The 226,658-nt window shown below is 72.5% G+C and carries 207 protein-coding genes and 4 pseudogenes (2 of these 211 cut by a window edge); 127 read left to right on the top strand and 84 right to left on the bottom strand.

The genetic code is table 11. From position 1 onward, the window contains the following. Positions 1-594, top strand: the 3' portion of a protein-coding gene (locus tag IOD14_RS26555; protein WP_123987326.1) for a 3-hydroxybutyrate dehydrogenase. It extends 207 nt beyond the left edge of the window; 594 of the gene's 801 nt are visible here — the last part of the coding sequence; the start codon falls outside the window, past its left edge; its stop codon occupies positions 592-594. Positions 595-702: 108 nt separating this feature from the next. Continuing rightward, the gene (locus IOD14_RS26550) at positions 703-2,622 is read left to right on the top strand and encodes a GAF domain-containing protein (RefSeq protein ID WP_212671731.1); all 1,920 of its coding nucleotides are present in this window, start codon (positions 703-705) and stop codon (positions 2,620-2,622) included. A 49-nt stretch (positions 2,623-2,671) separates the two neighbouring features. On the opposite strand, the gene IOD14_RS26545 is transcribed toward IOD14_RS26550, so the two are convergent. Beyond that, positions 2,672-4,060 carry an MFS transporter gene (locus IOD14_RS26545; protein WP_212671730.1) on the bottom strand — a complete coding sequence of 463 codons (1,389 nt, stop codon included), beginning with the start codon at positions 4,058-4,060 and terminating at the stop codon, positions 2,672-2,674. Positions 4,061-4,316: 256 nt separating this feature from the next. Here IOD14_RS26545 and IOD14_RS26540 point away from each other — a divergent pair, with 256 nt between their 5' ends. Further along, complete coding sequence (locus IOD14_RS26540) at positions 4,317-5,237, top strand: squalene/phytoene synthase family protein (protein ID WP_212671729.1); 921 nt, start codon at positions 4,317-4,319, stop codon at positions 5,235-5,237. A 153-nt stretch (positions 5,238-5,390) separates the two neighbouring features. On the opposite strand, the gene IOD14_RS26535 is transcribed toward IOD14_RS26540, so the two are convergent. Both IOD14_RS26535 and IOD14_RS26530 read right to left on the bottom strand, forming a co-directional pair. Then, entirely contained in the window at positions 5,391-5,654 is a 264-nt protein-coding gene (locus IOD14_RS26535; RefSeq protein ID WP_123987322.1) for a GlsB/YeaQ/YmgE family stress response membrane protein, read from the bottom strand. A 99-nt stretch (positions 5,655-5,753) separates the two neighbouring features. Then, a complete protein-coding gene (locus IOD14_RS26530; protein WP_123987321.1) occupies positions 5,754-6,020 on the bottom strand; it encodes a GlsB/YeaQ/YmgE family stress response membrane protein in 267 nt (88 codons plus the stop codon). Between the two features lie 264 nt (positions 6,021-6,284). Here IOD14_RS26530 and IOD14_RS26525 point away from each other — a divergent pair, with 264 nt between their 5' ends. The 5 genes from IOD14_RS26525 (at position 6,285) to IOD14_RS44930 (ending at position 11,569) form a co-directional block, all read left to right on the top strand. Then, positions 6,285-6,638 carry a metalloregulator ArsR/SmtB family transcription factor gene (locus IOD14_RS26525; RefSeq protein WP_123992498.1) on the top strand — a complete coding sequence of 118 codons (354 nt, stop codon included), beginning with the start codon at positions 6,285-6,287 and terminating at the stop codon, positions 6,636-6,638. A 286-nt stretch (positions 6,639-6,924) separates the two neighbouring features. After that, positions 6,925-8,631 (top strand): LCP family protein, encoded by a 1,707-nt coding sequence (locus tag IOD14_RS26520; RefSeq protein WP_249126070.1) that lies wholly within the window; start codon positions 6,925-6,927, stop codon positions 8,629-8,631. A gap of 72 nt (positions 8,632-8,703) precedes the next feature. Further along, the gene (gene tatA / locus IOD14_RS26515; protein ID WP_123987320.1) at positions 8,704-8,985 is read left to right on the top strand and encodes a Sec-independent protein translocase subunit TatA; all 282 of its coding nucleotides are present in this window, start codon (positions 8,704-8,706) and stop codon (positions 8,983-8,985) included. A 60-nt stretch (positions 8,986-9,045) separates the two neighbouring features. Beyond that, complete coding sequence (locus IOD14_RS26510; RefSeq protein ID WP_212671728.1) at positions 9,046-10,800, top strand: serine/threonine-protein kinase; 1,755 nt, start codon at positions 9,046-9,048, stop codon at positions 10,798-10,800. Positions 10,801-11,308: 508 nt separating this feature from the next. Continuing rightward, positions 11,309-11,569 carry a hypothetical protein gene (locus IOD14_RS44930; RefSeq protein ID WP_349252439.1) on the top strand — a complete coding sequence of 87 codons (261 nt, stop codon included), beginning with the start codon at positions 11,309-11,311 and terminating at the stop codon, positions 11,567-11,569. Here IOD14_RS44930 and IOD14_RS26500 read toward each other — a convergent pair. Further along, positions 11,556-12,785, bottom strand: a complete 1,230-nt coding sequence (locus tag IOD14_RS26500; RefSeq protein WP_123987318.1) for a SpoIIE family protein phosphatase — start codon at positions 12,783-12,785, stop codon at positions 11,556-11,558. The genes IOD14_RS44930 and IOD14_RS26500 overlap by 14 nt on opposite strands. Positions 12,786-12,953: 168 nt before the next feature. Here IOD14_RS26500 and IOD14_RS26495 point away from each other — a divergent pair, with 168 nt between their 5' ends. Then, the gene (locus IOD14_RS26495) at positions 12,954-13,652 is read left to right on the top strand and encodes an NAD(P)-binding domain-containing protein (RefSeq protein WP_212671727.1); all 699 of its coding nucleotides are present in this window, start codon (positions 12,954-12,956) and stop codon (positions 13,650-13,652) included. A gap of 377 nt (positions 13,653-14,029) precedes the next feature. Here IOD14_RS26495 and IOD14_RS26490 read toward each other — a convergent pair whose 3' ends face one another. Beyond that, a complete protein-coding gene (locus IOD14_RS26490; protein WP_212671726.1) occupies positions 14,030-14,716 on the bottom strand; it encodes a CBS domain-containing protein in 687 nt (228 codons plus the stop codon). 15 nt (positions 14,717-14,731) lie between these two features. Beyond that, positions 14,732-15,196 carry a cyclic nucleotide-binding domain-containing protein gene (locus tag IOD14_RS26485; RefSeq protein ID WP_123987315.1) on the bottom strand — a complete coding sequence of 155 codons (465 nt, stop codon included), beginning with the start codon at positions 15,194-15,196 and terminating at the stop codon, positions 14,732-14,734. A 196-nt stretch (positions 15,197-15,392) separates the two neighbouring features. Here IOD14_RS26485 and IOD14_RS26480 point away from each other — a divergent pair, with 196 nt between their 5' ends. Genes IOD14_RS26480 through pflA form a run of 3 tightly spaced genes read left to right on the top strand, consistent with a single transcriptional unit; the run spans position 15,393 to position 18,602 of the window. Continuing rightward, positions 15,393-15,581 (top strand): hypothetical protein, encoded by a 189-nt coding sequence (locus IOD14_RS26480; RefSeq protein WP_123987314.1) that lies wholly within the window; start codon positions 15,393-15,395, stop codon positions 15,579-15,581. Positions 15,582-15,618: 37 nt separating this feature from the next. After that, a complete protein-coding gene (pflB, locus tag IOD14_RS26475; protein WP_212671725.1) occupies positions 15,619-17,877 on the top strand; it encodes a formate C-acetyltransferase in 2,259 nt (752 codons plus the stop codon). After that, the gene (pflA, locus tag IOD14_RS26470) at positions 17,874-18,602 is read left to right on the top strand and encodes a pyruvate formate-lyase-activating protein (RefSeq protein WP_123987312.1); all 729 of its coding nucleotides are present in this window, start codon (positions 17,874-17,876) and stop codon (positions 18,600-18,602) included. Before pflB ends, pflA begins: the two co-directional genes overlap by 4 nt. A gap of 119 nt (positions 18,603-18,721) precedes the next feature. Here the strand turns inward: pflA and IOD14_RS26465 are convergent, their stop codons facing one another. From IOD14_RS26465 to IOD14_RS26455, 3 genes are all read right to left on the bottom strand, one after another. Beyond that, positions 18,722-19,162 carry a universal stress protein gene (locus tag IOD14_RS26465; protein ID WP_212671724.1) on the bottom strand — a complete coding sequence of 147 codons (441 nt, stop codon included), beginning with the start codon at positions 19,160-19,162 and terminating at the stop codon, positions 18,722-18,724. A 40-nt stretch (positions 19,163-19,202) separates the two neighbouring features. Then, entirely contained in the window at positions 19,203-19,769 is a 567-nt protein-coding gene (locus tag IOD14_RS26460) for a hypothetical protein (RefSeq protein ID WP_212671723.1), read from the bottom strand. Positions 19,770-19,965: 196 nt separating this feature from the next. Continuing rightward, the gene (locus IOD14_RS26455) at positions 19,966-21,171 is read right to left on the bottom strand and encodes a globin domain-containing protein (RefSeq protein WP_212671722.1); all 1,206 of its coding nucleotides are present in this window, start codon (positions 21,169-21,171) and stop codon (positions 19,966-19,968) included. A 710-nt stretch (positions 21,172-21,881) separates the two neighbouring features. Here IOD14_RS26455 and IOD14_RS26450 point away from each other — a divergent pair. Both IOD14_RS26450 and IOD14_RS26445 read left to right on the top strand, forming a co-directional pair. After that, entirely contained in the window at positions 21,882-22,757 is an 876-nt protein-coding gene (locus IOD14_RS26450) for a universal stress protein (protein ID WP_123992497.1), read from the top strand. A 47-nt stretch (positions 22,758-22,804) separates the two neighbouring features. After that, positions 22,805-25,174 carry a glycosyl hydrolase family 65 protein gene (locus IOD14_RS26445; RefSeq protein ID WP_123987308.1) on the top strand — a complete coding sequence of 790 codons (2,370 nt, stop codon included), beginning with the start codon at positions 22,805-22,807 and terminating at the stop codon, positions 25,172-25,174. 447 nt (positions 25,175-25,621) lie between these two features. Here IOD14_RS26445 and IOD14_RS26440 read toward each other — a convergent pair whose 3' ends face one another. The 3 genes from IOD14_RS26440 to IOD14_RS26430 form a co-directional block, all read right to left on the bottom strand. Further along, complete coding sequence (locus IOD14_RS26440) at positions 25,622-26,497, bottom strand: universal stress protein (protein ID WP_249126069.1); 876 nt, start codon at positions 26,495-26,497, stop codon at positions 25,622-25,624. Between the two features lie 375 nt (positions 26,498-26,872). After that, on the bottom strand, positions 26,873-28,027 hold the full coding sequence (gene ugpC, locus IOD14_RS26435; protein ID WP_212671720.1) for a sn-glycerol-3-phosphate ABC transporter ATP-binding protein UgpC: 1,155 nt from the start codon (positions 28,025-28,027) through the stop codon (positions 26,873-26,875). Between the two features lie 449 nt (positions 28,028-28,476). Continuing rightward, positions 28,477-28,971 (bottom strand): hypothetical protein, encoded by a 495-nt coding sequence (locus IOD14_RS26430; RefSeq protein WP_212671719.1) that lies wholly within the window; start codon positions 28,969-28,971, stop codon positions 28,477-28,479. Between IOD14_RS26430 and IOD14_RS44530 the strand changes: the two are divergent. The 3 genes and pseudogenes from IOD14_RS44530 to IOD14_RS26420 all read left to right on the top strand — a co-directional run. Next, a pseudogene (locus IOD14_RS44530) lies at positions 28,902-31,131 on the top strand (bifunctional polysaccharide deacetylase/glycosyltransferase family 2 protein); the annotation flags it as partial. The gene IOD14_RS26430 and the pseudogene IOD14_RS44530 overlap by 70 nt on opposite strands. Next, a complete protein-coding gene (locus IOD14_RS44525; RefSeq protein WP_249126304.1) occupies positions 31,120-32,301 on the top strand; it encodes an acyltransferase in 1,182 nt (393 codons plus the stop codon). The pseudogene IOD14_RS44530 and the gene IOD14_RS44525, both read left to right, overlap by 12 nt. A 123-nt stretch (positions 32,302-32,424) precedes the next feature. Then, positions 32,425-33,423, top strand: a complete 999-nt coding sequence (locus tag IOD14_RS26420) for a Gmad2 immunoglobulin-like domain-containing protein (protein ID WP_249126068.1) — start codon at positions 32,425-32,427, stop codon at positions 33,421-33,423. Here the strand turns inward: IOD14_RS26420 and IOD14_RS26415 are convergent. Next, positions 33,413-33,703, bottom strand: coding sequence for a hypothetical protein (locus IOD14_RS26415; protein WP_212671717.1), 291 nt, complete (start codon positions 33,701-33,703; stop codon positions 33,413-33,415). The two genes, IOD14_RS26420 and IOD14_RS26415, sit on opposite strands and share 11 nt — an antisense overlap. Positions 33,704-34,271: 568 nt before the next feature. Then, the gene (locus IOD14_RS26410; protein ID WP_249126067.1) at positions 34,272-34,760 is read right to left on the bottom strand and encodes a hypothetical protein; all 489 of its coding nucleotides are present in this window, start codon (positions 34,758-34,760) and stop codon (positions 34,272-34,274) included. Between the two features lie 289 nt (positions 34,761-35,049). Here IOD14_RS26410 and IOD14_RS26405 point away from each other — a divergent pair, with 289 nt between their 5' ends. From IOD14_RS26405 to IOD14_RS26390, 4 genes are all read left to right on the top strand, one after another. Beyond that, on the top strand, positions 35,050-35,283 hold the full coding sequence (locus IOD14_RS26405; protein WP_123987303.1) for a hypothetical protein: 234 nt from the start codon (positions 35,050-35,052) through the stop codon (positions 35,281-35,283). Between the two features lie 219 nt (positions 35,284-35,502). Next, positions 35,503-36,150: a hypothetical protein gene (locus IOD14_RS26400; RefSeq protein WP_249126066.1), complete on the top strand. Its 648-nt coding sequence runs from the start codon at positions 35,503-35,505 to the stop codon at positions 36,148-36,150. A 59-nt stretch (positions 36,151-36,209) separates the two neighbouring features. After that, positions 36,210-37,154: a universal stress protein gene (locus IOD14_RS26395; RefSeq protein WP_212671716.1), complete on the top strand. Its 945-nt coding sequence runs from the start codon at positions 36,210-36,212 to the stop codon at positions 37,152-37,154. Between the two features lie 31 nt (positions 37,155-37,185). Then, positions 37,186-37,476: a DUF1876 domain-containing protein gene (locus tag IOD14_RS26390; protein WP_123987301.1), complete on the top strand. Its 291-nt coding sequence runs from the start codon at positions 37,186-37,188 to the stop codon at positions 37,474-37,476. A 143-nt stretch (positions 37,477-37,619) separates the two neighbouring features. Here the strand turns inward: IOD14_RS26390 and IOD14_RS26385 are convergent, their stop codons facing one another. Continuing rightward, a complete protein-coding gene (locus IOD14_RS26385; RefSeq protein ID WP_123987300.1) occupies positions 37,620-38,228 on the bottom strand; it encodes a cysteine hydrolase family protein in 609 nt (202 codons plus the stop codon). Between the two features lie 243 nt (positions 38,229-38,471). Between IOD14_RS26385 and IOD14_RS26380 the strand changes: the two are divergent. Then, positions 38,472-38,645: pseudogene (locus IOD14_RS26380) on the top strand (DUF1918 domain-containing protein); the annotation flags it as partial. Between the two features lie 138 nt (positions 38,646-38,783). Here the strand turns inward: IOD14_RS26380 and IOD14_RS26375 are convergent. The 4 genes from IOD14_RS26375 to IOD14_RS26360 form a co-directional block, all read right to left on the bottom strand. After that, positions 38,784-39,440, bottom strand: a complete 657-nt coding sequence (locus IOD14_RS26375) for a TrkA family potassium uptake protein (protein ID WP_212671715.1) — start codon at positions 39,438-39,440, stop codon at positions 38,784-38,786. After that, positions 39,437-40,096 carry a TrkA family potassium uptake protein gene (locus tag IOD14_RS26370; RefSeq protein ID WP_212671714.1) on the bottom strand — a complete coding sequence of 220 codons (660 nt, stop codon included), beginning with the start codon at positions 40,094-40,096 and terminating at the stop codon, positions 39,437-39,439. The genes IOD14_RS26375 and IOD14_RS26370 overlap by 4 nt, the downstream gene beginning before the upstream one ends. Next, positions 40,093-42,933, bottom strand: a complete 2,841-nt coding sequence (locus IOD14_RS26365; protein ID WP_249126065.1) for a cation-transporting P-type ATPase — start codon at positions 42,931-42,933, stop codon at positions 40,093-40,095. The genes IOD14_RS26370 and IOD14_RS26365 overlap by 4 nt, the downstream gene beginning before the upstream one ends. A 194-nt stretch (positions 42,934-43,127) precedes the next feature. Beyond that, entirely contained in the window at positions 43,128-43,997 is an 870-nt protein-coding gene (locus IOD14_RS26360; protein ID WP_212671713.1) for a CBS domain-containing protein, read from the bottom strand. Positions 43,998-44,176: 179 nt separating this feature from the next. On the opposite strand from IOD14_RS26360, the gene IOD14_RS26355 reads away from it, so the two are divergent. The 9 genes from IOD14_RS26355 (at position 44,177) to IOD14_RS26315 (ending at position 51,983) form a co-directional block, all read left to right on the top strand. Continuing rightward, positions 44,177-44,626, top strand: a complete 450-nt coding sequence (locus tag IOD14_RS26355) for a hypothetical protein (RefSeq protein ID WP_123987295.1) — start codon at positions 44,177-44,179, stop codon at positions 44,624-44,626. Next, a complete protein-coding gene (locus tag IOD14_RS26350) occupies positions 44,623-45,549 on the top strand; it encodes a V-type ATPase subunit (RefSeq protein ID WP_212671712.1) in 927 nt (308 codons plus the stop codon). The genes IOD14_RS26355 and IOD14_RS26350 overlap by 4 nt, the downstream gene beginning before the upstream one ends. Further along, entirely contained in the window at positions 45,533-46,966 is a 1,434-nt protein-coding gene (locus IOD14_RS26345) for a V-type ATPase 116kDa subunit family protein (RefSeq protein WP_212671711.1), read from the top strand. The genes IOD14_RS26350 and IOD14_RS26345 overlap by 17 nt, the downstream gene beginning before the upstream one ends. Then, entirely contained in the window at positions 46,963-47,388 is a 426-nt protein-coding gene (locus IOD14_RS26340; protein ID WP_123987293.1) for an ATP synthase subunit C, read from the top strand. The genes IOD14_RS26345 and IOD14_RS26340 overlap by 4 nt, the downstream gene beginning before the upstream one ends. Positions 47,389-47,390: 2 nt before the next feature. Beyond that, positions 47,391-47,612 (top strand): hypothetical protein, encoded by a 222-nt coding sequence (locus IOD14_RS26335; protein ID WP_212671710.1) that lies wholly within the window; start codon positions 47,391-47,393, stop codon positions 47,610-47,612. 106 nt (positions 47,613-47,718) lie between these two features. Beyond that, a complete protein-coding gene (locus IOD14_RS26330; protein ID WP_212671709.1) occupies positions 47,719-48,246 on the top strand; it encodes a V-type ATP synthase subunit E family protein in 528 nt (175 codons plus the stop codon). After that, complete coding sequence (locus tag IOD14_RS26325; RefSeq protein WP_212671708.1) at positions 48,234-49,982, top strand: V-type ATP synthase subunit A; 1,749 nt, start codon at positions 48,234-48,236, stop codon at positions 49,980-49,982. The genes IOD14_RS26330 and IOD14_RS26325 overlap by 13 nt, the downstream gene beginning before the upstream one ends. Then, a complete protein-coding gene (locus tag IOD14_RS26320; protein ID WP_212671707.1) occupies positions 49,979-51,358 on the top strand; it encodes a V-type ATP synthase subunit B in 1,380 nt (459 codons plus the stop codon). Before IOD14_RS26325 ends, IOD14_RS26320 begins: the two co-directional genes overlap by 4 nt. A 4-nt stretch (positions 51,359-51,362) precedes the next feature. Continuing rightward, positions 51,363-51,983, top strand: a complete 621-nt coding sequence (locus IOD14_RS26315; protein WP_212671706.1) for a V-type ATP synthase subunit D — start codon at positions 51,363-51,365, stop codon at positions 51,981-51,983. Positions 51,984-52,563: 580 nt separating this feature from the next. Here IOD14_RS26315 and IOD14_RS26310 read toward each other — a convergent pair. From IOD14_RS26310 to IOD14_RS26300, 3 genes are all read right to left on the bottom strand, one after another. After that, a complete protein-coding gene (locus tag IOD14_RS26310) occupies positions 52,564-53,274 on the bottom strand; it encodes a response regulator transcription factor (RefSeq protein ID WP_123987288.1) in 711 nt (236 codons plus the stop codon). A gap of 296 nt (positions 53,275-53,570) precedes the next feature. Beyond that, positions 53,571-53,825 (bottom strand): hypothetical protein, encoded by a 255-nt coding sequence (locus tag IOD14_RS26305; RefSeq protein WP_123987287.1) that lies wholly within the window; start codon positions 53,823-53,825, stop codon positions 53,571-53,573. Positions 53,826-53,985: 160 nt separating this feature from the next. Beyond that, on the bottom strand, positions 53,986-54,549 hold the full coding sequence (locus tag IOD14_RS26300) for a hypothetical protein (protein WP_123987286.1): 564 nt from the start codon (positions 54,547-54,549) through the stop codon (positions 53,986-53,988). Between the two features lie 342 nt (positions 54,550-54,891). On the opposite strand from IOD14_RS26300, the gene IOD14_RS26295 reads away from it, so the two are divergent. From IOD14_RS26295 to IOD14_RS26265, 7 genes are all read left to right on the top strand, one after another. Continuing rightward, positions 54,892-55,890 (top strand): nitroreductase family protein, encoded by a 999-nt coding sequence (locus IOD14_RS26295; RefSeq protein ID WP_212671705.1) that lies wholly within the window; start codon positions 54,892-54,894, stop codon positions 55,888-55,890. A 133-nt stretch (positions 55,891-56,023) separates the two neighbouring features. Further along, positions 56,024-57,097, top strand: a complete 1,074-nt coding sequence (locus IOD14_RS26290; RefSeq protein WP_212671704.1) for a zinc-dependent alcohol dehydrogenase family protein — start codon at positions 56,024-56,026, stop codon at positions 57,095-57,097. Positions 57,098-57,138: 41 nt separating this feature from the next. Continuing rightward, positions 57,139-57,816, top strand: a complete 678-nt coding sequence (locus IOD14_RS26285) for a pyridoxamine 5'-phosphate oxidase family protein (protein ID WP_123992490.1) — start codon at positions 57,139-57,141, stop codon at positions 57,814-57,816. Positions 57,817-57,933: 117 nt separating this feature from the next. Further along, positions 57,934-58,374, top strand: coding sequence for a pyridoxamine 5'-phosphate oxidase family protein (locus IOD14_RS26280; protein WP_123987283.1), 441 nt, complete (start codon positions 57,934-57,936; stop codon positions 58,372-58,374). Between the two features lie 184 nt (positions 58,375-58,558). Further along, entirely contained in the window at positions 58,559-59,389 is an 831-nt protein-coding gene (locus tag IOD14_RS26275; RefSeq protein ID WP_212671703.1) for a universal stress protein, read from the top strand. A 127-nt stretch (positions 59,390-59,516) separates the two neighbouring features. Continuing rightward, the gene (locus IOD14_RS26270) at positions 59,517-61,901 is read left to right on the top strand and encodes a phosphoketolase family protein (protein WP_123987282.1); all 2,385 of its coding nucleotides are present in this window, start codon (positions 59,517-59,519) and stop codon (positions 61,899-61,901) included. A 121-nt stretch (positions 61,902-62,022) separates the two neighbouring features. Continuing rightward, positions 62,023-62,904: a universal stress protein gene (locus IOD14_RS26265; RefSeq protein ID WP_212671702.1), complete on the top strand. Its 882-nt coding sequence runs from the start codon at positions 62,023-62,025 to the stop codon at positions 62,902-62,904. 35 nt (positions 62,905-62,939) lie between these two features. On the opposite strand, the gene IOD14_RS26260 is transcribed toward IOD14_RS26265, so the two are convergent. After that, positions 62,940-63,392, bottom strand: a complete 453-nt coding sequence (locus IOD14_RS26260; RefSeq protein WP_123987280.1) for a pyridoxamine 5'-phosphate oxidase family protein — start codon at positions 63,390-63,392, stop codon at positions 62,940-62,942. A gap of 251 nt (positions 63,393-63,643) precedes the next feature. Beyond that, complete coding sequence (locus IOD14_RS26255) at positions 63,644-64,042, bottom strand: hypothetical protein (protein ID WP_212671701.1); 399 nt, start codon at positions 64,040-64,042, stop codon at positions 63,644-63,646. Between the two features lie 216 nt (positions 64,043-64,258). Here IOD14_RS26255 and gap point away from each other — a divergent pair, with 216 nt between their 5' ends. The 9 genes from gap to IOD14_RS26210 all read left to right on the top strand — a co-directional run bounded on the left by gap (position 64,259) and on the right by IOD14_RS26210 (position 74,488). Next, a complete protein-coding gene (gene gap, locus IOD14_RS26250; RefSeq protein ID WP_212671700.1) occupies positions 64,259-65,287 on the top strand; it encodes a type I glyceraldehyde-3-phosphate dehydrogenase in 1,029 nt (342 codons plus the stop codon). A gap of 117 nt (positions 65,288-65,404) precedes the next feature. Next, positions 65,405-67,129, top strand: coding sequence for a GAF domain-containing sensor histidine kinase (locus IOD14_RS26245; RefSeq protein WP_212673397.1), 1,725 nt, complete (start codon positions 65,405-65,407; stop codon positions 67,127-67,129). A 202-nt stretch (positions 67,130-67,331) separates the two neighbouring features. Beyond that, a complete protein-coding gene (locus IOD14_RS26240; protein WP_212671699.1) occupies positions 67,332-68,615 on the top strand; it encodes a GAF domain-containing protein in 1,284 nt (427 codons plus the stop codon). Between the two features lie 55 nt (positions 68,616-68,670). After that, positions 68,671-70,191, top strand: a complete 1,521-nt coding sequence (locus IOD14_RS26235) for an aldehyde dehydrogenase family protein (protein ID WP_212671698.1) — start codon at positions 68,671-68,673, stop codon at positions 70,189-70,191. Between the two features lie 29 nt (positions 70,192-70,220). Continuing rightward, positions 70,221-70,589 (top strand): DUF779 domain-containing protein, encoded by a 369-nt coding sequence (locus IOD14_RS26230; RefSeq protein WP_123987274.1) that lies wholly within the window; start codon positions 70,221-70,223, stop codon positions 70,587-70,589. Positions 70,590-70,599: 10 nt separating this feature from the next. After that, positions 70,600-71,613: a zinc-dependent alcohol dehydrogenase gene (locus IOD14_RS26225; RefSeq protein WP_212671697.1), complete on the top strand. Its 1,014-nt coding sequence runs from the start codon at positions 70,600-70,602 to the stop codon at positions 71,611-71,613. A gap of 48 nt (positions 71,614-71,661) precedes the next feature. Then, entirely contained in the window at positions 71,662-72,777 is a 1,116-nt protein-coding gene (locus IOD14_RS26220) for an NAD(P) transhydrogenase subunit alpha (protein ID WP_212671696.1), read from the top strand. Next, complete coding sequence (locus IOD14_RS26215; RefSeq protein WP_212671695.1) at positions 72,774-73,079, top strand: NAD(P) transhydrogenase subunit alpha; 306 nt, start codon at positions 72,774-72,776, stop codon at positions 73,077-73,079. The genes IOD14_RS26220 and IOD14_RS26215 overlap by 4 nt, the downstream gene beginning before the upstream one ends. A gap of 5 nt (positions 73,080-73,084) precedes the next feature. Further along, positions 73,085-74,488 carry an NAD(P)(+) transhydrogenase (Re/Si-specific) subunit beta gene (locus IOD14_RS26210; RefSeq protein WP_212671694.1) on the top strand — a complete coding sequence of 468 codons (1,404 nt, stop codon included), beginning with the start codon at positions 73,085-73,087 and terminating at the stop codon, positions 74,486-74,488. A 64-nt stretch (positions 74,489-74,552) separates the two neighbouring features. Here the strand turns inward: IOD14_RS26210 and IOD14_RS26205 are convergent, their stop codons facing one another. From IOD14_RS26205 to IOD14_RS26175, 7 genes are all read right to left on the bottom strand, one after another. Beyond that, a complete protein-coding gene (locus tag IOD14_RS26205; RefSeq protein ID WP_123987270.1) occupies positions 74,553-76,178 on the bottom strand; it encodes an NAD(P)-binding protein in 1,626 nt (541 codons plus the stop codon). Then, positions 76,175-77,197 carry a thiamine pyrophosphate-dependent enzyme gene (locus tag IOD14_RS26200; protein ID WP_123987269.1) on the bottom strand — a complete coding sequence of 341 codons (1,023 nt, stop codon included), beginning with the start codon at positions 77,195-77,197 and terminating at the stop codon, positions 76,175-76,177. Before IOD14_RS26200 ends, IOD14_RS26205 begins: the two co-directional genes overlap by 4 nt. Further along, on the bottom strand, positions 77,194-78,435 hold the full coding sequence (gene porA, locus IOD14_RS26195) for a pyruvate ferredoxin oxidoreductase (protein WP_212671693.1): 1,242 nt from the start codon (positions 78,433-78,435) through the stop codon (positions 77,194-77,196). The genes IOD14_RS26200 and porA overlap by 4 nt, the downstream gene beginning before the upstream one ends. Further along, positions 78,419-79,000 carry a 2-oxoacid:acceptor oxidoreductase family protein gene (locus IOD14_RS26190; RefSeq protein WP_123987267.1) on the bottom strand — a complete coding sequence of 194 codons (582 nt, stop codon included), beginning with the start codon at positions 78,998-79,000 and terminating at the stop codon, positions 78,419-78,421. Before IOD14_RS26190 ends, porA begins: the two co-directional genes overlap by 17 nt. 106 nt (positions 79,001-79,106) lie before the next feature. After that, positions 79,107-79,997, bottom strand: a complete 891-nt coding sequence (locus IOD14_RS26185; protein ID WP_212671692.1) for a universal stress protein — start codon at positions 79,995-79,997, stop codon at positions 79,107-79,109. 135 nt (positions 79,998-80,132) lie between these two features. Further along, complete coding sequence (locus tag IOD14_RS26180; RefSeq protein ID WP_123987265.1) at positions 80,133-80,816, bottom strand: DUF4389 domain-containing protein; 684 nt, start codon at positions 80,814-80,816, stop codon at positions 80,133-80,135. A 133-nt stretch (positions 80,817-80,949) separates the two neighbouring features. Continuing rightward, positions 80,950-81,822, bottom strand: coding sequence for a universal stress protein (locus IOD14_RS26175; RefSeq protein WP_212671691.1), 873 nt, complete (start codon positions 81,820-81,822; stop codon positions 80,950-80,952). A gap of 265 nt (positions 81,823-82,087) precedes the next feature. Here IOD14_RS26175 and IOD14_RS26170 point away from each other — a divergent pair. The 3 genes and pseudogenes from IOD14_RS26170 to IOD14_RS26160 all read left to right on the top strand — a co-directional run. Then, a pseudogene (locus tag IOD14_RS26170) lies at positions 82,088-82,726 on the top strand (CBS domain-containing protein); the annotation flags it as partial. Between the two features lie 205 nt (positions 82,727-82,931). Further along, positions 82,932-83,495: a hypothetical protein gene (locus tag IOD14_RS26165; protein WP_249126064.1), complete on the top strand. Its 564-nt coding sequence runs from the start codon at positions 82,932-82,934 to the stop codon at positions 83,493-83,495. Between the two features lie 161 nt (positions 83,496-83,656). Continuing rightward, positions 83,657-84,079, top strand: coding sequence for an Hsp20/alpha crystallin family protein (locus IOD14_RS26160; RefSeq protein WP_123987262.1), 423 nt, complete (start codon positions 83,657-83,659; stop codon positions 84,077-84,079). A 66-nt stretch (positions 84,080-84,145) separates the two neighbouring features. Here the strand turns inward: IOD14_RS26160 and IOD14_RS26155 are convergent, their stop codons facing one another. Next, positions 84,146-84,607: an OsmC family protein gene (locus IOD14_RS26155; protein WP_212671689.1), complete on the bottom strand. Its 462-nt coding sequence runs from the start codon at positions 84,605-84,607 to the stop codon at positions 84,146-84,148. A gap of 297 nt (positions 84,608-84,904) precedes the next feature. Between IOD14_RS26155 and IOD14_RS26150 the strand changes: the two genes are divergently transcribed. Beyond that, a complete protein-coding gene (locus IOD14_RS26150) occupies positions 84,905-86,344 on the top strand; it encodes an MBL fold metallo-hydrolase (protein WP_212671688.1) in 1,440 nt (479 codons plus the stop codon). Positions 86,345-86,477: 133 nt separating this feature from the next. After that, positions 86,478-86,699 carry a hypothetical protein gene (locus tag IOD14_RS26145; RefSeq protein WP_123987260.1) on the top strand — a complete coding sequence of 74 codons (222 nt, stop codon included), beginning with the start codon at positions 86,478-86,480 and terminating at the stop codon, positions 86,697-86,699. A gap of 456 nt (positions 86,700-87,155) precedes the next feature. On the opposite strand, the gene IOD14_RS26140 is transcribed toward IOD14_RS26145, so the two are convergent. Then, positions 87,156-87,377 (bottom strand): hypothetical protein, encoded by a 222-nt coding sequence (locus IOD14_RS26140; RefSeq protein ID WP_123987258.1) that lies wholly within the window; start codon positions 87,375-87,377, stop codon positions 87,156-87,158. Between the two features lie 29 nt (positions 87,378-87,406). Continuing rightward, the gene (locus IOD14_RS26135) at positions 87,407-88,123 is read right to left on the bottom strand and encodes a CBS domain-containing protein (protein ID WP_123987257.1); all 717 of its coding nucleotides are present in this window, start codon (positions 88,121-88,123) and stop codon (positions 87,407-87,409) included. Between the two features lie 228 nt (positions 88,124-88,351). On the opposite strand from IOD14_RS26135, the gene IOD14_RS26130 reads away from it, so the two are divergent. From IOD14_RS26130 to IOD14_RS26095, 8 genes are all read left to right on the top strand, one after another. Beyond that, complete coding sequence (locus tag IOD14_RS26130) at positions 88,352-89,224, top strand: universal stress protein (protein ID WP_212671687.1); 873 nt, start codon at positions 88,352-88,354, stop codon at positions 89,222-89,224. A 241-nt stretch (positions 89,225-89,465) separates the two neighbouring features. Beyond that, positions 89,466-90,347, top strand: a complete 882-nt coding sequence (locus IOD14_RS26125; RefSeq protein ID WP_123987255.1) for a universal stress protein — start codon at positions 89,466-89,468, stop codon at positions 90,345-90,347. Between the two features lie 18 nt (positions 90,348-90,365). After that, positions 90,366-90,641, top strand: a complete 276-nt coding sequence (locus IOD14_RS26120) for an SHOCT domain-containing protein (RefSeq protein WP_249126063.1) — start codon at positions 90,366-90,368, stop codon at positions 90,639-90,641. 14 nt (positions 90,642-90,655) lie between these two features. After that, positions 90,656-91,633 carry a nitroreductase family protein gene (locus IOD14_RS26115; RefSeq protein WP_212671686.1) on the top strand — a complete coding sequence of 326 codons (978 nt, stop codon included), beginning with the start codon at positions 90,656-90,658 and terminating at the stop codon, positions 91,631-91,633. A 153-nt stretch (positions 91,634-91,786) separates the two neighbouring features. Further along, positions 91,787-93,247: an amino acid permease gene (locus IOD14_RS26110; protein ID WP_123987252.1), complete on the top strand. Its 1,461-nt coding sequence runs from the start codon at positions 91,787-91,789 to the stop codon at positions 93,245-93,247. A 29-nt stretch (positions 93,248-93,276) separates the two neighbouring features. Further along, entirely contained in the window at positions 93,277-94,491 is a 1,215-nt protein-coding gene (locus tag IOD14_RS26105) for an arginine deiminase (RefSeq protein ID WP_123987251.1), read from the top strand. Between the two features lie 19 nt (positions 94,492-94,510). Continuing rightward, a complete protein-coding gene (gene argF, locus IOD14_RS26100) occupies positions 94,511-95,512 on the top strand; it encodes an ornithine carbamoyltransferase (protein WP_123987250.1) in 1,002 nt (333 codons plus the stop codon). Positions 95,513-95,515: 3 nt separating this feature from the next. Then, positions 95,516-96,442 (top strand): carbamate kinase, encoded by a 927-nt coding sequence (locus IOD14_RS26095; protein WP_123987249.1) that lies wholly within the window; start codon positions 95,516-95,518, stop codon positions 96,440-96,442. Positions 96,443-96,475: 33 nt separating this feature from the next. Here the strand turns inward: IOD14_RS26095 and IOD14_RS26090 are convergent, their stop codons facing one another. Genes IOD14_RS26090 through IOD14_RS26070 form a run of 5 tightly spaced genes read right to left on the bottom strand, consistent with a single transcriptional unit; the run spans position 96,476 to position 102,992 of the window. Continuing rightward, positions 96,476-97,651 carry an ABC transporter permease gene (locus IOD14_RS26090; RefSeq protein WP_212671685.1) on the bottom strand — a complete coding sequence of 392 codons (1,176 nt, stop codon included), beginning with the start codon at positions 97,649-97,651 and terminating at the stop codon, positions 96,476-96,478. Then, entirely contained in the window at positions 97,648-98,817 is a 1,170-nt protein-coding gene (locus IOD14_RS26085) for an ABC transporter permease (protein ID WP_123987247.1), read from the bottom strand. Before IOD14_RS26085 ends, IOD14_RS26090 begins: the two co-directional genes overlap by 4 nt. 6 nt (positions 98,818-98,823) lie before the next feature. Next, positions 98,824-99,786 (bottom strand): ABC transporter ATP-binding protein, encoded by a 963-nt coding sequence (locus IOD14_RS26080; protein WP_123987246.1) that lies wholly within the window; start codon positions 99,784-99,786, stop codon positions 98,824-98,826. 9 nt (positions 99,787-99,795) lie between these two features. Further along, on the bottom strand, positions 99,796-102,117 hold the full coding sequence (locus IOD14_RS26075) for a heavy metal translocating P-type ATPase (RefSeq protein WP_212671684.1): 2,322 nt from the start codon (positions 102,115-102,117) through the stop codon (positions 99,796-99,798). 20 nt (positions 102,118-102,137) lie between these two features. Continuing rightward, positions 102,138-102,992, bottom strand: coding sequence for a universal stress protein (locus IOD14_RS26070; RefSeq protein ID WP_212671683.1), 855 nt, complete (start codon positions 102,990-102,992; stop codon positions 102,138-102,140). A gap of 206 nt (positions 102,993-103,198) precedes the next feature. Between IOD14_RS26070 and IOD14_RS26065 the strand changes: the two genes are divergently transcribed. From IOD14_RS26065 to IOD14_RS26030, 8 genes are all read left to right on the top strand, one after another. Continuing rightward, positions 103,199-103,927, top strand: a complete 729-nt coding sequence (locus IOD14_RS26065; protein WP_212671682.1) for a universal stress protein — start codon at positions 103,199-103,201, stop codon at positions 103,925-103,927. After that, complete coding sequence (locus tag IOD14_RS26060; RefSeq protein WP_212671681.1) at positions 103,915-106,587, top strand: HAD-IC family P-type ATPase; 2,673 nt, start codon at positions 103,915-103,917, stop codon at positions 106,585-106,587. The genes IOD14_RS26065 and IOD14_RS26060 overlap by 13 nt, the downstream gene beginning before the upstream one ends. Positions 106,588-106,780: 193 nt before the next feature. Next, positions 106,781-107,392: a DoxX family membrane protein gene (locus IOD14_RS26055; protein WP_123987242.1), complete on the top strand. Its 612-nt coding sequence runs from the start codon at positions 106,781-106,783 to the stop codon at positions 107,390-107,392. 149 nt (positions 107,393-107,541) lie between these two features. Next, positions 107,542-108,447 carry a universal stress protein gene (locus IOD14_RS26050; protein WP_123987241.1) on the top strand — a complete coding sequence of 302 codons (906 nt, stop codon included), beginning with the start codon at positions 107,542-107,544 and terminating at the stop codon, positions 108,445-108,447. Between the two features lie 236 nt (positions 108,448-108,683). Then, positions 108,684-111,377 (top strand): bifunctional GNAT family N-acetyltransferase/acetate--CoA ligase family protein, encoded by a 2,694-nt coding sequence (locus tag IOD14_RS26045; protein WP_212671680.1) that lies wholly within the window; start codon positions 108,684-108,686, stop codon positions 111,375-111,377. Between the two features lie 13 nt (positions 111,378-111,390). Continuing rightward, on the top strand, positions 111,391-112,122 hold the full coding sequence (locus IOD14_RS26040; RefSeq protein WP_123987239.1) for a CBS domain-containing protein: 732 nt from the start codon (positions 111,391-111,393) through the stop codon (positions 112,120-112,122). A 22-nt stretch (positions 112,123-112,144) separates the two neighbouring features. Continuing rightward, a complete protein-coding gene (locus IOD14_RS26035; protein WP_212671678.1) occupies positions 112,145-112,651 on the top strand; it encodes a flavodoxin domain-containing protein in 507 nt (168 codons plus the stop codon). A 315-nt stretch (positions 112,652-112,966) separates the two neighbouring features. Beyond that, positions 112,967-113,956: a hypothetical protein gene (locus IOD14_RS26030; RefSeq protein WP_123987237.1), complete on the top strand. Its 990-nt coding sequence runs from the start codon at positions 112,967-112,969 to the stop codon at positions 113,954-113,956. Between the two features lie 18 nt (positions 113,957-113,974). Here IOD14_RS26030 and hypE read toward each other — a convergent pair whose 3' ends face one another. The 11 genes from hypE to IOD14_RS25975 all read right to left on the bottom strand — a co-directional run bounded on the left by hypE (position 113,975) and on the right by IOD14_RS25975 (position 124,443). After that, positions 113,975-115,009, bottom strand: a complete 1,035-nt coding sequence (gene hypE / locus IOD14_RS26025) for a hydrogenase expression/formation protein HypE (RefSeq protein ID WP_123987236.1) — start codon at positions 115,007-115,009, stop codon at positions 113,975-113,977. Then, positions 115,006-116,103, bottom strand: coding sequence for a hydrogenase formation protein HypD (gene hypD, locus IOD14_RS26020; RefSeq protein WP_212671677.1), 1,098 nt, complete (start codon positions 116,101-116,103; stop codon positions 115,006-115,008). The genes hypE and hypD overlap by 4 nt, the downstream gene beginning before the upstream one ends. Continuing rightward, a complete protein-coding gene (locus tag IOD14_RS26015; RefSeq protein ID WP_123987234.1) occupies positions 116,100-116,723 on the bottom strand; it encodes a CBS domain-containing protein in 624 nt (207 codons plus the stop codon). The genes hypD and IOD14_RS26015 overlap by 4 nt, the downstream gene beginning before the upstream one ends. Beyond that, on the bottom strand, positions 116,716-118,065 hold the full coding sequence (locus tag IOD14_RS26010; protein ID WP_212671676.1) for a nickel-dependent hydrogenase large subunit: 1,350 nt from the start codon (positions 118,063-118,065) through the stop codon (positions 116,716-116,718). The genes IOD14_RS26015 and IOD14_RS26010 overlap by 8 nt, the downstream gene beginning before the upstream one ends. Beyond that, the gene (locus tag IOD14_RS26005; RefSeq protein ID WP_212671675.1) at positions 118,062-118,820 is read right to left on the bottom strand and encodes an oxidoreductase; all 759 of its coding nucleotides are present in this window, start codon (positions 118,818-118,820) and stop codon (positions 118,062-118,064) included. Before IOD14_RS26005 ends, IOD14_RS26010 begins: the two co-directional genes overlap by 4 nt. Position 118,821: 1 nt before the next feature. Continuing rightward, on the bottom strand, positions 118,822-119,628 hold the full coding sequence (locus IOD14_RS26000) for an FAD/NAD(P)-binding protein (RefSeq protein ID WP_212671674.1): 807 nt from the start codon (positions 119,626-119,628) through the stop codon (positions 118,822-118,824). Beyond that, positions 119,625-120,089, bottom strand: coding sequence for a cyclic nucleotide-binding domain-containing protein (locus IOD14_RS25995; protein ID WP_123987230.1), 465 nt, complete (start codon positions 120,087-120,089; stop codon positions 119,625-119,627). Before IOD14_RS25995 ends, IOD14_RS26000 begins: the two co-directional genes overlap by 4 nt. A 3-nt stretch (positions 120,090-120,092) precedes the next feature. Continuing rightward, positions 120,093-121,232 (bottom strand): 4Fe-4S dicluster domain-containing protein, encoded by a 1,140-nt coding sequence (locus IOD14_RS25990; RefSeq protein ID WP_212671673.1) that lies wholly within the window; start codon positions 121,230-121,232, stop codon positions 120,093-120,095. Between the two features lie 122 nt (positions 121,233-121,354). Beyond that, positions 121,355-121,648: a HypC/HybG/HupF family hydrogenase formation chaperone gene (locus tag IOD14_RS25985; RefSeq protein WP_123987228.1), complete on the bottom strand. Its 294-nt coding sequence runs from the start codon at positions 121,646-121,648 to the stop codon at positions 121,355-121,357. A 6-nt stretch (positions 121,649-121,654) separates the two neighbouring features. Beyond that, the gene (hypF, locus tag IOD14_RS25980) at positions 121,655-123,940 is read right to left on the bottom strand and encodes a carbamoyltransferase HypF (protein ID WP_212671672.1); all 2,286 of its coding nucleotides are present in this window, start codon (positions 123,938-123,940) and stop codon (positions 121,655-121,657) included. Next, positions 123,937-124,443, bottom strand: a complete 507-nt coding sequence (locus IOD14_RS25975) for a hydrogenase maturation protease (protein WP_212671671.1) — start codon at positions 124,441-124,443, stop codon at positions 123,937-123,939. Before IOD14_RS25975 ends, hypF begins: the two co-directional genes overlap by 4 nt. A 226-nt stretch (positions 124,444-124,669) precedes the next feature. Between IOD14_RS25975 and IOD14_RS25970 the strand changes: the two genes are divergently transcribed. Continuing rightward, complete coding sequence (locus IOD14_RS25970; RefSeq protein ID WP_212671670.1) at positions 124,670-125,557, top strand: universal stress protein; 888 nt, start codon at positions 124,670-124,672, stop codon at positions 125,555-125,557. 44 nt (positions 125,558-125,601) lie between these two features. Next, positions 125,602-128,289: a pyruvate, phosphate dikinase gene (gene ppdK, locus IOD14_RS25965; RefSeq protein ID WP_123987224.1), complete on the top strand. Its 2,688-nt coding sequence runs from the start codon at positions 125,602-125,604 to the stop codon at positions 128,287-128,289. A 70-nt stretch (positions 128,290-128,359) separates the two neighbouring features. On the opposite strand, the gene IOD14_RS25960 is transcribed toward ppdK, so the two are convergent. Continuing rightward, entirely contained in the window at positions 128,360-129,391 is a 1,032-nt protein-coding gene (locus IOD14_RS25960) for a LuxR family transcriptional regulator (protein ID WP_123987223.1), read from the bottom strand. Between the two features lie 273 nt (positions 129,392-129,664). On the opposite strand from IOD14_RS25960, the gene IOD14_RS25955 reads away from it, so the two are divergent. The 5 genes from IOD14_RS25955 (at position 129,665) to IOD14_RS25935 (ending at position 136,423) form a co-directional block, all read left to right on the top strand. Beyond that, a complete protein-coding gene (locus IOD14_RS25955) occupies positions 129,665-130,702 on the top strand; it encodes a sugar ABC transporter substrate-binding protein (protein WP_212671669.1) in 1,038 nt (345 codons plus the stop codon). A gap of 9 nt (positions 130,703-130,711) precedes the next feature. After that, positions 130,712-132,706, top strand: coding sequence for a sugar ABC transporter ATP-binding protein (locus tag IOD14_RS25950; RefSeq protein ID WP_249126062.1), 1,995 nt, complete (start codon positions 130,712-130,714; stop codon positions 132,704-132,706). Continuing rightward, entirely contained in the window at positions 132,703-133,683 is a 981-nt protein-coding gene (locus tag IOD14_RS25945; RefSeq protein ID WP_212671668.1) for an ABC transporter permease, read from the top strand. The genes IOD14_RS25950 and IOD14_RS25945 overlap by 4 nt, the downstream gene beginning before the upstream one ends. Positions 133,684-133,752: 69 nt before the next feature. Beyond that, a complete protein-coding gene (locus tag IOD14_RS25940; RefSeq protein WP_212671667.1) occupies positions 133,753-135,450 on the top strand; it encodes an amidohydrolase in 1,698 nt (565 codons plus the stop codon). Positions 135,451-135,478: 28 nt separating this feature from the next. Beyond that, positions 135,479-136,423 carry a TIGR03619 family F420-dependent LLM class oxidoreductase gene (locus tag IOD14_RS25935; protein WP_249126061.1) on the top strand — a complete coding sequence of 315 codons (945 nt, stop codon included), beginning with the start codon at positions 135,479-135,481 and terminating at the stop codon, positions 136,421-136,423. Here the strand turns inward: IOD14_RS25935 and IOD14_RS25930 are convergent, their stop codons facing one another. From IOD14_RS25930 to IOD14_RS25905, 6 genes are all read right to left on the bottom strand, one after another. Then, a complete protein-coding gene (locus tag IOD14_RS25930; protein WP_212671666.1) occupies positions 136,424-137,131 on the bottom strand; it encodes a class I SAM-dependent methyltransferase in 708 nt (235 codons plus the stop codon). Between the two features lie 21 nt (positions 137,132-137,152). Next, positions 137,153-138,283, bottom strand: a complete 1,131-nt coding sequence (locus IOD14_RS25925) for a hypothetical protein (RefSeq protein WP_212671665.1) — start codon at positions 138,281-138,283, stop codon at positions 137,153-137,155. Positions 138,284-138,374: 91 nt separating this feature from the next. Next, positions 138,375-139,052, bottom strand: coding sequence for a response regulator transcription factor (locus tag IOD14_RS25920; protein WP_212671664.1), 678 nt, complete (start codon positions 139,050-139,052; stop codon positions 138,375-138,377). A gap of 19 nt (positions 139,053-139,071) precedes the next feature. Continuing rightward, positions 139,072-140,250: a sensor histidine kinase gene (locus IOD14_RS25915; RefSeq protein ID WP_212671663.1), complete on the bottom strand. Its 1,179-nt coding sequence runs from the start codon at positions 140,248-140,250 to the stop codon at positions 139,072-139,074. A gap of 97 nt (positions 140,251-140,347) precedes the next feature. Continuing rightward, on the bottom strand, positions 140,348-142,540 hold the full coding sequence (locus IOD14_RS25910; RefSeq protein ID WP_212671662.1) for an MMPL family transporter: 2,193 nt from the start codon (positions 142,538-142,540) through the stop codon (positions 140,348-140,350). Between the two features lie 110 nt (positions 142,541-142,650). Then, positions 142,651-144,054: an aminotransferase class I/II-fold pyridoxal phosphate-dependent enzyme gene (locus IOD14_RS25905; RefSeq protein ID WP_212671661.1), complete on the bottom strand. Its 1,404-nt coding sequence runs from the start codon at positions 144,052-144,054 to the stop codon at positions 142,651-142,653. Between the two features lie 161 nt (positions 144,055-144,215). Here IOD14_RS25905 and IOD14_RS25900 point away from each other — a divergent pair, with 161 nt between their 5' ends. The 7 genes from IOD14_RS25900 (at position 144,216) to IOD14_RS25870 (ending at position 149,972) form a co-directional block, all read left to right on the top strand. Further along, positions 144,216-144,698 carry a MarR family transcriptional regulator gene (locus IOD14_RS25900; protein ID WP_174269046.1) on the top strand — a complete coding sequence of 161 codons (483 nt, stop codon included), beginning with the start codon at positions 144,216-144,218 and terminating at the stop codon, positions 144,696-144,698. 73 nt (positions 144,699-144,771) lie between these two features. Beyond that, entirely contained in the window at positions 144,772-145,179 is a 408-nt protein-coding gene (locus IOD14_RS25895; protein WP_123987213.1) for a cytidine deaminase, read from the top strand. A gap of 121 nt (positions 145,180-145,300) precedes the next feature. After that, positions 145,301-146,299: an aldo/keto reductase family protein gene (locus IOD14_RS25890; protein ID WP_212671660.1), complete on the top strand. Its 999-nt coding sequence runs from the start codon at positions 145,301-145,303 to the stop codon at positions 146,297-146,299. A 143-nt stretch (positions 146,300-146,442) separates the two neighbouring features. Beyond that, complete coding sequence (locus IOD14_RS25885; protein ID WP_212671659.1) at positions 146,443-147,015, top strand: dihydrofolate reductase family protein; 573 nt, start codon at positions 146,443-146,445, stop codon at positions 147,013-147,015. A gap of 223 nt (positions 147,016-147,238) precedes the next feature. Then, positions 147,239-148,729: a cytosine permease gene (locus IOD14_RS25880; RefSeq protein ID WP_249126060.1), complete on the top strand. Its 1,491-nt coding sequence runs from the start codon at positions 147,239-147,241 to the stop codon at positions 148,727-148,729. Continuing rightward, the gene (locus IOD14_RS25875) at positions 148,726-149,268 is read left to right on the top strand and encodes an isochorismatase family protein (protein WP_212671658.1); all 543 of its coding nucleotides are present in this window, start codon (positions 148,726-148,728) and stop codon (positions 149,266-149,268) included. The genes IOD14_RS25880 and IOD14_RS25875 overlap by 4 nt, the downstream gene beginning before the upstream one ends. A gap of 314 nt (positions 149,269-149,582) precedes the next feature. Further along, a complete protein-coding gene (locus IOD14_RS25870) occupies positions 149,583-149,972 on the top strand; it encodes an SseB family protein (RefSeq protein WP_123987210.1) in 390 nt (129 codons plus the stop codon). Positions 149,973-150,230: 258 nt separating this feature from the next. Here IOD14_RS25870 and IOD14_RS25865 read toward each other — a convergent pair whose 3' ends face one another. The 4 genes from IOD14_RS25865 to IOD14_RS25850 all read right to left on the bottom strand — a co-directional run bounded on the left by IOD14_RS25865 (position 150,231) and on the right by IOD14_RS25850 (position 153,775). Further along, positions 150,231-151,211 (bottom strand): AraC family transcriptional regulator, encoded by a 981-nt coding sequence (locus tag IOD14_RS25865; RefSeq protein WP_249126303.1) that lies wholly within the window; start codon positions 151,209-151,211, stop codon positions 150,231-150,233. Between the two features lie 244 nt (positions 151,212-151,455). Further along, complete coding sequence (locus IOD14_RS25860; protein WP_123987208.1) at positions 151,456-151,845, bottom strand: MarR family transcriptional regulator; 390 nt, start codon at positions 151,843-151,845, stop codon at positions 151,456-151,458. A gap of 66 nt (positions 151,846-151,911) precedes the next feature. Then, a complete protein-coding gene (locus IOD14_RS25855) occupies positions 151,912-152,262 on the bottom strand; it encodes a VOC family protein (protein WP_007380018.1) in 351 nt (116 codons plus the stop codon). A 481-nt stretch (positions 152,263-152,743) separates the two neighbouring features. Beyond that, complete coding sequence (locus IOD14_RS25850) at positions 152,744-153,775, bottom strand: LacI family DNA-binding transcriptional regulator (protein ID WP_123987207.1); 1,032 nt, start codon at positions 153,773-153,775, stop codon at positions 152,744-152,746. 199 nt (positions 153,776-153,974) lie between these two features. On the opposite strand from IOD14_RS25850, the gene IOD14_RS25845 reads away from it, so the two are divergent. The 15 genes from IOD14_RS25845 (at position 153,975) to IOD14_RS25775 (ending at position 170,791) form a co-directional block, all read left to right on the top strand. Continuing rightward, on the top strand, positions 153,975-155,996 hold the full coding sequence (locus IOD14_RS25845) for a beta-galactosidase (protein ID WP_212671657.1): 2,022 nt from the start codon (positions 153,975-153,977) through the stop codon (positions 155,994-155,996). Between the two features lie 214 nt (positions 155,997-156,210). Beyond that, positions 156,211-156,498, top strand: coding sequence for a helix-turn-helix domain-containing protein (locus IOD14_RS25840; protein WP_212671656.1), 288 nt, complete (start codon positions 156,211-156,213; stop codon positions 156,496-156,498). Positions 156,499-156,526: 28 nt separating this feature from the next. Further along, on the top strand, positions 156,527-157,489 hold the full coding sequence (locus IOD14_RS25835) for an SMP-30/gluconolactonase/LRE family protein (RefSeq protein WP_123987204.1): 963 nt from the start codon (positions 156,527-156,529) through the stop codon (positions 157,487-157,489). Between the two features lie 167 nt (positions 157,490-157,656). Next, entirely contained in the window at positions 157,657-158,112 is a 456-nt protein-coding gene (gene crcB, locus IOD14_RS25830; protein ID WP_123987203.1) for a fluoride efflux transporter CrcB, read from the top strand. Further along, positions 158,109-158,489 carry a DUF190 domain-containing protein gene (locus IOD14_RS25825; RefSeq protein WP_212671655.1) on the top strand — a complete coding sequence of 127 codons (381 nt, stop codon included), beginning with the start codon at positions 158,109-158,111 and terminating at the stop codon, positions 158,487-158,489. The genes crcB (IOD14_RS25830) and IOD14_RS25825 overlap by 4 nt, the downstream gene beginning before the upstream one ends. Further along, entirely contained in the window at positions 158,486-158,860 is a 375-nt protein-coding gene (crcB, locus tag IOD14_RS25820) for a fluoride efflux transporter CrcB (RefSeq protein WP_123987201.1), read from the top strand. The genes IOD14_RS25825 and crcB (IOD14_RS25820) overlap by 4 nt, the downstream gene beginning before the upstream one ends. A gap of 73 nt (positions 158,861-158,933) precedes the next feature. Next, entirely contained in the window at positions 158,934-159,770 is an 837-nt protein-coding gene (locus IOD14_RS25815; RefSeq protein WP_123987200.1) for an undecaprenyl-diphosphate phosphatase, read from the top strand. 440 nt (positions 159,771-160,210) lie between these two features. Continuing rightward, positions 160,211-160,957 (top strand): FadR/GntR family transcriptional regulator, encoded by a 747-nt coding sequence (locus IOD14_RS25810; RefSeq protein WP_212671654.1) that lies wholly within the window; start codon positions 160,211-160,213, stop codon positions 160,955-160,957. After that, positions 160,954-162,408 (top strand): amino acid permease, encoded by a 1,455-nt coding sequence (locus IOD14_RS25805; protein ID WP_123987198.1) that lies wholly within the window; start codon positions 160,954-160,956, stop codon positions 162,406-162,408. Before IOD14_RS25810 ends, IOD14_RS25805 begins: the two co-directional genes overlap by 4 nt. A 32-nt stretch (positions 162,409-162,440) precedes the next feature. Next, positions 162,441-163,457 (top strand): asparaginase, encoded by a 1,017-nt coding sequence (locus IOD14_RS25800; protein WP_212671653.1) that lies wholly within the window; start codon positions 162,441-162,443, stop codon positions 163,455-163,457. A gap of 126 nt (positions 163,458-163,583) precedes the next feature. Next, positions 163,584-164,999 (top strand): aspartate ammonia-lyase, encoded by a 1,416-nt coding sequence (gene aspA / locus IOD14_RS25795; RefSeq protein WP_212671652.1) that lies wholly within the window; start codon positions 163,584-163,586, stop codon positions 164,997-164,999. A gap of 345 nt (positions 165,000-165,344) precedes the next feature. Further along, positions 165,345-166,373 (top strand): UDP-glucuronic acid decarboxylase family protein, encoded by a 1,029-nt coding sequence (locus IOD14_RS25790; protein WP_123987196.1) that lies wholly within the window; start codon positions 165,345-165,347, stop codon positions 166,371-166,373. After that, positions 166,370-168,241 (top strand): glycosyltransferase, encoded by a 1,872-nt coding sequence (locus tag IOD14_RS25785; RefSeq protein ID WP_212671651.1) that lies wholly within the window; start codon positions 166,370-166,372, stop codon positions 168,239-168,241. Before IOD14_RS25790 ends, IOD14_RS25785 begins: the two co-directional genes overlap by 4 nt. A gap of 60 nt (positions 168,242-168,301) precedes the next feature. After that, positions 168,302-169,324: a UDP-glucose 4-epimerase GalE gene (gene galE / locus IOD14_RS25780; RefSeq protein WP_123987195.1), complete on the top strand. Its 1,023-nt coding sequence runs from the start codon at positions 168,302-168,304 to the stop codon at positions 169,322-169,324. 39 nt (positions 169,325-169,363) lie between these two features. Next, complete coding sequence (locus IOD14_RS25775; protein WP_212671650.1) at positions 169,364-170,791, top strand: UDP-glucose/GDP-mannose dehydrogenase family protein; 1,428 nt, start codon at positions 169,364-169,366, stop codon at positions 170,789-170,791. Here IOD14_RS25775 and IOD14_RS25770 read toward each other — a convergent pair. Beyond that, positions 170,725-172,476, bottom strand: coding sequence for a right-handed parallel beta-helix repeat-containing protein (locus IOD14_RS25770; protein ID WP_212671649.1), 1,752 nt, complete (start codon positions 172,474-172,476; stop codon positions 170,725-170,727). The two genes, IOD14_RS25775 and IOD14_RS25770, sit on opposite strands and share 67 nt — an antisense overlap. A 236-nt stretch (positions 172,477-172,712) precedes the next feature. Here IOD14_RS25770 and mptB point away from each other — a divergent pair, with 236 nt between their 5' ends. Both mptB and IOD14_RS44520 read left to right on the top strand, forming a co-directional pair. Further along, positions 172,713-174,110: a polyprenol phosphomannose-dependent alpha 1,6 mannosyltransferase MptB gene (gene mptB, locus IOD14_RS25765; RefSeq protein WP_212671648.1), complete on the top strand. Its 1,398-nt coding sequence runs from the start codon at positions 172,713-172,715 to the stop codon at positions 174,108-174,110. Then, complete coding sequence (locus tag IOD14_RS44520; RefSeq protein WP_249126059.1) at positions 174,107-175,468, top strand: glycosyltransferase 87 family protein; 1,362 nt, start codon at positions 174,107-174,109, stop codon at positions 175,466-175,468. The genes mptB and IOD14_RS44520 overlap by 4 nt, the downstream gene beginning before the upstream one ends. A gap of 35 nt (positions 175,469-175,503) precedes the next feature. On the opposite strand, the pseudogene IOD14_RS25760 reads toward IOD14_RS44520, so the two are convergent. Both IOD14_RS25760 and IOD14_RS25755 read right to left on the bottom strand, forming a co-directional pair. Then, positions 175,504-176,364 (bottom strand): annotated as a pseudogene (locus IOD14_RS25760) (serine hydrolase); the annotation flags it as partial. A gap of 116 nt (positions 176,365-176,480) precedes the next feature. Further along, positions 176,481-177,293 carry an IclR family transcriptional regulator gene (locus IOD14_RS25755; RefSeq protein ID WP_123987189.1) on the bottom strand — a complete coding sequence of 271 codons (813 nt, stop codon included), beginning with the start codon at positions 177,291-177,293 and terminating at the stop codon, positions 176,481-176,483. A gap of 199 nt (positions 177,294-177,492) precedes the next feature. Between IOD14_RS25755 and IOD14_RS25750 the strand changes: the two genes are divergently transcribed. Genes IOD14_RS25750 through IOD14_RS25730 form a run of 5 tightly spaced genes read left to right on the top strand, consistent with a single transcriptional unit; the run spans position 177,493 to position 181,413 of the window. After that, on the top strand, positions 177,493-178,284 hold the full coding sequence (locus IOD14_RS25750) for a transporter substrate-binding domain-containing protein (RefSeq protein ID WP_212671646.1): 792 nt from the start codon (positions 177,493-177,495) through the stop codon (positions 178,282-178,284). 21 nt (positions 178,285-178,305) lie between these two features. Then, positions 178,306-179,043: an amino acid ABC transporter permease gene (locus IOD14_RS25745; RefSeq protein WP_212671645.1), complete on the top strand. Its 738-nt coding sequence runs from the start codon at positions 178,306-178,308 to the stop codon at positions 179,041-179,043. After that, positions 179,043-179,693 carry an amino acid ABC transporter permease gene (locus tag IOD14_RS25740; RefSeq protein ID WP_123987186.1) on the top strand — a complete coding sequence of 217 codons (651 nt, stop codon included), beginning with the start codon at positions 179,043-179,045 and terminating at the stop codon, positions 179,691-179,693. Before IOD14_RS25745 ends, IOD14_RS25740 begins: the two co-directional genes overlap by 1 nt. Next, a complete protein-coding gene (locus IOD14_RS25735) occupies positions 179,690-180,454 on the top strand; it encodes an amino acid ABC transporter ATP-binding protein (protein ID WP_123987185.1) in 765 nt (254 codons plus the stop codon). Before IOD14_RS25740 ends, IOD14_RS25735 begins: the two co-directional genes overlap by 4 nt. Then, positions 180,451-181,413, top strand: a complete 963-nt coding sequence (locus tag IOD14_RS25730; protein ID WP_249126058.1) for a sugar kinase — start codon at positions 180,451-180,453, stop codon at positions 181,411-181,413. Before IOD14_RS25735 ends, IOD14_RS25730 begins: the two co-directional genes overlap by 4 nt. On the opposite strand, the gene rho is transcribed toward IOD14_RS25730, so the two are convergent. Together rho and IOD14_RS25720 are read right to left on the bottom strand one after the other, a co-directional pair. Then, positions 181,410-182,546 carry a transcription termination factor Rho gene (rho, locus tag IOD14_RS25725; RefSeq protein ID WP_123987184.1) on the bottom strand — a complete coding sequence of 379 codons (1,137 nt, stop codon included), beginning with the start codon at positions 182,544-182,546 and terminating at the stop codon, positions 181,410-181,412. The two genes, IOD14_RS25730 and rho, sit on opposite strands and share 4 nt — an antisense overlap. A 240-nt stretch (positions 182,547-182,786) precedes the next feature. Continuing rightward, positions 182,787-183,614, bottom strand: a complete 828-nt coding sequence (locus IOD14_RS25720; protein ID WP_212671644.1) for a class I SAM-dependent methyltransferase — start codon at positions 183,612-183,614, stop codon at positions 182,787-182,789. A gap of 108 nt (positions 183,615-183,722) precedes the next feature. Between IOD14_RS25720 and IOD14_RS25715 the strand changes: the two genes are divergently transcribed. The 5 genes from IOD14_RS25715 to IOD14_RS25695 all read left to right on the top strand — a co-directional run bounded on the left by IOD14_RS25715 (position 183,723) and on the right by IOD14_RS25695 (position 187,565). Beyond that, on the top strand, positions 183,723-184,385 hold the full coding sequence (locus tag IOD14_RS25715; protein ID WP_123987182.1) for a YciI family protein: 663 nt from the start codon (positions 183,723-183,725) through the stop codon (positions 184,383-184,385). Then, complete coding sequence (locus IOD14_RS25710) at positions 184,382-184,723, top strand: YciI family protein (RefSeq protein ID WP_123987181.1); 342 nt, start codon at positions 184,382-184,384, stop codon at positions 184,721-184,723. Before IOD14_RS25715 ends, IOD14_RS25710 begins: the two co-directional genes overlap by 4 nt. Before the next feature lie 4 nt (positions 184,724-184,727). Further along, on the top strand, positions 184,728-185,957 hold the full coding sequence (locus tag IOD14_RS25705) for an RNA polymerase sigma factor (RefSeq protein ID WP_212671643.1): 1,230 nt from the start codon (positions 184,728-184,730) through the stop codon (positions 185,955-185,957). 49 nt (positions 185,958-186,006) lie between these two features. Next, positions 186,007-186,735 carry a class I SAM-dependent methyltransferase gene (locus tag IOD14_RS25700; protein WP_212671642.1) on the top strand — a complete coding sequence of 243 codons (729 nt, stop codon included), beginning with the start codon at positions 186,007-186,009 and terminating at the stop codon, positions 186,733-186,735. A 62-nt stretch (positions 186,736-186,797) separates the two neighbouring features. Further along, entirely contained in the window at positions 186,798-187,565 is a 768-nt protein-coding gene (locus IOD14_RS25695; RefSeq protein WP_212671641.1) for a thioesterase family protein, read from the top strand. A gap of 22 nt (positions 187,566-187,587) precedes the next feature. Here the strand turns inward: IOD14_RS25695 and IOD14_RS25690 are convergent, their stop codons facing one another. The 5 genes from IOD14_RS25690 to IOD14_RS25670 form a co-directional block, all read right to left on the bottom strand. After that, positions 187,588-188,754, bottom strand: a complete 1,167-nt coding sequence (locus tag IOD14_RS25690; protein WP_212671640.1) for a serine hydrolase domain-containing protein — start codon at positions 188,752-188,754, stop codon at positions 187,588-187,590. A gap of 111 nt (positions 188,755-188,865) precedes the next feature. Further along, a complete protein-coding gene (locus IOD14_RS25685; protein ID WP_123987176.1) occupies positions 188,866-189,834 on the bottom strand; it encodes an acetylxylan esterase in 969 nt (322 codons plus the stop codon). 254 nt (positions 189,835-190,088) lie between these two features. Beyond that, positions 190,089-190,673: a hypothetical protein gene (locus tag IOD14_RS25680; RefSeq protein WP_123987175.1), complete on the bottom strand. Its 585-nt coding sequence runs from the start codon at positions 190,671-190,673 to the stop codon at positions 190,089-190,091. A 98-nt stretch (positions 190,674-190,771) separates the two neighbouring features. Beyond that, entirely contained in the window at positions 190,772-191,527 is a 756-nt protein-coding gene (locus IOD14_RS25675; protein ID WP_123987174.1) for a ferredoxin reductase, read from the bottom strand. Next, positions 191,520-192,125 carry a sulfite oxidase-like oxidoreductase gene (locus tag IOD14_RS25670; RefSeq protein WP_123987173.1) on the bottom strand — a complete coding sequence of 202 codons (606 nt, stop codon included), beginning with the start codon at positions 192,123-192,125 and terminating at the stop codon, positions 191,520-191,522. The genes IOD14_RS25675 and IOD14_RS25670 overlap by 8 nt, the downstream gene beginning before the upstream one ends. Positions 192,126-192,295: 170 nt before the next feature. Here IOD14_RS25670 and IOD14_RS25665 point away from each other — a divergent pair, with 170 nt between their 5' ends. Both IOD14_RS25665 and IOD14_RS25660 read left to right on the top strand, forming a co-directional pair. Continuing rightward, positions 192,296-193,222, top strand: a complete 927-nt coding sequence (locus IOD14_RS25665; protein WP_123992480.1) for an NADP-dependent oxidoreductase — start codon at positions 192,296-192,298, stop codon at positions 193,220-193,222. Then, positions 193,219-193,929 carry a GNAT family N-acetyltransferase gene (locus tag IOD14_RS25660; protein WP_212671639.1) on the top strand — a complete coding sequence of 237 codons (711 nt, stop codon included), beginning with the start codon at positions 193,219-193,221 and terminating at the stop codon, positions 193,927-193,929. Before IOD14_RS25665 ends, IOD14_RS25660 begins: the two co-directional genes overlap by 4 nt. Here the strand turns inward: IOD14_RS25660 and IOD14_RS25655 are convergent. Then, a complete protein-coding gene (locus IOD14_RS25655) occupies positions 193,842-194,321 on the bottom strand; it encodes a MarR family winged helix-turn-helix transcriptional regulator (RefSeq protein WP_249126302.1) in 480 nt (159 codons plus the stop codon). The two genes, IOD14_RS25660 and IOD14_RS25655, sit on opposite strands and share 88 nt — an antisense overlap. 261 nt (positions 194,322-194,582) lie before the next feature. On the opposite strand from IOD14_RS25655, the gene IOD14_RS25650 reads away from it, so the two are divergent. Then, the gene (locus IOD14_RS25650) at positions 194,583-195,392 is read left to right on the top strand and encodes a putative protein N(5)-glutamine methyltransferase (RefSeq protein WP_212671638.1); all 810 of its coding nucleotides are present in this window, start codon (positions 194,583-194,585) and stop codon (positions 195,390-195,392) included. 224 nt (positions 195,393-195,616) lie between these two features. Here the strand turns inward: IOD14_RS25650 and IOD14_RS25645 are convergent, their stop codons facing one another. Then, complete coding sequence (locus tag IOD14_RS25645; protein WP_212671637.1) at positions 195,617-197,698, bottom strand: SpoIIE family protein phosphatase; 2,082 nt, start codon at positions 197,696-197,698, stop codon at positions 195,617-195,619. 318 nt (positions 197,699-198,016) lie between these two features. Here IOD14_RS25645 and IOD14_RS25640 point away from each other — a divergent pair, with 318 nt between their 5' ends. The 4 genes from IOD14_RS25640 to IOD14_RS25625 all read left to right on the top strand — a co-directional run bounded on the left by IOD14_RS25640 (position 198,017) and on the right by IOD14_RS25625 (position 201,093). Then, positions 198,017-198,892 (top strand): hypothetical protein, encoded by an 876-nt coding sequence (locus IOD14_RS25640; RefSeq protein WP_123987169.1) that lies wholly within the window; start codon positions 198,017-198,019, stop codon positions 198,890-198,892. Between the two features lie 199 nt (positions 198,893-199,091). Beyond that, positions 199,092-200,327 carry a cation:proton antiporter gene (locus tag IOD14_RS25635; RefSeq protein WP_123987168.1) on the top strand — a complete coding sequence of 412 codons (1,236 nt, stop codon included), beginning with the start codon at positions 199,092-199,094 and terminating at the stop codon, positions 200,325-200,327. 21 nt (positions 200,328-200,348) lie between these two features. After that, on the top strand, positions 200,349-200,618 hold the full coding sequence (locus tag IOD14_RS25630) for a DUF3040 domain-containing protein (RefSeq protein ID WP_123987167.1): 270 nt from the start codon (positions 200,349-200,351) through the stop codon (positions 200,616-200,618). A 106-nt stretch (positions 200,619-200,724) separates the two neighbouring features. Beyond that, positions 200,725-201,093 (top strand): hypothetical protein, encoded by a 369-nt coding sequence (locus IOD14_RS25625; RefSeq protein ID WP_123987166.1) that lies wholly within the window; start codon positions 200,725-200,727, stop codon positions 201,091-201,093. Positions 201,094-201,098: 5 nt separating this feature from the next. On the opposite strand, the gene IOD14_RS25620 is transcribed toward IOD14_RS25625, so the two are convergent. Then, a complete protein-coding gene (locus IOD14_RS25620) occupies positions 201,099-201,866 on the bottom strand; it encodes an SDR family oxidoreductase (protein ID WP_212671636.1) in 768 nt (255 codons plus the stop codon). 128 nt (positions 201,867-201,994) lie between these two features. On the opposite strand from IOD14_RS25620, the gene IOD14_RS25615 reads away from it, so the two are divergent. The 3 genes from IOD14_RS25615 to IOD14_RS25605 all read left to right on the top strand — a co-directional run bounded on the left by IOD14_RS25615 (position 201,995) and on the right by IOD14_RS25605 (position 205,543). Next, positions 201,995-202,855, top strand: a complete 861-nt coding sequence (locus IOD14_RS25615) for a helix-turn-helix transcriptional regulator (RefSeq protein WP_212671635.1) — start codon at positions 201,995-201,997, stop codon at positions 202,853-202,855. Between the two features lie 108 nt (positions 202,856-202,963). After that, positions 202,964-204,979, top strand: coding sequence for an NADPH-dependent 2,4-dienoyl-CoA reductase (locus IOD14_RS25610; protein WP_212671634.1), 2,016 nt, complete (start codon positions 202,964-202,966; stop codon positions 204,977-204,979). Between the two features lie 21 nt (positions 204,980-205,000). Next, a complete protein-coding gene (locus IOD14_RS25605; protein ID WP_212671633.1) occupies positions 205,001-205,543 on the top strand; it encodes a PadR family transcriptional regulator in 543 nt (180 codons plus the stop codon). 55 nt (positions 205,544-205,598) lie between these two features. Here the strand turns inward: IOD14_RS25605 and IOD14_RS25600 are convergent, their stop codons facing one another. Together IOD14_RS25600 and IOD14_RS25595 are read right to left on the bottom strand one after the other, a co-directional pair. Further along, positions 205,599-206,150, bottom strand: coding sequence for a hypothetical protein (locus IOD14_RS25600; RefSeq protein ID WP_123987161.1), 552 nt, complete (start codon positions 206,148-206,150; stop codon positions 205,599-205,601). A gap of 168 nt (positions 206,151-206,318) precedes the next feature. Further along, complete coding sequence (locus IOD14_RS25595) at positions 206,319-207,299, bottom strand: fibronectin type III domain-containing protein (RefSeq protein WP_212671632.1); 981 nt, start codon at positions 207,297-207,299, stop codon at positions 206,319-206,321. Between the two features lie 348 nt (positions 207,300-207,647). On the opposite strand from IOD14_RS25595, the gene IOD14_RS25590 reads away from it, so the two are divergent. After that, positions 207,648-208,346 carry a glycoside hydrolase family 75 protein gene (locus IOD14_RS25590; RefSeq protein ID WP_212671631.1) on the top strand — a complete coding sequence of 233 codons (699 nt, stop codon included), beginning with the start codon at positions 207,648-207,650 and terminating at the stop codon, positions 208,344-208,346. A 217-nt stretch (positions 208,347-208,563) separates the two neighbouring features. On the opposite strand, the gene IOD14_RS25585 is transcribed toward IOD14_RS25590, so the two are convergent. From IOD14_RS25585 to dhaK, 3 genes are read right to left on the bottom strand one after another with little or no spacing between them, the layout of a single operon-like run. Next, a complete protein-coding gene (locus tag IOD14_RS25585; RefSeq protein WP_123987158.1) occupies positions 208,564-208,974 on the bottom strand; it encodes a PTS fructose transporter subunit IIA in 411 nt (136 codons plus the stop codon). Next, positions 208,967-209,566 (bottom strand): dihydroxyacetone kinase subunit DhaL, encoded by a 600-nt coding sequence (dhaL, locus tag IOD14_RS25580; RefSeq protein ID WP_123987157.1) that lies wholly within the window; start codon positions 209,564-209,566, stop codon positions 208,967-208,969. Before dhaL ends, IOD14_RS25585 begins: the two co-directional genes overlap by 8 nt. 37 nt (positions 209,567-209,603) lie before the next feature. Continuing rightward, positions 209,604-210,596 (bottom strand): dihydroxyacetone kinase subunit DhaK, encoded by a 993-nt coding sequence (gene dhaK / locus IOD14_RS25575; RefSeq protein ID WP_123987156.1) that lies wholly within the window; start codon positions 210,594-210,596, stop codon positions 209,604-209,606. A gap of 260 nt (positions 210,597-210,856) precedes the next feature. Here dhaK and IOD14_RS25570 point away from each other — a divergent pair, with 260 nt between their 5' ends. Beyond that, the gene (locus IOD14_RS25570) at positions 210,857-212,137 is read left to right on the top strand and encodes a hypothetical protein (protein ID WP_212671630.1); all 1,281 of its coding nucleotides are present in this window, start codon (positions 210,857-210,859) and stop codon (positions 212,135-212,137) included. Between the two features lie 15 nt (positions 212,138-212,152). Beyond that, the gene (locus tag IOD14_RS25565; protein WP_123987154.1) at positions 212,153-213,148 is read left to right on the top strand and encodes a hypothetical protein; all 996 of its coding nucleotides are present in this window, start codon (positions 212,153-212,155) and stop codon (positions 213,146-213,148) included. Here the strand turns inward: IOD14_RS25565 and IOD14_RS25560 are convergent. The 5 genes from IOD14_RS25560 to IOD14_RS25540 form a co-directional block, all read right to left on the bottom strand. Continuing rightward, complete coding sequence (locus IOD14_RS25560) at positions 213,138-214,313, bottom strand: amidohydrolase (RefSeq protein ID WP_123987153.1); 1,176 nt, start codon at positions 214,311-214,313, stop codon at positions 213,138-213,140. The genes IOD14_RS25565 and IOD14_RS25560 overlap by 11 nt on opposite strands. Before the next feature lie 112 nt (positions 214,314-214,425). Then, positions 214,426-215,697, bottom strand: coding sequence for an iron uptake transporter deferrochelatase/peroxidase subunit (gene efeB, locus IOD14_RS25555; protein WP_212673394.1), 1,272 nt, complete (start codon positions 215,695-215,697; stop codon positions 214,426-214,428). A gap of 38 nt (positions 215,698-215,735) precedes the next feature. Then, entirely contained in the window at positions 215,736-217,904 is a 2,169-nt protein-coding gene (efeU, locus tag IOD14_RS25550; protein ID WP_212671629.1) for an iron uptake transporter permease EfeU, read from the bottom strand. A gap of 389 nt (positions 217,905-218,293) precedes the next feature. Beyond that, positions 218,294-219,694: a Tat pathway signal sequence domain protein gene (locus tag IOD14_RS25545; RefSeq protein WP_212671628.1), complete on the bottom strand. Its 1,401-nt coding sequence runs from the start codon at positions 219,692-219,694 to the stop codon at positions 218,294-218,296. A gap of 397 nt (positions 219,695-220,091) precedes the next feature. Then, complete coding sequence (locus IOD14_RS25540) at positions 220,092-220,469, bottom strand: DUF6479 family protein (protein WP_123987150.1); 378 nt, start codon at positions 220,467-220,469, stop codon at positions 220,092-220,094. Positions 220,470-220,576: 107 nt separating this feature from the next. Here IOD14_RS25540 and IOD14_RS25535 point away from each other — a divergent pair, with 107 nt between their 5' ends. The 5 genes from IOD14_RS25535 to IOD14_RS25515 form a co-directional block, all read left to right on the top strand. Continuing rightward, entirely contained in the window at positions 220,577-220,951 is a 375-nt protein-coding gene (locus IOD14_RS25535) for a ferredoxin (RefSeq protein WP_123987149.1), read from the top strand. A 125-nt stretch (positions 220,952-221,076) separates the two neighbouring features. Further along, complete coding sequence (locus IOD14_RS25530) at positions 221,077-222,255, top strand: acyl-CoA dehydrogenase family protein (protein ID WP_123987148.1); 1,179 nt, start codon at positions 221,077-221,079, stop codon at positions 222,253-222,255. Positions 222,256-222,467: 212 nt separating this feature from the next. Continuing rightward, a complete protein-coding gene (locus tag IOD14_RS25525) occupies positions 222,468-223,760 on the top strand; it encodes a bifunctional glycosyltransferase family 2/GtrA family protein (RefSeq protein WP_212671627.1) in 1,293 nt (430 codons plus the stop codon). A gap of 14 nt (positions 223,761-223,774) precedes the next feature. Then, positions 223,775-225,979, top strand: coding sequence for a glycosyltransferase family 39 protein (locus IOD14_RS25520; RefSeq protein WP_212671626.1), 2,205 nt, complete (start codon positions 223,775-223,777; stop codon positions 225,977-225,979). Between the two features lie 39 nt (positions 225,980-226,018). Next, on the top strand, positions 226,019-226,658 hold the 5' portion of the coding sequence (locus IOD14_RS25515) for a response regulator transcription factor (RefSeq protein ID WP_123987145.1). 104 nt of this gene lie beyond the right edge of the window; 640 of the gene's 744 nt are visible here — the first part of the coding sequence; it begins with the start codon at positions 226,019-226,021; the stop codon falls past the right edge of the window.

Here is a 226,658-nt window from a genome sequence, read left to right as displayed (position 1 = left end):
GTCGAACCCCGTGTCCTGGACCTCACCGACCTGGACGCCGCCGAGCACGCCGCCGCCGGCACCGACGTCCTCGTCAACAACGCCGGCCTCCAACTGGTGCGCCCCATCGAGGACTTCCCGCCCGACGTCTTCCACACGGTCCTCACCGTGATGCTGGAGGCGCCGTTCCGGCTGATCCGCGGCGCCCTGCCGCACATGTACGGACAGGGCTGGGGGCGAATCGTCAACGTGTCCTCGGTGCACGGACTGCGCGCTTCGGCCTACAAGGCGGCCTATGTGGCCGCCAAACACGGACTGGAGGGTCTGTCCAAGACGGCGGCACTCGAAGGCGCACCCCACGGAGTGACCTCGAACTGTGTGAACCCCGCCTATGTGCGCACCCCCCTGGTCGAGCGGCAGATCACCGACCAGGCCCTGGCCCACGGCATACCGGAGGAGCGCGTGGTCTCGGAGGTCCTGCTCCAGGACAGCGCCCTCAAGCGGCTCATCGAACCGGAGGAGGTCGCCGAGGCCGTGGCCTACCTGTGCGGCCCGCAGGCGTCCTTCGTCACCGGCACCTCGCTCGTCCTCGACGGCGGCTGGACCGCGCACTGAACGGCGAGCACCGTGCCGCACCCGGGACCCGAGGACCGGGCGGGGCACCCGGACCGGAGTTTTCCACAGGTCTGACGGGGTGAGCGTGCGATGAGCAATCCTGTGGGCATGTCCAGCGATCACGTGCGGTCCGCCGAGCGCCCCACCGGCAGTGCCGAGGCACCCTTCCTCGAACTGCTGGCCAGGGGCGCGTCCGCGGACGCCTACGAACAGCCGGTGCTGATCGCCCGCGCCGAGGGAAGGCCGCCCGAGCGGATCGCCGCGCTCGAGGAGGCCAAGGCGGTCGCCCTGCGCGTGCGCTCCGAGCTGGAGGGCAGGCGCCGACGGGAGGCCGAGCTGTCCGCCCTGTTCGAGACCGCCCACGACCTGGCCGGACTCAGGGATCTGGATGCCGTGCTGCGCGCCATCGTGCAGCGCGCCCGGTCCCTGCTCGGCACGGACGTGGCCTACCTCAGCCTGCACGACCCGGCGCGGGGCGACACCTACATGCGGGTCACCGAGGGCTCCGTCGCCGCCCGCTTCCAGCAGCTGCGGCTCGGGATGGGCGAGGGGCTCGGCGGACTGGTCGCCCAGACCGCCCGCCCCTATGTCACCGACGACTACTTCAAGGACGACCGCTTCCAGCACACCCTCTCCATCGACTCGGGCGTACGGGACGAGGGCCTGGTCGCCATCCTCGGGGTGCCGCTGACCCTGGGGCACCACGTCATCGGGGTGCTGTTCGCGGCGGACCGGCGGGCCCGGGTCTTCGAGCGCGAGCAGATCGCGCTCCTCGGGTCCTTCGCCGCGCTGGCCGCGGCCGCCATCGACACCGCGAACCTGCTCACCGAGACCCGCTCGGCGCTTACCGAACTGGAGCGCGCCAACGAGATCATCCGGGACCGCAGCGGTGTCATCGAGCGCGCCTCCGACGTCCACGACCGGCTCGCCGAACTGGTGCTGCGCGGTGGCGGGGTGCACGACGTGGCCGCGGCCGTCTCCGAGATCCTGGACGGCACTGTGGAGTTCACCGAGCTCGCCCCCACCGAGGCGCTGGAGGCCTCCCGGGCCGAAGGCCACGCCGTACGGCACCGGGACGACTGGATCGCCGCGGTCGCCGCCGGCGGAGAACTCCTCGGCGCACTCGTGCTGCGCGGCCATCCCGGGCTCGACCCCGTGGACCAGCGCACCCTGGAGCGCGCCGCGATGGTCACCTCGCTGCTCCTGCTGGCCAGGCGTTCCGCCGCCGAGGCCGAACAGCGGGTGCGCGGCGAGCTGCTGGACGACCTGCTCGACGCCCGGGACCGCGACCCGCGTCTGCTGCGCGAACGGGCCGCCCGGCTGGAGGCCGACCTCGACGCCACCCACGTCGTGCTGGCCGCCCGTCTCGACGCCCCCGCGGCGGACGCCGACCAGGAGGCGGCCGCCCGCAGACGCCTGTGGTCCGCGGCCTCCCACCTCGCCGCCACCCGGCACGGCCTGGCCGCCGCCCGCGACGGCGGCACCGTCCTGCTGCTGCCCCTCGCGGACGGGGACACGGCCACCGACCTGGCCCGCCGCACCGCCGGACACCTCGGAACAGCCGTCCACGAGGCGGTGACCGTCGGCGCCTCCGCCCCGGTCCGCGATCTCGCCGTGCACCTGGACGCCGTGGCCGCCGCCTACGAGGAGGGCCGGCGCTGCCTCGACGCGCTGCGTCTGCTGGGCCGCTCGGGGGACGGTGCGGCCGCCGAGGACTTCGGCTTCCTCGGGGTTCTGCTGGCCGGTGACCGGGACATCGGGGGCTTCGTCGAGCGGACCATCGGCCAGGTGGTCGCGTACGACGACCGAAGGGGCACCGATCTCCTGCGCACCCTGGACGCCTACTTCGCGTGCGGAATGAGCCCCGCCCGCACCAAGGACGAGCTGCACGTCCACGTGAACACCGTCGCCCAGCGACTGGAGCGGGTGGGCCGGCTGCTCGGCGAGGACTGGCAGAGTCCCGCCCGCGCCCTGGAGATCCAGCTCGCGCTGAGGCTGCACCGGTTGTCGGCGCCGGCACGGCACTGACCCCCGCACGCGAGGCGTGCGGGGGCCGGTCAGGCCCGGGATGCCGGGGTCAGACGGTCCGGGCGTCCGCCGCGGCGGATGCGGCCGCCGGCTCCGGGTCGGATTCCGGCTCGACGTCGGCCAGGTCCCGGTGGCGGGTCTCCTGGGCGACACCGACGGCCACCACCGTCAGGACGGCCGCGCCGATGACGTACAGGGCGATCGGGGTGGAACTGCCGTAGTCGGCGAGGAGCGCCGTGGCGATGAGCGGGGCCGGGGCGCCCGCCGCGACGGAGGCGAACTGGGCGCCGATGGAGGCACCGGAGTACCGCATCCGGGTCGCGAACATCTCGGAGAAGAAGGCCGCCTGGGGCGCGTACATGGCGCCGTGCATGATGAGTCCGACGGTCACCGCGAGGATCAGGTTGCCGAAGCCGCCGGTGTCGACGAGCCAGAAGAACGGGAACATCCACAGCCCTACGCCGACCGCGCCGAGCAGGTACACCGGACGCCGGCCGACGCGGTCCGACAGGGCGCCCCAGGCGGGGATCACCGCGAAGTGCACGGCCGAGGCGATGAGCACCGAGTTGAGGGCGGTCTGCTTGGAGACGCCCGCCGAGGTGGTGGCGTAGACGAGGATGAACGCGGTGATGACGTAGTAGCTGATGTTCTCCGCCATGCGGGCGCCCATCGCGATCAGCACGTCACGCCAGTGGTGCCGCAGCACGGAGACGAGCGGCAGTTTCTCGGCCGCCCCGTCCCGGTCCGCCTTGCGGGCCTCGGCCTGCGCCAACGCCTGCTTGAACACGGGGGATTCGTCGACCGACAGCCGGATCCACAGGCCGACGATCACGAGCACGCCGGAGAGCAGGAACGGGATCCGCCATCCCCAGCTGCCGAACGCGGCGTCCGACAGCAGGGCGGTGAGCAGCGACAGGACACCCGTGGCGAGGAGTTGTCCGGCCGGTGCGCCGGTCTGCGGCCACGAGGCCCAGAAGCCGCGCCGCCGGGCGTCCCCGTGCTCGGAGACGAGCAGGACGGCTCCGCCCCACTCGCCGCCGAGCGCGAAGCCCTGGACCAGGCGCAACACGGTCAGCAGCACGGGAGCGGCCGTGCCGACGGTCGCGTGGGTCGGCAGCAGTCCGATCGCGAACGTCGCCCCGCCCATCAGCAGCAGGCTCAGCACCAGCAGCTTCTTGCGGCCGAGCCGGTCGCCGTAGTGCCCGAACACCAGGGCGCCGAGCGGCCGGGCGGCGAATCCGACGGCGTACGTCAGGAAGGACAGCAGCGTGCCGACGAGCGGATCGGAGTCTGGAAAGAACAGTTTGTTGAAGACCAGGGCGGCCGCGGAGCCGTAGAGGAAGAAGTCGTACCACTCGATGGTCGTGCCGATGAGGCTGGCGGCGACGATGCGCTTCAGGTTGTTCGGCGTCGGGGGAGCGGATGCTGCGGAGGCCATGTGCGCCACTTCCTCGTGTGCGGTGGGGACGGGTACGTGTTCGCACACCGTAGGAAGGCGCAACACAAGGGCACATGTGGCGAACCAACATAGTTCTGGGGGTGGTTATAAGTGTGGGCGCCATGTCTGCCCGGGCTAGGTGGACGACCCCGACCGGGAAACGACTAAGGTCGCTTCGATCGCCCTTTCGATGCCGCGCCGGACCGCGGCCGAGGCGGTCCGGCGGGCCGAGTCGGAGAGGAAAGGGCGGTAGGACGTGCCGAGTTGGGATCGCAGGCTGACGGACGCCGGGGTGCGGGACCGCGCCCTGCGTGCGGACTACTCGACCGCCGCTCGGGTCTTCGCCCGCAGAATCCTGGCCCATTACGCCGCCGTACGCCTGCTGGTCGCCCCGGCACTGCACCCGCACGTGGTCGCCGCCTACGCCTTCCTCGCCCGTACCGACGATCTCGCCGACCAGGGGCCACTGCGCGAACGCCTGCCCCGCTGGCATGCCTGGGCCGCCCAGGTCACCGCGGGGCTGGAGTCCGGGCACGCCGACGACCCGGTCCTGCGGGCCTTCCTCCACACCGTGGCCGTGCGGCGACTGCCCCATCACTGGGTGCGCACCTACCTCAAGGCCACCACGGAGGAACTGCACTTCGCGGGTCACGCCACCGAAGCCGACTTCCAGCGCTACGTCGACAACCTCGCGCTGCCGGCCCTGATGCTGATCGAGGACCTCCAGTACGAGGGCGGCGGCAACGAGGTCTTCCGGTCCCGCTGCCGCTCGTTCGCCGAAGGACTGCAGCGTCTGGACTTCCTGACGGACCTCACCGACGACCTGACCGAAGGCCGCCTCTACCTTCCGCAGGAGGACCTGGACCGTTTCGGCGTCACCCGCGCGGACCTCGAACAGGGCAAGGACACCCCGGCCGTGGCCGAGTTGGTCGCACTGGCCTGCGGCAGGACGAGGAAGTCGCTGACCGACGCACGAGCCCTCGTGGAGTCCACCACTGCGGATTTCCGGCCGTTGCAGCGGGCCCTGCTGGATCTGGCCGAGCACCAGCTGTCCCGCGTCGAGAGCTCGGGTACCTCCGTCACACGGCGGGCGGTGGGATACGGGCTTCGCGTGCCGCTCGCCGTCCTGCTCCGTGAGAGGCGGCAACTGGCGGCCGGGGCAGCGCCCGGCGCGTGAACGGGTCGGGTCGTCCGCGCGACCGCGACCACGACTGCGACGTGGGCCCGACTTCGGCCGCGCGGTACGCGTCGTCCGGACGGTCACCCCGGTCGGAGCGACCCTCCGGACGATCTCGGGCGGATGCGCGGGCCCTGCGGACGCGGAGAGCCGTCAGCGACGGACCTTCACCCTGCTCAACGCGGCCACCCCGAGCGCGGCCACGGCGATCTGGATCAGCCACTCGACCCAGTCGACGCCCTTGGTGTCGGCGACATCGAGGCCGGCCGCGATGGCCGTGCCGATGAAGGCGGCGACGATGCCGATCAGGATCGTCCACAGCATTCCGATGCGCTGGCGCCCGGGCATCACCAGCCGGCCCAGGACGCCGATCACGATGCCGATGACAATCGCGCTGATCACGCCTGAGATCTCCATGCCGTGTCACCCCATGTGTAGTTGGTGGCGCACGAGTGCCCGCCCATGGGGCGCGCACTCCACAGCTTTGGCCCATGCGCTGGACGCGGCCTGGGCGGGTCAGTCGCGCGAGTTGCCGAACAGCAGGCGATAGCCGATGAGCAGCACCAGGGAGCCGCCGATCGCCGCGCCCCAGGTGTAGAGGTCGAAGAAGTGGTTCTCCACCGGGCGGTCGAGGAAGCGCGCGGAGAGCCAGCCGCCGACGAACGCCCCCGCGACCCCGATCAGGGTGGTGCCGATCAGGCCGCCCGGGTCGCGACCGGGCAGCAGGATCTTGGCGATGGCTCCGGCGAGCAGACCCAGGATGATCCAGCCGATGATGCCCACGTGGTAGTCCTCCAGTCGGACCGGGGCCGGGCGAGTCGTCCGGGCCCCGACACTTCGATTGCCTGTTTGCGCAAGCCTAGGGAGCGATGGTGGGTCGGGCATCGTCCGCCGGTCTCTGGTGACAAGTCGTCGATGTTCTTTCACACGCTTATTACATTGCGCAATCGATGAAGTGGAGGCGTCCTCGTGGATCCTGCTCCACCGCCCCTACACTGAGACAGTGCGCGTGTGTCGACAGTGACCGCGACGGGGCGGGAGGGGACCGTGGTGATGCTCGCCGGTGGTTTCGAGGATCCGTCCGTCGAGGTGCTGACGGAGGCGGCCGCGGTGTTCGGGCTGCTCGCGTCGTCCGCCCGGCTGCACATCATGTGGGCGCTGTCCCAGGGCGAGAGCGACGTCACCGGTCTCGCCGACCGGGTCGGCGGGGCGCTGCCCGCGGTCAGCCAGCATCTGGCGAAGCTGAAACTCGCCGGGCTCGTCCGGTCCCGCCGCGAGGGCCGTCGGCAGGTCTACTACGTCGACGACCCCGACATCGTGACCGTGGTCCGCGTCATGGTCGGCCAGCTCACCGCCCGCACCGGCCCGGCCGCGCACACCCCCTCCTCGCGCGGCGCGTGACCCACGGCGCGTGACCCACGGCGCGTGACCCGCAGCGCGGGAAGGCGCGCGGGCCGCGGATGCCGAAGGCGGATACGCCCCGGAGGTTGCCGCGTTTCTCCATGAGATCTCTCACCCGTGCAAATGTGACGGGGTCCGTGCTGGCCGGGCCAGGGGTTTGTTAGATTGCGCAACTACGCAAGCCAGGCCAAGTTCCCGCCTCGCCTGCCCGTACACCGCCGCGCACGCCCGGCCGCCCACCCCATGGCCCGGCCTGAGGGGCCCGACCGTTTCGTGGGAGTGGTAGATGAGCGACCGGTGGGACGGCCCGGGCGGTCAGGCCACACGCAGTCGCACCGGCCGGGTGCCGGGGCAGCGCGAGAGCGAGTCCGGCGGAACGCACCGGCCCGGCGGCCGCGCCGCGGCCCGGGCGGCGGCCCGCTCGCACGGGGGCAAGAGGTCACGGCGCCGGGCCCGTCCGGTACGACGCGGCAAACGCGTGCTGAAGATCGCCGGGATATGTCTGGCGCTCCTCGTCCTGGGCACCGCCGGAGCCGGCTGGTGGTTCTACCAGCACCTCAACGGCAACATCAACAGTGTCTCGCTCGACGGCAAGGGCGGAGCGGAGAAGGCCGACGCGTTCGGCCGCACCCCGATCAACATCCTCGTCATGGGCTCCGACGGCCGTACCAGCAAAGCCGATTGCAAACTCGGCGGCGGCTGCTCCCGGACCGGTGTGCAGACCGGGAACGGCAACGCGGACGTGCAGATGGTGGTGCACATATCCGCGGACCGCTCCAACGCCACCGTGATGAGCATCCCCCGCGACACCATGGTCAACGTCCCGGCCTGCAAGGACAGCGAGAGCGGCCAGTCCACGTCCGGCTACTACGGCCAGATCAACAGCGCACTCCAGTACGGCCCCGCCTGCCAGGTGGCCACCATCCACCAGCTCACCGGCATCCCCATCGACCACTTCGTCAAGCTCGACTTCTCGGGCGTGGTCAAGATGTCCGACGCGGTCGGCGGTGTCTCGGTCTGTGTCGACCACAACGTGTACGACACCTACTCGCACCTGAAACTGTCCAAGGGCACGCACACCCTCAAGGGCGAGGCGGCCCTGGAGTTCGTCCGCTCCCGGCACGGCTTCGGGGACGGCAGCGACCTCGGCCGCACGGTCTCCCAGCACATCTTCCTCAGTGCGATGATCCGCAAGTTCAAGAGCGCCGGCACGCTCACCGACCCCACCGCGGTCTACGACCTCGCCGACGCCGCCACCAAGGCGCTCACCGTGGACGACGGCCTCGGCAGCGTCAAGAAGCTGATCGGGCTCGCGGACGACGTCAACAAGGTCCCCACCAAGCGGATGACCTTCACGACGATGCAGACCGCCGCCGATCCCAACGACACCAACCGTGTGGTGGTGGGCGCGGGAGCCAAGGCCCTCTTCACCACCATCGCCGACGACCAGTCCCTGACCACGGGCTCCGGCAAGAAGTCCTCGGCGGCCTCCGCGACGGCCTCGGCCCAGGCCGTGCCCGCCTCCGAGATCGCCGTGACCGTCGAGAACGGCACCGAGATCACCGGCCGCGCCTCCGACGTCGCGAACGCGCTCACCGGCCAGGGCTTCAGTTCCGCCACGACCACCGCCAACGCGCCGAGCCCCGCGACGACGACCACCCTCACCTACGGCACCGGTCACAAGGCCGAGGCGCAGACGGCCGCCAAGGCGCTCGGACTGCCCACCTCGCACCTCAGGGAGGGCACCGGGGGTGGTCTGACGCTGGTGATCGGGAGCGACTGGACGAGCGGCACCACGTTCCCGGGCGGTTCGTCCTCGGCGGCGCCGGCCGACACCAAGGCCGCGGTGTCCAACGCCCACGCCCAGACCGCCGACGAGGCCAAGACCTGCGCCAAGGTCAGCCCCTACAAGACGGTCTCCCTCAACGGGGTCCCGATGACACCGGAGCAGGCGTACGCGGCGGCGAGCGGCAAGAAGGACTCCGACGAATGAGGCGGGGACGGGGCTCGCGGTTGTACAGTTGCGCAAGCTGGCAACAATGAACGTAGAGAAGGGACGTGCGGCATGCTGCGCAACGGACTGGAGCCCTGGCACCTGCTGGTCGTGGCGATCATGATCATCCTGTTGTTCGGCTCCAAGAAGCTGCCCGAGGCCGCGCGTGGGCTCGGCAAGTCGATGCGCATCCTCAAGAGCGAGGCCAAGGCCATGAAGGAGGACGGCACCGCGCAGAGCACCGCCGCCCCGGCCGAGTCCACCCCGGCGGAGTCCGCCCCGCAGGCGGTCCGGTCCGCTCCCGCGGAGACCACGACGGCGCATCGGGTGGCCGAGGGCAACCCGGCATCGTAGCCGCACGCCCTCTCGAGGGCCCGGTGAACGCTGTCGGTGGGGCCAACTAAGCTCCCGCCCATGAGTGAGGCAGACGAGGGCCCCGGCAGACGAGTCGTCGACGGGCGCTTCGAGTTGGAGGCCCGTCTCGGCGGCGGCGGGATGGGCACGGTCTGGCGGGCCAGGGACCTGGCACTGCACAGGATGGTCGCGGTCAAGGAGGTCCGCCCGCCCGATCGGGACCTCGCCGAGTACGACCCCGAGGGCGCGCGGATGCTGCGCGAGCGGGTGCTGCGCGAGGCGCGCTCCCTGGCCCGGATCGACCATCCGAACGTCGTCACCATCCACCACATCGTCGACGGCGGCGACGGCAGCTATCCGTGGATCGTCATGGAGCTGGTCAGCGGCGGTTCGCTCGCCGACCGGCTCGCGCAGGGGCCGATGCCGCCGGCCGAGGCGGCACGGATCGGCCGGGGCGTGCTGGCCGCGCTCGCCGCGGCGCACGACGCCGGCATCCAGCACCGGGACGTCAAGCCCGCCAACGTCCTGCTGAGGACCGACGGGCGCCCCGTCCTCACCGACTTCGGCATCGCCGCGATCCGCGAGACCACCAGCCTCACCGCCACCGGCTCCATCATCGGCACACCCGACTTCATGGCACCGGAGCGGATCTCGGGTCACGAGGGCGGATCCGCCTCCGACCTGTGGTCACTGGCGATGATGCTCTACACCGCCGTGGAGGGCCACCACCCGCTGCGCCGCGGCAACACCCTCGCCACCCTCGCCGCCGTCCTCAACGAGGACGTGCCGCCGCCGGTACGGGCCGGCGCCCTGACCGACGTACTGATGAGCGTGCTCGTGCGGGATCCGGCGGCGCGGCCCTCCTCCGCCGAGCTGGACCGACGGCTCGCCGCGGTCGAGTCGGGGCAGGGCGGTCCGGCGACCGCGTGGCACCCCGCCACCTCCTACCCGCTGAACCCGCCGCCCTCCGGTACGGCCCCCTCGTACCCGGGGGCCTTCGGCTCGCCCACCACTCCCTTCGCCGGCGCTCCCGCTGCGGCGGGCACGGCCGGGCCCGGCGGATTCGGGCCGCCGCCCGTCCCCTACGGCACCGGCCAGCCGGTGACCTCGCCCGTGCGCGCGGGCCGCAGGAGCCGGCCCGCCCTGGGTGTCCTGCTCGGCGTCTCGGGGACCTCGCTCGCCGGCGCCCTGGTCCTGATGTGGTGGCTGCTGCCCATCGGGGGCGACTCGGGCGGTTCGGGCGGCACGGCGGACAAGGGCGCCTCCTCCTCGGCCACGTCGTCCTCCGTCGCCTCGGCACCGGCGACGACCGGTTCCCCCGCCGCCGCCCCGGCGGCCCGGCAGTCGAAGGACACGACCACGACCCTGCTCACTCCCGAGGGCGTTCGCACCGCCATCAAGGCCCTGGAGCAGGAGAGCGGCCGGAACAGGTTCGGCGACTTCACCGTCTACGACGACTACGCGTCGGCCGAGGTGATGGTCGACGGCAGCGACAGCAAGTACGACACCTACACCTACCGGCTGGGACGGGGCGTGGAGAAGGGCATCATCAAGGGCACCCTGTCCGGCGGCGACCAGCCCTTCCGCCTCGAGGACTTCGACTGGGACAAGCTGCCCACGCTCCTCGAAGAGGCACGCAAGAAGCTCAACGTCGATCAGCCGGACACTCGTTACGTGCTGGTGCGACAGCCCAACGAGATCTTCGACACGCCGCTCGGCATGGCCGTCTATCTGAGCAACGAGTACAGCCAGTCGGGCTATCTGGAGGCGAACACCAAGGGCAAGATCACCCGCGTCATGCCCGCGGAGGACTGAGGGCCCGAGCCTTCGGCCCGTCCGGTCGGTCGTCGTCCAGGGCCTCGTGGCGGTGCCGGTGGTGTTCTCGCTGGTCTCGGCGGGCGGGTTCTTCCTGGGGTGGGCGGCACGGCGTTCGCCGTCGGCGTCCCCTTCGTCAGCGCGGCTGGCGTCGCGATCAGCGCCCTGACCACGGTCAGACTTGTGGACGCCAACGGCACGGCCACCCCGTTCGTGCATACGGCCGCCTCCGCGGCACTCCTGCGGGACGCCCCCGGCCGCACGGTGCCCACCGAACCCCTGGCCCGCCGCCTTGCCGCCACGTTCAGGCTGGGCATCATCTGGCAGGTGTCCGCCCTCTACGCCGTCGCATTCGGCGGTTCACCCACCTCAGGACCGGCCGCGGCCTCACCCGGACGGACGCCGCCAAGCGAATGGCGGGCCTCGTCCTGCTCGCGGTGGTCTTCACGGGCGCACTCGTGCGGAGCTTCACCCCGCCGCCCCCCTGGGCACCCTCGCGTTCCTCGCCATGGCCGCCATGCTCGGTGCCGGCAGCGGAGCGAACTTCGCTTTCGTGGCCCTGCCGGCCCCGCCCGACCGGGCCGGCTCGGTGACCGGAGTCGTCGGTGCGGCAGGGGGCCTGGGCGGCTTCGTTCTGCCGCTGGTGATGGGCTCGGTCCACGGCGCCTACGACTCCGGCGCGCCGGGCCTGGTCCTGCTCGTCGCGGTGGCTGCGGCGGCCCTGGCCTTTACGGGCACCGGGGTGTGCCGGGTCCTCACAGGCGGATGACGACGAGAGCGGTGTCGTCCGCGTTGCCGGTGGCTGGGAGCAGTTCCGTCAGGAGCGCGTCGGCCAGGTCGTCGGGACCGGCGTGGCGGTGGCGGGTGAGTGTGTCCGCGAGTCGGGCGAGGCCGGTGTCGATGTCCTCCGTGCGGCGCTCGATGAGACCGTCGGTGTACAGGACCAGCGTGGCGCCCTCGACGAAGGGCGTGGTGACCTCCGGGCGGGTGGTGTGCTCGGGGCTGGCACCGAGGGGCGGGTCGGTGGCCCGGTCCAGGAAGGACACCGTGCCGTCGGGGTGCAGCAGGGCGGGCGGGAGGTGGCCCGCGCTGCTGTAGGTGAGGGTGTGGTCGTCCCAGTCGATGAAGGCCGTGGCCGCCGTGGTCGACTCGGCCCCGTCGACGGAACGGGCGTACAGGCCGAGTGCCTCCAGTGCCCGGGCGGGACCGTCGGCGACGCGGGTGGCGGCGCTCAGCGCGCTGCGCAGCTGGCCCATGACACAGGCGGCCGACAGACCGTGGCCGACGACGTCACCGACGGCGACGGCGAGCCGGTCGCCCGGCAGGTCGACCAGGTCGTACCAGTCACCGCACACGTTCAGGGCGCCCACGGCGGGCCGGTAGCGGACGGCCGCCTGGTGACCGTCCAGGGGCCTGGGGGCGGGCAGCAGGGCCTCCTGCAGGGCCAGTGCCACCTCGCGTTCGCGGGCGTGAGCCTTGCGCAGGCGTTCGTTGACCTCCTGCAGTTCCCGGGCCCGGGTGTACAGCTCGGCCTCCAGCACGCGTGCCCGGCTGTCGCCGCCCGGTCCGCCGCGGGCCCGGATGAGTTCGGTGACCTCCTCCACCCGGTGGACGAGCAGTGTCACCTTCCCCTCGGGGCCGAGGACGGGGGCGTTGACCGGGCTCCAGAAGTGCTCCTGCCAGTGGCCGGGACGCTGGGGATCCTCGATGTCGTAACGCAGGACCGCCATGGTGTCGCGCTCGCCGGTGGCCACCGCGCGCAGCATCGACTCCCGTGTCTCCCGCATCCCGGCGGCGGCCGAGTCATTGGGGTTCTCGGGGAAGACGTCGAAGATGTAGCGGCCGACGAGGGTCTCGCGGGCGCGACCGGTGAGCCGTACGAAGTCGTCGTTCATGTCGACGTACACGAGCTCGGGCGTCAGCAGCGCCACCATGCCGGGCAGGGCCCGGAAGACCGCCGCGTAGTCGATCTGCGGTTTCCTCATGTGCAGCCTGCCTCGACACGAGCCATCATGATGTGATTTTCCACGATAGATGCGAACAGGTCGCCCTTTCGACAGCTACCGTCGTCACGCGACAGCGAACGACTCGGTTCGGATTCCTCGTGGGTACGGTCCAAGGGCCGGCGCCCGAGTCCGGAAGGACCCACTGGCATGCGTTACGCAGTCCTCGGTACCGGCATCGTCGGCCGGACGATCGCCGGCAAGCTCGCCTCCCTCGGGCACGACGTGGTCATGGGCACCCGCGATCCGGGGGCCACTCTCGCACGTACCGAGCCCGACGGCATGGGAAATCCGCCGTTCGCCCGGTGGCACGCCGAGCACGGCCAGGTACGTCTGGAGACCTTCGAGGCGGCGGCCGCCTCCGCCGAGACGGTCGTCAACACCACCGCAGGCATGCAGAGCCTCGACGCGCTCCACGCGGCGGGCGCGGCCAATCTGAGCGGCAAGATTCTCATCGACGTCGCCAACCCTCTGGACTTCTCCGCCGGGATGCCGCCCACGCTGGACCCGGTCGACACCGACAGCCTCGGCGAGCGCATCCAGCGCGCCTTTCCCGACGCCAAGGTCGTCAAGACCCTCAACACCATGAACTGCTTCGTCATGGTCGAGCCGGCCCGGGTCGCGGGGGAGCACACCGTGTTCGTCAGCGGTGACGACACCGGCGCCAAGAAGGCCGTCACCGCGCTGCTGGGTTCCTTCGGCTGGCCCGAGGCGAGCGTCATCGACCTGGGCGACATCACCAGCGCCCGCGGCGTGGAGATGCTCCTGCCGATCTGGCTGCGCCTGTACGGCACCCTCGGGCACGGCGACTTCAACTTCCATGTGCAGGGGGCGCGACCCGGGGCCTGACCTCGGACACGGGGGGAAGGGCAGCCGCCGGGAGGGTGTCGGGGTGGACGGCCCGGCATCGTGATCGTCCCCACCCACCCGGTCGCCGACGGACCGCTCCCACGGCGCCGGAGCTCGACGGTCCGAACGTCCCTGCCCCTGCCGAGGGGCCGCGCGTCGACCGGTCAGGTGACGGGTCCGCCGCTCGGGTGCCCGGTTCCCGGTGGGCGGCCTGCCGGAGCTGTGTCTGATCGGCGCCGGCGCCGTGCGTCACCGTGCGGGCCGACCACCGGCCGCCCTCGTGTTCCTGTACCGGCCGCCGGCGCCGGGCTTGCGCGGACGAGGCCCGGCCTCCGGCGGGCCGGGCACGCGGCTTCGGGGCAGCCGGCTGCCGTGATTCAGGACTGTGCGGCCTTCGAGTCGGGGGAGTGGGTCGTGTCCTCGCGCCCCTCCAGTTCGAAGTCCACGTTCACCACTCCCTCGACGGCGCGTACCAGGCGGGCGGCCACCGGGACGAGGGATGTGTCGCGGATCCGGCCGACGAGCGTGACGGCTCCGTCGTGCACCTCGACGCGGACCGTCGACGACGGTGTCGGGAACAGGTAGGACACCACTTCGCGGCGTACCTCCTCGGCGATCTCCTCGTCGTCGCGCAGGAACACCTTGAGCAGGTCGGACCTGCTGACGACGCCCTCCAGCACGCCCTGCTCGTCCACCACCGGCAGCCGCTTGACCCGGGCGTGGGCCATGGTGCGGGCGGCCTGGGCGAGCGTGGCGTCCGGGCGGGTGGTGAGGACCGGCGAGGTCATCAGCTCCTCCGCGGTGACCGCGCCCGCCTTCGCCAGGTCGGCCAGACGGCGCAGCTGGGTGTACCGGTCGGGGTCGCTGTCGCGGAACTCCTCCTTGGGCAGCAGATCCGCCTCGGAGACGATGCCGACGACCCGGCCCTCGCCCTCGATCACGGGCAGGGCGCTGACCTGCCGGTCCTGCATCAGCCGCACGATCTCCTTGAAGGTCGCCGTGCGGTCGACGGCGGCGACGGTGCGGGTCATGACGTCGCTGACGATGTGCGGGGTGCCGTGCATGATGACTCCTCGCGTTCAGATGGTGCTGCCGGAGCCGTAGGGGGCGTACAGGTCCAGGAGCCGGATCCGGGCGGAGCGGAGGCGGTGGGCGAGCACATTGCCGACCCACTGGGACACCGAACTGCCCAGAGCGGGGTCCTCCTGGCACATCAGCCGGACGGCGGTGGCGTCGAACTCGTACGTCCGCACCGGGCTCGTCGCCTCGGCGCCCAAGTGGTAGGTGTGCGGTGCGAACAGCCAGGACCAGCCGACGAGTTCGTTGTGCCGCAGGGTCTCGATCACGGCCGGACGACGGCCGGGTACGCGCATGTCGAGCTGAACGGTGCCCGTGCGGATGATCCAGAACCGGTCGGCCCGGCCGCCCTCCTCGAACAGCCGCGCCCCTTGCGGGAAGGACACCTCACGGGCGACGCGCATCAGCCGTTCCCGGTGTTCGGCGGGCAGGGCGCGGAGCATGCTGGGCGTGGGGGTGGTGATCATGGCCTGCCTCCCGACGGGTGGGGGTTCCTACCACTGCCAGCCTGCGCCCGCCGTCGGCACCGGCCCATGGGCCACTCGGTCCATCGGTTGGACCACTCGGCTTCGCCGCGACGACCTTCGGCACCCTCCGGCACGGTCGCCCGCCCTGTTGCATGAAGACGTGAGACGACCCGCCCGACGAAAGGGGGTGAATGCTGTGGGCACCTCACTGACTCCCGACTTCTGGAGGCAGTTCGCCGTCCTCCTGGTGGTCTTCGCCGCGGCCACCGTGGTGCTGAGCGCCGGGCTCGACGCGCTGGTCGTGCGGATGCTGCGGCACCGGCCGCCTGCCACCCGCCCGAACCGGACCACCGATCAGCCCGAACGGCCCCTGGCCCACCACTGAGGCGCGCACGGACGTGCGGAACGAGAAAGGAACGGCGATGACCGTCACTGTGACGACAGGCGTGCAGCCGGACGGGGCCTGGCGTGGATTCGCCGGGCCCCGTTGGCGCGAGCACGTGGACGTGCGCGACTTCATCCAGGCCAACTACACGCCCTACGAAGGCGACGCGTCCTTCCTGACCGGCCCGACCGCCCGCACCCGCGCCGTCTGGGAGAAGGTCAGCGCCCTGTTCCCCGAGGAGCGCCGCAGGGGCGTCCTCGCGGTCGACACCGCCACTCCGTCCACCATCACCTCGCACGACCCCGGCTACATCGACCGCGACCGCGAACTGATCGTCGGCCTCCAGACCGACGCCCCGCTCAAACGCGCCATCATGCCGAACGGCGGGCTGCGGATGGTGGAGAACGGGCTGCGGGCGTACGGCTACGAGCCCGACCCGTTCGTGACGCGCGTCTTCGGCACGTACCGCAAGACGCACAACGAGGGTGTCTTCGACGCCTACACACCCGAGATGCGCGCCGCCCGCAAGGCCGGCATCATCACCGGCCTGCCCGACGCGTACGGGCGGGGCCGGATCATCGGCGACTACCGGCGCGTGGCCCTGTACGGCACGGACCGGCTGACCGAGGCCAAGAAGGCCGAGCGCGCCCTGCTCGACGCCCGCACCTCCACCGCCGACGTCATCCGCGACCGGGAGGAACTCGCCGAACAGATAAGGGCGTTGGGCGAACTGACGCGCATGGCCGCCACGTACGGCTGTGACGTCTCCCGCCCCGCCGAGACCGCCCACGAGGCCGTGCAGTGGCTCTACCTCGGCTATCTCGCCGCGGTGAAGGAACAGAACGGCGCCGCGATGTCCCTGGGCCGCACCTCGACCTTCCTGGACGTCTACCTCCAACGGGACCTGGCGGCCGGGCTGATCGACGAGAGCCGTGCCCAGGAACTCGTCGACGACTTCGTGATCAAACTGCGGATCGTCCGGTTCCTGCGCACGCCCGAGTACGACGCCCTGTTCTCCGGCGACCCGACCTGGGTGACGGAGTCCATCGGCGGCATGGGCGCCGACGGGCGGACCCTGGTCACCCGGACCTCCTTCCGGTTCCTGCAGACCCTGTACAACCTCGGCCCGGCGCCGGAGCCCAACCTGACGGTGCTGTGGTCGCCCCGGCTGCCCGCGGGATTCAAGGAGTTCTGCGCCCAGGTCTCGATCGACACCAGCGCCGTCCAGTACGAGTCGGACGAGCTGCTGTGCCCGCGGACCGGCGACGACACCGCGATCGCCTGCTGCGTCTCGGCGATGGCGGTCGGCCGGCAGATGCAGTTCTTCGGAGCCCGGGTCAACCTTGCCAAGGCGCTGCTGTACGCCGTCAACGGCGGCCGGGACGAGATGACCGGAGACCAGGTCGCACCCGCGGCGCCCGCGCTGACGGGGGAGTACCTGGACTACGAGGAGCTGCGCGCGGCGTACGACCGCGTTCTGGACTGGCTGGCGCGGACCTATGTCGACGCGCTCAACGTCATCCACTACATGCACGACAAGTACGCCTACGAACGCCTCGAGATGGCCCTGCACGACCACCCCGTGCACCGGTTCATGGCGTGCGGGATCGCCGGTCTCTCGGTGGCCGCGGACAGCCTGTCCGCCGTCAAGCACGCGCGCGTGAAGGTGTTCCGGGACGCCGACGGACTCGCCGTCGACTTCCGCACCGAGGGTGATTTCCCGGCGTACGGCAACAACGACGACCGGGCCGACGGCATCGCCGTCGACCTGGTGGAGTCGTTCATGGCGAAGGTGCGCAGGCACCCCACCTACCGGGACGCCGAGCACACCCAGTCGGTGCTCACCATCACCTCGAACGTGGTCTACGGCAAGCACACCGGCAACACCCCCGACGGCCGCCGCGCCGGACAGCCCTTCGCGCCGGGCGCCAACCCGATGAACGGCCGCGACCGGCACGGGGTCGTCGCCTCCGCGCTGTCGGTGGCGAAGCTGCCGTACGAGGCGGCCCGGGACGGGATCTCGCTGACGACGACGATCACCCCCGAGGGCCTCGGACACGCGCCGGAGGAACGCGCCGGGCACCTGGTGGGCATCCTCGACGGCTACACGGCGGCCGGCGGCTTCCACATGAACGTCAACGTGCTGGACCGCGCCACGCTGGAGGACGCGATGCGGCACCCGGAGAAGTACCCGGACCTGACCATCCGTGTCTCCGGCTACGCCGTCAACTTCGTCCGCCTGACCCGCGAGCAGCAGCTCGACGTGATCAGCCGCACCTTCCACGGAACGCTGTGAGCACCGGCCGGGTTCACTCCTGGGACCTGTCCACCGGCGTGGACGGTCCCGGGACCCGGTTCGTGCTGTTCGTCTCCGGCTGCCCGCTGCGCTGCCTTTACTGCGCCAACCCCGACACCTGGCACATGCGCGACGGCCGGGAGGCGACGGTCGACGAGGTGATGGCCGAGATCGAGAAGTACCGGGCGTTCCTCACCACGGCGGGCGGCGGGGTGACCGTCACCGGCGGCGAGCCGTTGCTCCAGTCCGCGTTCACCGGTGAGCTCCTGCGCCGCTGCAAGGAGGCCGGGCTGCACACCGCGCTCGACACCTCGGGCTTCCTCGGCGCCCGTGCCGGCGACGCGCTCCTCGCCGACACCGACCTGGTGCTCCTGGACATCAAGTCCTTCGACGTCACCACCTACCGGCGGCTGACCGGCGGTGACCTCGGTCCCACCCTGAACTTCGCCACCCGCCTCGACCGCTCGGGCGTACCGATGTGGATCCGGTACGTCCTGGTGCCCGGCTGGACGGACCGGGAGGAGTCGGTCGACGCCCTGGCCCGCTTCGTGGCGGGCCTGGACGCGGTGGAGCGCGTGGAGGTCCTGCCGTTCCACCGGCTGGGCGCCGCGAAGTACGAGGCTCTCGGGCTGCCGTTCCCGTTGCGGGACACACCCACTCCCGGCGCCGAGGTGACCGAGCGGGTGCGCGAGCAGTTCAGGGCGCGCGGGGTGCGGGTCTACTGATCCGGGGCGCGGGTCCATTGCGGTGCGGGTCTACTGATCCGGGGCGCGGGCCCATTGCGATGCGGGTCCACTGATCCGAGGCGCGGGCTCGCTGCTCGGGGACGTGCGTCCGATCCCGGTCACTGGCCCTGTGCGGGCACCAGCACGACAGGCCCCCGGGCATCGCGCAGCACATCCCGTGCCACCGTCCCCGGCTCGCCGGTGCGGCTGCGGCCCACGATCACCAGGCGCGCGTCCCCGGACAGCAGGACCAGGGCGTCGGCCGGCGGCAGGTGCCGTACGTCCTCGAGGACCCGCACGTCCGGGTACTTCTCCCGCCAGGGCCGCAGCGCGTCGGACAGCAGCTGCACCTCGTGGTCCTCCCAGGCGGCGCGGTCCTCCTCCGGTATGCCGAAGGGCAGTTCGGCCGCGCAGGAGGGGAACCGCCAGGCGTGGACGGCGTGCAGGCGCGCGCCCCACAGCCGGGCGCAGTCGAAGGCGAGGCCGATGGCGGCCTCGGCGGGCCGGCGGGCGTCCACACCGAGCACGATCTCGGCGAACCGGTGCGAGGGCTTGGGCATGATTCACGTCTCCTGCGAGTCGGGTGGAGCTCGGTGCGCTTCAGCTGGTCCGGTGACCCCACCGCGGTCCGACCAGGTCCCACTCCCGGCCCCAGGCGTCGACACGCCGCCGGTCCAGCCGCCATCGTGCGACGGCGCCCACGGCGTGGACGGCCACGGCGAGGGCGAGCCCCGCCATGCTTCCCATGACGGCCGCCTCGAGCGCGGCCTCGGCGGTGGTCGGCGGTTCCGTGACCAGCCTTCCGTGGCCGTCCTGCCAGACCAGGAGATGTGTTCCGGCCTTCAGACCGGTGTCGACCAGGGTGTTGTCGGTGCGGGCCGACCCGTCGGGGGCCGTCCAGCGAATCCGCGCCAGGGCCTTGTCGCTGGAGGAGCGGACGGCGGCCGTGCGCCCGGACACGTCGGTGAGGAGAACGGCGCGGACGGAGTGCCGCTCCACCCGCTGTCGTGCGAACACCTCGTCCACGGCACCGGCCGTCACCAGCCCGGTGACCGTGCCTCCCACGACGACGACCGCCCACACCGCCAGCACGATCCACGCCTCGACGATGTCGTCCCGGCGTCGCAACGGGTTGCTCCGCCAACGCCAGAACCGCTTGCCGGCCATGCCCGTCCACCTCCTCCGGTCGTCCTGTGTCCGAAGATGACAGCCCCCGCCGTTGGACAGCAGGGGCCGAGAAGCCGTCGTGGCAGGGCCGGCCGGGACCGGTTCACGGCACGGGACGGGCCGTTCGGCCCCGGACGGCGCGGGCGTGGCCGCCGCGGGACTCCCGCGAGGCGGCCCGGCCCGGCCCGGCCCGGCCTCACTCCGCCGTTCCGGGGAGCCACAGGTCGGGGCCGAAGACCTCGTAGCGGATCCGGCGCGGCGAGACACCCGCGTCGAGGAGCCGGGTGCGGATCGCACGCATGAACGGCAGCGGGCCGCACAGATACGCGGTGGCGTCGGCGGGCACGTCCACGCCGTCGAGGTCCATCAGGCCGACCCGGGCGGCGGGTTCGGCGGCGCCGGGACGCTCGTACCAGAACACGGTCCGCGCCCGCGGCAGCAGGCCCGTCAGCTCATGGGTCTCGGCGCGCAGGGCGTGCTCGTCAGGCGATACGTCCGCGTGCAGGACGAGCACGTCGCGGGTGGAGCCGGTCGCCGCGAGCCGGGCGAGCATGCCGACCATGGGGGTGCAGCCGATGCCGGCGGAGACGAGGACCAGCGGGGTGTCGGCCTCGTCGAGGACGACGTCTCCGAAGGGTGCGGACAGGGTGAGTTCGTCCCCGGGCCGCACCGTGCGGTGCAGCAGGTCCGACACCTCGCCGTCGGGGGCGCCGTCGGTGCCGGTGACCCGCTTGACCGTGATGCGGCGCAGGTCCTCTCCGGGGTCGGACGACAGGCTGTACTGGCGCAGCTGGTGCACGCCGTCCGGCATCCGCGTCCGGACGCTGACGTACTGCCCGGCCTTCGCCGCCGGGGCGGGGCGGCCGTCGCCGGGACGCAGCAGGAAGGAGACGACGTCCGAGGTCTCCTCCCGGCGCTCGACCACGGTCCACGGCCGCCAGGTCCCGCCGGGGGCCACTCCGGCCTCCTGGTAGATGCGGGCCTCCTGGGCGATGAGCGCGCCGGCCATCAGCCAGTAGACCTCGTCCCACGCGGCGGCCACCTCGGGGGTGACCGCGTCACCGAGGACCTCGGCGATCGCCCCGAACAGGTACTTGTGGACGATCGTGTACTGGTCGTCGGTCACCCCGACCGCGGTGTGCTTGTGGGCGATCCGGGCCAGCAGGGCGTCCGGCCGGGTGCCGGGCTCGGCGAGGAGGGCGGTCGCGAAGCCGGCGATCGCCCCGGCGAGGGCCCGTCGCTGGGTGCCGCCGGCCTGGTTGCCGCGGTTGAACATCCCGTCCAGCAGTTCGGGCCGGTCGCGGAACATGGCGGCGTAGAACCGGGTGGTGATCTCGTCGAGGGCCCCGGCCACGGCGGGCAGGGTGGCCTTCACGAGGGCGGCGGACTCGGCGGACAGCATGAAGCCTCCAGAAACGGGGAGTTGACGGCCGCGGATCGGGTGACGGCCGACCCTGTATAGCAACAGGAATTCCGGCCTTTCGGTCTCTTTCGGACCGGGGTCGGACGGTGCGGGACCATCGGCGTCCAGGTCGGGACCAAGGTCCCGGTGCCCTGCCGCGGACCGGGTCCGGCCGGACCGCCGCCAGGGCCGTTCGGCCCAAGGCCGCCCGGCCGCGCCGCGTCTAGCGTTCCCGGCCATGGAGAAGGACCGGAACGCACGACGGGGACGACCGCGTGGCGCCGAGGGCCGGCCACTGGCCGCGCGGCGGCTGCGGACCCGCCGTGAGGTGTCGGCGGACGGGCGCGCGGTGTGCGGCGTGAACGACGGCTGGTGGGAGGGCTTCCACCGGAACCACCGCGTTCAAGACGGTCCTCCTGGACCGTGCCACCGCCGGCCCGGTGGTCCCGGGCGGCTCGCTCGGCTTCCGGTGGGGGGAAGCCGAGCGAGGCCGCCGGAACCAGGAACTCGGCGACGTGGAACCGAGTTCAGTCTGCTTGAGCGGGCCGAGGAGCGCGTGGAGATAGACCTGAGTCGTACGAGGACGCATCGCAGCCGTACCCCTGTGGGGCCGAAGGTCCCGCCGCAAGGGCCGCCCGCCCCTCGTACCGCCCGTCCGTGAATGCGACGGTGGTAGGAGACCCCGACTGTCACCGAAGGCGGTGAGGACGATGACACTCCCTCTGGTAGTGGGCGTCGACGGATCGGACGCCTGCCTGCCCGCCGTCGACTGGGCAGCCGACGAGGCCACACGCCACGGTCTGCCGCTGCGACTGGTGTACGCCTCCCTGTGGGAGCGCTACGAGGGAGCTCTGCCGTCGACCGCCCTGACGCGCCCGTCCCAGCGCCTGCTGGCCGAACACGTCGTCGCCTCGGCCGCGGAGCGCGCCGCTCTGCGCGACCCGGACCTGAAGGTGACCACCGACGTCCTCCCGGCCGAGGCGGCGGCCGCCCTGCTGCGCGAGGGCAACAACGCCTTCGCCCTGGTGACCGGATCGCGGGGCCGCGGTCAGCTGAAGGGCCTGCTCCTGGGGTCGGTCGGCCTGGCCGTGGCGGCCCGCGCGCACTGCCCCGTCATCGTGGTCCGAGGTACGACGGCCGCCCTGGCCGGCCACCACGAGCGGATCCTGCTCGGCGTCGGCGAACCGGCGGCCGGCTGCGAGGCCGTGCGCTTCGCCTTCCGCGAGGCCGAGGTGCGCGGGTGCACCCTCGACGCGGTCCGGGCCTGGCGCTGCCCCGCCCAGGAGAACACCGACCACCCCGCCCTCACCGCGGAACAGGGCCACCGGCACGAGGAACAGGCGTCGGCCCAGCTCGACGAGCTGCTGCGCGACGCCGTGGCAGAGCACCCGCGCCTGCGGGTGCGCCGTACCACCGTCGAAGGCCCGGCCCGGACCGTCCTCGTGAACCGCTCGGCCGACGCCGACCTCGTCGTGGTCGGCGCACGGCGCCGCTCCGGCCACTTCGGACTGCAGCTCGGCCGGGTGAGCCACACCCTGCTGCATCACGCGAGCTGCCCGGTGGCGGTCGTTCCACAACTCGTGTGAACGTGGTGGGGGCCGCTTCCGCAAGGCGCCGAAGGGGGATCGCCGAGGTGACGTCCTGGACATGGGAGTACGAGGGCTACGAGCCCGCGGAGCAGCGTCTGCGGGAATCGCTGTGCACCCTCGGCAACGGCTACCTCGCCACCCGCGGGGCGCTCCCGGAGTGCTCGGCGGACGATGTGCACTACCCCGGCACCTATGTGGCGGGCTGCTACGACCGCCTCACCTCGCAGGTGGCCGGACGCCAGGTCGAGAACGAGGACATGGTCAACCTCCCGAACTGGCTGCCGCTGCGCTTTCGCCTCACCGGCGGCGAATGGCTCACCCCGGACACCGCGCCCCTGCTCGACCACCGCTACGTCCTGCACCTGGCCTGCGGTTCACTGGAGCGCCGCACGCGGTACGGGCTCGGGTCCGGCAGGGTGCTGTCGGTCCGTCAGCTGCGCCTGGTGCACATGGCCGACCCCCATCTCGCGGCCCTGCGCACCGAGTTCACGGCCGAGGGCTTCACCGGTGAACTGGAGGTCGAGGCCGCCCTGGACGGGACCGTCACCAACGCGGGTGTGCCGCGCTACCGGGACCTGGACAGCCGCCATCTGACCCACGTGCACACGGGCACCACCGGCCCCGACACGATGTGGCTGCGCTGCCGGACGGTCACCTCCGACATCCGCGTCGCGATGGCGGCCCGCCTGACCGCCGACGAGCCGCCCACTGACCCGCACGAACCGGCGCGGGCCGTCCTGCGGACCCGTGTCCGGCTCGGCCCGGGGCGCACCGCCACCGTCGACAAGATCGTCGCCGTGCACACCTCCCGCGACCCCGCGATCAGCGACCCGCTCCAGGCGGCCGTCGACCGCGTGGGCGCCGCGCCCGGATTCGACGAACTCCTCGACTCCCACCTGACGGCATGGGACCAGCTGTGGCGGCGGGCCGAGCTCGACGTCCCCTCGGAGGCCGGCCGCATCCTGCGCCTGCACCTCTTCCACGTCCTCATGACCCTCTCCCCGCACACCGCGGACCTCGACGTCGGCGTCCCGGCGCGGGGCCTGCACGGCGAGGCCTACCGCGGTCACGTCTTCTGGGACGAGCTGTTCGTCCTGCCGTACCTGAACCTGCACTTCCCCGAGGTGTCGCGCGCCCTGCTGCGCTACCGCCACCGGCGCCTGGACCGGGCCTGTGCCGCGGCCCGCGCGATCGGCCGACGCGGCGCCCTGTACCCCTGGCAGAGCGGCAGCGACGGCCGCGAGGAGACCCAGGAACTGCACCTCAACCCTCGCTCGGGACGCTGGCTGCCCGACCATTCCCGGCTCCAGCGCCATGTCGGCTCGGCGATCGCGTACAACGTGTGGCGGTACTGCGAGGCCAGCGGCGACCTGGAGTTCCTGCACACCAAGGGTGCCGAGATGCTGCTCCAGATCGCCCGCTTCTGGGCCGAGTCGGCGAGCTGGGACGAGACACTGGGACGCCACCGGATCCGCGGCGTCGTCGGCCCCGACGAGTACCACGAGGCCTACCCGGACGCCCCGGAGCCCGGCCTCGACGACAACGCGTACACCAATGTCACCGCCGCCTGGGTGCTCACCCGCGCACTGGAGCTGCTGGACACCCTGCCCGAACCGCGCCGCCGCGAACTCGTGGAGCGCACCGGTCTGGACGGCGGCGAACTCGAGCAGTGGGAGGACGTCTCCCGCACTCTCCACGTGCCCTTCCACCACGGCGTCATCAGCCAGTTCGAGGGCTACGGCGACCTCGCCGAACTCGACTGGGACGGCTACCGCAAGCGCTACGACGACATCCGCCGCCTGGACCGCATCCTGGAGGCGGAGGGCGACACCGTCAACCGCTACCAGGCGTCCAAGCAGGCCGACGTCCTGATGCTCGGCTATCTCTTCGCGCCGGCCGAACTCAAGGAGATCCTCGCCCGGCTGGGCCATCGGCTGGACGACGAGGCCTGGCGGCGCACCGTCGACTACTACCTGCACCGCACCAGCCACGGCTCCACCCTCAGCGGCCTGGTGCACGGCTGGGTCCTGGCGCGGGCCCGGCGCGCGGACGCCTGGACCTACTGCCAGGAGGCTCTGCGCGGCGACATCGCAGACCTCCAGGGCGGCACCACCGCCGAGGGCATTCATCTGGGTGCCATGGCGGGCACCCTCGATCTCGTCCAGCGCGGACTGACCGGCCTGCAGACCCGGGGCGGCGCACTGTGGCTCGACCCGGTACCGCTGCCCGAACTGTCGTCGTACGGCTTCTCGCTCCGCTACCAGGAGCACTGGGGCGTACAGCTGCGGCTGGAGCGCGGTCGTCTCGACGTCATGGTCCCGGCGTCCGACGCGGACCCGATCGATATCCGGTTGCCGGACCGCGCGGTCGTCGTGGAGCCGGGAGAGACGGTGCGGCTGATCCTGCAGGACTGACGGACCGTTGCCCGGAGAAGCCTCGCCGGGGCGGGGGCCCGTGGTCGGTGTTCCGCGCCACGCGACCGACGCCCCGCCACGGCGCAAGACCCCCGGTGGCCTTCATGGGGAGCCGTTCGCCTCTCTCGCACCGCACGCCCCGACGCGATCCTGGAATCAGGCGGGGACGCAGGCCAAGGCTCCGCGAGGGGTCCTCTCCGTAACGGAGAGAGCGGCGTCAGCGCTCAGGGAGGCGGCTCCGGGAGGGGCTGCGACCGCACGTGGGTCGTCGGCCGCAGGTCGGCGCGTGCGTACGCACGCGCCGACCCGCCTCCCGCCCGCCGCGGCGCCCGGCTCCTCGGCCGCCACGCCCGGCTCCTCGGGTGCCGGTGCGGCAGGGGCCGGGCCTGGTGTCACATCCCCTCGTGCCCCCTCGTGCCCCCTCGTGTCCCGGGTGACGCGACCCGCTCACTCGTGCGCCACGACGACGACCGGGCAGCGGGCATGATGCATCGCCGCATGGGCGACGGACCCGGTGCGCACGCCGAGACGGCCGGAGCGGATCCGGCGTCCGACCACCAGGAGCCCCGCCTCCCGCGCAGCGGCCGGCAGGGCCTGCGAGGCCCGGCCCTCCACCACCAGCTCGTGCACCTCCACGGTCGGGAACTTCTCCCGCCACGGCTCGACGGCGGTGGCCAGCGAGCGCGCGGCCGACGACGCCACCGCCCTGTGCGTCCTCGCCACCGCGGCGGCCTGCACATACGGCGGACGCCATGCGTGCACGACCCGCAGAGACGCGTCACGCAGCACGGCGCTCTCGAAGGCGAACGCCAGCAACTCCTCGCTCGCGTGCCCCGGATCGACGCCGACGACGATGCCACGGTAGGGCGTATGCGTCGAGGGCCGCCCCTCGGCGTCCGGGAGATGCTCGTCCTCCAATGTCCCGCGGTCCCGCACGAGTACGACGGGCCTGGCCACGTGGCCCACCACCACCTGAGCCACCGAACCCGCGATGAACCCGCCGACTCCGCTGACCGCGCGGCTGCCCAGCACCAGCAGTTCGGCCTCGGCACCCACGGCGATCAGGACGTCGGGGGCGGAGCCGGCGATGTGCCGGGTGCTCAGGGAGAGCCGCGGGTAGGTTCCGCGCAGCCGGCCGGCGACGTCGGCCAGCGCGCGCCGCGCCAGCAGGCGCGGCCCGTTGAGCTCCGGCCGCTCCCTGTCCTGGGGCGACGTCACGCCCTCCCACGCCTGCACCAACTGCAGGGGCAGGCCGCGCCTCAGGGCTTCCCGGGCCGCCCAGTCGGCGGCGGCGAGGCTTCTGCTCGAACTGTCCAATCCCACGACAACAGGCCGCAACACGGTCAACACCTCCTTTGACCGGCGCCCGCACGGCCCTGTACGGACCGCTGCGAGTTCAGCATCGCCGCACGGGCGCCACCGGCATCAGGGGCCGGTGCGTCCAGAGCGCCGGGCCGATCGGCCCTTTAGACACCACCCGGTGCCGAAAGGGCCCTGTCCCGGATCCCGCCCGCCGCCGGAAGCCCTCCGAACCCGACGTCGGCGGCGCGGCGGTCATCGCCGTGAGCGGCAGGGGCACAGGGCGCAGCAGCTCCGGGCCGCCGCCTCGGCCGGCTCCGACGCTCGCGCACGGTGAGTGGCAGGTACCGGGGTCGAGGTCGCCTCGGCGCCGGGCCTCGACTCAGGTGCGTCCGTCGTTCACACAGAGACCGAAGGGCCTTCGGCGCGCGGCTTCACCACCGGAGCTTCTTCGTCCGGCAGCCGGAGACCGGTTCGCGCCGAGAAGAGGTGCACCTCGTCCGTGCGCGGCGTGATCCGCACACGCGAACCCTTGTGCCAGGGGCCTCGCCCCGGGGCCCGGACGACGACCCGCACCGACTCCTGGCCCACCTCGGCCGTGGTGTGGAGGTAGGTGACCGCACCGGTGTCCTCGACGGCGTCGACCACGACCTCCAGCCCCGGTGTCCCCAGGTCCTCCTGGGACAGGAGCGTGAACTGCTCGGGGCGCACGCCCAGGACGATCTCCGCCGTTCCCTCGTGGCGAGCCGCGGTCAGGGCCGTCCGGGGCAGGGCCAGGGGAAGGCCGCCGAGCTCGGTGCCGTCCGGGACGAGCGCGAGCCGGAAGAGGTTCATCGCGGGCGAGCCGATGAAACCGCCGACGAAGGCGTTGACCGGGCGCCGGAACACCTCCTGCGGGGTACCCACCTGCTGGAGCACGCCGTCCTTGAGGACCGCCACGCGGTCACCCATGGTCAGGGCCTCGACCTGGTCGTGGGTGACGTACACGGTGGTGGTGCCGAGCCGGCGTTGCAGCGAGGCGATCTGGGTGCGGGTCTGCACGCGCAGCTTGGCGTCCAGGTTGGACAGGGGCTCGTCCATCAGGAACACCCGCGGTTCGCGGACGATGGCGCGCCCCATCGCGACCCTCTGACGCTGGCCGCCGGAAAGGGACTTGGGCTTGCGGTCCAGATAGTCGCTCAGGTCGAGGATGCCGGCCGCCTCGGCCACCCGGCCGCGGATGTCGCTCTTGCGCATCTTGGCGATCTTCAGGGCGAAGCCCATGTTGTCCGCGGTCGTCATGTGCGGGTACAGCGCGTAGTTCTGGAACACCATCGCGATGTCCCGTTCCTTGGGCGGCAGGTGGGTCACGTCCCGGTCGCCGATGCGGATCGTGCCCGAGTCGACGTCCTCGAGACCGGCGAGCATCCGCAGGCTGGTGGACTTCCCGCATCCGGACGGGCCGACGAGGACCATGAACTCTCCGTCCGCGATCTCCAGTTCGAGATCGCAGACCGCGGGACGGTCCATCCTGGGGAAGCAGCGGGTAGCCCTGTCGAAGGTGACCGATGCCATGACTCTTCCCTCCCCGAAAGCCCCCGGACTACGGCGGACGCGGGACCCGCGGCGAGGGGCACGCCGAGACCCGGTCGTGTGGCACGGCTCCAGAGTCGGACGGCCGGCCCGGATCGGGCAGGAGCCGGACGTCCCGTCTCTCGGTCCGGTCGACCCATGGGTGAGGGCGTGCGGAGGCGCGAGGCTGAGCAAGGAGGGAGGGCGGCGTCCGGCGCTTCGAGGCGAAGGGGGGAGGCCATGGTCCCGAGCAGGAACGGCGGGACGCGGTGGCACCTGCCGCACCGCGTGCGGAGCGGGGCGGGAACCGGGACCCTGCCGCTGGCCCGCCCGGCAGTCGCCCGGGCCGCCGCGCCGAAGGACGAGGCGGCGCCCGTCTTCACCGACCGGACCGGGCGGCGCGCCCGCGTCCTTCGCCGACTCGCCTGCACGACGGGGCTGTTGCTGGCCGGCTACACCGTCGTGCTGGGGCTCAGCTTCATGGGGGCGACGCCCTTCGCACCCGGTTCCGTGCTTCCGGTACCGGGGGTCCCGACCGAGGAACCCGGCACCGTACCGGAGCGGCCCGGACCCGATGTCCCCCTCACGTCGGGTTCACCGTCCGCTCCGTCCTCCTCGCCGACGGACCTGCCGTCACCTTCGGCCTCGGTGACCGTGCCTACACCGGGCGGAAGCACCTCGGCGACGCCGACGCCGACGCCCACGCCCACGCCCACGCCCACGCCGACGTCGACACCTACGCCGACACCCACACCTACGCCGACACCGACCGGATCGGACGGCGGCACACCGACCGCCCCGACCACCGGCCCGGGCTCGTCCGGGACCCCGAGCCCGACCACGGGCGGGCCGGCCACCGCTCCGGCCACCGGCCCGGGTGAGCCGACGGCCGCCTCCGCGACCACGGCCCCGGGCGCGGCGCCCGACGTCTCGTCGCCCCTGTCCACAGGTCCCGTCTGATGTCCGCGTCGGCCCGGCCCACTCCGGACGCCCCGCACGTGGCCCCGGCGGGCAGGCGCGGTGGCTCCACGTCCCGTCCGCGGGTCTTCCTCCCCCTGCTCGTGCTGAGCGTCCTCGTCGGCATCCTGCTCCTGCACGGTTATGTCCACGGCGACTTCGCCGCGGACCACCGCGTGCGTCCCCCGGCCTCGGCCGACCGGGTCCCGGCCGCGGTCCTCAACGGCGGCCCCGTCGTGGACGCGCGAGGCTCCCCGGTGCGCAGCCACCGGATGCCGGGCGGGGCCGTCGCCCTCACCTTCGACGACGGCCCCGACCCCACCTGGACTCCCCGGATCCTGCAGGTGCTCGACCGGTACGGGGCGAAAGGCACCTTCTTCGTGACCGGATCGGCGGCCGCCCGGCACCCCGGTCTGGTCCGGCGGCTGGTCGCCTCCGGCCACGAGATCGGCGTCCACACCTTCACCCACCCGGACCTCGGGTACCAGTCCGAGACCCGGCTGGAGCGCGAACTCGCCCAGACCCAGCTCGCGCTGGCGGGCGCGGCGGGCATCCACAGCAGCCTCGTCCGGCCGCCGTACTCGTCCGAGGCGGCCGATCTGGACAACCAGTCGTGGCCCGTGGTGCGGCGGCTCGGCGCGAAGGGGTACGTCACCGCCTTCGTCGACGTCGACGGCGAGGACTGGCGGCGCCCCGGTGCCGACGCGATCGCCGACCGCGTCACCCGCCGGCTGACCGGCCGGGGTGCTGTGGTGCTGCTGCACGACTCCGGCGGCGACCGGTCGCAGACCGTCCGCGCACTGGAGCGGATCATCCCCGAACTCGCCGATCGCGGCTACCGCTTCACCACGATCACCGGCGCTCTGGGCGAGGGAAGCGCGCAACACCGTGTGCACGGTGCCCAGTTGTGGAGCGGGCGGATCTTCGTCGCGGCGGTCGTGGCCGGTGACCGGCTGGTCCCCTTGTTCGCCCTGCTGCTGGCCGTGGCCGGCGGACTCGTCCTCGCCCGACTCGTCGTGATGCCGTTTCTCGCCCGCCGCCACGCGCGCGTGCGTGCCGGCCCGCGCTTCCGCTGGGGACCCGAGATCACCGAGCCCGTCAGCGTGGTGATCCCGGCCTACAATGAACGCGAGTGCATCGCCCGGACCGTGCTGTCCGTGGTCCGCAGCACCCACCCCGTCGAGATCGTCGTGGTCGACGACGGCTCCACCGACGGCACCGGCGACATCGTGCGTTCCCTCGGACTGCCCGCGGTCGCCGTCGTGCGGCAGCCGAACTCCGGAAAGGCCGCCGCCCTCAACACCGGTGTGGCGTACGCCTCCCGCGAGCTGATCGTGATGATGGACGGCGACACCGTCTTCGAGCCCGACACGGTGCACCGGCTCGTGCAGCCCTTCGCCCGTCCGGTCGTCGGCGCCGTCGCGGGCAACACCAAGGTCGCCAACCGCGGCCGGCTGCTGGGCACCTGGCAGCACCTCGAGTACGTGATGGGTCTCAACCTCGACCGCCGTATGTACGACCTGCTGCACTGCATCCCCACGGTGCCCGGAGCCGTCGGAGCCTTCCGCCGCACCGCACTGCGGCACACCGGCGGGGTGAGCGCCGACACGCTCGCCGAGGACACCGACCTCACGATGGCGCTGCACCGGGGCGGCTGGGACGTGGTCTACGAGGAGCGTGCCCGCGGCTGGACCGAGGCACCCGCCACGCTCGGGCAGCTGTGGCGGCAGCGCTACCGGTGGAGCTACGGCACGCTCCAGGCGATGTGGAAGCACCGCCACGCGGTCGTCGAGCGCGGGCACGCGGGCCACTTCGGCCGCTACGGCCTCGCCGTGGTCGCCCTGTTCACGGTCCTGACGCCCCTGCTGTCTCCTCTGATCGACCTGTTCCTGCTGTACGGACTCCTCTTCCAGGACCCACGGCGCACGCTGCTGGCCTGGGGCGGGCTGCTGGCCGTGCAGCTGCTGTGCGCCGGCTACGCGCTGCGGCTGGACGGGGAGAGGCTGCGGGTGCTGTGGGCACTGCCGCTGCAGCAGCTCGTCTACCGACAGCTGCTGTACCTCGTGCTGATCCAGTCCTGCGTCACCGCGATGACGGGAGCCGGGCTGCGCTGGCACAAACTGCGCCGCACCGGCCGGGTGACCGCGCCCGCGGCACCGCGCCTCCTGCCTCCGCCACCGCCGACCGTCCCGCCGCCCGCGCATGCACACCCGCGGACGCAGGCGGAACCGGAGCCACCGAAAAAGGGCGGCCGAGACCTCTACCTGGACCTCCTCCGCGCCCTCGCTCTGATCCGCGTGGTGGCCTACCACGCCTTCAACTGGGCCTGGCTCACCCTGGTCTTCCCCGCCATGGGGGTGATGTTCGCCCTGGCGGGCTCCCTGATGGCCCGCTCCCTGGACCGGCACGACCGCAGCGCCACGGCGGTGGTACGGGCCCGTATGCGCCGTCTGCTGCCACCGCTGTGGGCGTTCGCCGGCTGTGTGGTGGGCGCCATGTTCCGGCAGGGATGGAATCCGGGGGAGAACGGCCGGGGCATCGCCGGCTGGGCCGAACTTCTCTGGTGGATCGTGCCGTTGCGCGATCCGCCGACCGACGGCAGCGAGTGGGCGTCGCAGATCGCCGCCCCTCTCTGGTACATCCGGGCCTACCTCCTGTTCGTCCTGCTCTCGCCCCTTCTGCTGCGGGTGTTCCGCAAGGGACCGTGGGTGTGCGTGGTGGGGTTCCTCGTGCTCGCCGAGGTCGCTCAGACCGGTCTCGTCCCCTTGCCCGAGGCCCTGCGGGGCCCGGTCACCGACCTGGTGGTCTTCGGAGCCTGCTGGCTGCTGGGCTTCGCCCACCGCGACGGCCTGATCCGCCGGCTCCCCGCACCGCGGGTGTGGGCCCTGGCCGTGCTGACGACGGCGATCGGCGGCTGGTTCGCGTTCACCCACCCCACCGACGAGGGCTACGACCTCGGTGAGATCCCCCTGGCGCAAGCCCTGTGGTCGTTCGGCTTCGTCCTGCTGCTGATGCGCTTCCGCCCGGCGGGCGACGCATGGGTCCGCCGGTACCGGCCGGTGCACGCGGCGGTGGTGCTGCTCAACGCCCGTGCGGTCACCGTGTATCTGTGGCACGAGGTGGCCCTCGTCCTGGGCGTGCTCCTCATCGACCGGATGTGGCAGGTGCACGCCCTGGAGACGGTCCTGCCGCTGGAGGCCGACTGGTTCCTGTTCCTGCTCGCATGGCCCCTCGTCGGCGGGGCCGTCCTGCTGGCCGGCTGGGTCGAGGACGTGGCGGCCCGCCGCCGGCCCCGCCCCTGGCCGACCCCGCGCACCTGATCCCGCGTCAGCCGACGCGCCCACGCCCGTGACGAGTGCCGTACGGCCCATATGCCCTGGTCCGTACGGCACTTGGAGCGCCTCCGCTCAAGGAGTTGGCTGGAATCGTCGGAGGAGCATGCCATGTCCACCACCACACCCGTTCCGCGAACGTCCTCCTGGCTGCGACGGCCCGTGATCGCCGCCGTGGCAGTCCTGCTCGTGGCACCCGCGACGAGCGCGTGCGGCAGCGACACCGGCGCCGAGGGCACCTCACCCGGCACCGAACCGTCGAGCACAGCCACCGCACCCAGCACACCCGCAGCTCCGGGCACAGGCGGCACGGGCGGCACCGGAACGCCGTCCACCCCCAGCGGCCCCGGAACGTCCGCAGCACCGGTGACACCCTCCGCACCGAGCGGCACCCGGCGTCAGGTGCGGGCATCCGTCTACTTCCTGCACGGCGAGAAGATCTCGCCCGCACCGCGCGCCGTGACCCCGCCCGCCACCGCGGCGGGCGCGCTGCGTGCCCTGCTGGCCGGGCCGAGCCGCTACGAACGCGGCCAGCGGCGCACCACGGCCATCCCCTCGGGCACGGCGCTCCGGTCGATCGTGGTGCACCGGCACGTGGCCACCGTGGACCTGTCCGGCCGCTACGACGACGGCGGCGGCAGCCTGTCCATGCGGGCCCGGCTCGCCCAGGTCGTGTTCACCGCCACCCGCTTCCCGGCCATCGAGAAGGTGCGCTTCGAAGTGGACGGCAAGCCGGTGACGACCTTCGGAGGCGAGGGCATCGTCCTCAACGGGCCGGTGGGCCGCGCCGACTTCGAGGAGCTGGCGCCTCTCGTCCTCGTCGAGTCCCCGCTGATCGGTGACACCGTCCGCACGCCGGTCCGGGTCTGGGGCAGCGCCAACACGTTCGAGGCCACCTTCCGGCTGAAGATCACCGACGCCGCCGGACACACCGCGGCCGACGTCTACGCCACGGCGACCTCCGGCACCGGGACCCGGGGCACCTTCGACGTGACGATCCCCTACCGGGCGACCCGCTCCGGCGCCGGCCTGCTCACCGCGTACTGGAACTCCCTGGAGGACGGTCACGCGGTGATCGAGGACACCGTGCCGGTGACGGTCATGCGTTGACGCCGGCGGTGTGCGCGCCGTCGGCGGGCGTCCGCCGGGCGAGCGCTCGCGTCGACCACGCCCTCTCCGCATGGCCAGATCGTCGACGGCACCCGGAACACGGCCACGATCCCGCCGCCCGGCACAGCGGTACCGGGCGCAGGCGCCGGCCGGTGGAGCGGTTGCGGCGGGCCCGGGCGCGGCCCCGGATCCAGCGCAACGGAAGTACGACGCGCAGGCCGTTGTGCTCGGCGAGCAGGAGCAGTTCGGTGTCGAAGAACCACGCGTCGTCGCGGGTCACCTGCAGCAGCGGCCGGAGCACCTCGGTGCGACCGGCAGCCCACGGGCGGGATCGGCGTACAGTCGCACCTCGCCGTTTCCGGTGCTGAAGCGCCAGGGCTGCGTGTTGCAGGGAGAAGGCGCGCGGACGGCGGCGCGCACGAGGCAGCGGGCCGCGGTGTCGGACGGGGCCTGGATGACGGTCATGGCCGGTGTCGCCGTTCTGTGAGTCGCGGACTGTGCGTCTCCATGGCGCGCGGGGCGGACGACGTAGGTTCGCGGCGCCGGATCCCTCGACGGGCCTGCCTGCCAGTTGCCGTCCCGCTGTGGTGCGACCCGGCGCCGCTCGCCCGCTGGACGGAGGTCACGTCCCGGACCGTCGCGCACGAACCGTGGGTGAGGGCGCGGAAGTTCGTACGGCCGTCTCGCGGGTGCACTGTCCAGCATGCGGGTCGGCAGGGTCGCGGGGCAGAGCCGGACGGACCTCGCTGAGGGCCGTCCGGCCCATGAGGAAGGACCGCGGCGCGCTGTCTCGCCACGATCGGCCGCGGTCGGCTCGAGCAGTGTCGGCGGGTCGTTCCACGGCACCGTCACCGGATGGTCTTGATGCCGGAGATGAGACCGGTCGCCAGGTCGGACTGGACCATCAGGTGCGTACGGTGCGCGCGGTGGCCGGAATCCTGCACGGTCAGCGTGACCCGGCTCCAGCAGTGGCCCATGCCGCTGTCGTTGTGGACGACGGACCACTGGTCGGGGACGCCCTTGGCGCGCAGCACGCCGTCCTGGTGGTGGGCCGCCTCCCAACGGGCCAGGCTGCGTTGCAGACCGGGCGTGAGGTAGTGGGAGCGCAGGGCGCCGGAGAGCTGTCCGTGGCCGGAGTCGTGCAGGACGTCGACGTAGGTGCCGTAGAAGTCGGCGACCCGGTCGACAGCGGACGTCGGGCTGCCGCTGCGGCCCGGCGCGGCGGCGGTGGACGAGGCGTCCGCCGTGTCACCGCTGAGGGTCACCGTGGTGAGCAGTCCGAGGGCCAGTACGACGGTTCCCGCTGCGATGTGACGGAACGTGCGGTTCGTGGACATGACGTTCTTCCTCCTTGCTTCGTGGAGGAGTGCAGATCTGCCCCCGCCACCAGTACATCGCGGGGGCGGAGACGCCCGGCGGGCCGGTCGGACCTGTTCCGCCGGCCGTTCGGCACACCGTCACGCCGAACGGCCACCGGACGGTGAGCGGCGGAGGGCCGATCGCCCCCTGCCCGGGTCCCTTCGGCCCTCCCGTCCCCGCCCGGACGCCGAGGACACTGGAAGGGCAGGGGCGGATTCCGGCGCCCGACGGGCGCCGCCCCCGCCGTCGCGCAACCGGGAGGCGAACATGCCGCACACCGAGGAGTCCGTCGTGGAGACCGGACCCGCCCGCGCCGGACGGACCCCGAAGACGCTGGAGCGACGGGTGCGGGCCCTGGAGGAGCGGGTGGACACCCTCACCCTGGCCGTGCGGGCGCTCGTCGAGGGACTGGAGCGCGCCCCGGGTCCTGCGGGTGGTGGCGGCCGTGCCGCCCACGGAGCAGGCCGGGCCCACGACATCCTGACATCCCGGGGCTCGTAGCCGGCCGAGAGCCGGCAGATCGGTGTCGCGTCGCCGGTCCAGGAAGGGAGTCCGCATGTCCGACCGATCGAGGACCGTCGCGCCGAACGGCACACCTCTCCCGTACGACCGCCGGTGCGCGGCTCCCGTCCCATCCGCGCACCGGCCTCCCACACAGACTTCGGGCGAAAGGGGGACATGATGTCCGCACCGCGACCATGCCGACGAACGGGAGCCCTGTTGCTCCCCCTGCTGACCTGGGGGGCCGTCGCACTCTACGCGCTCCGGTTCCGGCCGAGGCTGCTGACCTGGGGCGCGACCCAGGAGGAGATCGACACCGCCTACCCCGGCGACGAACTGGTGCCGGACGCCGACGGCACCTCGACGATGGCCACCACGCTGCCGGCGCCGCCCGAGGAGGTCTGGCCCTGGCTGGTGCAGATGGGCGGCGACCGCGCGGGCTGGTACAGCTGGGACTGCCTGGACCACTTCGGGGAACCCAGCGCCGACCGAATCGTCCCGAAGTGGCAGCGGCTGGAGGCAGGACAGCGCCTGCCCGCGACACAGGACGGCAGGTCCTGGTTCACCGTGTGCCGCCTGGACCCGAACCGCACCCTCGTGCTGCGTTCCGACCTGAACCTGGCCTCCGGCCGTTCCTTCGACCCCGGCTCGGACCCCCTGCCGTCGGCCCGTCTGGACGGAGTCTGGAGCTTCCACCTGAGTCCTGCCCCCTTCGGGGAGAGCCGCCTGGTGGTCCGCACCCGCGGCCAGGGACGGCCTCGTTGGCTGGCGGCTCCGCTCGACCTGCTCTTCGGGGAGCCCGCGCACTTCGTGATGCAGACACGGCAGTTCCACAATCTGCGCACCCGGCTCGACGCACGCCCGTGAGCCGAGCCTCCGGCACCCGGAGGCGTCCAAGGGCCTTCGGGACGAGATGGGGTGGAGTGATGAGCACGAGAGACCACAAGAACCTCTGGGACTACGGTGTCCACGCACCAGGACCGCCCCTGAGCGGGCACGTCCTGGTCGGTGTGGACGGATCGGACCAGGCGTGGCGCGCGCTCGACCGAGCGGCGGAGGAGGCACAGGCCCGTCTCGCGCCGCTCGAGATCCTGCACGCCTGGCCGTGGGCCGGTCACGGAGTCGCAGAGGTCCGGCCCGGTGCGCACGATCGGCGCGCGCCCATCGACACGGCGCGGGACGTCCTGGAGGCCGCCGCCGCCCGTGCGCGCGAGCGCGCCCCCGAACTGGACGTCGTTGCGACACTGAGCCCGGAACCGGCGGCTGCTGAGCTGGTGCGGCGTGGGGATCGGGCCGCGCTGACCGTGCTGGGCAGCCGTGGTGCGGGCCGTGCCGCCGAAGTGCTGGCGGGGTCGGTGAGCCTGCGGGTGGCCGCCCGCTGCGGCAGCCCGCTGCTGGTGGTGCGCGGCGAGTGGGTGCCGGGCGAGCCGGAGCACGGCACGGTGCTGGTGGGGGTGGCCGACGACGTCGATGCCGGTGCCGCGCTGTTCGCCTTCGAGGAGGCACGTCGGCGAGGCGCCGGGGTGTGGGCTCTGCACGTGTCGGCCGTACCGGAGCTGTCGGGCGGTCCGGGAACGCCTCCCGCCGGGCCGCTGGAAGCGGATCTGAAGACCCTGCTGGACAGCGAGGCCGCCGTGCCCCGGATGACGGTGGCCGCGGCGCGTGAGAAGCACCCGGGGGTGGGGGTGCGGATCGACACGGTCTGGACCGGTGCCGCCGGGGCGCTCGTGGAGGCCACGCGCGCGGCCGACCTGGTCGTGATCACGGCGCGCCACCGGCACGGGCGGGGCCTCGGCCCCCACACCGGCTCGTTCACCCATGCCCTGCTGCACCGGGCGCACTGCCCGGTCGCACTCGTACCCGTCGGCTGAGGACGACCGAGACGCAGACGAGGAGGCAGCCATGTCGCACACAGCGGAATGGACGGTCCGCCTTTACCTCTTCGAGGACGAGGGGACGACGAAGGCGCGGGTGGTGCTGGACACCGGAACCACCTCGCTGACCGGTCATGGAGCAGCACACTGCAACCCCGGGGACATCGACGTGCCGGAGATCGGTGACGAGCTGGCCGCGGGCAGGGCCCTGCACGACCTCGCCCGGCAGCTGGTGAACACCGCCGAGGACGACGTCGAGGGCATGGGCACCTCGGCGAGGAAGCGGGAGGTGCCCTCGGCGATCGGCCGGCCGTTGTGAGCCGCGGGCTCAGCGATCGACGACCAACTCGCCCGCGACACGCCCCAGGGGCAGCGCCTCCTTCATCCCTTCCATCGCCGGCCGGGGCAGGGCGCCGCAGGAGGGGCCGAGCGGTCCCGCCCGGGGACCGCTCGGCCCGCCTGTCAGCCGGGGATCTCGTCCGCCTTCTCGACCACGAGCGCGAACAGGTCGGCGATGCCCGTCAGGGCCGCTGTCTGCAGTGCGCCGGCCGCCACCACCGTGCCGTCCGGCGCGACGAGCTCACGGGTGGCGGTCGCCGCGGCCACCACCGTGGGCCGGTAGCCCAGATCGAAGGCGTCACGGGCGGTCGAGTCGACGCACATGTGGGTCATGAACCCGGCGAGTACGAGGTCGGTCAGACCTGTGGTGCGCAGGCGGTCCCGCAGGTCGGTCCGGAAGAACGAGCTGGGGTGGGTCTTGATGACGACGGGTTCGCCGGACCGGGGCACCACCTCGTCCATGATGTGGCCGATGGGCGCGGTGATGTCGTACGGGGTTCCCTTGCCCGCGTCGTGCATGACGTGGAACACCGGGACACCCAGGTCCCGCGCGCGGCGCAGCAGGTGCGCCGCCTCCGCGAGCGCCTCCTCGACGCCTTCGAGGCGCATGACGCCCTGCCGGTAGGTGTTCTGACAGTCGATCATGACCAGTGCGGAGTCCGTGAGTGCTGCCGGACGTCCACTCAGGCCGAGCAGGTCGCGCAGCGTCACGGATGGAGATGTCTGCGACATGGTTCTCAGCTCCTTCTGCGTCCGACCCGAACGCTAGAACCGGGAACGCTGCATTCACGCTGCGTCCATGCGAGTGAGGCGTGCGATCGGCCTCCTCGTCCGCCGCCCAGGACCGGTTCAGGTCCGAACGGCCCCGACGCTGGGTTCGTTCGGCCCCCTGAAGGAGGTGTCTGAGCCCAAGCGGTGGTCGGCCGCGGGTGCCAGGGTGGGTACAGGAGCAGTTCGAGGAAGCAGGTGGAGAACATGCGAGCTCAACTCGGTGACGTACTCATCGTCGAAAGCCCGACCACCGGCGTCACCAGGCGTGACGGCGAGATCGTCGGACTGCATCACGAGGACGGGACGCCCCCCTACGACGTCCGCTGGTCGGACACGCACGAGGTGACGCTGGTGTTCCCCGGCCCGGACGCGCACATATGGCACACCCGGGACGCGAACGGTTGACCGCGGCATGCCGAGCGCCGTCGTGCGCCGCGCCGCACCACGTGTGCGTGACCGATACAGCCGGCCACGCACACGTTTCCCTGTCCCTCCGGGTCTCACGGGGATGCGGCGTCACTGGAACGCCGCATGCACCTCGCTCTCCGTCGCGGCATGGGAGACGACGAGCACCACGTCGCCCTCCCTCAGCGAGAAGTCCGGGGAGGGAGCCTTCGGGTCGCCGTCGCGGACGACGGTGGCGACCACGATGCCGGGCGGCACGGCGAGATCCGCCAGGGTGCGGCCCACCGCGCGGGACTGGCCGGAGATGACCGTCTCGATGACGTTCACGCCCGCCTTGCTCAGCCGCAGCAGCGCGACCGTGTCGGTGGCGCTGGTCGCCTCCTCGATCAGGGAAATGAGCGGCGCGGCGGCCGGCACGGCCGTGTCGACACCCCAGTGCGGGGTGAACAGCCAGGCGTTCTCGTCGTCGTTGATCCGGGCGATGACCCGGGCCACCTTGAACTGGCGCTTGGCGAGCAGGCTGATGACGAGGTTGTCCTCGTCCTCCCCGGTGGTGGCGACGACGAGATCGGCGGAGTGGGCGCCCGCGCCCTCCAGGACGGTCGGCTCGCACGCGTCCCCGACCCGTACGTCGGCGGGCACGTGTCCCCGGAGTTCGGCGACCCGGTCGTCGTCCCGGTCGACGAGCGTGACCTCGTTGTGAGCGGCGCCCAGCACCTGGGCGATCTGGGTGCCGAGGCGCCCGGCCCCGGCGACGACGACCTTCATGTCCCGAGCTCCTTGTCCAGGAAGCCGCGCAGCCGGCCCAGCGCGTCCGCGGCGACCGCGAACGTGACGAGGTCGTCCGTCTCGGCGGGGGTGTGGGACGTGGGCAGGAACGACCTGCCCCCGCGCGTGACTTCGACGATGCGGATCTCGCCGTCGACCTCCAGACCGCCGAGCGGCCGGCCGGTGAGATAGGCCGGCAGGCGGGAACGCAGCAGCAGGGTCTCGCCGTTGCCGAAGTCGAGTTCAGGTGTGAGATGGCGGTGCAGCAGCATCTGGTGCAGTTGGTGAACGGTCCAGCGCACGCTGGCGATGGTCGGGATGCCCAGGTCGCGGTAGATGTCGGCGCGCCGGGGGTCGTAGATGCGGGCCAGCACGATCGGCACGCGGTACGTCTCCTTGGCCGTACGGGCGCTGACGATGTTGGTGTTGTCGCCGGAGGTGACGGCGACGAACGCGTCGGCGAGTTCGATGCCCGCGCTCTCCAGCAGGGTGCGGCTGAAGCCGTTGCCGTGCAGCACCTGACCGGGGAACCCGGGGGGCAGCAGCCGCTCGGTCCGGGGGTTGCGGTCGATGACGCGGACGTCGTGGCCCTCGTTGACCAGTTGCGCGGCCAGTGCGGAACCGACCCGGCCGCAGCCCAGCACGACGACTCTCATGGCGCCGCCTCCTTGTCGTTGTCGATGGCGGCCCTCTCGATGGTGACCGGGGTCCGGCGCACCCACCACTTGCGGAGCTCCTCCGCGGCCAACAGCAGCACGCCGAACGCAGTGAGAACCGCCCAGTCCGTCACGGAGAGAGGCGCCGTGTGGAACACCTCCTGGAGCGGCGGCGCGTAGCTGATGGCGGCCATCAGGCCCACCCCGAAACAGCCCGCCGCGATCAGCCGCGGATTGGAGAACAGTCCGGCACCGAACACGCTGAGCCGGTCGGTGCGCACGGCCAGTGCGTTGAAGAACTGGCCCACCACGATGGCGGCCTGGGTGAGGGTGATCGCCTTGCGGTAGGCGGGGTCGTCGGCGGTGAAGTCGTCGTAGGGGATCCCCGACGCGTGGATCTGCCAGAAGAACACGGTGCACACGCCGATCGACATCACGGTCCCCAGGAACAGGAACCGGCGCACGAGCTCGGCGGAGAACAGCCGCTCGTGCCGGTCGCGGGGCGGACGTCGCATGGTGTCCCGTTCGGGTGGCTCCGCCCCCAGCGCCAGGGCCGGAAGCACATCCGAGCCCAGATCGATGGCGAGGATCTGCATGGCCGTCAGCGGCACCAGCGGGAAGCCCGCGAAGGCGGCGGCGAGGATCGGCACCAGTTCGGCGATGTTGTGACTGAACAGGTAGGCGAGGAACTTGCGGATGTTGCGGTAGACGGACCGGCCCAGCTCCACCGCCGCGGTGATGGACGCGAACGAGTCGTCGAGCAGCACCATCTCCGACGCCTCCCGCGCGACGTCCGTGCCGCCGGCTCCCATCGCGACGCCGATGTCGGCGTGCTTGAGCGCGGGCGCGTCATTCGCCCCGTCGCCGGTGACGGCGACGACCTCGCCCCGGGCCTGGAGCGCCGCCACGACCCGCATCTTGTGCTCGGGACTGACCCGGCACAGCAGCAACTGCCCCGGGGCCGCGACCAGCGCGTCGAGGGCCGCGGCGTCCAGGGTGTCGAGCCGGGAGCCGGTCACCACCGTGGGGGAGGGGTCGGTGACGATGCCGACGCGGCGGGCGATCGCCTCGGCCGTCAGAGGGTGGTCACCGGTCAGCATGACGATCCGGATCCCCGCTCCGCGGCAGGCCTGCACCGCGTCGGAAACCTCCGGCCTGGGCGGATCGAGCATGCCGAGCAGCCCCAGGAAGGTCAGCTCCGACTCGGCCGCCGCCGCGTCGTCGGGCGGCTCTTCCATCCGGCGCACGGCGACTCCCAGGACCCGCAGACCCTGGCCGGCCATCGAGTCGTTCGCGTCGACCACGCCCTGCCGCAGTGCCTCGGTGAGTGGTCGCTCCGCCCCGTCGAGCCGTATCCGGGTGCAGCGGGCGAGGAGCTCCTGCGGCGCGCCCTTGACGCACAGCGTGTCCGCGTCGGCCCGGTGGGTGAGGGTGCTCATCAGCTTGCGGACGGGATCGAAGGGGAACTCTCCGGTCCGCGGGGCCGCCTCCTTCTCCGCGTCGGCGTCCAGCCCCGCCTTGGCCGCCGCGACGAGGATCGCGCCCTCCGTGGTGTCGCCGAGGACCCGCCACCCCTCGCGCCCGGTGGGCGGCACCAGCCGGGCGTCCGTGCACAGGACCGCGCACCGCAGCAGCTCGCGCACGGTCGCGGGGTCGCTCACCTCGCCGATCGGCGCGTATCCCACGCCCGAGACGGGATGCCAGGCCCCGTCGCCCCAGATCCGGGTGACGGTCATCTCGGCCTGGGTGAGGGTGCCGGTCTTGTCCGTGCAGATCACCGTGGTGGACCCCAGTGCCTCCACCGCCAGCAGGCGTTTCACCAGAGCCTGGCGGCGGGCCATCCGCCGGACCCCGATGGCCAGCGACACCGACAGCGTCGCGGGCAGCCCCTCGGGCACGAGCGCGACCATCACCCCGAGCGCGAACACGAAGGCCGACACCAGCGGCTGTCCCGTCTGCAGGCGCAGCGCGAAGACGCCGGCCCCGATCGCGATCGCCAGTGCCGCCACGCGCCGGGCCATGACCGCGACCTCGCGCTGCAACGGTGTCTTCTGCTGAGGTGCCTCCTGGGTGAGCCGGAAGATCCGGCCGAACTCGGTGGCCGCCCCGGTCGCGTGGACGACGGCTTTGCCGGATCCGGAGACCACCATGGTGCCCATGAAGACACAGTTGCGGGAGTCCAGGACGCTGCCCGCGGCGCTCGGCTCGGGTGTCCGTCCGACCGCCGAACTCTCCCCGGTCAGGGGAGCGTTGTTCACCGACAGACCGTGGGCCTCCACGATCCGGCAGTCCGCGGACACCGAGTCCCCCGCCTCCAGCAGAACGAGGTCGCCGGGCACCAGCGCCCCCGACGGCAGCTCCCGCCGCTGACCGTCCCGCAGTACGCGGGAGGTGTGCGGCACCATGGCCTGGAGCGTCTGCGCGGTGCGCTCGGCGGAGTACTCCTGGGCGAAGCCGATCACGGCGTTCAGGACGACGACGCCCAGGATCGCGAAGGCGAGCTGGAGGTTGCCGGGGTCGGGCGGGTCCTGGAGCGCGTACGCGAGGAACGTGAGGGCGGACGAGGCGATCAGGACCACCGCGAACAGGTCGGTGAACTGCGCCGCGAACCGTCGCCACAGTCCCCTGGGGCGCGGACGTGCCAGCTCGTTGGGGCCGTACGTCCGCAGCCGTGCGTCTGCTTCCTGTGAGGTCAGCCCGTGCGACGACGTGGCGAACGCCTCGAGGACCGCGTCCGGAGCCAGTCGCTGCACCGGCGTGCCGGATGCCTCGGGCGGAGCGGCCGCCGACGGCCGGACGGTGTCGGCCGGAGCACCGGCGACGGGATGACGTGGCACCTGACCCCCCGGGCGACAGGTCTGTCAGTCGGATGTGCCCGGCCCCGGCCGGACGCTCGACGCGGATGGGCGGTGCGGGCCGACGGCGCCCCGATGCGCCGGCGCTCGCGGGAGCCGCAGCGGGGGACCGGGCCGGCGCGTGGTGTCGGGCATGGTCAGGCCTTCCTCGTCAGTCCCGGCCGCCGGGCCGTGACTCAGTGGGCGATCAGGTGGTCGTCCACCTCGTACACGTCGGGTATGGCCGCCACTTCCGCGGTCAGCCGCGAGATCAGCTCCCGGTCGATCGTGCCGGTGAGTGTCACGGTGCCGTTGCGGACCCGCACCTCCACCTCCCCCGGGGCGAGGCCCAGCCGGTTGCGGATGACGTGGGAGACGATCTCGTCACGGATCGCCCGGTCGTCCCGGACCAGAGCGTGCAGCAGCTCGGAGCGGCTGACGACCCCCACGAGCCGTTCGTGGTGATCGGTCACGAAGATCTGGCGGATCCGGGAACCGGCGGCCGTGCGGGCCGCCTCCACCACGGGCGTCCAGGGCCGGACCGTGAGCGCCGGTGCCGACATCAGTGTGCCGGCCGTGCCGCCCGCTTCACCGACGTCGTGGTGGCGGCCGAGCAGCCTGGACAGCGGACCGGCGTGCCCTCCGGGGGCCGACAGGTCGGCGGCCCGGGCGAGCAGGTCGGACTCCGCGATCACACCGAGGACGTGCTGGGATCCGTCCACCACGGGAACGGCCCCGATCTGCTGGCGAGCCAGCATCCGGGCGACGTCCAGGAACGGGGTGTCGGCCGTGACGCCGGTGACGGACCGCTTCATGACGTGCCGCACCTGGAGGTCGGCGATCGTGTCCGCCTGAGCGGCGGGCCGCGAAGGCGTCGCTCTCTGGGCGGCCACGGCGTCGGCCGGCTCCTCGGCGGCCGCCTGCGCCGCGTGCGAGGCGACGGCCTGGAGGTAGCGCACCATCATGGTCTGACGGAACTCCTCGACCGGTTTCCGTGCGTAAAGTGGCACCGCGTGACGTGCCTCGGCGGACGCAGCCGCGCCTTCCCGCGCGTCTCGGTCATCCATGACTACCTCCCGCGGTGCGCGGAACATGACTCCTATGCCCACTCTCCCGCCGCCACCGCGAGGGGTACAGGGCCGTCCGGCCCCCGTGCGCAGGTCGAACGGCCTCTGTGGAGGCCCTGACCCGTTTCCTAACGTGAAGACAGGAAACGTGGGGGCACTGTGGCGATACGGAGGTGCCCATGCCTGCGCTGCGCGAGTTCCTCGCACGCTGGCGACCGGCCGCCCCACCCGGCCGTGCGGTCGCCGGAGCCGTTCCCGCGGATCGGACCGCAGAGCTCACGGCCGAACTGGAGCCCACCCTCGCCCTGCTGGACGACACCCTCACCGAGGCCGCGGCCGTCCGCGAGGCCGCCGGCCACAAGGCCCGCGAGCGGCGTCGCGCCGCGGCCGACGAGGCCGCCCGGACCGTGCACACGGCCCGGGCACGCGCCCGGCGGGTCAGGAGCGAGACCGCGGCCCGGCTGCTCGCACAGGCGGTCGCCGACGCCGAACGCGAAGACGTGGCGGTACGGCAGGCCGTACGTGAGCTGCGGGACAGGGCTCGAGCACGCACCCCGGAACTGGCCGCCCGCATGGTGGCCCGGGTGGCCCGGGACCTCGACGCCGAACCTCACCGGGATGCGCCATGAGCGCGGGCTGGGTCGCCGGCGCCACCCGTGCCAGGGCGATGGCCGCCGCACGCGCCGGGCCCCGGGCGGCACGCGAACTGGCCGCCGCGCCGAGCCTGTCCGAAGCCCTGCGGGTCCTGGCCAACACCGTCTATCGCCGCGGGCTCGACCCGACGGCCGGTCCGGGCCAGGCCCAACGGGCCGTGGCGGGCGCCCTGCTGTGGCAGCTGCGGGTACTGGCCGGATGGCAGCCACGGCCCGGTGCCGCCGTCCTACGACTGCTGGCTTCCGGATTCGAGATCGCCAACACCCGGGACCGTCTGCGCTCTCTGTCCGGCGCCCCCCAGCCCCCGCCCCACCGGCTCGGCGCGCTGGCGACCGCCTGGCCACGGCTGTCCCGCGCCACCTCCCCGGCCGGCGTGCGGGCCGTCCTGGCCGCCTCCGAATGGGGTGATCCCGGATCCGCCGCCCCCGCGGCCCTGCTCACCGGGATGCGGCTGTCGGCAGCGGCCCGCACCGCGGCGCAGGTGCCCGTGGCCGCGCGCTGGGCGGCCGGCGAGGCCGCGCTGGTGCTGGCCCGTGAGGTCCATCTGACCGGACACCGGCTGACCGGAACGGCCCAGCGGGACGCCGTACGGCTGCTCGGCACGGCCGCCGTACGGGCGCCCGCCTTCACCGAGTTCCGTGCCCGGCTGCCGGCCTCCGCCCGCTGGGCGCTGGAGGGCGCCGAGGAGCCGAAGGACCTGTGGCGCGCCGAGGCCCGCTGGTGGCCGTCGGTCGAGCGGGACGCGGTGTCGATGCTGGCGAGGGCCGGGTTCGACATGTCTCCCGTGGTCGGCGCGGCCGCCGTCCTGGGGGCCGACGCCTGGCGGGTGCGTGCCGCACTGGAATGTGCCGCGCACGACGGCCGTGCCCTGGAGGCCTTCGATGAACTCCTGGGCTGACTCCCTGATCCCCGACCGCATGCGCAGGGTGGCCGTGGTCGCGCCCGCCGACGCCCTGCGCGAGACCCTCGTACGGGTCGCCGACGCCGGCTGCGTCGAGCTGGACCGGCCCGAGGATCCCGGGAGGTCCGGCCCCGCGGCGCGCCACCTTCAGTCCCTGGGAACCGCGTCCGAGCCCGCTGTCCTGTCCCCATGGGAACCCGACCTCGACGACCTCGCCCGCCAGGGGCGGACCGGCCTTCTGGCCGGCGAGGCCGAGTTGGAGACGTATCGCGAGGCGGCGGTGCGCCGGGGGAGTGCCGCCGCACTCGCCGGATGGTGCCCCACGGTCGAACTGCCCGGGCTCGCCGCCCGGCTCGCGGACTCCGGAGGCGCCGTCGTCCCGCTGCGCGCGCCCCCGGGCATCGACCCTCCGACCCGGTTGTCCGACACGGGCACCGTGCGTCGCTCCCTGGTTCCGCTGGTGCGCACCTACGGGACCGTGCCGTACGCCGACGTCGATCCCACCGTGCCCGCGGGCATCGCCTACGTCGTCATGTTCGGGATGATGTTCGGCGACGCGGGCCACGGCCTCCTGCTCCTCCTCGCCGCGCTCCTGCTGCGCTCGGGCCGGCCGAGGCGCCTGGTGTTCCTGCAGCCCCTGTGGCCCTTCCTGGCCGGGGCGGGCGCGGCGAGCGTCCTCGCCGGAATCGCCTACGGAGAGTTCTTCGGTCCCACCGGAGTGCTGCCGGTGCTGTGGCTGAACCCGCTGGAGGCGCCCATGCGCCTGCTGGCGTGCGCCATGGGCCTGGGCGCGGTCCTGCTGGCTCTGGCCTACGGGACCGGCATCGTGAACCGGTGGCGGGAGGGCGGCCCGGGGCGGGCCCTGTACGCGGCGTCCGGCGTCGCGGGAGCCACCGTCTTCCTCGGGTTCGCCGGGGTCGCGGCCGGCGTCGTCCTGCACGTACCGCTGGTCGTCGTGACCGGCTCGGTGATCGCTCTCACCGGGCTGGGCCTCGCCGGCACCGGGCTCCTGACGGCGTCCGGAGGAGGTGCCTCCGGTGCCCTGCAGACCGGCGTCCAGCTCTTCGACGTGGTGATCCGCATCGGCTCGAACACCGTCTCCTTCGCCCGGCTGGCCGCGTTCGGGCTCACCCACGCCGCGCTGGGCGGCATCGTCTGGCAGGGCACCACCGCCCTGGCCGGCGCCGGGCCCGCGGCGCTGCTCGCCGGGCTCCTGCTCTTCGTCCTCGGCAACACGCTGGCCTTCGCCCTGGAGGCGCTGGTGGCCGGCGTGCAGGCCCTGCGGCTGGAGTTCTACGAACTGTTCTCGCGGGTCTTCGACGCGGAGGGCCGGCCCTTCCGCCCCTGGCACGTGCCCACCCTGACCTGCCACGGAAAGGTGCCCGCACCCCACGGCACGGAGGTGACACCATGATCGTCTGGCTGATCGCACTGCCGGTGCTGGTCGCGGCATTCGCCGGAACCCGTCGGCTGCTGCGCCACCGCGGTCCGGCCGTGCTGCGGTCGGTCCTCGCGGCGGACGCGGCACTGTTCACCGGAGCCCTCGTGCTCCTGCTGGTCGCCCTGAGCGGCGGCCCGGCTCAGGCGGACGCCGCCACCACGGCGGCCGCTGAGAGCTCCGGCTCCCAGTCCGCGGCCCTCATCGGAGCCGCCATCGCGGTCGCCGGGGCCTCCATCGGCGCGGCGATCGCCGTCGCCTACACGGGCGCCGCGGCCCTGGCCGCGCTGAGCGAACGGCCCGAGCTGTTCGGCCGGGCCATGGTCATCGTCGGCCTCGCCGAGGGCATCGCCATCTACGGCCTGGTCGTCGCCATCATCCTGATCGGGAAGACCTAGCCATGGCGCGCGTCGTGGCGATCGGGGAACGGCAGCGGGTCATCGGGCTGGCGGCCGTCGGCGTCGCCGTCTTCCCCGCGCCGGACCCGGCAGCGGCGCGCGCCGCCTGGGACGCGCTCCCCACGGGCGTCGGCCTGGTGATCCTCACGCCCGCCGCGGCGGACGCGCTCGGTCCGAATGCGCCGGCTGTCGAGGAGCGGTTGGTGGTGGTGATGCCGCCGTGAGGATCTCGTCCACTGCCGGAGCCGGTGCGGCGCCGGCTGTTCCCGCCGCCGGTGGGGCCGGTCCGGAGGCCGTTGCGGAGGGCCGGTCGAGAAGGGTGATGCCGCCATGAGGACCCGTCCGGTCGCCGGGACCGAGAACGCACTCGCCCCGGTGCGAGCCCGACTCCTCCAGGACGCCAGGGCCGACGCGGAGGCCGTGCTGCTCGCCGCCGCCGAGGACGCCGACGCCCTGTCCAGGGAGGCCGAGGCCAGGGCCGCCGCGATCCTCGCCGAGGCCCGGGAACAGGGCGCGGCCGACGCCGAGACCGCCCGCCGAGCGGTGCGCACCCGGGCCCGCAGGGCCGCCCGCGCCCGGGAACTCGCCGCCCGCAGGCAGTGCTGGGAGGAACTGGGCCGACAGGTCGTGCGGGGCGTCGAGGACCTGCGCCGCACCGAGGCCTACCCGGACCTGCGCCGCCGACTCACCCTCCGGGCCCGGTACCTGCTCGGACCGGACGCCCGGATCGCCGAGGCACCCGGCGGAGGCGTCGTCGGCGAGAGCCGGAGCCGCCGGGTCGACCTCAGCCTCGCCGCCTTCGCCCAGCAGGCCCTCGACCGGTACGGCGCGGAACTGGAGGAACTGTGGACACCCTGACGCACATCTCGTACGGCACCGGCCGCATCCTGCGGGTCACCGGGCCGCTCGTCGAGGCCGAGGGCGTGGGCGGCAGCGCCATGTACGACCTGGTCGCGCTCGGCGAGTCCGGCCTGCCCGGCGAGATCGTCGCGATCCGGGACGCGGTCGTCACCGTCCAGGCGTACGAATACACCGGCGGCCTCGCACCCGGCATGCCGGTCAGGACGCTCGGCCACCCCCTGTCGGCGACCCTCGGTCCCGGCCTGCTGGGCGGGATCTTCGACGGGCTGCTGCGCCCGCTGTCGGCCGCGGGCGCGTGGCTGGAGCCGGGCGCCATCGACCGGGAGGCCGGGACGGAGCCACCGATGTGGACGTTCACGCCCCGGGTCGCGGAAGGCGACGAGGTTCTTCAGGGAGAGGCCCTCGGCGAGATCGAGGACGCGGGGCCGGTGCGCCTGCGGGTGCTGGTGCCGCCGGGCTGCGCGGGACGGGTGGAGGGCCTCGTGGGGCCGGGCCGCCATCCCGAGGACACCGTCGTGGCGACCGTGGCGGGCACACCGATCGGCATCACGAGCCGCTGGCCCGTCCGCACCCCCCGCCCCGTCCGTGAGCGCCGGGACACCGGCCTGCCGCTGCGCACCGGCCAGCGCGCCATCGACCTGCTCTTCCCTGTGGCGCTGGGCAGCACCGTCGCCGTGCCCGGCGGCTTCGGCACCGGCAAGACCGTCCTGCTCCAGCAGATCGCCAAGTGGTGCGACGCCGACGTCATCGTCTACGTCGGCTGCGGCGAGCGCGGCAACGAGATGGCCGAGGTCATCGACGAGTTCACCGCCCTCACCGACCCCCGCACCGGCGGGCGCCTCGCCGACCGGACCGTGATCGTCGCCAACACCTCCAACATGCCGATGATGGCCAGGGAGGCGAGCGTCTACTCCGGCGTCGCCGTCGCCGAGTACTTCCGCGACATGGGCCTGAACGTGGTCGTGATCGCGGACTCCACCTCACGCTGGGCCGAGGCACTGCGCGAGTTCGCCTCCCGGACCGGCGCGCTGCCCGCCGAAGAGGGCTATCCGGCGGGCCTGGCCTCGGCGATCGCCGCGTTCTACGAGCGGGCCGGAGCGGTGACCACGCTCGGCGGCGACGCCGGTTCCGTGACCGTCGTCGGCGCGGTCTCCCCGCCCGGCGGCGACATGGCCGAACCGGTCACCGCCCACACCCAGCGCTTCGTCCGCTGCCTGTGGACCCTCGACCGCGACCTCGCCTACGCCCGCCACTATCCGGCCGTCTCCTGGGCCGAGTCCTTCTCCCGGGACGCCGAGGCGCTCGGCATCCACCACGCCGCCACCGACGACCCGGACTGGCCCGCCCGTCGGGCCCGCGTGGCCGGCCTGCTCGCCGAGGCCGACCGGCTCGCCGATCTGGTGGACCTGCTCGGCATCGGCGCGCTGCCCGACCAGGAACGCGTCGACGTCCTGGGCGGACGCCTCGTGCGCGAGGGAGTGCTCCAGCAGAGCGCGCTGTCCGAGCGGGACGCCTACAGCGGCGCGGAGAAGAGCGCGGCCCTGGCCGAGGCGGTCCTGGCCGTCGTCGACCGCTGCCGCGAACTGGTCGAACGGGGGGTGCCGGCGGCGCGTCTGGAGGAGGTCGACTTCGCGCCCGTGCTGCGCGCCCGTGAGCAGGCGGGCCCCGACGACGCCGCGACCGTGCGGACCCTGCGCGAGACCATGCTCGCCCGGCTCGGGGAGGTGACATGACCACCCACGTGGAGTACACCTCGGTGCGGGAGCTGCGCGGCCCGCTCGCGGTGGTGGACAAGGTCGAGGGCGTCGGCTGGGACGAGTTCGTCCTGCTCACCCCCGACTCCGGCGCACAGCGGCACGGACTCGTGCTGGAGGTCGACCGCGACACGGCCGTCGTCCAGGTCCTCGAGGGCACCGCGGGGCTCGATCCGGCGCGGCTGCGTGCCGCCTTCACCGGATCGCCGTTGCGCGTCCCCGTGGGCCCCGGATGGCTGGGCCGGGTCTGCAACGGACGCGGCGAGCCGCTCGACGGAGGCCCGCCCGTCCTCGGCGCCACCGCCTCCGCGGTCGGAGGCCGTCCCGTCAACCCGTTGCGTCGCGAGCCGCCGGCCGAACCGGTGCTCACCGGGATCAGCGCCGTGGACGCCCTGACCACACTCGTCCGCGGCCAGAAGCTCCCGGTGTTCTCCGCGGCCGGACTCCCGCACCTGGAACTGGCGTCGCAGATCGCCGCCCAGGCGACGGTCGGCGGGGAACCGTTCTGTGTCGTCTTCGCCGCCATGGGAGTGACCCACGCGGATGCCGGGTTCGTACGGAACGCACTGGAGGAACGGTCCGCGGCGGGCGAGTTGGTGCTCCTGCTCAACACCGCCGACGACCCCGTCATCGAGCGGATCCTCACCCCCCGGATCGCCCTCACCGTCGCCGAGCACCTCGCCTTCGCCGAGGGCCGTCACGTCCTGGTCGTGATGACGGACATGACGAGCTACGCCGAGGCACTGCGCGAGGTCTCCGCGGCCCGCGGCGAGATCCCCGCCCGCCGGGCCTACCCCGGCTATCTGTACAGCGACCTGGCTTCCCTGTACGAGCGCTGCGGGCGGCTGCGCGGCCTGCCGGGATCCGTGACGATCCTGCCCGTGCTGACCATGCCCGCGGGCGACATCACGCACCCCGTGCCGGACCTCACCGGATACATCACCGAGGGCCAGATCGTGCTCTCCCGTCAGATGCACGCGCGAGGCGTCTATCCGCCGGTGGACGCGCTGTCCTCGCTGTCGCGCCTGATGCGCAACGGCGCCGGGCCCGGCCGCACGCGTGCCGACCACCTCGACGTGGCGGCTCAGCTGCTGTCCGCGCTGGCCCACGCGCGTCAGGTCAGGGAACTGGCCGACCTCGTCGGGCAGGCGGCGCTCAGCCCCGCCGACCGCCGCTCCCTGGACTTCGAGGACGCCTTCGCGCGCGAGCTCGTCGACCAGCGGCGGGACGAACTGCGCACCCTGGACGAGACGCTGGAGCGGGCCTGGCAGGTGCTGATGACACTGCCGCGCGGCCAACTGACCATGCTGCCGGCCGAGTTCATCGAGGCCCATCGCACGCCGGAGAGCGGGTGATCGTATGGCGGAGCTGCGCGTACCCCCGGGCCGGGCCGGGCGCCTCAGACTGCGCCGCGGTCTGGAGGTGGCGCGCCGCGGGGCCGACCTGCTCGACCGGAAACTGCGCGTACTGCGCGCCCGCCACGAGGAGTTGCTGCGTGCCGAGGGCGAAGCACGGGAACGGTGGCATGCGCGGCTCACGGAGGCGGAGTCCTGGCTGCGGCGCGGACTGATCCTCGGGGGCGAGGAGGCCCTCGACGAGACGGCCGTACGGCGTCCCGCGCAACTCGAGGTCACCTGGACCTCCACGATGGGCGTACGGCATCCCCGTGCCGCCATGTGCGCCGTGCCGGAGCCGGACCCGGACGAACCGGCGCCGGCGAACACCGCCCTCGTCCACGCCGAGGCCGGCTACGCGGACGCTGTGCGCGCGGGCGCCGAGTACGCCGCTGCCGCTGCCGCGGCCCGTGCCGTGGGGGACGAACTGCTCGCCACCCGGCGACGGGTGCGCGCCCTGCGGCGGCACTGGATCCCGCGGCTGGAGGCGGCGCTCGCCCGCGTCGACGCGGGACTCGAACAGAACGAGCACGAGGACGCGGTCCGCAGGAAATGGGTGGCGGACCTGCAGGCACGGGGCCGCTGACCCCTGGTGGCCCGGCCGTGGTCCTCGGCCGGGCAGCACAGGGCGGGAAGGGCACATCCACTTCTCGCGGATCCTGATTGCGCGGTGCGCGCCCCGAAGGCGCTTCCCCGCGTCTCCCGGCGAGCCCTTCCCGCCACATCCAGCACATCACTTCGACGACTCGCCCGCCAGGGCCGACCGGCCCCACTTGGAGAAGTGCGACCGTGGCCGCCGGGCCTCAGTAGGGCAGAGGGCGCCCGGAGGGCGTGCGCAGGTCCTGGGGCTCCGGCCGACGCGGAGTGCGGGGGCACTTGGTCTGCTGAATTCGCCTCATGATCGCCGCCTCCTTGGACTCCGTCCGCGGTGCCCCGATCGATTCGGTGCCGCGTGCACCAAGGAGTCTTCTCCGCTCCCGTTGCCTCCGCATGAGGCCAACGACCCCGGAAGCCGGTCCGTGCCGCCCTGCCCTCCAGGGCCGACCGGCCCCCCTCCAACCTCCGGTCGCAGGTGCGCCGCACGTGCTGAGCAGGCAGCAGGCAGCAGGCAGCAGGCAGGAAGCCGCAGGCAGGACCGCTGGGCCCGACACGAACGAGCGCCTCCGTCAGCCGTCAGCCGGTGGGGTGCGGTCCCCGTTCTCCCGTCGGTCCAGCTGGGAGGCGAGCACCGCGGCCTGGACGCGGCGCTGGACGCCGAGTTTGGCCAGGAGGCGGGAGATGTGGTTCTTGACGGTCTTCTCCGACAGGTAGAGGCGTTTGCCGATCTCGCGGTTGGTGAGGCCGTCGCCGATCAGGGCCAGGATGTCGCGCTCACGGGGTGTCAGCGCAGCGATCTCCGGAGCGGTCTCGGGAGGTGAGGTGGGTTCGGTGCGCAGGGAGTGCATGAGTCGGGCCGTGGTGGCGGGGTCGAGCATGGACCGGCCGGAGGCGAGGGTGCGGACCGCCGAGATCAGGTCGGTGCCCTTGATCTGTTTGAGGACGTATCCGGAGGCCCCGGCCATGATGGCGTCGAGGAGGGCGTCCTCGTCGTCGAACGAGGTCAGCATGAGGCACGCGAGTTCGGGCATGCGGTTGCGCAGTTCGCGGCAGACGGTGATGCCGTCGCCGTCGGGGAGGCGTACGTCGAGGACGGCGACGTGGGGGTGGACGGTGGGTGCGCGCAGGAGTGCGTGCTCGGCGTCGGCGGCGTCGCCGACCACGGTGATGTCGTCCTCGGCGTCCAGCAGGTCCATGATGCCGCGGCGGACGACCTCGTGGTCGTCGAGCAGGAAGACCCGGATCGGGTCCTGCGCGGTGAAGGTGCGTGCCTCGGTCATCTACACTCCCTCGCTCCCGGTGACGGGTGTCTGCGGGCCGCCGCTCCGACGCTCCTCACGCCGGACCCGGTCGCACGGGGGCCGACCGGACCTGGTGCTCATGTCCAGTGTGCCCGTCACGGTGCGCGCGGCATGCGCGCAGCCGGCATGCGAAGGGGCGCTGGAGTGCCGGCGTGCGGTGCGGCCGGGAGCCGGTGGCAGCCGGCGGTGGCATCAGGGTGACGAGCCGCCGGAACCCTCCGTGGACCGTCGTCCCCGGCCCGTCCTGTGGCCCCGGACCCGCGGTCGCGCAGCACTCAGCCCGGACGTCGTCGCCGGACAGGGCGGCGGCCCTCTGCGAGGTCGTGCATTCTCGCCCGGTAGGTGGCGGCGTCGATCCGGCCGTGCAGACGGCGCGCCACCAGCCGCTTCTCGGCCGTCTCCAGCCTGCGGTCCGGTCGGGGCCGAGAGGCTTCGCGGGCCGGGTCGGGCGCGCACATGCGGGCGGTGTCGTACCACGCGCCCGCGAGAATCAGCAGGTGGAGGAAGACGGCGAGGACGAGGACGACCATGGCATCGGCCCTCCGGGATTCGACGCCGTACGCGACGGCGCGGTCACCGTCAGCCTGACGCGCGTGCCGGGCCCGGGGCAGCGGCCGCCCCGGCCCCTTCCCGGGCCGAAAGGCCCTGGACTTCGCCGCGGGAAGCGCACTCGGCGTGAGCGGTGGCGGATCAGCCGGTCCGGTGTCCCCAGCGGGGCCCGACCATGACCCACTCCTCGCCCCACTGGGCGAGGCGGCGACGGTCCAGTCCCCGGCGCACGACACTCCCGGCTCCGAACACGACGCCCGAGAGGGCCAGGGCGGACGCCGCCCCCAGCAGCCCGGACTCCACGGACGCCTCGGTCCGGCTCGGTGGGGCGGTGACCAGGTCGCCCTCGGCGTCGGTCCACAGCCCGACCTCGGCACCGGCGTGCCGGCCCGATTCCACGAGAGCCTTGTCGGTGCGCACGGACCCGTCCGGTGCCGTCCAGCGGACCGGGGCCAACGACCGGAAGCTGTGCGCAGTGGCCCGCGGGGTGTCCACGAGAAGCACGGCCGTGACCGGTGTCCGCCCGGCGCGCTGCCGGGCGAAGACCCCGTCGGCCCCCGCGGCCGTCACCACACCGGCGACCGTGCCGCCCACGGCGACGAGCACCCAGACGGCCAGCACGAGCCACGCCTCCAGCACGTCCTCGCGTCGCCGGAGCGGATTGCCGCGCCACCGCCACAGCCACTTCCTCGTACGCCCGGCCATCGGTCCGCACCTCCTCCCGCAGCGTCGCCGCCGCTGTCGCTGTCGCTGTCGCTGTCGCTGTTGCTGTCGTGTCGCTGTTCAGGAAGGTGACAGCCGTGACCGGGTCACGGCAGGGGCCGTTCAGGGGCCGCCACCGGGCCCGTCGGGGTCAAGTCGCGCACAGGGCAGGGCCGTTCGGCCCGGTGCCGGTCGCCGGGCCGGCCGTCGGGGCGTGCCGGGTGTTTGGGCCGTACCCCGGTCGGCCCCGGCCCAGGGACCATCGACCCCCTCACCGTGCCCCTCCCACGGCCCCACCCTCGAAGGCACAGGACCTGTCCGACGCTCGTGCGGGAGGAGGGCATCATGCGCATCGCATCTCTCGACGCCGCGACCCTGGAGGCCTGTCTGTCGGCCGCCGTGGCGGCGCCCTCGTTCTTCAACAGCCAGCCCTGGCGCTACCGGCTGGATCCCGACACCGTCACCCTGGAGGTGCGCGCAGCCCCGGAACGGAGCCTGCGCCATGCCGACCCCGTCGGCCGCGCCCTGCACGTCTCGGTCGGCGCGTCCGTCTTCAACCTCCGCGTCGCCGCACTCCACTTCGGCTGGTCACCCGTCGTACGTCTGCTGCCCAGCCCGGAGGACCCCGGCCTGCTCGCCAAGGTCCGCCTGACGGCTCCCGTCCACCGCACCACGGTCACGTTGCGCGCCGACCTCTACCCGGCGGTGTGGCGCAGGCACAGCAGCCGTATGCCCTTCTCCGGTCGTGAGGTCCCTCCGCCGGTCCGCGCCGAACTCGCCGAGGCCGCGCACATGGAAGGCGCCCTGGTCGCCTTCCCCGCACCTTCCGAGACGGCCCGTCTGCTCCGGGTGGTGGCCGAGGCCGAGCACCGCAACCGCGCCGACACGGACCGCGGCATGGAGAGCCGCCGCTGGTTGCACCCGGACGAGGACGGGGCCGCCGACATCGGACTGCCCAGGACGGTCCTCGGCCCGCAGGACGCGCGCGAGCAGATCCCTATGCGGGACTTCACCGCCCAGCGGCATCCCGAACGGCTGCCCGCCCAGGACTTCGAGACCGACCCGGTCATCGCCCTGCTCACGACCGAACACGACCGGCGCACCGACTGGCTGCGCGCCGGCCAGGCGCTCGAACACGTACTGCTGGTGGCCACGGCCCACGGCCTGCGCGCCTCCCTGCTCCACCAGCCGATGGAGTGGCCCGACCTGCGGACCGACCTGACCCCCGTGCCCGACCGCACCGGGCATGCCCAGATGCTGATTCGCCTCGGATACGGCCCCGAAGGCCCCGCCACCCCACGGCGGGCCCCGAACGCGGTGACCGACCCGGGCACCATCCGGTGACGACGGCCTCAGGGCCCGACGGTGCCGTCCCGCGGCGCGGTCGGGACCGATCGGCCCAAGCGGATGCCGGTCACTCGGCCCACGCTGGAACCGTGGGGTGCTCCCGGTGCCCCGGAGCGAAGGAGGAACGGTCATGAAGGGCTTCGTTTTCCACGGCCCCGGACAGTCCGCCTGGGAGAAGGTGCCGGACCCGGCCGTCCAGGACCCCACCGACGCCGTCGTGCGGGTCAAGGCCGTCACCATCTGCGGGACGGACCTCCACATCCTCAAGGGCGACGTGCCCGAGGTGGAGCCCGGCACGGTGCTGGGGCACGAGGCGGTCGGCGAGATCGTCGAGGTCGGCAGCGACGTGCGCACCGTCCGGCCGGGGGACGAGGTCCTGGTCTCCTGCATCACCGCCTGCGGCCGCTGCCGCTTCTGCCGGCAGGGCATGTACGGCCAGTGCCTGGGCGGCGGGGGCTGGATCCTGGGCCACCGCATCCACGGCACGCAGGCCGAGTACGTGCGCGTGCCCTTCGCCGACCTGTCCGTGCATCCCCTGCCCGGCGGGCTGAGCGGACAGGACGCGGTCCTGTTCGCCGACATCTTCCCGACCGCCTACGAGGTGGGCGTGCTCAACGGTGCCGTGCGGCCCGGAGACACCGTCGCCGTCGTCGGCGCCGGCCCCATCGGACTGGCCGCGATCCGCACCGCGCAGCTGTACACCCCCGAGCGGATCATCGCCGTGGACCTCGCCGACTCCCGGCTGGACGCCGCCAAGCGGCTCGGCGCCGACGCCGTCGTGGCCGTACGCGACGACCCCGGGCAACTGGTCGCCGACCTCACCGACGGCCTGGGCGCCGATGTCGTCATCGAGGCCGTGGGTGTCCCCGAGAGCTTCGAGCTGTGCACGCGCATGGTGCGGCCCGGAGGACACGTGGCGAACGTCGGTGTGCACGGCAAGCCCGCCACCCTGCACCTCGAAGACCTGTGGATCAAGAACGTGACCATCACGACCGGGCTCGTCGACACCTCGTCCACCCCCACCCTGCTGCGGATGGCGGCGGCCGGCCGACTGCCCACCTCGTCGATGGTGACCCACACCTTCCCGCTGGACAGCATGGAGGAGGCGTACGACGTCTTCGGTCGCGCGTCCGACACCGGCGCCCTCAAGGTCGTGCTGGGCGAACCACGCCACGACACCCTCGCCGTTCCGGCGGCCGTGTGACGGAGGAGGTGGGAACCGTGCCCGAAGAGACGTCACTCGACATGGCACACCTGCCGACCGGCCGCAGCCCGGGTGACCTGGGCCGCCGTCTCGCAGGCAGGCGCGAGGAGCTCGGCCTGAGCCGGCAGGAGGTGGCCGACCGGGCGGGCATGGACCCCGGCTACCTCCGGTACCTGGAGGAGACCCCGGCCGTCGCGCCGGGCATCAGCACCCTCCTGAGGCTCGCCGACGCGCTGGACACCGGGGTGACGGCCCTCAGCGGCGGTGACGTCGATCTGCCGCCGGGCCGGGGCCGGGCGAGCGGCACCGCGGAGTTCGTGGAACTCGGCATCGACGAGTGCTGGGAGAGGCTGTCCACGCACGGGGTGGGCAGGCTCGGGATGGTCACCGACGAGGGTGTGACGATCCTCCCCGTGAACTACACCGTCGTAGACGGCGCCATCGCTTTCAGGACCGCCCCCGGTTCCCTCCCGTCCACGGTCCTCGGCGAGCAGGTCGCCTTCGAGGCCGACCACATCGACGAGGTGCTCCGGCACGGCTGGAGCGTGCTGGTGCGCGGCCGGGCCCGTGCTGTGACGCGACCCGACGCGGCACGGCGGCTGACCGAGCGGGCGTACAGCGAACCGTGGGCCGGCGGGCGGCGCGACCTGTGGGTCTGTGTCGACCCCGTCGAGATCACCGGCCGGCTGATCAGGGAGCGGTCGGCGGGCGGCGGGTGAACCCCGGGGGAGGGCCGTCCTGCGTCGGGCACGGGACCAACGGCCTCTCGTCGTCCGGCGTCGGCCGGGCACACGTTGGAGCAGACGAACAATCCCGCGGCGAAGGTTGGACCGGCCATGTATCCGAACGACGGTTTCCGTGAACTGGACAGGCAGGAGTGTCTGCGCCTGATGGCGAGCGTCCCGGTGGGCCGCATCGTCCACACCCGGCAGGCCCTGCCGGCCGTCCTGCCGGTCAACTTCTCCCTGGACGACGACGGTGGTGTGCTGCTGCGGACGGCGGCGGCCTCGCAGCTGGTCCGCGCGATCGACGGCGTGGTCGTCGCGTTCGAGACGGACGAGGTCGACGCGGCCGCGCAGTCGGGCTGGAGCGTCGTCGTCACCGGCCGGGCCGGCGTGGTCGACGATCCGGCCGAGCACGCGCACCTGTGCCGGGTCGGACCGCGCTCCTGGGCACCCTCGCCCGACGAGGTGTTCGTGCGGATCGCACCCGAGCTGATCACGGGCCGCGAACTCGTCGGCGGACGCACGATGTACGGCGGGCAGCTCGCCCTCTGAGCGACATCCGTCATGGTCTCCGAACGCCGGGCCCGGCAGGGGCCGAGCGGCCCGGACGAAAGGGCCGCACGGCGCGTGCGCCGGCCCGCACGGTCCCTGCCCCACGCCCGGCGCGCCGACGAGCATGTCGAGCACCGGGCGGAGGAACCGCCGGGGAGCGACGTGCACGGAAGGGGACAGGAACATGACTGCACAGCGCGTGGTCGTCGGAGTGGACGGCACACTGATCGCCGTACGAGCACTGGACTGGGCGGCAGAGGAAGCCGAGCGGCGTGGCGCCACCCTGCACATCCTCTACGCCGTACCCGACCACGACGAGGCGGGGCCGGTGCTGGCGGCGGCCTCCGCACGGATCCGGGACCACCATCCGGAGCTGCCGGTCGTGACCCGCGCCGCCGAAGGCACCGCCGTACAGGCACTCATACGGGAGAGCGAGGGCGCCGCCCTCACCGTCGTCGGCACCCGGGGCCTCGGACGGGTCACCGGCACGCTGTTCGGATCGGTGAGCCTGCGGCTCGCCGGGCACACCCACAGCCCCCTCCTGATCGTCCGCGGCGACCACCGGTGCGACGGCGGGCGCGAGGTGCTGCTCGGCCTGGAGAGCGACACCGACATGGACGCGGCGGCCTACGCCTTCCAGGAGGCGGAGCGGCGCGGTGCGCGGCTCACGGTCCTGCACGCCTGGAACCACCGCCACGAGAGGCCCGAGCTTCCGTCGCTGATCCCCGGGACGAGCCCGGGACAGCGGGAGGCGGCCCGGCGCGAGGCCGGCGAGGAGGCGGTCGGACGCTTCGACGTGGCCGAGCTGCGGCAGCGGCACACCGGGGTCGGTGTCCAGACGGTGACGTTCCGTACCGACCCGGCGCACGCCCTGCTGGAGGAGACACGGGAGGCCGGGCTCGTGGTGATCGGGGCCCGCCCCCACGGGCACGGCGGCACGCCGCGGCTGGGCACGGTCGGACACACCCTGCTGCACCGCTCCCACTGCCCCGTGGTCGTGGTACCGGCCCGATAGGGGGCACCCGGGCCGTCAGGGGTGGCCCGAACGGCCCTGTCGAGGATCCCCCGGGCGGACGGAGGCTGGTCGGGTACGAAACCGCACGCACGGCCACCCCGTAGACCCGCCACGGAAGGGAAACCCGATGTCCGTCGACACGCAGCAGGCGCCCGCCGAGCTCACGGACGACGAGCTGAAAGCCCTGGACGCCCACTGGCGCGCCGCGAACTACCTGTCCGTCGGCCAGATCTACCTTCTGGCGAATCCCCTGCTGACGGAGCCCCTGCGCCCGGAGCACGTCAAGCCGAGGCTGCTCGGGCACTGGGGCACCTCCCCGGGCCTGAACCTCGTGCACACCCACCTGAACCGGGTCGTCAAGGCCCGCGGCCAGGACGCCCTGTGCGTGTGGGGACCCGGCCACGGTGGACCGGCCGTCCTCGCCAACTCCTGGCTGGACGGCTCGTACTCGCAGACGTATCCCGACGTCAGCAGGGACGCGGCCGGGATGGAGCGGCTGTTCCGGCAGTTCTCGTTCCCGGGCGGGGTGCCCAGCCATGTGGCACCGGAGACCCCCGGCTCGATCCACGAGGGCGGCGAGCTGGGCTACTCCCTCTCCCACGCCTACGGGGCCGCACTGGACAACCCGGACCTGCTCGTCGCCTGTGTCATCGGTGACGGCGAGGCGGAGACCGGGCCGCTGGCCGCCTCCTGGCACTCCAACAAGTTCCTCGACCCCGTCCACGACGGCGCGGTCCTGCCGATCCTGCACCTCAACGGGTACAAGATCGCCAACCCGACCGTGCTCGCCCGGATCCCCGAGGCCGAGCTCGACGAGCTGCTGCGCGGCTACGGCCACTCGCCGATCCACGTCACCGGCGACGACCCCATGGCCGTCCACCGGGCCATGGCCGCCGCCATGGACGACGCCCTGGAACGCATCGACGCGATCCAGCGCAGCGCCCGCGAGGACGGTGTCTCCGAACGTGCCCACTGGCCGGTGATCGTGCTGCGCACGCCCAAGGGCTGGACCGGCCCCGCCGAGGTCGACGGGCTCCCGGTCGAGGGCACCTGGCGCTCCCACCAGGTCCCGCTGTCCGCCGTCCGGGACAACCCCGAGCACCTGCGGCAGCTGGAGGCGTGGCTGCGCTCCTACCGCCCGCGGGAGCTCTTCGACGAGCAGGGACGCCCACGTCCCGAGGTGCTCGCCTGTGTGCCCGAGGGCGAGCGCAGGCTCGGCGCGAACCCGCACGCCAACGGCGGGCTGCTGGTGCGCGAACTGCCGCTGCCGGAACTGGAGTCGTACGCCGTCGAGGTCGACAAGCCGGGCGCGACGATGCACGAACCCACCCGGGTCCTGGGCGATGTGCTGGAGTACGTGATGCGCCAGACCCGTGAGCGCCGCGACTTCAGGATCGTCGGCCCGGACGAGACCGCCTCCAACCGTCTTCAGGCGGTCTACGGGGCGAGCGGCAAGGCCTGGCAGGCGCAGATGCTCCCGGTGGACGAACACCTCGAACGGCACGGCAGGGTGATGGAGATCCTCTCCGAACACACCTGCCAGGGCTGGCTGGAGGGCTATCTGCTCACCGGACGGCACGGACTGTTCTCCTGCTACGAGGCGTTCGTGCACATCGTCGACTCGATGGTCAACCAGCACATCAAGTGGCTGCGCACCACCCGCCGGCTGCCCTGGCGCGCGCCCGTCGCCTCCCTCAACTACCTGCTCACCTCGCACGTCTGGCGCCAGGACCACAACGGCTTCTCCCACCAGGACCCCGGCTTCGTCGACCACATCCTCAACAAGAGCCCCGAAGCCGTACGGGTCTACCTGCCGCCGGACGCCAACACCCTGCTGTCCGTCGCCGACCACGTGCTGCGCAGCCGGGACTACGTCAACGTCGTGGTCGCAGGCAAACAGCCCACCTTCGACTGGCTGTCCATGGACCAGGCGCGCGCGCACTGCGCACGCGGCGCGGGGATCTGGGACTGGGCCGGGACCGAGGACGGCGGCCGGGAACCCGACGTGGTCCTCGGCTGCGCGGGCGACGTGCCCACCCAGGAGGTCCTGGCAGCCGCGCAGTTGCTGCGCAGGCACCTGCCCGAACTGACCGTCCGTGTGGTCAACGTCGTCGACCTGGCCCGGCTCCTGCCGCAGGAGGAGCACCCGCACGGCATGCCGGACGCGGAGTACGACGCCCTGTTCACCCGCGACAAGCCGGTGATCTTCGCCTACCACGGCTACCCGTGGCTCATCCACCGCCTGGCCTACCGCCGGGCCGGCCATGCGCATCTGCATGTGCGCGGCTACAAGGAGATCGGCACGACCACCACGCCGTTCGACATGGTCGTCCGCAACGACCTCGACCGGTACCGGCTGGTCATGGACGTCATCGACCGCGTCCCCGGACTCGCGGTGCGCGCCGCCGCCGTACGGCAGCGGATGGAGGACGCGCGGCTGCGGCACCACGACTGGATCCGCGCCCACGGCACGGACCTTCCGGAGGTCGCCGACTGGACCTGGGACGGCTGAACGCACCCCGACGGCCCCGGTGACCTCGGGGCCGTCCGGCGGCACGGCGGGACCTGTGGCCCCTCCTGCGACAGGTGGACCCCCGGGGAGAGTGGGGGCAAGACCTTGACGAGGAGGCCCCATGTCCCGCACCGTCACCGTCGGCCTGGACGGCTCGCCCGAGAGCCTCGCCGCCGCCGAATGGGCCGCGGACGAAGCCCGGTCGCGCGCGGTTCCGGTGCGGCTCGTGCATGCCGGTGACCAACCGCCGTACGACTACGTGCCGTTCGCGGGGGAAGCGGTGGGACCGCCGGACGTGGACCGCGGTGCGCACATGCTGCGCGAGGTCGCGGCGGTCCTCGCGCACCGTCGGCCCGGGTTGCGCATCACCTGGGCCCGCCTCGCCGGCCGACCCGTGGCCGCGCTGACCGACGCCGCCCGTGAGGCGGACGTTCTGGTCCTCGGGTCGAGGGGCCTCGGCCGGGCCGCCGGACACCTGCTCGGTTCCGTGGCGTCGGCCGTCGTGGCCCGGGCCGATCAGCCGGTCGTCCTCGTCCGGGCCGGTGCCGGGCCGGACCAGGCCCGGCTCGGGACCGCACCGCAGTCCGGTTCCCACCATGACGTGGTCCTCGGCCTCGATCTGCGCGAGCACCCGGCCGAAGCCCTGCTGGAGTTCGCCTTCGACACCGCGGCACGCCATCGAGTGGGGCTGACAGTCCTCCACGGCTGGAAACCTGCCACAGCCCAGGACGCCGGAACCCAGGAGGAGCCCCCGGACGACCGGGGCGAGGCGCTCACTGACGCGCTCCGGCCCTGGCGGGAGAAGTTCCCCGGGGTCGACGTGGCCGAGGAAGCCGTGGTCGGCACCGCCGGGTCCCACCTGGTGGACGCCTCCCGCGACGCGGGACTCGTGGTCGTGGGCCGCCGGCGCAGGCCTGCTCCGCTGGGCCCGCACATCGGCCCGGTGACCCACCATGTGCTCCGTCACGCGGTCTCACCGGTGGCGGTCGTGTCCCACGACTGACCCACGCCCTCCGGTACGCCTCGACCGACGACGGATCAGTCCGCGGGCGCCGTGAGCCGGATCCCCGTGACCAGATCCGGCCGGATACGGACCGCGTAGTCCATGGTCTGCTCCACCCAGGGCCGCAGCAGCGCCTGGTAACGGGCCAGCTCCTCCGGATCGGTGACCAGCTGGGCATAGCCCGTGACCGTCACGCTCCAGCCGAGATGGGTGTCCGGGTCGATGTCGTCGGCCTCGTACGCCACGACGACCCCCGGATCCCGAGCCTGCCGGGTCCGTGACGTCAGAGCCGTGCCGGCATGGGTGCGGATGACGATGTCGCCGTCGGACAGGACGTGGTTGACCGGGCGGATCACCGGCAGCGCGTGCTGGGTGAAGACGATCCGCCCGAAGGACACGCTGCCCAGGAGGCGCAGTGCCTCGGCGCCGCCGATCCCGACGCTTCTGCGGGGTTCGGCCGGACCGGGCTGGGCCTTGTCGACGATCATGACGGATTCCGTAGGGTGTGTGGGGAAGCGTCCTGTGGTCAGAACATTCGAGTCGGTCGATGCCGACGACGACAGGGCCGGTCGGCCCTGATCCGGTGCCCACCCGGCCCTGCACTCCGGCCGCCCGACCCCGGCCGGGTACGACGACGGGCCCGGAGCGTGTCCGTGACCGGCGGTCGGGGCTCTCCGGGATCGCCTGCCCGTGACGGCCGTGGGGCTCCCCGGGATCGTCCCGAGGAGCCCCGGCCCTGCTAACCCTGCTGTGCGTCCGCCGGGCCGCCCCGCCACGGAGGCGGGTCGGCGGCCTTGCGCGCGGAGTCCTCGCGGTGCGCCATGCGCTCCACCTGGGCGCGCAGCCGGTCCTGCAGCCGGTCGGCGAGCTCGTGCGCGCTCGCCTCCCGTGCGTGCACGACCACCACATCGCGGCCCACCCGAATCTCACCGCCCGCGGTCCACGGCTGCCCGGCGTGATGCGCGGTCGCACGGGAGATCCGCACCTCACCGATGGCGGGCGGGAGACCCGGACGGTCGAGGACCGCCCGCACCTTGGCCCGGATGTAGTCGAGCTCCTGCTCGTCCACATCGCCCTCGGCCCGAACCCCGACAGGCCCCGCGACGGGGCTGTCGGCCCCGGTGTCCCTGGGAGTCATGCGTGCCACCCCTTCGATCTCGTACCTGAGATTCCACAGTGGCCGGTGTGGCACGCCGCTCCCAGGGGCCGCCCGGCCCTACGGCCGGGGCCGTCGGGCCCCGGCGCACTCCGTTGGGCCATACGTCCCCCGGTTGCCCCGTACGGCCCAAGCCCCGCAGCGGCCGCCGGCGGGAGACTTCAGTCAAACGGACACCGACCGGGGAGGACGACGGACATGAGCGTGCGCGTGGGCATCAACGGCTTCGGCCGTATCGGACGCAACTACCTGCGCTGTGTGCTGGAGCGCGCGGAGAACGGCACCGGCACCCCTGTGGAGGTCGTCGCGGTCAACGACGTCACCTCGCCGGCGGCACTGGCCCATCTGCTGGCCTACGACTCGACGTACGGCCGCATCGGCCGCCCCGTCGAGCACGACGAGGGCTCCCTGACCGTGGACGGGCACCGCATCGCGGTCACCGCCGAACGCGACCCGGCCGCGCTGGCCTGGAGCGAGCTCGGTGTCGACATCGTCATCGAGTCCACGGGGCGGTTCCGCACCCGCGAGCAGGCCGGGGCCCATCTCAAGGACGGAGCGCGCAAGGTGCTGCTGTCCGTACCGGGCAAGGGTGTCGACGCCACGCTCGTGATGGGCGTCAACGAGGGCACGTACGACCCCGAGCGCGACCACGTCGTCTCCAACGCCTCCTGCACCACCAACTGCGTGGCGCCCATGGTGAAGGTGCTCGACGAGCACTTCGGCCTGGTCAAGGGGCTGATGACGACCATCCACGGATACACCAACGACCAGGTCGTCCTGGACGGCCCGCACAAGGACCTGCGGCGCGGCCGCAGCGCCGCAGTCAACATCATCCCCACGTCCACCGGGGCCGCCCGCGCGGTCGGCCTGGTGCTGCCGGAGCTCGCCGGCACGCTGGACGGGATCGCCGTACGGGTCCCGGTCGAGGACGGGTCGCTGACCGACCTGAGCGTGGTGCTGGACCGGCCGGTGACGGCCGAGGAGGTCAACGCCGCCTTCCGGGAGGCCGCGGACGGACCGCTCAAGGGGGTGCTGAGGGTCTCCGACGCCCCGATCGTCTCCCGTGACATCGTGGGCGACCCCGCCTCCTGCGTCCTGGACGCCCCCCTCACACAGGCGCACGGTGACCTGGTCAAGGTCTTCGGCTGGTACGACAACGAGTGGGGTTACACCAACCGGCTGCTCGACCTGACCGAGTACGTCGCCGCCCGCCTTCCGCGCGGCTGACCTTCGAGGCCACCCGGCTGCGACCAGGCCACCTGATCCCGTACCGCCCGGGGCCCCGGACCGTTACCTTGGCACATGACGGCACTGGGGCCGGCCAAGGGGTCTGGAGGATCGCAGGTGGGTGGCTCGGAGGGAACCGAAAAGGCCCGTATCAGGCTGCCGCAGCTGAGGCTGGACGAGCTCCTGGAGGAACTGCAGGCGCGGCTGGACGCGGCCCGCAGCACCCGGGACCGGGTGCACAGCCTCCTGGAGGCCGTGCTCTCGGTCGGCCGGGAGCTGGACCTGGAGCAGGCCCTGCACAGCATCGTCGAGGCGGCCGCCGCCCTGGTGGACGCCCAGTACGCGGCCCTGGGCGTGATCGGCCCCGACGGCAGGAGGCTCTCCGCCTTCCACACCGTCGGCGTCACCGACGAACAGATCGCCGGGATCGGCCCCTACCCGGAGGGCCACGGCATCCTCGGCGAACTCATCCGCCACCCCACACCCCTGCGGCTCACGAAGCTCTCCGAGCACCAGGCGTCCTACGGCTTCCCCCCGAACCATCCCCCGATGAACACCTTCCTCGGCGTCCCGATCCGGGTGCGCGACCAGGTCTTCGGCAACCTCTACCTCACCGAGAAACGGAACGGCGCGCAGTTCGACGAGGAGGACGAGGCCGTGCTGTCCACACTGGCGGTGGCCGCCGGTGTCGCCATCGACAACGCCCGCCTCTACGAGGACTCCCGACTGCGCGAACGCTGGCTGCAGGCCAACGCCGAGATCACCCACCGGCTCATGTCCGGCGGCGCGCACACCGAGGTCCTCCGGCTGATCGCGGACCGGGCCCGGGAGAACACCGGCGCCGCGCTGGCCCTGGTCGCGACACCCATGGGCGACACCGACTCGCTCACCGTGGAGCTGGCCGTGGGACAGGGAGCCGAGGCGCACCGAGGGCTCGTCCTTCCCGTGGACGGCAGCCTCATGGGCCACGCGTTCGCCTCCGCCTCGCCGGTGACCAGCGCGGATGTCTCCACCGACGAGCGGGTCTCGTCCGCTCCGGAGCGATTCGGTGGGCTGGGCCCGGCGGTCGGGGTGCCCATCGGCTCGAGTGCCGAGGGGGTACGCGGGGTCGTCCTGCTGGTCCGTGAGACCGGCCGGACCCCGTTCACCGACAAGGAGATCGAACCCCTGCGCGGTTTCGCCGCGCAGGCCGCGGTCGCGATGGAACTCGCGGAGCGCCGCCAGGACGCCGAGGAGATCGCGGTGCTCAAGGACCGCGACCGCATCGCCCGCGACCTGCACGACCTGGCCATCCAGCGGCTCTTCGCCACCGGCATGACCCTGCAGAGCGCCGGGCGCCGCATCGCCAACGAGGAGGCCGCCGAACGCGTGGTGCGCGCCGTGGACGACCTGGACGAGACCATCAAGATCATCAGGTCCACCATCTTCGGTCTGCGCGCACGCGAGGACGGTGCCGGATCGGGGCTGCGGGCCCGGACGGTCCGCCTGGTCGGTGAGGCGGCACAGGTGCTGGGCTTCGCCCCCAGCATCCGGATGGAGGGCCTGGTCGACACGGACGTGCCCCGGGAGATCGCCGACGACGTGGTCGCGGTCCTCTCCGAGGCGCTGACCAACGTCGCCCGGCACGCCCGCGCCGGACGCGCCGACGTGGTCCTGGAGACCGACGGGCGCGAGGTACGGCTGACCGTGTCCGACGACGGAGTGGGCATCCCGGCCGAGGGCCGCCGCAGTGGGCTGCGCAACATGGCCGACCGGGCGGAGGGGGTCGGCGGGGAACTCACCGTCCACTGTCCCGAACAGGGCGGCACCACCCTGGTGTGGCGGGTCCCGGTGGCCGACTGAGCCCTCTTCCCAACAGGGGCCCTGTGGCCGGGTGTTACGGCCGAGCGGCCCCTCCCGCTCTTTTGTGCGCGCGGCGACCCTGGATGGTGAGCCCCCAGTGGCCCGCCGGGGCCAGGAGGCCCTGGTGCGGGGCCGTTCGGCCTCTGCGGACCACATCAGCGGGCGGGTGAGGCTGGTCGTCGGAAGGTGCACAGGAGGTGCCATGGACGCATTCCTTCTTGCCTCGGACGCGGACCCGCGCACCGCACACGAGCGGTGTGCAGCCTCACCCGGGGCGGCCACGGGTGTACGGAACATCGTGGCCGACTCCTGGCGGCGCTGCGCGACATCCGGTGTGCGCCCGGACGGCAGCCGTCTGCCCCCTCTCCGCTCGGACCTTGAGGAACTCGACGCCCGCCGGTACGCCCACCCGCTGCACACCGTGCTGCCGCTGTTCCGTGAACTGCTGGGCACCGGTGCGGCCGACGACGGCCATGTCTTCGCCGTCGCCGACACCGACGGCACCCTCCTGTGGGTCGAGGGGGACACCCCCACCCTGGGCCGGGCCGAACGCATGCGCTTCGCCGTCGGTGCCGTGTGGTCCGAGCGACAGGCGGGCACCAACGCCCCGGGCACCGCACTGGAGTTGGGCCGACCCGTCCAGATCGTGACGGGCGAGCACTACAGCGCCGCCGTGCACGCCTGGTCGTGCGCGGCCGCCCCGGTCCGCGACCCCGCCACCGGGCGACTGCTCGGCGTGATCGACCTGTCCGGCGGCGCCAGCATCGCCACACCGCCGGCCCTGGCCGCGGTACGGGGTGCCGCGCTGGCGGCCGAGGCGGAGCTGGCCCGGGCGCCCCGGCTGTACGTCGGGGACGAGATACGGCTGCGGGCGCTCGGCCGGGACCAGGTGCTCCTGGAACACGCCGGACAGGTGCACCGGCTCAGTCCGCGGCACAGCGAGATCGTCCTGGTACTCGCCCTGGCCGGCCGGGGCGTGAGCGGAGACCGGCTGGCCGTGGACCTGTCGGAGCGGGAGGTACCCGCCTCGACGCTGCGCGCCGAGCTCACCCGGTTGCGTGCCGTCCTCGGCCCCGACCTGCTCGGCTCGCGGCCGTACGCGCTGCTGCGTCCCGTGCGCACCGACTACACGGAGGTGGGCGCGCTGCTCGCGGAGGGCCGTGTCGCCGAGGCCCTCACCCGCTACCCGGGGCCGTTGCTGCCGTGTTCCGAGGCACCGGTCGTCGTGGAGCACCGCCGGTGCCTGGAACAGCAGTTGCGCGGTGCGGTCCTCGGCAGCGGCGACGGCGGGCTGCTGCGCCGCTGGGTGGATGCCGCCTGGGGAGCCGACGACCTCGCTGCGTGGGCCGCGCTCGCCCGCGTCCTGCCGGGGGGCTCCGCGCAGCGCGCCGCTGCCGCGGCCAGGGCGCGCGCCCTGGACGTCCGAACCGGCGTCCCGTCGCAGGCCGGAGGGCATGCAGCGTGGTTGCAGCGTTCCCGCTCCTAGCGTGCCGAGTGTCACCACGAGGGTCGTGATGGATTCCGTCGGAAAGGGGACGGTCATGAAGTACGAGTCTCCGGGCAGGTCAGGAAGCCCCGTGCACGTCGCACCCCGCTACGAGAACTTCATCGGCGGCAAATGGGAGGCGCCCACCACCGGTGAGTACACGCCCGACCTGTGCCCCGCCACCGCCAGGCCGATCTGCGAGATCCCGAAGTCCGGTGCCGACGACATCGAACTCGCCCTGGACGCCGCCCACGCCGCCAAGGACGCGTGGGGTGAGGCGACCACGGCCCAGCGGGCCGCGGTCCTCAACAAGGTCGCCGACGCGATCGACGCCCACCGTGAGGAACTCGCCGTCGCCGAGAGCTGGGAGAACGGGAAGCCGGTCCGCGAGACCCTCGCCGCCGACGTTCCCCTCGCCGCCGACCACTTCCGCTACTTCGCGAGCGCGATCCGCGCCGAGGAGAGCTCGATCACCGAGATCGACAAGGAGACCATCGCCTACCACTTCCACGAGCCGCTGGGTGTGGTCGGACAGATCATCCCGTTCAACTTCCCGCTGCTGATGGCCGCGTGGAAGCTGGCCCCGGCGCTCGCCGCCGGAAACTGCAGTGTCATCAAGCCCGCCTCGCCGACCCCGTGGTCGATCCTGAAGCTGATGGAGGTCGTCGGCGACATCCTGCCCCCGGGCGTCCTCAACGTCGTCAACGGCCCCGGCGCCGAGATCGGCAAGGCGCTCGCCACCAACAGGCGCATCGCCAAGGTCGCCTTCACCGGGGAGACCACCACCGGCCGCCTGATCATGCAGTACGCGTCGCAGAACATCATCCCGGTCACGCTGGAGCTGGGCGGCAAGTCGCCGAACATCTTCTTCAACGACGTGGCCGCGAAGGACGACGACTTCCTGAACAAGGCCGTCGAGGGTCTGGTGCTCTACGCGTTCAACAAGGGAGAGGTCTGCACCTGCCCCTCCCGCGCACTGATCCAGGAGGACATCTACGAGGAGTTCATGGGGCGCTGCCTGGAACGGATCCGCGCCATCAAGCAGGGTGACCCGCTCGACACCGCCACCATGATGGGGCCGCAGGTCTCCAAGCAGCAGATCGAGAAGATCGCCTCCTACGTCGAGATCGGCCTCGAGGAGGGTGCCGAACTGCTCGCCGGCGGCCACCGGGCCGACATCGGCGGAGAGTTCAAGGACGGCTGGTTCTACGAGCCGACCGTCCTCAAGGGCCACAACGGGATGCGGGTCTTCCAGGAGGAGATCTTCGGACCCGTCCTCGCGGTCACCACGTTCAAGGACGAGGCCGAGGCCCTCGCCCTCGCCAACGACACGCTCTACGGACTCGGCGCCGGAGTGTGGAGCCGCGACGGCGCCCTCGCCTACCGCATGGGCCGCGCCATCAAGGCCGGGCGGGTCTGGACGAACTGCTACCACCAGTACCCGGCGGGTGCCGCCTTCGGCGGCTACAAGGTCTCCGGCATCGGCCGCGAGACCCACAAGATGATGCTCGAGCACTACAGCCAGACCAAGAACCTCCTGGTCAGCTATGGCAGCAAGCCGCTCGGGCTGTTCTAGTCCCACCCTCTCGCAAGGAGTGCACCGACATGCCCGCGAAGCTGCACAACGGCACCGTCGGGCGCGTCACGGCCACCCGGGCGGCGTGCAGGGCGATCACGGCCCTGCGCGTCGTCCGCGGCGGGCCGGTGATGTTCGTCCAGTCCGCCGGCTGCTGCGACGGAAGCGACCCGATGTGCTTCCCGGTCGGTGAGTTCGCCCTGGGCGACGGCGACATGCTCGTCGGCGTGGTGTGCGGATGCACCTTCCACATGAACGCCGACCAGTACGAGGCCCTCGGTCGCCCCTTCTTCGTCCTCGACGTGGAACCGGGCACGCCGGGCGGCTTCTCCCTCGCGGCCGGAGCCGGGCTGCGATTCGTCACCCGCATCAAGGCGCCCCGGCGCCAGGTCAGCTGAGGAGCACACCATGAAGGCAGCAGTCGTCACCGACTTCGGCAAGCCTCTGGAGATCCAGGACCTGCCGATCCCCGAGCCCGGCCCCGGCCAGGTGCTCGTCAAGATGGCGGCCTCCGGGCTCTGCCACACCGACATCCACGCCGCCCACGGCGACTGGCCGGTCAAGCCGCGGCCGCCGTTCATCCCCGGCCACGAGGGCATCGGCGCCGTCGAGGTAGTCGGCGCCGGGGTCTCCCAGGACCTCGTCGGCGAGCGGGTCGCCGTCCCGTGGCTCGGCTCGTCCTGCGGCACCTGCCGCTACTGCGTCTCCGGCTGGGAGACCCTGTGCGAGTCCCAGGTCAACTCCGGCTACTCCGTGGACGGTTGCTACGCCGAGTACGCCGTCGCGAACGCTGGCGCGGTGGTCAAGGTGCCCGAGGGCGTCTCCTCCTTCGACGCGGCCCCGCTGACCTGCGCGGGCGTCACCACGTACAAGGCGATCAAGGTCGCGCGTGTGACCCCGGCCGAACGTGTCGCCGTCTTCGGCGTCGGCGGCCTCGGCCACCTCGCCCTCCAGTACGCCCGTCTGGTCGGCGGTTTCGTCACCGCGGTCGACCTCGAACCCGACAAGCTGGGCCTCGCCCACCGCCTCGGCGCCGACCAGATCGTCAACGCCCGCACCCACGACCCGGTCGAGGAGATCAGGAAGGCCGGCGGCGCGGACGTGGCCGTCGTGCTGGCCGCCGCACCCGAGGCGTTCGAGCAGGCCTACCGGTCCCTCAACCGCGGCGGACGCCTCGTCATGGTCGCGCTGCCCGCGGACGATGCGGCGATCACGGTGCCGATCTTCGAGACCGTCCTCGGCGGCATCTCCGTCATCGGCTCCATCGTCGGCACCCGACAGGACCTGACCGAGGTGTTCGCGCTGCACGCGGCCGGACGCACTCAGGTCATCGCCGAACCGCGGCGCCTGGAGCAGGTCAACGAGTCCTTCGACGAGGTCCTCGGCGGACGGGCCGAAGCGCGGCTCGTCTTCGAGTTCTGAGACGTCCGGGACCCGGCACCCCCGGGTCCCGGAGAAAGGCAGCAGATCATGGCCACCGTCACCGTAGGGGCCCTGAGGGAACGGGCACCCGGCGAACGCCGTGTCGCCCTCGTCCCCGAGGCCGTCACACTTCTGCGCCGCGCCGGGATCGAGGTCCTGGTCGAGACCGGAGCAGGCTCCGGTGCCTGGTTCACCGACGCCGACTACACCGCCGTAGGAGCGACCGTCGTGGAGCAGGACGAACTGTACGCACGGGCGGACGCCGTGCTGTGCGTGCGGCCGCCCGATCCGGGGGCCGCCGAGGCGCTGCGCACCGGGCAGACGCTGATCGGCCTGCTCGAACCGCTGCGGCAGCCCGCCCTGGCGCAGGACCTTTACCGGCGCGGGGTCCACATGGTCAGCCTCGACCTGCTGCCCCGCACCCTCAGCCGCGCCCAGTCCATGGACGCGCTGACCTCCCAGGCGAACATCGCCGGCTACAAGGCGGCCCTGCTGGCCGCCGATTCCTACGACCGCTTCTTCCCGATGCTGACCACCGCGGCGGGCACCATGCGCCCGGCGCAGGTCCTCGTCCTCGGTGCCGGAGTGGCAGGTCTCCAGGCCATCGCCACGGCCCGCCGCCTCGGTGCCGTCGTCACGGCGTACGACGTGCGCCCCGAGTCCCGAGGGGAGGTGGAGTCACTGGGGGCCCGGTTCCTCGACGTCCAGAGCCCTCAACACGAGGGACCGGGCACCGAACGGGACGGCTACGCGCGGGAGTTGACCCCCGAGGAGCAAGAGGCCCAGCGGGCCGCACTGGACGACCACATCGCCCGCTCCGACATCGTCGTCACCACCGCCCAGGTGCCCGGCCGCCGGCCGCCCCTGCTGGTCGGCGCGGCCGTCCTGGCGCGGATGCGGTCCGGCGCGGTCGTGGTCGACCTCGCCGCCGGCGAGCTCGGCGGCAACGTCGAGGGCTCCGAGCCCGACAAGGCCGAGGTGCTGGACAACGGCGTGACTCTCATCGGCGCCGGACACCTGCCGTCCGCGATGGCCACCGCCGCGTCCACCGCGTACGCCCGCAACCTCGTCGCCCTGCTGCGCCACCTGGTGCGCGAGGGCGAACTCGTCCTCGACCCGGCCGACGAGATCACCGGGGCCCTGATGGGAGGAACGTCGTCATGAACGATCTCGATCTCCTCACCGCGATCACCGTGTTCGTGCTGAGCGTCCTCGTCGGCGTCGAGGTCATCAGCAAGGTCCCGGCGACACTGCACACACCGCTGATGTCCGGCTCCAACTCGGTGCACGGCATCGTCGTCATCGGCGCCATGCTGATCGCGGCCGAGTCGCACACCTGGCTCGGCTATTCCCTGGCCTTCGTGGCCATGGTGTTCGGCGCGATGAACGTCGTCGGCGGATACGTCGTCACCGACCGGATGCTCGAGATGTTCAAGGCCAAGTCGCCCACCGGAAAGGAGGTGTGACCGCCATGAACGTCTCCGACACCGTCCACTACGTCTTTCTCGCCGCGGCCGCCTGCTTCGTGCTCGGCCTGCACCTGATGAACCACCCGCGTACCGCCCGCCGCGGCAACACCCTGTCGGCCGGGGCGATGGCCGTCGCGATCGCCGCCACGGTGTGGCTGGTCGCCGACGAAGGCACGATCAGCCGCACCGGCTGGCTCGTGCTCGTCTCGGGGGGACTCGTCGGCGCCGCCCTCGGGCTTTACGCCGCCCGGGAGGTGAGGATGACCGCGATGCCCCAACTGGTCAGCCTCTTCAACGCCGTCGGTGGCGGGGCCGCCGCGCTCATCGCCGTGAACGACCTCCTTCGGATCGAGAACGCGGGTGCGCGGGTCTCGCTGCCGGGCGCCCTGGACATCGTCATCGGCGCGGTGACCTTCTCCGGTTCGCTGGTCGCGGCCGGCAAGCTCCAGGGCCTGGTGTCCGGGGCGCCGGTCGTCTTCCCGGGGGCACGGCTGCTGAACGTACTGCTGCCCGCCTCCTTCGTCGCCGGTTCGGCCTGGCTGGTGCTGGCCCCGGACTCCCGTACGGCGCTGTACGGGCTCGTCGTCGTGGCCCTCCTGTTCGGCGTGACGTTGGTGCTGCCCATCGGCGGCGCCGACATGCCGGTCGTCATCGCCCTGCTGAACGCCTTCACCGGGTCGGCGGTCGCGATGGCGGGCTTCGTCCTGAACGAGACCGCGTTGATCATCGCGGGCATGCTCGTCAGCTCCTCGGGAGGCATCCTCACCAAGCTGATGGCCGACGCGATGAACCGCTCGATCGCGGGGATCATGGTCGGCGGCTTCGGTACCGGCGACAGCGCCCCGACGGCGGTCGGCTCCGGCACTCCGGCGCAGGTGCGGTCGGTCTCCGCGGACGACGTGGCGGTCCAGCTGGCGTACGCGAGCAAGGTCGTCTTCGTCCCCGGGTACGGTCTCGCCGCCGCCCAGGCCCAGCACGAACTCGGCGATCTGGCCGAGCTGCTGACCGACCACGGCATCGACGTCAGCTACGCCGTGCACCCGGTCGCGGGGCGCATGCCCGGACACATGAACGTGCTGCTGGCCGAGGCGAACGTGCCGTACACGCAGCTCAAGGAGATGGACGAGATCAACCCCCAGTTCCCGCAGGCCGATGTCGCCCTGGTGATCGGTGCCAACGACGTGACCAACCCGATCGCCCGCCGCCCCGGCAACGCCATCTCCGGGATGCCGATCCTGGACGTCGACAAGGCGAAGAGCGTCGTGGTCATCAAGCGGTCGATGGGCCATGGCTACGCGGGCATCGACAACGAGCTCTACACCGACCCCAAAACCGGCATGTTCTTCACCGACGCCAAGAAGGGACTGAGCGAACTGAAGGCGGCCGTCGCGGAGTTCGTCGGCTGACCGGCACCGGTTCATGGGCGGGCCCCCTGCGGTAAGCAGGGGGCCCGCCCATGCCGTGCCCGCGTCACTCCTCCGGCACCATGTCGATCGCGCCGCTCGGGCACTCCGCCGCGCACAGCCCGCAGCCCTTGCAGTAGTCGAGGTCGATCGCGAAGCCCTTGCCGGGCCCCAGCTTGGTGATGGCGTTGTCGGGGCACACGCCGTAGCAGTTGTCGCACTCGAAGCAGTTCCCGCACGACATGCACCGCCGGGCCTCGAAGAGGGCGGTGGACCGGTCGAGCCCCTGGACCACCTCGTCGAACGTCGAGATGCGGCGGGCCAGCGCGAGGGTGGGCCGCACCGCCGCGGGGGCGTCGGAGTAGTACCAGGTGTTCAGCCGCTCGAAGTCGGCCGGCGCGTGCTGGGGACCGGACTCGTGGGCCGTGCCCCGCAGATACGCGTCGATCTGCCGCGCCGCCTTCTTGCCGTGTCCCACGGCCACCGTGACGGTCCGTTCGGCGGGCACCATGTCGCCACCGGCGAAGATGCCCTCATGGCCGGTCATCAGCCCGTCGGCCACCTGGACCGTCCCGTGGTCGACGGAGAGGTCCGGCACGTCCCTGAGGAGGGACAGGTCGCAGTCCTGGCCGAGTGCCAGGACCACCGAGTCGGCGGCCAGCTCCTCGAACTCGCCCGTCGGCTGCGGGAACCCGGTCTCGTCCAGCTCCATGCGCTCGATGGTGATCCGCCCGCCGTCGGCATGCTTGATGGTGGACAGCCACTTCATCCGCACACCCTCCTCCAGGGCCTCCTCGACCTCCAGATCGTGCGCGGGCATCCGGTCCCTGGTGCGCCGGTAGACCACCACGGCGTCGGTGGCGCCGAGCCTGCGGGCGGTGCGGGCCGCGTCCATGGCCGTGTTGCCGCCACCGTAGACGGCCACCCGCCGCCCCAGCAGCGGCCGCTCCTCGCCCTCCACGCCGGCCAGCAGAGCCACCGCGTCGAGGATGCGCGCGCTGTCGCCCGCCGGGATGTAAGCGCGGCGGCCGATACCGGCGCCCACCGCCAGGAACACTGCGTCGAAACCACCCTCGCGTTGCGCGGCGAGCACGTCGTCGACCCGCTGCCCCAGCTCCAGGGTGATCCCCAGACGCAGGATGCGGTCGGTCTCGGCGTCCAGCACCTCGCGTGGCAGACGGTAGCGCGGGATGCCGTAGCGCATCATGCCACCGGGTTTGTCCTGCGCCTCGCGGATCGTCACCTCGTGGCCGAGCAGCCGCAGATGGTAGGCGGCCGACAGGCCGGCCGGACCGCAGCCGACGACCAGGACGCGTTTGCCGGAGGACGCCGGGGGCGCCTCGACCGTCCAGCCGTGCCGGATCGCCTCGTCGCCGAGGAAACGCTCCACCGCGTTGATGCCGACCGCGCTGTCGACCTGGACGCGGTTGCAGGCCGTCTCGCACGGGTGGTAGCAGACCCGGCCCATCACGGCGGGCAGCGGGTTGTCGCGCATCAGCTGCCGCCACGCGGACTCGTAGTCGCCGCTCTCCGCGTGGAACAGCCACTGCTGGATGTTCTCCCCGGCCGGGCACGCCTGGTTGCACGGCGGCATCCGGTCGACGTAGACCGGGCGCTCGGTCCGCCAGGCCCCGGTCCGGTTGGCCAGGCTGGAGCCCACCTCCAGGGTGATGGCGAACGGCTTCTCCTTCATGACGACACCTCCTCGCGCGCCTGGTCCTGGGCGAGCAGTCCGAAGCGGGCGATGTTGCGGTCGGCGGCCCGCTGGAGGCGGGCGATGACATCCGTGCGGGGCTCGGGCTCGAAGAGGTGCGCGTACCGCTTCTGCGGGCGCAGGTAGTCCTCGACCGGGACCCGCCGCCGGATCGGCGTGACGTCGGTGACCTCGCCGTCGCGCGCCTCGAACACCGGGAACAGGCCGCTCTGTTCGGCGAGCCGGGCGATGCGCACGGTGTCGCAGGACGCCGTGCCCCAGCCCAGCGGACAGGGCACCAGCACATGGAGGTACCGGGCGCCGCGCAGTTGCATCGCCCGGTGCACCTTGGCCTCGAGATCGCGCAGTCCCGCGACGGTCGCCGTGGCGACGTAGGGGATCTCGTGCGCCATCGCGATCAGCGGCAGACTCTTGCCCTGCCCGAACGGGGCGCCGGGTTCCGTGCCCACCGCCTGGGTGGTCGCCGTGCGCGCGGTCGGGGGCGTGGCACCGGAGCGCTGCACGCCGGTGTTCATGTACGCCTCGTTGTCGTAACAGACGTACAGGACGTCGTCGTTGCGCTCGAACATGCCGGACAGACAGCCCAGTCCGATGTCGACGGTGCCGCCGTCGCCGCCCTGCCCGACCACCCGGACGTCGGTGAGGCCCTTGGCGCGCAGCGCCGCGGCGACACCCGCGGCCACGGCCGGCGCGTTGCCGAACAGTGAGTGCAGCCACGGCAGTTGCCAGGAGGTCTCCGGGTACGGAGTGGAGAACACCTCCAGACAGCCTGTCGCGTTGACGGCGATCACCTTGCCGCCGGAGGCCCGCTGAGCCGCGTCCAGGACGTACCGGGCGCCGAGCGCCTCTCCGCAGCCCTGGCAGGCGCGGTGGCCCGAGGTGAGGGCGTTGGAGCGGCCCGGGTCGGCCTGGTCGGAGCGCAGCTCCGGTGCCAGCAGTCGATTTCCGGCCGCGTGACTGCCGACCTGGTAGAACTTCACCTGCCGTGTCGCACTCATCGGTTGCTCCCCGCATCGCGCAGCATGTTCTCCGCGGAGGGACCGGAGCGCCGGGTCCGCGCCATCCGCGCCAACTCCCGCTCCACCAGCGGTTTGTCCAGGTCCAGGAACGTCAGCGGCTCCAGTCGCCCGCCGAGCGCGTCGCCGAACAGCCGGTGCAGCGACGCCTTGGTGATCGGCCGTCCGCCGAGCCCGGCGATCACCGTGTGACCCTCCAGCTGGATGCCCGACAGAGCGGTGCGCACGTTCGCCGAGACGATGCCGCCGATGCCGACGGCGAGGGCCCGTTCCAGCACCACGACCCGGCGGGCACGGCACAGCACGGCCCGTACCGCGTCCAGCGGGAACGGGCGGAAGGAGGTGATCCCCAGTGCTCCGATCCGCATTCCGTCCTCGCGCATCTCGTCGACCACGTCGCAGACCGTGCCCAGCACGGACCCGAGGGCCACGACGATCGTCTCGGCGTCCTCGCAGGCGTACGGGTGGACCAGTCCGCCGCTGTCCCGGCCGAACACCTCACGGAAGTCCGCGGACACCCGCGGGATCAGCTCCAGCGCCTGCATCTGCTTGGCATGGGCGAGGTAGCGCACCTCCGTGAAGGCGTCAGGGCCGACCATCGCGCCGATCGACACCGGCTCGTCGGGGTCCAGGACCTGCCGGGGTTCGTACGGCGGCAGGAAGGCGTCCACCTGTGCCTGCTCCGGTACCTCGATCCGCTCCCAGGCGTGCGTGAGCACGAAGCCGTCCATGCACACCATCACCGGCAGGGAAAGCTCCTCCGCCAGCCGGAACGCCTGCGGATGCAGGTCGGCGGCCTCCTGGTTGTCGCGCGCGTACAGCTGGATCCAGCCGGAGTCGCGCTGGGACATGGTGTCGCTGTGGTCGTTCCAGATGTTGATGGGCGCCCCGATCGCCCGGTTGGCCACCGTCATCACAATCGGCAGGCCCAGCCCCGAGGCGTTGTACAGGGCTTCCACCATGTACAGCAGGCCCTGGCTCGCGGTCGCCGTATAGGTGCGGGCGCCGGCCGCCGAGGCGCCGATGCACATCGACATCGCGGCGAACTCGGACTCGACGTTGACGTACTCGCACGGATCGAGGGCGCCCGACTTCACCAGGCGGCTGAGCTCCTCCACGATGTGGGTCTGCGGTGAGATCGGGTAGGCGGCGATGACTTCCGGCCGGCAGTACGCGACGGTCTCCGCGACCGCGCGTGATCCCTCAGTCTGCTTCAGCATGGACGGGCTCCTCCCGCAGGTGCTTGACGTGCTCGTACGCCTCCCGGGCGGCGTCCGCGTTGGCGGTGCCGAGCCCGCCCGGGAAGCGTTCCCGGACGGCCGCGACGAGCGAGTCGATCGCCACGCAGCCGGTGAGCGCGGCCAGGCCGCCCAGCAGGACGGCGTTCGGTACCGGCCGGCCGAAGTGGCGCAGGGCCAGAGCCGTCGCCGGGACGGTCAGGACACGGTCGGCGGTCACGACCTCCGGGAGACCCAACTCCGCGGCCGGAAGCGGTGAGTTGACGAGGACGGCACCTGCGGGGTGCAGTCCGTCGAAGACGTTCGCCTGGTGCAGCAGCGTCGGGTCCTGGACCACCAGTGCGTCCGGGCGCATGACCGGCTCCCGCACGCGGATCGGCCGGTCGTCGATGCGGCAGAACGCCATCACCGGCGCACCGGTCCGCTCCGATCCGAAACTCGGGAAGGCCTGGGCGTACCGGCCCTCCACGAACGCCGCCACCGACAGCAGTTCCGCCGCTGTGACGGCACCCTGCCCACCACGGCCATGGATGCGTACCTGGAACACGGCACCCTCCTTCCGGGACGGTCTTTGTTCCGTCCTACCTCGGACACGACGGGCCCCTCAGGGGCCGGACGGCCTCACCGAGGGGCCGGACGGGGTGCGTTCCCCGTCACTCGTGCGGCACGACGGCGACCGGACAGCGGGCGTGGTGCACCACCGCGTGCGCGACCGGCCCGGTGTGGGTACCGAGCACGGCCGGGCGGATCCGGCGTCCGACGACCAGCAGACCGGCGTCCTTCGTGATGTCCAGCAGCCGCAGGGCCGGGCGCCCCTCCTCGGCCAGTGGGTGCAGCTCGACGGCGGGATACTTCTCCCGCCAGGGCCCGAGCACACGGTCCAGCCGCCGCGTGGCGGTCTCCCGGAGCGTCCTGCGCGCCTTGGCCTCGGCCGCGACCGGCATGAACGGCAACTGCCAGGCGTAGAGCACCCGCAGCGGCGCCGCGTGCAGGGCAGCGCTCTCGAAGGCGAACGCGAGCAGTTCTTCGCACGAGTGCGCCGGATCGAGGCCGACCACGACGGGGCGGTACGCGGTGACGGCAGAGGTCCGGCCCTCGGCGTCCGGAAGGTGCTCGTCCTCGACTGTGCGACCGGCCCGTACGAGGACCACGGGCCGTACCGCGTGTGCCACCGTCGCCGACGCCACCGAGCCGGCCATGAAGCCGCCGATGCCGCTGAACGCGCGGCTGCCGAGGACCAGCAGTTCGGACTCGGCGCCCGCCGTGACGAGTGCGTCGGCCGCGGGGCGGGCGATCTGGTCTCCGCTCAGACTCACCTGCGGGTACTTCTCGCCGATGCGGTCCATGGCGGCACGCAGGATCCGGCGCGCCCAGTGGCGCGGCGCATCGAGTTCGGGAAGGTCGGCCGCGTCGGACGGCAGTCCCTCCCAGGCATGGACCAGACGCAGCGGAAGTCCGCGCAGCAGGGCCTCCCTGGCCGCCCAGTCGGCGGCCGCGAGGCTTTCACGTGAACCGTCCAGACCTACGACGATCGGACGAAGCACGGCCAACACCTCCCTGGTCCGGTGTCCCACGTACTCTCCTGCGACCCCCTCCGGTTCCAGGATCCGAGCGCACGGGCGCACCGGGGAGGGGCCGGCAGTCCCCTCCCCGGTGCCGAACGGCCTGTACAACGGGGCTCATGGGGCAACCGGCGAGGTGTCCCGCGGCCCCGGTCCGGCCGGTTCCGTGCCTCCCATGTCCAGGCGGAACGGCGGGTACTGGTCCGTCATCAGGGCGACGTAGGCGGCGACCCGCAGCACCCAGCGGTTGAGACCGAGCACCAGGTCGAAGATCTGCGTCGGGTACTTCTCGGTGAAGGCCAGGACCACGGCCGCGATCAGCGTCAGCACGGCGATCAGCCCGCCGTCCCACCAGCCCATGCGCAGGCCGCCGAGGAAGAACCCGATGACGATGTAGTGCGGAACGGCCAGCAGCCACCACTTCACCAGCACCAGACCGCGGGAGAGGTGCTCGGGGTAGGCGACGTCCAGCCGCGCCGGATAGTCCGGTTCCTCCTTGAGGCTGAACGGCGGATAGCGGTCCGTGCCGAGGGCGCCGTACGAGTAGTACGCGACCCGCCAGCTCCAGCGCAGCACCCCGAGGTTGAAGTCGAACAGCGGGCGCGGGTAGCGGCCCGTGAACAGGATGGTGAAGAACGCGGCCACGCTCACGAGGGTGAAGCCGATCCACAGGAAGAACAGCACCACGTAGTGGGGAATGACCAGGATCCACTTCACCAGCCACAGCCATCGCGACAACGGTGCGTCGAGCACCGCTTCGACCCGGACCGGCCGGTCCGGTACTCCAGCAAGGGTCGTCATGGTCGATCAGCTCCTTCGCCCCGTGGCGGGACATGCCGACATCACTCCCATGACCAGCGTGAGCGCCGCACGCACGCGGCCGCGAGGGCCGGCCGGGCCCGCCGGCCGGGCCGACGGACCCCAGCCGGACGACCTACGCGGCGACCGGCACCAGGACCACCGGACAGTGCGCGTGGTGGAGCAGAGCGTGGGTCACCGGCCCCAGCTGGAGCCCGAGGCGGCTCTTGCGGCGGTGGGCGGCGATCACGACGAGGTCGGCCGTCACGGACTCCTCCACCAGGGCGCGGGCCGGTGCACCGTGCACCGAGTCGAGGTCCACCGCCACCTCGGGGTGCAGCTCGCGCAGTCGGGCGGTCACGAAGCCGGGCACCGACTCCTCCGTCCGCGCGCGCTGCGAGAAGTCGTCCCGTGTCTCCTCCGTGGGCCTGGGCTGCCGCAGCGTCCAGGCGTGCAGGACGCGCAGTCGTGCCTTGCGCAGGGCTGCCTCCTCGAACGCGAAGGCGGCCGCGGGGGTGTCCGCGTCGCTCTCCACGCCGAGCAGGACCCGGTCGTATCCGAGCGCGGTGCGTGCGACGTCCTGGTCGCCCCGGGCGACGAGCAGCGGGCTCTCGGTGTGGGCGGCGACACGCAGGCTGACCGAGCCGAGCAGCAGCCCGGCGAAGCCGCCGTGTCCGCGGGTGCCCACCACGGTGAGCCGCGCGTGCCGGCCCTGCTCCACCAGCGCGGTGGCGGCGTCGTCCGCGCGGGCTTCGGTCACGACGTCCAGTTCCGGAGCGAGTTCCCGGGCCCGCGTCGCGGCCTGCTCGAGCACGGTGTCGACCGCATCGAAGGGGGCGGACGCGTCGTGTCCCTCCGGAAGCCGTCCGTGCACGATCTCCAGCCGGGCGCCGTGGCGCCGGGCCGCCTCGCTGGCCTGGTCCAGGGCGCGCAGGGAAGAATCGGAGCCGTCCACACCGACGACCACTCGGCTGTTCGGTGTCACCCGCCGTCCGGGCGTGTTCGTCATCTGACGTGTCCCTCCTGCTCGTCGGATCGGGCGTGCCCCCGCCCGTTCGTAGCCTGACGCCCGCGACCGGGTTCCGCACGGGGCCGATCGGCACCGCTTCCACGGACGGCGGTGGGGAGCACGGCTCTCGGGGGACGGCTCGGGACCTTGACAGGGACCGATCGGCCCATGCGCTTCGCGCGCCGACGGCCGAGTCTGGAATCAGGACGCGGTACGCCCGCACGGGGCCGCGGCCGTTCGCACCTCGGCAGCACCGGAGGCCACCATGCACGGCACCCCGCACACCGTCGCAGACGTGATGACCCGCAAGGTCGTCGCCGTGGTGGGCGACACCGCCTTCAAGGACATCGTGAAGGCCATCGGCCGTTGGCACGTGAGCGCCCTGCCCGTCGTCGACGGTGACCACCGGGTCCTGGGCGTGGTGTCCGAGGCGGACCTGCTGCCCAAGGAGGAGTTCCGCGACGGCGACCCCGACCGGTACGCCCGGCTGCGCCGTCTGTCCGACCTGGCCAAGGCCGGCGCGCGAACCGCCGAGGAACTGATGACGGCCCCCGCCGTCACCGTCCGGGCCGACGAGACGCTCGCCCGGGCGGCGCGGATCATGGCGCGCGGCAAGGTCAAGCGGCTTCCGGTGGTGGACGCCGAAGGAGTCCTGGAGGGCATCGTGAGCCGTTCGGACCTGCTCAAGGTGTTCCTGCGGGACGACGAGGACATCGCCAGGGAGGTCCGTGAACAGGTCGTCGCGTTCCTCTTCCCCGATCCCGAGAAGCCGATCCGGGTGGTGGTGCACGACGGCGTCGTGACCCTGACCGGCCGGGTGCGCGACACCTCGATCGTGCCCGTCGCGGCCCGTCTCGTGAGGGCCGTGGAAGGAGTCGTCGATGTGGACTGCGCACTCCTGGGCGCACCCCGCATGCCGGATCTCGGCCCGGATCTCCCCGAGCCGACTGCGTCGGGCGAGGCGGCCGAGGACCGGGCGGTCCGTCGCACGGCCACTCTTCCTGACAGACGTGCCTGGGCGGCCCCTTCGGAGGTGCGTCCGCGCAGGAGACGCTGCGAGAGGAAAGGAGAGGGGGTGCCGGCTCATGGCAGGTACGAGGCGCACGCGTGTGAAGAGGAAGCTGCTGTGGCGGTGGCGGCGCAATCCGCTCCGCCGACGCAGTGACAGGGTGGAGACCTGGATCGTCCTGGTCACCTGGATCGTGGCCCTGGCCGGCGGCCTGCTCGCGGGAGAGGCGGCGGGCTCGGCCATGGAGGACGACCTCACCACCCGGCGAGCAGCCGTGCACTCCGTATCGGCGGTACTCACCGAGAACGCGGACCGCACCCCCGCGGTGACGGCGGACGGCACCGGTGGCACGGTGCGGGCGAAGGTGCGCTGGACGGCCCCCGACGGCTCGACACGCACCGGGGTGACCCGGACCGAACCGGGCCGCACGGCGGGGAGCCCGGTCACCGTGTGGATCGATCGCCGGGGCGATCTGCAGCGCGCACCGCTCACGGCGGGCGAGGCGAGTCTTCAGTCGGCACTGACGGGTGTGCTGGTCGCGGTCGGTACCGGCGCCGTGGCCTTCGGATGCGGCCGGCTGGCCCGGCTGCGGTTGGACCGTCGGCGGATGCGTGACTGGGAGGCGGAGTGGGCGCGCGTCGCCCCGAGCGGCGGAAGGACATGACCGGTGCGGTGACAGGACGTGACCGGTGCGGTGGCAGGGCAAGGGCACGGGCATGACCCGGCGAAAGAGCCGACCGGGTCCCTCGCGGGGCCGGTCGGCTCACGCGTGTACCCGTCCTCGGGCGTGACGCTTGAAGTGTCAGGAGCGAAGAGGAGGGTGACATGAGCGGCATGATCGAGCGGCTCACCGGCTGGCCGGCACTGCCCGACCTGTTCGGCTGGGTCGAGACCGGACTGCCCGCGGCGCACACCGCGCCGGGGACGCACGGTATCCGGATCGAGGAGCGGTTGACGGACGGCGCATACGTCCTGCGTGCGGAGCTGCCGGGCGTCGACCCTGCGAAGGACGTCGAGATCACCGTCACGGAGGGGGTGCTCGTACTGCGCGCGGAGCGGACCGAGGAGACCGAGGACAAGCACCACACCGAGTTCCGCTACGGCACCTTCACCCGTTCCGTCCGGCTGCCGGCCGGAGCCAAGGGCGACGATGCCACGGCGGAGTACAAGGACGGCGTGCTCACCATCACGGTTCCGGTCCCGGAGGCGAAGACGGAGACCAAGACCATTCCCGTGCGGCAGGGCTGAACGCCCCGTCGCGGTGAACGGCGGAAGGACGGGTGCGGCCGGACAGCTGTCCGGCCGCACCCGTGCTCACGTGTCCTCGGTTGCCAGTTCGAACACGACCGCCGGCGGCTGCCGCAGCGTGTTGTGCACGGTGCAGCGGGAGGCGACGGCCAGCAGGGCCGCGTGACGCTGTGCGGACAGCGCGGGCGGAGGCGTGAGCGTGAGGCGGAGGGAGCCGATGCGGGCGGGCGAGTCGGCGGCCATCACGAACTCCGCGCACACCCGCAGCCCACGGCGGGACAGGTTGTGCCGCTGCAGGTAGCGGCCCGCGCAGAAGGCGACGCAGGTGGCCAGGGACGCGGCGAACATCTCGGTGGGGGTGGGCGCGACGTCCGTGCCGCCCGCCGCCACCGGCTGATCGACCAGCAGCCGGTGGCCGCGGATGTCGACGTCGTACGCGTCCGCGTTGACATGGACGACCTCGAGCCGGTGCACGTCCGGCCCGCACGGCGCCATCGGAGTGACGTTCTGTGCCGCTGGGTGTGTCATGGCGGGGCCCTTCTCGACATCGATTGTCCGCGCTCCTCGGTGGACCGTGCGCGTTCTCACTGGACCGTGCGCTTTCAGTGGACCGTGGGCGGGGCGTGGGGGACAGGGGCCGGGCAGACACGTTCGACGGCCGTTCGGTACCGCACACGTGTCCGTGCCCCCGCGGCGGGCGGTGCCGTCCGGACCGGTGCTCGGGCCCCGACGGCCCATGTCAGGGCATGCGCGAGACCGCACGCTGGAGACGAAACGAGCAGGCGGCGAGGCAGAAGAGGGCGCGCCCCGAAGGAGGCAGGTGTCATGACCACCACCGTGGTACCGCGACCGACCGAACCGACGAAGGCCTCGGCCCGGCCCGCCCTGCTGACGTTCCTGGGCGGTGTGGGGACCGTGACCGGCAGCAAGTTCCTGATCGAGAGCGACCGGGCCCGTGTACTCGTCGACTGCGGCCTCTTCCAGGGCATCGCGGAGCTGCGCAGGCGCAACTGGCGCGGACTGCCCTGTGACGCCGCGGACATCGAGGCGGTTGTGGTCACCCACGCCCACCTGGACCACTGCGGCTACCTGCCCAGGCTGGTGCGGCACGGCTTCCGTGGCCGGATCGTGACGACGGAGTACACCGCGAGGCTCATGGAGATCGTGCTGCGCGACAGCGCCAAACTCCAGACGGAGACCGCCCGGCACGCCAACGAACACGGATGGTCCAAACACCGTCCCGCGCAACCGCTGTACGACGACTCGGACGTGGATCGCACTCTGAAGCTGGTGGACGCCGTGCCACCCCGTACGGCCACCACCATCGCCACCGGGACCGGTCTCAGCCTGTACCCGGCCGGGCACATCCTCGGATCGTCCTGGGCCCGGCTCACCCTGGAGGACGGCCATACCCTGGCCGTCAGCGGTGACCTCGGCCGCCCGGGTCACCCGTTGCTCCTCCCGCCGGAGCCCTTCTCCGGAGCCGACGTCCTGCTCATGGAGTCCACGTACGGCAACCGGCGCCACGAGGAGAAGGCCGGCCGCACCCACTTCGCCGACGTACTGACCCGCACGCTCGCCCGGGGCGGCACCGTCGTCATCCCTGCGTTCGCCCTCGACCGCACCGAGATCCTCCTGCACGAACTCGCCGGACTGCGCCGCGAGGGCAGGCTCCCGGCGGGGGTGCCGGTCTACGTCGACAGTCCCATGGCCCTGGCCGCCCTCGACGTCTACCGCGACGCCGTCGCCGCCCGGGCACCCGAACTGCGCCCCGAGGTAACCCTCGCGGGTGCGGCCGCACTCAGCCCCGATCCGTTCCGCGCCGTACGCTCGATCGAGGAATCCGTCGAGCTGAGCCGCTCGGGCGGACCGGCCGTGATCGTGTCGGCTTCCGGCATGGCCACCGGCGGACGGGTCCTGCACCATCTGCGGCACCTGCTGCCCGATCCGCGCAACGCCGTCGTCGTGGTGGGCTTCGCCGCCCAGGGCACCCGGGCACGGGATCTCGTCGACGGTGCCAAGGTGCTCAAGATGTTCGGCGAGTACGTCCCGGTCCGTGCCCTCGTCGCCGACGTGCCGCACTTCTCCGCCCATGCCGACGCCGCGCAGATCATTGACTGGCTGCGCGGCGCCCCTGCCCCGTACGTCACCTATCTGGTGCACGGTGAGCCCGAGGCCGCGGCCGCGCTGCGCGACCGCATCGACCGCTCCCTGGGCTGGACGGCGGCCGTGCCCCGCTCGGGCGAGCGGGTCCTGGTCCGGTGACGTACGCCGTCGGCCCGGTTCAAGGGCCGCTGGGGCCCTGTGGAGGGGCCGGTCGCCTCATGCGCCGGAGGGCACGGGGGAGTTGGCTGGAGACATGAGGACAACGACGCCGATGCGCGAGGGGGAGAGGACCGTGGGTACCAGTCTCACGCCGGAGTTCTGGGAGAGGTTCGTGCTCCTGCTGTTCGCGGCGATGGGCGTGACCATCGTCCTCACCGCGTTCTTCGACGCACTCGCACTGCGGACCGCTCGTCGCCGTGCGCAGATGCCGACGCAACCGCCGACGGCACCGTCGACCGCGCGGGTCCGGCCGCCGTCCAAGGAGACCAGCCGTCGTACGCCCGTGAACCACTGAGAACCCCCGCCGGTCACCGAGCCGCCGGGGCGGCGACGACCGGGGGACCGGGCTTCGGAGGCGGCCCGGTCCCCCGGTCGGCCGTGCGACGTCATCGGTCGGCACTGTCGCCACGGGGATCAGGGGAGGGGCCGAAGACACTCGCGCCCCCGGGACACGGCGGCGGACGGCCGGGGAGGCCGGAACTCGGGCAGGCACGGCGACGACCTCCGCACCGAACCGACACGCGTGCTGAGCTGCCCAGCGCGGCGCAGCGCGGCCCGGGACGCCCCGGAACCGCCGACACGCATCACGCCGCGGTTGCCGCCGTCGGCGTGATGGGCCAGGCGTGATCGGTCAGGGCCGTCTCCCGGGAAATCGCTCCTGCCGGCAAGGCGCTTCGGGAGGCCCGGCAACCGCCAGGGCCGGCCGGCACCGTGTTGGTGTCGGTCGGCCCTGGTACGTGCGGGAACGCGGTCAGGTGCGGTAGTGGCGGTGGTCGTCGCCGTCACCGATGAAGTGCTTCTCGATGACCACCTCGTGCTCACCGGGCCGCCGGATCATGCCCGGCGTCGCCATGAACGCGATCAGGCCCAGGACGCCGCCCGCCATCAGGAGGAAGCCGACGATGAACGAGCTGTACCCGAACACCAGGCAGGCACCCAGTACAGCGGCTCCCAGCAGCAGGAGAGGAACCATGACTGTCTCCAATCGTCAGTGCGCCAGGGTCACAACTTGCGCAGCCAGTCGCCGGCCACGCCGTGCAGGGCCTGCTCGGCCGGCTGGAGCCGGGTGTCGTCGAGCCGGTAGGTGAGGCGGTCGACCACGCCGACGACTCCGTCCACCCGCCCTGTCGTGCGCAGCGCGATGGACTTCTCGCTGCGCCGTTCCAGCTCCCCGGCGAGGGTCACCACACCGTTGCGGACGCGGACGGAGATGTTCTGCGGAGCGAGCCACAGAGTGTTGAGGAGCACCTCCTGCTCCACCGTCCGGCGGATCTCCTCGTCGCTGCGCAGGAAGACCTCCAGGAGATCGCGGCGGGTGACGATGCCGACGAGCCGGTCCTCCTCGTCCACCACGGGCAGCCGTTCGACGCGGTGCCGGGCCATGAGCCGGGCGGCCTCGGGAACGGTGTCGTCGGCCCGCACGGTCACGGCGGGCGCCGACATGAGCCCACCGGCGGTCCGGGCACGACTCTTCGCCTCGGTCCTGCGGACACCGCGGCGCAGACGGCCGAGCCACGAGTGGACCTGTGTGCCCTGGGCCTGCCGGAGCATCAGGTCCGTCTCCGAGATCACCCCGAGGACCTTGTCGTCCTCGTCGACGACCGGCACCCCGCTGATGCGGTGCTCGCCCAGTACCCGGGCGACTTGCTTGAACGGGGTGTCACGGTCGACGGTGACGACGTCCCCGACCATCACAGAGCCGATCTTCGTGGCCTTCATGGTGTGTCCTCCTTCACTGCCTCGATTGCAGCGTCCGGCTCAGGACGGGATCGGCCCAGGGGCTGAGCGGGCAGGTCACCGGGCCGAGTGGCCCTCGTGGGCGGGGCTCGCGCACGGGTGCCCCGGGCAGGGGCCGAACGGCCCCTGGCAGAGTCCGGTCGACGGCGCGACGGTGAGGGTGGAGCCCTGTGCCGCACACCCGTGCGGCGACGAAAGGTGGTGGGGACGATGGAGCTGCCCCTGGTCGTGGGTGTCGACGGATCGGACTCGAGCCTGGTCGCGCTCGACTGGGCGGTGGACGAAGCGGCCCGCCGGGGCCTCGCGCTGCGGCTGGTGTACGCCTCCTTGTGGGAGCGCTACGAGGACGTCGTGCCGTCCACGGCCGTCGACCGTCCGTCCGAGCAAGTGATGGCGGAGAACATCGTGGGCACCGCCGTGGAACGCGTCCGGCGGCGCAATTCCGAGGTGAAGGTGTCCGCGGAGGTGGTTCCCGAGGAAGCCGTCGACGCGCTGTTGCGGGCGGGCCGCGACGCCTGCGCGCTGGTGACGGGTTCGCGTGGACGCGGTGAGCTGAAGGGCCTGCTGCTCGGTTCGGTCGGTCTGACCGTGGCGGCCCGGGCGCACTGCCCGGTGATCGTGGTCCGGGGTGACAAGGCCGGTGTGGAGGGAACACACGAACGGATCGTGCTCGGCGCGGGCGAGCCCGCGTCCGGCGCCGAGGCCGTGCGGTTCGCCTTCCGTGAGGCCGAGGCCCGCGGCGGCGTCCTCGACGTCGTACGCGCCTGGCGCTGCCCCGCGCACGAGGGCGCGGACGAGCCCCGGCTGGCCGAGGACTCGGCGCATCTCCACGAGGAGCGTGCGTCGGCACAGCTCGACGCCCTGCTGCACGACGCTGTGGCCGATCACCCCGGAATCCAGGTGCGCCGTCACACGGTGGAGGGCCCGGCCCGCAAGGTGCTGCTGCACCGCTCCGCCGCGGCGGACCTGGTGATCGTCGGAGCCCGCCGCCGGACCGGTCACTTCGGCCTGCAGCTGGGCCGCGTGGGCCACACGCTCCTGCACCACGCGCAGTGCCCGGTCGCGATCGTGCCGGCCATGTGAACACGGCTGGGGGGCGCACCTGGTCGAGCACCCGCCCCGGCCCGCGCGCCGCGCCGCCCGGACGACACCGGCCTTCCGGGCGGCGGCGCCGCGCCCACGTCCGACACCTGCATCCGTGCTCACCGAGCGCGCCTGGGGCCGGACGGCCCCCCGGACAGCCCCGGGCAGCCCATACCGGCCGGCGGCGCCGGGCGCGAGGCTGGCCGTACGAGGCAGTCCGAGTAGGGGTGAGGTGTACGTGATGCTCGCGCCGGTGATCGCAGGGGTGGACGGGTCCGCCGAGAGCCTCGCCGCGGCCGAATGGGCCGTGCGCGAGGCGGAGCGCCGTGGCCGGAGGCTGCGGCTGGTGCACGCCTGGGAGCGGGGACCGCGTCCCGGCGGGGAAGCGTCGGCGGGCGCGGTGCAGCGCCACTTGGCACGGCGCGTGCTGCGACAGGCGGAGGACCGGGTCCGTGCGGCGAGCCCCGGCACGCGCCTCGACGACGAGCAGACACAGGGCCCGGCCACCGAGGTGCTGCTGCACGCGGCCGAGCAGGCGGAACTGCTGGTGCTGGGCTCGCGCGGACTGAGCGGCTTCACGGGCTTCCTCGTGGGATCCGTGGCGCTGGGCGTCATCGCGAAGGCCGAACGCCCCGTGGTGCTGGTCCGGGCCGGGGAGGAGGCCACGGACGAGCACCTGCCCGCGCCGGACGGCAGCCCTTCCACGCGCACCGGCTGTCGCGACGTGGTGCTCGGTGTCGACGTCGCCGACCCGAGCGACGAGGTGATCGAGTTCGCCTTCGAGGAGGCCGGGCTGCGCGGCGCCCGGCTGCGGGTGGTCCACGCCCGGCAGGCCGGGGTACCGCTGGGTCCGCTACCGCACGGGTCCACCGCGGACGCCTCGCGCGAACTGCTCGACGACCTGCTGAGCGTGTGGCGGGAGAAGTACCCCGACGTCGAGGTCCTGGCGACCGTCTCCACCGGCCGGGCACAGTCCGTGCTGGTGCGCGCCGCGTCCGGTGCCTCCCTCCTCGTCGTCGGTCACCGGCTCGCCGACAGGACCGTGGGACCCCGCACCGGTCCCGTCACCCACGGGGTCGTCCACCACGTCGACTGTCCGGTCGCCGTGGTCCCTCACCCCTGAGGACCCGACAGCGAGGGAGTGACCACCGTGTACTGGAACCACCACGACATGACCGGCTGGGACTGGTTCGCCACCTCGGTCGGCGCGGCCCTGTTCTGGGCCCTGCTCATCACCGTCGGCGTGCTGCTGTACCGATCCCTGACGCGTGCTCCGCAGCCACCGCGCACCCATCTCCCACCGTCCCCCGAGCAGCTGCTCGCCGAGCGCTTCGCCCGGGGCGAGATCGACGAGGAGGAGTACCGGCGTCGTCTGTCCGTGCTGCGCTCCGACGACGCCGGTCTGACCAAACCCTGAGGGAGGTGTGCCGCATGCAGGCGCGTCCCTTCGACGAGAGGACCGTCACGGAGCTTGTCACGGCCGCGACGGCCGCCCCCTCGCTCCACAACGCCCAGCCCTGGCACTTTCGTTGGCGCTCCGCCGCAGGCCTCCTCGAACTGCGTGCCGACCTCGGCCGCACGATGCCCCGCACCGACCCCGACCACCGCGCCCTGCACCTCGGCTGCGGCGCGGCCCTGTTCAACCTGCGCGTCGCCGCGGCGCACCGGGGCCTGGACACCGACACCCTGCTGCTGCCCGATCCTTCCGACCCGTACCTGTTGGCCACCGTCCGGATCGGCGACACCGGCCCGCCCGACCGCGCGGCGTCCGCGCTGTTCCCGGCGGTCGAGCGGCGCCACACCAGCCGACACCCGTTCGCCGACCGGCCGGTACCGGCCGACGTCCAGCAGGCGCTGCGGGCCGCCGCCGCCCAGGAGGGCGCACAGCTCCTCTTCCCCCGCGCCTGGCACCTGGAGGCCCTGCTCGATCACGTTCGGGACGCCGAGGGACGCGACACCCTGGACCCCGAGCGCCTGGAGGACGTGGAGCGGTGGACGCACCGGGGCCCGCGGGCCGGCGACGGAATCCCGGAACACGCCTTCGGACCGCGCGTGCGCTCCGGCCGGGCCCCGGTCCGGGACTTCGCCGGGCGGCGCAACGTTCCCGGCCGGGCGGCGGCGGCTTTCGAGACCACTCCGAACCTCGCGCTCCTGGGCACCGGCCAGGACCACCGCGCCGACTGGCTGCGGGCAGGGCAGGCGCTGGAGCGGGTCCTGCTGCTGGCCACCCTGAACGGACTGGCCACGGCCCTGAGTTCCCACGCCCTGGAGGAGCGCGACCTGCGCGAACTGGCCCGGGACCCCACCTCCGGCATGGGTTTCGTGCACATGGTGCTGCGCCTCGGCTACGGCACCCCAGGTACCGCGTCGCCCCGCCGGCCCGTCACCGAGGTGCTCGACCTGCTCTGAGCGGTGCCGTGGGCCGAGTGGGCGGGCCGGACCAGGACCAATGGCCCGGGAACGGGACCTGTGGCCGCTCACCGGGGAGGACGTGGCGGAGAAGGATCGAAGCAGGAGGGAACTTCCGCAGCTTCGAGCACTTCGAACACAAGGAGTACAGCCATGTCCAGGTCGGCGAGGGGCGGGGCAAGGCCCGCTCCCAGAGCGCAACTCGGCCTGCCCGCCGCGTCCGCGCTGGTCATCGGCAGCATCATCGGAACCGGCGTCTTCGCCCTGCCGTCGGCGCTCGCACCCTACGGGCCGATCGCCCTCGTGGCGTTCGTCGTGGTCACGCTCGGCGCGCTCGCCCTGGCCGTCACGTTCGGGGCACTGTCGCGGCGCGTCCCGGCGAGCGGCGGCCCCTACGTGTACGCCCGCGAGGCCTTCGGCGAGTTCACCGGGTTCCTCAACGCGTGGTCGTACTGGATCACCGCCTGGGCCGGCAACGCCGCGATCGTGGTGGCCTGGGTCGGCTATGTCGAGGTCTTCGTCAACACCGGGCACCGGACCGGGATCTCGATACTCATCGCGCTCGTCGGCCTGTGGATCCCGGCCGCGGTCAACCTCAGCGGGGTCCGCAACACCGGCGCCTTCCAGGTGATCACCACCGTGCTGAAGTTCGTGCCGCTGATCCTGATGGCCACGGTCGGTCTGCTGTTCATCGACCCGGACAACTTCGGCGCCTTCAACGCCAGTGACCAGTCGGCGCTCGGCGCGATCTCGGCGGCCGGGGCCATCGCCCTGTTCAGCTACCTCGGTCTGGAGGCCGCCTCCGTGGTCGCCGGCCGGGTCCGTGATCCCGAGCGCAACGTGCCGCGTGCCACCGTGTACGGCACGCTCGCCTGCGCCGTGATCTACCTCCTCGGCACCCTCGCGGTGTTCGGCACCGTCTCGCACGGTGAACTCGGCGCCTCCACCGCGCCGTTCACCGACGCCGCCAACAACATCGTGGGCGGCACCTGGGCGGGCGACGCCGTCGCCGTGGCCGCCATCATCTCCGGCATCGGCGCCCTGAACGGCTGGACCATGCTGTGCGCGGAGATGCCGTACGCCGCCGCCCGCGACGGACTCTTCCCCGGAGCCTTCGCGAAGCTGCGCGGCCCGAGCGGGGTCCCCGTCTTCGGGATCGTCGCCTCGACCGTGCTCGCCTCGCTGATCACCGTGTTCAGCTACACCCGGTTCGAGGACGTCTTCACCCGGATCGTGCTGCTGAGCGTGCTCACCGCCGTGATCCCCTATCTGTTCTCGGCCGCCGCCCAGCTGTACTGGCTGCTGGCCCGGGGCCGGGACAGCCTGAGCACGCGCCGCCTCGCCCGGGACGGGACGGTCGCCGCGCTCGCGATGGCGTTCTCGTACTGGTCGATCCAGGGCAGCGGCTACCAGACCGTCTACTACGGCCTGTTCGTGCTGCTGCTCGGCCTGCCGGTCTACATCTGGCTGGGCCGCGAGCGCGGTGAGCACGGTGTCGAGGTGCCCGACGGGCCGGAGGTCCCGCGGACCCGGGCGCCCGAGACACCGCCACCCGTCACCCGGATCCCGCGGTCCCGCCGCCCGCGCAGGAGCTTCCTGCGCCACCACGACTGATCCTTCCGACGGCCTTGGGAAGGCACACCATGAACCGCTTCCACGTCGATTCCGAGGTCGGCCGGCTCCGCCAGGTGATCCTGCACCGACCGGGACTCGAACTGTCCCGGCTGACCCCGCGCAACGTCGACGCGCTCCTCTTCGACGACATCCTGTGGGCCAAGCGGGCCCGTGAGGAGCACGACGCCTTCGCCCAGGTACTGCGCGACCACGGGGCCCGGGTGCACTACTTCGCCGACCTGCTGGCCCAGACCCTGGACGTCCCGGGCGCCCGCGACTGGCTGCTCGAACGGGTCGTGACCCCGGCCACCGTCGGCCCGGCGCTGATCGATCCCGTACGGCAGCTCTGCGCGGAGCTGGACGGGGAGACACTCGCCGAGTACCTGATCGGCGGGATCCTCAAGAGCGACCTGAGCATCGCCACCCCGCACAGTCTGGTGTGGAGCGCCCTGGACACGGACGACTTCGCACTCACCCCGCTGCCCAACCACCTCTTCCCGCGCGACAACTCCTGCTGGGTGTACGACCGGTTGTCGGTCAACCCCATGGCCATGCCCGCCCGCAGGCGGGAGAGCCTGCACGCCCAGGCCGTCTATCGGTTCCATCCGATGTTCGCCGCCTTCGCGACCCCACCGCTCCTGGAGGGCCCGGTCGGAACCCTCGAGGGCGGCGACGTCCATGTCCTCGGCAACGGCGCCGTCATGGTCGGCATGGGGGAGCGGACCACCGCACAGGCCGTGGAGAATCTGGCGTCCCGGCTCTTCGCCACAGGCACGGCACAGCGGCTGATCGCGGTCCAACTGCCCCCGGCGCGGGCGTACATGCACCTCGACACCGTGCTGACGATGGTCGACCGGGACGCCTTCACCATCTACCCGGGGCTCGCCGACTCGCTGCGCTCCTGGACGCTCACGCCCAGCGCCGCCCGCACGACGGGCTTCGACGTCACGCCCGACTTCGACCTGGCCACCGCGCTGGCCGAGGCCCTCGACCTGGACAAGGTGCGCATGCTCTCGGCACCTCAGGACATCCGGGGCGCCGAGCGGGAGCAGTGGGACGACGGCAGCAACTTCCTCGCTGTCGCCCCCGGCGTGATCGTCGGCTACGAACGCAACGTCACCACCAACACCCATCTGCGCAAACAGGGCATCGAGATCGTCACCATCGCCGGCGCCGAACTCGGCCGCGGCCGTGGCGGTCCGCGCTGCATGAGCTGCCCGATCGAACGCGACGCGGTCGACTGACCGAGCGGAGGGGACCACCATGACCGTCGACCTGCGAGGCCGCTCCTACCTGAGCGAACTCGACTTCACCGCCCGGGAGATCCACCACCTCCTCGACCTCGCCGCCCAGCTCAAGGCGGACCGGCGGGCGGGCACCGAGACACCCCGGCTCACCGGCCGGCACCTCGCGCTGATCTTCGAGAAGACGTCCACCCGCACACGCTGCGCCTTCGAGCGGGCCGCCGCCGACCAGGGCGCCGCCACCACCTACCTGGGCCCCGGCGACACCCACATCGGCGTCAAGGAGTCCATCGCCGACACCGCCCGCGTACTCGGCCGGATGTTCGACGCGATCGAGTACCGCGGCTCCGCGCACACGCGCGTCACCGAACTCGCCGCCCACGCCGGCGTGCCCGTCTACAACGGCCTGACCGACACGGCACATCCCACCCAGAGCCTGTGCGACGTGCTCACCATGCGCGAGCACAGCCGCAGACCGCTGACGGACATCGCCTACTGCTACCTGGGGGACGCACGCAACAACATGGGCAACTCCCTGCTGGCGATGGGTGCCCTGCTCGGCATGGACGTACGCATCGCCGCGCCGCCCCCGCTGTGGCCCGACCCCGCGCTGGTCGCCGACTGCCGTGCCCTCGCCGAGCACAGCGGAGCCCGGATCACCGTCACCGACGACGTCGAGACCGCCGTCCGGGGCGCCGACTTCCTGCACACCGACGTCTGGGTGTCGATGGGCGAACCCGCCGAGGCCTGGGGCGAACGCATAGAACTGCTGCTGCCGTACCAGGTCAACGACAAGACCCTGGCGCTCACCGGCAACCCGGACGTCCGGTTCATGCACTGCCTGCCGGCCCTCCACGACTGCGGCACCCGTCTCGGCAGGGACGTACTGCACAACTACGGCCTGGACGCGCTGGAAGTCACCGACGCCGTCTTCTCCTCGCCCGCCTCGATCGTCTTCGACCAGGCCGAGAACCGGCTGCACACCATCAAGGCCGTTCTCGTCGCCACCCTGGAGGACTGACCCATGCGCATCGTCGTCGCCCTCGGCGGCAACGCCCTGCTCCACCGTGGCGAACGCCCCGACGCGGACGTCCAGATCGCCAACATCGACCGGGTGGCCACGGCGATCGCCGCCCTCGCCATCGACCACGAGGTCGTCCTCACCCACGGCAACGGCCCCCAGATCGGCCTGCTCGCCATGGAGAGCGCCACCGACCCGGCCCTCAGCGCCCCCTATCCGCTCGACCTCCTCGGCGCCCAGACCCAGGGCATGATCGGCTCCCTGCTGCTGCGCGCCCTGTACGACACCCTGCCCGGGCATCGCATCGCCGCGCTCGTCACCCACACCGTGGTCCGGGCCGACGACCCGGCTTTCCTGCGGCCCACGAAGTTCGTCGGTCAGGTGTATCCGCGGGACGCGGCCGACCGCCTCGCGCGCAGGTACGGCTGGCGCATCGCCGAGGACACCACCGGCTGGCGGCGCGTGGTCGCCTCGCCGTCGCCCGAGCGGATCGTGGAGACGGAGACCGTCCACGAGCTGCTGTCCGGCGGCACGCTCGTCATCTGCGCCGGCGGTGGCGGCGTGCCGGTGGTCGCGGACCCCGACACCGGGGCCCTCACCGGGGCGGAGGCCGTCGTCGACAAGGACCTCACGGCCGCCCTGCTCGCCGAGGACCTCAAGGCGGACTTCCTGCTCGTCCTCACCGACGTGCCGCACGTCTACGCCGACTACGGCACCCCGCAGCAGCGGCCGCTGCACGACGCGACTCCCACCACCCTGCGCCGCGGCCACTTCGCGGCCGGTTCCATGGGCCCCAAGACCGAAGCCGCCGCCCGGTTCGTCGAACGCACCGGAGGCCTGGCCGCGATCGGTGCTCTGGACGCCGCCTACGAGATGCTGCACGGCCGCGCGGGCACCCTGGTCCGCCCGGACCTCCCCGTCGCCGGATGAGTCCGTCGCCGCGGGAGCGGACCGAGGCGGCGGTCACATCCCGGAGCCGACGGTCAGACGGTGCCGCAGGGCCAGGGACGCGCCGGTGAGGAGCACGGCGGCGAATCCCGCGAGGACGGCCAGTTCCTGCGCGATCCCCGAGAGGCCCGCGTCCCGGGACAGCAGGGCCGTCCACGCGTCGACGGCCCAGGCATGAGGCACGGCGTGCCCGGCAGCGCTCAGCCAGTCCGGCACGAGAGCCAGGGGCCACATGCAGCCGCCGAGCATGCCCATCCCGATCCCGAGCGCCGGCCCGAGGGCATGGACCTGCTCCGGTGTGCGGAACACCGCCCCGGCCAGGATCCCGGTCCCGGTACCGACCAGCGCCCACACGCCCACCAGGACGGCGGCGGCCACCGGATCGCCCCAGGCCACGTCGAAGGCCAGGGCCCCGATTCCCACGATCAGGGCCGACTGCAACAGGGCCAGCAGGAGGTAGGCCACCGTCTCGCCGGTCACCAGCGTGCGCGCGGAGACCGGTGCCGCGAGCGCCCGCGCGTACACCCCGGTGCGCCGCGTCTCCACGATGGCCGCACCGCCCGCCAGGGCGTTGATGAACACGAACAGCACGAGCATGGTGGGGGTGCTGTAGCTGTATCCGAGGGGCAGGTAGTCGCTGTGACCGTCGACCGTCTCGGTGCGCACGGCGATGGGGGCGGCGACCCGTTCGGCACCGCGCGCGAGCCCGAGGCCGTGGTCGAAGTCGCCGCCGGTCTCGTCGACGGCGAAGCGGGCGGCCTGCAGTCGTGCCGCGTGCTCGGCCACCACGGCGGACACCGAGGACACCGCCCCGTGTCCCGCGCTCCCCGAAGGCTCCACCAGAACCCGTACGGTGACGGGACGCCCCGCCCGTACGTCGGTGTCGAGACCGGTCGGCAGCACGACCACCGCGTCGAGCTCCACCCGCCGCAGAGCGGTGCGCGCGTCCTGGCCGGTGGCGTAGGTACTGACCCGCAGACCGGGAGCCTCCTTAAGCTCCGACGCCAACTCCCGTGCCACAGGGCCCGCTTGAGGGGCCGCTACGAGTCCCACCCGGAACTGGTCGAATCCGCTGACGGTCACACCGATGACGACGATGATGGCGACCGGGAGCAGCACCATGAAGAACAGCGCCGTGCGGTCGCGCAGCACCCGGGTCAGGGTGGCCCGGGTCACGGCGAGCGCGGTCATGTCGTCCTCCTCAGTCGAAGCAGCAGCACGGTCACCACGGCCACGGCCGCGGAGAACGCGGCGATGCCCAGCAGCGGGGCGCCGACCGCGTCCCAGCCGCGCACCCCGGTGCCCAGGTCGGTGAACCCGCGCAGCGCCCAGCCGTTGGGGGTGAACAGCGCGAGCCGGCGGATCGTCGGCGTGGTGCCGGAGGCGAAGACGAAGTTGCCGCCGAGCAGCACGAGCGCGAACACGAGGACCGACGAGAGGCCCTGCGCCTGCTGTTCGGTCCGCACCAGCGCGATGACCAGCGCCGTCAGGGTCACCACGCACACCGCCAGGGCCACGCTGAGGGCGGCCACGCCGACCGGGTCGGCCCAGCGGGCGTCGAACACGAGCCACGACACGAGCGTCACGGTGGTGAGGGAGGCCAGGCTGTAGACGAACGTCGACACCGACTTGCCGAGCAGCAGCGCACCCCGCCCGACCGGTGCCGCGGCGATCCGGTCGAGGGTGCCCTGCTGCTGCTCGACGAAGTAGCCGCGAGCTCCGAAGCCGACCGTGAACAGCACGAAGAACATGCCCATGCTCGGCCCGAAGTAGCTGATCACCTTCAGCGGGTCGTCGGGCAGCCCCTGGGCCCGCACCTGTTCCGGAAGACGCAGGACGGCGGCCCGGGCGGCGAGTCGAGGCACGTCCGCCCGGGGCGCGCCCGCGGCCACCGCGGTGGCGACAGACAGCCGGTCGGCGTTGACCTGGGCGACATAGGACTCGGTGACCGCCCGCGCGAGCTGGGCCTGAAGGCCGTAGTCGACACTGTCGAGGATCCGCACCGGAGTCGAGCCGCCGCCGTTCAGCGCCTCGGTGAAGCCCGCGGGCACGACGATCGCGACGTGCACGTCGCCCGCGTCGACGGCGCGCCGGGCGTCGCTCTCGGCGCCGTAGGACCGTGTGCGCACGGTGCCTTCGAGCTCCGGGCTCCGAAGGACCTGGGTCAGTCCGGTGGCGGCCGTGCCGCGGTCCAGGTCCACGACGCCGATGTCCGCGCGGAAGTCCTCGTTGTTGGTGAACGCCAGGGCCATCAGGGCGGTGATCAGCACCGGTGCCAGGAACACGATCACCCAGGCCGACCGGTCGCGCAGGCGTTGGCGCAGGTCCTTGGCCGCGATGGCGAGTACGACACGCACGGCGGCTCACTCCCTCAGCGCGGTGCCGGTCAGGTGGAGGAAGACCGCCTCCAGGTCGGGTTCGTCGATCTCCACGCTGCGGATGCCGACCCCCTGCTCGTGGGCGAGATCCAGCAGATCGGGCAGCAGACTGCGGGCGTCCTTGACGACCAGTTCCACCACCTCGTCGCAGGTGCGGGCCGCGCCCTCGACCCGGGGAAGACCGCGACACGCCTCGGCGTACGCCGCAAGGTCACCGACGGCGGTCAGCCGCACCCGGTCGCGCTCGGCCACCAGCGCCACCAGCTCGCGGGGGCTGCCCTCGGCCACGAGGCGGCCGCGGTCGATGATGCCGACCCGGTCGCACAGGCGCTCGGCCTCCTCCATGTAGTGAGTGGTGTAGAGGACGGCCATGCCCTCCTCCCCGAAGCGGGTCACGCTTTCGAGGATGGCGTGCCGGCTCTGCGGGTCCACTCCCACCGTGGGCTCGTCCAGCACCAGCAGGGTCGGTGAATGCACCAGCCCCGCACCGATGTTGAGACGCCGGCGCATACCGCCGGACAGCGAGTCCACGCGGTCCCCGGCGCGGTCGCGCAGTTCGACGAGTGCGAGCACCTCGTCGACCCGGCGGTCCAGCCTGCGGCGCGGGAGCCGGTACAGCCGTCCGAAGAAGCGCAGGTTCTCGCGGACACTGAGATCCGGGTAGAGGGCGACGTCCTGAGGGACGAATCCGATCAGCTGCTTGGCGGGACCTGCCGCGGTGCTCACCGGCCGTCCGGCCACATGCACCTGTCCGGCGTCGGGCCGCAGCAGTCCGCAGACCATCCGGATCGTGGTCGTCTTGCCCGCTCCGTTCGGACCCAGCAGTCCGTAGGTCTCGCCGGGCGCGATGCCCAGGCTCACGTCGTCCACGGCGGTTCGATCGCCGAAGTGCCGGACGAGGTGGGCGCAGTCGAGGACGGTGTCGGTACTGCCCGCAGGGGCGTTCATGGCGTCACCTCATGGCGCGAGTGAGAAGTAGTTCTCTTCTTCCTGGGTGAAGTGCAGGCGCAGCACCGTGTGCAGCCCGTACAGGCAGGCGCGCAGGTCGTCGAGCTGCTCCGGGGCCGGTTCGCCGTCCGGCCCGGAGAGCGCGAGGTGGGTGGCGATCCGGCGGGCGAGGCGGTCGATCTCGGCGTGCGCGCGGCTCATGGTGGCGGTCGCCTCGGGACCACCGAGGGTCGGGGCGAGCGCCGGATACAGCTCGTGCTCCTCGGCGTACTCGTGCGGCAGCAGCCGCTCGGTGAGCAGCCGGTGCACCTCGGCCACCGCCGCGAGGGCGTCCGGCCCGCAGCCGTCGGCCAGCTGGTCGGCGGCGTCCCGTACGGCGTCGAGGACGTCCCGCAGGTCGTCGTGCTCCGCCGCGAAGCGGTGGATGAGAGCCTCCGTCGCGGGAGGCAGGGACGGCCTGCCGGCCCGGTCGTCGCGCAGGACGCGCAGCGCGTTGAGGATCACCGCCACGTCGATGCCCTCCTGAAGCAGCGCACCCAGGGCCGGCGGCAGCAGTCCGCACGCGGCCGCGGCCATCGCGGCCAGCGACAGTGCCATGCCGCCGAGCGCGCTCTGCACGGCGATGCGCCGGGACCGCACGGCGATGGCGACGGCGTCGGCCAGGCGGTCCACCCGGTCGGTGGTCAGGACGACGTCGGCGGCCTCGGAGGAAGCCGTGGCCCCTCGGGCGCCCATCGCCACCCCGATGTCCGCGGCCGCGAGGGCGGGCGCGTCGTTGACACCGTCGCCGACCATCACGGTGACCGCCCGCTCGCGCTCGGCGCGTACCGCTGCCACCTTGTCGGCCGGAGTGAGACCGGCACGCACGCCGTCCAGGCCGAGAACGGCACCGACCTCGCGCGCGGGCTCACGACGGTCGCCGGTGAGCATCACCAGCCGGTCGATGCCCGCCGCGCGCAGGCGGCGCAGGGTGCGGGACGCGTCAGGGCGGAGCGGATCGCGCAGCAGGACGGCGCCGACGGGCACGGTGTCCACCGTCAGCCAGGCGACGGACGCCCCGTCGAGCACTGCCCTGTTGTCCACCGAGCGGGCCCAGGCCGGCTGCTCGGCACCGTCGGCGAGACGGCCGACGCCCATCCGGCGTCCGGCGACGGTGCCGACGGCACCGCGGCCCGGTTCCTCGGACACGTCGTCCGGCACCGACAGCCGCAGCCCGCGCCGTCGGGCCTCCTCCACCACGGCCTGGGCGAGGACGTGCGGCGAGTACTGGTCGAGGGAGGCCGCCAGCCGCAGCACCTGGGCCGACTGCCAGCCTGGCGCGGCGACCACGTCGAGCACGCGCGGTCGGCCGCCGGTGAGGGTGCCCGTCTTGTCGAGCAGCAGGGTCCGGGCACGGCCGAGGTTCTCCAGCGCCCCTCCGTCACGGATGACGACCCCGAGGCGGGAGGCGCGTGACAGACCCGAGACGACGGCGACCGGAGCAGCCAGGAGCAACGGACAGGGCGTGGCGACCACCAGGACCGCCACGGCCCGGACGGCGGAACCGCTGAACAGCCAGGCCAGGCCCGCGGCCGCGACCGAGAGCGGCAGGAACCAGGCCGCGTAACGGTCGGCCAGCCGCACCACGGGAGCCGACTGCGCACCCGCCTCCCGGGCCAGCCGCACGATCCCCGCGTAGGTGCTGTCCTGCTCGCGGGCGGTGGCGCGCAGTTCGAAGGCGCCGCCCGCGTTGACCACCCCGCTGCGCACCGGCTCGCCCTGGGCGCGCCGCACCCCGAGGGATTCGCCGGTCAGCGCGGACTCGTCCAGGACGGCCGCCTCTCCCACCACCAGGCCGTCCACGGGCACCACTTCACCCGGCCCCACGACCAGCAGATCACCGGCGTCGACCTCGGCCGACGGCACGGTACGCACCTCGTCGCCGGTGCGCAGTCGGGCGGTGCGGGGCGCGCGTTCCAGCAGCGCGCGCAGATCGCGCGAGGCCCGCCGCTGCGCCGCCGACTCGAGGGTGCGGCCCGTGGCGAGCATCAGCGCGATGAGCGCGCCCGCCAGGTACTCGCGCACGGCGAGCGTGCCCCCCAGAGCCAGCACCGCGATCAGGTCCACGCCCGCGTGGCCGCGCCGCAGGGCGTCCAGCACCCAGCCGACGGCCGGGACGACGGCGACCGCCGTGCCCAGACCCCAGAAGAGATCGGCCAGTTCGGCGGCGCCGACGAGCCGGCACACGCCCCCCGCGGCGAGCGCGACCGCCGTGACGGCGAGCAGGCCGCTCTCCAGCCCCGGTGGCGGGAGAAGCCGGCGCAGCGGATTCCTCGGAACGGCAGGGCCCATGATGCTCCCCTCGGCCGGGCTCAGTCGTGCGGGACGACGGCGACGGGGCACGGAGCGTGGTGCAGGGCCGCGTGCGCGACCGGCCCGAGCCTCCAGGAGAGCGGAGCGGGGTGCCGCCGGCGGCCCACCACGGTGAGCGCACTGTGGGCCGAGGCCTTCAGCAGCACCTGTGCGGCGGTTCCCCTGCCCACCTGGTAGGTGACGGCGACCGTGGGGAACTTCTCCCGCCACGGCGCCACGGCGGTGGCGAGACGAGCTTGTTCGTCCACCTCATAGCCCTCGTCGGGGTGCGCGCCGCGGGGGTGGGTCGCCAGGGACGACAGCGGCAGTGCCCGCACCGCGCGCACCCGCGCCCCTCGGGCCTCGGCCGCGGTGAAGGCGAACTCCAGCAGGGGATCGGAGGCCGCCCCCGCCTCCCGCACTCCTACGACGATCTCGTACCTGTCGGCGTCGTCGGCGTCGTCCGCCCGTACCGTCACCGCGGGGCACCGGGCGAGACCCAGTACGTGCAGGCTGACGGAGCCGAGCAGGAAGCCGGCGAGCGGGCCGTGGCCGCGGGAGCCGAGCACCAGCATGGTGGCGGTGTCACCGAGGTCCACGAGAGCCTTCGTGGCCGGAGCGGACACCAGTTCCGTGGTCACCTTCAGGTCGTCGTAACGGTCCAGCAGCTCCGCCTCCACGCGCTCGAGCACCTCACCGCCGTAGCGCTGCTTGCTGAGGGCTTCCTGAGCGATGGGCACATTGAGCGGCTGAGTGGTCCAGGAGTGCAGCAGCAGGACGGGCAGCCGCCGGTCCACGGCCGCGCGTGCCGCCCACCACGCGGCGGTGACACTCGCGGGGGAGCCGTCCAGTCCGACGACGACGGGTCCGGTCATGGCGCACCTCCGGTGCTCGGCGCGACGAGAGTGCGTCGCGCATCTGCCTCCCACCTCCAGGCTCGTCGCCCACCGGCCATCGGGGGAGGGCCGGACGGTGCGCTCCTCGGGCCCATACGGCCCACTGCGGTGCCACGCCGTCGAGCGGAGGCTGGACCCGTGGACGGGGGCGAGGACCGCCGAGGAAGGGGAAGGGGAGGACTGCCATGAGTGGTCCGGTCATTGCGGGAGCCGACGGTTCGCCGTCGGGCCCGGCCGCCGTGGCGGCCGCGGAGAGGCAGGCCGAGCGGCCGGGCACGCGGCTCACGCCGACCCGCGCCCTGACCCGGCCGCCGGCGCACCTCCCGCCCGAAGTGCCGCCCCGGGACCAGGACGTGGCCACGGCCCGCGCGGGGCCGAACGGCCCCCCGACCGAGGCCGAACGAGCTGCCCGCCGTATCGCCCCCGGGCCGGCCGTCACGCGGGACGTTCTGATCGGCGAGCCGCCGTCCGTACTGGATTCACCCTCGGGCACGGCGTCGCCCACCGTGGTGGGCAGCAGCCGGGCGACCCCTCGCCGCGGCCGGTTGCGCGCCTTGGTCGCCGGACACCTCACCGCCCGCGGCCGTGGCCCGCTGCTCGTCGTACGGGGCAGGCCCCGGCCGGACGGCCCCGTGGTCCTGGGTGACGACATCTCACAGGAGGCGGCCGGGCTCACCCTCCCGCAGGCCGCAGGACGCGGCACCTGCCCGGCCGTCCCGCACCGGCCCCTGTCCGCGTCGCGGAAGAAGCATCCCGGCGTCATCGGGCACATCCGCCCGGGGTGCATCCGGACGGGGCGCGCTCTCCTCGAGGCCGGCGCCACCGCCCCACTCGCGCTGATCGGGGCACGGCACCGGTCCACCGACCCGCTGCCGGTCCGTGCGGCCCGGAAGGCGCGACCGTGGACGGCCTGACCGCCGCCGGAACCGAGCGGACCCCCTCAGGGGCGGACACCCGGGACGCGCACCTGTTGACCCCGGCGCAGGTGGGAGCCGGTCTGGGGGTCGACCCGGGCGTCGGGCTGAGCGCGCGAGAGGCCGCCGAACGCCTCGCCGTCCACGGACCGAACCAGCTCGCCGAACCCGCCCGGCGTCCCGAATGGCTGAAGTTCCTCGACCAGTTCCGCAACTGGCTCATCGGCATCCTGATCATCGCGGCCCTCGTCGCCGCGGCGATCGGCGACATCCGGGACGCACTGGTGATCACCGTCGTCCTCCAGATCAACGCGGTCCTCGGCTACCTCCAGGAGCGGCGCGCCGAACACAGCCTGGAGGCGCTGCGCCGGATGCTGGTGCCGACCGCCCGGGTGCGTCGCGACGGTGCGGAACTGATGGTGGCGGCGGACACCCTCGTGCCCGGGGACACGGTCCTGCTGGAGGCGGGCGACCGCGTGCCGGCCGACGGGCGGCTGATCGTCGCGGAGACGGTGGAGGTCGCCGAGGCGGCCCTGACCGGCGAGTCGCAGCCGGTCGCCAAGAGCACCGCCGTGACCGGCCCGGTGCCGCTGGCCGAGCGGACCGGCATGCTGCTCATGAACACCGCGCTCACCCGCGGCCGCGCCGAGATGATCGTCACCGCCACCGGTATGCGCACCGAACTCGGTTCCATAGCCGCGGCGTTGCGCGCCGACACGGAACCGCCCAGTCCGCTCCAGATCCAGCTGGACAGCCTCGGCCGCCGCCTCGCCCTGCTCAGCGGGGTCGCGGTCGTCGCCTACGTGCTCGTCGCCCTGATCCGGGGCGAGAGCCTCGCGGACATCGCGCTGCGTGCCGTGGCCCTGGCCGTGGCGGCGATCCCCGAAGGGCTGCCGGCCGTCCTGGCGCTGACCCTGGCACTGGGCGTGTACCGCATGGCCCGCCGCGGAGCGATCGTGAAACGGCTGGCCTCGGTGGAGTCGCTGGGCTCGGCCACGGTCGTGTGCAGCGACAAGACCGGCACACTGACCCTCAACGAAATGACCGTACGGGCTCTCTGGGCCGGTGGACGGCTCCACGAGGTCACCGGCGAGGGCTACGGTACGAAAGGCGACGTACGGGGTGCCCAGGGGGAACTGGTGCCCGCGCTGTTGCCGTTCGCCCTCTGCAACGACGCGCACCTGACCGACGACGGCTTCGTCGGCGACCCCACCGAGGCGGCCCTGGTCGTCCTCGCCGCGAAGGCGGGCCTGGACGCCGACGGGCTGCGGGCCGAACTGCCGCGCACCGGCGAGCTGCCCTTCGACGCGGCCACCAAGTACATGGCCACCTTCCACACGGAACCGGACGGTCGTACCCGTGTCCACGCCAAGGGCGCCGTGGACGTGCTGCTGGGGCTGTGCGCCGAGGTGGTGACCGAGGACGGGGTCAGCGAGCTCGACGACCGGCGCCGCGGCGAGGTCCTGGACGTGGCCCGGCAACTGGGCGGCTCGGGACTGCGGGTTCTCGGCGCCGCCACGGCCGTCGTGGACGGTGTGCCCGAGGAGGCGTCGCTGTCCGGCCTGACCCTGGTGTCCGTCGCCGGAATCGCCGATCCGCCGCGCCCGCAGGCACGGGACGCCATCGCCCTGTGTCGGACGGCAGGTGTGACCGTCAAGATGATCACCGGTGACCACGCGGACACCGCGGCGGCCATCGCGCGGGAGCTGGACATCGACGGAGAGGTGGTGACGGGAGCGGAGCTCGACCGGATGACACCGCGGGAGCTCTCCCGACGCATCGACGACATCGGTGTGTTCGCCCGTGTCGTCCCGGAGCACAAGGTGGTCATCGTGCGGGCACTGTCCGAGCGGGGCCATGTCGTCGCCATGACCGGGGACGGCGTCAACGACGCGGCCGCGCTGCGGGCCGCGCACATCGGGGTGGCCATGGGGGTCACCGGAACCGATGTGGCCAAGGAAGCCGCCGACATGGTGCTCACCGACGACGACTTCTCCACCATCGTGCGCGCCGTGCGCGAAGGGCGCGCCATCTACGCGAACATCGTCAAGTTCGTCCGCTTCCAGCTGGCCACCAACATCGGAGCCATCCTGACCCTGCTGGGCGCTTCGGTGGCCGGACTGCCCGCGCCCCTCACCGCGGCCCAACTCCTGTGGATCAACATCATCATGGACGGGCCACCGGCGATGGCACTGGCGGTCGATCCGGCCGAGGACGACGTGATGCGACATCCGCCGAGGGATTCCGCCGAGCGGATCCTGGACGCCCGCCGCCTGATCGCGATCGGCAGGGCGGGCACCGTCATGGCCCTCGGCACCGTCGGTCTGCTGGCCGCCGCCCGGCCGTGGGCCGGCACCGACACCGCACTGACGATGGCGTTCACCACGTTCGTCCTGTTCCAGCTCTTCAACTCGTTCAACGCCCGTGCGGATCACGGCCCGTTGCTCGGCCGCCACCAACTGCGCAACCGCACCCTGTGGTGGTGCCTGGCGGGAGTCCTCGTCGTACAGATCGCCGCTGTCCATCTGCCATGGGCCCGCACGGTGTTCGGCACGCAACCGCTCGACCCGCTCCAGTGGGCTCTGTGCCTGGGCACGGCGGCCACGGTACTGCTGGTCGAACTGGTGGTGCGGGGGACGAAGCGACTCGTCCGCCGCTGACCGTGCTGCCGTCCTCGACGTCCGGGCCCTGACGTGGCCACAGGTGCGGCTGGGCCCGACAGGTCCTGTGGATGGGGCCGTTCAGCCCACCGGGTCCCGACCTTCGGCCTGCGGCGCAGCTGTCCCGAGGCGAGCAGATTGGGCGGTGCAAGGAACGAGTGAACGGCAACCGACTCCCGAAAGGACCACGATCATGGCTGTCCACGATCACCCGCACCGACACGCAGGTTTCCGGTTCCCGTCGCTGCGGCGCTCGGGAACGGCTGACGCGGCCGCCGGGACGGCGACGGCGACCAGCGCGTACGTGTTCGCCGGACTGCGGCTGCTGACCGGGTTCGTCTTCCTGTGGGCGTTCCTGGACAAGACGTTCGGCTTCGGCTACGCGACCCAGTCCGGCAAGGGCTGGATCGACGGCGGCTCGCCGACCAAGGGCTTCCTGAGCGGAGTGGCCGCCGGTCCGATGGAGTCCACGTTCCACGCCTGGGCGGGGGACGCCTGGGCGGACTGGCTGTTCATGCTCGGTCTGCTGGGCGTCGGTCTGGCCCTGATCGCCGGGATCGGCCTGCGGCTCGCCGCCGTCGCCGGCACCGCGATGATGGCGCTCATGTGGATCGCGGAGTGGCCGCCGGCCAAGCACCTGTCGGACGGCTCGCCGAGCATGTCGACGAACCCGTTCGTGGACTACCACCTGATCTACGCCGTCGTCCTCATCGCCCTGGCGGCCGTGGGCGCCGGTGCGGTCTGGGGGCTGGGCAGGGCGTGGGCACGCCTTCCCTTCGTCAGCCGCAACCACTGGCTCCAGTGACCCCGCAACGGCACGGCGGGCCCCGACCGGGGCCCGCCGCGTCACGTCCGGTGGGGCCGGTCGGCCAGGTTCCGGGACCAGCGGCCCCTGCCTCACCGGCCCTGCCCGCACCACGCTGGAGACAGACATCCAGATCAGGAGGCAGAATCATGGTCCGCACTGTTGTCGCAGGTCTCGACGGCTCCGCCGAAAGCCGCGCGGCCGCTGAGTGGGCGGCCCGCGAAGCCGCCTCGCGAGACCTGCCGCTGAAGCTGCTGCACGTATCGGAGCCCGTGCCCGAACCGACGGCCCAGGCCCCGCTCCTCGGCGGTGAGACCCTGCAGTACTGGAGCGAGAAGATCCCACGGGACGCGGCGGACGGCATCCGGCAGCGGCACCCGGGTCTCGAAGTCGAGATGCAGAACGTCTCCGGCCGCCCGGCCGAGATCCTGGCGGAGGCGGCCGACGACGCCGAACTACTGGTCCTCGGCTCGGGCAGGCTGAGCGGGATCAGCGGATTCCTGCTCGGATCCGTCGGCCTGGCGGTCGTGGCGCACGTCGATCGGCCGGTCGTCCTGGTCCGCGCCGGGGAAGAGGCCGCCGACGAGCACGAGCCGGACCCGGCCGGCACCGCCGCAGCGGGTACTCCGTTCCGCCCCGTCGTGCTGGGCCTCGACGTCGACGACCCCGACGACTCGATGATCGGGTTCGCCTTCGAGGAGGCCGCCCGACGCGAGACCGCCCTGCGGGTCGTGTCCGGCTGGAACCTGCCGCCGTACTACGTCTACGGCCTCTCCCTCGACCCGCAGTACCACGACGAGATCGCCCGTCAGAAGGCCGCCGGGCTGAGCGAGATCCTGACCGCCTGGCGGCACAAGTACCCGACGGTGGAGGTCGTCGAGATGTCCCGTCCCGGCAGCCCCGGCCGCCTGCTGGTCGACGCGTCCCACGAGGCCTCCCTGGTCGTCGTGGGCCGCAAGGTCCGGCGCAGGTCCTTCGGCGCCCACATCGGGCCCGTCACCCACGCGGTCCTGCACCACTGCACCGTCCCGGTCGCCGTGCTCCCGCACCACTGACCCCGATCGGGGAGAGGGGCGGCCCGGCCGTCCGACAGGCAGCCGGGCGCCGGCCGCGCCGGTACGAGCACGGTTCGCCCCGCCGGGCGGCGCCCGGCGAGCGGCCATGGCCACCGGTGTGCCGCGGCCCGGCCACCGGGGCCGACCGGCCCCCGCATCACCGCCGGTCAGCCCATGGGCCCCCGCCCCGTTCCGCTGGACGCTCGAAGTGCACGAAGACCTGGAGGAGAACCGCGATGAAGGACGAACTGCTCAGCGGTCCCCGGACCCACGCCCTGCTCGCGGACGGCACGACCGTGTGCATCCGCCCGGTGACGTCGAGCGACCATGAGCAACTGCAGGGCCTGTACGAGGAGATGTCACCGGAGAACCTGCGCCTGAGGTTCTTCGCGGCGAGCCGGCGCTCCGCCGAGATGGCCGCCGACCGCGCCTGCGCCGCACCGCGTCCCGGCTACCGTGCGCTGCTGGCGGAGCGGGCCGGACAGGTGATCGGCCTGGCCGAGTACGAGCGGGGCGACACCGGCACCGAGGCCGAGATCTCCATCGCGGTCGCCGACGGACTGCACCACCGGGGCGTGGGCACGCTCCTGGTCGAGCACCTGGTCTCCGCGGCCCGCGCGGACGGTGTCACCTCCTTCACCGCCGACGCCCTGAGCGAGAACCAGGAAGTGCTGCGCCTGTTCGCCGACCTCGGTCTGCGCACCGCCCGCCGTTTCGAGGGGCCCGAAGTGCGCTGCACGATCGCACTCGACGAGGACGACGCCTACCTGACCGCGGTGGAGGAGCGCGGCCGGGCCGCCGACGTCGAGAGCCTGCGGCCCCTGCTGCGGCCGGCCGCGGTCGCCGTGGTCGGCGCCGGCCGCAAGCCGGGCTCCGTGGGCCGCGCCATCCTGCACCAGCTGAAGGCCGGCGGCTACACCGGGCGGCTGTGGGCGGTGAACCCCGCGGCGACGTCAATCCTCGGCGTACCGTCCTGCTCGAGCGTCAGCGCCCTGCCCAGGACTCCCGACCTCGTGGTGGTCGCCGTACCCGCCGCGGGCGTTGCGGCGACCGCCGAGGAGTGCGGCAAGGCAGGGGTCCGCGCACTGCTCGTCGTCACCGCGGGGCTGGACGCGGAGCAGGCGCAGGCCCTGCGGACCGCCTGCCGCACGTACGGGATGCGGATGGTCGGACCCAACTGCCTGGGCATCTCGAACACCGACCCGCAGCTCGCCCTCGACGCGACCTTCGCCGCGAACCACCCGCGCCCCGGCACCGCGGGAGTGGCCGTGCAGTCCGGCGGAGTCGGCATCGCCCTGCTCGACGGCCTGTCCCGGCTGGGCATCGGCGTGTCCTCGTTCGTCTCGCTCGGTGACAAGTACGACGTGAGCGGCAACGACATGCTCCAGTGGTGGGAGAGCGACACACGCACCGACCTCGCCCTGCTGCACCTCGAGTCGTTCGGCAACCCGCGTGCCTTCTCCCGCACCGCCCGCCGGGTCACCCGGCGCATGCCGGTGCTCACCGTGGACGCCGGGCGCACCGACGCCGGGCGCCGCGCCGCCGCCTCGCACACGGCGGCGGCCGCCACCCGTACGATGACCCGCCAGGCCCTGTTCACCCAGGCCGGCATCACCGCCGCCCATTCCGTGGGTGAACTCCTGGAGACCGCGGCCCTGTTGCACTCCCAACCGCTTCCGCCCGGATCGCGGGTGGCGATCGTCACCAACGCGGGCGGCGCGGGTGTGCTGAGCGCCGACGCCTGCGCGGAAGCCGGACTCGCCCTGCCGCCGCCCACCGCGGAACTCGTCGACGACCTGCTCGCCGTACTGCCCGAAGGTGCCGCGATCGGCAACCCCGTGGACGCCACGGCCGCCGTCACGGAGGAGCAGCTGGGTGACTGCGTGGACCGGATCATGCGGCACCCGGGCGTCGACGCCGTGCTCGTGGCCCTCGTCCCCACCGCGGTCGCGGCCGCCACGGGTGACGACCTGGTCAAGGCCGTCACCGGGAGGTCCGGCCACCGACCGAAGCCGGTGGTCGTCGTACGCCTCGAGCAGGCCCTGCCCGTGGAGCTGTTGCCCCGGGCCGGCGGGGGCACCGTGCCCGCCTACGCCGAGCCGCAGGCAGCGGCCCGGGCACTGGCCCATGCCGGTCGCCGGGCAGCCTGGCTGGCCCGCCCCGCCGGTACGTTCCCCGACCTCGACGGTGTCGACACGGCTCGCGCCCAGGCCTGCGTCGAGGCCTATCTCGCGGCCCACCCCGACGGAGGCTGGCTCGACCCGCGCAGCTGTGCCGCGCTGCTCGACTGCTACGGCATTCCTCAGCTGCCGTGGGCCTGGGCCACGAACGAGGACGAGGCAGTCCTGGCCGCGGACCGGGTGCGCGGAGCCGACGGCCGGGTGGTCATGAAGGGCCACTGGCCCGGTCTGCTCCACAAGAGCGCACAGCGCGCCGTCCACCTGGACCTGCGGGGCGACAGCCAGGTCCGCGCCGCCTTCCGCGACCTGGGGACCCGGTTCGCCGGACTGCTCACCGGCGTGGTGGTCCAGCCGCTCGCGGACCGCGGCACCGAACTGTTCGCCGGTGTCGTCCAGGACGAGGTGTTCGGACCGCTGGTCCTGTTCGGCCTCGGCGGCACGGCCACCGAGATCCTTGCCGACCACGCCGCCCGTCTCTCACCGCTCACCGACCACGACGTGCACGACCTGATCACGTCCCCGCGCTGCGCCCCGCTGCTCTTCGGCGCGGGCGGTGGCGGGCCCGTCGACCTGCCGGGTCTCGAACAGCTGCTGCACCGGCTCTCCCGGATGGCGAGCGACCTGGCGCAGCTCGCCGAGGCCGACTTCAACCCCGTGCTCGCCGCGCCGGGCGGGGTGACCGTCCTCGACGCGCGCGTGCGCCTGCTGCCCCGTCGGCAGCAGGACCCCTATCTTCGCCGGCTCCGCTGAGGAGGAGACAGCCATGAAGCACAGCAAAGTGGGCTCCGTGATGACCATGGAGGTCGTCCGCGCCACGTACGGCACCACGTTCAAGGAAGTGGCCCGGCTGCTCCGCGAACACCGCATCAGCGGACTGCCGGTGGTCGACGAGGACGACAAGGTCATCGGCGTCATCTCCGAGACCGACCTGATGACCCATCAAGCCCGACTGCCCGACCCGTACGAGCCGAAGAGGCGCTTCCGGCTCGCCGACCTGACACCCGCCGCGCGCCGGCAGGCGGCGAAGGCCAAGGCGCGCACCGCCGGACAGCTGATGAGCGAACCGCCCATCACGGTCCACGCCGACAACACGATCGTCGAGGCGGCCCGCACGATGGCCAAGAACCGGGTGGAGCGACTGCCCGTCCTGGACGAGGAGAGCCGGCTGGTCGGCATCGTCACCCGGCGCGACCTGCTGCAGGTGTTCCTGCGGCCGGACGCGGAGATCCGCAGGGAAGTGATCGACGAGGTGCTGGTGCGGGCACTGTGGCTGGCACCGCGCAGCGTGGACGTCTCGGTCACGGACGGCGTGGTCACGCTGGCCGGCCAGATGGAACGCAAGAGCGAGACCGAGATCGCGGTCGCCATGACGGTTCGGGTCGACGGAGTGGTCGCCGTCGTCGACAAGCTCACCTACCGGCTCGACGACGCCCGGATCCAGCCCGATGAGCAGGCGTTGCACGGTGTGGCCGACGACTGGCTGCGCCGGACCTGACCCGAGAGGAGGCGGACCCGCCATGACCACCGATGTGCTGGTCGCCTACGGCACCAAGAACGGATCCACCGCGCGGATCGCCGAGGCCGTGGCCGAGGTGTTGAACAAGGAGGGGCTCACGGCCCGGGCGCGTCCGGCCGGATCCGTCGAGGACCTCGGCACCTGCGACGCGGTCGTGGTCGGCGGCGCCCTGTACGCCGGCCACTGGCACAGGGACGCCCGGCGCTTCCTGCGCCGGCACCGCCGAGCCCTGGCCGAACGCCCCCTGTGGCTGTTCAGCAGCGGCCCGCTCGACGCCTCGGCCACCGAGCGGGACATTCCGCCCGTTCCGGCGGTACGGCGGGCCATGACCCGGCTCGACGCCCGCGGGCACGTCACCTTCGGCGGCTGCCTGGAGGAGGGTGCGAAGGGCCGTATCGCAGGCATGATCCTGCGCAACGGAAAGGGCGGCGACTTCCGCGACTTCACCGAGATCGAGCGGTGGGCGGCCCAGGTCGCCCAGGAACTGGCCGGTGCGCGGAAGGACTGACCGTCCGATGACACCGAAGCATGGACGATCCCCGGCGCACGGGGCCCGCGCCGGGGTATCTCCGCGTCGCGAGCCGGAGTCGATGCTCGACGGCCGGCGGCACGGTCCTTCTGCGACACCTCCAGCAAAGCGCTCGCTGCGCACCGGCTCCAGAGCCGCGAGGTCCCGGCCCGCGGTCCGAACGGCAGGAAGTCCGAGGGCCGAAGGGCCCGTCCCGCCGCGGGGCACGGCGTCCGAGGGCCGAAAGACCAGTCCCGCCGCCGGCCACGGCACCCGACGCCGAGAGCGCACGCCTTCCGAAGGGCGGTAACCACCATGACCGTCACCGGGCACACACCGGGTCGCGCGGCGCTCCACCTCGCTCGCGCCGCGTCCTTCGCCCCCTCGCCGCACAACAGCCAGCCCTGGTTCTTCGTCGAGGAGGGCCATGACCGGGGTTTCGAGGTGCACGCGGACGCCGGGCGCCGGCTGCCCCTGACCGATCACGACGGGCGGGAGATGGTCATCGCCTGCGGGGCCGCCCTCTTCAACGCCCGGACGGCCGTACGCCAGCTGGGCTTCCGCCCGGTCGTGGACGTGCTGCCGGAACTCGCGGACCAGGACTTCCTGGCCCGGGTGGGTTTCGGGGCGCACGCCGCGCCCACCGACGAGGAGGAGTCGCTGGCGAGGGCGCTGTCCCTGCGACACACCCATCGAGGACCGTTCGGGCCCGAGCCGGTCACGGAGGCACTGCTCGCGGAGCTGCGCGACCAGGCACGGGCGGAGGGCGCGATCCTCCAGGTGCTCGACGTCCCCGAGAAAGTGGCGCTGCTCGCCCGGCTGGTGGACACCGCGGAGCGGGCGGACCGCGCGGACCTGTGGCGCGCCGTCGAACTGGCGCACCGGGTGGGACCGACCGGAGTGCCGGTCACGGCCTGCCGCGCCCACCCCGACCTCACCCTCCTGGCGGGCCGGGACTACCTCGGAATGTCCCGCCGGTACACCGTCGCCGCACGCCGCCGCGGCCCCGGAACAGGAATCGTCGCCCTCCTGTGCACGCCCTACGACCAGCGGGCCGACTGGCTCCTGGCGGGGCAGGCGCTCCAGCGCGTCCTGCTGTACGCGGCCGGACGCGGAGTCATGGCGGGCTTCCACACCCAGCCCCTCGAACGGCCCGATCTGCGCGAGGAGGTGCGCCGGGGGGTCACGGCGGGCCGCCACCCGCAGATGGTGCTGCGCCTGGGCCGCCCTCTGCATGTCCGTCCGACGCTGCGTCGCCCGCTCCGCGAGGTGCTCACGCAGGGTCCGGTCCCGCTGCGGCGGTGACCGGGACCGTGGGGAACGTCAGCAGATGCGGGGGAGTTGCTCGCCCAACGGCATGTCCACGATCCGCCGGGCACCGACGAGGGTGCGCAGGGTCACCCGCCCGGACGGGCCCTCGGGCAGCACCTCGCCGATGCGCACGGACCCGGAACCCTCGGGCAGCGACCGCAGCGCGGCGAGTGCCTCCCCGGCGGCGGCAGCCTCGACGAAGGCGACCAGACAGCCCTCGTTGGCGACGACCAGCGGGTCCAGACCGAGGAGGTCGCAGGCGGCGGCCACCGGTCCGGGCACGGGCACGGCACTCTCCTCGATCTCCACGGCCACGGACGAGTCGCGGGCGATCTCGTTCAGGGCGGCGGCGAGGCCTCCCCGGGTCGGATCGCGCAGCACGTGCACCGCCGCACCGAGCGGCGCCAGCGCGCGCACCAGCCGGTGCAGGGGCCGGCTGTCGGAGGCGATGTCACCTTCGAAGCCGAGGCCTTCGCGGGTGCTGAGCACGGTCGTGCCGTGCAGCCCGATGGGACCGGAGAGCAGGACGGCGTCGCCGGGCCGGGCCAGCGCGGCGGAGGGGTGCAGGGAGCCGTGCCGCTGGCCGACGCCGGTGGTGTTGACGAACAGCCTGTCCGCCGCACCCCGCCCCACGACCTTGGTGTCCCCGGTGACCACCGGTACCCCGACGCTCTGCGCGGCCTTGCCCAACGAGTGCATCACGGACCGGAGTTCGGCCAGGGGCAGGCCCTCCTCGATGATGAGGGAGACCGACAGGGCGACGGGCCAGGCGCCCCGCATGGCCAGGTCGTTGACCGTGCCGTGCACGGCCAGGGATCCGATGTCGCCGCCGGGGAAGAACAGCGGACTGACGACGAAGCTGTCGGTGCTGATCACCAGCTCCCGGTACCCGGGCAGCAGCGCCGCGTCCTCCATGGGACCCGGCTCACCGGCCAGGGACGGAAGGACGATCTCGTCGAGCAGCTCCGCCGTGAGCCGGCCGCCGGCTCCGTGGCCCAGCAGCACAACCTCGTCCTCGTGGTTCGGGGTGGGGCATTCGACGGTCATGTCGCACTCCTGGTACGTCCGGCCGCGAAGAACGCGGCACAGGTGCCCTCGGACGACACCATCGGCGCGCCGAGCGGATGACGGGGCGTGCAGCGGGTGCCGTACGCGGTGCAGTCGGTGGGCAGCTTGGCCCCGGTGAGGACGGCGCCGGCGATGCACTCGGCGTCCTCGACCGGGCGCAGTCCGGCCACGTCGAAGCGGCGGGCGGCGTCGAACCGGGCGTAGGCGTCGGTGAGTTCGAGGCCGCTCGCGGGCAGTGCGCCGATTCCTCGCCAGGACCGGTCGGTGACCCGGAAGACCTCGCGGACCGCGTCCTGGGCGGCGGTGTTGCCGGACCGCCGCACGGCCCGCACGTACTGGTTCTCCACCTCGTGCCGGCCCGCCTCCAGCTGCCGTACGGCCATCAGGATGCCCTCCAGCAGGTCCAGCGGCTCGAATCCGGTGACCACGATCGGTACCCGGTAGTGGTCGGCGATCGGCTCGTACTCGCGCCAGCCCATCACCGCGCACACATGTCCGGCCGCCAGGAACGCCTGCACCTCGCAGTCCGGGTCGTCGAGCAGCGCGGTCATCGCGGGCGGCACCAGGACATGGCTGACAAGCAGGGAGAAGTTCGTCAGGCCCAGGCGGGCGGCGTGCAGCACGGCCATGGCGTTGGCGGGGGCCGTCGTCTCGAACCCGACCGCGAGGAACACCACCTCGCGGTCGGGATTCCCCGCGGCCAGGCGTACGGCGTCCATCGGGGCGTACACCACCCGCACGTCCGCGCCCCGTGCCCGCAGGGACAGCAGGTCGGTGTCGCTGCCGGGGACCCGCAGCATGTCGCCGAAGCTGGTGAACAGGACGCCAGGACGGGCGGCGACGGCCATGGCACGGTCCAGGGTCTCCAGCGGCGTGACGCAGACCGGACAGCCGGGGCCGTGGATCATGCGCATGCCGGCGGGCAGCAGTTCGTCGATGCCCTGGCGGACCAGGGTGTGGGTCTGCCCGCCGCACACCTCCATGATCCGCCAGGGGTGTGCGGCGACCGCCCGCAGCTCCTCCAGGAGGCGCTGGGCGAGCGCGGGATCCCGGTACTCGTCGAGGTACTTCATCGGTGCGTCAGATCAAGCCGGATGTCGACGACTCCCTCGACCGCCCGGACCGCGCGGGCCACCACGGGCACCAGTGTCCGCTCGGGAAGGGCGCCGTGGAGCGTCACCACGCCCTCGGCCACGGTCACGGTCAGCGAATCGGTGGTGATCGGGAGCCGGGACAGCACGGAGTGCCGTATCTCCTCGGTGATCTCCTCGTCCCCGCGCAGGAAGACCTTGAGCAGATCGCCGCGGCTGACCACTCCCTGGAGGATGCCCACGGCGTCCACGACAGGGAGCCGCTTGACGTGCCGCCGGGCCATGATCCGGGCCGCCTCGGCGAGCGAGGCGTCCGCGTGCACGGTCACGGCCGGGGTGCTCATCAGCTGGCCCGCGGTCACACCGCCGGCCTTGGCCCGCTCGGCCGGCTCCCCCTCGTCGGTGTCGCGGAACTCCTCCTTGGGCAGCAGGTCGGCCTCGGAGACCACTCCGATCACCCGGCCTTCACCTTCCAGGACGGGAAGGGCGCTGACCTTCCACTGGTCGATGAGCCCGACGATCTCCTTGAAGGGAGCGTCGCGCCCGACGGCGATGACGGTGTGGGTCATCACGTCGCTCACGGTGAACGGGGATTCAGGCATGAGGTCCTCCCGGGGTGCGGACGACCGTCAGGTCGAGGAAGTGGGTGGAGCAGGAGATGCACGGGTCGTGGTTGCGGATCGCCCGCTCGCACAGGGCCGTCAACTCCTCGTCTCCCGGGTCGCGTTCGGCCAGGGCCCGCTGGGCGAGACGGAGCAGGTCGTGCTCGATCGCCCCCTGGTTCTGGGCGGTGGGCGGTATCAGCAGCGCGTCGGTCACCGACCCGTCCCGGGCCAGTTCGTAGCGGTGGTAGAGCAGGCCGCGGGGCGCCTCGGTGGCGCCGTGGCCGGTGCCCGCCAGTGGCGGCACCTCGACGAAGGAGCGCTCGGGAGGTTCGTACGCCTCGACGATGCGCAATGCCTCACCGACGGCGTAGACGATCTCCACCGCCCGCACCAGGATGGACCGGTAGGGGTTGCGGCACACGGCGCCCTCGCGCGGATCACCCAGTCCGGCCTCGATCGCCGCCTGGATCGCGACCGGCGACAGCCGCCTGCCGCCGACGGCGAACCGGGCGAGGGAGCCGGTCAGGTGCAGGTGTCCGTCGAGCCGGGAGTGCAGCGCGGTGGAGTGCGGGACATGGCTCTCGCGGACCCGCTCGGTGAAGTCCCGCACCGGGAAGGAGCCGCTGGTGCCGTCGGCGCGCAGCACGGTCGGGGTGCCGCTCTCTATCGCGTACGTGTCCGGGCAGGCGAGCGCGAGCAGGGCGGCATCGGTGTGCGCGTCCGGGAACTCGAATCCGGACACCCAGCGCACGGTCGCCCAGGCGTCGTCGAGCGCCCGCTTCAACTCCTCCGACAGGGAACGCAGTTCGGTGCGGGTGGGGGCCCGGTGGAAGCCGCCGAGGCGCACGTTGACGGGATGGATGGCGCGTCCCCCGAGCACCTCCATCAACGAGTTGCCCGCCTTCTTCAGCCGCAGCCCCCGCTCGACCTCGGCCCGGTGGGTCCGCGCCAGCTCGATCGCGCTCGCCCGTCCCAGGAAGTCCGGGGCGTGCAGCAGGTAGATGTGCAGGGCCTGGCTCTCGATCCACTCCCCGCAGTACAGCAGCCGGCGAAGATCGCGGATCACGGGGTCGACGCTCACCCGGCAGGCGTCCTCGATCGCCGCGCAGGCGCTCATCTGGTAGGCCACCGGACAGATCCCGCACACCCGCGCGGTGATGTCCGGCGGCTCCGTGTAGGAGCGGCCCCGCAGGAACGCCTCGAAGAAGCGCGGCGGTTCATAGATCTCCAGGTGCGCCTCGGTGACCGTGCGGCCCTCGACGCGCAGGCGCAGCGCGCCTTCGCCCTCGACCCGGGACAGCGAGCCGACATGCAGGACACGGGATCCACGGTGCGTCACGGCGACCTCAACTCCTTGTCGAACGCAGCGGCGTTGAAGGTGTGCAGGAAGCGCTCCACGGCGTCGTCGTCGAGACCGTCGCGGCGCAGCAGGGGGATCAGCGCGGGCAGGTTGACGGATCCGGACGGCCCGAAGCAGCCGAAGCAGCCGCGCCGGTACGCGGGGCACAGCGCCCCGCAGCCGGCATGGGTGACCGGCCCGAGGCAGGGCGTGCCGTGGGCGACGGTCACGCACACCGTGCCGCGCTGCTTGCACTCGAAGCACACGCTGTGGTTCGGCACGTCCGGCTTCCGTCCGGCGAGGAACGCGGTGATCACTTCGAGCAGCTGACGCCGGTCCACCGGGCAGCCGCGCAGCTCGAAGTCGACGTCCACGTGCGCGGAGACGGGGGTGGAGCTGGAGAGCGTGGAGATGTACTCGGGGTGGGCGTAGACCACGCGCCGGAACTCGTCCACGTCCGCGAAGTTCCTGAGGGCCTGGATGCCGCCCGCCGTCGCGCACGCGCCGATCGTCACCAGCCGGCGCGACGCGGCCCGGATCTCCCGGATCCGTTCGGCGTCCTCGGGCGTGGTGATCGAGCCCTCGACGAGCGTGAGGTCGTACGGTCCGGGCTCCACCGCGCTGGAGGCCTCCAGGAAGTGGGCGATGCGCACCCCGCCCGCCAGCGCCAGGAGTTCGTCCTCGCAGTCCAGCAGGGTGAGCTGGCAGCCGTCGCAGGAGGCCAGTTTGAACACGGCGAGGGTCGGGGCGCTCATGTCACAACTCCCGTACGGAAAGAAGGGCTTCGGCCTGGTCCCAGCCGACGACCGGCCCGTCCCGGCACACCAGCAGCGGGCCGAGCTGGCAGTGTCCGCAGTGCCCGGTGGCACAGCGCATGTTCCGTTCCAGCGAGACCCGGACATGCTGCGGGGGCACACCGAGCCGGGCGAGCTCGCGGGCGGTGGCGCGGATCATCGGCTCGGGGCCGCAGACGAACGCGCAGGTGTCCGCCGGTTCGAAGGGGGCCCGGTCCAGGAGCTGGGTGACCACGCCCACGTCGCCGCGCCAGTCCGCGTCGGGCCAGTCGACGGTCACCCCGGTGTACGCCGTGCGCCAGTCCTTCGGCTCCTCGCGGGCGATCAGGTCGGCCGGGGTCCGGGCGCCGATCAGCACGCTGATGCGCCCGTACGCCTCCGGCTCGGCCAGCGCGCTCAGGACCAGTGGCCGCAGCGGGGCGAGCCCGATGCCACCCGCGACGACCAACACGTCTCGGCCGCGGGCCTGTTCCAGCTCCCAGCCGGTGCCGTACGGTCCGCGCAGCCCGATGACGTCCCCCGTGCGCGCCTCGCACAGCCCCGAGGAGACCGCGCCCACGGCCCGGACGGTGTGGGCGAGCCCGCCCGTGGCCTGGACGGAGCTCACGGACAGCGGAATCTCCCCGCGCCCGAAGCAGTGCACCATCGCGAACTGACCCGGCGCGAAGTCGTCCAGTGCCTCGGCCAGCGGTTCCACCCACAGGGTGACCGACTCCGAGGTCTCCCGCCGGTGGTCGACCACGAGATACGGGACGGGTACGGCGGTCATCGCCCGTCACCGCCCGCCGGAGCCCCGTACAGGTCGACCAGCCGGGTCCGGGCCGCGCTCAGCCGCTGGGACAGCACCCGGCCGAGCCACACGGCGACGTCCCGGCCGAACTCGGCGTCGTCCTGGCACATCAGCCGCACGGCCACGGCGTCGAACTCGTAGGCCGTCACCCGCGTCACCGTGCAGGCGCCCAGCTGCCAGACGTACGGCGCGAAGAGCCACGACCAGCCCACGAGATCCCCGGTGCCCACCGTCTCGATGACGGGTGTGCGATGGCCGGGCACGTGGAGATCGAGGGCGACCGTGCCCTCGCGGACGATCCAGAACCGGTCGGCGTGCCCGCCCTCGTCGAAGAGCCGGGCGCCCGGCGGGAGGTCCACTTCGTGCGCCACGCGCAGGAGTCGCTCCCGGTGCGCGGGGGACAGCGCGTGGGTCAGGCGCAGGGCGATCGAGGGGGTCATCGCTCATGCCTCCGTCTCGGACTCGGACTCGAAGTGCAGGGCGGCGACTTCCTCCGTGATGTCGATGCCGACCGGGCACCAGGCGATGCACCGACCGCAGCCGACACATCCGGAGCTGTCGAACTGGTCGTACCAGGTGGAGAGCTTGTGGGTGAGCCACTGCCGGTAGCGGGCCCGCCCCGAGGGGCGCACCGGCCCTTCGTGCAGGAACGAGAAGTCCAGGTCGAAGCACGAGTCCCAGCGCTGCCAGCGCTCGGTGTGGTCGCCGGTGAGGTCGGTGACCTCCTCGGTCGTGGTGCAGAAGCAGGTGGGACAGACCAGCGTGCAGTTGCCGCAGGTCAGACAGCGCTCGGCGACGTCGTCCCAGCGCTCGGCCTCCAGGCTCGCGCCCAGGAGCGCGCGCAGGTCGACCGGCGGCAGCGCACGGCCCATACGGTCACGGGCGGAGTCGACCGAAGCACGCGCGACCGCCTCGGTGACCATGTCCGCATCGCGGTGGGGCACGTGCTCCAGCAGCCGTGCGCCCTCCTCGCTGCCGACCCGCACGAAGAACCGGTGGCCGTCGTCGTCGACGACCTCGGTGAGGGCCAGGTCGTATCCGGGGTCGGCCGCGGGGCCGCCGCCCGTGGAGACACAGAAGCAGGTCGCGCCGGGCTCGGTGCACTCGGCGGCGATGAGTAGCGCGCGCCGCCTGCGGGCGCCGTACCCGTCGTCCGCGTACCGTCCGCCGGTCAGGACACGGTCCTGGATCGCGATGGCCCGCAGGTCGCAGGGCCGAACCCCGAGGAATGCGTAGGCCGGCGCCTCGGGCGTGTGCCGCTCGAAGGACACGTCACCCTCCGGCGTACGGTCGGCGCTCCACAGCTGCTCGCGCGCCGGATGCAGATACGACTTCCAGGACTGCGGCCCCGCACTGTGCGCGAAGACGGCCCCGTCGTCACGGGGGACCAGCCGGTACCGCCCGGCGTCCAGCTCGACGCCCCACCCGTAGGGCAGTTCGTCCGCGGACGCCAGTTCGGCGAGCACGACGGCTCCGTCCCGGACGGTCGGCCCGACGACGGTCCGCCCGTCGGCGACGAGAGCGTCGACCAGAGAACCGAGTCCGTCCCGGTCCAGTACGGCGGTGTCGACGGCGGTGGTCATGAGGGTCCTCCTCGCCTCGGACGGCTCCACTTCCAGCGTGTGGCCGGGCCGGCGTGCGGGGGATGGGCCGACCGTCCCCTCATGGGGCCGTCAGGCCCCGGCCGCGGGCCCGCCCGCACCGTTCAGTCGACCGGGTCGACCGCGGCCCGCCCGTCGGCGGACGGCAACGGCACGCCCAGTTCCCCCTCCACCGCCCCCGCCATCGCCCGCAGCACCTCGAGCGTCCGCCTGGCCTCCGCCTCGTCGACCAGCGTGATGGCGAACCCCACGTGCACGATCACGTACGAACCGACATCCGCCTCCGGCGTACAGCTCAGGCACGCCTCGCGCCGTATCCCCCCGAAGTCCACGGTCGCCATCCGCAGCCCGGCGTCGTCGTGGACCTCCAGCACCAGCCCCGGGATCCCCAGACACATCCGCCCTCACTCCTTCCCGGTCAGCCGCGCGGCCGCGACCGCCGCCTGGCCGTAGCTGATGCCGCCGTCCCCCACGGGCACCTGGCCGCCGACCAGCACCCGCAGCCCCTGCGCCCGCAGCCGGCGCCGGACCTCGGTCAGCAGCCGCCGGTTGACGAAGCAGCCTCCGCCCAGGCACACGGTGCGCGGCGCGCCCTCGGCGACCGCGTGGGCGGCCAGGTCCGAGGTGACGATCGCCAGGGTCAGATGGAAGGCCGCGGCCAGCAGGGCGACCGGCTCCCCGCCGAGCTGTCGCGCCAGCAGGTCGGCGAGGGTCGGGGCCGGGTCGTACACCCACAGCCCGTCCACCCGCACCAGCCGGTGGGCGAGCGGCACGGCGTGCGTGTCACCGGCCGCCGCCTCGAGCAGGACGGCCGCCTCGCCCTCGTAGCCGACGCGGTCGGCGAGGCCGAGCAGGGATGCCACCGTGTCGAAGAGCCGTCCGGCGCTGGAGGCACGGGGGCAGTTGACGTTCCCGGCGACCATGGCGGTCACGGCGGTGACCTCGTGCGGGTCGAGCCGGTCGGTGAAGGGGCGGGTCAGCCACGGGTAGGGCCGGGGTGAGCCCAGCGCCTCGCCGCCGAGCAACTGGCCGAGGGCGGTGCGGGAGGGGTGGCGGACCGCCGCGTCGCCGCCGGGCAGGGGCGCGGTCGCGAACCGGCCCACCCGGCGGTAGCCCGTCAGATCGGCGACGAGGATCTCGCCGCCCCACAGGGTGCCGTCGTCCCCGAGCCCGAGCCCGTCGTAGGCGATGCCGAGGAAGGGACCGCGCACCCCGTGCTCGGCCGCGCACGCGGCCACGTGGGCGTGGTGGTGCTGCACGGCGACACGGCGCAGCGGCTGCGCCCGGGCCCACTGCGTGGACAGGTAGCCGGGGTGGAGATCGTGCGCCAGGACGCGCGGCTCGATGCCGGTGAGGTGCCGCAGATGCCGGTACGACGCCTGGAACGCCTCGTGGGACGCCAGGTCGGACAGGTCACCGGTGTGCGGACCGAGCACGGCACGGCCGTCCGCGGCCAGCGTGAAGGTGTGCTTGAGCTGGGCCCCGGCCCCGGCGACCGGCTCCCGCACGCGCAGGGGCAGCGGCGCGGGGGCGAGGCCGCGGGCGCGGCGGACGGTGATGCGGGTCCGGCCGGTGAACTGCACCACCGAGTCGTCGTAGCGCGCCCGGATGGGGCGGTCGTGGGTGAGGAACCCGTCGGCCACACCGGACAGGGCGCGGCGGGCCTCGGTGTCGTCCACGGCGATGGGCTCGTCGCTCAGATTGCCGCTGGTGACCACGAGGGGCCGGGCCAGGTCGTCGAGGAGGAGGTGGTGCAGACCCGTGGTCGGCAGGAACAGGCCGACGCGCGTGAGACCGGGGTGAACCTGCGGGGCGAGCCGGCGAGCCCCGCGCGAACGGCGGCGGGCCAGGAGCACGACGGGACGCTCCGGGGACGTCAGGGCGCGCTCCTCCGTCGCGCCGATCACGGCCAGGCGCGACGCGGTGCGCAGCCCGTCGACCATCACGGCGAACGGCTTCGCCGGACGGTGCTTGCGGCGCCTCAGCTCGGCCACGGCGCGCGGATCACCGGCGTCGCACACCAGCTGGTAGCCGCCCAGGCCCTTCAGGGCGACGATCCCGCCGGCGGCGATCGTCGCCACCGCCGCCCCCAGTGCCTCCTCGCCGCGCAGGTCCTGCCACGCGAGCCGGGGGCCGCAGGCCGGACAGGCCACGGGTTCGGCGTGGAACCGCCGGTCGTGGGGATCGGCGTACTCGGCGGCACAGTCGCGGCACAGCGCGAACGCCCGCATCGTGGTGCGGATCCGGTCGTAGGGCAGGTCGTCGATGATCGTGGCGCGGGGGCCGCAGTCGGTGCAGTTGACGAACGGATAGCGGTGTCTGCGGTCGCCCGGGTCCCGCATCTCGCTCAGGCAGGCGTCGCAGATCGCGGCGTCGGGCGGGATCTCGCGCGCGGCCGGGTCCGAGGAGGCGGGCACGCTGTGGCGCACCCGGAACCCTTCGCCGTACGACGCCCGGGTGCCCTCGGTCAGCCGGATCCGGCGCACCTGGGCCAGGGCCGGAGCATCGGACCGCAGCCGGTCGGCGAACGTCTCGATGAGGCCGGCGGGCCCGGCGACCTCGCCCTCCACGTGACCGTTGACGTTGGCCACCCAGCCGGTCAGTCCCAGCTCGGCCGCGGTGCGGTACACGAAGGGACGGAAGCCGACACCCTGGACGGTGCCGTACACCTCGAAGCGCCGCGCGTTCACGGCCGGCTCCCGGACATAGCAGGCCGCGGTCGGGCGATGTCGCTCTCGACGGCTTCGGCGAGCGGCTCCACGGCGGCGGCCACGGCGGGGGACAGGCCGGTGCCGAAGTCGCTGTCGGCGCCCTCCACGGCGTACACGACCAGTTCGCGCGGCAGGAGTCCGAGCACCCGCGCGAGCTCCACGGCCTCACCGAGACCCAGGCCGTGCGAACTGGTGGTCGTCGCTCCGGACAGGCCGGCCTCGCGCAGCTCGAGGCGGTGCACCCGGCCCGGTGTGCCCGGGTGGGCGTGGGCCGCGTCCACGACGACGGCCAGCTCCACGCCCTCCCACAGGCCGATCAGCCGTGCGGGATCCCCGTCGCAGGTGGCCAGCACGACGTCAGGCGGCCACGACCGCCGCGTGGCCCTTTCCCTCAGCCGGGCCACGACGGCCCAGCCCACCCCGTCGTCGCGCCGGAACTCGTTGCCCACGCCGACGACGGCGATCCGCCTACACGCCCTCATGCCCTCACGGTGCGCCACCGCCGACCGGCCCCACAGGGGCCGAACGACCCATGTCCCCGGGCCGAGTCTCCCCGGCCCGCCCCCCGGCCGCCGCGGGCGCTCTCGCCAAGGGGGCCGAACGGACCCGGCCCGAGCCCTGGCGGCCCATACCCGGCGAGGGACGCCGGAGCGACGCTGGCAGCGAGGAGCAGTCGAAACGCAGGTCGAAGCGCAGGAGGTGCGCGCCATGCCCCCGCCCGTCATCGCCGGAGTCGACGGATCGGCCGAGAGCCTCGCGGCGGCCGAGTGGGCCGCCCGCGAGTCCGTACGGCGCGAGCGGTCGCTGCGGCTGGTGCACGTCTGGAGCTGGCATCCCCGCCAGGACGGTGAGCCCGCCACCGCGGCCCAGCGTCTGATGGCGCGCCGGGCCCTGCGACAGGCCGAGGAACGCATCGGCCGCGGCTGCCCGGAGGCGCGTCTCGAGGAGGAGCAGGTCGAAGGGCCCGCCACCGCGGCCCTGTTGCGGGCCGCCGAACAGGCGGACGTGCTGGTGCTGGGTTCGCGAGGGCTGAGCGCCTTCACGGGACTCCTGGTGGGCTCGGTCGCCCTCGGCGTCGTCGCACGGGCCGTCCGGCCCGTCGTCCTCGTCAGGGCGGCGGGGGAGGCCGCGGGCGCGTACGTGCCCGCCGGGCCCGAGCGGAGCGGTCGGCGGGACGTGGTGCTGGGGCTCGACCTGGCGGACCCGTGCGACGAGGTGATCGACTTCGCCTTCGAGGCCGCACGGGATCGCGGGAGCCGGCTGCGGGCGGTCCACGCCTGGCAGCCGCCCGCGCCGTTCGCACTCGGTCCGGGGGAGATCGGTCTGATCGAGGAGCCGTGGCGCGCCGCCGAGTGGCGGGATTTCATGGCCGCCGTCCTGCGGCCCTGGCGCGACAAGTACCCCGGCGTCGAAGTCGTCGAGACCCTCACCGAGGGCCGGCCCGCCTCTCCTCTGATCCGCGCGGCCTCCGGAGCGAGCCTGCTCGTCGTGGGCCGCCGGATCACCCAGGGCCCGGCGCTCGCCCGTACCGGCCCCGTCGCACACGCAGTCATCCACCACGCCGGCTGCCCCGTGGCCGTCGTACCCCATGAGTGAGATCCCGTGAGTGAGATCCCATGAGCGAGAGGTCTGGAGCCGTGATGAGCACGCCGACCAAGTACGTGTACACGTTCGCCGAGGGCAGCCGGGAGATGGCCGGTCTGCTGGGCGGCAAGGGCGCCGGCCTCGCCGAGATGACCCGGCTGGGGCTGCCCGTGCCGCCCGGATTCACGGTCACGACCGAGGCCTGCAAGGTCTATCTGGCCACCGGCGAGGAGCCCCCCGAGCTGGGTGTCGAGGCAGCCCGTGCCCTGGCAGGACTGGAACAGGCCATGGGCCGCACCCTCGGCGCCGCCGCTGATCCGCTGCTGGTGTCCGTCCGCTCGGGCGCCCGTTTCTCGATGCCCGGCATGATGGACACGATCCTCGACATCGGCCTGAACGACGAGACCGTCGCCGGGTTCGCCAAGGTGACGGGCGACGAACGCTCCGCCTGGGACTCCTACCGGCGCCTTGTGCAGATGTTCGGCCACACGGTGATGGGCGTGGACGGCGACCTCTTCGAGGAAGCCATCGCCGCACACCGGACGGCGCTGGCAGCGGCCACCGACCACGACCTCCCCGCCACCGAACTCGTCGTGCTGGTGGAGGAGTTCAAGGAGCTGATCCGCAGGGAGACCGGAGAGGACTTCCCCCAGGACCCGGCCGATCAGCTCGCCCGCGCCGTCCGTGCCGTCTTCGACTCCTGGAACGGTGAGCGCGCCCGCGTCTACCGTCACCGCGAGCACATTCCCGAGGACCTCGGTACGGCCGTCAACGTGCAGGCCATGGTCTTCGGCAACCTCGGCCCGGACTCCGGCACCGGAGTCGCCTTCACCCGTGACCCCGCCACCGGCGAACGCGGACTGTACGGCGACTACCTGCCGGACGCCCAGGGCGAGGACGTCGTCGCGGGCGTGCGTGACGCGCTGCCGATCAGCGAGATGAAGAGGCTCGACCCCCGCTCCTACATCGAACTGGGCGACCACCTGCGGACGTTGGAGGGCCACTACCGGGACCTGTGCGACGTCGAGTTCACCGTCGAACGCGGGCGGCTGTGGATCCTGCAGACCCGTGTCGGCAAGCGCACCGCCGAGGCGGCCTTCCGCATCGCCCACGACCTTCAGGAGGAGGGCGCCGTCACGGCCGACGAGGCCCTCGTCCGGGTGAGCGGCGCCGAACTCACCCGGCTGATGTTCCCCCGCTTCGTCGCCGACGCCACCGACGCGCCCCTCGCCCACGGGATCTCCGCCTCGCCGGGTGCCGCCGTCGGCGCCGTCGTCTTCGACTCCGCCGAGGCCGTACGGCGGGCCGCCGCCGGTGAACAGGTGGTCCTGGTCCGCCGTGAGACGACCCCCGACGACCTGCCCGGCATGATCGCCGCCCAGGCGGTGCTGACCAGCCGGGGCGGCAAGACCAGCCACGCGGCCGTCGTCGCGCGCGGCATGGGCAAGGTGTGCGTGTGCGGGGCGGAGGACCTCGCCGTCGACCCCGTCGCCCGCCGGTTCACCACCCCCTCCGGCACCGTGGTCCACGAGGGCGACACGGTCTCCGTCGACGGCACCGCGGGCACCGTCCATCTCGGGGCGCTGCCGCTGACCGCCTCCGACGTCGGCCGCGCACTGGAGTCCGGCACGGGCGAGGGAGCCCTCACCGAGGCCGTCCTCGGCGCACTGGCGCACGCCGACGCGGTACGCCGTCTTGAGGTGCGCGCCAACGCCGACACACCCGAAGACGCCGTACGGGCAAGGGCGTTGGGCGCCCAGGGCATCGGACTGTGCCGCACCGAGCACATGTTCCTCGGCGAGCGCAGGGCCCTGATCGAGGCGATGATCCTGGCCCGCGACGACACCGCGCGCGAGGAGGCTCTGGACGCTCTCCTGCCGCTCCAGCGCGCGGACTTCACCGCCATCCTGGAGGCGATGGACGGCCTGCCCGTGACGATCCGGCTCATCGACCCGCCGCTGCACGAGTTCCTGCCCGACCGCACCGAACTCGCCGTCCGCCTGGCCCAGGCCGTTCACCCGGACCTCCACGACCGCGAACTCCTGGACGCCGTCGAGCGGATGCACGAGCAGAACCCCATGCTGGGCCTGCGCGGAGTGCGCCTGGGCCTCGCCGTGCCCGGGCTGATGGCCATGCAGGTGCGGGCGATCGCCGAGGCGGTCGTACGGCGTCTGCGGGACGGCGGCCGGCCGCGCGCCGAGATCATGATCCCGCTGGTCGGGACGGTCGAGGAACTCCGCCTGGCCCGCGCCGAGACCGAACGCGTGCTCGCCGAGGTCGCCGCCGAGACCGGCACACCACTGGACTGCCCGATCGGCACGATGATCGAACTGCCGCGCGCCGCGCTCACCGCGGCCCGTATCGCCGAGGCCGCCGACTTCTTCTCCTTCGGCACGAACGACCTGACGCAGACGACCTGGGGGCTGTCCCGCGACGACGCCGAGGCCTCCTTCTTCCCGCTCTATCTGGAGAAGGGCGTCTTCGAGGTCTCGCCCTTCGAGTCGATCGACCAGGAGGGAGTGGGCAGGCTGGTGGAGTTCGCGGTCACGGCGGCCCACGAGGTCGACCCGGGGCTGGAGACCGGCGTGTGCGGCGAGCACGGCGGCGACCCGCAATCCATCCACTTCTTCCACCGGGCCGGTCTGAACTACGTGTCCTGCTCGCCCTTCCGCATCCCGTCAGCCCGGCTCGAAGCCGGCCGTGCGGCTCTCACCGACACCACGGACACCAGCGAGACGAGGTGAACGAGGCACAGGGCAAGGCGCGTTGCCGCGGATCCGCGCTCACGCGGGTGTCGCCGCGGCGCGCGCCTTCTCATCTCTCGCCCTCGACGAAGAAGGCGAGGTGGTCCGGTGCCGGACGCAGCAGGCCGTCGCGGACCGCGAGAGCCGTGGCCTCGGCGCGGGAGGCGGCACCGGTCTTGCGCAGCAGGTGCTCGATGTGGCTGTGCACGGTCCGCGGGGAGAGGAACAGGGCCTGCGCTATGGCCTGGTTGGTCTGGCCGGTCGCCGCCCGGGTGAGCACCTCCAGCTCCCGGGGACTGAGCCCGTACGGCAGCTCGGTGCGCGTCTCGTGCACCAGCACCGCGTCCGCCGTGAAGGCCGCGGCACGGCGGTGCCGGTGCAGGGTGACCCGGTACCAGACGCCCTCGACCGGCCACAGCAGCCGCAGCCGATGGCCGCCCGTGTCGGCGAAGGCCCGCAGCAGGCCCTGGAACTCCGGGTCCGCCGGCACCCGGGCACGGTCGCGGCCGGGCAGGCCGATCGTCGCGCCGGCGGTCACGAGGCAGGCCGCACCCCGCTCCGGCACGCCGTGCGCGTCACCGGCGCGGGTCAGGGGGTCGGCCAGCGCGCCGAGGGCCGGGATGACGGAGGCGAGCAGTCGGCGCGCCTCGAGGTCGTAGGCGCCGGCGCTCTCCGTGTTGAGGTGGACCAGGCCGACGAGCCGGTCGCGGTGGCGCAGTGCTCCGGTGATCCCGTCGCGGAAACCCGCCGGCCGGACCCGCTCGGCGTAGAACCAGCCCTGGCGGAACCGGGGCCCGAGCTCCTCCGGGTCCTCGGCGTCCTCGGAGATGGACGGCGGCAGCTCCCGCCCCACGACATTGCGGTACCACGGGGTCGTGACGAACTCCGCGGCCAGGGCGTCGGAGACCTCCGCGGTGTAGCCGATGCCCGCGATCTGCACATGGGCCCCGCTCGGTGGGTCGATCGCGAGCAGGGTCGCCGCGTCGAGCGGCAGAGCGCGGGCGAGCTCCCGCAGCGCCTGGTCGCAGGCGGACGCGGTGTCGCGTTCGCGGGTGAGCATGCCGATACGGGTGGCCGCCGCGATCTGGTGGTGGCTGAGCATGCGAGCCTCCGGGGGAGCGCTCAGGGACGGGAATTTCGTTTGGGGCCCAACGATATGTAGGGCCCCACGATAGGGACGCGGCCCACGCCGGGCAAGACGGTGACCGTCCCGGGACGCCAGGATCCGTGCGCCCCTCGGAGACGGTGCCCGGCAGCTCCCGGCGCCGGCGTTCGGTATTTGTACGGATGGTGGAGCGACGAGGCCCGGCGCTTTCCTGTTCGGCACAGCCGGACGCCCGCCGCTCAGCGGGCCCGCCCCTCGGAGAGCCCCGCCATGACCTCACGCCGGTCCGTCACCGTCCCCTCGGCCTCGCGCAGACAGTTCCTCGCCTACTCCGGCGCCGCCGTCGCGGCCACCGCGCTCACCGCGGCCGGCTGCTCGGCACCGGCCGCCTCGACCTCGGCCGCCCCCTCGGGTCGAGCCTCGACGGGCGCCCGCCCGACGAGGATCGGACTGGACTACCCGTTCACCCAGCTCCCGCTCTACAGCACCCTCGTCAAGCTCTCCACCGCCGCCGGGAAGAAGCACGGCGTCTCCCTGCTGACCACCAACGACGCGGCGAACGCCGACACCCAGGCCACCAACCTCAACACCTGGGTGGCCCGCAAGGTGCCCGCGATCGTGTCCTTCCCCATGGTGTTCGAAGCCACCGAGGCGATCGCCGAGGCCGCCCTCGACGCCGGTCTGATCTGGGTGACCTACGGCGGCACGCTGGAGCACCAGAGCGCCGACATCCGGTTCAGCTTCCGCGAGGGCGGCACCCTGCTCGGCACGGCGGCCGCCAAGTGGGCCGAGGACGCGCTCGGCGGAAAGGGCAAGGTCGCCTTCCTCACCGACAGCACCATCGAACTGGGCCGCGAACGCACCAAGGGCATGATCGACGCGTTCACCGAGCTCGCACCCGGAGTCGACGTGGTCGCCCGGGAGCAGGCCATCGACCCCGACACCGGACTCGCCAAGACCAACGCGATCCTCGCCAAGCACCCCGACCTGAACCTCGTCCTCGGCGTCACGGACGCCGCGGCGTACGGCGGGTTCAAGGCGCTCCAGCAGACGGGCCGGAAGAAGGACGACGCGAAGACCTTCGTCGGCGGGCAGGACGGCGCCGTGCCCTCCCTCCTCGCCATCAAGCAGGGCACCTTCTACCGGGCCTCGGCCGCCCTCGCACCGGACGACATCGCGAACGCCGTCGTCGAGGTGCCCCTCGCGGTCGCCGCGGGCAAGGCGGACCCCGGCGCACAGGTCCCGGTCTCCCTCGTCGGCCCCGGTGACACCGCGGCCATCGACGCCCTGCTCGCCCAGAACTCCTAGGAGGCCGCCATGACCCCGGTGAACCTGCGCATCCGCGGACTGAGCAAGTCCTTCGGCGGGGTGCGGGCCCTGGACGGCGTGGACCTGACCGTGCCGATGGGTCAGGTCCACGCCCTGCTCGGCCACAACGGCGCCGGCAAGTCCACCCTCATCAAATGCCTCGGCGGTGCCTTCGCGCCGGACGCGGGCACGATCGAGGTCGGCGGGAACGCGTACACCCGGCTCCGCCCGCGCGAGTCGATCGACGCCGGCGTGGCGATCATCTTCCAGACGCTGAGCGTGGTCGACGCGCTCACCGTGACGGAGAACATCTTCCTCGGCCAGGAGTGGACGCGGTTCGGCCGGATCGACCGACGCGCGCAGGAGACGGTCGCCGCCGGGCTGCTCGAACGGGTCGCCGCCTCCTGCTCCCCGCGCGACCGGGTCGGCGAACTCCCCATGGGTCAGCGGCAGTTGGTGGAGATCGCCAAGGCGCTCAGTCGCAGCGCCGCCGTCCTCGTCCTGGACGAGCCGACTGCCGCGCTGTCCGCAGCCGAGAGCGACGCGCTGGCCGAACGCGTCGAGGACCTGCGCACCCAGGGGCTCGCCATCGTCTACGTCACCCACCTGCTGTCGGAGGTCGAACGGCTCGCGGACGCGGTGACCGTGCTGCGGGACGGACGGGTGACCCATCGCTCGGTGGGAGCGGGACAGACCCGGCGCGAGCTCGTCGAGGCCATCGCCGGCCGGCCCGCCCAGCGGCCCCGGCAGCGGTCCCAGGCCTCCGTACGTCCCCCCGGCCCGCCCCGGCTCACCGTCGACCGTCTGCACGGCCCCGGCTTCGGGCCGGTGAGCCTCACCGTCGCGGCAGGAGAACGTGTCGCGCTGTTCGGGCTCATCGGCTCCGGACGCACCCGGATCCTGGAGAGTCTCTACGGCGGACGCCGGGCCGTCGGCGGGACCGTCCGCGTCGGCGAACACGCTGTGACCCCCACCCGGCCCGCCGACGCGCTCGCCGCCGGGATCGCCCTCGTGCCGGCCGACCGGCGCCGCCAGGGGCTGTTCCCGGGGCTCGGCGCCCAGGACAACGCACTGCTGCCGTCCGTACGGCCCCTCGCGCGCGCCGGGGTGCGCGCACTGGGTGCCGAGCGCCGGGTGTTCGGGGCGCTCACCGAGGCGGTGGGACTGCGACCCGCCCGGCCCCGGTTGCCGGCGGCCGCGTTCTCCGGCGGCAACCAGCAGAAACTCGTCCTCGGCCGGTGGATCAACGAAGCCCGGAACGTGGACGTCCTGCTGCTCGACGAACCCACCCAGGGCGTCGACGTGGGCGCCCGTCAGGAGATCTACGACGTGGTGTCCTCACTCGGCGCCGACCGGGGCACGGCCGTGCTGTTCGCCTCGAGCGACCCCGAGGAGGTCGTCACCCTCGCGGACCGCTGCCTGATCGTCGCCGCGGGCCGGATCGTGGGGGAGCTGACCGGCGCCGAACTTACCGAAGAGGCCCTGCTGTCCGCGGTCCACGACACCGGGACGGCCCGCCGCGCCGAGACCGACCCCCGCACCGCACCCCCCTCCGGCACCGGTCACGCCGACACCGACGAGGCCGCTCCGGCTCCGGGCAGCCGTACACAGGTCACTGCCGCTCCAGCCCGATCCCCAGCCACCGGCGACGAAACCACCCCCACCCCGGACCCCCGTCCCGCCCTGCCGTCGGTCGACCGCACGGCCACCATCCCGCCCCCGGGCCACCACTGCCCCGGCACCGACGCTCCTTCGGCCCCGGACACCCGTCCTGCCCCCGCCCTGCCGTCGGTCGACCGCACGGCCACCATCCCGCCCCCGGGCCACCACCGACCCGCCACCGACGCTCCTTCGGCCCCGGACCCCCGTCCCGCCCCCGCCCCGCCGCCGGTCGACCGCACGGCCACCATCCCGCCCCCTGGCCACCACCGCCCCGGCACCGACGCCCCCTCCGCCCCGGACACCCGTCCCCGCACCGCCGCCCCCGCCGAAGGAGCAGCATGACCACCGTCGACTCCGTTCTCACCCGCCCCCGGCTGCTGGCCTCGGGCGGAGTGGCCGGGCTGCGGCGGCAGCCGCTGATCGTCGTGCTCACCGCGATGGTCCTGGTCTTCCAGCTGTCCACCGGCACCTTCCTCGACCCGGCGAACCTGCGGGGCATCGCCACCGACGCCGCCACCCTGGCCATCGTGGCGGTGCCGTCGGCGCTGCTGGTCATCAGCGGCTACCTCGACCTGTCGGTCGGCTCCACGCTCGCCCTCGGCGGCCTGATCGGGGGATGGCTCGCCGGGCAGGGACAGTCGCCGGTCGTCGCCGTCGCGGGCGCGCTGGCCGCCGGAGCGGTGGTGGGCGCGGTGAACGGCCTGCTGTGCTGCTACCTCGGCCTGTCCGCGTTCATCGTCACCCTGGGCATGCTGACCGCCGTACGGGGCCTGGCCCAACAGCTCTTCCCGCTGCCGCTGAGCGGATTCGGGACCGGCTTCGCCTGGCTGGGCGGGGCACGGATCGCAGGCGTCGCCGCACCGGTGGTCGTCGCCGCGCTGGTCCTGGTCGCCGGCGCCCTGTTCCTCGCGCTCACTCCGGCCGGCCGGCACGTCTTCGCCATCGGCGTCAACCGGGAGGCCGCCCACCTCTCCGGTGTCGACGTCCGCCGTACTCCCTTCGCCCTGTTCGTGGTCACCGGCGTCGCGGCGGCCCTCGCCGGGGCGATCAAGGCGTCGGTGCTGGACAGCGTGGTCTCCGGAACCTCGGGCAGCGGCTTCGAACTGGCCGTGCTCACCGCCGTACTGGTGGGCGGGGTCGCGCTCACCGGCGGTTCCGGCTCGATTCTCGGTGTGCTGCTCGGCGTGCTGTTCCTGGGCTGCCTCCAGAACGGCCTCACACTGCTGGACGTGCCCACCTTCTGGCAGCAGATGGCCCAGGGCACCGCCCTCGTCGCGGGCGCGGCACTGGCGTACTTCGCGCCACGCGCCGCCCGTTGACCGTCCCGGCTCCCCTTCCCCCCGTTCCCCCCTCCCCCCTTTCCCTCCCCGATTCCGAAAGAGGTCCCCATGCGCGGATCCGCGCCCACGCTCGTTCTGACCGGCGGTCAGGTCCTCACCGTCGACCGCGACTTCACGGTCACCGAGGGCGTCGCCGTACGCGGACGGGACATCGTCGCCACGGGCAGCGACAGCGAGATGCGCGCCCTGGCCGGCCCCGGCACGCGGGTCGTCGAACTCGCCGGCCGCACCGTGCTCCCCGGCCTCAACGACTCCCATCTGCACGGCGCCGCCTACGGCATGACCAAGCCGCCCTTCGCCATCGACGTCGGCCACCCCACCGTGAGCTCGATCGCCGACATCGCCGCGGCGGTACGCACGGCGGCATCCGCGGCCCGCCCGGGGGAGTGGATCATCGGGCTGGGCTGGGACCCCGGCTACCTCACCGAATGCCTCGCCGACCCGCGCCGCTTCCCGCACCGCCGCGACCTGGACGCCGTCGCCCCGCACCACCCGGTGTGCCTCACCGACTTCTCCTCCCACATGGTGTGGGCCAACAGCGAGGCCCTGCGCCGGTGCGGCATCGACGCGGGCAGCACACCTCCACCGGGCGGAGTCATCGACCGCGACGCCCACGCGGAGCCCACCGGTATCCTGCGCGAGGCCGCCCAGCAACTCCTCCAGGCCTCCCTCCCCACCCCGACGATCGCCCAGCGCCGCCTGGCCGTCCAGGGCGTGGTGCGCGAACTGCACGCACGCGGCATCACCAGCTACACCGAGCCCGGCCTCGGCCCCGGCGGCGCCGGCACCCTGTTCGGCGGCCTGGCCACCGACAACTGGACGGCGTACGCCGAACTCGTCGCGGCAGGCGAACTCGACGCCCGCGTCAGCGTGTTGCTGCTGCCCGCCCCCATGGGCGGCTCCGCCGACGACCTGCGCAAGGGCCTGGAGGAACTGCGCCGCCCCACCTCGGCCGACGCCCGCCGGCTGAACGCCATCGGCGTCAAGATCTTCGCCGACGGGGTGCCGCCGAACCGTACGGCCTGGATGAACGAGCCCTACCCGGAGGGCGGCCACGGCGCCCTGTGCGTGCACGGCGACACCCCCGCACTCCAGGTGGAGGAACTGCGCGACATGATCGGCGTCGCGCACCGGGCCGGCTTCCAGCTCGGCGTGCACGTCACCGGCGACCGCGCCATCGACACCGTGGTGGACGCCTTCGTCGCCGCGCACACCGCCGCGCCCCGCCCCGACGCCCGGCACTACGTCATCCACGGTGACTTCATCGGCGCCGACAGCCTGGCGAAGCTGGCCGCGCACGGCTACGGCGTCAACATGAACCCGGCCATCAAGTGGACGATCTCCGATCTGATGGACGAGGTCGTGGGCCCGGAGCGCTCCGCCTACCAGTGGCCGGTACGGACCGCGATCGAGGCCGGGGTCCGCGTGTGCGCGAGCTCGGACGCGCCCATCACGGAACCCGACTGGAGGCAGGGCGTCGCCGCGATGATGCTGCGCGAGTCCCGGGCCAGCGGCCGCACGAGCGGTCCCGAACAGCGGGTGACCCTCGCCGAGGCCCTGCGCGCCTACACCGCCACTCCCGCGTGGCAGGACTTCGCCGACGACTGGAAGGGCACCGTCGAGCCCGGCAAGGTCGCCGACCTGTGCGTCCTGGACCGCCCGCTCCTGGACCTGGACCCGCACGGCATCACCGACGTACAGGTCGACCTCACCGTCTTCGACGGCACGGTCGTCCACGAACGCTGAGCCCGAACTCGTACAGAAGGAGCCGGAGTTGGCACCCCACCCCCGCATGCTGCTCGTCCTCGGCGAGAACTGGACCCTGACCGGCGGCCGTGCCGACCTGCCGGCCGCCGTGCGCTGGGCCCGCGAGGCGGAGGACGCCGGGTTCGACGCGGTCATGGTCAGCGAACACGTCGTCCTCGGTCCCGACGCGGCAGCCGCCGGAATCATGGGCAACCCCCGCGACTACGCGCTCCCCGGCAACCAGGACCCCTTCACCCCCTGGCCCGCCTCCCTGCTCCTGCTCGCGGCCATCGCCTCGGTCACCTCCCGGCTGCGCCTCGCCGCCGCGGCCGTCCTCGCACCGCTGCGGCACCCGCTGCTGCTCGCCCGCGAGCTCGGCACGCTCGACCTGCTCAGCGAGGGGCGGCTGGTCGTCCAGCCCACCGTCAGCTGGAGCAGGGACGAGTACGACGCGCTGGGCGTGCCCTTCGGCCGACGCGGACGGCTCCTCGACGAGCATCTGCGGGTCTGGGCCGCGGCATGGGGGCCCTCGCCGATCTCCCACGACGGCGAGCACTACCCCTTCCGGGACGTGTACTTCGAGCCCAAGGCGTACCGCCCCGAGGGCCCGAGACTGTGGTTCGGCGGACAACGCCTGCATGGTCCCGTCCTGCGCCGACTGGTCGAGCACGGCCACGGCTTCCACCCCCTGGGCCGCCCCACCCCGGAGGACCTGCACACGCTGAAGGAGGCGATGACCGCAGCCGGCCGGGACGCCGCCGAGCTGGAGATGATCGGCGGCACCGCTCCCGTCTTCCCCGACGACCACTCCCCGGCCGACCTCGGCGCGGCCCTCGCCTCGATACCGGAACAGCTGGAACAGGGCTTCACCACGTTCTGCGTCAAACCGAACCAGTTCATCGACGACCCGGACGGCGTCGGAGCGTTCTGCCGCGAAGTGATGCGACGCGTGGACGCGGCCACGGGCCGCTGATCACTGGCCCTTCCGCATGCGGACAGCGACGAAGAACGGTGTCCGATGCGTCTTGAGATAGCGGCTCTCGTCGACGCGGCGCGCCGCCTCCGTGGCCCGTGGCTCCACGAACCGCTCCAATGCGAACCCGGCCTCGAGGAGTTCACCCAGGAAGGTCTGCATCGTCATGCGGCGGTAGGAGTGCGTGGCACCGCTGTCCCCGAACCGCGTCTCGACGCGGTCCTCGTCGAAGTAGGAGCCGCCGTGCCAGACCCAGTCGGCGGTCGGGTGGACGGTGGACAGGAGCAGGGCCCCGCCGGGACGCAGGACGCGGTGCGCCTCGGCCAGCAGTTGCCGACGGCCCTCCAGGTGATGGTGGACCAGGGCCGCCACCACCAGGTCGAAGCAGTCGTCCGGGAGGAAGTCGAGCGGTTCCTCCAGGTCGTGCCGGTGCAGGGTGACCGCGTCGTCCTCGCCGACACGGTCGCGGGCATGGCGCAGCAGCGTCGCGCTGCCCTCGACGCCGACCACCTCGGCCGCGCCTCGTGTCCGCAGCTCCGCGATGTAGTGCCCGGCGCCGCAGCCGACGTCCAGGACGCGCAGCCCGGTGACGTCACCGGCCAGGGCGAACAGGGCGGGCCGGTCGGTGTGGGCGTTGTAGGGGCCGTCGGTCGCGTTGTCGGCGAAGTAGTCGCCGAGGGGTCCCTCGTACGCGGTGTCGATGTGCATCCGGGCATGCTGCCAACGGACTCAGACCGGCACAACCGGCGACGGGAGAGGGTCACGGTCCCCGGCCAGGTGCAGGGTCGCGAGGGCCGCGAGCCCTGCCGTGACGCCGACGGTGAGGGCGGCGGGGACGCCCGTGCCGAGCGGCGAGAGCATGTGGACGGGACCCCACACGGCGGCGGTGTCGTCGACCGCCATGCGCAGGACCTGGCTCGCGAGCAGTCCCAGCACGGTCGCGCAGACCGCGCCCGCGGCCATCGCCGGGGCGGTGGTCCGGGTGAGCAGACCGGGCAGCAGCCGCAGCGACCACCACACCACCGCCAGCAGCAGCACGTCGGCGACCCGGTACAGCAGCCAGTGGCCGAGGGACATGGTCGACGGGCCGGCCCACGCGCCCAGCAGCAGCCACTGGCGCAGCAGGTCCCCGGGCTCGGACAGCAGACCCGAGCCGCTGAACGAGGTCTGGATCCAGGCCGCCACCGACTGGTACGACAGAACCACCAGCGACAGCGCTTCCACCGCCGTACCGACGCTCGCGGCGAGACGGGCGGCGCGCGGCGGCACATCGCGGCGGGGCAGTCGGTCCGCGCCCTTGGCGGCGACACGGGCCACCGCCACCGTGAGCAGCGCCGTGAACAGGCCCGCGAACACCGCGACCGGCCCGCTCGACGCGATCACCCCGGCCAGCTGCGGCAGCACCCGGTAACTGCCGCGCCCCCGGGACGCGATCAGCCAGGGCGCGGACACCGTCACGGCCAGGGTCGCCGCGACCGGCCCCCAGGCCCACAGCGCGAGCACCGCGGCCGGCGTGCGGCCCTGTGCCGGCGGGATCCTGCGCAGCAGGAGCAGCGCGCCCGCCAGGAAGAACGCGAACAGGGCCACGAACCTGATCTGCATCGCGGTGCCGTACAGATCGGCGTACCGGGTGCCCTGGCCCGGGTCCGTGCCCGAGGTTCCGTCGGAGGACAGGGCCGCCGAGGAGTCGTACGACCAGGGAGTGAGCCACCGCCGCAGTTCGTTCACGGAGTCGACGTCGAACACGCTGGTGCTCCCGCGCAGTTGCAGCGCCTGCGCACTGGCCCCCGCCCACCACAGCAGCAGCGTGATCAGCAGAGCGCCGACCAGGGCCGGTATCACCGCGCGCCGATATGCCATGTCTGTTCCCCCGCCTCGACCCGGTGTCCGTCAGTGTTTCGAACAGAGGAAGGGTAGGGCGTGATGATCGCGTGGCGCAGCGCGGGTGCGTTCAGCCCTGCCGCTCTCCGGCGCGGACCAGCCCCGTCTCGTAGGCGATGACGACGAGTTGGGCGCGGTCGCGGGCGCCGAGCTTGGCCATGGCACGGTTGGCGTGGGTCTTGACGGTGACCGGAGTGACGAAGAGGCGTTCGGCGATCTCGTCGTTGGACAGGCCGTTGGCCACCAGGGACATCACCTCCCGTTCCCGGGGCGTGAGCGCGGCCAGCCGGCCGGGGTCGGCGAGGTCGCCCGCGGCGGGCTGGGCCATGACACGGCCGATGAGACTCTTGGTGGCCGCGGGCGACAGCAACGCCTCGTCGGCCTTCACGAGTCGGATGGCGTCGAGGAGCTGCGCCGGTTCCACCCCTTTGCCGAGGAAGCCGCTCGCGCCCGCCCGGAGCGCCTCGATGACGAACTCGTCCACCTCGAAGGTGGTCAGGACGAGGACCTTCACTCCGGCCAGGTCCTCGTCCCGGTCGATGAGCCGGGTGGCCTCGATGCCGTCGACCTCGGGCATGCGGATGTCCATGACCACCACGTCGGCCCGCTCGGAGCGGGCCAGCCGAACCGCCTCGCGCCCGTCGGCGGCCTCGCCGACCACCTCCATGTCCGGCTGGGCGTCGATGAGCAGGCGGAAGGTGCCGCGCAGCAAGGCCTGGTCGTCGGCGAGCAGTACACGAATCGTCATGGGAGGCGTTTCCTCGGAGTCAGGCGGTCGCGGGGGTGAGCGACAGCGGCAGTTCGGCGACGACCTCGAAGCCGCCGCCGGGTTGCCTGCCGCAGCTGAGGGTGCCGCCGATGGCGGTGGCGCGCTCGCGCATGCCGATCAGCCCGTGGCCGGTGCCCGGGCCCTTGGCGGCGTCGGACCGGCCGTCGTCGGTGACGGTGACGCGCAGGGTCGCGGCCCCGTAGTCGAGGGTCACGTCGGCGTGCGCCGCCCGGGCGTGCTTGTGCGTGTTGGTGAGGGACTCCTGGATGATGCGGTACGCCGTCAGATCGGTCGCCGGAGCCACAGGGCGGGCCAGGCCGGTGCGGGCCACCGTCACGGACAGACCGCCCGCCCGGATGCCGCCGATCAGGGCGTCGAGGTCGGCGAGCCCGGGAAGGGGCGCCCGGGAGTCGGGCGCGTCGTCAGGCTGGCGCAACAGGCCCACGGTGGCCCGCAGTTCGTCCAGCGCGGCACGGCTGGTCTCCTTGATGTGGGCCAAGGCCTCGTAGGCGCGGTCGGGGTCGGTGCGCAGGAGATGATGGGCCACCCCCGCCTGGGCGTTGACGAGGGTGATGTGGTGGGCCACCACGTCGTGCAGCTCGCGCGCGATGCGGACCCGCTCCTCGGTGACGCGCCGCCGTGCCTCCGTCTCCCTGGTGCGCTCGGCGCGTTCCGCGCGCTCCTCGACGCGTGCGAGGTGCTGCCGACGACTGCGCACGGCGTCGCCCAGGGCGGTGGCGGCGATCGCGAAGTCGAGCCGCAGCAGACTGGTCCCCACAAGAAGCGGCTCCTCGTGGGTGGCCGCGTAGACACCGCTGATCGCGACAGCGGCGAGGACGCCGACGGTCCAGGCGGTACGCCGGCTGCTGAGGGTCGCGAGCGTGTACAGGGCGACGAGACTGGCCGCCGGGGTCGACACGCGGTCGGGCACCACCGCCATGGCGGTGAGATCGACGGCCAGGGTGGCACCGACCACGGCCAGCGGCCGGCGGCTGCGGAACACGAGGGGGACGCAGGAGAGCGCCGTCCAGGCCACCCCCGCCGCTCGGGGCGCATGCCAGCCGGACTGTCCCGCGGCCGCCGCGCCGACGGCGACGATCATCAGCACCAGCGCGGGGAACGCGTCCCTGATCCGGTCATGACGGGCCGCCCACCGCCTGATCGCTGTCACCTGCATTTCCTCACTGTAAGGAGCGCGGGCCGTCGGCGGCCGGGCCCACCCCGGCCGTTCACCGGCCCGCGCCTGTCTTCTCCGTACGACGCGACGGCCGCTCTCAGTCGGTCAGTCCGGCAGGCTGCGGCTCACGGACCGGGTGCCGCGGCGGTACCGGCTCCTCCGAGGGGCCCTCGACGGACACGTGGGGCAGTGCCTTGTCCAGGCGGCGCGGCAGCCACCAGTTCGCGTGCCCGCACAGGTGCATGAGGGCCGGGACGACCACCATCCGGATCAGCAGCGAGTCGAGGGCGACGGCCACGGCGAGGCTCACGCCGAACTCGGAGATCACCCGCATACCGCCGAACACGAAGGAGCCGAAGACACAGAACATGATGGCGGCCGCGACGGCGATCACCTTGCCGGTCTCGGCCTGGCCGACCCGCACGGCCCGGTGGCTGTCGCCGGTGCGGGCCCACTCCTCGCGCATCCGGCTGACGAGGAAGACCTGGTAGTCCATGGACAGGCCGAACATGATGCCGACGACCAGGATCGGGACGAACGACTCGATCGGTCCGGCGGCGCCGAGTCCGAGGAGCGAGGCGCCGAAGCCGTACTGGAAGACCATCACGATCGCGCCGAAGGCCACCCCGATGCTGAGGAGGTTCAGCACGGCCCCGACGGCGGGGATGAGCAGACTGCGGAAGGCGACGGTCAGCAGCAGGAAACCGAGCGCCGCGATCACCAGCACGAACAGCGGGAGCTTGGACATCAGGACCGACGCGAAGTCGTCGTTGCTCGCGGTGGTCCCGCCGACGTAGACCTTCAGCGAGGTGCCCTGCTCGGCCTGCGGGATCACGTCCTCGCGCAGGTGGCCGATGAGTTCGGAGGTGGCCGCCGACTGCGGGGAGGTGGTCGGGACGACGGAGATCACGCCGACCGTCTGTCCCTCCTTCATCGGGGCGGCGCCGGCACGGGCGACGCCGTCGACCTTCCCGAGCGCGGTGACGAGCTTCGCCTGGGCGGCCCTGTCGGCCGCCGTGGGGGCCTGCACGGCGAGGACCAGGGGCCCGTTGAAGCCGGGCCCGAAACCGTCCGCGATCATGTCGTACGCCTGGCGGTTCGTCGACGACGTGGGCAGGTTGCCGTCGTCGGACGCGCCCAGGCGCAGCGTCAGGGTCGGCAGGGCGAGCGCCGCCAGCATGGCCAGGGCGAGCAGTCCGAGGGCCTTGGGCCGGTCCTGCACCCGTCGTGCCCACCGGGCCCACACACCGTCTTCGCTCCGCGGGCCGCCTCCGGGTGCGGCCAGTGCCCGGCGCTCGGCGCGGCCGAGGACCCGGGGTCCGATCATGCCGAGCAGCGCGGGCAGGAGGGTGATCGCGGCCAGCACGGTCAGAGCGACGGTGACGGCGGCGCCGATGGCCATGCCGTTGATGATGCCGATGTTCAGGGTGAGCATCCCGAGCAGCGCGACGACGACGGTCAAGCCGGCGAACACCACCGCCCGGCCCGAGGTGTTGAGGGCCTTGGCCGTCGACTCGGCGACCCCCATGCCCGCCATGAGGTTGGCGCGGTGCCGGTTGACGATGAACAGGGCGTAGTCGATGCCCACGCCGAGACCGATCAGCGAACCGAGCGTCAGTGTCGTGTCCGACAGCGTGATGACGTGGCTGAGCAGCATCACCGCGACCGCGGAGGTGCCGACGCCGACGACAGCCGTCACGATCGGCAGCACCGCCACCCACACCGCGCGGAAGACGAACAGCAGGACCACGAAGGCGAGGACGATGCCCATGGCGTCGGCGACCGCGTTGGGTTCGGGGTCGGCGGTGAACGCCTGGCCGTTGAGCGCGATGTGCAGACCGTTCGACTCCGCAGCGGTCGCGAGTCGCTCGACGTGATCGATCTGCGCGTCGGTCACGTCCTGGTCGAAGGCGACCGTGGCGTAGGCCGTCGTGCCGTCCTCGCTCACCTGGGCCGCGCCGGTCGTCGTGTACGGGCCGGTCACGGTGGCGACCCCGGGAGCGGCGGAGACGCGCTCGAGCACACCGCTCATCGTCCGCTCGGCGGCCGGCTCGGTGACCTTGCCGCCGTCGGCCTGCCAGACGACCCTTCCGCTCTTGCCCGCCGCACTGTCGGAGGCCCGCTGCAGCAGGGCCGTCGCCCTCGCCGAGTCGGTGTCCTGCGAGGTCGAACCGTTGCCGAAGGCACTGCCGGCCGCACCGACCCCGGCCCCCAGGGCGAGCAGCAGGCCCACCCAGACCAGGACGACGGCGAGCCGGTGCCTGTGACACCAGTGGGCGAGAGGGGACATCGACGAGCCTTTCGAGCGGTGCGCCACGCGAGCGGGCCGGTGATCCCGGCCCACCCTCACGCTCGCAGTCCCGCGCTCTCTCGTCGTTGGCCGAGCGCAGACACTTGGCCCTACTGCGATCGCAGCAGACGCGCGGGGGAGGAGCCGCGGGACTGGGTGCGGGCGAGCTGCTCGACCCGGGAGTGGACGTGCTCCACGTGGTGCTCGGACTCCGGCTTCATCAGGACGCTGCGCAGGATCCGCGCGCCGTCGGCATCCGCGGTGAGCTTCGGGTGGCGTGCCGTGAACGCCTCGCGGTCGGCCCTGAGGGTGCTCAGGAACACCGGATCGGCGCTGTCCATGCCGTCCGCCAGGACACGGGCCGAGGCCGTGTCGACGCCGCTCAGCGTGGCCGGTTCGACCCGCGGGAAGTAGCTGACGATGTCCAACTCGGGCCGCTGGTACAGCTCCAGCACCTCGGACGCGGTGATCAGGTCCGACCAGCGCAGTGCGGCGCGGCGACCGGCGGCCAGCACGCGGCCGAGGCCGGCCGTGGTGGGCGGGAGGAGCTGGAAGGTGAGCCACAGGGCGGCGGCCGCGGCACCGGCCCGTGAGCACTCCAGGCTGATCTCGCCGAGGTGCAGCTCGCTGGAGGTGAAGTAGGTGTACGGCGAGTCGTGCAGGTAGAAGCGGCCGACCTCCGGGTCCCGGAAGAGGACGGCGCCGCAGCCGTAGGGCTGCAGTCCGTGCTTGTGCGGGTCGATGACGACGGAGTCGCACCGGGCGACGGCCCGCCAGGGTTCCGCGGGAATCCCCTCGGGGCCGTCGGCGCCGGCGAGCAGGGTGAAGAACCCGCCGTAGGCGGCGTCGACATGGAGGCGGACGCCGTAGCGTTCCCGCAGGTCCAAGGCCTGGTGCACGGGGTCGACGGCGCCCAGGCCGGTGGTGCCGGTGGTGAGGACCACCGTGCCCACCTCGCCGCCGCGCAGGATGTCCTCCAGGGCGTCGAGGCGCATCCGGCCGCGTTCGTCGGTGGGCACGGGGTGGCCCCTCATGCCCAGGACGTGGCACATCCGGCCGTGCGTGTAGTGGGCGTCGGCGCTGTGGGCGACCCCCTGGCCGGGGTGCAGCTCGCGGGCGACGAACAGGGCCTCCAGGTTGGCGATCGTGCCGCTGGTGGTCAGATGGCCGAGGTGGGTGTCGTAGCCGAACATCGCAGCGAGCTGAGCGACGACCTCGCGTTCCATCCGAGCGGTCGCGGGACCGCCGTCCAGGGCGTGGTTGTTGGGGTTGATCAGCATGGCGGTGAGGTAACCGACCACGGCCGCCGGGTGCGGCGGCTTGAGCATCTGCCCCGCGTAGCGCGGGTGGAAGAAGGGGTAGTTGTCGCCCAGCCGTCCCGTGAACTCGTGGAAGGCGGCCGCGAAGCGCTCGTCGTCGACGGCGAGCGAGGCGTGCGGCTGGTAGGGGCCGAAGCCGTCGGCCCACTCCTGTATCGCCTCGGTGGCTCGGCCCAGCCAGTGCTGCAGGTCCATGGGACTTCCCTTCTACGACGCTCCGCCGGGGAGGCCGAGCATAAAACTTCGTTGACTAGTCAGCAATTGATTGCTCAGTAATTGAGATGTCGGTAGGTGATGCCGCAGTAAACTGCCACGGCAGTGCGGACGCGGACCGGCGGCACGAGAGGGTGCGGACAGTGGATGGCACGACCCGGCGCAGAGACGAGGCCGCCCGCGCGGCGAACAGCCCCCATGTGCACGACTTCGGACTGCTGATCAAGGCCGCCACCCGCCTGGAGCAGCGGATCGACGCCGCTCTGCGGCGCGAGTGCGGGATCGGCCACACCATGTTCGAGGTCCTCATCCGGCTCTGCCGGCAGCCGGGCGAAGCGGTCTCGCAGCGCGAGCTCGCCGACGACCTCACGCTGACCAGCAGCGGCATCACCCGGCTGATCGACCGTATGGAAGAGGCCGGCCTGGTGTGCCGCGTGCCGTCACCCGGGGACCGCAGGAGTGTCCTCGTGGAGCCCACCGATCACGGCCGCAGCGTGTTCCTCCGGGCCGTCGCCGTCCACTCGGAGGTCGTCGAGCGGTACTTCGTCGCGCCGCTGGACCGCGCCGACTACACGCGGCTCACCGGTGCGCTGGGCGAGATCCACAAAGCGCTGCGGGAAGGGTGAGCGCGCCGTGCCCAGCGGGCGCGCAGGACGGTTCCCGGAGCATTTGACCGACGACGGAAGCAGGAAGTCGACCATGCGGACCCACCCCGTCGACCACGAACTCGTGCAGGCCGCGGCGCACGTCGCCCGCACGCGCTGCCGAGGCGACAACCACACCATGGCAGCCGCGGCCCGGGCCAGGGACGGCCGGATCATCACCGCCGTGAACGCCTACCACTTCACGGGAGGCCCCTGCGCCGAACTGGTCCTCATCGGCACGGCGGCCGCCCAGGGCGCCTACGAACTGGACACGATCGTCGCCGTGGGGGACCGCGACCGGGGGGTCGTTCCGCCGTGCGGCCGCTGTCGCCAGGTCCTGCTCGACTACTTCCCCGACATCGAGGTCATCGTCGGCACGGACGACCGCACCCGCAGCGTGCGCATCACCGACCTGCTGCCCGCGAGCTACGTCTGGGCGGATCACCAGCTCGACACCGAGTGATACAGGCCGCCGCATCGATGAGAGTGTGGCAGGGGCGTCCATCCCGTGGACAGCCGTGTGGAAGCGGCTTCGCCCCTCCGCCCCGGAGCCGGCGGCCGGCCCGACACAAGGAGCGACAACCATGCGGTACCGCGCACTCGGCAGTTCGGACCTGCACGTCTCGGAGATCTCGCTGGGATCCTGGCTCACCTACTCCGGAGGCGTCGAGGCGGACGCGACCCGCGCCTGCACCGAGGCGGCCTTCGACGCGGGCATCAACTTCTTCGACACCGCCAACGCCTACGGACGGGGCGCCGCCGAGACCGCCTGGGGCGAGATCCTGTCCTCCCACCCCCGCGACTCCTACGTCCTGGCCACCAAGGTCTACTTCCCGATGTCGGACGATCCGGCCGACCGGGGACTGTCCCCCGCGCACATCGCCCAGCAGATCGACGCGTCCCTCACCCGCCTCAGGACGGACCACGTCGACCTCTACCAGGCCCACCGGTTCGACGCCGACGTGCCGATCGAGGACACCGTCGAGGCGTTCCGGAGGGTCGTGGAGCAGGGCAAGGCCCGCTACATCGGCTTCAGCGAGTGGACCCCCGAGCAGATCCAGGCCGCGATCGACCTCGCCGGCCCCGACCTGTTCGTCTCCTCCCAGCCGCAGTACTCCATGCTCTGGCAGGCCCCCGAGGCCGAGGTGTTCGGTCTGTGCGCCGCGAACGGCATCTCCCAGATCGTCTGGTCGCCGCTCGCCCAGGGCGTCCTCACCGGCAAGTACAAGCCCGGGCAACCCGTCCCCGAAGGAAGCCGGTTCGCCTCCGCGGACATGGCGGTGTCCCAGGACCTCGTCTACAGCGACGCCATCCTCGAAGCGGTCCAGCGTCTCGCCCCGATCGCCGAGGAGGCGGGGATGAGCATGCCCGCCCTCGCGCTCGCCTGGGTCCTGCGCCGCCGCGAGGTCGCCTCCGCGATCACCGGCGCCTCCCGCCCCGAGCAGGTTCACGCCAACGCGGCCGCGTCGGGGGTGGAGCTCTCCGACGACCTGCTGGCCGCCGTCGACCAGGCCCTCGGCGACGTCCCCGTCACCGAACCCACCCTCGCCCCCGGAGCCCAGGCGGGCGTCAAGCACCGCTGAACCCGTACGACCCGCCGCCCCCGACGGACGGTCGCCGCAGGCTCACGTGAGCTGTTGCCGCTGCGATGTCCGATGAGTAATGCCGCCGCGCCGGGTCTACAGCACAGTTGAACCGGTCCGGATGGAAACCACAGGAGGTCGAAGTGTCCGTATCAGTGCTCGACATGTCGATGTCGCTCGACGGGTACATCTCCGATCCGAACGATTTCCTGGGCGGCGACGATGGCGAACGACTGCACAAGTGGGCCGACCCGGAGGACGAGTCCGGCCCGCTGTCCGGGCCGGTCGCGCAGTTCCAGGACGAATGGAACGCAGCCGGTGCGGTGCTCGCGGGACGACGCACTGCCGAGCTCATGGATCACTGGGGCGGTGATCACGGTGGTCTCCCGATCTTCGTGCCCAGTCACCGCCCGCCCGGCCCCGCCGCCCGTTGGGGCTATCCGTTGGTGACGTACGTGACCGACGGGATCGAAAGCGCGATGGCACAGGCCAAGGCCGCCGCCGGGGACAAGGACGTGCAGGTGCGCGGCGCGTACACGGCGCAACGGGCGCTTGAGGCCGGGGTGCTGGATGAGGTGCAGATCCATCAGATCCCGGTGCTGCTCGGTGCCGGCCGTCGCCTGTTCGACGTCCTGCCGTCGCTGATCGAGCTGGAGATCGTCCGGGTGATCGACACGCCGGAGGCCACGCACATCCGCTACCGCGTCCGTCGCTGAGCCGGCCGACCAGCACCTTCTTGGTTGTGGTGGTGGGGCGAGGTGCGTTGTCGCACCGGGTTACGGGCACGTCCCGATGCCCGAGCATTGCACCCTCCTGCCGTGCTCCAGCTTCTGGCCGCCGGTCGGGCTCACCGGGCGGGTCCGGCGGGCGTCGCGTGATTGACGGCCCCGCACCCCCTGCCTACGGTCGCCCCAACACGTCCGAACAGGCAGGTCGACGATGACAGACTCCTCGGGAACCACCACCGGCTCCCCGGCATCCCCCGGCAACAGATCCGCCACCCGGCAGCTCCAAGTGGAGACGCACGGGCTCGACGTGATCGGCGACGCCGAACGCAAGGGCACCCCGCGGACCCTCTTCTGGCCGTGGTTCGGCGCCAACGTCTCCATCCTCGGCCTGAGTTACGGCTCCTTCGCGCTCGGCTTCGGCATCTCCTTCTGGCAGGCACTCGTGGCCGGCGTGATCGGGATCGTCTTCTCGTTCCTGCTGTGCGGCTTCGTCGCGGTCGCCGGAAAGCGGGGCTCCGCCCCGACGATGGTGCTCAGCCGGGCCGCCTACGGAGTGCGCGGCAACCGCCTCCCGTCGGTCGTCTCCTGGATCCTCACCGTCGGCTGGGAGACCGTGCTGTGCTCCCTCGCGACACTCGCCACGGCGACCGTCTTCGGGCGGCTCGGCTGGGGCGGCGGCACGCAGACCCAGGTCGTCGCACTGATCGTGGTCGCCGGGCTGACCGTCGTCGGCGGGGTCATGGGCTTCGACCTGATCATGCGGCTCCAGACCGTCATCACCGTCGTGACGGGCGTACTGACCCTCGTCTACGTCGGTCTCGTCGCCGACCACATCCACTGGAGCACCGTCAGTGCCCTCCCGGCGGGCTCCGCCCAGGAGTTCATCGGCGCACTCGTCTTCATGATGACCGGCTTCGGCCTCGGCTGGGTCAACGCCGCCGCCGACTACTCCCGCTATCTGCCCCGGACTTCGTCGAGCCGGGGCGTGATCGGCTGGACCACCTTCGGCGCCTCCGTGGCCCCCCTGCTCCTGCTGGTCTTCGGACTGCTGCTGGCCGGCTCGTCCACCACCCTCAACACGGCCGTCGCCGCCGACCCCATCGGCGCGCTCACCACCCTCCTGCCCACCTGGTTCCTGGTGCCCTTCGCCGTCGTCGCCGTCCTAGGCCTGGTCGGCGGAGCGGTCCTCGACATCTACTCCTCGGGCCTGGCCCTGCTGTCCGCCGGCCTCAGGATCCCGCGCCCACTGGCCGCGCTCGTCGACGGCGTCCTGATGATCGCGGGCTCCGTCTACATCGTGTTCTTCGCCGACGACTTCCTCGGCCAGTTCATGGGCTTCCTCACCACCCTCGGCGTCCCCATCGCCGCCTGGTGCGGCATCATGCTGGCCGACCTCGCCCTGCGCCGCCGCGACTACGACGAGGACGACCTCTACCACCCGAACGGCCGCTACGGCGACGTACCGCTCGCCCCGCTCGTCCTCACCCTCCTTGCCACCGCCCTCGGCTGGGGCCTGGTCACCAACTCGGCCGCCAGCTGGCTGGACTGGCAGGGCTATCTCCTCGACCCGTTCGGCCTCGGCGGCAAGTCCGGCTCCTGGGCGTACGCCAACCTCGGCGTGCTGGCCGCCCTGGCGCTCGGCTTCCTCGGCACCCTGGTACTCGGCCGCCGACGGATCCGCGCGCAGGAGGACGCCGTATGACAAGGGGGCTGCTCGCCGTCATCGACATGCAGCACGTCTTCGCCGATCCCGGCAGCCCCTGGGCCGCCCCTCGTTACACCGAGGCGGCGGCGGGTGTACGGCGACTGCTGCCGGCCTTCGCCGAACGGGTCACGTTCACCCGCTTCGTCGCCCCCGCCAACCCCACCGGCGCCTGGCGGGCCTACTACGCGCAGTGGCCCTTCGCCCTCCAGCCGCCGGACGCCCCGCTGTGGCGGCTCACCGACGGGTTCGCCGACCGGGCACCGCACATCCTGGACGCGGCCACCTTCGGCAAGTGGACCCCCGAGCTCGCCCACCGCGTCGGCCCCGAGGACCGCCTGGTCCTGGCCGGTGTCAGCACCGACTGCTGCGTCCTGTCCACGGCCCTCGCCGCCGCCGACGCGGGCGTCGAGACCCTGGTGGTGGCCGACGCCTGCGCCGGGGCCGACGACGCCTCGCACACCAGGGCGCTGGACGTGATGCGGCTGTACGGGCCGCTGATCCGAGTCGTCACCGTGGACCAACTGATCGAGAAATGACGCGACTTGGCGACATCAGGTGGATACCCGGCACCCGCCGTCCGTGACGCGCGACGACCGATTCCGCGACTGTCACGGTGCCCGCCTGAGCTGTGGGGCGCCTCCGCGAGGTGAGCGGCGAACCGCCCTGGCCACGGTCGACGTGCGGCGGGTCGGCTGCGACCCGCTCGGTCCGCCGCCTGGCGCACATCGCGCCGATTCCCTGATGCCCCGAACGCATGCTCTCGGCACGCTCGGGTACGCGAGCAGCACCGCGCCCTGGGCGATCATGCCCCAGGGCGGGCCGCAAGACCGCCGCTACCAGGGGATCTGCCATGGACACACCCGCCAACGACCACAACGCCACACCGGCCCAGCGGGCGCTGGACGCGCTGACGCAGAACACCGAGGACGCGACGGCGCTGGACACGCTCGCGACCAGTGAGGTGCTCATTCCGGTGCCCGACGACGCCGCGGACGAGGACACGACCGTGGCGCTGCCCGTTCTGGAGCAGCAGGACGGCGCTCCCGTGGTGCCCGTGTTCACCTCGGAGACGGAGATGGCCGAACTGCTTCCGTTCGTCTCCCGCTACCGTCTGGTACCGCTGGGCGCGCTCGCCGCGCAGTGGCCGGACGGCGATCTCTCGCTCTCGATCGACGCCAGCTCCGCGCACCCGCTCACGCTCACGTCCGAGGGCGTGCGCACGCTGCTGGCGCGGCCGTAGGGCCCGTCGGACGGTGGGGCCCGGCCACCACGTGCGACGGAGGGGGAGCAGCCGGGCCCACAGAGGGGTGCGGACCTGCTCCCGCTGCCGCACCCGGGTTCACGCACGCGTGGACAGGGATGAGCGGCGCCGACTCTGCTCATCCCTGGCGCGCTCTGCGATCGCCGTGCCCCGACCATAGGACCGATCCTGAGGGCCGTCGCTCCGCAATACGTGGCGCATGTCCGCAAAGCGCGGTGAATCGGCGGACGTGACGGCTCACTCCGCGCGCAGTGTCTGCGAGGGTGACTCCCCGAAGCGCTCCCGGTAGCGCCGCGCGAACCGGCCCAGATGGACGAACCCCCACGCATGGGCCACGTCGGTGACGGTCGTGGTGCCCGGCGCCGCCGCCCGCAGCTGCCGGTGGACGCGCTGGAGCCGCACCTCCTGGACGTACGCCATGGGTGACATGCCGACATTCCTGCGGAAGGCCTCCTGCAGGGTGCGCAGACTGACCTGGGCGATCGCCGCGAGCCGGTTCGCGTCGTACGGCTCGGCCGGGAGCTCCTGCACGGCGTCCATGACCCGCTTCACCGACGCGGGGCGCATGGGTGGGGGAGGGGTCTCCAGTTCTGCGCGGAAGGTGTGGTCGGTGGCCAGCAGCATTCCCTCCAGGAGGGTCTGTTCGAGACGGCCACGGATCATCGGATGGCTCAGCAGTCCGAGCGGGACGTCCCGCTCCAGCAGGTTCCACGTCGCCAGACGCATCCAGCTCAGGCCGGATCCCCGTGAGACGTCCATGTACGGCTCGAAGCACGGTGGGCGCCGCACCGATCTGCCGAGCAGCAGCTCGAGCTGCCGGAGCACGGCCGCCTTGTCGATCTTGACGGTGAGTGCCTGGCAGTCGGCGGACCAGTTGTCGATGCGTATGTCCCGCGCCGGATCGAAGACCAGTGCCCGCTGCTCGGTCGCGAACTCCACGCCCCCGTGCCCCTCTTGAACACTGAAGCAGCCGCCGAAGGGCACGGCGACGTGGTAGACGCCCGGTTCGCCGAAGCTCATGCGCATCTCGGTGCCGAAGCCGATGTCGCCGACGGTGAGTGCGCCGAGCTCGACGACACTGAGCCTGGTCTCGAACTCCGTGGCCCGGCCCGCGACTTCGAGTCGCAGGTCGTAGTAGTGGGCCGCGATCGCCTCGCGCGCCTCCTCCAGTGAGGTCGTCGCGTAGCTGCTGAACTCGGCGGCCTGCTCCTCTTCCACGGCCAAGGCGCGTCAGCCCCTTCCCCGCTCGGTGTCTGCTGTTCAGCATGACCCCGAGAAGGGCCGGCCATACACGCCCGGAGCGCCGCGCGTTTCACAGCACGTCTCCGGGCCAGGGAACGCGCATCCTCGTGATCCGCTGCGGCAACGCGTACGCGCAGGGCCCGGGTTGCCCGGCCGGCCACGGACGCCGAGGGCGGATGTTCCGGCGCACGTCAGCCGCCGATGAGGGCCTGCCTCGTCCCTAGGCGTCGAGCATCCTGGCCAGCACCCCGCGCTGCAGCGGCAGCACCTCGGAGTGGAGGGCGCGGCCCTTGTCGGTGAGGGACACCCACACGCCCCGCCGGTCCTCCACGCACACGGACCGCTCCACCAGACCGTCCTTCTCCAGGCGGCCGATCAGCCGGGACAGCGCGCTCTGGCTGAGATGCACCCGTCCGACGAGGTTCTGCACCCGGCACTGGTCGCCCTGGCGGGGCGACTCGGTGGCGAGGATGTCGAGCACCTCGAAATCGCTCGCGCCCAGCCCGTGCGGGTGCAGCACGCGGTCGATCTCGCACATCGTGCGCGCGTGCACCGACAGGATGTCCCGCCACCGCTCCTCGAGGCCGGTTTCGACCGTGTTCACCGCCATACATGAACGGTAACACCGATCCGGCCAGTTGTTGTCTGTGCAACTAGTGTGCGTGCAACTAACGCCTCAGGCCTGCGGGTCCTGGGTGATCCCGACCAGGTTGCCGTCCGCGTCCTTGACGAACGCGATCAGTTTGCCGCCGCCGACGTCCTGGACGTCCTGCAAGGTCTCCGCGCCGGCCGCCACCAGTGCCGCGAGCGTGGCGCGGATGTCGTCGACGTGCCAGTAGGGAACCGGTCCGGTCATGCCCCTGGCGTGTCCGTTCGGGTCGAGGCCGACGTCCTGCCCCGCGTCCTTGAAGCCGACGTAGTACGGCTCGTCGGCGTACGGCTCCACGCCCAGCAGCGCGCTGAACAGGGCCTTCGCGGCGGCCAGGTCCTTGACGGGGTAGATGATCGTCTTGAGGCCGGCAGTCATGGTGTGCTCCTCCAGGTGATGTCCCGACGGTCCGTGTCGGTGGTTCCACGCTAGGTCGGGGGAGGGTGGGCGCGCTTCTCCGATCCTGATCGGTCGATACGGACCGGCTGCGGTGCCCGAGAACCACGCCGTGTGCGCCACGGCCGTCCAGGTGCCTCGGCCTCGGTCACGGACGTCGGCCGGGGAGGGCCGTCCGTGTCGATGCCGACGATTCTCTCGGGGCGGCGCTGCCTCGCTCGTGTCCCTGCCCGCCCGGCTCGCTGAGCGGCGCGAACGCGAGGGCCCGGTCCCTGTCCGAGGCGGGCCGCGACATGCCGGCCGACCCACACCGGTCGGACAGGCCCTGCCTGGCCGTACAGCCCTGCCTGGTGCAAGCACAATGCCTGGCCGTACGGCCCGCATGGTTCGTTCACGCCCGGCCTGGTCCTGCAAGCCCTGCCGATGCCACGGCATCCGGCCCCCGGCTCCTCCCCGGGCCCGCCTAGGTCGACTCCCGCCGCACCAGCTCCGTCGGCAGGATCACCGCCGCCGGATCCTCGCCGCTCAGCTGGGCCAGCAGTAGCCGCACCATCTCGGCGCTGATGCGGTCGTAGGGCTGGCGGATCGTGGTCAGCGCGGGGCTGGCCTCCGTCGCCGCGATCGAGTCGTCGAAGCCGCCCACGGCCACGTCCTCGGGGATCCGGCGACCCGCCCGGCGCAGTGCCGTCAGGGCGCCCAGCGCCATGAGGTCGGAGGCGACGAACACGGCGTCCAGGTCGGGGGCCCGGGCCAGCAGCCGCTCGGCGCCCGCCTCCCCGGCGGCCCGGCTGTAGTCGCCGGAGACGATGAGCCGCTCGTCGATCTCGACGCCGGCCTCCGTCAGGACCTCCTTGTAGCCGGCGAGACGGTCGACACCGCCGGGCGAGTCCGGCGGACCGGTCACGATGCCGATCCGGCGGCGGCCCAGGGACAGCAGATGGCGCACCATGTCACGGGCGCCGTCACGGTCGTCGGCGGCCACGTAACTGACCTTCGAACCGGACCGCATGGGCTTGCCGCACTGCACGACCGGCACGCCCGCCTTGTGCAGTTCCTCGGCCACCGGGTCGGCGGAGTGGCTGGTCACGAGCAGGACGCCGTCGAGGTGGCCGGCCGTGATGAACCGCTTGATCCGGCGCCGCTCGTCGTCGGTCCCGGCCAGCATCAGCAGCAGCGGGATGTCGTGCGCGGCCAGCGCCTGGGTGCAGCCTCGCAGCAGGACGTTGAAGTTGGGGTCCTCGAAGAACCGCTCCTGCGGCTCCGTCAGCAGGAATCCCACCGAGTCGGAGCGGCCGGTGATCAGCGAACGGGCGTGCCGGTTGACGACGTAGCCCGTCTTGCGGATGGCGGCGTTGACCGCCTCCAGGGCGGGCGGGCTGACGTAGTGCCCGCCGTTGAGCACACGCGAGACCGTGCCGCGCGAGACCCCGGCCTCGCGGGCCACGTCGTGGATCGTCGGCGGTTTGCGCCGGCCCCCCGCATTGTTCATGGTCAAGACTCTAAGGCCCCTGGGGGCGGCGCGAGGGTGCTCGGGCGGCGAGACGGCACGGACAGGATGCGACCGAACTGGGATCGTGCACAGAAAAGCCTGCAGACCGGCACTTGGCAAGCCTTGCCTCTGTACGGTTATCTTGGGCCGCGCGCTTGCGAACCTGTGTGTGCACGTTCCCAACTACTCGAAACGGGAGAGACCCATGCCGGAGACCACCCCCAGGGGCCTCACCAGGCTTGCCTTCGGCGGGGACTACAACCCGGAGCAGTGGCCCGAGAGCGTCTGGGACGAGGACGTCCGGCTGATGCGCGAGGCCGGGGTCACCATGGTCAGCGTGGGGATCTTCTCCTGGGCGCTGCTGGAGCCGGAACCGGGCGTGCACGACTTCGGCTGGCTGGACCGGATCCTCGCGCTGCTGCACGAGAACGGCATCCGTGTCGACCTCGGCACGCCCACGGTCGTCCCGCCCGCCTGGTTCTACCGCGCGCACCCCGACGCGCTGCCCGTCACGGCCGACGGCACCCGTCTCGCCTTCGGCTCCCGCGGCGCCATCTGCCACAGCAACGGTGCCTACCGCGCGGCCGCCGCGAACATCACCACCCGGCTCGCCGAGCGCTACGCCGGCCACCCGGCCCTCGCCATGTGGCACGTGCACAACGAGTACGGCGTTCCCGTCTCCGCCTGCTACTGCGACTGCTGCGCGGCTCATTTCCGACGCTGGCTCGAGACGACGTACGGCGGGGTCGACGGCGTCAACGAGGCCTGGGGCACCGCCTTCTGGGGCCAGCACTACACGAGCCTCGAGCAGATCGACCCGCCGCGCACCGCGGCCACCGTCGGCAACCCGGGCCAGGCGCTGGACTACAAGCGGTTCGCCGACGCCACCATGCGCGAGAACTTCGTGGCCGAGCGGGACATTCTGCACCGGCTCTCCCCGGGCATCCCGGTCACCACCAACTTCATGACCGCGCTCAGCCAGTGCGACTCCGTCGACTACTGGGCCTGGGGCCGTGAGGTGGACATCGTCACCAACGACCACTACCTCATCACCGACGGCCGCCGCACCCACGTCAACCTCGCGATGGCCGCCGACCTCACCCGCTCGGTTGCGGGCGGCGCCCCCTGGATCCTGCTGGAGCACTCCACCTCGGGCGTCAACTGGCAGCCTCGCAACCCCGCCAAGGCCCCCGGCCAGATGGCCCGCAACTCCCTGGCCCATGTGGCCCGCGGCTCCGAGGGAGCCATGTTCTTCCAGTGGCGCCAGTCCCGGCGCGGCGCCGAGAAGTTCCACTCGGCGATGGTCCCGCACGGCGGCACCGGCACGCGCGTGTGGCGCGAGGTGGTCGAACTGGGCGCCTCCCTGGACTCGTTGAGCAGCGTCCGCGGCACCCGCACACAGGCGGACGTGGCCGTCCTGTGGGACTGGCACTCCTGGTGGGCGCAGAACCTCGACTGGCGTCCCAGCGAGGACCACGACGCGCGCGAACGCGCCGACGCCTTCTACGAGGCCCTCTACGACCGCCACCTCACGGTCGACTTCGCTCACCCCGAAGCCGACCTGTCGGCCTATCCCCTTGTCGTCGTCCCCGCCCTGTACCTGATGACGGAGGCCGCGGGGCGCAACCTCGAGCAGTACGTCGAGAACGGCGGCACCCTCGTCGTGTCGTACTTCTCCGGCATCGTCGACGAACACGACGCCGTCCACGCGGGCGCGTACCCGGGCGCCCTGCGGGACGTGCTGGGCCTGACCGTCGAGGAGTTCTCGCCGCTGCTGCCCGGCAGGTCGGTCCGGATCACCGGCCCGGACGGCTCCGAGCTGACCGGCGACGTGTGGACCGAGTTCGTGGTGCCGCGCGGTGCCGAGACCGTGTGGACGTACGACGACGGCCTGGCCGCCGGTCACCCCGCCGTCACCCGGCACCGGCACGGTGAGGGCACCGCCTGGTACGTCTCCACCCGCCTGTCCGCCCAGGGCCTCGACGCCCTGCTCGGCTGGGCCGGCGAGGACGCCCGGCTGCCCTCCCGCGCGGACCTGCCCCACGACGTCGAGGTGGTCCGACGCAACGGAGAGACCGGTTCCTACGTCTTCGTGGTCAACCACACCGCGTCCGAGGCCAAGGTGCCCCTGGACGCGGCCGGAACCGAACTGCTGACCGGGGAACGCGCGGCGGGCCGCCTCGCCGTCCCCGCGGGTGCCGTACGGGTCGTACGACTCGACGGCTGAACCGACTCCCCTCCGCCCGCGAGACCACGAGCCGCGGGCGGAGGGGGCCCCAACTCCTCATGAGCGGCATGCGGTTCCCCTCCCGACCGCCGCACCGACGAACAGCCCTGTGCCACAGAGGAGTTCGATCTCGGACAAGCTCGGTGACTCCGGGACAAGGCACCTTCGGCTGCGGGACAGTGGACAGACGCAGAAGGAGGGCGGAGGGGACGAGATGCTGAGGACTCCGGCCGGCCAGAGGCGCCTGGAAATCCTGGAGTGGCTGAAGGACCCGGCCGCCCACTTCCCGCCGCAACGCCACGGCGACCCCGCCCAGGACGGAGTCACCGCCCGCGCGGTCGCGGGCAAGCTCGGCGTGTCCCGCTCGGTCGCGGAGACCCACCTCGGCCTGCTCGTGGACATCGGCCTGGTGCGCACCAGGAGAATCCGGTGGCGTACGTACTACCGTCGCGACGAGATGCGCATCGCCGAGGTGGCGCGCATGTTCGAGAAGGGCTGGTAGCGACCCGTACCGGAAGGGCAGGCACCCGATGGACCGTCCCACCGCACTGATTCCCCGCCATTACGTCGCGATCGGCGGCCACGGCCCCGAGGACGTCGTCGCCGACGCCCGCGGCCGGATCCTCACCGGAGTGGCGGACGGCCGGATCCTGCGCATCGACGGACTGACCGAACCCCTCGCCGCCCGCGTCGAGGTCCTCGCCGAGACCGGCGGCAGGCCGCTCGGCCTCGAACTCCTTCCGGACGGCGCCCTGTTGGTGTGCGACGCGGAACGCGGACTGCTGGGCGTCGACCTCGCCGACGGCACCGTACGGGTCGTCGCCGACGAGGTGGCGGGGGAGCGGCTGCGGTTCACCAGCAACGTGGTCGCACTGTCCGACGGCAGCGTCTACTTCACCGTCTCCAGCCGCCGGTACCCCCTGGACCAGTGGATCGGCGACATCGTGGAACACACCGGGACCGGCCGCCTGCTGCGCCTGGCACCCGGTGACGACACCCCCGAAGTCCTGCTGGAAGGACTGCAGTTCGCCAACGGCCTGGCCGCGAGCGCCGACGAGTCCTTCCTGGTCGTCGCCGAGACCGGGGCCCGCCGGCTCACCCGCTACCTGCTCGAAGGGCCGCGGGCAGGACGCGTCGAACCCCACGCCGAGAACCTCCCCGGCATGCCTGACAACATCTGGCGCGGCGGACCCGACGGCCCGGTCTGGGTCTCGCTCGCCGGCCCCCGCATCCCCCCGCTCGACCTGCTGCACCGCGCCTCCCCGCGCGTCCGCCGGAGTGCCGCCCGCGTCGCCGTGCACGCCCCCTACCGGCCCACCGCCGGCATCGGCGTCCTCGCGGTCGACGACGAGGGCCGTACGGTCCACCACCTCGCCCGCCGCAGCTCCCGCTTCCGCATGGTCACCAGCGTCTGCGAGGCCTCCGGCCACCTGGTCCTCGGCAGCCTCTGGGAGCGCGGGATCGCGCTGTGCGAGCCGCCCGCCGCGAAGTGACCCCGGCGGCATCCCGGCGTTACGCTGGTCCTCGGTCGCGATCACCCTCGCGGCACGGCGGTGGGGCCCGCCGTACCCGAACCGCGGCGAAGGCGCCGCCAACGGTCCCTACTTGCGATGGAGCGCGCCCGCACGCCCGGGCCCCGGCGAGTAGGAGAGACACGACCATGACAGCCCCGCAGAGCCTGCGCGCCCCCACCAGACCCGCACGCCCGTCCCTGTGGCAGGGCCAGGCACCCGTGGTCGCGGTGGTCGCGCTCGGCGGTGCCCTGGGCGCCACGGCCCGGTACGCCCTCGCCCTCAACTGGCCCGCACCGCCCGGCGGATTCCCCTGGGCGACCTTCTGGACCAACGTCGTCGGCTGTGCCGTCATCGGCGTCTTCATGGTCCTCATCACCGACGCCCTGGCCGCCCACCGACTGGTCCGGCCCTTCTTCGGCACCGGCGTCCTCGGCGGTTTCACCACCTTCTCCACCTACGCCGTCGACATCCAGAGGCTCGTCGACCACGGCCGGCCCGCCATCGGCCTGGCCTATCTCGCCGCGACCCTGCTCGCGGCCCTCACGGCGGTGTGGGTGGCGTCCACGGCGACCCGCCGCGTCCTGAAGCGGAGGCAGCCATGACGAGGCTGACCGGCAGCGCCCTGCGCGTGACCGTCCACATCGGCGAGAACGACACCTGGCACCACAAGCCCCTCTACGCCGAAATCGTGCACCGCGCCCACGCCGCCGGTCTCGCCGGGGCCAGTGTCTTCCGTGGCATCGAGGGCTTCGGCGCGTCCTCCCTGATCCACACCGCCCGGTTGCTCTCCCTCAGCGAGGACCTGCCGGTGGCCGTGGTCATCGTCGACACCGAGACGCGGGTGCGGGAGTTCCTTCCGCAGCTCGACGAACTCGTCACGGAGGGACTGGTGACCCTCGACGAGTGCGAGGTCATCCGGTACGTCGGCCGCTACGAGAACCAGGACACAGCGGGCACGAAGGGTAAGAAGTCGTTGTGAACTGGCTGCTGGTCGTCACGGGTGCCGTGGTCGGGGCCCCGCTGCGCTATCTCACCGACCGCGCGGTGCAGGCACGGCACGACTCGGTCTTCCCCTGGGGCACGTTCGCCGTCAATGTCACGGGCTGTCTGATCCTCGGCCTGCTGACCGGCGCGGTGGCCGCGGGGGCGGCCGGATCCCACCTGCAGCTCCTCCTGGGCACCGGCCTGTGCGGGGCCCTGACGACGTACTCCACCTTCTCCTACGAGACCCTCCGGCTCACCGAGACCGGGGCGCGCCTGTACGCCGTGGCCAACGTGGTCGCGAGCGTGGTGGCCGGTCTCGGGGCGGCCTTCGCGGGGGTGGCGCTGGCGCAGGCGCTGTGGGCGTAGGTCTCGACCCTTGTCCGCGTGTAGTAAGACTGTGGCCTCCGCACCTGCCTTCCCCTGAGAAGAACTGGATCCCATGAGCGTCATCAGCGTCGGTCAGGCCGTCGTCCTCGGAGCCGTCGAGGGGGTGACCGAGTTCCTGCCCGTCTCCTCCACCGGCCATCTGAAGATCGTCGAGGGGCTGATGGACATTCCCGTCGACAACGACGCCGTCGTCGGGTTCTCGGCCGTCATCCAGGTCGGTGCGATCGCCGCCGTGCTCGTGTACTTCTTCAAGGACATCGTGCGGATCGTCTCCGCGTGGGGGAGGGGCCTGGTCAACAAGGAGGAGCGCTACCACCACGACTACAAGTTCGCCTGGTGGGTGATCGCCGCGACCATCCCGATCGTCGTCGTGGGCCTGGCCGCCAAGCCGCTCATCGAGGGACCGCTCGCCTCCCTGTGGGTGGTCGCCGGTTCCCTGATCGTGGGCAGTGGCGTGATGTGGGCGGCGGACCAGATGGGCCGGCACAAGCGCGGCGAGGACGACACCTCGTTCAAGGACGCCATGCTGGTCGGCAGCTCCCAGATCCTGGCCCTGCTCTTCCCGGGCTTCTCCCGCTCCGGCGCCACCATGTCCACGGCGCTGATCCTTGACCTGGACCGCGTGGCCGCGACCCGCCTCTCGTTCTTCCTCGGCATCCCCGCCCTCACCGGTGCCGGCATCTACGAGCTCAAGGACGCCCTGGGCACGGGCGTGGGCGCGGCCCCCCTCGCCGTCGGCACGGCCGTCTCCTTCGTGGTCGCCTACGCCTCCATCGCCTGGCTCCTGAAGTTCGTGGCCAAGCACTCCTTCAACGCCTTCGTCATCTACCGCATCGTCGTCGGCCTCCTCCTCTTCGGCCTCCTGGCCACGGGAACCCTCGACAGCTGACAGGCGCCCGACGAGGAGGACGGGCCCGTTTCCACGGCACCGGGTCCGCATTGGGACACGAGGTCGCCGACCGCCGTGAGGGTGGCAGGGCCCGTGCCGAAGGTGCCGTGCTCGACGCGGAGGACGGGGCCCGGTCCGACGGCAGGGCAGAGCCCGTCCAGCGGGGTTCGCCCGCGCCCAGCTCGCCGCCCCCAGCTTCCCCACCGGGCCTGCTGCCAGCCGCAGCGGCGGCAGGCCCTCACCGAAGTGCCGTCCTCGGCGAAAAGGCCCCGGCCCCCTCCCGCCGCGCCGCACACCCCGCCCACCGGGAGTTCTCCGGGTCGGCGCCCTTTGCGCCGCCGCCCTGCTTCCCCCGCGGAGCGCGTCGTGGGTCCCGGTCCCGGCGTCCCATCTGCCCGCCCCCTTGACAGCACCCTCCCGGCGCCCGGAGTATCACTCCCGTGAACCTGTCAGACAGCCGGACAGCCAGTCAGCCGCCGAGGCGTATCAGCGCCATGGAGGCGGTGTTGGCGCATCTGCGTGCCGCCATCGAGCGCGGGGAGTACGCCATCGGCGACAAGCTCCCCTCGGAGGCGGAGCTCTGCCGCACCCTGGAGATCAGCCGACCCGTCCTGCGCGAGGCCCTCAGGGCCCTGCAGACCATGGGCCTGACCGTCTCCAAGACCGGCAAGGGCACCTTCGTCGTGGCCAACGCGGTGGAGGACCCGACCTTCGGCGACTACGTGGCCAGCGACCTCCTGGAAGTACGCCGCCACGTCGAGATCCCGGTCGCCGGCTACGCGGCCCGGCGCCGCACCCCGGAGAACCTCGACCACCTGGCCCACCTGCTGGACCGGATGGAACGGGAGACCGACACCACGGCATGGGTCGCGATGGACACCCTCTTCCACCTCGCCGTGGCCGAGGCCGCCCAGAACCCGGTCTTCCGCCGGGTCATCGAGGAGATCCGCGACGCACTGGCGCGCCAGTCGGCCTTCCTCAACGAGCTGGGCGGCCGCCGGGAGCAGTCCAACCGCGAGCACCGCGCGATCGTCGAGGCACTGATCGACGGTTCCGAGCACGACGCGGTGGAGGCCATGTCCCACCACCTGGACCGCGTCGAGACCACCCTCACCGACATCGTGCGTTCCCCGAACTCGGGCACGGACAGCACGGACACCCCCACGGAAGGCGAGTCCCAGGCGTGAGCGAGCAGTCCCTGCACGACGACGTGCAGAAACGTTCCAGCCATGTCGATGCCGGAGACGAGGGCTACAGCAAGTCCCTCAAGTCACGGCACGTCAACATGATCGCCATCGGCGGCGCCATCGGCACCGGCCTCTTCCTCGGCGCCGGCGGCCGTCTCGCCGACGCCGGCCCCTCCCTCTTCATCGCCTACGCGGTCTGCGGCGTCTTCGCCTTCCTCGTCGTCCGCGCCCTCGGCGAACTGGTCCTCTACCGGCCCTCCTCCGGCGCCTTCGTGTCGTACGCCCGGGAGTTCCTCGGCGAGAAGGGCGCCTACGTCGCCGGCTGGATGTACTTCCTGAACTGGGCCACCACCGGCATCGCGGACATCACCGCGGTCGCCCTCTACACCCACTACTGGGGCATGTTCTCCGACATCCCGCAGTGGGTGATCGCGCTCATCGCGCTCGCGGTGGTCCTCACCGTGAACCTCATCTCGGTGAAGATGTTCGGCGAGCTGGAGTTCTGGTTCGCCATCATCAAGGTGGGCGCGCTCGTGGCGTTCATGCTGATCGGCATCTTCCTGCTGGCCACCCAGCACCCGATCGACGGCCACCACCCCGGCCCGGCCCTGATCACCGACAACGGCGGTGTCTTCCCCAACGGCCTGCTGCCCATGCTGCTGATCATCCAGGGCGTCGTCTTCGCCTACGCCTCCGTCGAACTCGTCGGTGTCGCCGCGGGCGAGACCGAGAACCCCGAGAAGATCATGCCCAAGGCGATCAACTCGATCATGTGGCGCGTCGGCCTCTTCTACGTCGGCTCGGTCCTCCTGCTCTCGATGCTGCTGCCCTGGAGCATGTACTCGGCCGGCGAGAGCCCCTTCGTGACCGTCCTGTCCAACATCGGCATCCCGGCCGCGGGCGGTGTGATGAACCTCGTCGTCATGACGGCCGCCATGTCCTCGCTCAACTCCGGCCTGTACTCCACCGGCCGCATCCTGCGCTCCATGGCGATGGCGGGCTCCGCCCCGAAGTTCACCTCGGTGATGAGCCGCAGCCAGGTCCCGTACGGCGGCATCCTGCTCACCAGCGGTATCTGTGTCCTCGGCGTCGGCCTCAACTTCGTCGTCCCCGCCGACGCGTTCGAGATCGTGCTGAACTTCGCCGCCATCGGCATCCTCGCCACCTGGGGCATGATCATGATCTGTCACCTGCTCTTCTGGCAGAAGACCCAGAAGGGCGACCTGACCCGCCCCGGCTACCGACTGCCGGGATCCCCCTGGACCGAACTCGTGACGCTGGCCTTCCTCGCCTCCGTCCTGGTCCTCATGTACGCCGACGGCGGCGCCGGCCGCACCACCGTGCTGTGCCTCCCGCTGATCGTCGGGGCCCTGGTCGCGGGATGGTTCGCCGTCCGGGGCCGGATTGCTCGTATGGCGAGCGAGACCGCATCCACCAGCGCCGACGCGTGACCCGCACGGCGCTCCTCTCGAAGCAGGAAGTGATGTACAGCAGTTCCGTCGCGGCCGCACCCATGATCCGCGAGCCCCTCCACACCCCCGTCGCCCACCTGATACGCGGCGGGGTCGTGGAGGGCATCCACTACGGCTCCGTCGTCGTCCTCGGTGCCGACGGACGGGTCGGCTTCCAGCTCGGCGACATCGAGGCCGCTTTCTATCCGCGCTCGGCGCTCAAGCCGGTCCAGGCCGTCGCCATGGTGCGGGCCGGGCTGCCGCTGGACGGTGAGCTTCTCTCCCTGACGGCGGCGAGCCACTCCGGCGAGGAGCGGCACCTCGACGGCACCCGGCGGATCCTGGAGCTCGCCGGGCTCTCCGAGGACGCCCTGCGCAACGTTCCCGACATGCCGTTCGAACCGGCCGTGCGGGACGCCTGGGTGCGGGAGGGGCGGCCGCCTTCCCGGCTCGCCCAGAACTGCTCCGGCAAGCACGCGGCGATGCTGTACACGTGCGTGCTCAACGACTGGCCCCTTGAGGGATACCTCGCCCCCTCGCACCCGCTCCAGCAGGCGATCGCGGAGATCGTGGAGGACCTGACCGGGCAGCGGATCGCACAGGTCACCGTGGACGGGTGCGGCGCGCCGCTGTTCTCCGTCTCGCTGCACGGCCTCGCCCGGGCCGCCGCACGGATCTCGTCGGCGGCTCCCGGTACTCCGGAGGCCCGAGTCGCCGACGCGATGCGTGAGCATGCCGAGATGGCCTCCGGGGCGGGGCGTGACGTGGCCGCGTTGATGAAGGCCGTACCCGGACTGCTCGCCAAGGACGGCTTCGAGGGCGTCCAGGTGGCCGCCCTTCCCGACGGGCGGGCCGTCGCCGTGAAGATCTCCGACGGGGCGAACCGGGCGCGGGTGCCGGTGGCCGCGGCGGCGCTCGCGTTCGCCGGAGTCTCGCCTGACCTGCTCACGGAGTTCCGGGGCGAGGCGCTCCTCGGGGGCGGCCTCGAAGTCGGGCGCGTGCGGCCCGTTCGCTCGCTGGAGCCCGTCGTCGTGTCCGCCTGCGCCTAGCAGACAGCCGGATCGCCTGCCGGATCAGCTGTACCGCGACTGCGGGCCGATCGTGGCCGGTCGCGCAGTTCCCCGCGCCCAAGAAGCACGTACCTGAGCCCCTCTCGGAAGAAGGACCGTACCCTCATGACCGTCGTCGTCAGCCGCCGTGAGCACGATCTGCTGGGTGACCGGGATGTTCCGGCCGACGCCTACTGGGGCGTGCACACCCTGCGGGCCACCGAGAACTTCCCCATCACCGGCACCCGGATCTCCGCCTACCCCCACCTCGTCGACGCCCTCGCCGCCGTCAAGGAGGCGGCCGCCCTCGCCAACGAGGAGCTCGGGCTGCTGGCGCCCCGGAAGGCCGCCGCGATCGTGGAGGCCTGCCGGGAGATCCGGGACGGCAAGCTCCACGACCAGTTCGTGGTCGACGTGATCCAGGGCGGGGCCGGCACCTCGACCAACATGAACGCCAACGAGGTCATCGCGAACCGGGCCCTTGAGCTGCTGGGCCACGAGAAGGGCCAGTACTCCTTCCTGCACCCCAACGAGGACGTCAACCTGGGCCAGTCGACCAATGACGTCTACCCGACCGCCGTGAAGATCGCGACGGTCTTCGCGGTGCGTGGACTGCTCGACGCGATGGCTGTACTTCAGGACTCCTTCGCCCGGAAGGCCGTCGAGTTCCGTGACGTGCTCAAGATGGGCCGTACACAGTTGCAGGACGCGGTCCCCATGACGCTCGGTCAAGAGTTCTCGGCCTATGCCGTCATGACGGACGAGGACCGCAGCCGTCTTGACGAGGCCGTCCAGTTGATCCATGAGATCAACCTGGGAGCCACGGCCATCGGGACAGGACTCAACGCGCCCGCCGGGTACGCCGAGTCGGCCCGCCGTCATCTCGCCGCGCTCACCGGGCTTCCGCTGGTCACCGCCGCCAACCTGGTCGAGGCCACCCAGGACTGCGGGGCGTTCGTCCAGATGTCCGGTGTCCTGAAGCGGATCGCGGTCAAGCTGAGCAAGAGCTGCAACGATCTGCGGCTGCTGTCGTCGGGGCCGCGCGCGGGCCTGGGCGAGATCAACCTGCCGCCCGTGCAGGCCGGCTCGTCGATCATGCCCGGCAAGGTCAACCCGGTGATCCCCGAGGTGGTCAACCAGGTCGCCTTCGAGGTGATCGGCAACGACGTGACCATCACGATGGCCGCGGAGGCCGGACAGCTCCAGCTCAACGCCTTCGAACCGATCATCCTGCACTCCCTGTCGGAGTCGATCACCCATCTGCGCGCCGCCTGCCTGACCCTGGCCGAGCGCTGCGTGGACGGCATCACCGCCAACACCGAGGCGCTGCGCCGGACGGTGGAGAACTCCATCGGCCTGGTCACCGCCCTCAACCCGCACATCGGGTACACGGCGGCCACCGACATCGCCAAGGAGGCCCTCGCCACCGGCCGTGGCGTGGCCGAACTCGTTCTGGAGAAGGGCCTGCTGCCCGCCGAGACACTCGCGGAGCTGCTGCGTCCCGAGGTGCTCGCGGGCAGCGGCACGGGGCAGGCGATCTGACGCGGGCCGTTCGCACGACGGCACCTCGCGTCATGCGGTCTCCGGGCGTGTCGCACCGGGCCGACACGCGGGGTGCTGTCACACCCAGGGATGAAGCGTCACCGGCGCGCCCCGACCGCCGGAGCCCGGAGACGGCGGGGTCACACGCTGCTCCGTCCCCCCGTGGGTACCGGCTGGTCGGCGCAGCCCGCCTCGCCATTATCCAGAAAGTGCTATCAACGCTCATATGCTGAATTCGCGGCCTTCGACAACAGGCCGTCTCCGTCTCCTGTCCTGGTGAATTCTCCCTTTGCACTCCCGCGCCGGGCGGAGCGATGGAATCCTTCGGTTAATACAGGAGAATTCATGCGTGTGGCCGTGACAGGTGGCGGCGGTTTTCTCGGCTCGCATCTGTGCGAAGCACTTCTGAGGCGCGGCGACGAAGTCGTCTGCCTCGACGACTTCTCGACCGGCGACCCCGCCAACATCGCTCCCTTCATCGGGAATCCCGCCTTCGAACTCGTCCGCTGCGACGTCAGCCGGTCGGTCGAGGTGGCCGGCCCCGTCGACGCGGTGGCCCACCTGGCCAGCCCCGCCTCGCCCCCCGACTACCTCGCGCGGCCCCTGGAGACGCTCGCCGTGGGCAGCCGCGGCACGGAGAACGCGCTGCGTCTCGCGGCACACCACGACGCCCGCTTCGTCCTCGCCTCCACGAGCGAGGTGTACGGCGACCCCGAAGTGCACCCCCAGGAAGAGACGTACTGGGGGCATGTGAACCCCGTCGGCCCGCGCTCCGTCTACGACGAGGCGAAAAGGTTCTCCGAGGCGCTGACCCAGGCCTACCGGACGAAGCGCGGAACGAACACCGGAATCATGAGGATCTTCAACACCTATGGCCCACGCATGCGTCCGCACGACGGCCGGGTCGTCTCCAGCTTCGTCGTCCAGGCGCTCGCCGGAGAACCACTGACCGTCTACGGCGACGGAAAGCAGACCCGCAGTTTCTGCTACGTCGACGACCTCGTGCGCGGAATCGTCGCCATGCTCGACCACGACGAACCCGGACCGGTGAATCTCGGAAACCCCGTGGAACTGACGGTTCTGCAACTCGCCGAAATGGTCCTGGGCCTGACGGGGGCAAAGGCCGAGATCCAGTTCCACGAACTGCCGGTCGACGACCCCACCCGACGCAGACCCGTGATCACCCGGGCGGCACAACGCCTGGGCTGGAAGCCCGAGGTCGCCATCGAGGACGGACTGCGCCGCACCGTGGAGTGGTTCGCCGCCCGCCCCGACGACATCGCCGCCGCGCTCTGCGCGATCCGGGGCGGACAACAGGACGGCCTCGTCACCGCCGAGCCCCGCTCGGTCGGCGCGACCCCCGTCGCGTCGTGACCCAGACGGACCACGGCCGCGGGCGCGCCGCCGCCCTCGAAGCCGGCCGGCACCTGCCGGGCACCGACGACGCGATGCTGCGAACCCACCTGCGGCGTCTCTCGGCGGGCAACGTCGTCGACGCGCCGGCCGACGGGCCGGTCTTCGGCAGGCCGCGCAGAAAGCTCACACCCGGCCCCACCTCCTGGGTTCCCCGCCTTGGCCGCCTCGACCAGATGAAGGTGTCCCTGCTCGCGGTGTGCTGGTGGACCGCGCTCGTCGTCTTCTGGGAGTGGTGGCTGCGCCCCGAACACCGGATCGGCTGGGCGGGCTTCGCGCTGAACAGCGCACTCCTGCTGTACCTGTCCGTGCTGCCGCTGTACTTCGTCCTCGTGATGATGCGGCTGCGCGTCTTCAACCCCGCCGTCGACGTGCCGAGGCTGCCCACCGCCTTCGTGGTGACCCGCGCCCCGTCCGAACCCTGGGCCGTCGCCCGCACCACGCTCACGGCGATGCTGCGCCAGGACTTCCCGCACCCCTACGACGTGTGGCTGTGCGACGAGGACCCCACCGAGGAGATCCTGGACTGGTGCGAGTCCAACGCGGTGCGCGTCTCCTGCCGCCGCGGCGTCCCGGCGTACCACCGCGACGCCTGGCCCCGCCGCACCCGGTGCAAGGAGGGCAACCTCGCGCACTTCTACGACCACTGGGGCTACTGCGAGTACGACGTGGTCGTCCAGCTCGACGTCGACCACGTGCCCCACCCCCGCTACCTCGGCGAGATGGTCCGGCCCTTCGCCGACCCGGCCGTCGGCTACGTCGCCGCCCCCAGTGTGTGCGACGCCAACGCCCGCACCTCGTGGTCGGCCCGCGGTCGGCTGCACCGCGAGGCCACTTTCCACGGACCCATGCAGCTAGGCCACTCCGACGGCCTGGCACCGCTGTGCATCGGCTCCCACTACGCCGTGCGGACCCGGGCCCTCCAGGACATCGGCGGCCTCGGGCCCGAACTCGCCGAGGACTTCTCGACGACGTTCCTGCTGAACTCGGCGGGCTGGCACGGGGCCTTCGCCATCGACGCCGAGGCCCACGGAGACGGCCCGATCACCTTCGCCGCCATGGTGACGCAGGAGTTCCAGTGGTCACGCAGCCTGGTGTTCATGCTGCTGGGCATGCTCCCCAAGCACCTGCGCCGCATGCCCGGCCGGCTGCGCGTCCGGTTCGCGTTCGCCCTCTCCTACTATCCGCTGCTGGCGCTGACGACGACCGCCGGCCTGCTGCTGCCCCCCGTCGCCGCGGTCACCGGCCGCCCGTGGATCGACGTCAACTACGGCGCCTTCCTGCTGCACTTCTGGGCCATGTCGCTCTTCCTGGTGCTGCTCACCCGGGTGCTGCGACGGCGCGGCCTGCTGCGGCCCGTCGACGCACCGCTGCTGAGCTGGGAGGGCTGGCTCTTCGCACTCACCCGCTGGCCCTACGTGGCCTGGGGAGCCGCGGCCGCGCTGGTGCAGCGGGTGCGGCCGAGGAAGGTCGTCTTCAAGGTGACGCCCAAGGTCCGCGACGGCATGGAGCCCCTGCCGCTGCGCCTGATGCTGCCCTACCTCCTGATCACCCTCGTGCTCTCCGGAGCCGCCGTGGTCGGCCAGCTCACCGGCCCCGCCGTCGGCTATGTGTTCCTGTGCCTGCTCGGTTCCCTGTCCTACGCGCTGGTGACCCTCGCCGTCGGCGTCCTGCACATCCGGGAGACCGCCAGATCGGCGGGCGTCCGTGTGCACCGCGCCCTGCGGACCGCCGCCCTGCCGCTGACCGCGGGCCTCGTCGCCCTCGTACCGCTGGCGTGGGCCCTGATGCTGTTCCCCACCTACCTGCGCGGATTCCTCGCGAGCTGACGCCGCGGCCCCGCCGGACCCGAACCGGCGATCCGACGAACCAGAAGGACGAGGTACCCCATGCCCGAAACGGTCCTGGTGACCGGCGGCGCAGGCTTCATCGGCAGCCACACCTGCGTCGAACTGCTCACCCACGGCTACGAAGTCGTCGTCGTCGACAACCACGTCAACAGCTCCCCCCAGGCCCTGGACCGCATCGCCAAGACGGCCGGACGCCCCCTCACCGCCTCCTACCAGGTCGACGTACGCGACCGGCAGGCCCTCGGCGAGGTGTTCGCCGCCCACCAGGTGGACGCCGTCATCCACTTCGCGGCGCACAAGGCGGTCGGAGAGTCGGTGGCGCTGCCCGTCGAGTACTACGACACCAACGTCGGCGGTACCTGCGCCCTGCTGTCCGTCATGCGCGAGCACGGCGTCCACCGGCTGGTCTTCTCCTCCTCGTGCTCCGTCTACGGCGACGCGCGGACCGTGCCCCTGACCGAGCTGAGCCCGGTCGCGCCCACCAATCCCTACGCGCGCACCAAGCTGATGTGCGAGCAGGTCCTCGCGGACGTGTGTGCCCACCTGACAGACATGAAGGTCCTCGCCCTGCGCTACTTCAACCCTGTCGGAGCCCACCCCGACGGCCTCCTCGGCGAGGACCCGCGTGGCGTCCCCAACAACGTGATGCCGTACGTCGCCCAGGTCGCCGTCGGCCGACGCGAGCAACTCAGCGTCTTCGGCGACGACTACCCCACGCCCGACGGCACCGGGGTCCGGGACTACATCCACGTCATGGACGTCGCCGAGGGACACCGGGTGGCCGTCGAGCACCTGGACGACGACACGGGCATGCGGGTGTTCAACCTCGGCACGGGCGTCGGCACCTCGGTGCTCGAACTGGTCGCCGCGTTCGGCGAGGCGAGCGGCCGGGACATCCCCCACCGGATCGTCGACCGCAGACCCGGCGACGTCGCCGAACTCGTCGCCGACGCGAGCGCGGTGGCCGCGGCCTGGAACTGGACCACCACACGCGATCTCGCCGCCATGTGCCGGGACGCCTGGCGGTTCCAGGAACTCAATCCCCACGGCTATGCCCCCTGACCCCGTCGACGTCGGCGGCCCCCAGACAGGAGAACGTTCATGCGGTTGACCGTCATCGGTACCGGCTACCTCGGAGCCGTGCACGCCGCGTGCATGGCTGACATCGGACACGACGTACTCGGCGTCGACACCGACTCCAGGAAGATCGAGGCACTCGCGGCAGGCCGGGCGCCCTTCTACGAACCCGGCCTGCCCGAGATCCTCACCAGGAACACGGAGAACGGGCGGCTGCGCTTCACCACCTCTTTGCAGGAGGCGGCCGACTTCGCCGACCTGCACTTCGTGTGCGTCGGCACCCCCCAGCGCCCCGACTCCCTCGCCGCCGACCTGAGCCACGTCGAGGCGGTCGTCGACGGCCTGGCAGCGCTCCTGACGCGCGACGGCCTCATCGTCGGCAAGTCGACCGTGCCGGTGGGCACCACCCGCGCGCTGAGCCGCAGGGTGGGGGCGCGCCTGCGGCCCGGCGTCGACGCCGAGGTCGCCTGGAACCCGGAGTTCCTGCGCGAGGGCTACGCCGTCCAGGACACCCTGCACCCCGACCGGCTCGTCGCGGGCGTCACCTCGCCCCGCGCCGACCAGCTGCTGCGCGCCGTCTACGACACGATGCTGCGCGCCGGGGTCGCCTACGTCAGCACCGATCCCGCCACCGCGGAACTGGTCAAGGTCGCCGCCAACTCCTTCCTGGCGACGAAGATCTCCTTCATCAACGCCATGGCGGAGGTCTGCGACGCCTCCGGCGCCGACGTGGTGACCCTCGCCGAGGCCCTCGGCCACGACGTGCGCATCGGGCGCCGGTTCCTGTCCGCCGGGCTCGGCTTCGGCGGCGGCTGCCTGCCCAAGGACATCCGTGCCTTCCTCGCCCGGGCCGAGGAACTCCAGGTGGGGGAGGCGGTGTCCTTCCTGCACCAGGTCGACCGGATCAACCACCGCCAGCGACGGCGGACCGTCGAGCTCGCCCGTCACCTCCTGGGCGGCTCGTTCGCCGGACGACGGGTCGCGGTGCTGGGCGCCACCTTCAAGCCCGACAGCGACGACGTGCGCGACTCACCGGCGCTCGCCGTCACCGCGGAGATCGCCGCCGAGGGCGCCGAAGTCCTCGTCCACGACCCCGAGGGCCTCGACAACGCGCGGACCGCCCTGCCCGGGCCGACGTACTGCACGGACGCCATGGAGGCGTGCCGGGACGCCGACCTGGTGCTGCACCTGACGGAGTGGCGCCACTACCGCGACCTCGACCCGGTGAAGCTGGCCGAAGTGGTCCGGGCGCCGCGCCTGATCGACGCGCGCAACGCCCTGGACCCCGCGCTCTGGCGGGCGGCCGGCTGGAACGTGCGCTCCCTGGGCCGCCCCGCGCACGTGCCGCAGCCCGGCTCGGGTGACGCCCTGCGGGTGACGATCCCTCAGGCCGCCGGCGCGAGCTGGACGGCGCCCACCCCGGGCGACCCCTTCAGCGGCGCCCCGAAGTAGTCCATCGGCCCCGGGTTCACGCCCAGGTTCCGCAGGTTCACGGCGGCACCGGTCAGCGTGTGGGTGCACTGGGAGGCCAGTGCGCCGCGCGTCGGACCGGCGCCGTGCAGATTGGGTCCGGCCGCGGACAGCGGGACCTGGGTGAGACAGGGATCCACGTCGGTACCGGTGGCCCGCTGGCCCAGGGTCTCCTGACCCGTCGCCAGGCGCCAGGAGGCCAGATCGGTGAAGGAGCCGTCCCCCCACTGCAGGTTCCAGCCCTGCGGGCTGTAGTAGTCGTTGCCCTGCATGGTCACGTCCGACGGCAGGAAGGCGTTCTGGGACGCCACGATCGGGGGGCCGTCCGTCACGAACACGTTGTTGCGCACGGTGACGGAGCCCAGGCTCGGCTCGAGCCGCAGCGCGGGCGCGCGGACAGCGCCGTTGGCGGTGATCAGCACGGTGTTGTGGTAGATCGCGAGGTTCGTCACCCGCGACCCGAACGCGACGATGCCGCCGTACTCCTGGAGCTTGCGGCTGTCGTCGTGGCTGATGTTGTACCGGATCGTGTTGCCCGTCTGGGCGGTGTTCGCGACGGCGGAGTAGGCGAGGAAGCCGGCGCCGTCGTTGCCGTAGGCCAGGTTGTACTGCATCACCGAGTGGGACACGTTGTTGTCCAGGCCGAACCCGCCGCCGTCCACCCGCGAGCCGGTGCGATTGCCGTAGGAGACGTTCTTCTGGAGCGTCATCCGCGTCGAGTCGTACGTCCAGATGCCCTCGGGGCCCTCCATCGCGTCCGGCGAGGAGAGCTCCCCGTTGTCATGGGCGACCGACTGCTCGACCCGGCCGCGCCGGATGCTGCCCAGGACGATGCCGCTGCCGGTGTTGCGTTCGGAGGCCTGCGGGTCGCCGACGTTGTCGAACGCCGTCACGCCCGAGACGGTCACGTCCTCGTGCGCGTAGGCGGGCGCGTCCGCGTCGAAGGCGGGGCCGTCGGCCACGAGCCCCGCGTCCTGGTTGGTGTGCAGCGAGGTGTCGCTGATCAGCACGTCCCGGAAGCCCGACGCCTCCTTGCCGCCGTGCAGCCGGATGCCGTTGCGGAAGTTCTTCACCTCGACGCCCGAGACCCGCACGTACGGCAGCTTCCGGTCGCCGGGCAGATCGCTGACGAAGGCGATGCCGTCCTGGGTCCGGTAGGCCGCCGCGTCGCCCACGACGACCAGGTCGCGCAGGGCGACACCGCTCGTGTTGTGCACCTCGATCGCGCGCGACCCGCTCGCCAGGATCGTCGCGCGGCCCTTGCCGTAGGACTCGATCACCACGGGTCTGCGGGGGTCGCCGGCGTCTCCTTGGCCGATGCTCAGCGTCCCCCGGAACCGGGCGCCGCCCTGAAGCCGCAGTCGGTCGGCCGGCCTGAACCGCAGGGCGTCGGCGTGGCGGAGGGTGCGCCAGGCGGACTGTGGGGTCCGGCCGTCGTTGCCGTCGTCACCCTGCGGACTGACGTAGAAGTTCCGTCCTCCCTGCGCGTTCTCCCGCAGGGGGACGTGCGGGGCGGGCATGGTGCATCCGGCCAGCAGCACCGCCATGGCGCACATGCCCACCGCGGCGGCCCGCCGCGACGGACCGGCGACCGGCTCGGCCCTGCGTGTGTTGTCCTGTCGCATCGAGTCGGTGACTTCGGTGCGCTGCTTTCGCTGACGCATCATCGCTCCTGTCTGCTCGATGACCGAACGGCCCCGCCTCTCGGGAGCCGCGGACCCTCACCCTGACGTGCGGGCCCGCGATCGACGGGCCAGCACGCGCAGTTCGGCCCAAGACATGCCTGATTGGACGGCACCACGGGCACGCCCCGGCACGCGCTCGTCGCGAAGCCGCCGCCGTCCCGAGAGGGGCACGTCGCCTTCCGGCCACCCCGCGTCGACACGCTGACGGAGTGTTGGCCATGGCTTTCCCCGTCGATCTCCGCCGCTGCCGGACGCTGGGCCTGGCCGGAACCGCCTTCCTCGCACTGGGCGGTGAGACGGCCGGTGCCCTGCCCGCCCGGGAGCTGCCGGACGCGTCCTCGCCCCAGGCCGCCCTGGGCCTGGTCGGCGCCTACTTCGGCGTCGTCCTCCTGATCGCCGCCTGGCTGCTCCTCGGCCGTCTGGTGCGCAGCCCCGAGCGGCGGCCCGGAACCCGCGAGCTGATGGGGGTCCTCGTCATCTGGTCGATCCCGCTGCTGCTCGCCCCGCCCCTGTTCAGCCGGGACGTCTACAGCTATCTCGCACAAGGCGCCATGGCCGACGCCCACTTGGACGTCTACAGCCACGGCCCCGCCCTGCTCGGCGGCCCCCTCGCCGACGAGGTCGCCCCCATGTGGCGCCATACGGCCGCCCCGTACGGCCCCGTGTTCCTCGGCGTGGCCTCCGCACTGGCCAAGGCGTCCCGCGGTGAACTCCCCGCCGGTCTGTTCGGGATGCGGCTGGTCGCCCTGCTCGGGGTGGCCCTCATGGCGACCGCACTGCCCCGTCTGGCCCGCCACAGCGGCGCCGACCCGGCCGCCGCGCTCTGGCTGGGCGCCCTCAACCCGCTCGTGCTGCTGCACCTGGTCGCCGGCGCCCACAACGACGCCGTCATGCTCGGTCTGCTCGGCCTCGGCCTGGTCGCCGCGCTGGGCCGGTGGCCGATCCTGGGCGCCGTACTGGTGACGCTCGCGTCGCTGGTCAAGGCCCCCGCCGCGCTGGGGCTCGCGGCGATCGTCGTGCTGCGCGTCCGGGCCGGTGACCGTCCGCCGAGAGCCGTTCTCACGGCCGCCGTCTCGGCAGCCGCCACCACTGTCGCCGCGACAGCCGTGGCGGGCACCGGCTACGGCTGGATCGGCGCCCTCAACACCCCGGTCTCGTCCGGGAACTGGGCCCTCACCAGCCTCCTCGGCCGCGCCACCGGAGCCCTGCTGGAACGCCTCGGCAGCGATCTGGCCCCGCTGGCCCTCCCGTTCTGGCACGCCCTCGGCGTCATGACCGCCGTCGCCGTCATCGGCTGCATATGGCTGCGGCTGCGTCCGCGCCCCGTCTACGCCCTTGGCCTGAGCCTCGCCGTCGTCGCCGCTCTCGGCCCGGCGATCCGCCCCTGGTACGCGCTGTGGGGGCTGTTCCTGATAGCGGCCGCCGCACCGAGCGCGTCGGTGCGGCACCGGCTGGCCGCCGTGACGGGTGTGCTCGCGCTCGCCACCCTCCCGAGCGGCAGCCCGGCCGACGCAGGGCAGCTCGTCCTCGCCGTCTCCGGGGGCGTGCTCGCGCTGGTCGTGCTGGTCCAGGCCCACCAGACGGCCCAGGCCCCGGCGACGGGACGCACGGCATGAGGGCGCCGGCCACGGACCGCGGCAGGCTGCTGCTGGCCCTCGCCGCCGTCGCCGCGGTGACCGTCTTCACCGCGACCGTGCCTCTCCTGCGCGACTGGTTCGATCTGCGCGTCTACCACGGGGCCGTCGACACCTGGGTCCACCACGGCGGGCGGCTCTACGACTACCGGGTGCCGGGGACGACGTACGGCTTCACCTACCCGCCGTTCGCGGCCGTCGCCATGCTCCCGATGGCCCTGCTCGGCCTGCGTGCGGCGATCGCGGTGGGCCTGCTGCTCAACCTGGCGGCCCTGGCGGTGGTGATGCGCCTGCTCACCGGCCGGGCCTGGCGGCGCCACGGCTGGTACGGCTGTGCCCTGGGGGCCTGCGCGCTCGCGCTGTTCGAACCGCTGCGCGACACCTTCAGCTTCGGCCAGGTCAACCTCGTGCTGCTGGCGCTCGTCCTGGTCGACGCGTGGCTCCTCGCGACGGGTCGGGAGCGCTGGGCCGGTGCCGGGATCGGGCTGGCCGCCGCGGTGAAGCTCACGCCGGCCCTCTTCATCGGACTGCTCCTGGTCGCCGGCCGCCGGCGGGCCGCGGCGGTCGCCACGGCCGTGGCACTGGCGGCGACGGGCCTCACGGCCGTCGTGGCGCCGGACGCCTCACGCTTCTACTGGACCGGCGCCCTGTGGGACACGTCCAGGGTGGGCCGCCTGGACTACGTCTCCAACCAGTCGCTGCAGGGCATCCTGGCGCGGCTCGGCGAGGAGGACCGCGCGGTCTGGGCGGTGGCCGTGCTGCTGACCCTGGGCGTGTGGGCCGTACGGGCCCGGCGGGCCGTGGCGGCGGGGGACTGGGCCGCCGCGTTCGCCCTGACCGGGCTGACCGCGTGCCTGGTCAGCCCGATCACCTGGGTGCACCACCTGGTGTGGCTGCTGCCGTCCTTCGCCGTTCTCGTGCGGAGCGGGCACCCGCGGATCGCGGGCGCCCTGTACGCCGTGCTGTGCACCAGCGTGGTGTGGCTGTGGTTCGACGACGCGTCGGGCGTCGACGGCTTCCTCGGCAGCAACGCCTACACCTGGATCACCCTCGGCCTGCTGCTGTGGCTCCCGACGGGTCAGTCCCGCGTCGCACGCCCGATCCGGGACCGCAGCGCCACCGCCATCGATCCCGCGCCGAGCCCCGCCGCGCCCAGGATGGCCCAGGTCTCCAGCCAGCCGGGCCCGTCGTCGTCCGGCGCGACCGCCGCCGCGACCGGCACGGCAGCGGGCTCGGGCCCCGGCCGCGGTCTCGCCCGCAACGCGTCCAGCGATCCCACCGGATCCACCCGGCCGGCCGCGCCGAACCCCCAGTCGAGCAGTTCGCGCGCCTCCTCGTAGACGGCGAAGCCACCGCCCTCCCGAGGGTTCATCACCGTCACGACCAGTGTCCGCTCACCCCGGCGGGCGGCCGCGACGAGGGTGTTGCCGGCGTGACTCGTGTAGCCGTTCTTGATCCCGATCAGCCCGGGATAGCGCCTGACGCCGTCGGCGCCGGTCAGCAGCCGGTTGGTGTTCTGGATCCCGTACGACCATCCGCCCCGGCCGGGGAACTTCGCCTCGGCCGTGCCGCAGTACCGCGCGAAGTCGGGGTTGCGCAGCCCCGCCCGGCCGAACACCGCGAGGTCGTAGGCGGAGGAGACCTGGCCCGGGCTGTCGTAGCCGTCGGGGGAGCGGACGTGGGTGTCACGGGCGCCCAGGGCGCGGGCCTTGGCCTGCATCCGGGTGGCCGTCGCGCGCCAGCCGCCGCTGAGCCGGGCCAGGACGTGCACGGCGTCGTTCCCGGAGTTGAGGAAGACCCCGCGCCACAGGTCGGCCACCTGGTACGTCTCCCCTTCAGCGACCCCGACGAGACTGCTGCCGGGCCCGATGTCCGCGAGCTCCTCCTCGGCGACCCGGTGCCTGAGGCCGCCCGGCAGCGTCGGCAGCACGGTCAGCGCGAACAGGGTCTTGAGCGTGCTGGCCGGCGGGAGCCTGCGATGGGCGTCGTGCGCGGCCAGCACCTCCCCGCTGTGGGCGTCCGCGACCACCCACGACAGCGCCGACACCTCCGGGACCCGGGGCGCGCCCCGGTGCGGCCGGACCTGGGTGCCGGAGCGGTACAGCAGGGCGGGCGACAAGGCCGCGGCGTGTCGTCCGCCGGGTGCGCCGGGGTCGGAGCCCGGTTGGGCGGCCGCGGTCGCGGAAGCGAACACCAGCACGCCCGTCGTGCACAGGGCGCAGGCCGAGACGGCCATCCGGGAGGGAAATCCGATTGTCATACCGCAAAGCTAGGAACGGACCCGTCGTACATCGCGCTGCCCGGGCCGAGAGGCGTGCGCGAGCACCCGGATGCCGCACGCCGCCCGGTGCATCAGTCCTGTGCGGTCGTCGTCGCTGTGCCGCCCAGGTCTGCGGTGAGGGTGCGGGTGGCGGACATGAGCAGGGTGCCCAGCTCGGGGAGCCGTTCGCGGGTGACCCGGGCCGCGGGCCCCGAGATGCTGACGGCCGTGGTGACCGCTCCGGTGTGGTCGTGGACCGGGGCGGCGACACACCGGATGTCCTGCTCGTTCTCCACGTCGTCCACCGCGTAGCCGCGCCGGCGGATGAGGTCGAGCTCGGCGCGCAGCCGGTCGGGGGAGGTGATGGTCGCCGGGGTGCGGGCGGGCAGACCCGCCGCGATCACGCCGTCGACCACGTCGTCCCCGGAGTGCGCGAGGAACACCTTGCCGGTCGCCGTGCAGTAGGCGGGCAGCCGGCCGCCGATACGGGAGTGCATGCGGACCGCGCGGGGGCTCTCGACCTTGTCGATGTAGACGATCTCCGGCGGGTCGAAGCTCACCAGATGGACCGTCTCGCCGCTCTCCTCGGCCAGCCGGTGCAGCGCGGGGGCGGTGATCTGCCGGGTGTCGCGACGCTCCAGATAGGCCTGGCCGAGCAGGGCGTTCTGCGGTCCGAGCCGGTAGCGGCCCGACTCGGGGTCCTGGTCGACCAGCCGCACGTCCTTGAGCGGGGCGACCAGCCGCAGCACGGTGCTCTTGCTCAGCTCCAGGCCGGTGGCCAGGTCGGTGAGCGTGGGGCCGTGCGGATGGCTCCGCTCCTCGGCCAGGTACATCAGGATGCCCAGGGCGCGGCGCAGGGAGGAGGAGGCGTTGCGGCGGGGTGAGGTGTCGTCGGCGGGTGACATGCGCGCATCCTAGCGTGCTGCATAGCAAAACTCGATGTCACATATTGAAATCGGTGGTTGACGGTCACGAAAGCCCGGGACTAGCTTCTGCGCAACGCATTGCGAAACGTTGTTTTGCAATGCAGAACATTCCCCTGAAGGGTGTCCCCGAATGAGATTCCGTCACCGTACCCGCTCTTTGATGGTGATTTGCGCTGGTGTGACCGCCGCCGCATCCCTGTCCGCGTGCAGCTCCGCCGGCGGCACCGCCACCGGCTCCTCCGCCCAGTCCTCGACGCTCCAGCAGGTCATCAAGCGCGGCACGCTCAACGTGGCCAGCTGTCTGACGTTCCCGCCGTTCGGATCGCTGAGCAAGGACAACAAGCCGCAGGGCTTCGACGTCGACGTCGCCACCGCGATGGCCACGGCCCTCGGCGTCAAGGTGAAGGTCGTCGACACGACCTCCGCCAACCGCATCCCGAACCTGCAGACCAAGAAGGTCGACGCGGTCGTCTGCAACTTCACCACCACCGCGGAGCGCGCCAAGCAGGTCTCCTTCAGCGACCCGTACATCGTCGCGGGCGAGACCCTGCTGGTGAAGAAGGACAGCGGCATCTCGACGATCAAGGACCTCAGCGGCAAGACCGTCGCCGTCACCAAGGGCTCCACCAACGGCGACGCCGTCAAGGCCGGCAACCCCCAGGCGAAGATCCAGGAGTACGACACCTCCGCCGCCGCCGTCCTCGCCGTCAAGCAGGGCCAGGCGGACGCCATGGTCGAGGACTCCAACTTCCTCAACTACCAGGCCAAGCTGGACCCCTCGCTCAAGGTCACCAAGGACTCCGTCGTCCCGCTGGAGTACAACGGCATCGGCGTCCAGCTCGGCGACCCCACCTGGCTCCAGTGGGTCAACACCTGGCTGCGCGAGTTCAACACCTCCGGACAGGCCGACACGCTCTACAAGAAGTGGTTCGGCGTCAGCCGCCCGTTCCCGCTCAACCCCTCGTACTGAACGACCCGCCCAGGAGTACGCATGCTCACCGACTGGGAGTACGCCCTGCGGGACTGGCCCACCTACCTCGACGCGGCCTGGCTCACGCTGCGCCTGTCGCTGGAGGCCTTCGCCCTCGCGTGCGCCCTCGGCCTGCTCGGTGCCGCCGCCCGCAGATCCCGTCACCTGGTTCTGCGGGCCCCGGCCGCCGTCTACGTCGAGGTCCTCCGCAACACCCCCGTCCTGCTCCAGATGTTCGTCGCCTACTTCGCCCTGCCCTCGGCGGGGCTCAGGCTCAGCCCCGTCCAGGCCGGTGTCCTCGCCCTCGGCGTGAACGTCGGCGCCTATCTCACCGAGATCTTCCGCGCCGGCATCCAGGCCGTACCCGGCGGCCAGCGCGAGGCGGCCCGCGTCCTGGCCATCGGCCGGTCCCGCACCTTCGTCCATGTGGTGCTGCCCCAGGCGCTGCGCAACGTCTACCCGGCCGTGGTCAACCAGCTCGTCCAGATCATCCTCGGCTCGTCGCTGCTGTCGGCGATCTCCGTCCCCGAGCTCACCGGCACGGCCATGGTCATCAACTCCCGCACCCTGCTGACGGTCCAGGTCTTCGGCATCGCCGCGCTGTGCTACCTGATCCTGACCAACCTGGTCGTGCTCGCGGCCGGACTCGTCGGACGGGTGGCGTTCAAGCCGCCGCTGCGCCCTGCCGCCGTACGCCCCAAACCTCTGGACGCCGTACGCCGACTGGTGCCGGCGCTCCCCCGCCGCAAGGAGGCCTGATGGACTGGTCGGTCATCTGGTCCAACCGTGCCCTGTACGTCGACGGGCTGTGGGCCACCGTGCTGCTGTCCCTCGCGGCCATCGCCACCGGCACGCTCGTCGGACTGCTCGTTGCCGCCGTCCGCACCAGCCGGATCCCGGTCCTCGCCCAACTCGCCCGCGGTTACCTGGAGGTGTTCCGCGGGACCCCGCTGCTGATCCAGATGCTCTTCATCTACTTCGGCGCGGCCTACCTGAGCGGGTTCGCCATCAGTGTCTTCGGCGCGGCCCTGCTCGCCCTCACCCTCTACCAGGGCGCCTACATCGCCGAGGTGTTCCGGGCCGGCATCGAGGCCGTCCCGCGCGGACAGTGGGAAGCCTCCCGGGTGCTCGGTCTGAGCCGTGTGCAGACCTTCGGCGGGGTGATCCTGCCCCAGACCCGGGCGATCGTGCTGCCGCCGCTGGTCGGCCAGTACCTCTCCCTGATCAAGGACACCTCGATCGCGGTGGTCATCGGCTACGTCGAACTCGTCCGCCAGGGCCAGGCCGTCATCGACCGCGTCGGCGACCCGACGACGTCCTATCTCGCCGTCGCCGTCCTCTACTTCGTCATCTGCTATCCGCTGTCGGTCCTGGTACGGCGGATGGAGAGAAAGGCTGTCACCGCATGACGACCACGACCACGGACCGGGGGGTCGCGAGCGCCCGCGTCTCCCTCTCCGGCGTGCACAAGCGCTTCGGGGACCTGGAGGTCCTCAAGGGCGTCGACATCGACGTCGAACCCGGTGAGGTCGTCGTCCTCATCGGGGCCAGCGGTTCCGGCAAGTCCACCCTGCTGCGGATCATGTGCGACCTGGAGCGCGCCGACAGCGGCGAGGTGTGGGTGAAGGACGTGCCGCTGCACGACCGCAAACGCGCGCCGGAGATCTTCGGCCATGTGGGCATGGTCTTCCAGCAGTTCAACCTGTTCCCGCACAAGACCGCGCTGGGCAACGTCACCCTCGCGCTGTCGAAGGTGCGCAAGCTGGGCAAGGCGCAGGCCGAGGAGCGCGGACGGGCGGCCCTGGCGCGCGTCGGTCTCGCCGACAAGGCGGACTCCTACCCCGCGCAGCTCTCCGGCGGTCAGCAGCAGCGGGTCGCCATCGCCCGCGCGCTCGCCATGGACCCGGCGATCATGTTCTTCGACGAGCCGACCTCCGCCCTCGACCCCGAACTCGTCGGCGAGGTCACCGGCGTCATGCGCTCGCTCGCCGAGGAGGGCATGACGATGGTCGTCGTCACCCACGAGATGAGGTTCGCGCGGGACACCGCCGACCGGGTCGTCTTCATGGACGGCGGTGTCGTCCTCGAACAGGGCACGCCGGAGCAGGTGTTCGGCAGCCCCGCCGAAGCGCGCACCCAGCAGTTCCTGCACCGGGTGCTCGACACGTGAGGGCTCGCGACGCGACGGAGGTCGTCTGCCTCGGCGAGACGATGGCCGTCCTCGTCCCGCACGACCCGGAGCCCCTGGAACGGCAGCAGGTCCTGCGCCTCGAGGTGGGCGGCGCCGAGTCCAACGTGGCCTGCGGGCTCGCCGCCCTGGGGCACCGCGTGGCCTGGGTGAGCCGCGTCGGCGACGATCCGCTCGGCCGACGCGTCCTCGCGGACCTCCGGGACCGCGGGGTCGACGTCCGCGGTGTCGAGACGGACCCGGACCGACCGACCGGCGTCTACTTCAAGGACACCGGCCCGGCGGGCACCGGCACGTACTACTACCGCAGGGGCTCCGCGGCCACCCGCATGGGCCCGGCCCTCGCGCACACGTGCCGGGCCCCGCTGCTGCACCTCAGCGGCATCACGGCGGCCCTCTCGGACAGCTGCGCGGAGCTGGTCGCGGAGATCGTCGTCCGCAGGGCGGTCCCGGGCGCGACCGTCTCCTTTGACGTCAACCACCGCCCCGCCCTGTGGAGACACCGGGACCCGGCGACCGCGCTGCTGGAGCCGGCCCGCCGCGCCGACATCGTCTTCGTCGGACGTGACGAGGCCGAGACGCTCTGGGGCACGGCCGGGCCGAAGGAGATCCGCGACCTGCTCGCACCGGCGCCCGTCATCGTCGTCAAGGACGCGGAACACGGGGCCACGGCGTACACCGCCGACGGCGGTGAGGTCTTCGTGGCCGCACCGCACTCACGGATTGTCGAACGGGTGGGCGCGGGTGACGCCTTCGCGGCCGGATATCTCGCGGCCCACCTCGAAGGCAGAGGGGTGGCGGCCGCCCTGCGCCTGGGCCATCTGATGGCCGCGGCGGCCCTGGCCACCGGCGGCGACGTGCCCACGGCACCCGACCGGGCCGAACTCGACCGTCTGCTCGGCCTCGACGACGAGGAGTGGCAGGCGCTCCGACTGGGCTAGCCGGCCGGCAGCGTCGGCTGGATCCGCCGCAGGAACGCCGCGTTGTCCGGGGTCTCGCGCATCCGCTGGAGAAGTGTCTCCAGATTGCCCTGGCCGTCCCCGCTCTGCAGAACCCGCCGCAGCCCCCGTACGGCGGTCAACTCGGCCGGGGACAGCAGGAGTTCCTCACGGCGGGTGCCCGACGGGCTGATGGCGACGGCCGGGAAGACGCGCCGGGAGGCGAGTTCGCGGTCCAGCCGGAGCTCCATGTTGCCGGTGCTCTTGAGCTCCTCGAAGTAGTAGTCGTCGGCCCGGGAACCGGTCTCCACCAGGGCGGTGGCGAGGATGGTCAGCGAACCGCCCTCCTCGACGAGCCGTGCGGAGCCGAAGAACTTCTTCGGCCCGATCAGCGCGGTCGCGTCGACCCCGCCGCTGAGCGTGCGGCCGTTGCCGGGGGCCGCGTTGTTGTGGGCCCGGCACAGCCGGGTCAGGGAGTCGAGCAGGATCACGACGTCCTCGCCGGCCTCGACGAGCCGCTTGGCCCGTTCGATCACCAGCTCGGCGAGTGCGATGTGCTCCCTGGGCGTGCGGTCGAACGTCGAGGCGTACACCTCGCCGCGCACGGAGCGCCGCATGTCGGTGACCTCCTCGGGGCGTTCGTCGAGCAGCACCACCATCAGCCGGCACTCGGGGTGGTTGCCGGCGACGGCAGCCGCGACCTGCTGGAGCAGCACGGTCTTGCCGGTCTTGGGCGGGGCCACGATCAGCCCGCGCTGGCCCTTTCCGACGGGCGCGATCAGATCCGCGACCCGGCCGGTCAGACCGGACGCGGGGTGTTCGAGGCGGATCCGCTCGCGGGGGTGCAGCGGGGTGAGGTCACGGAAGTGCCGGTTGTTCTTGCCGGGTGTACGGCCGTTGACGCGGGCGACCTCGGTGAGGGCGCGCTGGGTGCCGCGCACCCCGTCGACGACGTCCCCCTTGCGCAGGCCGAACCTGCGGATCAGAGCGGGGGAGACCTGGAGGTCGGAGGGCGAGGGCAGCAGGCTCGCGGCGCGCAGGTGACCCTTCCCGCCGGCGTCGATGTCGAGGACACCGGTGACGGCGCGGACCGGGGCCTGCTGCTGTACGGGAGGGATTTCGAGTGTGGTGGTCATGAGGATCGGTCCTTTCACGGACGGAAGTGCATGAGGCATGCGGAAGGAAGGGGGAGATACCGCACGGGGAAGGCGGACAGCGCCTTCGGGCGGCGGGAAACAACACCTCGGTACGGCTGAGCCGATGGTCTTGAGGTGGTGCTGAGAAGCCGGTGCACGGACCGGCTGTCTGAGAGAGAACTGGCACCGGCGCCCTCGAACGGGCGTACACAAGTGCTAGCAGGACCGTACCACGGAGCGTCAGCGCGTGGCGAGGAGTCCGTAGAGGAGCGGGATGCGCGGCTCGGGAAGCCGCCACCAGCCGGACGCCGTGCGGGTCATCCGCGGCCAGCGCGGCCAGGGCAGCTCATCGCTCTCGCGCAGCCGCCGCACACTCAGTCCTGCCCCGGTCAACGCGTTGACGACCTCTCCTATTCCGTGCATCCACTCGAAGCTCTCCGTGGCACCCTCGACGGCCGGTCCGTCGGTGTAGGTGTGCCTCGCGTCCCGGTGGACGGGGCCGTCGCCGCCCAGGTAGTCGTGGCGCAGCAGCAGCTCGGGTCCTTCGTCCGGAGCGGGCTTCGGGCCCAGGGAGTTGAGCAGCGGATGGAACTCGACCACGTACAACATCCCGCCGGGGCGCAGGAGTCGGGCGATCACCTGCGCCCACCGCTCCAGGTCGGGCAGGTAGCACAGGGCACCCTTGCCGGTGTACACGACGTCGAACTGCCGTCCCCGCAGGGCCTCGACGGCGTCGTACACGTTCGCCCGCACGTACGTGACGTCCGCGCCCGCCCGCGCCGCGATCCCCCGAGCGGCCGCGACGGAGGCCTGCGAGAAGTCGAGGCCCACCGCCCGGGCCCCACGGCGGGCGAGGGCCACGGTCTCCGTGCCGAGATGGCACTGGAGGTGGAGCACGTCACGGTCGGCCAGCTCGCCGAGGTCCTCCCACTCGAAGCCGGCGAACCAGCGCTCGGGATCGAGGTCCTCGTCCAGCCCGTAGAACCGGCTGGCGAGGTGGACGGGGGTGCGGGCGTCCCAGTTCGCCTGGTTGACCCGCATCAGCCGAGCGTGCTCGTCGGACGTCATGAGCCCATCCAATCGCGAAGCGGACCTTTTTTCCGCGCGCCCGTGTCGATTCGGGTCGGCCCCGTTCGTCGGGTGGGTGTAGGAAGCTCATGAGGACCGGGAGGATCCATGAAGTACATGCTGCTCGTCTGCGGCGACGACACCAACGACGCCTCGGGCATGGCCCCCGTCGAACCCTGGGTCGAGGAGCTCGGCGACCGCCGGGTACGCCTGCACGGGCACCGGCTCGCCCTGCCCGCGGACGCGGTCACCGTGCGGGTGCGCGGTGGAGAGGTGCTGCGCACCGACGGGCCGTTCGCGGAGACCAAGGAGTACGTCGCCGGCTTCGACGTCCTGGAGTGCGACAGCCTGGAGGAGGCGATCGAGGCGGCCGCGAAGCACCCCGTGGCGACCGTCGGAGCCATGGAGGTACGGCCGTTCTGGGAGGACGAGGACGCCGAGGGGGAGATCCGCCGCCTCGACGCCGAGCGCACGGACGCGGCGCGCGCGGGGGACGTGGACCGGGTGCTCGCCTGCTACGCGCCGGACGCCCAGGTCGTGGAGAACGGCCGGCACCACCAGGGCGTCGAGGAACTCCGCAAGGCATGGGCGGCGACGGCCCCGGCCACCCGCGAGGCGCTGGAGTCCGCCGTCCACGTCGACGAGAGCATCGCCTTCGGTCACGCCCTCGTCCGCACCGGCGACGACCTGCTGCGCGTCACCACCGGCTACCGCAACGTCGGCCCGCGCTGGCTGATCGTCCACGAGCATGTCACGGAGGCCACGTCATGAAGTACGCCCTGCTGATCTGCACCCCCGTCGACGGCGAGGAACTCAGCCCCGCCGAGATCGCCGAGGACCCTCGCTTCACCTCCTACATCGAGGAGGTCCGCGGCCGTGACCTGGTCAAGGGCGGCGCTCGCCTGCGTCCGGCCTCGGACGCCACCACCGTCCGTGTCCAGGGCGACGAGGTCCTGCTCACCGACGGCCCGTTCATCGAGTCCAAGGAGTACATCGCCGGCATCGACATCATCGAGGTCGCCGACCTGGACGAGGCGATCTCCCTCGCGTCCCGGCATCCGGCCGCGCTCGGCGGCGGCTCGGTCGAAGTGCGGCCGGTGTGGGAGTGACCCGGTGACCCCGGAAGAGGCCGTCGCAGCCGCCTTCCGGGACGAGTGGGGCCAGGTCGTCGCCACCCTGATCCGGGTGACCGGCGACTGGGACCTCGCCGAGGAGTGCGCCCAGGACGCCTTCGCACAGGCCCTCGACCGGTGGCGGCGCGACGGCGTCCCGCGCCGCCCCGGCGCCTGGCTCACCACGACCGCCCGCCACCGGGCCATGGACGTGCTGCGCCGGGAGGCCGTCGGGGCGCGGAAGCTGCAGGAGGCGGCGATGCTCACGGCCCCCGAGGAGCCGTACGACGACAGCGGCGTCCAGGACGACCGGCTGCGCCTGATCTTCACCTGCTGCCACCCGGCGCTGCACATCGAGGCCCGGGTCGCCCTGACCCTGCGCACCCTCGCCGGACTGACCACACCGGAGATCGCCCGTGCCTTCCTCGTCCCCGAGGCGACCATGGCGCAGCGCCTGGTGCGGGCCAAGAAGAAGATCCGCCACGCCGGCATCCCCTACCGCGTGCCGCCCGCGCATCTGCTGCCCGAGCGCACGACGGGCGTGCTCGGCGTGATCTACCTGCTGTTCAACGAAGGGTACGCGGCCACCTCGGGCGCCGATCTCGTACGACGGAACCTGTGCGCGGAGGCGATCCGGCTGGCGCGTGTCCTGGCCCGCCTCATGCCCGACGAGCCCGAGGCTCTCGGCCTGCTCGCGCTGCTGCTCCTGCACGACGCCCGTCGCGAGACCCGGGTGGACGCGGCCGGTGAACTGGTCACGCTGGAGGACCAGGACCGCTCGGCGTGGGACCACGCGGAGGCCGAGGAGGGCGCCAAGCTGCTGGAGACGGCACTGCGACGCGGCCGTCCCGGGCCGTACCAGATCCAGGCCGCCATCGCCGCCTGCCACACCACGGCCGCCACGGCGAAGGACACCGACTGGGCCGACATCGCCGCGCTCTACGGCGAGTTGCTGCGCTTCGTGCCCTCCGCCGTGGTCCGCCTCAACCGCGCGGTCGCCGTCGGCATGGCCGAGGGCCCCGACGCGGGTCTGGCGCTGGTCGCCGACCTGGAGCGGGAGGGCGAGCTGAGCGGCTACCACCTGCTCCCCGCCACGCGCGCCGACCTGCTGCGCCGCAGCGGCCGTACGACCGAGGCGGCCCGGGCGTACGAGCGGGCACTGCAGCTGGTGGAGAACGACGCCGAGCGGAACTTCCTGGAAAAGCGTCTCGCGGAGTGTCGATCGGCGTAGGGATCCCTCTTGGCCCTCTGCGCCGTCGCGCTCGCCTATGCTGACGCGGATGTTCAGCCCAGAAGGCCCCAGCCTCCGCGAACTCACCGTCCAGGCGCTGTCGTCCGTCGAGCGCGGCTACGACCTGCTCGCCCCCAAGTTCGATCACACCCCCTTCCGTACGCCCGACGCGGTGCTGGACGCCGTCGCGTCCGCGCTCCGCCGGATGGGCCCCTTCGACGCGGGGCTCGACCTGTGCTGCGGCACCGGCGCCGGTGCCCGGGTGCTGACCCGGGTCTGCCGCGAGAGCGTGACCGGGGTCGACTTCAGCGCCGGAATGCTCGACGTGGCCCGGCGGCGGACCCGGTCCGGCGGGCCGCGCGTGTCCTGGGTGCGGGGTGACGCGCGCGCCCTGCCGTTCGCCCCCGCCTCCTTCGACCTCGTCGTGAGCTTCGGGGCCTTCGGCCACTTCCTGCCGCGCGAACTGCCCGGTCTGTTCGCCCAGGCCCGCGAGGTGCTGCGGCCGGGCGGCTGCTTCGCCTTCCCGGTCGTCGCCCCGCCCCGCCCCTCGTCCCCGGCCTTCTGGATGCTCCTCGGTTTCGACGCCGTGATGCGGGTGCGCAACGCCCTGTGGCGCCCGCCGTTCGTCATGTACTACCGGGCCTTCCGGCTCGGGGACGTGCGCCGGGAACTGGAGTGGGCCGGCCTCCGGGTGGAACTGCACGCCCTGCCCGAGTTCGGTGTGCGCAAGGACGGCAGTCCGCGGGTCCGGATGGTCGTGGCGAGGCGCCCGGACTAGTGGGTTCGGATTTCCAACTCAATCCGTTTGAATTTCCAACTCGCCAGGTTATGGTGAGGCGCGTGACCACATCCACCGAGAACGATGCCAGGATCGACCCGCTGTGGCGGTCCTGGGAGGGAGCGCACGGCGGCCATGTCGCCGCCGTCGCCCTGGCGGCCGTACGCGCGCAGTTCGCCGGGGGAGCCCATCCGGTCCGCACGCTGACCACGCACTTCCTGGCCCCGGCCGCCGCCGGTCCGCTGCACGTGTCGGGCACCGCGCCCGCCTCCGGGCGCCGCAGCGCGGCCTGCGTCTTCTCAGGCCACCAGGACGGCCTGCCGGTCGTCGTCGGATCGGCCCTGTTCGGCTCCGGGCGCTCCGGGACGCCGTACGACGGGCAACCCGCCCCCGACGTGCCGGGCCCGGAGGCCTGCCGGGCCGTCCGGCTGCCCGGTCGTCTGGCCCCCTTCGCCCGGCAGTTGGAGATACGGCCCGCCACGTCCGACCTCCCGCTGGCCGGCGGGGACCGGGCCGAGCTGCTGGCCTGGGTGCGGTTCACGGACGGGCGGGTGCTCGACGCGGGAGCGGTGGTCACCCTCACCGATGTGCTCCCGCCCGCGCTGTACGCCGTCTGGCGCAGCCCGCGCCCCGTGCCCAGCGCGGAACTCACCGTCCACTTCACCGACGCCCTCGACGAGGACGTCCCCGAGGGCTGGACCCTCGTGCGGATCCGGACCGATCACGCGGGCGCCGGCTGGGCCGTCGACGACAGTGCCGTCTGGGCCGCGGACGGCCGTCTGCTGGCCCTCGGCCGCCAGTCCCGCGTGGTGCGCGGCGAGCTCTCGTGAGGCCGGGGACGGGCTCCCGCCGTCACAGCGCGCGGTACAAGGCCTCGACCAGCGCCATTTTCCGCGGGTCGTCGGCGATGTGCGGACCCATCCGGTTCATCACATAGCCCAGCGCGACCCCCGCCTCCGGATCGGCCAGACCGCACGAGCCGCCGAAGCCGTCGTGTCCGAAGGCCCGGGGATTGGGGCCGTACGAGCCGTTCGGGCCGCTGAGCCACAGACCGAGCCCTAGTTCCGTCTCACTGCCGAGTCCCGCGCCCAGCACCAGGTCGAGGCACCTGCCCTGGCTCTCGCGGACCCGCTCGGCGGCTTCGGGGGACAGGACGCGGTGGCCGGCGAGGGTGCCGTGGCCCGCGAAGATCCCGTAGAGCGCGGCGACGGCCCGGGCGGTGCCGTGGCCGTTCGCGGCGGGGATCTCGGCGGCCCGCCACTCGGGGGTGTTCGCCTCCGCCGCGCCCGCCACGGGATTGGTCAGGGCGGCTATCGCGGCGGGCGCCAACTGGGCGAAGATCGCGGCCTGTTCGCTGCTCGACGCGGCCGGCGGGTGCACCAGCTCGGCGGCCCGTCCGGCCTCCTTCTCCGGCAGCCCAATGGTGAAGTCGATGCCGAGGGGCCCCGTCACCTCCCGCTCCAGGAACGCCCCCGGCAGCAGCCCGGAGACCCGTCGGACGACCTCGCCGACCAGGAAGCCGTACGTGAACGCGTGGTACCCGGAGACCGTGCCCGGCTCCCACCAGGGTTCCGTCGCCGCCAGCCGCTCCGTCGTCAGCTCCCAGTCGTAGAGCTCGGCGAGGGAGTGGGGTTCACGCAGGCCGGACAGCCCTGCCCGGTGCGACAGCAGGTGCCGTACAAGGACCTTCTCCTTGCCCGCCGCGGCGAACTCGGGCCAGTAGGTCGCCACCGGCGCGTCGAAGTCGAGCAGGCCCCGGTCGGCGAGGAGGTGGGCGCACAGGGCCGTCGGGCCCTTCGTCGTCGACCACACGTTGACCAGCGTGTCCCGCTCCCACGGGCGGGTGCGGGCCGCGTCGGCCCAGCCGCCCCACAGGTCCACGACCGTCTCGCCGTCGACCGTGACGCTCACCGCGGCGCCCAGCTCGGCACGGTCCCGGAAGTTCTCCTCGAACGCCGTGCGCACGGGCGTGAAACGCTCGTCGCAGTGGCCGTGGACAGCTGGCTGGTGCTCGGACATGGGCCCTCCGTCGTCGCCGGAAGCCCGGACCGCGACGCTGCGATCCGGGTGCCCCGAACATACCGACTGGTCGGACCGGAGGGAAGATTCCGGGTGGTGCTCACACCGTGCTCAGGCGTACGCGCGCAGCCAGCGCAGCTTCGCCGCCTCCTGATAGGGGCCGCCGCCCTCGTGGTCGTTGAAGTCGTAGACCTCGATCGCCTTGTCGTCGTGGCCCCAGGCGTTGAAGGCCGCGAAGACGGTGGAGGGCGGGCAGGTCTGGTCCTCCAGGGCCGCCGAGAAGAGCGCCGGCGTGCGGGCGCGGCTCGCGAAGTGCACGCCGTCGAAGTAGGCGAGGGTGCCGAGGACGTCCTCGAAGCGGCCGCGGTGGGTCTTGAGGTAGAGGCCGATCTCCCGGTAGGGGTGACGGTCCGTCATGGTCGCCGCGCGCGGGTAGTCGCACAGGAACGGCACGTCCGGAGCGGCCGCCGCGAGGTCCGGCACCAGACCGCCGACCGCGATCGAGATGCCGCCGCCCTGGCTGCCGCCCAGGACGACCGTGCGCGCCGGGTCGGTCAGCGGGTGCGAACGGGCCGCCTCCACCGCACGCACCCCGTCGGTGAACACCCGGCGGTAGTAGTAGTTCTCGGGGGCGTCGATGCCCCGGGTCATGAACCCGGGGTAGGCGGGCGCGCCCGCCACCGGGTCCGCGGTGCCGCCACCGCCGCCCCAGGCGCTGCCCTGACCGCGGGTGTCCATCACGAAGTGCGCCCGGCCCGTCGACGCCCACAGCAGATGTTCGTGCGGCAGGCCGCGCCCGCCGCCGTACCCGATGAACTCCACGACCACCGGTACCGGCGTGGACACCTCGGCGGGGACGGTGAACCAGCCCTTGACCGGGTGGCCGCCGAAGCCGGCGAACGTCACGTCGTACACCTTCACCGTGGCGAGGCCGGTGTCGACGAGTTCGAAGCGGGCATCCAGGTCGTGCTCGCGGGCCTCCTGAAGGGTCTTGGACCAGAACGCGTCGAAGTCCTCGGGCTCGACGGATTCGCTGCGGTACTCACGCAACTCGTCGATGGGGAGGTCGAACAGGGCCATGCAGGACCGCCTTTGCGAAGGAACCGTGCCGGATGATCACACCGTACGTGCGTGCTCGGACGAATCGCCAGGCCTTTGCGGTACCGACCGGCCCAGCTGCCGCCCTACGGGGATCGTGGATGTGCTGGTCAAGGGTGCCGGGCCGCTGATCTCGGCCGGAGAGGGGGAGATGGCCGGTGGTGGACGGCCGTCGCGAATGGTCGGGTCACCGCCGCGCTCGCGAAGGCGCGGGTGCGGGCCCGGGGCCGACGGTGTCAGGCGCGGCGGCGGGTCCACTGCGGCTCGGTGAGGGCCCAGTCCCGTTCCCACTCGGCGAGCCGGTGGCGGGCCGCCGCACCGCGGACGAGCGAGTGGCCGAGGAGGATCACGGCGATCGCGGCCCCCGCGCCACAGGCGCCCATCGCCAGGGTGTGCTGCCAGACCGCGGTCTCGTCCGGCGGCGGGGCCACGCTGCGGCCCTCGGCGTCGAACCACACGTCGACCCACTCGCCCCGGTCGCTGCCCGCGGGGACCCGGGCGGTGGCCGTCCGCGTGGCGCCCCCCGTCTCCGTCCAGCGCACGGCGACCCGGTAGGAGCGCTCCCGGCCGCCCTGGACCGTCGGCGGCGAGTCCGGGACGCTGCCGACCACCTCGGCACGGACCCGGTGGCGTTCGGAGCGCTGCTCGGCCGCCACCGCACGGGCGTCGTCATGGGCCCATCGGCCGACGAGCGCACCCACCAGCGGCGCACCCAGCATCATCAGCACGACGACCGCCAGCACCGTCCACGCCTCCACGACGTCCGACCGGCGCCTGAGCGGATTGCGCCGCCAGCGCCAGCCGCGCACCCGGGTTCGCATGTCGACCTCCGCACCACGCACCCCTGCGAGCGCTCACACAGATGTAGTACCCCTCCATCCGCGTCGTTCACTTGTGGGGGAGCGCACAGTCACCGCCGTCAGCCGAAGCGTTCGATCCGGATACGGTCGACCGGCTGACCCGCCTCCACCAGCAGCCGCGAGGCATGCTCGGCGAACGCGTTGGATCCACACACATAAGCCTCCCACCCACCCTCGGGCTGCTCGGCCAGGAGCGGGGCCACATGTACGGCCGACATACGTCCCACGGGCACCCCGTCCGGCGCGCTCCGCGTGAACACCGGGGTCGTCTCGGCGCCGAACTCCCGCGCGTAGATGAGTTCCGCGGGGCCGCGGGCCGACACCAGCAGCCGCAGCGGCACGTCCAGGGCGCGCGCCCGGTGATGACGCACCATCGACATCAGCGGTACGACCCCGGAACCGGCCCCGATCAGCAGCGCGGGCCGGTCACCGGGCCAGGCGAAGAAACCGCTCAGCGGCCCGCGCACCTCGACCACGTCACCGGGTTCGGCCACCGTGTGGAACCAGCCCGAGACCTCACCGCCCTCGACCCGGTCCAGGGTCAGCTCGATGTGCCCGGGGTCATCAGGCGGCGACGCGATCGAGTAGTGCCGCTGGGCCGAGTAACCGTCCTCGGCGGTCAGCCGCAGCATCAGATGCTGGCCGGGCAGATGCCCCTGCCAGTCGGGCACCGCGAAGCGGAACGTGGACGCGTACGGGGTCTCGCGGCGGACCTCGGTGAGCGTGGCGGTCTGCCACACCGCGGCGGTCCGGTTGCTGACGGCGATGCGCCCCGGCACCGCGAACCGCGTGACGGGGGCGAAGGTCTCAGTCACCGGAGTACCTCTGCTCCTCCCACGGGTTGCCCCGAGCGTGATAGCCGTTCTGCTCCCAGAAACCCGGCTCGTCGTGGTCGAGCAGCGTCAGCCCCGCGATCCACTTCGCGCTTTTCCAGAAGTACAGGTGCGGCACCAGCAGCCGTGCCGGACCGCCGTGCTCGGCGGGCAGCGGCTTGCCGTCGTACTCCCAGGCGATCCAGGCCCGCCCGCCGGTCAGGTCCGCGAGCGGCAGGTTCGTGGTGTACCCGGTGTGGGAGTAGGCGACGGCATGGGTGGCGGACCCATGGGGGCGCACCACATCCAGGAACGCGTCCAGCGACACACCCGCGAACCGCACCCCGAACTTCGACCAGCTCGTCACACAGTGGATGTCACCCTCGTAGGCCGACGCGGGCAGCGCGTGCGCCTCGTCCCAGTCCCAGGTGCGCGGCTGTTCGACCAGTCCGTCCACCCGGAACGTCCACTCGGCCGGTGACAGGTCCGGGGTGACCTCCGCGGACAGGACGGGCCAGTCGTCGCCCGCGTCGTACTGGCCGGGTGGCAGCCCCTCGTTGTGGACGCGGGGGCGTCCCATGAAGCCTCGGGTGACGTTCATGCATCAACCGTACGCTGTCGTCGCGTGTGCTCCGTCCCAGGTCAGTGCCCCGATCATTGCGGCCGTGTGAACACCGCGCGGCACCGGGAATAGCCGCGGCGCACCGCTCCTTGGCGATGGGGTGCCGGGTCCTGTGCCCCGGCGACAGTGCGAGGAGAGTGAGGAAGCAGATGCCCAAGGCGTACGTCTTCACGCGGTACGGCGGACCGGAGACCGAGGCGTTCGTGGACGTGGACCGGCCGAGCCCCGGGCCAGGCCGGCTGCTCGTGGCCGTTCGCGCGGCGGGCGTGAACCCCGTGGACTGGAAGCAGCGCACGGGCTACCGCCGCCCCGGCGAGGACGGTGCGCAGGTCTTCCCCGTCGTGTTCGGCAACGAGGTCTCCGGTGTCGTCGAGGAGATCGGTGAGGGCGTCGAGGGCTTCGCCGTCGGGGACGAGGTGTTCGGCACCGCGCTGTCCGGTGGCTACACCGAGTACACCCTCGTGCCGGCCGCCGTCGCCGCGCACAAGCCGGCCGAGCTGGCCCACGCGACGGCCGCCACCCTGCCCGTCGCCGCCGCGACCGCGTACGACGGCGTCCGCCAGCTCGATCTGCCCGCGGGCGCCACGCTGCTGGTGACCGGGGCGGGCGGGGGAGTCGGCGCGGCGGCCGTGCAGATCGCCCGCGCCTTCGGGCTGCGCGCGGTCGGCGTCGCGAGCGGGGCCAAGACGGACTTCGTCGAGTCGCTCGGCGCCGTCCACGTCTCCTCAGGACCGGACTGGCAGACGCGGGCCCGGGCCGCCGCGCCCGCCGGTGTCGACGGGGTGTACGACCTCGTCGGCGGCGAAGTGCTCGCCGAGGCCGCCGAGCTGCTCACCGACCGGACGAAGCTGATCACCGCCGGCGCCCCGGAGGAGGAGGTGCGGCGGCTGGGCGGTGCGCGCGTGGCGCGGGCCCGCAACGCGGCCGTACTGGAGGAGGTCGCGCGCCTCGTGGTGAACGGCGACCTGGACCCGCACATCACCGGGACGTTCCCCCTCGACAGGGCGGGCGAGGCCCTGCGCACCGTCGAGGAAGGCCACTCCCGCGGCAAGACCGTCATCGAGGTCGCCCGATGACCACCGGCGCACCCCACGTCCTCGACAACCCCGCCCTGGCCTCCCTGACCGGCCCGCACGCCCACTTCGCCGAGAAGCGCGGCCGGATCCTGCGCTACCCCGTCGACGTCTCGCCGTGGCTGGCGATGCCCGACGAGCCCGACGCCGGCGACTGGGCCGACGTCGCCGCGCTCGCGGGCCCGGGCACCGAGGTGCCGCTGACCGGTTTCGCGGGACCGCCGCCGCAGGGCTGGGAGGTCACCTTCCACGTCGAGGGCGTGCAGTTCGTGGACGACGGTCTCGCCGCCGCACCCGACCCGGAGGCGGTCCGTCTCGGCCCCGCCGACGTGCCCGAGATCCTCGACCTGATCGCCAGGACCCGCCCCGGACCCTTTCTGCCCCGCACCGTCGAGATGGGCACCTACCTGGGCATCCGCAGGGAGGGCGCTCTCGTCGCGATGGCGGGGGAGCGACTGCACCCGCCGGGCTGGACCGAGATCAGCGCGGTCTGCTCCGACCCGGCCGTCCGCGGTCAGGGCCTGGCGACCCGGCTCATCCTCGCCGTCGCGCACGGCGTACGGCAGCGCGGCGAGACGCCGTTCCTGCACACCGGAGCCGGGAACACGCAGGCCATCAGGCTCTACGAGTCCCTCGGCTTCCGGCTCAGGCGCACGACGGCCTTCCTCGCCGCACGGGTGCCCGAACGGCTGCCGGAGGCGGTGTCCTGACCGTCGGCCGGACCGGGCCAGGCGTTGTAGCGCACGAGGTACTCGGCGAAGCGCTCCAGGTCCTCCGGGGACCACTGCGCGAGCCGCTCACCGACGGCCGCGCGGCGGCTCACGGTGACCTCGCCCAGGATCCGGCGGCCGGCCTCGGTCAGATGCAGCACCTGGACCCGGTGGTCCGCCGGGTCCTGGCGCCGCTCGATGAGACCGGACCGCTCCAGAGCGGCGACCTGGCGGCTCACCGTGGACTTGTCCAGGGCGTAATGGGCGGCCAGGTCCGTGGCGCGGCAGCCGTCGCGCTCCTCCAGATGCCCGAGGAGCGTGTACGACACCAGCGACAGCTCGGGGTGCAGACGGCCCGCCGACGCCCGGGCCCGTCGTGCGAAGACCGTCATCTCGTGCTGGATCGTCTCCACGGCCGCGGCTGTTTCCGCTTCCACCTGACCTCCTCGCGATACTGGTTGCAGAGTACAACTGGGGACGCGCTGGGGTAGGGTGACCCTCCGGCTGAGGGCAGTCCCAGCCGTGCGGCACCGAGGAGGTGAGACCCATCAACGCTGTGTCAGATCGGGTGCTCCCCCCTCGAACCGGCGCGGATCACCGCCGGTAGGTGACCGCGGGAGCGTCCTTCGGCTCCCGAAAGGCTCTCGGCTTCCATGCCCCCACTTTCTCGCCGTTCTCCACGGTCTCCCCGCTTCGCCTCTCCCGACGCCGTCGTCGCCGCTCTGCGCACCGCGGGCTGTGTCTTCGCCGAGGACGAGGCCCGGCTGATCCTCGCCGCCGCCCGCACCCCGGACGAACTGGCCGACATGGTGGACCGCCGGGTCACCGGCCACCCCCTCGAACTCGTCGTCGGCTGGGCCGAGTTCCGGGGCCTGCGTGTCACCGTGACGCCCGGCGTCTTCGTGCCCCGCCGTCGCACCGAGTTCCTCGTCGAGCAGGCCCTCGCCCAGGCGCCGGACGCCCGTGTCGTCGTGGACCTGTGCTGCGGCTCGGGCGCGGTCGGCGCCGCGCTCGCCGCCGGGCTGGGCCCGGTGGAGCTGCACGCCGCCGACATCGACCCGGCCGCCGTGGACTGCGCCCGCCGCAACACCGCCGACGCGGGCGGCCGGGTCCACACCGGCGACCTGTTCGAGGCCCTCCCCGCCGAGCTGCGCGGCCGCGTCGACATCCTGGCCGCCAACGTCCCCTACGTCCCCACCGAGGACGTGGCCCTCCTCCCCGCCGAGGCCCGTGACCACGAGCCCCTGGCCGCCCTCGACGGCGGCACGGACGGCCTGGACGTCCTGCGCCGCGTCGTGGCCGGGGCTCCCCGGTGGCTCGCCCCCGCCGGCTGCCTCCTCGTCGAGACCAGCGAGCGCCAGGCCCCCGCCGCCGTCGACGCCTTCACCCGCGGCGGCCTGACGGCCCGCCTGGCGGTCTCGGAGGAGCTGTACGCCCATGTCGTGATCGGCACCAGGGCCTAGGTCCGGCCAGGGGGCCGGGTCCCCGCGCCCGGCGGTTCGGGCCGGGTGGCGGGCAGGTGCGTCCGGAGGGCGGCGAGGGCGGGCGGGGGTCGTCGGCGCGCCGGATTCAGGGAGGGCGGGGGGACCGGCGCGGGCCCGTGCACCGGGTGCGGCGCACCTGTGCGTCCGGGATGCGCCGCAGATCCTGCGCACCTGTGCCTCCGGGGTGTCACGTCCCTCAGGCCTCAGAACCCAGGCGTCCGCACCCGCGCGATCAGCAGCGCCACGTCGTCGGAGTTGTCCGGCTGGTGCAGTGTGCGCAGCAGCAGGTCGCAGACCTCCTCCAGCGGACCGTCGGGGCTGTCGAGCAGGTCGAGGAGCGCGTCCAGGCGTTCGTCGAGCGGATGCTGCCGGGTCTCGACGAGGCCGTCCGTGTACAGGACGAGCCGGTCACCGGGTGCGAGGTCGACGATGGTCGTGGAGAAGGTGACACCGCCCACGCCCAGCGGCGCCCCCGTGGGCAGTTCGAGGAGTTCGGGGGGACGGCCTGGGCGCAACCGTACCGGGGGCAGGTGCCCGGCGTTGGCGATCCGGCACTGGCCGAGCCGTGGATCGTGCACGGCGTACACGCAGGTGGCGATGGACTGGTCCAGGTCCTCGGTGATCCGGTCGAGGTGTTCGAGGAGCTTGGCAGGGTCGAGGTCGAGGGAGGCCAGGGTGGTCGTCGCGGTGCGCAGCCGGCCCATGGTCGCGGCCGCGTTGATGCCGCTGCCCATCACGTCGCCCACGACCAGCGCGGTCTTGCCCTCGTCCAGCGGGAGCACGTCGAACCAGTCACCGCCGACCTCGGCGGTGGCGCCCGCGGGCTGGTAGCGGGAGGCGACCTCCAGGCCGCCGGTCAGCGTGGGGTGGCTGGGCAGCAGGCTGCGCTGGAGGGTGAGCGCGGTGTTGCGGGCGTCCTGGTACCAGCGGGCGTTGTCGATCTGCACCGCCGCGCGGGCCGCCAGCTCCCGCGCCAGCAGCAGGTCGTCCTCGCCGAACGGCTCCGGGTTGCGGGCGCGCTTGAGGTCGAGGGCGCCCAGCACCTCGCCGCGCGCGATGAGCGGCACGGCCAGATAGGAGTGCACGCCGGCGCCGGCCAGCACCGCGGCCGCCTCCGGTGAGCGGGCGATGCGGTCGAGGTCCTCGGGTCCGACCCGGGGCACCAGGACCGGGCTCCCGGTGCGCACACACTCGGTGACCAGGCGGTCGGGGGCGTAGCGGGCGACCTGCCCGGGCGGATCGGCCGCGTCCAGGGCGTCCGGGGCACCGGCCGCGTCGACGGCCAGGGGGCGCATCACGGCGGGCTCGGAGGGGGAGAGGGTGCTGGGTCTGCCCTGCACCACCGCCTCCAGCAGGTCCACGGCCGCCATGTCCGCGAGTTCCGGGACGGCCACGTCGGCCAGTTCACGGGCGGTGCGGTCCAGGTCGAGGGTGGTGCCGATGCGGGCCGAGGCGTCCGCGACGAGGGCGAGCCGGCGCCGGGCCGTCTCGGCCTCCACAGTGGCCAGGTGCTGCTCGGTGATGTCCAGCACCGAGCCCGCCACCCCGAGGACGGTCCCCAGGGCGTCCTCCAGGCGGTACAGCGACACCGACCAGGCGTGCTCGGTGTCCGGGTCCGCGGGCGTGTGGCCGGTCGTGTGCTGGTCGACGAGCGGTGTGCCGGTCCGCAGCACCTCGTGCGCTGCGGCCTCGAAGGCGCTGACGTCGAGATGCGGCAGCACCTCGCCGATCTTCCGCCCGACGTGTTCCTCGGCCGGCACCCCGTTCAGCCGTTCCAGGGCCGGGTTCACCGAGACGTAGCGCAGCTCGGTGTCCAGTACGGCCAGGCCGATCGGGGACTGGGAGACCATCCGTGTCGACAGCGCCACGTCCCGCTCCAGGCGGCGCACGGTCGACTGGTCGGCGCACAGCCCGAGCGCGTAGACGTCACCGTGGTCGTCCAGCAGCCGCATGTTGCGGAACTCGACGAGTTTGGTGCTGCCGTCCTTGCGCCGGATGGGGAAGGCTCCGGCCCAGCTCTGGCCGGTCTCCATGACGTCGGCGAACAGCTTGACGACCAGGTCGGCGTGCTGTTCGTGGATCATCAGATGGGCCGCGTACTGCCCGAGCGCTTCCTGGGCGCCGTACCCGAACAGCTCCTCGGCCTGCGGGCTCCAGAGCACGATGCGGCCCTCGGAGTCCAGCACCACCGAGGCCATGCCCAGCTCGTCGAGCAGCCCGCTCGGCCGTACCGCCTCGCGCGGGGGCTCGCCGCCCTCCGACGCGGGTATTCCGGCTGCACCCATTGCACGAACCGCCTTCGACCGTCCTCGCGGCACGCTGTACGCCCGTGCCGACTCCCCTTGTTCTACCGCGCTGAACCGTCTCCGTGACCACGCGGTCGTGTTCTTCCACCATCCCTCAACACGGGGGCGCGCGTCCGGTGAAGCGCGCCGGGGTGACGAAGGCCCCTTGCTTCCGCCGCACGGCTTCCCGTCCCGCCGATGCTTCCTGCCCGTGGTGGCCGCCTGTTCATTCGTTTGGCCTGTACATGACCGCCGTAGGGGCGCCAGACTGTCCGCCGACCGTCCCACCCCCCGTCCCAGGAGCCCCGGGAGCCGTCCATGCCCCTGCGTGCCAGACAGCGTTGTCACGCGGTCCTCGCCGCCCTCGTCACCCTCACCGCCACGGCCCTCCTGGCCGCCGCGCCGCCGGCCTCCGCCGCCGACACCTGGACCGAGGTCGGCTCCGACCGTGCCGACCCGCTCACCGAGAGCCAGGGCCTGGCCTCGGTCGAGGTCCCCGCCGGATCCGCCAACCGCTACACCGGGATCGGCACCATCCCCATCGGCGTGAGCAGCCGCGGCTGGAACCACGTCGGCGACCCGGACGCCTCCTACGACGGCCACTACGTCGAGCCCTACCAGGCCGACTCCGGCACCGCGAAGATGTACCGCGTGCAGGCGCCGAACGGGACCTGGTCCGAGTACGTCCACACGCTCGCCCCGGGCGAGGCGCTCAACAACTCCTGGGTCGCGATCTCGCCCGACGGACAGTGGATGCTCTCCGGCGAGTACGGCACCATGAGCCGCTTCCTGGTCTTCCCCACCCCCGGCGTCAACGCGAGCACCTCGCCCTCCGCGAACCTTCCGCTGGCGGCCACCGTCACCCTCGACCACGCCGTACGGGACGTACAGGGCTGCGACTTCCTGAGCGCCACCCGGCTGCTGTGCTCCTCCGACGACCCCGCGGGCACCCTCTTCGGCTACACCAAGCCGCTGCTCCAGGTCGACCTCTCCGCCGCCCCGACCGGCTCGGCGAACGTCACCGGACATGTCACGGCACTGCGCCAACTGCCCCTGCGGAGCTCCTGTTCCGGCACGTTCGAGGCGGAGGGCATCGACTACGACCGCCGCAGCGGAACCCTGCGCGTGATCGTCGTCTCACCCGGGTTCTGTGTGCTGACGGACAGCAAGACGTACCGCTTCACCAGGAGTTGAGCCCCTGAACGACAGGTGCCGGCCCTCGCGGAAATGGGGGTCGGCACCGATGGCGGGGCCCCGCGGCCGGATGCGACGGTGGACGGACACCCCACACGCCAGGGGTGGACAACCACCCCACCAGACACAGGGAGTCCTCGCATCCACCCTCGTGAGACACAGCACGCCCGTCCGTCCGCGCCCCCGGGGGAGGTGACCCGTGGGACACGCTGACACCCTGCTCGCCATGGGCGGCGCCTTCCTGGCCGCCGCGTTCCTCGCCCGGCTCGGCGGCCGGATCGGGCTTCCGACCATCCCGCTGTTCATGCTCGCCGGCATCCTCCTCGGTCCGCACACCCCCGGGCTGGTCCTGGTCGAGGACGCGCACGACTTCGAGATGCTCTCCGCGCTCGGCCTGGTGCTGCTGCTGTTCTACCTGGGTCTGGAGTTCCACGTCGACGACCTGCGCACCGGGGGCCGGCGGCTGCTCGCGGCGGGCGGGATCTACCTCCTGGCGAACGTCGGCGCCGGACTCGGCTTCGGGTTCGCCCTGGGCTGGGGGAGCCGGGAGGCCCTCGTGCTCGCCGGGGTCCTCGGCATCTCCTCGTCCGCCATCGTCACGAAGATCCTCATCGACCTGGGGCGGATCGGCCGCCCCGAGACCCGGCTGATCCTCGGCGTGATCGTGGTGGAGGACATCTTCCTCGCGCTCTACCTCGCCGCGCTCCAGCCGGTCATCAGCGGCGCGCGCGGACCGGTTGAGGTGCTCCTCCAGGCGGGCAAGGCATTCGGGTTCCTGCTGGTGCTGGCCGTCGCCGCCCGGTACGGGACACGCCTGATCGGCAGGCTCATCCAGGTCCGGGACGACGAACTCCTGGTCATCAGCTTCCTCGGCGCGGCGGTGCTCGTCGCCGGGGTCTCCGAGGTGCTCGGCGTCGCCGACGCCATCGGCGCCTTCATGGTGGGCCTGATCCTGGCCGGAACACCCTCCGGCCCCCGCATCCGCCGACTGGTCCACCCGCTGCGCGACGCCTTCGCCGCGATCTTCTTCTTCGCCTTCGGACTGTCCATCGACCCCGGAGTCGTCACGTCCGTCGCCGGACCCGTCGCCGCGGCCGCCGCCGTGACCGTCGTGATGAACATCGTCGCCGGCCTGCTCGTCGCCCGCCTCTACGGCTACGGCGCCCAGCCCGCCGCCGACATCGCCACCACCCTTGTCGCCCGCGGCGAATTCGCCCTGATTCTCGGTGCGATGGCGGCCAGTGCGGGACTCGACGCGCGACTGGCGCCGTTCATCGCCGGGTATGTCCTTGTCCTGGCCGTTCTCGGCCCGGTGGCCGCCGGGCGGGCCCACCTGCCGGCCCGCGTGCTGGGGTCACGTCGTGCCCGGAAGCGGGCGGACGACACCGCACCGGCGCCGGTCTCCGTCGCGGTGGGGGCGGACGCCGAACGGTAGGGGCCGTGTGAAGGAGGAGTCATGCGCCAGCCCGACGACGAACACCTCATCCACCTCGCGGCACGGCTGGAGCGCGACGACCCACGATTCGCCCGTGCGCTGGGGTCGGGCCGACCGGCCCGGCCCCGCGAGTACCGGCGCACCGGCGCATGGAGCACCCTGGCCGTCGCCGTGACCCTCCTGATCGTCGGCATGGTCCTGCCCGAGGGCATTCTCGTGGCCGGAGGCCTGGTGCTCGCCGGAATCGCCGTTCCGTTGTTCGATCCGCACCGGGATCGTCCGCACCGCTGAGGCCTTCGCCGGTAGTGCTCCGGGAAAGGTGGTGCTTTTCTGAGGATGTGGCGCGGTTCGCGGGGAACCCGGCGGTCCGGTCACCGCCATGAGAGGAGCGACCACGATGGATCGTGAGCGTACGCACGAGGAGTCCGTCTCGCTGGAGATCAGCGGATGCAGCGCGGAGGACGCGCGGATCGTCTTCGACACGCTGAACGCGTGCTTCGAGTCCGACCGGGGCGAGGAGGACGTGCCGCAGCAGCTCCATGAGACGCGGCCGATGGTCTGGATGGGGACCTTCGAAGTCACCGAGACGCGTTCCTGCCCGCCGCCCGCGCAGTTGGCGTCCTCCGTCGAGGCCGATGCGCAGGGCGGCTACTGGGCCATCGAACAGCTTCGGACCACCCTGGACTCGATGTTCACGGTGCGGGACATGGCCTCCGCGTCGGGGGACCAGGAGCGCGAACTGCACGTGCGGCTGGAGAGCCGGTGACCTGATCAGCCCTGGCGCACCGGTACCACCACCATCTCCGCGACGTTGACGTTCGGCGGGGCCGCCGTCGCGAAGGCGACGGCCTCCGCGATGTCCTCCGCGGTCAGGGCGCGCACATCGGTGCGCATGCGGGACAGGGACGCCCGGGACTCGTCGTCCCGCATGCCCGTGCCCAGCTCGGTGGTGGTGATCCCCGGCTCGATGTTCTTCACCCGGACTCCGCGGGGGCCGAGCTCGGCGCGCAGGTTGCGGGTGAGATGGGCGACGGCCGCCTTGGTGGCGCAGTAGACGGACCAGTCGGGGAAGAGCAGATGGCCGCCGACCGAGCCGACGTTCACGAGGTCCGCCCGGCCGCCCCGGGCCGCCGCCGAGAGAAGGTCGTCGGTGAACGCGCGGGCGGTGCGCAGCAGACCGCGCAGGTTGAGGTCGATCATGTAGTCCCACTCGTCGGTGTCGGCACGCTCGAAGGGGGCGCCCAGCATGACGCCGGCGTTGGCCACGACCAGGTCGACGGTGCCGAGCGTCCCGGTCACGCGGCCGGCCGCCCGGGCGACCGCCTCGGCGTCGGTCAGGTCAACGGCGACCGGCAGGACCGTTCCGGTGCCGGAGGAGCGCAGGTCGTCCGCCAGCGTCCTGAGACGGTCCTCGCGACGGCCCAGCAGTGCCACGCTCGCTCCGCCCGCGGCGAGTCGCCGTGCCGTGGCCGCGCCGATCCCGCTGGTGGCGCCGGTGACGACCGCGACGCGGTGGGTGAGGTTCCAGGTGTCTGTCATGCCGTCCACAGTGGGCCCGGCGAACGGCCGCGACCAGGCCGTACCACCCCGGGGAGAACGGATCGTAGGAGTACCGCGGCCACCTTGCGCACTCCCGGGGGCCGCCGGCCGCGCCTAGGGTCGAGGGCATGGACACCGACAACAGGCTCGGCCTTTTCCTGCGCGCCCGCCGTGCCCTGGTCCGGCCCGAGGACGCGGGGCTGCCGGCCGGGAGCCGGCGCCGGGTGGCGGGTCTGCGCCGGGAGGAGGTCGCGGTGCTGGCCGGGGTCAGCACCGACTACTACGTCCGCCTGGAACAGGGGCGCGAGCGCAGCCCCTCGGCGCAGGTCGTCGACGCGCTGGCACGCGTGCTGGGCCTGGAGGACGACGCGGCCGACCATCTGCACCGACTGGCACGGCCCGTGGGCGACCGGTCCCGTCCGCGACCGGAGGTGGTCGGTCCCGCACTGCTGCGGATGATGGAGGGCTGGCACCGCACGCCGGCCGTGGTCTTCGACCGCTGCCTCACCGTCCTGGCCCACAACGTCCTGGGCGGCGCCCTGTTCGCGGGCCACGCCCACAGCGGTGATCTGCCGCGGCTGGTCTTCCTCGACCCGGACGCCCGGGAGTTCTACCCGGACTGGGAGTCGGTGGCCCAGAACACCGTGGCCGCGCTGCGGGCCTCCGCCGGAACCGGCTCCGACGATCCGCGCCTGATCGCCACGGTCGGCGAACTGTCCCTGCGCAGCGAGGAGTTCCGAAGGCTCTGGGCCCGCCACGACATCCGTCGCAAGACCGCGGAGAGCAAACGCTTCCGGCATCCGCTGGTCGGCGAACTGAGCCTGGACTACGAGTCGTTGACCGTCAACAGCGCCCCGGGCCAGCAGCTGGTCGTCTACCAGGCCGAGCCCGGCAGTCCGTCCGAGCAGGCGCTCGCGCTGCTGGGGAGCCTGGCCGCGGCGGAGGCCGGGGTGTCCGACGAGGTCAGCGGCGAGGGCACGTACACCTGAGGCCGCCCGCGTGGCCCGGATCACCCCTCCCCGGTTGTGCAACTAGTTGCATAAAGGAGGTGCGGTCCTCTACAACAGACAGGCACGAGACCGCGCCGGAGGAGCCCCATGAGCCGTTACCCGCACCTGCTGAGCCCGCTCGACCTGGGCTTCACCACCCTGCCCAACCGCGTGCTGATGGGCTCCATGCACGTCGGTCTGGAGGAGGCCGACCGCGGCTTCGAGCGCATGGCCGCCTTCTACGCGGAGCGTGCGCGCGGGGGAGTGGGCCTGATCGTCACCGGCGGCATCGCGCCCAACGACGAGGGGCGGCCCTACGAGGGCGGTGCCAAGCTCACCACGGACGCGGAGGCCGAGCGGCACCGGACCGTCACCGAGGCCGTGCACCGCGAGGGCGGCCGGATCGCGATGCAGATCCTGCACTTCGGCCGGTACGCCTACCACCAGGACCTCGTCGCCCCCAGTCCCGTCCAGGCACCGATCAGCCCGTTCCCGCCCCGCGAGCTCACCGACGCCGAGGTCGAGCGGACCGTCGAGGACTACGCCCGCGCCGCCCGCCTCGCCCGGCAGGCCGGGTACGACGGCGTGGAGATCATGGGCTCCGAGGGCTACCTCATCAACGAGTTCATCGCCGCGCAGACCAACCACCGCACCGACCGCTGGGGCGGCTCGTACGAGAACCGCATGCGCTTCCCCGTGGAGATCGTGCGCCGGGTGCGCGAGGCCGTCGGCGAGGACTTCATCGTCGTCTACCGGCTGTCCATGCTGGACCTCGTCCCGGGCGGCTCCACGCTCGACGAGGTGATCACCCTCGCCAAGGCCGTCGAGGCCGCCGGGGCCACGATCATCAACACGGGCATCGGCTGGCACGAGGCCCGCATCCCCACCATCGCGACCTCGGTGCCGCGCGGCGCCTACACCTGGGTGACCAAGCGGCTCATGGGCGAGGTGTCCATCCCGCTCGTGACCACCAACCGCATCAACACCCCCGACGTGGCCGAGGAGTTGCTCGCCGACGGGTACGCGGACATGGTGTCGATGGCCCGCCCGATGCTCGCCGACCCGGAGTTCGTGAACAAGGCGGCCGAGGGACGCCCCGAGGCCATCAACACCTGCATCGGCTGCAACCAGGCCTGCCTCGACCACACCTTCAGCGGGAAGATCACCTCCTGCCTCGTCAACCCGCGCGCCTGCCACGAGACCGAACTGGTGCTGTCCCCGACCCGGCTGCGCAAACGCGTGGCGGTCGTCGGAGCCGGCCCCGCGGGTCTCGCCTGCGCGGTCTCCGCCGCCGAACGCGGCCATGACGTCACGCTCTTCGACACCGCGAGCGAGATCGGCGGCCAGCTCAACGTGGCCCGCCGGGTCCCCGGCAAGCAGGAGTTCGACGAGACGATCCGCTACTTCCGCCACCAGCTCGACGCCCACGGCGTGGACGTACGACTGAACACCCCCGTGGAAGCAGGGGACTTGTCCGCCTACGACGAGGTCGTCGTCGCCACCGGCGTCACCCCGCGCACCCCCGACATCCCCGGCATCGACCACCCGAGCGTGGTCGGCTACCTCGACGTCCTGCGCGACAACGCCCCCGTCGGCGACCGGGTCGCGATCCTCGGCGCGGGCGGCATCGGTTTCGACGTCGCCGAGTTCCTCACCGACGGCGGCGACAAGGCGCACGAGGACCCCGAGACCTACTTCCGCCAGTGGGGCGTCGACACGGACTACACGGCACCCGGCGGACTCACGGCCCCCGAGCGCCCCGCCCCGACCCGCCAGGTGCACCTCCTGCAGCGCAAGACCAGCAAGGTCGGCGCCGGGCTCGGCAAGACCACCGGCTGGATCCACCGCACCGAGCTCAAGCACCGGGGTGTCGGCATGGTCCCGGGGGTGCGCTACGACCGCATCGACGACGCCGGACTGCACATCACCGTCGGTGAGCAGAGCACGGTCCTGGAGGTCGACACCGTCGTGCTGTGCACCGGGCAGGAACCGCGCCGGGACCTGTACGAGGAGCTCGTCGCCGCGGGCCGCAGCGCCCACCTGATCGGCGGTGCCGACGTGGCCGCCGAGCTGGACGCCAAGCGGGCGATCAAGCAGGGCACCGAGGTCGCGGCCGCCCTGTGACGGCGTCCCTAGGATGACTCCATGTCACTCCCGCACGCGATCCTCACCGCACTGCTCGAAAGGCCGTCGGCGGGGCTGGACCTGACCCGCCGGTTCGACAGGTCGATCGGCTACTTCTGGTCGGCCTCGCACCAGCAGATCTATCGCGAGCTGGGAAAACTGGAGGCCGAGGGCCACATCAGGGCGATTCCCGCGGCCCAGCCGAGCCGCGGGCAGAAGAAGAGCTACGAGGTCCTGCCCGCGGGCCGCGCCGAACTCGAACGCTGGACGGCCGCCGCGCAGGACCCCAAGCCGCACCGGGACACCCTCCTGCTGCGGCTGCGCGCGGCGGCCGTCGTCGGCACGGAGGGCCTCGAGGCGGACCTGCGCCGCCATCTCGAACTGCACCGGCGGCAGTTGGCCGAGTACGAGGAGATCGAGAAGAGGGACTTCCCGCCCGGGAACGACAGCGCGCAGGCCAGGCTTCAGCACCTGGTCCTGCGCGCGGGCATCGAGCTGGAGACCTTCTGGACGGGGTGGCTCTCCGAGGCGCTGCGGGAGTTCGCCGAACTCCCGGACAGCTGAGGGCCTTTCGGACCGAAGGCCCTCAGGACCGAAGGCCCTCAGGACCGAAGGCCTTTCAGAGACGGTAGGGCCGCGAGCGGCGGCGCAGGAACCACGCCGCGGCCGCCGCGCCGACCGCCACCAGGCCGCCGCCCGCGGCCAGCGTCAGGGTGCCGTAGTCCTCGGTGGCGCCGCCCAGACCGCCCAGGACCCCGCGGGACGGGGAGGCCGTGGCCGTCGCCGAGATCGTGGGAGTGGCCGACCCCGAGACGATGATCGACTGGGTGCCCGCCGTGCTGTTGTCGTAGGCGCACATCACGATGACGGTGTACGTCCCGGGGCTCACGTTCGACCAGGCCGCGGACTGGAGCGAGGTGGTCCCGGACAGGGCCGCCTGCCGGCCCTGGCTGAAGTTCGCCTGGCTGCTGGTGAGGAGCGAGGCGGTGCCCCAGCCGCCGCTGGGCGCGGTGCGGGAGCAGGCCGTGGTCGTGACGGAGACCGTGGATCCGGAGGTGCTCACGGAGATGCCCGGAGCCGCGGCGGCCGGCCCGGCGGTCAGGGCGAGCGGCAGCGCGGCGACGGCCGCGACGGTCAGGCCGGAGCGGAGAAGTAGCTGTTCAGTGCGCATGGACTGCCCTCCGGCGGCACGGTTGGCGGTACATCCGTGGCGCCGCCGAGGTGGGGGAAGACCGTGCTGCCTCAGGGGTAGCCAAAGCGCTCCCGGCCCGGCCCGCATGCGGAGTGCGGCCGGACAGGTGACGGATCGCCTCGCCCGGAGCCCGGAGGTGAGCGGCCGTCATGGGGCCGCGGGGGCACCGGTCGTCACCGAGCGCTGCGCCGAAAGCCCGCCCCAGGTGCCGTCGGGCAGCCGCGCCCGCAGCCGCACCCGGTGCCTCTCCCCGGCCTCGCGCCCCAGGTAGAAGCTGTACGTCGCCCGCCCGCGCGGAGGCGTCCCGCCGAACACGAGCGAGGTGGCCGCCCTGCCGTCGAGGTGGACCTGGTACTCAGTGACGACACCGTCCGTCCGGGGCGCAGTCCAGGCCAGGTCGAGGTAGTACGCGCCGTCGGCCCCGCGGCGGGCAGTGGCGCGGAAGTCCGCCGGTGCCGTGTCCCTGCCGTCGTCGCTGCCCGGCGTGGTCAGCCGGACGGTGTCCCCGGCCGGCGAGAGGTTGTCGGCCGCGTCCCGGGCCCGGACGGTGAAGGAGTAGCGGGTGCCCGGACGCAGCCCGGTGACCACGGCCGCCGTCTGCTCGCCGCCCACGCTGTGGATCTTCGCGCTGCCCTGGTAGATGTCGTACGACACCACGTCCCGGTCGTCCGCCGAGGCGGCCCAGCTCAACTGGACGGCGCGGCTGCCCGCCGTCCGGCCCCGCAGCCGCTCCGGGCGGGTCGGGGCCGAGCGGTCCGCCGCTGTGGCCGCCGGAGTCGTCGCCCGCACCTCCCGGCTGGGCGGACCCAGACGGCCCTCGGGGTCGCGGGCCCGCACGGTGAAGACATACGGGGTGGAAGGCTCAAGCCTGGTGACATCCACCATGTGCTGTGCACCCGGCACTTCCTCGACCTTGGTGGTGCCGCGATATACCTCGTAGCGCTCGACCCCCGAGCCGGCGGCGTTCCACATCACATGCACGCTGGTCGCACTGCCCGCGGCGGCGGTGACGCCGACGGGTGCGGCGGGCAGTCGGCCGCTCTCGCCGTCGTCCGGTCCGCCCCAGCCGCAGGAGCCGACGAACACGAGCGCCGCGCAGAGGTACAGGGGTACGGGAACGCCTCGCACGTTGTCGCCTCCCGGGAGGACAGCACGGCAATGGTCCGGACCAATATGGCGCCGGTCATGCACCCGTATCAAGAGGGCGGACCGTGTGGGCCGGGCTCGGCAGGGTTACGTATGCTGAAGACCTTCACGGCCGAACTCTCCCTGCGGTGAACGGAGTTCGCGCTGGTGGCGCGGGCCGCTGTCGTCGCTGTCCCCGCGCCGTACGGGTGGCCGGGAGGCCGGGGTCCGTCGAGGGCCCCGGCCCCCGGCCCCTGCCCCGTCCGGCCCCGCTGCGGTGGCCGCTCCGCTGAAACGGCATCAGATTGGGCTGAGTGCCCGTCAGTGCCGCCGAGGAGAGGGTCCCTTATCGTGCGTGTCCAGTCGCTCACGCTGGCCGCGGCAAGTGCCGCTCTGCTCGCCCCGACGGCACCCCCCGCGACGGAGCTCGCCACCGTCCCGACGGAGTCGGTGGTGCGGCGTGAGGGTGACGTCGAGGCCGCGGACCTCCTGGCCAAGGTGCGCAAGTGCGCCCCCGTCTCGCGCGGTCGCTACCGCAGTGACGACGGCACGGCCGCGACCGTCCCGGTCTGCGGCACCCGGGACGCCGTCTTCTGGAAGGCCGACCTGGACATCGACTGCGACGGCCGGCCAGGCCGCCGCTGCAACCGCCGCACCGACCCGCTGTTCTCCGACGCCACCGCCTACCAGCAGTCAGACGGCCGCTATCTGAGCGCCGAACGCCTGCCGTACATCGTGGTGCCGGCTCCGAGCCGGATCTGGGACCACCGGGAGCACGGGGTGCGGGGCGGGTCCGTGGCCGCCGTCGTGTACCGGGACCGGGTGCAGTACGCCGTCGTCGGGGACGTGGGCCCGGGTCACATCATCGGCGAGGCGTCCTACGCCACCGCGAAGGCACTCGGGATCCGTCCCGATCCGCGCGGCGGCGGCACGCCCTCCGGTGTCACCTACATCGTCTTCCGGAACACCCAGGTGAAGCCGATCGAGGACCACGCCGCCGCCGTCGCGACGGGGGAACGACTGGCGAAACTGTTCGTGCAGGGGAAGTGATCCCGCCGGAGCCCGCCAGAGCCCGCCGGAGCCCGCAGGACCGCCGACCAGCAGTCGTCGACCCGCAGGTCCCCGCCGTCGATGGTGCCCGGCGCGCCTTCGCCAGGCCGAGACCATGCCGTCCTCGGAGGCCGTGCGGGCGGTGCCGGGGGCCGAGCTCATGAAGACCCTGCGCTCGGCCCCCGCCCCCGCGGCGGAAGGGGTCACACAGGGACCGTCACACCTTCCGGTAGTCGTACGCCTCCGCGGCCGCCGCCTCCACGGCCGCGAGGTCCGCTCCCGTCGCCGCCGTGACGACCGCGGCCACCGCACCCTCGACGAAGGGGGCGTCCACCAGCCGTGTGCCGGCGGGGAGTTCGTCGCCCTCCGCCAGCAGCGCCTTGACGGTGAGCACCGCACTGCCGAGGTCGGTCAGCACGGCCACCCCGGCACCCCGGTCCACGGCGGCGGCCGCACCGGCGATCAGCTCCGCACTCGTACCGAGCCCGCCGCCCTCGGTGCCCCCGGCCGCGGCGACGGGCACCTGGACGCCACCGCCCGCGAGCCCCTTCGCCAGCTCCGCCACGGACGCGGCGACCTCCGCGCTGTGCGACACCAGCACGATCCCGACCAGCCCGTCGTCACTCACCAGCGGCCTCCGCGAGCGCGGCGATCAGCAGGGCGGACGAGGTCGCGCCCGGGTCCTGGTGCCCGATGCTGCGCTCCCCGAGATAACTCGCCCTGCCCTTGCGGGCCTGCAACGGCGTGGTGGCCAGGGCCCCTTGCTCGGCGGCCGTCCGTGCCGCGGCGAAGCCGGCACCGAGGGCGTCGACGGCCGGCACCAGCGTGTCGATCATGGTCTTGTCGCCCGGGGCGGCCCCGCCCAGCGTCATCACTGCCTCCACCCCGGCCCGCAGCGCCTCGGCGAGCTCCTCCTCACTGACCTCGCCGGCATCCCCGAGAGCCTTTCCGGTCCGCCGCAGCAGGGTGCCGTACAGGGGTCCCGAAGCACCGCCCACCGTCGAGATGAGCCTGCGTCCGGCGAGGGTGAGAACCGCGCCCGGGGTGTCCGGGACCTCCTTCTCCAGGCTCGCGGCCACCGCGGTGAACCCGCGCTGGAGGTTGCTGCCGTGGTCGGCGTCCCCGATGGGGGAGTCGAGGGCGGTGAGCCGTTCCGCCTCGCGGTCCACGGAAGCGGCGGTCGCCGTCATCCAACGGCGGAAGAAGTCGGCGTCGAGCACTGGATCTCCTTGCGTGGTCGGTACGTTGATCGTCTGCTCACACTCCCCAGCGCAGCCCCGGCGTCCTCACCGGCGCGTCCCACAGGCGCAGCAGCTCCTCGTCCACCTGGCACAGGGTGACCGAGGCGCCGGCCATGTCGAGCGAGGTGACGTAGTTGCCGACCAGGGTGCGGGCGACGGCGACCCCGCGGTCGGCGAGCACCCGCTGCACCTCGGCGTTGAAGCCGTACAGCTCCAGGAGCGGGGTGGCGCCCATGCCGTTGACCAGGACGAGCACCGGGTTGACCGGGCTCATGTCGTCCAGGATCGCGTGCACCGAGAAGTCGGCGATCTCCCGCGAGGTCATCATCGCCCGCCGCTCCCGGCCGGGCTCGCCGTGGATGCCGACCCCCAGCTCCAGCTCGCCGGCCGGCAGGTCGAAGGTGGGGCTGCCCTTGGCGGGCGTGGTGCACGCACTGAGCGCGACGCCGAAGCTGCGGGAGTTCTCGTTGACCTGCCGGGCCAGCGCCTCCACCCGCTCCAGCGGCTGGCCCTCCTCCGCCGCGGCCCCGGCGATCTTCTCCACGAACAGGGTGGCACCGGTGCCCCGCCGGCCGGCCGTGTAGAGGCTGTCGGTCACCGCCACGTCATCGTTGACCAGGACCTTGGCGACCTGGATGCCCTCGTCCTCGGCGAGTTCGGCCGCCATGTCGAAGTTGAGCACGTCACCGGTGTAGTTCTTCACGATGAACAGCACACCGGCCCCGCTGTCCACGGCGGCCGCCGCCCGCACCATCTGGTCGGGCACCGGAGAGGTGAACACCTCGCCCGGGCAGGCCGCGGAGAGCATCCCGGGTCCGACGAAGCCGCCGTGCAGCGGCTCGTGCCCGGAGCCGCCGCCGGAGATCAGGGCGACCTTCCCGGCCACGGGGGCGTCCCGCCGTACGATCACCCGGTTCTCGACGTCCACGGTCAACTCCGGATGGGCGGCCGCCATGCCGCGCAGGGCGTCCGCGACCACGGATTCCGGGACGTTGATCAACATCTTCATGGGTACCTCCGGGTGGGAACGACGGACGGGCTCGGCACCGCCCTGTCGGAAGTATCGACCTTGTGGGAGTGAAGGTCACGTGCTGACGCGAGGCCACCGTGGGTGCCGCAACTGTGTCCCCCGCTCCCGGCGTCCAAGGCCGTAGACCCCTCGTCGCACACGGCTCCGCGCTCTGTTCCCGTCCATATGAGAGCCGCCGATTTAGCGGGTACCGTGTCCCTCACATTGGCGCGAAAAGGCTGATAAGGCCGAAGGGAAGGGTGGTGATAGTGGACTCTCCAGTTGCGGCGTCGTACGACGACCTGCAATCGTTGCCGGCGCTTTTCGAGGCGGTTTCGAACGGAACCGTCCCTGAGCGTGGCAGTTCCTGGCAGGCGTTGCGTGCTCTGTTCCAGGCCACCGAAGTGGGCTTGGTGAACCTGGGGGAACTGGCGGCCGCAGCTGTGAACAGGCTCCGGGCCGGGGACGAGCCGGGAGCGACCCGTTGCCTGGAGTGGATGGTCGGATTCGGCCGCGTGTGGAACGAGCTGGCCTGGCTCGTGCAGGACTTCTCCCCACTCGGTCAGGAGGACGGCCCGCACGTCCTCGCCGTGGTGAGTTCTCCGTCGTGGCGGCACCTGGTGAATGTGGAGCGGGAACTCGCCCAGGAGCTCAAACCGCTCGCGGAATCCCCGTCGGCGGTGCAGTGGAAACGCCATGTGCTGCGCTATGCGATGCTCCAGCGCGCGTCCCTCGAGTACTCCTGCGTGGACGGGGCGCCGAGCGGGTATGAGGACTTCGTGCGGCCGGAAGCAGTTCGAGAAGCTGTGCGAGAGCGGCAGCTGCCCGGGGAAACGGTATTCATGCAGTTCCGGGCTGCCCATCAGATGCCGGAACTGCTGATTCAGGTGGTCAACGACCACCTCGAGCGCGCTGTCGACGCTTTGGGCCATGCGCAGGAACAGGAGGCCGTGCCCCTGCTCCGGCGGGCGGACCGCCTTCTGGACGCCGTCGTACGCATGACGGATCTCCTCGTGGATCAGATGACGACCGAGGAATACCACGGGATCCGAGTGGCCCTCGGTCTGACCAGTGGCAGCCATTCCGTCGGACTGCATTTCGAACTCATGCGGGATCTGTATCCGGCACTGGCCCGAAAGTCCCAGGACGGGTCCCGGGAAATCCAGCACCTGACCCGGACGATCGGGCTGCACATCGACCGGTGGCGGCTGGGACACATCAACCTGCCGCGCACCAACCTCGGCGGAGCGGAAACCGGCACGAGAAGTCTCACGGGATCTCCCGACGCGCTGCAGACCGTGGCCCGTATGCGGGAGGCGGGCAGATCCCGCGACCCCTACGCGCAGACGGAACGGCCGTTCCGGGCCACGGACTGGACGTCCGAGGCCCCGCCGCTCGCGGAGATCGAGAGGCGGCTGCTCGGGGATGTCGCACGCCACACCCAGGAGCGCTTCCGGGACGTGCAGGACCGCACCGGGCGGTACTCCGGATCGCCGGGCTTCTCCGCTCCACCCAAGAGGTGCCCGAATCGGCCGAATTGAGGGGGAAACCAGGCCGTGCCCGATTCTGATCTCCGACGATTCCTCAGGCGTCATTTCACCGCCATCGACCTGCTGAAGATCATCCTGTCGCTCGCCTCCGGATACGGAATCGCGCTGCTGGTGGAGGACACCCGGGTGGGAGTCGGTGTCCTCGCCCTCAGTCTGCTGGCCGCTTCGGGGGCCTTCGCCATCGACCGGCTCAGGCTCGCCACGGAGGACGAGGTCTCCGGTGCGCTCAGGGAGACCAAGGAGCAGGTGCACGCCGACCTGAGCACCCTGAACCGCGAGGTCTCGACTCATCTGGCCCGTCTGCGCAACGAGTTGGACCGGCACATCGACCTGGTCCACGCGGGCGTGCGGTTCGTCCCCGACAGCCAGGGCGACGAGGAGGACGGCACGGGGTACGACGTCGCCACGGCCGCCGTGCGCAAGGCCCGTCGGCGCATCTACGTCGTCAGCGACTACAGCCCGCCCGAGGGGGAGGGGGCGACCCTCCTGGACCCGCCCGACAACAGGTCGGAGTATCTCGACGCGATAGAGGACTGCCTCGAACGGCGGCTGTCCGTCAACGGCAGGCCCGACGGCCCCCTCTCGTACCACCGGCTGATCCAGCGGCCCCCCGAGATATACGCCGAGATGGTCCAACGCTCCGTGAACGGCGTGGAGTTACGCCGGGAGGACATGGAAGGGGACCTGCAGGCGTTCGAGCATCTGTCCAGGGTCATGGAACTGGCCAGGCACGCCGGAGCCAACCGCCGGATCGACATCCAGATGCGGGTGATCCCGTTTCTGCCCAACTGCCCGTCGATCCTGCTGGTCGACGACGAGGAACTGCAGTTCACCATACCGACCCGTATCGACCAGCCCGGGGACCGCTTCGCCCTGCTCGGGCTGCACGGGGTGATGGTGATGGAGGACCGCGCTTCCGGAACCCAGTTGTGCGACCACTTCAGCAGCCTGTTCGGCCGTCTGAAGACCAAGTCGCTCCCCATCGTGAAGGTCAGGGTGTGAGGTTCGGACCCGTCGTGCCGGCCGCCGCCAGATAGCCGAGCGCCTGGGCCAGTGCCACCTGGCCCACGGCGTCGTCGGGAGGCAGGAAGAAGGGGTTGTGCAGGCCCGCCGGGACGAAGCCGGGGCCGCCGTCCAGACCGACGAAGAGCATGACCGACGGCCAGCGGGTGCCGTAGCGGGCGAAGTCGTCCCCACCGCAGGAACGCCACGGCTCGGCGAGACGGACGCCGGCCCGCTGTGCCACGGTGCGGGTGGCCAGGGTCAGCCGGGGGTCGTTGACCAGCGCGGGTTCGTCCCGGGTCTGTCGCACGCTGCCGGCGCAGCCGTGGGCCTCGGCGACCTGGGAGACGACGGTGTGCAGGAGCTTGCGCAACCTCTCGTGGTCGTCGGCGTCCATCGTGCGCAGGGTGCCGAGGGCCCGCGCACTGGACGGGATGACGTTCTCGCCGGAGCCGGCGGAGAGGCAGCAGATGCTGAGGACCGCCGGATTCAGGGGGTCCACCCTGCGGCCCGTCATGGTGTGCAGCGCCACCACCACCTGGGCGAGGGCCAGCACCGGGTCCAGGGTCGTGTGCGGGTAGGCGCCATGACCGCCCCGGCCCTCGACGAGGATCTCGAAGCCGTAGGTGGCCGCGTTGACCGTGCCGGGATCCGCTCCCAGCCGGCCCCAGGGGATCTCCGGGTGCACATGGGCCGCCACGGCCGCCCGGACGGTCCCGGTCGCCTCGTCGGCCTCGAGGATCTCCTCGGCCCCCGACGGGGTGCGCTCCTCACTCGCCTGGAACACGGCGAGCAACGGAGCGGGCAGCCGGTCCTGGAGCCGGTGCGCCGCGCGGACCAGCGCGACCAGCGCGGCGCAGTGCACGTCGTGCCCGCAGGCGTGCATGCGCCCGTTCACGGCGGCGTGGGGGACCCCGGTCTCCTCGCGCAGCTCGATGCCGTCGAGTTCGGCGCGGACGAGGACCGCGGGTCCCGGACCGCCCACCCGGGCCACCAGGTTCGTCGTGCCGTTCACGAACACCGGCCGCAGGGGCAGCGCGGCGGCGACGAGACGCGCGGTGTCGACCTCCTGGCCGCCGAGTTCCGGCGTCGCGTGCAGCCGTCGGCGAAGAGAGACGGCGAAGGGGAGTTCTTCCCGCGCGGCCGCCACGAGGTCCCGAAGCACGTATGCCTCCGTTCCCAGCCTCACCCGAGCATGGCAACAGGGAGCGAGGCTGTACAGACGCGGGTGCCCGCCCGTGAAAGCCCGGCAGGTTGAAGGGAGTTCGGCACGGCCGTCACGTCGTGAGCAGTCCCCGGCCCAGCCAGTCGGTGGCGTCGCGGACGCCGGGCAGGGCGAAGAAGTAGCCGCCGCCGGTCGGGGAGATGTAGTCGACGAGCGGCTCGTCGATCAGACGGGTCTGGGTGGCCTCGAACTGGCGCCGCACGTCCTGCTGGTAGCAGCAGAAGACCAGGCCCATGTCCAGGTTCCCGACGTCGTCGATGCCGCGGTCGTAGTTGTAACCCCGGCGCAGGATGCGGGAGTCGTCGGTCCGGGCGGTGCGCGGATTGGCGAGGCGGATGTGCGCGTCGAGGGGGATGGCGGTGCCGTGCGGGTCCTTGGCGTACTGCGGGACGTCGGTCTCCTTGGCGCCGTCGAGCGGGGCGCCGGTGTCCTTGCGGCGGCCGAACATCAGCTCCTGCTCGGTCAGCGAGACCCGGTCCCAGAACTCGACGAGCATGCGGATGACACGGATGACCTGGTAGCTGCCGCCGTGCGCCCAGGCCGGCTCGTCCTGGCCGTCGCCCACCCAGACGAGCCGGTTCATCTCGCGGGCCGAGGTCACCTCCGGGTTGGCGATGCCGTCCTTGAAACCGAGGAGGTTGCGCTGGGCGCCGCTGGGGCGGGGGACGTTCTGGAAGCCGTCGACGCGCCACTTGATCTGCATCGCGCCCCGGGTGTGCTTGGCGATGTCGCGCAGTGCGTGCAGCACCGTGTCCTGACGGGCGGCACACAGCTGAAGGGACAGGTCGCCGTGGCACGCGGCCGGATCCAGGTTGTCGTTCGGGAAGGTCCGCATCGGGGTCAGCCGGCGCGGCTTCGCCTTGGCGAGTCCGTAGCGGTCGTCGAAGAGCGAGGCCCCGACGCCCACGGTGACGGTGAGCGCGTCGGCGGGGACGTCCGGGCCGAGGATGCCGTTGTCGGAGGGCGGGGCGCCCACGCCGAGGTCGGTGGGGACGCCGCCGGTGGTCAGGAAACGGGCCCGCGCGGTCAACGTCCGCAGCAGCTCGCCCAGTTGGGCGCGGTCGTCGGCGATGACGTCGAAGGAGACGAAGGTGGCCGCGGCGGGTGCCGGGGTGAGGATGCCCGCCTGGTGGGCGCCGTGGAAGGGCACCTTCGCGGTGTCGACCGCGTCCGCGGCCCGTGCTTCGGCCGTGCCGCCGCTCGCGCTCAGGGCGAAGGCGCCGCCGGCCAGCGCCGCCCCCGCGGCCGAGGCGCCGAGGGCCGTTCTCACGAAGGAGCGGCGGCCGGCTCCCGCGGGGCAGCCTGATGCTTCGGTCGACGGCATGGGGTGGTTCCCTTCGGGGTGTTCGTGGTCGTCGGTCTTCACGCGGACTTCCTGATCTCCAGCAGGTCCGGCACCGGCGAGAGGTCCTCCAGGAGCTGTCCGGTGGCTCCGTTCAGCCGTGCTCGCGCGGCCGTGTCGAGCCGGTTGACCGGGGTCCAGCTCCCGCCGTGGTGCGCGGTGTCGAGCAGCTTCCGGAGCCGGGCGATGTCCGTGTCGACGGTGGGCAGCAGACGCGGGGTGCGGCGGGTCAGCAACGGCCGCAGGACGGTGAGGAGTTCGCGGGTGCCGCTGAGATTGGCGTCGGCGGTGGCGAGTTCGGTGCCACTGCCCTGGTCGGCGTCGCCGGTCAGTTCGAACTGGAGGGTGTTCTCCAGGATCTCGTGGGCGCGCAGGGGCAGGTCACCGGGGTCGAAGTCCTGGGTGGGGAACGCCTTGCGCAGTCCGGCCGCGTCGGCGGCGAGCCGCTGTGCGGGCGCGGTCAGTTCGCTCGCGGACTCGCCGTGCCACAGGCCGTACTCGATCCGGTGGAAGCCGGTGAAGTCCTTGTCGTGCACACCGCCGGGGAGCCCGTCGGGCCTGCCGTCGATCCTGGTGTCGTAGTCCTGGAAGGTGCCGTAGGCGGCGCCGAGCGAGGCGTAGGTGCGGTGCGCGGCGAGCCAGTCGGTGCGGGCCGCGCCGAGCCGCCCGGCCCTGACGTCGGCGGCGAGCCGTCCGGTCCGGTCGACGAGGGTGGCCAGACCCTCCTCGACGTAGGTCTTGTACGCCTTGAGCGGCGCGGCGAGATCGGCGGCGGAGACGGGCAGGACCGCCGCCGTGGTCCCCTGGCCGCCGGTGACCCGGACCGCGCGGGAGGTGACCGCCTTGCCGCTGCTGGGCACACAGCGCCAGGCGTACGTGCCGCCCGCGACGGTGGCCACGAGGTCACGGGTGGTGCCGGGGGCGAGGCCCTCGACCTCGCCGTAGACCGCGCCGGTGTCCGGGGCGATGAGGTACACCTCGGAGGTCTTGTCGCCGGTGTTGCGCATCCGGAAGGTCCGTCGCCCGGGCTTGGGCGCGGTGAAGCCCTTGCCGCAGTCCGTCTCGGACACGGCGACGGTCTGGGCGCCGGCCGGCCGGGAACCGCCGAGGGCGACGGCCGCTCCCGCCAGCACGGCCGGCAGGGCGACGACCGCGACGGGAACCACCCAGGCGGGCCGGCCACGAGCGGGCACGGGACGGGCGGGCTCCGTGTGCCGGTCCGGCGCGGCCGGTTCCGTCTCCCGCGCCGTCGGGGCGGGTTCCGCGTCCGGGGTTTCTGCGGCAGGCGGCGTCTCTCCAGCCGTCCGAACCGGTCGCGCCTCCCGGGGCTTGGCGGGTGATTCCGTCGGCGGGAGCTCAGGGGCACTGGCCTTGGGACCGGTCGGCGTGCTGCGCAGGAACAGTGTCATCACGACCGCGAGGTAGCCGACGTACCCGGCCACCTGGAGCCAGGTCATGGTCGGCGTCAGGTTGAGCACGCCCTGCACGAGGGTGCTGTACCAGGCCCCCGCGTCGACACTGCCGCCGAGATCGACCGCGTACGACGTGCCGCCGGGCAGTACCCCGCCCTCCTGGAGGTCGCGCAGACCGTATCCGAGCACGCCCGCCGCGATCACGACGAGGACGGCTCCGGTGGCGGTGAAGAACCTGGTCAGGTTGATGTGCAGGACGCGGCGGTACAGCCCCCAGCACAGGCCCGCCGCGAGAACCAGGCCGATACCGGCACCGGTGAGGGGGCCCGCGGACTCGCCGGCCGCGCGGGCCGTGGTCCACAGGAACAGCGCGGTCTCCAGACCCTCGCGGCCCACCGCCAGGAACGAGGTGACGATCAGCATGCCCGCGCCCATGCCCAGCGCCCCGGTGACCTTCTCCCGGATCTCACCGGAGAAGGTGCGCGCCGAGCGGCGCATCCAGAACACCATCGCCGTGACGAACCCGACCGCCACCACGCTCAGCGCACCGCCGAACGCCTCCTGGGCGGTTCCGGACAGGGACGCGGCGGTGAAGGTCAGCACGGCGCCGAAACTCAGGGCCAGGGAGATCGCGGCCAGAACCCCCGTCCACACCTGCGGCAGCCGGGCCCGGGCCCCGGACCGCACCAGCGTGGCGATGAGAACGGAGACGATGAGCCCGGCCTCCAGGCCCTCCCGCAGTCCGATGAGGAAGCTTGGAAACACGTCGTCCCACATGGGTGCTGCGCCCCTTACCGACAGTCGTGCTCGGCCCGCCACGGTCGCTGGTTAGCGAAGGCACGCCTTACTTACGCCGACCATCATGAGTGCAGACAGGCAGCCATCCGGTCATGGATCAGCAGTTATCCAGTCATGTCCGTGCAATGGCGCAGCAAAGATCGTCGGCCGGCGGGGGAGGGGGCCGCCGCGTTCCGGTTCGGCGGCCCGGGACACGAGGATGCGCAGCCGTTCGTGGGCGGGCGAGGGCGGTCCGCCGACCGGCTCCGGCAGCACTGAGAGTCGGTGACCGGTGCGGCCGCCGGGGCGTTCCGGGCCACTCCCGCTCGATCAGGGGCGTGGCCCGGCCCCCGGCGCACCCGGCCGCTATCGGTGGCAGGATGCCCGGTTCACGCCCGCAGCGGATTGGCGCGGGCGGCGGCCAGGAGGTACCAGGCGGTGGCGCCCGTGTGCCGGTACGGGTAGTAGCCGAAGCCGAAACCGGTGTCGAGCGGGCTGCTCGCCGAGACGACGCCGGAGCCGGCCGGCAGGGCCGTTCCGCCGACGGTCTGGGCGCCGCCGAGAAGGTCCTGGGCGCGCTCGATCGAGCCGAGCAGACGGCGGGCACGCCTCTCGTCGCCGGCGTGTCCGCGGTCGCGCAGCGCGAGCGCGAGGTGGGCGGTGCCCTCGAACCAGATGCCGTTGCGGTCCGGCCTCGGCTGGCCGTCGGCGATGGGGGCGCCCTCGTTCGCCAGCAGGCTCGCGGAGCTGAAGGTGACGCCCTCGTAGAACTGACCCGCCGGGACCGTGCTGTTGGGGCGGTCGGCCGTGTCCCGGACGGCCAGCTCGGCCGCGGCCCAGTCGAGGGAGCGGGAGTGGACCTTCGAGGCGAGGGCGAGGTGGGTCCAGGTCTGGGTGTCCTCCGGGATCGGCGACTTGTTGACCGTCACGCCGTCGTTGGTGCCCGTGTAGAAGAAGCCTCCCGACGGCTCCCACATCTTCTCGACGAAGGCCCGGGCCCGCGCGCGGCGCTCCCGCCAGACCCCGTCGCCGGTCAGCCGGGCGAGCCGCCCGAACAGGCCGACCAGGTCGGTGTTGTGCTCGGTCGAGGTGAACGGGAGTCTCTCGTTCGCCCCGTTGACGCCGAACTTGTAGCCGCCGAGCGGCTCGTCGGTCCGCCCGACCCGCTCGATCCACTCGCCGATGCGCACCGCGCCGGTGAGGAAGCGCCGTTCACCGGTCCGCCGGGCGAGCGCGCAGAGCGCGATGCCGGCCCACGCCATGTCGCCCACGGCGGTCCCGGTGAAGCCGAACTGCGTACCGACGTTGGCGGTTCCGTCCGCCCTGACGAACCCGTCCGGCTGCGGGGAGCCGTCGTAGAAGGTGTACGGCCCGACGTTGTACGCCTGCCGCAGCCGGCCGTCGTCGTAGGCGGGGTCGTGGGTCTGGGCGTACAGCAGCGCGTTCCCGAGGGCCGCGGCCCGTGAACCGCCAGTGGGACACGCGAGATGGGCCAGGACCGCCAGGGCGTTGTCGTAGGTGAACGCCGTGCTGAACAGCCCCGCCTGGTCCGTGTAGCTCTGGGTGAGCCGGATCGTGCCGTGGTCCGGGTAGGCGTCCATGGCGGCGGCGAGGAAGGCCTGCGCCCGCCGGGTGGCCTGGCCTCCGGCCGTCGCCCCGGGGGCCGGGGCCCCCGACGTGCCCCCGGCGGCCTGGGCCGTGCCGGTGCCGGTCGCGGCGAGGGCCGCGACTCCGAGGCCGGTACCGATGAGCGTACGGCGGCTGAGGGGCGGGCGGGGGCTGCCGGTCATGGGTCTCCTCGGGAGGTGCGGGCCCGGATTCTTGAGAGCGCTCTCAAAGGGTGGGCTCATTCTGCTGTCGCACCGGAGGCGGGTCAACGTCCTGGGCCCGAACAGTAGTTGGCCCTGTCGGGGAGAGGTGGTCCCGGGGCGCAGGGCGCCGGGCGTCCTGCCGGGCCGGAGATCAGGGGCACCCTCATCTGACCTCCGACATCCCCCTGCGCCGGCCGCGCGGCAACCGGCCGCAGACCTTCGTCCACGCACGGCTGGAGGCGGCCGCCCGGCCTCGGTGAGAGACCGGGCGCCCGCCTCCAGCAGTTCCAAGCGATCGCAGGCTCCCCACGATGGGCTGGTGGTGAGGCGCTCCAGACGGTGGCCCGGGGGTACGGCCCGCGGAGAGCCGTGGGTGTCAGCTGCCTCCCGGCCCCCCGCTGCCGAACGAGCCGCTGCCGCCCCCGTCCCAGCGGGGCCGCTCTCCCGCCGGGCCCGTCCGGGTCGGGCTGCTGCCCTCGTTGTGCAGTTCGTGCGGTGTCAGGCGGGTGTCGCTCCTGGGCATCTCGTTGGGCTCCCGGGTCTCCCTGACCTCACGGACCGGCCCGCCCTCGGGCATCTTCGGCTGTTCTTCGGGCGTGGGCGGACGCGACTCGCGCCGCCTGACGCGGGAGCCCAGCCAGAAGGCGCCGATCAGCACCGCCACGACCACCACACCCGCGACGATCACTCCGGCCGCGAGGCCGCCCCGGCCCGCCGCCATGTCCATCCATTCGGTGTTCAGGGCTTGGTTCATGCCACGCGAGTACCCCTGGTCCCCCGAGCGAACCGACCCGCCCCGCAGCGACCGAAACCCCCGCGAACCCCGGGTTTGGGGGCCCGGACCCCGGCTACCCGCCCCTTGTGACGACTACGACTTCTCAGCAGGAGCTCTTCCGGTTCCTGGAGGACCGGTTCGCGTGTGCCCAGGCCTGCACCGAGTGCGCACGGGCCAGTGCGCTGCGTGCGAGCCTGGTCGATCCGGACGGGACGGAGGAGCAGGAGCTGCTGCGCCGCAAGGGCATCATGTGCGCCGAGGTGTGCGACGCGACCTGCCGGGTGCTGTCCGAGGAGAACCATCTCGACGAGGCCGGCATCCGCGTCCAGCTGGAATGGTGCCGCTCGGTCTGCCTGGAGTGCGCTCAGGTCATGGACCGGCACGCCGGCGCCGAGGCCGCCGCCAAGGCGTGCCGCGAGTGCGCCCAGGCGTGCACGGACTTCATGGCCACCCTCGTCTGAGGCCTCCTCCCGCGTCCGGAAGACCTCTGCCGCGCCCGACGGAACCTTTCCCGGCCGTTCCCAATTTCTGCAACACGTTCTACGGTGTGCGCCGTCAGGACCGGTCCCGGGAGCCTGGAGGCGCCGTGCATCTCGACCACACCCCCGAGCAGCAGCGGCTGCGCACCGAACTGCGCACCTACTTCGCCGACCTGGTCCCGGACAACGCGCACGCCCGCTTCACCGACCGGGACGCCCAGAAGCGCTTCTACCGCGACACCATCCGCCGCCTCGGCACGGACGGCTGGCTCGGCGTGGGCTGGCCCGAGGAGTACGGCGGCCGCGGTCTGACGGCTATGGAGCAGTTCATCTTCTTCGACGAGGCCGCCCAGGCCGGCGTACCGCTGCCGCTCATGGCCCTCAACACCGTCGGGCCGACGATCATGCAGTACGGCACCGAGGAGCAGAAGTCCTGGTTCCTGCCGCGCATCCTCTCCGGCGAGATCGACTTCGCGATCGGCTACAGCGAGCCCGACGCGGGCACCGACCTCGCCTCCCTGAAGACCCGCGCGGTACGGGACGGTGACGAGTACGTCGTCAACGGCCACAAGATCTGGACCACCAACGGCGACACCGCCGACTGGGTCTGGCTCGCGGTGCGCACCGACCCGGACGCCCCGCCGCACAAGGGCATCACCATGCTCCTGATGCCGACCACCGACCCCGGCTACTCCTGCACCGTCATCAACACCCTCGCCTCGCACGACACAACGGCCAGCTACTACGAGAACGTCCGCGTCCCCGTCTCGCACCGGGTCGGCGCGGAGAACCAGGGCTGGCGGCTGATCACCAATCAGCTCAACCACGAACGCGTCACCCTGGCCGCCCACGGCACCATGGCGATCCGCGCCCTGCAGAACGTCCAGCGCTGGGCCATGGAGACCAAGCTCGCCGACGGCCGCCGCGTGATCGACCTGCCGTGGGTGCGCCGCCGCCTCGCCCAGACCCACACCAGGCTCGACGCGCTGAAACTCCTCAACTGGCGGATGGTGAACGCCGTCCAGGACGGCACCCTCACCCCGCAGGACGCCTCCGCCGTCAAGGTCTACGGCTCCGAGGCCCGCCGCGACGCCTACGCGTGGCTCATGGAGATCGTCGCGGCGGCCGGCGCGCTGAAGGAGGGCTCGGCGGGAGACGTCCTCCACGGCGAACTGGAACGCGGCTACCGCTCGGCGGTGATCTTCACCTTCGGCGGCGGCAACAACGAGATCCAGCGGGAGATCATCTCGTGGATCGGCCTGGGCATGCCGCGGGTACGGCGTTAGGCCGCGGGGGGCGAGGGCGCCAAGGCGTGGCGTGTGGAGTGGGGATCCGGGATTCCCTGGCCAGGTGATCCGTTTCGGCCATTGATCTGACTCCCCGTCAGTTCTCGGTGTCCTCCCCCCACCCCCACAGGCGGGGCGGCAACAGTGAGGCCGCGGCCCTGGACCAGGGCCTGTGAGCCGCAGTCTGCCGTCCCCTCATGCCTGAGGAATCCATGACTCCCACCCCCCACCTCACCGAACCCACCGCCCGCCTGGACCCGCCGGCCCCGTTTCAGCCGGTCGACCGTTCGCTTCTCCCGGACGCCGGTACCGCGACCGTGGACATCGTCGTGCCGGTCCACAACGAGGAACGCGCCCTGCCCGGGTGCCTGCGCACCCTCCACGCGCGTCTGTCCGAAGGTTTCCCGTTCCCCTGGCGGATCACGGTCGCCGACAACGCCAGCACCGACCAGACCTTCGCCACCGCCCGCCGCCTCGCCGACGAACTGCCCGGGGTGGGCGTCGTCCACCTGGACCGCAAGGGTCGTGGGCTGGCCCTGCGCACCGTCTGGGGCGCCAGCGACGCGGACATCGTGGCCTACATGGACGTGGATCTGTCCACCGGCCTCGACGGGCTGCTCCCGCTGGTCGCGCCCCTGGCCAGCGGGCACTCGGACCTCGCGATCGGCTCCCGGCTGGCTCCCGGCGCGCGTACGGTGCGCGGGCCGCGCCGCGAGTTCATCTCCCGTTGCTACAACGGCATCATCCGGCTCACCCATGGCGTCCGCTTCACCGACGCCCAGTGCGGGTTCAAGGCGGCCCGCACCGAGGTGCTCCGGCCGCTGCTGCAGGTGACCCGCGACGACGCGTGGTTCTTCGACACCGAACTGCTCCTGCTCGCCGAGCACAACGGCCTGCGCGTCCACGAGGTGCCGGTCGACTGGGTCGAGGACGTCGACACCCGGGTGGACGTGGTCGGCACCGCCAAGGACGATCTGCGGGGCCTGTGGCGCATGGCGCGTCTCAAGGCCTCCGGCGACGCCCGGGTCGAGGTGCCGCCGCGCCCCGGACCGGCCGCCGAGCACCCCGACGCCGTCCTCGCCCCCGTCACGCGGCGCGGTGTGCTGTCGTGGGAGGTCGGCTGCTTCGTCGCGATCGGCGTCGTCTCCACGCTCGGGCAGGCGCTGCTGTACTGGCTGCTGCGCGGTTGGTGGAGCCCGGCCGTCGCCAACCTCGTCTCGCTGCTCGTCCTGACCGTCCTCAACACCGAGGCGAACCGGCGCCTCACCTTCCGGCACTCGACCACCGCGCCCGCCCGTGCCCACCTCGGAGCCGGGGGCCTGTTCGTCCTCGGCTACCTGGTCACCTCCGGAGCGGTGCTGTGGTTCAAGTGGCTCGATCCCAGTGCCTCACCGGCCGCGGAGACCGCGGTCCTTGCCACCGCGTCCGTCGCGGTCACCTGCGTGCGCTTCGCCGTGCTGCGGCTGGCCGTCTTCGCCGGCCCCCGTGGCCGTACCCGTCGATGAGAGCGAATCCCGACATGAGCAACTCCGCGCACCTCAAGCCCGTGTCGGCGACCCCGGCACCCGACGGGACGAGTGCGTCCGTCCGCTCGCTGCCCGCCTGGGCCGCCCCCGCGGCACTCGGCGCCGTCATGGCCCTCGCGGCCGTCCTGTACGGATGGGCACTGGGCTCCCTGGGCTGGGGCAACAGCTACTACTCGGCGGCTGTGAAATCGATGGGGACGAACTGGACCTACTTCCTGTTCGGTTCCTTCGATCCGGCGGGCGTGGTCACGGTCGACAAGCCGCCGGCCGCCCTGTGGCCGCAGGTGATCAGCAGCAAGATCTTCGGGATGCACGGCTGGGCGCTGCTCCTGCCGCAGGTGATCGAGGGCGTGGCCGCGGTCCTCGTCCTGCACCGCACCGTGCGCCGTTGGGCGGGGGAGGGGGCGGGCCTGGTCGCGGCCCTGGTGCTGACGCTCACCCCCATCACGGTGGCCATCAACCGGGACAACAACCCCGACACACTGTTGGTGCTGCTGCTGGTGTCGGCGGCGTACGCGCTCACCCGCGCCCTGCAGGCCGAGGGCAGGGCCGCGACCTGGTGGCTGTGCGCGAGCGGCTTCCTGATCGGGTGCGGATTCCTCACCAAAATGCTCGCCGCCTGGATGGTCGTCCCCGCGTTCGCCCTCGCCTGGCTCGTGGGAGGAAGCGGCCCCTGGATACCGCGAGTGCGGCGTCTGCTGGGCGCGGGAGCCATCCTGGCGGCGTCCTCCCTGTGGTGGGTCGCCCTGGTCGCCCTGTGGCCCGGCGACCGCCCTTACATCGGTGGCAGCAAGGACGGCTCGGCCTGGGACCTCGTGATCGGCTACAACGGGCTGGGGCGCGTCTTCGGCTCCAGCGACGGAGCTCCCCAGGGCATGGGCGGCGGATTCGCCGGCGGGTTCGGTGGCGAGTACGGTCCGACCCGGATGTTCGACACCCAGGTGGGGGGTCAGATCAGCTGGCTGCTGCCCCTGTGCGCCGTGGCGATGGCCGTAGCCGTCGCCGTGGCGGTCCTGCACCGGCGCGGGAAGCTGCCCGCCTCCGCCCTGCTGCCGGCCTCCGGCTGGCTGCTGTGGGGAACCTGGCTGGTGGTCTGCGCCACCGTGTACTCGACGCAGAAGGGCATCTTCCATCCCTACTACACCACCCAACTGGCGCCCGCGATCGGTGCTTTGTGCGGCGGGCTGACGGCAGGGCTGCTGCGCGTGCACCGTGCGGGCCTGCGCTGGGCACCCTTGGTCGGCGCGGCCGGGGTGGCGGTGAGCGTGATCTGGGCGGTGGTGCTGATCCGCCGTGCACCCGACTGGAACGGCTGGCTGGTGTGGCCGGTGCTGCTCGTGGGCTGCGCCGCCGTCGCCCTGCTGGTCCTCTCCCGGCGGCAGCGCCGGTTGCTGACGGTCGCCGTGGGCGCGGCCGTGGCGTCGGTCCTGGTGGCCCCGGGAGCCTGGGCGCTGAGCGTGCCCGGTTCCACCGGCATGGGCGGCTCCAACCCCACGGCCGGTCCGCAGACGCTCGGCCTCGGCGGCGGAGGCGGCGGCATGCCCCGGCCGACCGGGAACGGCGGAGGCCTTCCGTCGGGCATGCCGTCGGGGATGCCGACGAACATGCCTGGCCTCCCCGGCGGTTCCTCGGGCCGGTCCGGTGAGCCCTCGTCCGGCGAAATGCCCTCCGGAATGCCGTCGGGCATGCCGTCGGGCATGCCCACGGGCGGAGCGAACGGCATGCCCGGGGCCGGCTCCGGGGGTGCCCCTGGCGGGCGCGGCGGTTTCGGCAGCGGGGAACTCACCGCCGACCAGCGCAAGATCCTCAAGTACGTCGTCCAGCAGGCACCGGACGCCCGTATCAAGCTCGCCGTCGAGGGCGGCGCCCTGTCCGCCAGCGCCTTCATCCTGGGGACCGACGAGACCGTCATCGGCATGGGCGGCTTCACGAACAGCGACAACGCGCCGTCGGTCGCCCAGCTGAAGGAGTGGACCAAGAACGGCGAACTACGCTACGTCCTGGGCTCCGACACCGACGGCGGTGGCCGGCCGATGATGTCCGGCGGATACGCCCAGCAGCGCTCCGACTGGATCGCCGACAACTGCACGAAGGTTGCGGCCTCGGCGTACGGCGGCACGTCGTCCCAGGCGGACGGCGGCGGTGCGAGCGGACCCATGGGAGGCGGCACCGTGCTCTACGACTGCGCCGCCAAGTAGGCGACCGCCGCCGGACGGCAGAACGGACCGACAGACGTCATGACCGGGCAGCCCACAGCAGTGGGGTCGCGACATCGGCTCCTCGTGGTCGAGGACGAGCCGAGCATCCGCACCCTGCTGGAGGCGACGCTCCGGCTGACCGGATACGAGGTGAGCAGCACCGACACCGGGCAGTCGGCCCTTCTGGAGGTCGAACGCCTGGATCCGCACCTGGTGCTGCTCGACGTGATGCTGCCCGACCTGGACGGCTTCGAGGTGACCCGCAGGCTGCGGGCGGCGGGCAACGACTGTCCGATCCTGTTCCTGACCGCCCGCACCGGCACCGACGACCGCATCAGCGGCCTGAGTGCCGGCGGGGACGACTACGTCTCCAAACCCTTCAGCATCGAGGAGGTGCTCCTGCGCATCGAGGCCATCCTGCGCCGGACGGCACCGGCCGTCGCGGCGCAGATCTCCCTGAGCGTCCTGTGCTACGCCGACCTGGAACTCGACGAGGGCGCCCACGAGGTGCACCGCGCGGGGCAGTACATCGCTCTGTCACCGACGGAGTTCAAGCTCCTGGCCTACCTTCTGGCGAACGCGGGCCAGGTGGTGACCAAGGCCCAGATCCTCGACCACGTCTGGAGCTACGACTTCGCCGGTGACGCGCGGATCATCGAGACGTACGTCCGCTACCTGC

Source organism: Streptomyces sp. A2-16, assembly GCF_018128905.1.
Lineage (GTDB): Bacteria > Actinomycetota > Actinomycetes > Streptomycetales > Streptomycetaceae > Streptomyces.
Note: the sequence above shows the minus strand (reverse complement) of the source record. Positions and strands in the feature narration are given on the sequence as shown.

Bases quoted from the DNA above. Each gene is read 5' to 3' on its own strand.
- IOD14_RS26410 (WP_249126067.1), bottom strand. From the start codon at position 34,760: ATGTCCACGAACCGCACGTTCCGTCACATCGCAGCGGGAACCGTCGTA.
- IOD14_RS25855 (WP_007380018.1), bottom strand. From the start codon at position 152,262: ATGACTGCCGGCCTCAAGACGATCATCTACCCCGTCAAGGACCTGGCC.
- ppdK (WP_123987224.1), top strand. From the start codon at position 125,602: ATGAGCACGCCGACCAAGTACGTGTACACGTTCGCCGAGGGCAGCCGG.
- IOD14_RS26280 (WP_123987283.1), top strand. From the start codon at position 57,934: ATGTATCCGAACGACGGTTTCCGTGAACTGGACAGGCAGGAGTGTCTG.
- galE (WP_123987195.1), top strand. From the start codon at position 168,302: ATGCCCGAAACGGTCCTGGTGACCGGCGGCGCAGGCTTCATCGGCAGC.
- IOD14_RS25610 (WP_212671634.1), top strand. From the start codon at position 202,964: ATGAGCCGTTACCCGCACCTGCTGAGCCCGCTCGACCTGGGCTTCACC.
- IOD14_RS26395 (WP_212671716.1), top strand. From the start codon at position 36,210: ATGAGCACGAGAGACCACAAGAACCTCTGGGACTACGGTGTCCACGCA.
- IOD14_RS26140 (WP_123987258.1), bottom strand. From the start codon at position 87,377: ATGGTTCCTCTCCTGCTGCTGGGAGCCGCTGTACTGGGTGCCTGCCTG.
- dhaK (WP_123987156.1), bottom strand. From the start codon at position 210,596: ATGAAGATGTTGATCAACGTCCCGGAATCCGTGGTCGCGGACGCCCTG.
- IOD14_RS25745 (WP_212671645.1), top strand. From the start codon at position 178,306: ATGCTCACCGACTGGGAGTACGCCCTGCGGGACTGGCCCACCTACCTC.
- IOD14_RS26265 (WP_212671702.1), top strand. From the start codon at position 62,023: ATGTCCCGCACCGTCACCGTCGGCCTGGACGGCTCGCCCGAGAGCCTC.
- IOD14_RS26510 (WP_212671728.1), top strand. From the start codon at position 9,046: ATGAGTGAGGCAGACGAGGGCCCCGGCAGACGAGTCGTCGACGGGCGC.
- IOD14_RS25880 (WP_249126060.1), top strand. From the start codon at position 147,239: ATGACAGACTCCTCGGGAACCACCACCGGCTCCCCGGCATCCCCCGGC.
- mptB (WP_212671648.1), top strand. From the start codon at position 172,713: ATGGCTTTCCCCGTCGATCTCCGCCGCTGCCGGACGCTGGGCCTGGCC.
- IOD14_RS25925 (WP_212671665.1), bottom strand. From the start codon at position 138,283: ATGGCATATCGGCGCGCGGTGATACCGGCCCTGGTCGGCGCTCTGCTG.
- hypE (WP_123987236.1), bottom strand. From the start codon at position 115,009: ATGACCGTCGAATGCCCCACCCCGAACCACGAGGACGAGGTTGTGCTG.
- IOD14_RS26000 (WP_212671674.1), bottom strand. From the start codon at position 119,628: ATGACCGCCGTACCCGTCCCGTATCTCGTGGTCGACCACCGGCGGGAG.
- aspA (WP_212671652.1), top strand. From the start codon at position 163,584: ATGACCGTCGTCGTCAGCCGCCGTGAGCACGATCTGCTGGGTGACCGG.
- IOD14_RS25905 (WP_212671661.1), bottom strand. From the start codon at position 144,054: ATGGACCTGCAGCACTGGCTGGGCCGAGCCACCGAGGCGATACAGGAG.
- rho (WP_123987184.1), bottom strand. From the start codon at position 182,546: ATGACCACCACACTCGAAATCCCTCCCGTACAGCAGCAGGCCCCGGTC.
- IOD14_RS25715 (WP_123987182.1), top strand. From the start codon at position 183,723: ATGAAGTACATGCTGCTCGTCTGCGGCGACGACACCAACGACGCCTCG.
- IOD14_RS26045 (WP_212671680.1), top strand. From the start codon at position 108,684: ATGAAGGACGAACTGCTCAGCGGTCCCCGGACCCACGCCCTGCTCGCG.
- IOD14_RS26355 (WP_123987295.1), top strand. From the start codon at position 44,177: ATGCCTGCGCTGCGCGAGTTCCTCGCACGCTGGCGACCGGCCGCCCCA.
- IOD14_RS26545 (WP_212671730.1), bottom strand. From the start codon at position 4,060: ATGGCCTCCGCAGCATCCGCTCCCCCGACGCCGAACAACCTGAAGCGC.
- IOD14_RS25940 (WP_212671667.1), top strand. From the start codon at position 133,753: ATGCGCGGATCCGCGCCCACGCTCGTTCTGACCGGCGGTCAGGTCCTC.
- gap (WP_212671700.1), top strand. From the start codon at position 64,259: ATGAGCGTGCGCGTGGGCATCAACGGCTTCGGCCGTATCGGACGCAAC.
- IOD14_RS25930 (WP_212671666.1), bottom strand. From the start codon at position 137,131: ATGCACATCGACACCGCGTACGAGGGACCCCTCGGCGACTACTTCGCC.
- IOD14_RS26375 (WP_212671715.1), bottom strand. From the start codon at position 39,440: ATGAAGGTCGTCGTCGCCGGGGCCGGGCGCCTCGGCACCCAGATCGCC.
- IOD14_RS25960 (WP_123987223.1), bottom strand. From the start codon at position 129,391: ATGCTCAGCCACCACCAGATCGCGGCGGCCACCCGTATCGGCATGCTC.
- IOD14_RS25985 (WP_123987228.1), bottom strand. From the start codon at position 121,648: ATGTGTCTGGGGATCCCGGGGCTGGTGCTGGAGGTCCACGACGACGCC.
- efeU (WP_212671629.1), bottom strand. From the start codon at position 217,904: ATGTGGGACGACGTGTTTCCAAGCTTCCTCATCGGACTGCGGGAGGGC.
- IOD14_RS26520 (WP_249126070.1), top strand. From the start codon at position 6,925: ATGAGCGACCGGTGGGACGGCCCGGGCGGTCAGGCCACACGCAGTCGC.
- IOD14_RS25680 (WP_123987175.1), bottom strand. From the start codon at position 190,673: ATGCGAACCCGGGTGCGCGGCTGGCGCTGGCGGCGCAATCCGCTCAGG.
- IOD14_RS26405 (WP_123987303.1), top strand. From the start codon at position 35,050: ATGCCGCACACCGAGGAGTCCGTCGTGGAGACCGGACCCGCCCGCGCC.
- IOD14_RS26240 (WP_212671699.1), top strand. From the start codon at position 67,332: ATGGACGCATTCCTTCTTGCCTCGGACGCGGACCCGCGCACCGCACAC.
- IOD14_RS25860 (WP_123987208.1), bottom strand. From the start codon at position 151,845: ATGGCGGTGAACACGGTCGAAACCGGCCTCGAGGAGCGGTGGCGGGAC.
- IOD14_RS25995 (WP_123987230.1), bottom strand. From the start codon at position 120,089: ATGACCCCCTCGATCGCCCTGCGCCTGACCCACGCGCTGTCCCCCGCG.
- IOD14_RS26150 (WP_212671688.1), top strand. From the start codon at position 84,905: ATGACCACCACCGTGGTACCGCGACCGACCGAACCGACGAAGGCCTCG.
- IOD14_RS26220 (WP_212671696.1), top strand. From the start codon at position 71,662: ATGGCCACCGTCACCGTAGGGGCCCTGAGGGAACGGGCACCCGGCGAA.
- IOD14_RS26500 (WP_123987318.1), bottom strand. From the start codon at position 12,785: ATGAGGAAACCGCAGATCGACTACGCGGCGGTCTTCCGGGCCCTGCCC.
- IOD14_RS26485 (WP_123987315.1), bottom strand. From the start codon at position 15,196: ATGATCACCACCCCCACGCCCAGCATGCTCCGCGCCCTGCCCGCCGAA.
- IOD14_RS25895 (WP_123987213.1), top strand. From the start codon at position 144,772: ATGCGGACCCACCCCGTCGACCACGAACTCGTGCAGGCCGCGGCGCAC.
- IOD14_RS26535 (WP_123987322.1), bottom strand. From the start codon at position 5,654: ATGGAGATCTCAGGCGTGATCAGCGCGATTGTCATCGGCATCGTGATC.
- IOD14_RS26335 (WP_212671710.1), top strand. From the start codon at position 47,391: ATGGCGCGCGTCGTGGCGATCGGGGAACGGCAGCGGGTCATCGGGCTG.
- IOD14_RS25755 (WP_123987189.1), bottom strand. From the start codon at position 177,293: ATGTCACCCGCCGACGACACCTCACCCCGCCGCAACGCCTCCTCCTCC.
- IOD14_RS26255 (WP_212671701.1), bottom strand. From the start codon at position 64,042: ATGACTCCCAGGGACACCGGGGCCGACAGCCCCGTCGCGGGGCCTGTC.
- IOD14_RS26070 (WP_212671683.1), bottom strand. From the start codon at position 102,992: ATGACCGGACCCGTCGTCGTCGGACTGGACGGCTCCCCCGCGAGTGTC.
- IOD14_RS25775 (WP_212671650.1), top strand. From the start codon at position 169,364: ATGCGGTTGACCGTCATCGGTACCGGCTACCTCGGAGCCGTGCACGCC.
- IOD14_RS26075 (WP_212671684.1), bottom strand. From the start codon at position 102,117: ATGGGCCCTGCCGTTCCGAGGAATCCGCTGCGCCGGCTTCTCCCGCCA.
- IOD14_RS25915 (WP_212671663.1), bottom strand. From the start codon at position 140,250: ATGCAGGTGACAGCGATCAGGCGGTGGGCGGCCCGTCATGACCGGATC.
- IOD14_RS25525 (WP_212671627.1), top strand. From the start codon at position 222,468: ATGACTCCCACCCCCCACCTCACCGAACCCACCGCCCGCCTGGACCCG.
- IOD14_RS26345 (WP_212671711.1), top strand. From the start codon at position 45,533: ATGAACTCCTGGGCTGACTCCCTGATCCCCGACCGCATGCGCAGGGTG.
- IOD14_RS26105 (WP_123987251.1), top strand. From the start codon at position 93,277: ATGAACCGCTTCCACGTCGATTCCGAGGTCGGCCGGCTCCGCCAGGTG.
- IOD14_RS25825 (WP_212671655.1), top strand. From the start codon at position 158,109: ATGACGAGGCTGACCGGCAGCGCCCTGCGCGTGACCGTCCACATCGGC.
- IOD14_RS26270 (WP_123987282.1), top strand. From the start codon at position 59,517: ATGTCCGTCGACACGCAGCAGGCGCCCGCCGAGCTCACGGACGACGAG.
- IOD14_RS26300 (WP_123987286.1), bottom strand. From the start codon at position 54,549: ATGGCCGGGCGTACGAGGAAGTGGCTGTGGCGGTGGCGCGGCAATCCG.
- IOD14_RS25620 (WP_212671636.1), bottom strand. From the start codon at position 201,866: ATGACAGACACCTGGAACCTCACCCACCGCGTCGCGGTCGTCACCGGC.
- IOD14_RS26005 (WP_212671675.1), bottom strand. From the start codon at position 118,820: ATGAGCGCCCCGACCCTCGCCGTGTTCAAACTGGCCTCCTGCGACGGC.
- IOD14_RS25950 (WP_249126062.1), top strand. From the start codon at position 130,712: ATGACCCCGGTGAACCTGCGCATCCGCGGACTGAGCAAGTCCTTCGGC.
- IOD14_RS26095 (WP_123987249.1), top strand. From the start codon at position 95,516: ATGCGCATCGTCGTCGCCCTCGGCGGCAACGCCCTGCTCCACCGTGGC.
- IOD14_RS25630 (WP_123987167.1), top strand. From the start codon at position 200,349: ATGCGCCAGCCCGACGACGAACACCTCATCCACCTCGCGGCACGGCTG.
- IOD14_RS25975 (WP_212671671.1), bottom strand. From the start codon at position 124,443: ATGAGGGCGTGTAGGCGGATCGCCGTCGTCGGCGTGGGCAACGAGTTC.
- IOD14_RS26180 (WP_123987265.1), bottom strand. From the start codon at position 80,816: ATGACGACCCTTGCTGGAGTACCGGACCGGCCGGTCCGGGTCGAAGCG.
- IOD14_RS26090 (WP_212671685.1), bottom strand. From the start codon at position 97,651: ATGACCGCGCTCGCCGTGACCCGGGCCACCCTGACCCGGGTGCTGCGC.
- IOD14_RS26490 (WP_212671726.1), bottom strand. From the start codon at position 14,716: ATGCACGGCACCCCGCACATCGTCAGCGACGTCATGACCCGCACCGTC.
- IOD14_RS25970 (WP_212671670.1), top strand. From the start codon at position 124,670: ATGCCCCCGCCCGTCATCGCCGGAGTCGACGGATCGGCCGAGAGCCTC.
- IOD14_RS26305 (WP_123987287.1), bottom strand. From the start codon at position 53,825: ATGGTCGTCCTCGTCCTCGCCGTCTTCCTCCACCTGCTGATTCTCGCG.
- hypD (WP_212671677.1), bottom strand. From the start codon at position 116,103: ATGAAGTACCTCGACGAGTACCGGGATCCCGCGCTCGCCCAGCGCCTC.
- IOD14_RS26200 (WP_123987269.1), bottom strand. From the start codon at position 77,197: ATGAGTGCGACACGGCAGGTGAAGTTCTACCAGGTCGGCAGTCACGCG.
- IOD14_RS25540 (WP_123987150.1), bottom strand. From the start codon at position 220,469: ATGAACCAAGCCCTGAACACCGAATGGATGGACATGGCGGCGGGCCGG.
- IOD14_RS25955 (WP_212671669.1), top strand. From the start codon at position 129,665: ATGACCTCACGCCGGTCCGTCACCGTCCCCTCGGCCTCGCGCAGACAG.
- IOD14_RS26175 (WP_212671691.1), bottom strand. From the start codon at position 81,822: ATGACGAACACGCCCGGACGGCGGGTGACACCGAACAGCCGAGTGGTC.
- IOD14_RS26390 (WP_123987301.1), top strand. From the start codon at position 37,186: ATGTCGCACACAGCGGAATGGACGGTCCGCCTTTACCTCTTCGAGGAC.
- IOD14_RS26360 (WP_212671713.1), bottom strand. From the start codon at position 43,997: ATGGATGACCGAGACGCGCGGGAAGGCGCGGCTGCGTCCGCCGAGGCA.
- IOD14_RS25600 (WP_123987161.1), bottom strand. From the start codon at position 206,150: ATGCGCACTGAACAGCTACTTCTCCGCTCCGGCCTGACCGTCGCGGCC.
- IOD14_RS25840 (WP_212671656.1), top strand. From the start codon at position 156,211: ATGCTGAGGACTCCGGCCGGCCAGAGGCGCCTGGAAATCCTGGAGTGG.
- IOD14_RS26080 (WP_123987246.1), bottom strand. From the start codon at position 99,786: ATGAACGCCCCTGCGGGCAGTACCGACACCGTCCTCGACTGCGCCCAC.
- IOD14_RS25845 (WP_212671657.1), top strand. From the start codon at position 153,975: ATGCCGGAGACCACCCCCAGGGGCCTCACCAGGCTTGCCTTCGGCGGG.
- IOD14_RS26340 (WP_123987293.1), top strand. From the start codon at position 46,963: ATGATCGTCTGGCTGATCGCACTGCCGGTGCTGGTCGCGGCATTCGCC.
- IOD14_RS26455 (WP_212671722.1), bottom strand. From the start codon at position 21,171: ATGCTGTCCGCCGAGTCCGCCGCCCTCGTGAAGGCCACCCTGCCCGCC.
- pflB (WP_212671725.1), top strand. From the start codon at position 15,619: ATGACCGTCACTGTGACGACAGGCGTGCAGCCGGACGGGGCCTGGCGT.
- IOD14_RS26465 (WP_212671724.1), bottom strand. From the start codon at position 19,162: ATGCCCAAGCCCTCGCACCGGTTCGCCGAGATCGTGCTCGGTGTGGAC.
- IOD14_RS26460 (WP_212671723.1), bottom strand. From the start codon at position 19,769: ATGGCCGGCAAGCGGTTCTGGCGTTGGCGGAGCAACCCGTTGCGACGC.
- IOD14_RS26015 (WP_123987234.1), bottom strand. From the start codon at position 116,723: ATGCCTGAATCCCCGTTCACCGTGAGCGACGTGATGACCCACACCGTC.
- IOD14_RS25665 (WP_123992480.1), top strand. From the start codon at position 192,296: ATGCCCAAGGCGTACGTCTTCACGCGGTACGGCGGACCGGAGACCGAG.
- IOD14_RS26310 (WP_123987288.1), bottom strand. From the start codon at position 53,274: ATGACCGAGGCACGCACCTTCACCGCGCAGGACCCGATCCGGGTCTTC.
- IOD14_RS26055 (WP_123987242.1), top strand. From the start codon at position 106,781: ATGGCTGTCCACGATCACCCGCACCGACACGCAGGTTTCCGGTTCCCG.
- IOD14_RS25690 (WP_212671640.1), bottom strand. From the start codon at position 188,754: ATGTCCGAGCACCAGCCAGCTGTCCACGGCCACTGCGACGAGCGTTTC.
- IOD14_RS25910 (WP_212671662.1), bottom strand. From the start codon at position 142,540: ATGTCCCCTCTCGCCCACTGGTGTCACAGGCACCGGCTCGCCGTCGTC.
- IOD14_RS26420 (WP_249126068.1), top strand. From the start codon at position 32,425: ATGTCCACCACCACACCCGTTCCGCGAACGTCCTCCTGGCTGCGACGG.
- IOD14_RS26330 (WP_212671709.1), top strand. From the start codon at position 47,719: ATGAGGACCCGTCCGGTCGCCGGGACCGAGAACGCACTCGCCCCGGTG.
- tatA (WP_123987320.1), top strand. From the start codon at position 8,704: ATGCTGCGCAACGGACTGGAGCCCTGGCACCTGCTGGTCGTGGCGATC.
- IOD14_RS25685 (WP_123987176.1), bottom strand. From the start codon at position 189,834: ATGGCCCTGTTCGACCTCCCCATCGACGAGTTGCGTGAGTACCGCAGC.
- IOD14_RS26225 (WP_212671697.1), top strand. From the start codon at position 70,600: ATGAAGGCAGCAGTCGTCACCGACTTCGGCAAGCCTCTGGAGATCCAG.
- IOD14_RS25800 (WP_212671653.1), top strand. From the start codon at position 162,441: ATGTACAGCAGTTCCGTCGCGGCCGCACCCATGATCCGCGAGCCCCTC.
- IOD14_RS26285 (WP_123992490.1), top strand. From the start codon at position 57,139: ATGGCACACCTGCCGACCGGCCGCAGCCCGGGTGACCTGGGCCGCCGT.
- IOD14_RS26495 (WP_212671727.1), top strand. From the start codon at position 12,954: ATGCGTTACGCAGTCCTCGGTACCGGCATCGTCGGCCGGACGATCGCC.
- IOD14_RS25710 (WP_123987181.1), top strand. From the start codon at position 184,382: ATGAAGTACGCCCTGCTGATCTGCACCCCCGTCGACGGCGAGGAACTC.
- IOD14_RS25920 (WP_212671664.1), bottom strand. From the start codon at position 139,052: ATGACGATTCGTGTACTGCTCGCCGACGACCAGGCCTTGCTGCGCGGC.
- IOD14_RS26115 (WP_212671686.1), top strand. From the start codon at position 90,656: ATGCAGGCGCGTCCCTTCGACGAGAGGACCGTCACGGAGCTTGTCACG.
- IOD14_RS26550 (WP_212671731.1), top strand. From the start codon at position 703: ATGTCCAGCGATCACGTGCGGTCCGCCGAGCGCCCCACCGGCAGTGCC.
- IOD14_RS26235 (WP_212671698.1), top strand. From the start codon at position 68,671: ATGAAGTACGAGTCTCCGGGCAGGTCAGGAAGCCCCGTGCACGTCGCA.
- IOD14_RS26030 (WP_123987237.1), top strand. From the start codon at position 112,967: ATGACCGTCACCGGGCACACACCGGGTCGCGCGGCGCTCCACCTCGCT.
- ugpC (WP_212671720.1), bottom strand. From the start codon at position 28,027: ATGGCATCGGTCACCTTCGACAGGGCTACCCGCTGCTTCCCCAGGATG.
- IOD14_RS26320 (WP_212671707.1), top strand. From the start codon at position 49,979: ATGACCACCCACGTGGAGTACACCTCGGTGCGGGAGCTGCGCGGCCCG.
- IOD14_RS25605 (WP_212671633.1), top strand. From the start codon at position 205,001: ATGTCACTCCCGCACGCGATCCTCACCGCACTGCTCGAAAGGCCGTCG.
- IOD14_RS25815 (WP_123987200.1), top strand. From the start codon at position 158,934: ATGAGCGTCATCAGCGTCGGTCAGGCCGTCGTCCTCGGAGCCGTCGAG.
- IOD14_RS25945 (WP_212671668.1), top strand. From the start codon at position 132,703: ATGACCACCGTCGACTCCGTTCTCACCCGCCCCCGGCTGCTGGCCTCG.
- IOD14_RS25625 (WP_123987166.1), top strand. From the start codon at position 200,725: ATGGATCGTGAGCGTACGCACGAGGAGTCCGTCTCGCTGGAGATCAGC.
- IOD14_RS25615 (WP_212671635.1), top strand. From the start codon at position 201,995: ATGGACACCGACAACAGGCTCGGCCTTTTCCTGCGCGCCCGCCGTGCC.
- IOD14_RS25720 (WP_212671644.1), bottom strand. From the start codon at position 183,614: ATGACGTCCGACGAGCACGCTCGGCTGATGCGGGTCAACCAGGCGAAC.
- IOD14_RS26370 (WP_212671714.1), bottom strand. From the start codon at position 40,096: ATGAGAGTCGTCGTGCTGGGCTGCGGCCGGGTCGGTTCCGCACTGGCC.
- IOD14_RS26290 (WP_212671704.1), top strand. From the start codon at position 56,024: ATGAAGGGCTTCGTTTTCCACGGCCCCGGACAGTCCGCCTGGGAGAAG.
- IOD14_RS26125 (WP_123987255.1), top strand. From the start codon at position 89,466: ATGCTCGCGCCGGTGATCGCAGGGGTGGACGGGTCCGCCGAGAGCCTC.
- porA (WP_212671693.1), bottom strand. From the start codon at position 78,435: ATGCTGAAGCAGACTGAGGGATCACGCGCGGTCGCGGAGACCGTCGCG.
- IOD14_RS25735 (WP_123987185.1), top strand. From the start codon at position 179,690: ATGACGACCACGACCACGGACCGGGGGGTCGCGAGCGCCCGCGTCTCC.
- IOD14_RS25655 (WP_249126302.1), bottom strand. From the start codon at position 194,321: ATGACGGTCTTCGCACGACGGGCCCGGGCGTCGGCGGGCCGTCTGCAC.
- IOD14_RS26260 (WP_123987280.1), bottom strand. From the start codon at position 63,392: ATGATCGTCGACAAGGCCCAGCCCGGTCCGGCCGAACCCCGCAGAAGC.
- IOD14_RS26050 (WP_123987241.1), top strand. From the start codon at position 107,542: ATGGTCCGCACTGTTGTCGCAGGTCTCGACGGCTCCGCCGAAAGCCGC.
- IOD14_RS25875 (WP_212671658.1), top strand. From the start codon at position 148,726: ATGACAAGGGGGCTGCTCGCCGTCATCGACATGCAGCACGTCTTCGCC.
- IOD14_RS25770 (WP_212671649.1), bottom strand. From the start codon at position 172,476: ATGATGCGTCAGCGAAAGCAGCGCACCGAAGTCACCGACTCGATGCGA.
- IOD14_RS25740 (WP_123987186.1), top strand. From the start codon at position 179,043: ATGGACTGGTCGGTCATCTGGTCCAACCGTGCCCTGTACGTCGACGGG.
- IOD14_RS25990 (WP_212671673.1), bottom strand. From the start codon at position 121,232: ATGACCACCGCCGTCGACACCGCCGTACTGGACCGGGACGGACTCGGT.
- IOD14_RS26065 (WP_212671682.1), top strand. From the start codon at position 103,199: ATGAGTGGTCCGGTCATTGCGGGAGCCGACGGTTCGCCGTCGGGCCCG.
- efeB (WP_212673394.1), bottom strand. From the start codon at position 215,697: ATGCCGTCGACCGAAGCATCAGGCTGCCCCGCGGGAGCCGGCCGCCGC.
- IOD14_RS25640 (WP_123987169.1), top strand. From the start codon at position 198,017: ATGCCCCTGCGTGCCAGACAGCGTTGTCACGCGGTCCTCGCCGCCCTC.
- IOD14_RS26155 (WP_212671689.1), bottom strand. From the start codon at position 84,607: ATGACACACCCAGCGGCACAGAACGTCACTCCGATGGCGCCGTGCGGG.
- argF (WP_123987250.1), top strand. From the start codon at position 94,511: ATGACCGTCGACCTGCGAGGCCGCTCCTACCTGAGCGAACTCGACTTC.
- IOD14_RS26135 (WP_123987257.1), bottom strand. From the start codon at position 88,123: ATGAAGGCCACGAAGATCGGCTCTGTGATGGTCGGGGACGTCGTCACC.
- IOD14_RS25545 (WP_212671628.1), bottom strand. From the start codon at position 219,694: ATGACCGGCAGCCCCCGCCCGCCCCTCAGCCGCCGTACGCTCATCGGT.
- IOD14_RS25660 (WP_212671639.1), top strand. From the start codon at position 193,219: ATGACCACCGGCGCACCCCACGTCCTCGACAACCCCGCCCTGGCCTCC.
- IOD14_RS26040 (WP_123987239.1), top strand. From the start codon at position 111,391: ATGAAGCACAGCAAAGTGGGCTCCGTGATGACCATGGAGGTCGTCCGC.
- IOD14_RS26215 (WP_212671695.1), top strand. From the start codon at position 72,774: ATGAACGATCTCGATCTCCTCACCGCGATCACCGTGTTCGTGCTGAGC.
- IOD14_RS25670 (WP_123987173.1), bottom strand. From the start codon at position 192,125: ATGAACGTCACCCGAGGCTTCATGGGACGCCCCCGCGTCCACAACGAG.
- IOD14_RS44930 (WP_349252439.1), top strand. From the start codon at position 11,309: ATGGCCGCCATGCTCGGTGCCGGCAGCGGAGCGAACTTCGCTTTCGTG.
- IOD14_RS25520 (WP_212671626.1), top strand. From the start codon at position 223,775: ATGAGCAACTCCGCGCACCTCAAGCCCGTGTCGGCGACCCCGGCACCC.
- IOD14_RS25835 (WP_123987204.1), top strand. From the start codon at position 156,527: ATGGACCGTCCCACCGCACTGATTCCCCGCCATTACGTCGCGATCGGC.
- IOD14_RS25700 (WP_212671642.1), top strand. From the start codon at position 186,007: ATGTTCAGCCCAGAAGGCCCCAGCCTCCGCGAACTCACCGTCCAGGCG.
- IOD14_RS26295 (WP_212671705.1), top strand. From the start codon at position 54,892: ATGCGCATCGCATCTCTCGACGCCGCGACCCTGGAGGCCTGTCTGTCG.
- IOD14_RS26450 (WP_123992497.1), top strand. From the start codon at position 21,882: ATGACACTCCCTCTGGTAGTGGGCGTCGACGGATCGGACGCCTGCCTG.
- IOD14_RS25645 (WP_212671637.1), bottom strand. From the start codon at position 197,698: ATGGGTGCAGCCGGAATACCCGCGTCGGAGGGCGGCGAGCCCCCGCGC.
- IOD14_RS26230 (WP_123987274.1), top strand. From the start codon at position 70,221: ATGCCCGCGAAGCTGCACAACGGCACCGTCGGGCGCGTCACGGCCACC.
- IOD14_RS26110 (WP_123987252.1), top strand. From the start codon at position 91,787: ATGTCCAGGTCGGCGAGGGGCGGGGCAAGGCCCGCTCCCAGAGCGCAA.
- IOD14_RS26275 (WP_212671703.1), top strand. From the start codon at position 58,559: ATGACTGCACAGCGCGTGGTCGTCGGAGTGGACGGCACACTGATCGCC.
- IOD14_RS26315 (WP_212671706.1), top strand. From the start codon at position 51,363: ATGGCGGAGCTGCGCGTACCCCCGGGCCGGGCCGGGCGCCTCAGACTG.
- IOD14_RS26210 (WP_212671694.1), top strand. From the start codon at position 73,085: ATGAACGTCTCCGACACCGTCCACTACGTCTTTCTCGCCGCGGCCGCC.
- IOD14_RS44520 (WP_249126059.1), top strand. From the start codon at position 174,107: ATGAGGGCGCCGGCCACGGACCGCGGCAGGCTGCTGCTGGCCCTCGCC.
- IOD14_RS26130 (WP_212671687.1), top strand. From the start codon at position 88,352: ATGGAGCTGCCCCTGGTCGTGGGTGTCGACGGATCGGACTCGAGCCTG.
- IOD14_RS26385 (WP_123987300.1), bottom strand. From the start codon at position 38,228: ATGTCGCAGACATCTCCATCCGTGACGCTGCGCGACCTGCTCGGCCTG.
- IOD14_RS25890 (WP_212671660.1), top strand. From the start codon at position 145,301: ATGCGGTACCGCGCACTCGGCAGTTCGGACCTGCACGTCTCGGAGATC.
- IOD14_RS25790 (WP_123987196.1), top strand. From the start codon at position 165,345: ATGCGTGTGGCCGTGACAGGTGGCGGCGGTTTTCTCGGCTCGCATCTG.
- crcB (WP_123987203.1), top strand. From the start codon at position 157,657: ATGACAGCCCCGCAGAGCCTGCGCGCCCCCACCAGACCCGCACGCCCG.
- IOD14_RS25650 (WP_212671638.1), top strand. From the start codon at position 194,583: ATGCCCCCACTTTCTCGCCGTTCTCCACGGTCTCCCCGCTTCGCCTCT.
- IOD14_RS26205 (WP_123987270.1), bottom strand. From the start codon at position 76,178: ATGAAGGAGAAGCCGTTCGCCATCACCCTGGAGGTGGGCTCCAGCCTG.
- IOD14_RS26035 (WP_212671678.1), top strand. From the start codon at position 112,145: ATGACCACCGATGTGCTGGTCGCCTACGGCACCAAGAACGGATCCACC.
- IOD14_RS26160 (WP_123987262.1), top strand. From the start codon at position 83,657: ATGAGCGGCATGATCGAGCGGCTCACCGGCTGGCCGGCACTGCCCGAC.
- IOD14_RS25870 (WP_123987210.1), top strand. From the start codon at position 149,583: ATGGACACACCCGCCAACGACCACAACGCCACACCGGCCCAGCGGGCG.
- IOD14_RS26350 (WP_212671712.1), top strand. From the start codon at position 44,623: ATGAGCGCGGGCTGGGTCGCCGGCGCCACCCGTGCCAGGGCGATGGCC.